Annotated in this window: 197 protein-coding genes, 2 tRNA genes, 1 pseudogene and 1 riboswitch (1 of these 201 cut by a window edge); of the genes and pseudogenes, 77 read left to right on the top strand and 123 right to left on the bottom strand. The window is 71.2% G+C overall.

Annotated elements, in window-relative coordinates; genetic code table 11:
* Positions 1-91: 91 nt before the first annotated feature.
* Positions 92-1,696: a Na+/H+ antiporter gene (locus ACZ53K_RS00005; protein ID WP_468829983.1), complete on the bottom strand. Its 1,605-nt coding sequence runs from the start codon at positions 1,694-1,696 to the stop codon at positions 92-94.
* Positions 1,697-1,801: 105 nt separating this feature from the next.
* Here ACZ53K_RS00005 and ACZ53K_RS00010 point away from each other — a divergent pair, with 105 nt between their 5' ends.
* The 4 genes from ACZ53K_RS00010 to ACZ53K_RS00025 all read left to right on the top strand — a co-directional run bounded on the left by ACZ53K_RS00010 (position 1,802) and on the right by ACZ53K_RS00025 (position 4,328).
* Positions 1,802-2,062: a UBP-type zinc finger domain-containing protein gene (locus tag ACZ53K_RS00010; RefSeq protein ID WP_468829985.1), complete on the top strand. Its 261-nt coding sequence runs from the start codon at positions 1,802-1,804 to the stop codon at positions 2,060-2,062.
* A gap of 116 nt (positions 2,063-2,178) precedes the next feature.
* Positions 2,179-2,667 (top strand): GNAT family N-acetyltransferase, encoded by a 489-nt coding sequence (locus tag ACZ53K_RS00015; protein ID WP_468829986.1) that lies wholly within the window; start codon positions 2,179-2,181, stop codon positions 2,665-2,667.
* A 271-nt stretch (positions 2,668-2,938) separates the two neighbouring features.
* On the top strand, positions 2,939-3,352 hold the full coding sequence (locus ACZ53K_RS00020; protein WP_003985353.1) for an ATP-binding protein: 414 nt from the start codon (positions 2,939-2,941) through the stop codon (positions 3,350-3,352).
* A gap of 43 nt (positions 3,353-3,395) precedes the next feature.
* A complete protein-coding gene (locus tag ACZ53K_RS00025) occupies positions 3,396-4,328 on the top strand; it encodes an RNA polymerase sigma factor SigF (protein ID WP_468830738.1) in 933 nt (310 codons plus the stop codon).
* Between the two features lie 109 nt (positions 4,329-4,437).
* Here the strand turns inward: ACZ53K_RS00025 and ACZ53K_RS00030 are convergent.
* Positions 4,438-4,857: pseudogene (locus ACZ53K_RS00030) on the bottom strand (hypothetical protein); the annotation flags it as partial.
* Positions 4,858-5,206: 349 nt separating this feature from the next.
* Here ACZ53K_RS00030 and ACZ53K_RS00035 point away from each other — a divergent pair.
* Entirely contained in the window at positions 5,207-6,175 is a 969-nt protein-coding gene (locus ACZ53K_RS00035) for a diacylglycerol/lipid kinase family protein (protein WP_468829988.1), read from the top strand.
* Positions 6,176-6,496: 321 nt separating this feature from the next.
* Complete coding sequence (locus ACZ53K_RS00040) at positions 6,497-6,754, top strand: WhiB family transcriptional regulator (RefSeq protein WP_003983230.1); 258 nt, start codon at positions 6,497-6,499, stop codon at positions 6,752-6,754.
* A 514-nt stretch (positions 6,755-7,268) separates the two neighbouring features.
* Here the strand turns inward: ACZ53K_RS00040 and ACZ53K_RS00045 are convergent.
* Positions 7,269-8,738 (bottom strand): sensor histidine kinase, encoded by a 1,470-nt coding sequence (locus ACZ53K_RS00045; RefSeq protein ID WP_030017264.1) that lies wholly within the window; start codon positions 8,736-8,738, stop codon positions 7,269-7,271.
* Positions 8,739-9,120: 382 nt separating this feature from the next.
* Entirely contained in the window at positions 9,121-9,774 is a 654-nt protein-coding gene (locus ACZ53K_RS00050) for a TetR/AcrR family transcriptional regulator (RefSeq protein ID WP_468829990.1), read from the bottom strand.
* A gap of 83 nt (positions 9,775-9,857) precedes the next feature.
* Here ACZ53K_RS00050 and ACZ53K_RS00055 point away from each other — a divergent pair, with 83 nt between their 5' ends.
* Positions 9,858-10,613, top strand: coding sequence for a glucose 1-dehydrogenase (locus ACZ53K_RS00055; RefSeq protein WP_468829992.1), 756 nt, complete (start codon positions 9,858-9,860; stop codon positions 10,611-10,613).
* 145 nt (positions 10,614-10,758) lie between these two features.
* Here ACZ53K_RS00055 and ACZ53K_RS00060 read toward each other — a convergent pair whose 3' ends face one another.
* Positions 10,759-11,436, bottom strand: a complete 678-nt coding sequence (locus ACZ53K_RS00060) for a hypothetical protein (RefSeq protein ID WP_468829994.1) — start codon at positions 11,434-11,436, stop codon at positions 10,759-10,761.
* A 436-nt stretch (positions 11,437-11,872) separates the two neighbouring features.
* Complete coding sequence (locus tag ACZ53K_RS00065; protein ID WP_468829996.1) at positions 11,873-12,982, bottom strand: SIS domain-containing protein; 1,110 nt, start codon at positions 12,980-12,982, stop codon at positions 11,873-11,875.
* A gap of 456 nt (positions 12,983-13,438) precedes the next feature.
* Between ACZ53K_RS00065 and nagB the strand changes: the two genes are divergently transcribed.
* A complete protein-coding gene (nagB, locus tag ACZ53K_RS00070; RefSeq protein ID WP_468829998.1) occupies positions 13,439-14,221 on the top strand; it encodes a glucosamine-6-phosphate deaminase in 783 nt (260 codons plus the stop codon).
* Positions 14,222-14,401: 180 nt separating this feature from the next.
* On the opposite strand, the gene ACZ53K_RS00075 is transcribed toward nagB, so the two are convergent.
* The 4 genes from ACZ53K_RS00075 to ACZ53K_RS00090 all read right to left on the bottom strand — a co-directional run bounded on the left by ACZ53K_RS00075 (position 14,402) and on the right by ACZ53K_RS00090 (position 19,219).
* Positions 14,402-15,940 (bottom strand): glycoside hydrolase family 3 protein, encoded by a 1,539-nt coding sequence (locus ACZ53K_RS00075; protein WP_468830000.1) that lies wholly within the window; start codon positions 15,938-15,940, stop codon positions 14,402-14,404.
* Positions 15,941-15,948: 8 nt separating this feature from the next.
* Positions 15,949-16,779, bottom strand: a complete 831-nt coding sequence (locus ACZ53K_RS00080) for a carbohydrate ABC transporter permease (RefSeq protein WP_468830002.1) — start codon at positions 16,777-16,779, stop codon at positions 15,949-15,951.
* Positions 16,776-17,759 carry a carbohydrate ABC transporter permease gene (locus ACZ53K_RS00085; protein WP_468830004.1) on the bottom strand — a complete coding sequence of 328 codons (984 nt, stop codon included), beginning with the start codon at positions 17,757-17,759 and terminating at the stop codon, positions 16,776-16,778. Before ACZ53K_RS00085 ends, ACZ53K_RS00080 begins: the two co-directional genes overlap by 4 nt.
* Before the next feature lie 188 nt (positions 17,760-17,947).
* On the bottom strand, positions 17,948-19,219 hold the full coding sequence (locus ACZ53K_RS00090; RefSeq protein ID WP_468830006.1) for an extracellular solute-binding protein: 1,272 nt from the start codon (positions 19,217-19,219) through the stop codon (positions 17,948-17,950).
* Positions 19,220-19,525: 306 nt separating this feature from the next.
* Between ACZ53K_RS00090 and ACZ53K_RS00095 the strand changes: the two genes are divergently transcribed.
* The 6 genes from ACZ53K_RS00095 to ACZ53K_RS00120 all read left to right on the top strand — a co-directional run bounded on the left by ACZ53K_RS00095 (position 19,526) and on the right by ACZ53K_RS00120 (position 25,369).
* The gene (locus ACZ53K_RS00095) at positions 19,526-20,284 is read left to right on the top strand and encodes a GntR family transcriptional regulator (RefSeq protein ID WP_468830743.1); all 759 of its coding nucleotides are present in this window, start codon (positions 19,526-19,528) and stop codon (positions 20,282-20,284) included.
* A 142-nt stretch (positions 20,285-20,426) separates the two neighbouring features.
* A complete protein-coding gene (locus ACZ53K_RS00100; protein ID WP_468830008.1) occupies positions 20,427-22,583 on the top strand; it encodes a carbon starvation CstA family protein in 2,157 nt (718 codons plus the stop codon).
* Complete coding sequence (locus ACZ53K_RS00105; RefSeq protein ID WP_468830010.1) at positions 22,580-22,777, top strand: CstA-like transporter-associated (seleno)protein; 198 nt, start codon at positions 22,580-22,582, stop codon at positions 22,775-22,777. The genes ACZ53K_RS00100 and ACZ53K_RS00105 overlap by 4 nt, the downstream gene beginning before the upstream one ends.
* 125 nt (positions 22,778-22,902) lie before the next feature.
* Complete coding sequence (locus ACZ53K_RS00110; protein WP_468830012.1) at positions 22,903-23,178, top strand: DUF3311 domain-containing protein; 276 nt, start codon at positions 22,903-22,905, stop codon at positions 23,176-23,178.
* Positions 23,175-24,809: a monocarboxylate uptake permease MctP gene (gene mctP, locus ACZ53K_RS00115; RefSeq protein WP_468830014.1), complete on the top strand. Its 1,635-nt coding sequence runs from the start codon at positions 23,175-23,177 to the stop codon at positions 24,807-24,809. Before ACZ53K_RS00110 ends, mctP begins: the two co-directional genes overlap by 4 nt.
* A 56-nt stretch (positions 24,810-24,865) precedes the next feature.
* Positions 24,866-25,369, top strand: a complete 504-nt coding sequence (locus ACZ53K_RS00120; RefSeq protein ID WP_468830016.1) for a GNAT family N-acetyltransferase — start codon at positions 24,866-24,868, stop codon at positions 25,367-25,369.
* Positions 25,370-25,636: 267 nt separating this feature from the next.
* Here the strand turns inward: ACZ53K_RS00120 and ACZ53K_RS00125 are convergent, their stop codons facing one another.
* Both ACZ53K_RS00125 and ACZ53K_RS00130 read right to left on the bottom strand, forming a co-directional pair.
* On the bottom strand, positions 25,637-26,998 hold the full coding sequence (locus ACZ53K_RS00125; protein ID WP_468830018.1) for a TolB family protein: 1,362 nt from the start codon (positions 26,996-26,998) through the stop codon (positions 25,637-25,639).
* A gap of 49 nt (positions 26,999-27,047) precedes the next feature.
* Positions 27,048-28,190 (bottom strand): TolB family protein, encoded by a 1,143-nt coding sequence (locus ACZ53K_RS00130; RefSeq protein WP_468830020.1) that lies wholly within the window; start codon positions 28,188-28,190, stop codon positions 27,048-27,050.
* Positions 28,191-28,693: 503 nt separating this feature from the next.
* Positions 28,694-28,858, top strand: a riboswitch (cobalamin riboswitch).
* Positions 28,859-29,016: 158 nt separating this feature from the next.
* On the opposite strand from ACZ53K_RS00130, the gene ACZ53K_RS00135 reads away from it, so the two are divergent.
* The 3 genes from ACZ53K_RS00135 (at position 29,017) to ACZ53K_RS00145 (ending at position 34,583) form a co-directional block, all read left to right on the top strand.
* On the top strand, positions 29,017-31,452 hold the full coding sequence (locus ACZ53K_RS00135) for a ribonucleoside-diphosphate reductase subunit alpha (protein WP_468830022.1): 2,436 nt from the start codon (positions 29,017-29,019) through the stop codon (positions 31,450-31,452).
* A 2-nt stretch (positions 31,453-31,454) separates the two neighbouring features.
* Positions 31,455-32,525 (top strand): ribonucleotide-diphosphate reductase subunit beta, encoded by a 1,071-nt coding sequence (locus tag ACZ53K_RS00140; protein ID WP_468830024.1) that lies wholly within the window; start codon positions 31,455-31,457, stop codon positions 32,523-32,525.
* A 168-nt stretch (positions 32,526-32,693) separates the two neighbouring features.
* On the top strand, positions 32,694-34,583 hold the full coding sequence (locus ACZ53K_RS00145; protein ID WP_468830026.1) for a transglycosylase domain-containing protein: 1,890 nt from the start codon (positions 32,694-32,696) through the stop codon (positions 34,581-34,583).
* A 101-nt stretch (positions 34,584-34,684) separates the two neighbouring features.
* Here the strand turns inward: ACZ53K_RS00145 and def are convergent, their stop codons facing one another.
* From def to ACZ53K_RS00165, 4 genes are all read right to left on the bottom strand, one after another.
* Positions 34,685-35,326 carry a peptide deformylase gene (def, locus tag ACZ53K_RS00150; RefSeq protein WP_468830028.1) on the bottom strand — a complete coding sequence of 214 codons (642 nt, stop codon included), beginning with the start codon at positions 35,324-35,326 and terminating at the stop codon, positions 34,685-34,687.
* 247 nt (positions 35,327-35,573) lie between these two features.
* Entirely contained in the window at positions 35,574-36,560 is a 987-nt protein-coding gene (locus ACZ53K_RS00155; protein ID WP_385226382.1) for a tetratricopeptide repeat protein, read from the bottom strand.
* Positions 36,561-37,177: 617 nt separating this feature from the next.
* Positions 37,178-37,585, bottom strand: coding sequence for a mycothiol system anti-sigma-R factor (gene rsrA / locus ACZ53K_RS00160; protein ID WP_468830030.1), 408 nt, complete (start codon positions 37,583-37,585; stop codon positions 37,178-37,180).
* On the bottom strand, positions 37,582-38,280 hold the full coding sequence (locus tag ACZ53K_RS00165) for a sigma-70 family RNA polymerase sigma factor (RefSeq protein ID WP_398479988.1): 699 nt from the start codon (positions 38,278-38,280) through the stop codon (positions 37,582-37,584). The genes rsrA and ACZ53K_RS00165 overlap by 4 nt, the downstream gene beginning before the upstream one ends.
* Positions 38,281-38,625: 345 nt before the next feature.
* Here ACZ53K_RS00165 and ACZ53K_RS00170 point away from each other — a divergent pair, with 345 nt between their 5' ends.
* Complete coding sequence (locus ACZ53K_RS00170) at positions 38,626-39,219, top strand: helix-turn-helix domain-containing protein (RefSeq protein ID WP_468830032.1); 594 nt, start codon at positions 38,626-38,628, stop codon at positions 39,217-39,219.
* A 57-nt stretch (positions 39,220-39,276) separates the two neighbouring features.
* Here ACZ53K_RS00170 and ACZ53K_RS00175 read toward each other — a convergent pair whose 3' ends face one another.
* The 9 genes from ACZ53K_RS00175 to ACZ53K_RS00215 form a co-directional block, all read right to left on the bottom strand.
* Positions 39,277-39,903 carry an alpha/beta hydrolase family protein gene (locus ACZ53K_RS00175; RefSeq protein ID WP_468830034.1) on the bottom strand — a complete coding sequence of 209 codons (627 nt, stop codon included), beginning with the start codon at positions 39,901-39,903 and terminating at the stop codon, positions 39,277-39,279.
* Positions 39,904-40,003: 100 nt separating this feature from the next.
* Positions 40,004-40,822: an SOS response-associated peptidase gene (locus ACZ53K_RS00180; protein ID WP_468830036.1), complete on the bottom strand. Its 819-nt coding sequence runs from the start codon at positions 40,820-40,822 to the stop codon at positions 40,004-40,006.
* 35 nt (positions 40,823-40,857) lie between these two features.
* On the bottom strand, positions 40,858-41,313 hold the full coding sequence (locus tag ACZ53K_RS00185) for a tyrosine-type recombinase/integrase (RefSeq protein ID WP_468830038.1): 456 nt from the start codon (positions 41,311-41,313) through the stop codon (positions 40,858-40,860).
* Positions 41,314-41,495: 182 nt separating this feature from the next.
* Entirely contained in the window at positions 41,496-41,981 is a 486-nt protein-coding gene (locus ACZ53K_RS00190; RefSeq protein ID WP_468830040.1) for a hypothetical protein, read from the bottom strand.
* An 80-nt stretch (positions 41,982-42,061) separates the two neighbouring features.
* Complete coding sequence (locus ACZ53K_RS00195) at positions 42,062-42,292, bottom strand: DUF397 domain-containing protein (protein ID WP_468830042.1); 231 nt, start codon at positions 42,290-42,292, stop codon at positions 42,062-42,064.
* Positions 42,293-42,328: 36 nt separating this feature from the next.
* The gene (locus tag ACZ53K_RS00200) at positions 42,329-42,505 is read right to left on the bottom strand and encodes a hypothetical protein (RefSeq protein ID WP_468830044.1); all 177 of its coding nucleotides are present in this window, start codon (positions 42,503-42,505) and stop codon (positions 42,329-42,331) included.
* 170 nt (positions 42,506-42,675) lie between these two features.
* Entirely contained in the window at positions 42,676-43,506 is an 831-nt protein-coding gene (locus ACZ53K_RS00205; protein ID WP_468830046.1) for a helix-turn-helix domain-containing protein, read from the bottom strand.
* On the bottom strand, positions 43,503-44,021 hold the full coding sequence (locus ACZ53K_RS00210; RefSeq protein WP_468830048.1) for a DUF6879 family protein: 519 nt from the start codon (positions 44,019-44,021) through the stop codon (positions 43,503-43,505). The genes ACZ53K_RS00205 and ACZ53K_RS00210 overlap by 4 nt, the downstream gene beginning before the upstream one ends.
* A complete protein-coding gene (locus ACZ53K_RS00215; RefSeq protein ID WP_468830050.1) occupies positions 44,002-44,208 on the bottom strand; it encodes a hypothetical protein in 207 nt (68 codons plus the stop codon). Before ACZ53K_RS00215 ends, ACZ53K_RS00210 begins: the two co-directional genes overlap by 20 nt.
* Before the next feature lie 330 nt (positions 44,209-44,538).
* Between ACZ53K_RS00215 and ACZ53K_RS00220 the strand changes: the two genes are divergently transcribed.
* The 4 genes from ACZ53K_RS00220 to ACZ53K_RS00235 all read left to right on the top strand — a co-directional run bounded on the left by ACZ53K_RS00220 (position 44,539) and on the right by ACZ53K_RS00235 (position 48,223).
* Positions 44,539-45,252, top strand: coding sequence for a M50 family metallopeptidase (locus ACZ53K_RS00220; RefSeq protein ID WP_468830052.1), 714 nt, complete (start codon positions 44,539-44,541; stop codon positions 45,250-45,252).
* Positions 45,253-45,421: 169 nt separating this feature from the next.
* Entirely contained in the window at positions 45,422-46,789 is a 1,368-nt protein-coding gene (gene aroA / locus ACZ53K_RS00225) for a 3-phosphoshikimate 1-carboxyvinyltransferase (protein ID WP_468830054.1), read from the top strand.
* A 13-nt stretch (positions 46,790-46,802) separates the two neighbouring features.
* On the top strand, positions 46,803-47,810 hold the full coding sequence (gene rsgA, locus ACZ53K_RS00230; RefSeq protein WP_468830056.1) for a ribosome small subunit-dependent GTPase A: 1,008 nt from the start codon (positions 46,803-46,805) through the stop codon (positions 47,808-47,810).
* 89 nt (positions 47,811-47,899) lie between these two features.
* A complete protein-coding gene (locus ACZ53K_RS00235; RefSeq protein WP_030022114.1) occupies positions 47,900-48,223 on the top strand; it encodes a DMT family transporter in 324 nt (107 codons plus the stop codon).
* A gap of 16 nt (positions 48,224-48,239) precedes the next feature.
* Here the strand turns inward: ACZ53K_RS00235 and ACZ53K_RS00240 are convergent, their stop codons facing one another.
* Complete coding sequence (locus ACZ53K_RS00240) at positions 48,240-48,902, bottom strand: TetR/AcrR family transcriptional regulator (RefSeq protein ID WP_468830058.1); 663 nt, start codon at positions 48,900-48,902, stop codon at positions 48,240-48,242.
* Positions 48,903-49,043: 141 nt separating this feature from the next.
* On the opposite strand from ACZ53K_RS00240, the gene hisN reads away from it, so the two are divergent.
* Positions 49,044-49,847 (top strand): histidinol-phosphatase, encoded by an 804-nt coding sequence (gene hisN, locus ACZ53K_RS00245; protein ID WP_468830060.1) that lies wholly within the window; start codon positions 49,044-49,046, stop codon positions 49,845-49,847.
* Between the two features lie 198 nt (positions 49,848-50,045).
* Positions 50,046-50,459 (top strand): CBS domain-containing protein, encoded by a 414-nt coding sequence (locus ACZ53K_RS00250; RefSeq protein WP_468830746.1) that lies wholly within the window; start codon positions 50,046-50,048, stop codon positions 50,457-50,459.
* A 102-nt stretch (positions 50,460-50,561) separates the two neighbouring features.
* Here ACZ53K_RS00250 and ACZ53K_RS00255 read toward each other — a convergent pair whose 3' ends face one another.
* Positions 50,562-52,043, bottom strand: a complete 1,482-nt coding sequence (locus ACZ53K_RS00255) for a catalase (RefSeq protein ID WP_468830062.1) — start codon at positions 52,041-52,043, stop codon at positions 50,562-50,564.
* Positions 52,044-52,181: 138 nt separating this feature from the next.
* Between ACZ53K_RS00255 and ACZ53K_RS00260 the strand changes: the two genes are divergently transcribed.
* Positions 52,182-52,601: a Fur family transcriptional regulator gene (locus ACZ53K_RS00260; protein WP_468830064.1), complete on the top strand. Its 420-nt coding sequence runs from the start codon at positions 52,182-52,184 to the stop codon at positions 52,599-52,601.
* A gap of 221 nt (positions 52,602-52,822) precedes the next feature.
* On the opposite strand, the gene ACZ53K_RS00265 is transcribed toward ACZ53K_RS00260, so the two are convergent.
* The 4 genes from ACZ53K_RS00265 to ACZ53K_RS00280 all read right to left on the bottom strand — a co-directional run bounded on the left by ACZ53K_RS00265 (position 52,823) and on the right by ACZ53K_RS00280 (position 58,203).
* A tRNA-Met gene (locus ACZ53K_RS00265) sits at positions 52,823-52,896 on the bottom strand.
* Positions 52,897-53,055: 159 nt separating this feature from the next.
* Positions 53,056-54,918: a tetratricopeptide repeat protein gene (locus tag ACZ53K_RS00270; RefSeq protein WP_468830066.1), complete on the bottom strand. Its 1,863-nt coding sequence runs from the start codon at positions 54,916-54,918 to the stop codon at positions 53,056-53,058.
* Positions 54,919-55,126: 208 nt separating this feature from the next.
* Positions 55,127-55,200, bottom strand: a tRNA-Met gene (locus tag ACZ53K_RS00275).
* A 78-nt stretch (positions 55,201-55,278) separates the two neighbouring features.
* Entirely contained in the window at positions 55,279-58,203 is a 2,925-nt protein-coding gene (locus tag ACZ53K_RS00280; protein ID WP_468830749.1) for a UPF0182 family membrane protein, read from the bottom strand.
* A gap of 136 nt (positions 58,204-58,339) precedes the next feature.
* Here ACZ53K_RS00280 and ACZ53K_RS00285 point away from each other — a divergent pair, with 136 nt between their 5' ends.
* Positions 58,340-58,894: a PPA1309 family protein gene (locus tag ACZ53K_RS00285; RefSeq protein ID WP_468830068.1), complete on the top strand. Its 555-nt coding sequence runs from the start codon at positions 58,340-58,342 to the stop codon at positions 58,892-58,894.
* A 200-nt stretch (positions 58,895-59,094) separates the two neighbouring features.
* Here the strand turns inward: ACZ53K_RS00285 and ACZ53K_RS00290 are convergent, their stop codons facing one another.
* From ACZ53K_RS00290 to ACZ53K_RS00305, 4 genes are all read right to left on the bottom strand, one after another.
* A complete protein-coding gene (locus tag ACZ53K_RS00290; protein ID WP_468830070.1) occupies positions 59,095-60,186 on the bottom strand; it encodes a YlbL family protein in 1,092 nt (363 codons plus the stop codon).
* Between the two features lie 164 nt (positions 60,187-60,350).
* Positions 60,351-60,530, bottom strand: a complete 180-nt coding sequence (locus tag ACZ53K_RS00295) for a hypothetical protein (protein ID WP_030662384.1) — start codon at positions 60,528-60,530, stop codon at positions 60,351-60,353.
* 161 nt (positions 60,531-60,691) lie between these two features.
* Entirely contained in the window at positions 60,692-61,153 is a 462-nt protein-coding gene (locus ACZ53K_RS00300) for a molybdenum cofactor biosynthesis protein MoaE (RefSeq protein ID WP_468830072.1), read from the bottom strand.
* 233 nt (positions 61,154-61,386) lie between these two features.
* Positions 61,387-62,538, bottom strand: a complete 1,152-nt coding sequence (locus ACZ53K_RS00305) for an SDR family oxidoreductase (protein WP_468830074.1) — start codon at positions 62,536-62,538, stop codon at positions 61,387-61,389.
* 193 nt (positions 62,539-62,731) lie between these two features.
* Between ACZ53K_RS00305 and ACZ53K_RS00310 the strand changes: the two genes are divergently transcribed.
* Positions 62,732-64,219 (top strand): zinc-dependent metalloprotease, encoded by a 1,488-nt coding sequence (locus ACZ53K_RS00310; protein WP_468830076.1) that lies wholly within the window; start codon positions 62,732-62,734, stop codon positions 64,217-64,219.
* Positions 64,216-64,743 (top strand): NUDIX hydrolase, encoded by a 528-nt coding sequence (locus ACZ53K_RS00315; protein ID WP_468830078.1) that lies wholly within the window; start codon positions 64,216-64,218, stop codon positions 64,741-64,743. The genes ACZ53K_RS00310 and ACZ53K_RS00315 overlap by 4 nt, the downstream gene beginning before the upstream one ends.
* Before the next feature lie 101 nt (positions 64,744-64,844).
* On the opposite strand, the gene ACZ53K_RS00320 is transcribed toward ACZ53K_RS00315, so the two are convergent.
* The 4 genes from ACZ53K_RS00320 to ACZ53K_RS00335 form a co-directional block, all read right to left on the bottom strand.
* Positions 64,845-65,603: an AIM24 family protein gene (locus tag ACZ53K_RS00320; protein WP_468830080.1), complete on the bottom strand. Its 759-nt coding sequence runs from the start codon at positions 65,601-65,603 to the stop codon at positions 64,845-64,847.
* Positions 65,604-65,624: 21 nt separating this feature from the next.
* Positions 65,625-66,308, bottom strand: a complete 684-nt coding sequence (locus tag ACZ53K_RS00325; protein WP_468830081.1) for an AIM24 family protein — start codon at positions 66,306-66,308, stop codon at positions 65,625-65,627.
* Between the two features lie 11 nt (positions 66,309-66,319).
* Positions 66,320-68,074: a TerD family protein gene (locus tag ACZ53K_RS00330; RefSeq protein ID WP_468830083.1), complete on the bottom strand. Its 1,755-nt coding sequence runs from the start codon at positions 68,072-68,074 to the stop codon at positions 66,320-66,322.
* A 116-nt stretch (positions 68,075-68,190) separates the two neighbouring features.
* Positions 68,191-68,790: a M48 metallopeptidase family protein gene (locus ACZ53K_RS00335; RefSeq protein ID WP_468830085.1), complete on the bottom strand. Its 600-nt coding sequence runs from the start codon at positions 68,788-68,790 to the stop codon at positions 68,191-68,193.
* A 199-nt stretch (positions 68,791-68,989) separates the two neighbouring features.
* On the opposite strand from ACZ53K_RS00335, the gene ACZ53K_RS00340 reads away from it, so the two are divergent.
* Positions 68,990-70,126: a TOMM precursor leader peptide-binding protein gene (locus tag ACZ53K_RS00340; RefSeq protein WP_468830752.1), complete on the top strand. Its 1,137-nt coding sequence runs from the start codon at positions 68,990-68,992 to the stop codon at positions 70,124-70,126.
* Between the two features lie 34 nt (positions 70,127-70,160).
* A complete protein-coding gene (locus ACZ53K_RS00345; protein ID WP_468830087.1) occupies positions 70,161-71,561 on the top strand; it encodes an ABC1 kinase family protein in 1,401 nt (466 codons plus the stop codon).
* Between the two features lie 86 nt (positions 71,562-71,647).
* On the opposite strand, the gene ACZ53K_RS00350 is transcribed toward ACZ53K_RS00345, so the two are convergent.
* From ACZ53K_RS00350 to ACZ53K_RS00370, 5 genes are all read right to left on the bottom strand, one after another.
* Complete coding sequence (locus ACZ53K_RS00350) at positions 71,648-71,848, bottom strand: hypothetical protein (protein ID WP_468830089.1); 201 nt, start codon at positions 71,846-71,848, stop codon at positions 71,648-71,650.
* 217 nt (positions 71,849-72,065) lie between these two features.
* Positions 72,066-72,398, bottom strand: coding sequence for an eS6 family ribosomal protein (locus tag ACZ53K_RS00355; RefSeq protein WP_468830091.1), 333 nt, complete (start codon positions 72,396-72,398; stop codon positions 72,066-72,068).
* Positions 72,395-72,748, bottom strand: coding sequence for a WhiB family transcriptional regulator (locus tag ACZ53K_RS00360; protein ID WP_003984433.1), 354 nt, complete (start codon positions 72,746-72,748; stop codon positions 72,395-72,397). Before ACZ53K_RS00360 ends, ACZ53K_RS00355 begins: the two co-directional genes overlap by 4 nt.
* A gap of 120 nt (positions 72,749-72,868) precedes the next feature.
* Positions 72,869-73,189 carry a hypothetical protein gene (locus tag ACZ53K_RS00365; protein WP_468830093.1) on the bottom strand — a complete coding sequence of 107 codons (321 nt, stop codon included), beginning with the start codon at positions 73,187-73,189 and terminating at the stop codon, positions 72,869-72,871.
* 142 nt (positions 73,190-73,331) lie between these two features.
* On the bottom strand, positions 73,332-75,608 hold the full coding sequence (locus ACZ53K_RS00370) for an ATP-dependent DNA helicase UvrD2 (RefSeq protein WP_468830095.1): 2,277 nt from the start codon (positions 75,606-75,608) through the stop codon (positions 73,332-73,334).
* Positions 75,609-75,806: 198 nt separating this feature from the next.
* Between ACZ53K_RS00370 and ACZ53K_RS00375 the strand changes: the two genes are divergently transcribed.
* Entirely contained in the window at positions 75,807-76,061 is a 255-nt protein-coding gene (locus ACZ53K_RS00375) for a mycoredoxin (protein WP_073758409.1), read from the top strand.
* A gap of 103 nt (positions 76,062-76,164) precedes the next feature.
* Here the strand turns inward: ACZ53K_RS00375 and ACZ53K_RS00380 are convergent, their stop codons facing one another.
* The 6 genes from ACZ53K_RS00380 to ACZ53K_RS00405 form a co-directional block, all read right to left on the bottom strand.
* Positions 76,165-77,268 (bottom strand): helix-turn-helix domain-containing protein, encoded by a 1,104-nt coding sequence (locus tag ACZ53K_RS00380; protein ID WP_468830097.1) that lies wholly within the window; start codon positions 77,266-77,268, stop codon positions 76,165-76,167.
* Between the two features lie 423 nt (positions 77,269-77,691).
* On the bottom strand, positions 77,692-78,627 hold the full coding sequence (nudC, locus tag ACZ53K_RS00385) for an NAD(+) diphosphatase (protein ID WP_468830099.1): 936 nt from the start codon (positions 78,625-78,627) through the stop codon (positions 77,692-77,694).
* A gap of 358 nt (positions 78,628-78,985) precedes the next feature.
* Complete coding sequence (locus ACZ53K_RS00390; protein WP_468830101.1) at positions 78,986-80,386, bottom strand: dipeptidase; 1,401 nt, start codon at positions 80,384-80,386, stop codon at positions 78,986-78,988.
* Between the two features lie 221 nt (positions 80,387-80,607).
* A complete protein-coding gene (locus ACZ53K_RS00395) occupies positions 80,608-84,465 on the bottom strand; it encodes a UvrD-helicase domain-containing protein (RefSeq protein ID WP_468830103.1) in 3,858 nt (1,285 codons plus the stop codon).
* A gap of 74 nt (positions 84,466-84,539) precedes the next feature.
* Positions 84,540-87,998, bottom strand: a complete 3,459-nt coding sequence (locus tag ACZ53K_RS00400; RefSeq protein WP_468830755.1) for an ATP-dependent helicase — start codon at positions 87,996-87,998, stop codon at positions 84,540-84,542.
* A gap of 405 nt (positions 87,999-88,403) precedes the next feature.
* Positions 88,404-88,895, bottom strand: a complete 492-nt coding sequence (locus ACZ53K_RS00405) for an MGMT family protein (protein ID WP_468830105.1) — start codon at positions 88,893-88,895, stop codon at positions 88,404-88,406.
* 746 nt (positions 88,896-89,641) lie between these two features.
* Here ACZ53K_RS00405 and ACZ53K_RS00410 point away from each other — a divergent pair.
* The gene (locus ACZ53K_RS00410) at positions 89,642-92,176 is read left to right on the top strand and encodes a lysylphosphatidylglycerol synthase transmembrane domain-containing protein (protein WP_468830758.1); all 2,535 of its coding nucleotides are present in this window, start codon (positions 89,642-89,644) and stop codon (positions 92,174-92,176) included.
* Between the two features lie 81 nt (positions 92,177-92,257).
* On the opposite strand, the gene moeZ is transcribed toward ACZ53K_RS00410, so the two are convergent.
* From moeZ to ACZ53K_RS00470, 12 genes are all read right to left on the bottom strand, one after another.
* Positions 92,258-93,436 carry an adenylyltransferase/sulfurtransferase MoeZ gene (moeZ, locus tag ACZ53K_RS00415; protein ID WP_468830106.1) on the bottom strand — a complete coding sequence of 393 codons (1,179 nt, stop codon included), beginning with the start codon at positions 93,434-93,436 and terminating at the stop codon, positions 92,258-92,260.
* A gap of 99 nt (positions 93,437-93,535) precedes the next feature.
* Positions 93,536-94,354 carry a spherulation-specific family 4 protein gene (locus tag ACZ53K_RS00420; RefSeq protein ID WP_468830108.1) on the bottom strand — a complete coding sequence of 273 codons (819 nt, stop codon included), beginning with the start codon at positions 94,352-94,354 and terminating at the stop codon, positions 93,536-93,538.
* On the bottom strand, positions 94,342-95,319 hold the full coding sequence (locus tag ACZ53K_RS00425) for an NAD-dependent epimerase/dehydratase family protein (protein WP_468830110.1): 978 nt from the start codon (positions 95,317-95,319) through the stop codon (positions 94,342-94,344). Before ACZ53K_RS00425 ends, ACZ53K_RS00420 begins: the two co-directional genes overlap by 13 nt.
* Positions 95,320-95,646: 327 nt before the next feature.
* Complete coding sequence (locus tag ACZ53K_RS00430; protein ID WP_468830112.1) at positions 95,647-96,786, bottom strand: hypothetical protein; 1,140 nt, start codon at positions 96,784-96,786, stop codon at positions 95,647-95,649.
* Positions 96,787-97,016: 230 nt separating this feature from the next.
* The gene (locus ACZ53K_RS00435; RefSeq protein WP_468830114.1) at positions 97,017-99,113 is read right to left on the bottom strand and encodes a glycosyltransferase; all 2,097 of its coding nucleotides are present in this window, start codon (positions 99,111-99,113) and stop codon (positions 97,017-97,019) included.
* 190 nt (positions 99,114-99,303) lie between these two features.
* Positions 99,304-101,001: a dipeptide ABC transporter ATP-binding protein gene (locus ACZ53K_RS00440; protein WP_468830116.1), complete on the bottom strand. Its 1,698-nt coding sequence runs from the start codon at positions 100,999-101,001 to the stop codon at positions 99,304-99,306.
* Complete coding sequence (locus ACZ53K_RS00445; protein ID WP_468830118.1) at positions 100,998-101,987, bottom strand: ABC transporter permease; 990 nt, start codon at positions 101,985-101,987, stop codon at positions 100,998-101,000. The genes ACZ53K_RS00440 and ACZ53K_RS00445 overlap by 4 nt, the downstream gene beginning before the upstream one ends.
* Positions 101,984-102,988 carry an ABC transporter permease gene (locus ACZ53K_RS00450; protein WP_468830761.1) on the bottom strand — a complete coding sequence of 335 codons (1,005 nt, stop codon included), beginning with the start codon at positions 102,986-102,988 and terminating at the stop codon, positions 101,984-101,986. The genes ACZ53K_RS00445 and ACZ53K_RS00450 overlap by 4 nt, the downstream gene beginning before the upstream one ends.
* 2 nt (positions 102,989-102,990) lie before the next feature.
* Positions 102,991-104,730 (bottom strand): ABC transporter substrate-binding protein, encoded by a 1,740-nt coding sequence (locus tag ACZ53K_RS00455; protein ID WP_468830120.1) that lies wholly within the window; start codon positions 104,728-104,730, stop codon positions 102,991-102,993.
* A 206-nt stretch (positions 104,731-104,936) separates the two neighbouring features.
* On the bottom strand, positions 104,937-105,032 hold the full coding sequence (locus ACZ53K_RS00460) for an Ms4533A family Cys-rich leader peptide (protein ID WP_468830121.1): 96 nt from the start codon (positions 105,030-105,032) through the stop codon (positions 104,937-104,939).
* 139 nt (positions 105,033-105,171) lie between these two features.
* Positions 105,172-106,758 carry a DUF3152 domain-containing protein gene (locus ACZ53K_RS00465; RefSeq protein ID WP_468830123.1) on the bottom strand — a complete coding sequence of 529 codons (1,587 nt, stop codon included), beginning with the start codon at positions 106,756-106,758 and terminating at the stop codon, positions 105,172-105,174.
* Between the two features lie 212 nt (positions 106,759-106,970).
* On the bottom strand, positions 106,971-108,020 hold the full coding sequence (locus tag ACZ53K_RS00470) for an alpha/beta fold hydrolase (protein ID WP_468830125.1): 1,050 nt from the start codon (positions 108,018-108,020) through the stop codon (positions 106,971-106,973).
* A gap of 174 nt (positions 108,021-108,194) precedes the next feature.
* On the opposite strand from ACZ53K_RS00470, the gene ACZ53K_RS00475 reads away from it, so the two are divergent.
* The 4 genes from ACZ53K_RS00475 (at position 108,195) to ACZ53K_RS00490 (ending at position 110,129) form a co-directional block, all read left to right on the top strand.
* Positions 108,195-108,413, top strand: a complete 219-nt coding sequence (locus tag ACZ53K_RS00475) for a hypothetical protein (RefSeq protein WP_468830126.1) — start codon at positions 108,195-108,197, stop codon at positions 108,411-108,413.
* Positions 108,414-108,561: 148 nt separating this feature from the next.
* The gene (locus tag ACZ53K_RS00480; protein ID WP_468830128.1) at positions 108,562-109,203 is read left to right on the top strand and encodes a TetR/AcrR family transcriptional regulator; all 642 of its coding nucleotides are present in this window, start codon (positions 108,562-108,564) and stop codon (positions 109,201-109,203) included.
* A gap of 222 nt (positions 109,204-109,425) precedes the next feature.
* Positions 109,426-109,653: a DUF3107 domain-containing protein gene (locus tag ACZ53K_RS00485; RefSeq protein WP_468830130.1), complete on the top strand. Its 228-nt coding sequence runs from the start codon at positions 109,426-109,428 to the stop codon at positions 109,651-109,653.
* A 203-nt stretch (positions 109,654-109,856) separates the two neighbouring features.
* Positions 109,857-110,129, top strand: a complete 273-nt coding sequence (locus tag ACZ53K_RS00490) for a hypothetical protein (protein WP_468830132.1) — start codon at positions 109,857-109,859, stop codon at positions 110,127-110,129.
* A gap of 166 nt (positions 110,130-110,295) precedes the next feature.
* Here ACZ53K_RS00490 and ACZ53K_RS00495 read toward each other — a convergent pair whose 3' ends face one another.
* A complete protein-coding gene (locus ACZ53K_RS00495) occupies positions 110,296-111,051 on the bottom strand; it encodes a ferritin-like fold-containing protein (protein WP_468830764.1) in 756 nt (251 codons plus the stop codon).
* A 463-nt stretch (positions 111,052-111,514) separates the two neighbouring features.
* Between ACZ53K_RS00495 and ACZ53K_RS00500 the strand changes: the two genes are divergently transcribed.
* Positions 111,515-113,989: a DEAD/DEAH box helicase gene (locus tag ACZ53K_RS00500; protein ID WP_468830134.1), complete on the top strand. Its 2,475-nt coding sequence runs from the start codon at positions 111,515-111,517 to the stop codon at positions 113,987-113,989.
* Between the two features lie 102 nt (positions 113,990-114,091).
* Positions 114,092-114,949: an alpha/beta fold hydrolase gene (locus ACZ53K_RS00505; RefSeq protein ID WP_468830136.1), complete on the top strand. Its 858-nt coding sequence runs from the start codon at positions 114,092-114,094 to the stop codon at positions 114,947-114,949.
* Positions 114,950-115,112: 163 nt separating this feature from the next.
* Here ACZ53K_RS00505 and ACZ53K_RS00510 read toward each other — a convergent pair whose 3' ends face one another.
* A complete protein-coding gene (locus ACZ53K_RS00510) occupies positions 115,113-116,060 on the bottom strand; it encodes an NYN domain-containing protein (RefSeq protein ID WP_468830138.1) in 948 nt (315 codons plus the stop codon).
* 212 nt (positions 116,061-116,272) lie between these two features.
* Between ACZ53K_RS00510 and ACZ53K_RS00515 the strand changes: the two genes are divergently transcribed.
* Positions 116,273-116,425: a hypothetical protein gene (locus ACZ53K_RS00515; RefSeq protein WP_003985759.1), complete on the top strand. Its 153-nt coding sequence runs from the start codon at positions 116,273-116,275 to the stop codon at positions 116,423-116,425.
* Between the two features lie 116 nt (positions 116,426-116,541).
* Here ACZ53K_RS00515 and ACZ53K_RS00520 read toward each other — a convergent pair whose 3' ends face one another.
* From ACZ53K_RS00520 to ACZ53K_RS00530, 3 genes are all read right to left on the bottom strand, one after another.
* Positions 116,542-117,147, bottom strand: coding sequence for a MarC family protein (locus ACZ53K_RS00520; protein WP_468830140.1), 606 nt, complete (start codon positions 117,145-117,147; stop codon positions 116,542-116,544).
* A 242-nt stretch (positions 117,148-117,389) separates the two neighbouring features.
* Complete coding sequence (locus ACZ53K_RS00525; protein ID WP_468830767.1) at positions 117,390-118,244, bottom strand: PHP domain-containing protein; 855 nt, start codon at positions 118,242-118,244, stop codon at positions 117,390-117,392.
* A gap of 187 nt (positions 118,245-118,431) precedes the next feature.
* Entirely contained in the window at positions 118,432-119,070 is a 639-nt protein-coding gene (locus ACZ53K_RS00530; protein WP_468830142.1) for a DUF6758 family protein, read from the bottom strand.
* Positions 119,071-119,252: 182 nt separating this feature from the next.
* On the opposite strand from ACZ53K_RS00530, the gene ACZ53K_RS00535 reads away from it, so the two are divergent.
* Complete coding sequence (locus tag ACZ53K_RS00535; protein ID WP_468830144.1) at positions 119,253-120,518, top strand: MFS transporter; 1,266 nt, start codon at positions 119,253-119,255, stop codon at positions 120,516-120,518.
* A gap of 31 nt (positions 120,519-120,549) precedes the next feature.
* Here ACZ53K_RS00535 and ACZ53K_RS00540 read toward each other — a convergent pair whose 3' ends face one another.
* On the bottom strand, positions 120,550-121,146 hold the full coding sequence (locus ACZ53K_RS00540) for a suppressor of fused domain protein (RefSeq protein ID WP_468830146.1): 597 nt from the start codon (positions 121,144-121,146) through the stop codon (positions 120,550-120,552).
* 509 nt (positions 121,147-121,655) lie between these two features.
* On the opposite strand from ACZ53K_RS00540, the gene ACZ53K_RS00545 reads away from it, so the two are divergent.
* Positions 121,656-122,804: a magnesium and cobalt transport protein CorA gene (locus ACZ53K_RS00545; RefSeq protein WP_468830148.1), complete on the top strand. Its 1,149-nt coding sequence runs from the start codon at positions 121,656-121,658 to the stop codon at positions 122,802-122,804.
* Between the two features lie 47 nt (positions 122,805-122,851).
* Positions 122,852-123,418 (top strand): hypothetical protein, encoded by a 567-nt coding sequence (locus tag ACZ53K_RS00550; RefSeq protein ID WP_468830150.1) that lies wholly within the window; start codon positions 122,852-122,854, stop codon positions 123,416-123,418.
* A 64-nt stretch (positions 123,419-123,482) separates the two neighbouring features.
* On the opposite strand, the gene ACZ53K_RS00555 is transcribed toward ACZ53K_RS00550, so the two are convergent.
* Entirely contained in the window at positions 123,483-124,277 is a 795-nt protein-coding gene (locus ACZ53K_RS00555; RefSeq protein WP_468830152.1) for a hypothetical protein, read from the bottom strand.
* A 269-nt stretch (positions 124,278-124,546) separates the two neighbouring features.
* On the opposite strand from ACZ53K_RS00555, the gene ACZ53K_RS00560 reads away from it, so the two are divergent.
* The 3 genes from ACZ53K_RS00560 (at position 124,547) to ACZ53K_RS00570 (ending at position 127,683) form a co-directional block, all read left to right on the top strand.
* Entirely contained in the window at positions 124,547-125,845 is a 1,299-nt protein-coding gene (locus ACZ53K_RS00560; protein WP_468830154.1) for a magnesium transporter MgtE N-terminal domain-containing protein, read from the top strand.
* Positions 125,835-126,425, top strand: a complete 591-nt coding sequence (locus ACZ53K_RS00565) for a DUF1003 domain-containing protein (RefSeq protein ID WP_468830156.1) — start codon at positions 125,835-125,837, stop codon at positions 126,423-126,425. Before ACZ53K_RS00560 ends, ACZ53K_RS00565 begins: the two co-directional genes overlap by 11 nt.
* Positions 126,426-126,522: 97 nt before the next feature.
* Positions 126,523-127,683 (top strand): Mrp/NBP35 family ATP-binding protein, encoded by a 1,161-nt coding sequence (locus ACZ53K_RS00570; RefSeq protein ID WP_468830158.1) that lies wholly within the window; start codon positions 126,523-126,525, stop codon positions 127,681-127,683.
* Between the two features lie 147 nt (positions 127,684-127,830).
* Here the strand turns inward: ACZ53K_RS00570 and ACZ53K_RS00575 are convergent, their stop codons facing one another.
* From ACZ53K_RS00575 to sigE, 5 genes are all read right to left on the bottom strand, one after another.
* Positions 127,831-128,541: a hypothetical protein gene (locus tag ACZ53K_RS00575; protein WP_468830160.1), complete on the bottom strand. Its 711-nt coding sequence runs from the start codon at positions 128,539-128,541 to the stop codon at positions 127,831-127,833.
* Positions 128,542-128,668: 127 nt separating this feature from the next.
* A complete protein-coding gene (locus tag ACZ53K_RS00580) occupies positions 128,669-129,163 on the bottom strand; it encodes a sec-independent translocase (RefSeq protein WP_468830162.1) in 495 nt (164 codons plus the stop codon).
* Positions 129,164-129,308: 145 nt separating this feature from the next.
* Positions 129,309-131,426 carry a S1C family serine protease gene (locus tag ACZ53K_RS00585; RefSeq protein ID WP_468830164.1) on the bottom strand — a complete coding sequence of 706 codons (2,118 nt, stop codon included), beginning with the start codon at positions 131,424-131,426 and terminating at the stop codon, positions 129,309-129,311.
* A 134-nt stretch (positions 131,427-131,560) separates the two neighbouring features.
* Entirely contained in the window at positions 131,561-132,574 is a 1,014-nt protein-coding gene (locus ACZ53K_RS00590; protein ID WP_468830166.1) for an anti-sigma factor family protein, read from the bottom strand.
* Entirely contained in the window at positions 132,571-133,260 is a 690-nt protein-coding gene (gene sigE / locus ACZ53K_RS00595; protein WP_468830168.1) for an RNA polymerase sigma factor SigE, read from the bottom strand. The genes ACZ53K_RS00590 and sigE overlap by 4 nt, the downstream gene beginning before the upstream one ends.
* A 276-nt stretch (positions 133,261-133,536) precedes the next feature.
* On the opposite strand from sigE, the gene ACZ53K_RS00600 reads away from it, so the two are divergent.
* The gene (locus tag ACZ53K_RS00600) at positions 133,537-134,220 is read left to right on the top strand and encodes an O-methyltransferase (protein WP_468830170.1); all 684 of its coding nucleotides are present in this window, start codon (positions 133,537-133,539) and stop codon (positions 134,218-134,220) included.
* A gap of 217 nt (positions 134,221-134,437) precedes the next feature.
* On the opposite strand, the gene ACZ53K_RS00605 is transcribed toward ACZ53K_RS00600, so the two are convergent.
* Positions 134,438-134,605, bottom strand: a complete 168-nt coding sequence (locus ACZ53K_RS00605; RefSeq protein ID WP_003985072.1) for a DUF3117 domain-containing protein — start codon at positions 134,603-134,605, stop codon at positions 134,438-134,440.
* A gap of 316 nt (positions 134,606-134,921) precedes the next feature.
* Here ACZ53K_RS00605 and chcB point away from each other — a divergent pair, with 316 nt between their 5' ends.
* Positions 134,922-135,722: a 2-cyclohexenylcarbonyl CoA isomerase gene (gene chcB, locus ACZ53K_RS00610; RefSeq protein ID WP_468830172.1), complete on the top strand. Its 801-nt coding sequence runs from the start codon at positions 134,922-134,924 to the stop codon at positions 135,720-135,722.
* Positions 135,723-135,821: 99 nt separating this feature from the next.
* Here the strand turns inward: chcB and ACZ53K_RS00615 are convergent, their stop codons facing one another.
* Both ACZ53K_RS00615 and ACZ53K_RS00620 read right to left on the bottom strand, forming a co-directional pair.
* Positions 135,822-136,430 carry a DNA-3-methyladenine glycosylase I gene (locus ACZ53K_RS00615; RefSeq protein ID WP_468830174.1) on the bottom strand — a complete coding sequence of 203 codons (609 nt, stop codon included), beginning with the start codon at positions 136,428-136,430 and terminating at the stop codon, positions 135,822-135,824.
* On the bottom strand, positions 136,427-136,876 hold the full coding sequence (locus tag ACZ53K_RS00620; protein WP_468830176.1) for a DivIVA domain-containing protein: 450 nt from the start codon (positions 136,874-136,876) through the stop codon (positions 136,427-136,429). Before ACZ53K_RS00620 ends, ACZ53K_RS00615 begins: the two co-directional genes overlap by 4 nt.
* A 90-nt stretch (positions 136,877-136,966) precedes the next feature.
* On the opposite strand from ACZ53K_RS00620, the gene folP reads away from it, so the two are divergent.
* The gene (gene folP, locus ACZ53K_RS00625) at positions 136,967-137,827 is read left to right on the top strand and encodes a dihydropteroate synthase (protein WP_468830178.1); all 861 of its coding nucleotides are present in this window, start codon (positions 136,967-136,969) and stop codon (positions 137,825-137,827) included.
* Positions 137,828-137,834: 7 nt separating this feature from the next.
* On the opposite strand, the gene ACZ53K_RS00630 is transcribed toward folP, so the two are convergent.
* The gene (locus ACZ53K_RS00630; protein ID WP_468830180.1) at positions 137,835-138,587 is read right to left on the bottom strand and encodes an LOG family protein; all 753 of its coding nucleotides are present in this window, start codon (positions 138,585-138,587) and stop codon (positions 137,835-137,837) included.
* 111 nt (positions 138,588-138,698) lie between these two features.
* Entirely contained in the window at positions 138,699-139,790 is a 1,092-nt protein-coding gene (gene dapE / locus ACZ53K_RS00635; protein WP_468830182.1) for a succinyl-diaminopimelate desuccinylase, read from the bottom strand.
* A gap of 41 nt (positions 139,791-139,831) precedes the next feature.
* On the opposite strand from dapE, the gene ACZ53K_RS00640 reads away from it, so the two are divergent.
* Positions 139,832-140,854, top strand: a complete 1,023-nt coding sequence (locus tag ACZ53K_RS00640; RefSeq protein WP_468830184.1) for a VldE C-terminal domain-containing protein — start codon at positions 139,832-139,834, stop codon at positions 140,852-140,854.
* Positions 140,855-141,279: 425 nt separating this feature from the next.
* Positions 141,280-141,849: an ATP-binding protein gene (locus tag ACZ53K_RS00645; RefSeq protein WP_468830186.1), complete on the top strand. Its 570-nt coding sequence runs from the start codon at positions 141,280-141,282 to the stop codon at positions 141,847-141,849.
* A gap of 75 nt (positions 141,850-141,924) precedes the next feature.
* Here the strand turns inward: ACZ53K_RS00645 and dapC are convergent, their stop codons facing one another.
* A complete protein-coding gene (gene dapC, locus ACZ53K_RS00650; RefSeq protein WP_468830188.1) occupies positions 141,925-143,037 on the bottom strand; it encodes a succinyldiaminopimelate transaminase in 1,113 nt (370 codons plus the stop codon).
* 132 nt (positions 143,038-143,169) lie between these two features.
* Positions 143,170-143,490 (bottom strand): ferredoxin, encoded by a 321-nt coding sequence (fdxA, locus tag ACZ53K_RS00655; protein ID WP_018089397.1) that lies wholly within the window; start codon positions 143,488-143,490, stop codon positions 143,170-143,172.
* A 139-nt stretch (positions 143,491-143,629) separates the two neighbouring features.
* On the opposite strand from fdxA, the gene ACZ53K_RS00660 reads away from it, so the two are divergent.
* Positions 143,630-144,640: a GNAT family N-acetyltransferase gene (locus ACZ53K_RS00660; protein WP_468830190.1), complete on the top strand. Its 1,011-nt coding sequence runs from the start codon at positions 143,630-143,632 to the stop codon at positions 144,638-144,640.
* Between the two features lie 17 nt (positions 144,641-144,657).
* Positions 144,658-145,518 carry a transglutaminase family protein gene (locus tag ACZ53K_RS00665; RefSeq protein ID WP_468830192.1) on the top strand — a complete coding sequence of 287 codons (861 nt, stop codon included), beginning with the start codon at positions 144,658-144,660 and terminating at the stop codon, positions 145,516-145,518.
* Here the strand turns inward: ACZ53K_RS00665 and ACZ53K_RS00670 are convergent.
* The 7 genes from ACZ53K_RS00670 to ACZ53K_RS00700 form a co-directional block, all read right to left on the bottom strand.
* Entirely contained in the window at positions 145,485-146,648 is a 1,164-nt protein-coding gene (locus tag ACZ53K_RS00670) for a PP2C family protein-serine/threonine phosphatase (protein WP_468830194.1), read from the bottom strand. The genes ACZ53K_RS00665 and ACZ53K_RS00670 overlap by 34 nt on opposite strands.
* A 109-nt stretch (positions 146,649-146,757) precedes the next feature.
* Entirely contained in the window at positions 146,758-147,396 is a 639-nt protein-coding gene (locus tag ACZ53K_RS00675; RefSeq protein WP_468830196.1) for a response regulator, read from the bottom strand.
* Between the two features lie 61 nt (positions 147,397-147,457).
* Positions 147,458-147,649: a hypothetical protein gene (locus ACZ53K_RS00680; protein ID WP_468830198.1), complete on the bottom strand. Its 192-nt coding sequence runs from the start codon at positions 147,647-147,649 to the stop codon at positions 147,458-147,460.
* Positions 147,650-147,787: 138 nt separating this feature from the next.
* Entirely contained in the window at positions 147,788-149,026 is a 1,239-nt protein-coding gene (locus ACZ53K_RS00685; protein WP_468830200.1) for a sensor histidine kinase, read from the bottom strand.
* On the bottom strand, positions 149,023-149,760 hold the full coding sequence (locus ACZ53K_RS00690; protein ID WP_468830202.1) for an ABC transporter permease: 738 nt from the start codon (positions 149,758-149,760) through the stop codon (positions 149,023-149,025). The genes ACZ53K_RS00685 and ACZ53K_RS00690 overlap by 4 nt, the downstream gene beginning before the upstream one ends.
* Entirely contained in the window at positions 149,757-150,716 is a 960-nt protein-coding gene (locus ACZ53K_RS00695) for an ABC transporter ATP-binding protein (RefSeq protein WP_468830204.1), read from the bottom strand. Before ACZ53K_RS00695 ends, ACZ53K_RS00690 begins: the two co-directional genes overlap by 4 nt.
* 129 nt (positions 150,717-150,845) lie before the next feature.
* Positions 150,846-151,697 (bottom strand): helix-turn-helix transcriptional regulator, encoded by an 852-nt coding sequence (locus ACZ53K_RS00700; RefSeq protein WP_468830206.1) that lies wholly within the window; start codon positions 151,695-151,697, stop codon positions 150,846-150,848.
* A gap of 87 nt (positions 151,698-151,784) precedes the next feature.
* Here ACZ53K_RS00700 and ACZ53K_RS00705 point away from each other — a divergent pair, with 87 nt between their 5' ends.
* On the top strand, positions 151,785-152,606 hold the full coding sequence (locus ACZ53K_RS00705; RefSeq protein ID WP_468830208.1) for an SDR family NAD(P)-dependent oxidoreductase: 822 nt from the start codon (positions 151,785-151,787) through the stop codon (positions 152,604-152,606).
* 186 nt (positions 152,607-152,792) lie between these two features.
* On the opposite strand, the gene ACZ53K_RS00710 is transcribed toward ACZ53K_RS00705, so the two are convergent.
* The 5 genes from ACZ53K_RS00710 to ACZ53K_RS00730 form a co-directional block, all read right to left on the bottom strand.
* Complete coding sequence (locus tag ACZ53K_RS00710) at positions 152,793-154,109, bottom strand: serine hydrolase domain-containing protein (RefSeq protein ID WP_468830210.1); 1,317 nt, start codon at positions 154,107-154,109, stop codon at positions 152,793-152,795.
* A gap of 437 nt (positions 154,110-154,546) precedes the next feature.
* Positions 154,547-156,691, bottom strand: a complete 2,145-nt coding sequence (locus tag ACZ53K_RS00715) for a hypothetical protein (RefSeq protein ID WP_468830212.1) — start codon at positions 156,689-156,691, stop codon at positions 154,547-154,549.
* 164 nt (positions 156,692-156,855) lie between these two features.
* On the bottom strand, positions 156,856-157,443 hold the full coding sequence (locus tag ACZ53K_RS00720) for a DUF6113 family protein (protein ID WP_468830214.1): 588 nt from the start codon (positions 157,441-157,443) through the stop codon (positions 156,856-156,858).
* Complete coding sequence (mshB, locus tag ACZ53K_RS00725; RefSeq protein WP_468830216.1) at positions 157,440-158,378, bottom strand: N-acetyl-1-D-myo-inositol-2-amino-2-deoxy-alpha-D-glucopyranoside deacetylase; 939 nt, start codon at positions 158,376-158,378, stop codon at positions 157,440-157,442. The genes ACZ53K_RS00720 and mshB overlap by 4 nt, the downstream gene beginning before the upstream one ends.
* Positions 158,379-158,544: 166 nt before the next feature.
* Complete coding sequence (locus tag ACZ53K_RS00730) at positions 158,545-158,739, bottom strand: hypothetical protein (RefSeq protein ID WP_030020272.1); 195 nt, start codon at positions 158,737-158,739, stop codon at positions 158,545-158,547.
* 232 nt (positions 158,740-158,971) lie between these two features.
* Here ACZ53K_RS00730 and ACZ53K_RS00735 point away from each other — a divergent pair, with 232 nt between their 5' ends.
* The 7 genes from ACZ53K_RS00735 to ACZ53K_RS00765 all read left to right on the top strand — a co-directional run bounded on the left by ACZ53K_RS00735 (position 158,972) and on the right by ACZ53K_RS00765 (position 169,043).
* The gene (locus ACZ53K_RS00735) at positions 158,972-161,140 is read left to right on the top strand and encodes a prolyl oligopeptidase family serine peptidase (protein ID WP_468830218.1); all 2,169 of its coding nucleotides are present in this window, start codon (positions 158,972-158,974) and stop codon (positions 161,138-161,140) included.
* 425 nt (positions 161,141-161,565) lie between these two features.
* Positions 161,566-162,597, top strand: a complete 1,032-nt coding sequence (locus ACZ53K_RS00740) for an ABC transporter permease (protein ID WP_468830220.1) — start codon at positions 161,566-161,568, stop codon at positions 162,595-162,597.
* Between the two features lie 89 nt (positions 162,598-162,686).
* Positions 162,687-164,489: an ABC transporter substrate-binding protein gene (locus ACZ53K_RS00745; RefSeq protein ID WP_468830222.1), complete on the top strand. Its 1,803-nt coding sequence runs from the start codon at positions 162,687-162,689 to the stop codon at positions 164,487-164,489.
* Positions 164,490-164,618: 129 nt separating this feature from the next.
* Positions 164,619-165,596 (top strand): ABC transporter permease, encoded by a 978-nt coding sequence (locus ACZ53K_RS00750; RefSeq protein WP_468830224.1) that lies wholly within the window; start codon positions 164,619-164,621, stop codon positions 165,594-165,596.
* A gap of 8 nt (positions 165,597-165,604) precedes the next feature.
* Positions 165,605-166,666: an ABC transporter ATP-binding protein gene (locus ACZ53K_RS00755; RefSeq protein WP_468830226.1), complete on the top strand. Its 1,062-nt coding sequence runs from the start codon at positions 165,605-165,607 to the stop codon at positions 166,664-166,666.
* 17 nt (positions 166,667-166,683) lie between these two features.
* A complete protein-coding gene (locus ACZ53K_RS00760) occupies positions 166,684-167,838 on the top strand; it encodes an ABC transporter ATP-binding protein (RefSeq protein WP_468830228.1) in 1,155 nt (384 codons plus the stop codon).
* A gap of 215 nt (positions 167,839-168,053) precedes the next feature.
* On the top strand, positions 168,054-169,043 hold the full coding sequence (locus ACZ53K_RS00765) for a PI-PLC domain-containing protein (protein ID WP_468830230.1): 990 nt from the start codon (positions 168,054-168,056) through the stop codon (positions 169,041-169,043).
* Between the two features lie 58 nt (positions 169,044-169,101).
* Here the strand turns inward: ACZ53K_RS00765 and ACZ53K_RS00770 are convergent, their stop codons facing one another.
* The 8 genes from ACZ53K_RS00770 to ACZ53K_RS00805 form a co-directional block, all read right to left on the bottom strand.
* Positions 169,102-170,154, bottom strand: a complete 1,053-nt coding sequence (locus ACZ53K_RS00770; protein ID WP_468830232.1) for an ABC transporter ATP-binding protein — start codon at positions 170,152-170,154, stop codon at positions 169,102-169,104.
* Positions 170,151-171,185, bottom strand: a complete 1,035-nt coding sequence (locus ACZ53K_RS00775; RefSeq protein ID WP_468830234.1) for an ABC transporter ATP-binding protein — start codon at positions 171,183-171,185, stop codon at positions 170,151-170,153. The genes ACZ53K_RS00770 and ACZ53K_RS00775 overlap by 4 nt, the downstream gene beginning before the upstream one ends.
* An 11-nt stretch (positions 171,186-171,196) precedes the next feature.
* Entirely contained in the window at positions 171,197-172,207 is a 1,011-nt protein-coding gene (locus tag ACZ53K_RS00780) for an ABC transporter permease (protein ID WP_468830236.1), read from the bottom strand.
* Complete coding sequence (locus tag ACZ53K_RS00785) at positions 172,200-173,123, bottom strand: ABC transporter permease (RefSeq protein WP_468830238.1); 924 nt, start codon at positions 173,121-173,123, stop codon at positions 172,200-172,202. Before ACZ53K_RS00785 ends, ACZ53K_RS00780 begins: the two co-directional genes overlap by 8 nt.
* Before the next feature lie 17 nt (positions 173,124-173,140).
* The gene (locus tag ACZ53K_RS00790) at positions 173,141-174,763 is read right to left on the bottom strand and encodes a peptide ABC transporter substrate-binding protein (RefSeq protein ID WP_468830240.1); all 1,623 of its coding nucleotides are present in this window, start codon (positions 174,761-174,763) and stop codon (positions 173,141-173,143) included.
* A 137-nt stretch (positions 174,764-174,900) separates the two neighbouring features.
* Positions 174,901-175,569, bottom strand: coding sequence for a nuclear transport factor 2-like protein (locus tag ACZ53K_RS00795; RefSeq protein ID WP_468830242.1), 669 nt, complete (start codon positions 175,567-175,569; stop codon positions 174,901-174,903).
* A gap of 72 nt (positions 175,570-175,641) precedes the next feature.
* Positions 175,642-175,842: a DUF397 domain-containing protein gene (locus tag ACZ53K_RS00800; RefSeq protein WP_468830244.1), complete on the bottom strand. Its 201-nt coding sequence runs from the start codon at positions 175,840-175,842 to the stop codon at positions 175,642-175,644.
* Between the two features lie 10 nt (positions 175,843-175,852).
* Positions 175,853-176,716, bottom strand: a complete 864-nt coding sequence (locus ACZ53K_RS00805; protein WP_468830246.1) for a helix-turn-helix domain-containing protein — start codon at positions 176,714-176,716, stop codon at positions 175,853-175,855.
* Between the two features lie 134 nt (positions 176,717-176,850).
* On the opposite strand from ACZ53K_RS00805, the gene ACZ53K_RS00810 reads away from it, so the two are divergent.
* Entirely contained in the window at positions 176,851-177,246 is a 396-nt protein-coding gene (locus ACZ53K_RS00810) for an ATP-binding protein (RefSeq protein ID WP_468830248.1), read from the top strand.
* A gap of 72 nt (positions 177,247-177,318) precedes the next feature.
* On the opposite strand, the gene ACZ53K_RS00815 is transcribed toward ACZ53K_RS00810, so the two are convergent.
* From ACZ53K_RS00815 to ACZ53K_RS00835, 5 genes are all read right to left on the bottom strand, one after another.
* Positions 177,319-178,371: an ABC transporter ATP-binding protein gene (locus ACZ53K_RS00815; RefSeq protein WP_468830250.1), complete on the bottom strand. Its 1,053-nt coding sequence runs from the start codon at positions 178,369-178,371 to the stop codon at positions 177,319-177,321.
* Positions 178,364-179,401, bottom strand: coding sequence for an ABC transporter ATP-binding protein (locus ACZ53K_RS00820; RefSeq protein ID WP_468830252.1), 1,038 nt, complete (start codon positions 179,399-179,401; stop codon positions 178,364-178,366). Before ACZ53K_RS00820 ends, ACZ53K_RS00815 begins: the two co-directional genes overlap by 8 nt.
* Positions 179,402-179,412: 11 nt before the next feature.
* Complete coding sequence (locus ACZ53K_RS00825; RefSeq protein WP_468830254.1) at positions 179,413-180,411, bottom strand: ABC transporter permease; 999 nt, start codon at positions 180,409-180,411, stop codon at positions 179,413-179,415.
* Positions 180,404-181,330, bottom strand: coding sequence for an ABC transporter permease (locus ACZ53K_RS00830; RefSeq protein WP_468830256.1), 927 nt, complete (start codon positions 181,328-181,330; stop codon positions 180,404-180,406). The genes ACZ53K_RS00825 and ACZ53K_RS00830 overlap by 8 nt, the downstream gene beginning before the upstream one ends.
* 95 nt (positions 181,331-181,425) lie before the next feature.
* A complete protein-coding gene (locus tag ACZ53K_RS00835; RefSeq protein ID WP_468830258.1) occupies positions 181,426-183,051 on the bottom strand; it encodes a peptide ABC transporter substrate-binding protein in 1,626 nt (541 codons plus the stop codon).
* Between the two features lie 815 nt (positions 183,052-183,866).
* Between ACZ53K_RS00835 and panD the strand changes: the two genes are divergently transcribed.
* From panD to ACZ53K_RS00865, 6 genes are read left to right on the top strand one after another with little or no spacing between them, the layout of a single operon-like run.
* The gene (gene panD / locus ACZ53K_RS00840) at positions 183,867-184,280 is read left to right on the top strand and encodes an aspartate 1-decarboxylase (RefSeq protein WP_468830770.1); all 414 of its coding nucleotides are present in this window, start codon (positions 183,867-183,869) and stop codon (positions 184,278-184,280) included.
* A gap of 44 nt (positions 184,281-184,324) precedes the next feature.
* A complete protein-coding gene (locus ACZ53K_RS00845; protein ID WP_468830260.1) occupies positions 184,325-185,707 on the top strand; it encodes a DUF6002 family protein in 1,383 nt (460 codons plus the stop codon).
* Complete coding sequence (locus tag ACZ53K_RS00850) at positions 185,707-187,011, top strand: MFS transporter (RefSeq protein WP_468830262.1); 1,305 nt, start codon at positions 185,707-185,709, stop codon at positions 187,009-187,011. Before ACZ53K_RS00845 ends, ACZ53K_RS00850 begins: the two co-directional genes overlap by 1 nt.
* A gap of 12 nt (positions 187,012-187,023) precedes the next feature.
* Positions 187,024-188,289: a GNAT family protein gene (locus ACZ53K_RS00855; protein ID WP_468830264.1), complete on the top strand. Its 1,266-nt coding sequence runs from the start codon at positions 187,024-187,026 to the stop codon at positions 188,287-188,289.
* Positions 188,286-189,659 carry a hypothetical protein gene (locus tag ACZ53K_RS00860; protein WP_468830266.1) on the top strand — a complete coding sequence of 458 codons (1,374 nt, stop codon included), beginning with the start codon at positions 188,286-188,288 and terminating at the stop codon, positions 189,657-189,659. Before ACZ53K_RS00855 ends, ACZ53K_RS00860 begins: the two co-directional genes overlap by 4 nt.
* 32 nt (positions 189,660-189,691) lie before the next feature.
* Positions 189,692-190,561: an LLM class flavin-dependent oxidoreductase gene (locus ACZ53K_RS00865; RefSeq protein ID WP_468830773.1), complete on the top strand. Its 870-nt coding sequence runs from the start codon at positions 189,692-189,694 to the stop codon at positions 190,559-190,561.
* Between the two features lie 70 nt (positions 190,562-190,631).
* On the opposite strand, the gene typA is transcribed toward ACZ53K_RS00865, so the two are convergent.
* Complete coding sequence (gene typA, locus ACZ53K_RS00870) at positions 190,632-192,536, bottom strand: translational GTPase TypA (protein WP_468830268.1); 1,905 nt, start codon at positions 192,534-192,536, stop codon at positions 190,632-190,634.
* 288 nt (positions 192,537-192,824) lie between these two features.
* The gene (locus ACZ53K_RS00875; RefSeq protein ID WP_468830270.1) at positions 192,825-195,230 is read right to left on the bottom strand and encodes an ABC transporter family substrate-binding protein; all 2,406 of its coding nucleotides are present in this window, start codon (positions 195,228-195,230) and stop codon (positions 192,825-192,827) included.
* A gap of 761 nt (positions 195,231-195,991) precedes the next feature.
* On the opposite strand from ACZ53K_RS00875, the gene ACZ53K_RS00880 reads away from it, so the two are divergent.
* The 5 genes from ACZ53K_RS00880 (at position 195,992) to ACZ53K_RS00900 (ending at position 200,813) form a co-directional block, all read left to right on the top strand.
* Entirely contained in the window at positions 195,992-196,324 is a 333-nt protein-coding gene (locus ACZ53K_RS00880) for a hypothetical protein (protein WP_468830272.1), read from the top strand.
* Between the two features lie 69 nt (positions 196,325-196,393).
* Positions 196,394-197,254 carry a hypothetical protein gene (locus ACZ53K_RS00885; protein ID WP_468830274.1) on the top strand — a complete coding sequence of 287 codons (861 nt, stop codon included), beginning with the start codon at positions 196,394-196,396 and terminating at the stop codon, positions 197,252-197,254.
* Between the two features lie 15 nt (positions 197,255-197,269).
* Entirely contained in the window at positions 197,270-199,264 is a 1,995-nt protein-coding gene (locus ACZ53K_RS00890) for a fumarate reductase/succinate dehydrogenase flavoprotein subunit (RefSeq protein WP_468830276.1), read from the top strand.
* Positions 199,261-200,043: a succinate dehydrogenase/fumarate reductase iron-sulfur subunit gene (locus tag ACZ53K_RS00895; RefSeq protein WP_468830278.1), complete on the top strand. Its 783-nt coding sequence runs from the start codon at positions 199,261-199,263 to the stop codon at positions 200,041-200,043. Before ACZ53K_RS00890 ends, ACZ53K_RS00895 begins: the two co-directional genes overlap by 4 nt.
* A gap of 224 nt (positions 200,044-200,267) precedes the next feature.
* Positions 200,268-200,813, top strand: a complete 546-nt coding sequence (locus tag ACZ53K_RS00900) for an excalibur calcium-binding domain-containing protein (protein WP_468830280.1) — start codon at positions 200,268-200,270, stop codon at positions 200,811-200,813.
* 28 nt (positions 200,814-200,841) lie between these two features.
* Here the strand turns inward: ACZ53K_RS00900 and ACZ53K_RS00905 are convergent, their stop codons facing one another.
* From ACZ53K_RS00905 to ACZ53K_RS00930, 6 genes are all read right to left on the bottom strand, one after another.
* On the bottom strand, positions 200,842-203,820 hold the full coding sequence (locus tag ACZ53K_RS00905) for a SpoIIE family protein phosphatase (protein WP_468830282.1): 2,979 nt from the start codon (positions 203,818-203,820) through the stop codon (positions 200,842-200,844).
* 71 nt (positions 203,821-203,891) lie between these two features.
* A complete protein-coding gene (locus ACZ53K_RS00910; RefSeq protein ID WP_468830776.1) occupies positions 203,892-204,281 on the bottom strand; it encodes an ATP-binding protein in 390 nt (129 codons plus the stop codon).
* Between the two features lie 453 nt (positions 204,282-204,734).
* Positions 204,735-205,148, bottom strand: a complete 414-nt coding sequence (locus ACZ53K_RS00915) for a (deoxy)nucleoside triphosphate pyrophosphohydrolase (protein ID WP_468830284.1) — start codon at positions 205,146-205,148, stop codon at positions 204,735-204,737.
* A gap of 38 nt (positions 205,149-205,186) precedes the next feature.
* Positions 205,187-205,366 (bottom strand): SPOR domain-containing protein, encoded by a 180-nt coding sequence (locus ACZ53K_RS00920; RefSeq protein WP_398350561.1) that lies wholly within the window; start codon positions 205,364-205,366, stop codon positions 205,187-205,189.
* Between the two features lie 267 nt (positions 205,367-205,633).
* Positions 205,634-207,331, bottom strand: a complete 1,698-nt coding sequence (locus tag ACZ53K_RS00925; protein WP_468830287.1) for an APC family permease — start codon at positions 207,329-207,331, stop codon at positions 205,634-205,636.
* A 354-nt stretch (positions 207,332-207,685) separates the two neighbouring features.
* Entirely contained in the window at positions 207,686-208,438 is a 753-nt protein-coding gene (locus tag ACZ53K_RS00930; RefSeq protein WP_468830289.1) for a GntR family transcriptional regulator, read from the bottom strand.
* 296 nt (positions 208,439-208,734) lie between these two features.
* On the opposite strand from ACZ53K_RS00930, the gene ACZ53K_RS00935 reads away from it, so the two are divergent.
* Together ACZ53K_RS00935 and ACZ53K_RS00940 are read left to right on the top strand one after the other, a co-directional pair.
* A complete protein-coding gene (locus ACZ53K_RS00935; RefSeq protein ID WP_468830779.1) occupies positions 208,735-209,457 on the top strand; it encodes a PIG-L deacetylase family protein in 723 nt (240 codons plus the stop codon).
* 413 nt (positions 209,458-209,870) lie between these two features.
* Complete coding sequence (locus ACZ53K_RS00940; protein WP_468830291.1) at positions 209,871-210,425, top strand: hypothetical protein; 555 nt, start codon at positions 209,871-209,873, stop codon at positions 210,423-210,425.
* A 246-nt stretch (positions 210,426-210,671) separates the two neighbouring features.
* On the opposite strand, the gene ACZ53K_RS00945 is transcribed toward ACZ53K_RS00940, so the two are convergent.
* The 7 genes from ACZ53K_RS00945 to ACZ53K_RS00975 form a co-directional block, all read right to left on the bottom strand.
* Positions 210,672-211,115 carry a hypothetical protein gene (locus ACZ53K_RS00945; RefSeq protein WP_468830293.1) on the bottom strand — a complete coding sequence of 148 codons (444 nt, stop codon included), beginning with the start codon at positions 211,113-211,115 and terminating at the stop codon, positions 210,672-210,674.
* 219 nt (positions 211,116-211,334) lie between these two features.
* Positions 211,335-212,066 (bottom strand): hypothetical protein, encoded by a 732-nt coding sequence (locus ACZ53K_RS00950; RefSeq protein WP_468830295.1) that lies wholly within the window; start codon positions 212,064-212,066, stop codon positions 211,335-211,337.
* 643 nt (positions 212,067-212,709) lie between these two features.
* Positions 212,710-214,329, bottom strand: coding sequence for a type I restriction-modification system subunit M (locus tag ACZ53K_RS00955; protein WP_468830297.1), 1,620 nt, complete (start codon positions 214,327-214,329; stop codon positions 212,710-212,712).
* Positions 214,326-215,846, bottom strand: a complete 1,521-nt coding sequence (locus ACZ53K_RS00960; protein ID WP_468830299.1) for a restriction endonuclease subunit S — start codon at positions 215,844-215,846, stop codon at positions 214,326-214,328. The genes ACZ53K_RS00955 and ACZ53K_RS00960 overlap by 4 nt, the downstream gene beginning before the upstream one ends.
* Complete coding sequence (locus ACZ53K_RS00965; RefSeq protein WP_468830301.1) at positions 215,843-219,445, bottom strand: type I restriction endonuclease subunit R; 3,603 nt, start codon at positions 219,443-219,445, stop codon at positions 215,843-215,845. The genes ACZ53K_RS00960 and ACZ53K_RS00965 overlap by 4 nt, the downstream gene beginning before the upstream one ends.
* A 450-nt stretch (positions 219,446-219,895) precedes the next feature.
* Entirely contained in the window at positions 219,896-222,964 is a 3,069-nt protein-coding gene (locus ACZ53K_RS00970) for an AAA domain-containing protein (protein ID WP_468830303.1), read from the bottom strand.
* Between the two features lie 363 nt (positions 222,965-223,327).
* A complete protein-coding gene (locus ACZ53K_RS00975) occupies positions 223,328-224,065 on the bottom strand; it encodes a tyrosine-type recombinase/integrase (RefSeq protein WP_468830834.1) in 738 nt (245 codons plus the stop codon).
* On the opposite strand from ACZ53K_RS00975, the gene ACZ53K_RS00980 reads away from it, so the two are divergent.
* Both ACZ53K_RS00980 and ACZ53K_RS00985 read left to right on the top strand, forming a co-directional pair.
* Entirely contained in the window at positions 224,006-224,257 is a 252-nt protein-coding gene (locus ACZ53K_RS00980) for a type II toxin-antitoxin system Phd/YefM family antitoxin (RefSeq protein ID WP_468830782.1), read from the top strand. The genes ACZ53K_RS00975 and ACZ53K_RS00980 overlap by 60 nt on opposite strands.
* Positions 224,250-224,513, top strand: a complete 264-nt coding sequence (locus ACZ53K_RS00985) for a type II toxin-antitoxin system RelE family toxin (RefSeq protein WP_468830305.1) — start codon at positions 224,250-224,252, stop codon at positions 224,511-224,513. Before ACZ53K_RS00980 ends, ACZ53K_RS00985 begins: the two co-directional genes overlap by 8 nt.
* Positions 224,514-224,637: 124 nt before the next feature.
* Here the strand turns inward: ACZ53K_RS00985 and ychF are convergent, their stop codons facing one another.
* Positions 224,638-225,726, bottom strand: a complete 1,089-nt coding sequence (ychF, locus tag ACZ53K_RS00990) for a redox-regulated ATPase YchF (protein ID WP_468830308.1) — start codon at positions 225,724-225,726, stop codon at positions 224,638-224,640.
* A 417-nt stretch (positions 225,727-226,143) separates the two neighbouring features.
* Here ychF and ACZ53K_RS00995 point away from each other — a divergent pair, with 417 nt between their 5' ends.
* Complete coding sequence (locus ACZ53K_RS00995; protein ID WP_468830309.1) at positions 226,144-226,995, top strand: DUF6542 domain-containing protein; 852 nt, start codon at positions 226,144-226,146, stop codon at positions 226,993-226,995.
* Here the strand turns inward: ACZ53K_RS00995 and ppgK are convergent.
* Positions 226,961-227,587, bottom strand: partial view of a polyphosphate--glucose phosphotransferase gene (gene ppgK / locus ACZ53K_RS01000; protein ID WP_468830311.1) — the 3' portion only. It continues 240 nt past the right edge of the window; 627 of the gene's 867 nt are visible here — the last part of the coding sequence; the start codon falls outside the window, past its right edge — the gene reads right to left on this strand; it ends in the stop codon at positions 226,961-226,963. The genes ACZ53K_RS00995 and ppgK overlap by 35 nt on opposite strands.

Here is a 227,587-nt window from a genome sequence, read left to right on the forward strand (position 1 = left end):
CGCACTCCCCCTAGCTCTTCGAGCAGGGGGGACCCCCAAGCGCACGCACCGAACGCCGCTCCGTCCCCCACGGAGATCCATCAGAAACGCCCTAGTCGGCCCCCTCCCTGTACGCCGCGGCCTCCTCCAGGTCCAGCCGCTTCAAGAGCACCCGCATCATCTCGTCGTCGATCCGCCGCTCGTCCCGCAGCCGTACGAACACCTTGCGCTCCGCGTCGATCATTTCCCGCGCCAGCCGCCGGTACGTGTCGTCCGCCGACTCCCCCGTCACCTCGTCGACCGTGCCCAGCCGCTCCCACACCGCGTTGCGCCGCCGCTCCATGACCGTACGCAGCCGGTCGGCCAGCGGCCCGGGGAGCGCGTTGCGCCCGTCCTCCAGCAGCTCGGTCAGCCGCTGCTCAGCGGCCCGCGACGCCTCGTTCTGCGCCTGCGCCTCGGCGAGCGTCTCGCCCCGTACGTCCCGCGCCGGCAGCCGCAGCGCGCGGATCAGGGGCGGCAGCGTCAGGCCCTGTACGGCGAGCGTGCCGATGACGGTCGTGAAGGTCAGGAAGAGCACCAGGTTGCGCGCGGGGAACCCGTCGCCGGAGTCCTGGACGGTCACCGGGATCGAGAAGGCGATGGCCAGCGACACCACACCGCGCATCCCGGCCCACCCGACGAGCACGGGCGCCTTCCAGTCCGTACCGGGCTCGCGTGCGCGGATACGTTCCGACAGCACCCGCGGCAGGAACGTCGCGGGGAAGACCCACACGAAGCGCGCGAGCACCACCACCAGGAAGACCACGACCGCGTACCAGGCGGCCTGCGCGCCGCTGAACTCCCCGAGCCCGCGCAGGACGACCGGCAGCTGGAGACCGATCAGCGCGAACACCGTCGACTCCAGTACGAAGGAGACCATCTTCCACACCGCCTCCTCCTGGAGCCGCGTCTCGAAGTCGACCTGCCAGGAGCGGTGCCCGAGGTAGAGCGCGACCACGACGACCGCCAGCACACCGGACGCCCCGAACTCCTCGGCGACCTGGTAGGCCACGAACGGGATGAGCAGCGACAGGGTGTTCTCCAGCAGCGGCGCGTCCCGCAGCCGGCAGCGCAGCCAGTGCAGCGGGATCATCAGCACCACCCCGACGCCGATGCCGCCGAGCGCCGCGACCGCGAACTCGCGGAGGCCGTCGGTCCAGGTCGCGCCCACCCCCGCGGCGGCGGCCACCGCCACCTTGTACGCGGTGATCGCGGTGGCGTCGTTGACCAGCGACTCGCCCTGGAGGATCGTCGTGATCCGGTTCGGCAGGCGCAGCCGGCGGGCGATGGCGGTGGCGGCCACGGCGTCCGGCGGCGCGACCACCGCGCCGAGGACGAGCGCCGCCGCCAGCGGCAGGTCCGGGATGACCAGGTACGCCACGTATCCGACGGCGACCGTCGCGAAGAGCACGTAGCCGACCGACAGCAGCGCCACCGGCCGCAGGTTGGCCCGCAGGTCGAGGTAGGAGCTCTCCAGTGCCGCGGTGTGCAGCAGCGGGGGCAGCAGCAGCGGCAGCACGATGTGCGGATCGAGCGTGTAGTCCGGTACGCCCGGGATGTACGCCGCCACCAGGCCGGTGGCGACGAGCAGCAGCGGCCCCGGTACGGGCGTGCGCCGGGCGGCCCCGGCGACCGCCGCGCTACCCGCGACCAGCAGCAGTAGTGGCATCACGTCCATCGGCCTCGCCCGTCCTGTCCCGTTCCACCGTGGCCGGCCCGTGCCGCCCCGGTCACCGCGCGGCCGCCCGTGCCACGCCCGCTCCTGCGATCTAACCTGGCAATCATGAGCGAGTGCCCGCATGTGCCTGAACTGCCGCGCCCCGAACCCGCCGCGCTGACCGCCACCTGCCCCGAGTGCGAGGCGGTCGGCAGCCACCCCGTACAGCTGCGGCTGTGCCTGGTGTGCGGACACGTCGGCTGCTGCGACTCCTCCCCGTACCGGCACGCGACGGGCCACTTCGCAGCGACCGGCCACGCGGTCATGCGCTCGTACGAACAGGGTGAGAGCTGGCGGTGGTGCTTCGTCGACGAGACCATCGTCTGAGCGGTCGGCGCGCGGGCGGGCGGATTCCCTGTCCCACGGCCGGGTCCCCCCACCCCCTGAGCCGGGTATTCCGGACCCCTGGACCGAATGTCAGTGCCGCCCGCTAGCCTTCAGGCATGATCCGCACCGCGACGGTCGACGACGTACCCGTCATCCACACGATGATCCGCGAGCTGGCCGCGTACGAGCGTGCCCCGGAATCCGCGAGGGCCACCGAGACACAGCTGCGCGAGGCCCTCTTCGGTGAGCATCCGGCGGCGTTCGCGCTCATAGCCGAGGACGCGGAGGGTCCCGTCGGGTTCGCCCTGTGGTTCCGCAACTTCTCGACGTGGACGGGCACGCACGGTGTCTATCTGGAGGATCTCTACGTCCGCCCCGAGGCCCGCGGCGGCGGCCACGGCAAGGCGCTCCTCGCGGCCCTCGCGGAGATCTGCCTGGAGCGCGGTTACGAGCGTTTCGAGTGGTCAGTTCTGGATTGGAACGAACCGTCCATCGGTTTTTACCGGTCGATCGGCGCCGAACCCATGGACGGATGGACCGTCTTCCGGCTCACTGGAGATGCGCTGCACAATCTCGCGGGCGTCTCGAACGTCAACGCAGCGTAACTAGTTCCGATTTGGCAGTGCAGACCCCTAGCCACTGTCCGTACCCGTAGGCTTACAATGAGTGACAGTCGTAGGGCTGCGGGGCACTGCGAGACCAACCGCCATGCCGGAAGCCGGCGCTGCCTCTTCCGGGCGACATCGCCCCGCAGATCGCGATAGCGTCGCAGGCGAACCATGTGCCGCGCCGGATCGTTGTCCTCTTGTACACGAGAGGGGGCCGCGACCGGCGCGAATATCAGCTCAACCAGCTTGTGTCACCTTGGAGGTGAGGGTGTCCCAGATCGCAGGCGAGCCCGGGACCCAGGACTTCGTGGAAGTCCGGCTGCCCGCTGCGGGTGCCTACCTGTCGGTGCTGCGTACGGCCACGGCCGGACTCGCAGCCCGCTTGGACTTCACCCTCGACGAGATCGAGGATCTGCGTATCGCCGTGGACGAGGCGTGCGCGATTCTTCTGCAACAGGCCGTGCCCGGCTCCGTACTGAGCTGCGTCTTCCGCCTGATCGACGACGCGCTGCAGGTGACCGTCTCGGCCCCGACAACCGACGGCCGCGCCCCCGAGCGCGACACCTTCGCCTGGACGGTGCTCTCCGCGCTGGCCGGCAAGGTCGACTCCACCGTCGCGGAGGACCGTACGGTCACCATCAGCCTGTACAAGGAGCGCGGCGCCGGTCCCGGACCGTCATGACCGAACAGGGGGCCCCGTGAAGGATCTTGAAAGCGGCACGCGGATGGCGCCTGGTGTGGCCATCCCCGAGCAGCATCATGCCCGGCCGCAACCGGTGGGCGCGGATGACCACGGCGGCCGTTTGGACGCGGCGGAGCAGGCAGAGCGGGCGGACCACATGGACCAGAGCGAGAACAAGCGGAACGAACGCGATCCGCACACCCCGCACCACCCTCACGACCCCCATGACCGCAGCGGCGCGCGGGCGATGTTCTACGAGCTCCGCAAGCTGCCCGACGGATCGGCGGAGCGAGCCGAGCTGCGCAACACGCTCGTACGGATGCACCTGCCGCTCGTCGAGCACCTGGCCCGGCGCTTCCGCAACCGCGGCGAGCCGCTGGACGACCTGACCCAGGTCGCCACCATCGGTCTGATCAAATCCGTTGACCGCTTCGACCCGGACCGTGGGGTGGAATTCTCCACGTACGCCACGCCCACGGTCGTCGGCGAGATCAAGCGGCACTTCCGCGACAAGGGCTGGGCGGTCCGGGTGCCCCGCCGCCTCCAGGAGCTGCGGCTGTCGCTGACCACCGCGACCGCCGAGCTGTCGCAACGGCACGGCCGCTCCCCCACGGTCCACGAGCTGGCCGAGCACCTCGCGATCTCCGAGGAGGAGGTCCTGGAGGGTCTGGAGTCGGCGAACGCGTACAGCACGCTGTCCCTGGACGTCCCGGACACCGACGACGAGTCACCGGCCGTCGCCGACACCCTGGGCGCCGAGGACGAGGCGCTGGAGGGCGTCGAGTACCGCGAGTCCCTCAAGCCGCTGCTGGAGGATCTGCCGCCGCGGGAGAAGAAGATCCTGCTGCTGCGCTTCTTCGGCAACATGACCCAGTCGCAGATCGCCCAGGAGGTCGGCATCTCCCAGATGCACGTCTCCCGCCTGCTGGCCCGCACCCTGGCCCAGCTCCGCGACAAGCTCCTGGTGGAGGAGTAGCCCGGAGGCCTCCGCCCGCACACGCCACCGCCCCGGCCTCGGTGTCCGAGCCCGGGGCACCTGCGTACGCGCCGCCGGCTGTGCCTGTCACCGGCGCACACAGCGCGCCTCAGTCCCGGGGTGCGATCCCCAGCGCCTCGGTGGCCGTCGGATTGACCAGCAGCCCGAGGACCGCGATCGCGACCACCGCCAGGCCGATACCGGCCGCGATCAGCGCGCCGCCGCCGTTGATCAGCGTCCAGGCGACCGGGAACGCCACGATCTGGGTGATCAGTGCGGGCCCTCGGCTCCAGCGGCGCCGCAGCCACAGCCCGCGCGCCGCGACCAGCGGCAGCACCGCCAGCGCAAGCACGGTCAGGCCGCCCGTCTCCGCCTGGCGGGCGCTGTCGGGCGAGCCGGTCAGCCCGTCGACGAGCATGTAGACACCGAGGGCGGCCAGCGCCACACCTTCGACGGCGGTGAGCACCGCGGCGACGCTGAGCCGGGCCGGCCGCGGACCGCTCGGCTCGGGAGCCGCGGAACCACCCGCCTTGCCGCTCTTGCCCGCCTTGCCGCCGCTGCCCGCCGGAGTCCTTCTGGCGGACGAGGAGCCCTTGCCGGACTCACCCCGCGAACCGGCCTCTCCGGCGTCTCCGGCCTTTGCGGACTTCCCGGACTTCGCGGGCTTTCCGCCCGAACCGGCCCTCGCGCCTCCGGCCCGTACGTTCTCCCCGTCCGGCTTGCCGCCCTGCGTCGCCTCGGCCGGCCGGGAGGGCTTGGCCGCCTCGGCCGCGGGCCGCTTCTGCTTACTGCTCACCCCAGCAGGGTAGCCCCGGACCCTCCTCCGCACGGCGGGCAGGGAGTGGGTCGAGTACCGGCAGGTAGGTACCCTGCTCCACATGCGCGCACTTCTCGTGGTCAATCCCGCAGCTACCACCACCAGTGCGCGTACGCGTGAAGTGCTCACCCACGCGCTGGCCAGCGATCTGAAGCTGGAGGTCGCCGAAACCCGCTACCGGGGCCACGCCCGCGACCTGGCCCGGCAGGCGGCCGAGGGCGGCCAGATCGAGCTGGTCGTCGCTCTCGGTGGTGACGGCACGGTGAACGAGGTCGTCAACGGTCTGCTGACGCACGGTCCCGCCCCCGACTCCCTCCCACGCCTGGCCGTCGTCCCCGGCGGCTCCACCAACGTCTTCGCCCGTGCCCTCGGCCTGCCCAACGACGTGGTCGAGGCGACCGGCGCCCTTCTGGACGCGCTGCGTGACGGCAGCGAACGCACGGTCGGCCTGGGCCTGGCCGCCGGCACGCCGGGTACGGAGGACGAGGGGGTGCCGGCCCGCTGGTTCACGTTCTGCGCGGGCTTCGGCTTCGACGCCGGTGTGGTCGGCCGGGTCGAACAGCAGCGGGAGCGCGGCAAGCGTTCGACGCATTCGCTCTACATGCGGCAGGTGCTGCGCCAGTACGTCGGCGAGTCGAACCGCCGGCACGGCACGATCACGCTGGAGCGACCGGGCGAGGACCCGGTGGAGCAGCTGGTCATGTCGATAATCTGCAACACCGCTCCCTGGACCTACCTGGGCAATCGCCCGGTCTACCCGGCTCCGGCGGCGTCCTTCGACACGGCGCTGGACGTGTTCGCCCTGTCCAAACTGTCCGCATCCGCGGTGACCCGCTACGCGACCCAGCTCCTGGCGTCAACACCGGAGCGAGGCCCCCGGGGCAAGCATGTGGTCTCGCTCCATGACTTGACGGACTTCACCTTGCATTCGCAGGCGCCACTGCCCTTCCAGATGGACGGTGACCACCTGGGACTCCGTACGAGCGTGACGTTCACAGGCGTTCGCCGTGCACTGCGTGTGATTGTGTGAGCAGTAGGGCCTAAAGTCCTTTCAGTCGAACGTTTAGGCTGACTTCCACCCCCTAGAAGTACGGCTGTGACCTAGGCGACACCAAGGAATCAAAAAAAAGTTTCCGGAAGGGGTTGTATCCGCCGCCGAGGTTTGCGAGTCTCTTCATGGCGATCGGGACGGCCGTTTCTACCGGCCCCCTTGAGAGCCCGAATCCTCCTCCTCATTCTTCAGGACCGCACCAGTTCTCAACTGGGGTTCGGCCCTTCCCTTGTGGAGGGATTCGTGAAAGCGTTCACATTCACAAGCAACGATCCCGTCATACGAGGAGATGGAGCAGCCATGGACTGGCGTCACCGCGCCGTTTGCCGCGAGGAAGACCCCGAGCTCTTCTTCCCCATCGGCAACACCGGTCCTGCGCTGCTGCAGATCGAGGAAGCCAAGGCCGTCTGCCGCCGCTGCCCCGTCATGGAGCAGTGCCTGCAGTGGGCGCTTGAGTCCGGCCAGGACTCCGGCGTCTGGGGTGGTCTCAGCGAAGACGAGCGCCGCGCCATGAAGCGCCGTGCAGCTCGCAACCGGGCGCGCAACGCCAGCGCCTGACCGCCAGACGCCCCCGTGGCCCCCGAGCCGCAGCGCGCAGTACCCCCGATGCTCCCCCAGCGCCCCCGGCGCCTGGGAGCTCCCCACGCAATGTGAGCTTTGAGCCCCGGACCAGATGGGTCCGGGGCTTACTGCTGCCCAGAACCCGTTCCTCCCGAAGCCCGCCACCTGCGGCACCTCGGGGACCGCGCCACCGCCCCACCCGGCACCTCCCCGAAGGACGCCCGCCACCCCGGAGCCCGTCCACCCCGGAGGGGGCACCCACCCTCCCGAGGGGCGCACACCTTCCCAGGGGACGCACACCTTCCGGCGAAAAGGTCCGGACCTTCATCTCCCGGGCGACCCCAGTGACTTACCCCGTCCCACCGTCGTCCATTCGCCGCCCGCGCCGTCACTCTTCCGTTACGTCGATCTGCTGTACGGCCATTCGGCGGGCCGGGATCGCCACACGGACTTTTCCCGGGATTTCCCGAATTCCGCGCAGCGGCCGCTCACTTGATGAGCGACTTCCTCATCAGTGCTTCTCCGCCCGTACGGGAATGTCGAGAATCACCTGAGTGCCGCGCTCGGCGCCGGGCACCATGTCGAACTTTCCGCCCAACTCACCCTCCACGAGTGTGCGTACGATCTGCAGCCCGAGATTCCCGGCCCGGTGCGGATCGAACCCGTCCGGCAGGCCACGACCGTTGTCCTGGACCGTGACCAGCAGGCGGGGCTCCGTACGGCTGCCGCCGCGTACCGCGCCCACCTCGACGGACCCCTGATCACCCGGCACGAAGGCGTGTTCGAGGGCATTCTGCAGGACCTCCGTGAGGACCATGGACAGCGGGGTGGCGACCTCGGCGTCGAGTATGCCGAAGCGGCCCGTACGGCGGGTGGTCACGGCACCCGGCGCGATCTCGGCGACCATCGCCAGCACCCGGTCGGCGATCTCGTCGAACTCGACGCGCTCGTCGAGGTTCTGGGACAGCGTCTCGTGCACGATCGCGATCGAACCGACCCTGCGTACGGCCTCGTTGAGCGCCTCGCGCCCCTGCTCGGAGTCCATCCGGCGGGACTGGAGGCGCAGCAGGGCGGCCACGGTCTGCAGGTTGTTCTTCACCCGGTGGTGGATCTCCCGGATGGTGGCGTCCTTGGTGATCAGCTCCCGTTCGCGGCGCCGGAGTTCGGTGACGTCGCGCAGCAGGACCAGGGAACCGATGTGCGTGCCCTTGGGCTTGAGCGGGATGGCGCGCAGCTGGATCACCCCGTCCTCGCCCTCCACCTCGAACTCCCGGGGCGCCCAGCCGCTGGCCAGCTTGACCAGGGCCTCGTCGACGGGGCCGCGGGCGGGCGCCAGTTCGGCGGTGGCCTGGCCGAGGTGGTGTCCCACGAGGTCGGCGGCGAGGCCGAGGCGGTGATAGGCCGACAGTGCGTTCGGGCTGGCGTACTGGACGACGCCGTCCGCGTCGAGCCGGATCAGCCCGTCGCCGGCCCGCGGCGAGGCGTCCATGTCGACCTGCTGACCGGGGAAGGGAAAAGATCCTGCGGCGATCATCTGGGCGAGGTCCGAGGCGCTCTGGAGGTAAGTGAGCTCCAGCCGGCTCGGCGTCCGCACCGTCAGCAGGTTGGTGTTACGGGCGATCACGCCCAGCACCCGGCCCTCGCGGCGCACCGGGATCGACTCGACCCGGACCGGCACTTCCTCGCGCCACTCGGGGTCGCCCTCACGTACGATCCGTCCCTCGTCCAGGGCGGAGTCGAGCATCGGACGGCGGCCCCGCGGAACGAGGTGGCCGACCATGTCGTCCTGGTAGGAGGTCGGTCCCGTGTTGGGCCGCATCTGGGCAACGGACACGTACCGTGTGCCGTCGAGGGTGGGGACCCACAGCACCAGGTCGGCGAAGGACAGGTCGGAGAGCAACTGCCACTCCGACACCAGCAGGTGCAGCCACTCCAGGTCGGAGTCACTGAGGGCGGTGTGCTGGCGTACGAGATCGTTCATGGAGGGCACGCCTTGGAGCCTACCGGCGTACGGTGTAGGTGTTGCCCTCGCAAGGGCATGGACAGATCTGAATGGTCTAGTCCACAATAAGCTGGTACCGCACCCCCATGCGGGGCGGCCCCCGGGCCCCGCGGTACGGGCACCAAGACTCCGAGAACTTCTCGAAAGAACCTCCGCTCTCCCCGCACAGGAGAGTGGATTAGAGGCCCGAACGCTCTCTGCCCTGACTGCGTGACGGCCTCCGGTCGACCGGCCTCTGGGCGGGCGCGCGTCCCTACCGCACGTGGGGCCCCTCCCGCCGCCGGGCCGGCCGATGAAGCTCCGGGCTGCGGTGCCGGACAGGTTGAGGGTCCTGTCCCGGCGCCGCGGCCCGCGGGTGTTTTCAGGCGGGCGCGGACGACGATCCCCCGCTCGCCCTCTCGCTTCGCCCGGAGGGCCAGGCGGCCATCGCCAGGTCGGCGACCCGCTCCAGGGTCGTACGGTCCGCGCCGTCCCTCGCCTGCTGCGACATGCCCTGGAGCACGGTCGTGCCGTAGGCCGCCAGCGCGTGGGCGTCGGTGCCGGCGGGCAGCTCACCGCTCTCGATGTCGCTCCGGATCCGCTCCTTGAGCAGCTCCACGGTCTGGGCGCGGCGCTCCTGGAGGCTCTGTACGACGTCTTCGGACTGCACCGTGCAGTTGGTGGCGGCCGTGATGATCATGCAGCCGCGGGGGTAGCCCGGCAGGGTGTGGAAGGCCGCCGCCTCGTGCAGCATCCGCGCCACGGCCCGGCGCGCGGTCGGCTCCTCGGTGAGGGCGCGGCCGGAGAAGGCGCCGAAATCCCGGACGTACGCCTCGACCGTCTCCTCGAAGAGCGTCCGCTTGTCCCCGAACGCCGCGTACAGGCTCGGCGCCTTGATGCCCATGGCCTGGGTGAGGTCGGCGATGGAGACCGCTTCGTAGCCGTGCTCCCAGAAGGCCCGCATCGCCTGTTCCAGGGCCGTCTCGCGGTCGAAGGACCGGGGCCGCCCGCGCTGTGCGCGCTGTTTCGTCGCCATGCCCCCAATTCTATAGCGCTCGCTACGGAAACCCTGCTACCGTTCTTTCTATAGCAACCGATACAGAAAGGGGGGGCGCGGTCATGGGCGTGCTCACGGGCAGGACGGCGCTCGTCACGGGCGGCAGCAGGGGCATCGGCCGGGCGATCGCCGAGCGGCTGGGACGGGACGGCGCACTGGTCGCCGTGCATTACGGACGCGACGAGGCCGCCGCGAAGGAGACGGTGACGGCGATCGAGGAGGCGGGCGGCCGGGCCTTCACCCTCCAGGCGGAGCTGGGCGTGCCAGGCGACGCGGCGGCACTGTGGTCCGCGTTCGACGCCCGGGCCGACGGCCTGGACATCCTGGTCAACAACGCCGGCATCACCGGTCGCCGCGACTCCCTGTCAGACGTGACCGAGGAAGATTTCGACCGCGTCTTCGCGGTCAACACGAAGGCCCCGTTCTTCGTCACCCAACAGGGTCTGCCGCGCCTGCGCGACGGCGGCCGCATCATCAACATCTCGACGGCCCTCACCCACGGCGCCGCCTCTCCCGAGCTGATCGCCTACGCGATGACCAAGGGCGCGATCGACGTCTTCACCTCCACACTCGCCAAGGACCTGGGCCCCCGCGGCATCACGGTCAACGCGGTCGCCCCCGGCGTGGTCGACACCGACATGAACGCGGGCTGGCTGCGCGACGATCCCGAAGCGTGGCGGGCGTCCGAGGGGATATCCCCGCTGGGCCGGGTCGGCGAGCCCCACGACATCGGCGACATCGTCGCCTTCCTCGCCTCGGACGACAGCCGCTGGGTCACAGGACAGTGGATCGACGCGGCGGGGGGTGCGCTGCTCTGACGAGGGGGGGAGTGACTGGGGTCGGTACCGGGGCCGGGGATTCGGAGCAGGGAGGCGGACCAGGAGCAGGGGCCCGGGCCGGGTGCAGGGGGCCAGGCCGCGGGTACAGGGAGGCGACAACGGTCAGCCGGGCGTTGTTCATCTTTCACCGCTCCCCCTCTCCCTCCTCCCTCTCCTCTCCCTCCTCTCTCAGCCGCGCCCAGGTGTGCGTGTCCAGGCTGTCCTGGGGGCCGAGGCGGGAGAGTTCCGCGCCGCCGCGCCCGAGAGCCACGATGAGAGGGCGCGTTCCCCATCCGGAGCGGGAGGCCGTCCAGGCGACGACGAGTCTGCGCTGGTCGGGTGCGTCGATCCGGCGGTCGCCGACGAGAAGGTGGCTGACCTCCCGCCCTATGTGGATCTCGGCGCAGCTGATCCACGGAGCTGTGGCCGTGGAGTGCAACGAGTCACGGGGGCAGGCGAGGCTGAGCGCACCCCCGCCGGCTCTGACGTCGAGCACGTCGACGTCGACAGGCTCATCCGCCGAGCCATACCCGCCACTCAGGTACCTCCACTGCCCTTCATGCCACTCAAGGAGCACAGTGTGCTCCCGCGCCCCTGCGGACTTCGGGCGCCACTCGATCCAGACCGCACCGACACCGTCCGTGGTGTCGACATCGACCGACACCACCACCAGCAACCGCCGCGGCACCCATCGCGGCTGCGGCTCCGCCCCCGCCAGGACGCGCCGCACAACGCCAGGGAGGAGTGCTTCCACCCATCGCTCCACCCACAGGTCAAGGCTCCGCGTCCACATACGCCTGCCATACCCGATGAGGGAGGTCAAGACAAGAGCCCACCCGCTTTCGCACTGCCGACGCGGACCGGCAGGCCAGCAGGTCGGCAAGCCGGTAGGGCGGGGGCGGGGGCGGGGGCGGGGGCGGGGCGATCCGAACCCGGTAGGTGCGGGGGGCTGCGGGCGGGCAACAATATGGCCGCCCCGAGACCGGCGGGAGGACGGCCGACGGCCGGGCAGGCCAATCGGTGGGCCGTTGGTGACCAGCCGACGGCCAGGCAGCCAGCCGGCGATCCGCCGGTGGCCAGCCGACGGCCGTGCAGCCCACCAGCGGGCCGTGGTGGCGGACAGTCGTCGGCCAGGCAAGCCGACCGCCTTCCTGACGGCAACGCGTCGGTGGGCCTGTCAAAGCCGGGAGTCACCGGCTGCCGGAGCCGGGAGCCACCAGGCGCCAGGGCCGGGAACCACCGAGCGCCGGAGCCGGGAGTCAGTGGGTCTCCGTGACCTTGGCGAGGGAGCGGGGGGCGTCGGGGTCCTGGCCTCGGGCGAGGGTCACCTCGTAGGCGAGCATCTGGAGGGGGAGGATTTCCAGGATCGGCTGGAGTTCCTCGGCCACGCCGTCGGTCGGCAGCGCGAAGCCGGCCGCGGCCCGGGCGACCTCGGCGTGGCTGCCGATGACGACCAGGTCGGCGCCCCGGTCGCGCAGCCGCTCCAGTACGGGCCGCAGCGCCTCGCCGCCCCTGCCGTCGGTGACGATCGCGATCACCGGGGAGATGTTGTCGACCATGGCGAGCGGGCCGTGCAGGAGGTCCGCGCCGGAGTAGGAGAGAGCCGGGATGTAGCTGGTCTCCATGAGCTTCAGGGCCGCTTCCTTGGCGGTCGGATAGCCGTAACCACGTGAGGTGAGCACCATGCGTTCCGCGAAGCGGTAGCGGGCGGCGAGGGCCTTGACCTCGTCGTGGCGGTCGAGGACGGACTCGGCGAGGTCCGGCAGCGCCTTCGCGGCCAGGTCGCCCGCGGCTCGCGGGCCGGGATGGCCCCAGCTGTCGCGCAGGCCGTCGACGAAGAGGTAGAGGGCGAGGAGTTCGGCGGTGTACGTCTTCGTGGCGGGCAGGGCGCGTTCCGGGCCGGCCAGTACGTCGATGTGGAACTCGCTGACGCCGGCCAGCGCCGATCCGGCGTTGTTGGTCACCGCGAGGGTGATCGCACCGGCCTCGCGGGCGGCCCTGGTGGAGGCGACGAGGTCCGGTGACCCGCCGGACTGGCTGACCGTGACGACCAGGCAGTCCCTGAGATCGGGCCGTGCACCGTAGGCGGTGGTCGTGGACATGGAGGTGAGGCCGCAGGGTTTGCCCAGTTGCACTTCGAACAGGTACTTGGCGTACAGCGCCGCGTTGTCCGACGTACCGCGCGCGGTGAACAGGACGAACCGCGGCTGACGGGCGGCGACCTGCTCGGCGACCGTACGGATGCGCGTCGCGCCCTCGGCGAGGATGCGACGCAGGACGTCGGGCTGTTCCGCCATCTCGGCGGCCATGTGGCGGCCGGGCCGTTCGTCGGACGTGTCGTGCCGTGTGGGGTTCACCGTGCCGGACATGCTGACCGCCTCCCGAGGACCGACCGTGCCCGCGTACCGCTCACCGTTCTCGCGGCGCCCGGCCGGAGCGCCTGTGCGCGTCCGCCGCGCACCCGTCACGTCGTCACCTGAAGTGGCCGTCGTACGGCGGAACGCCCCGCGCCCCCGCGCCCCGGGGTCTCCCGCCGGTCCGCCCGGCCGCACCCAGTCGACCACGCCCGCCCCCACCCTCGCCACCACGCACGCCCAGCCTCCGGGCCCCGCCCGACGACCGGCCCCGCCCCGACACCGGCCCCGTACCCCGACGACCCGGCACATCCCAACGCCCGCCCCGGCCGCCAGGCGCCCCGTCCCGCCGGTCCCCGCTTCGCCGTCCGTTCAGCAGGCGGTCGCCTGATGTCTCCGGGGCCGGCGGGGCGGGCTCTGGTAGATTGGTCTATACCACATGAGTCCATTCTCCAGATCGGCAGGCACAGCGTGGAAGTTGTCATCGTCCCGGACGCCAAGGCAGGCGGCGAGCTGATCGCGGAGGCCATCGCCGCCCTGGTGCGCCGTAAGCCCGAGGCGCTGTTGGGTGTGGCCACTGGATCGACTCCGCTGCCCGTCTACGAAGCGCTGGCGGCCACGGTCCGCGACGGTGGCGTGGATGTCTCGCGTGCCCGTGTCTGCCAGCTCGACGAGTACGTCGGGCTGCCGGCCGGGCACCCCGAGTCGTACCGTTCCGTGGTGCTGCGCGAGGTCGTCGAGCCGCTGGGGCTCGGCGAGGACGCGTTCATGGGGCCCGACGGCACCGCCGAGGACGTGCAGGCGGCCTGTGCGGCGTACGACCGTGCGCTGGGCGAGGCCGGCGGCGTGGACCTCCAGCTGCTGGGCATCGGCACCGACGGGCACATCGGCTTCAACGAGCCGTGCTCCTCGCTCGCGTCCCGTACCCGTATCAAGACGCTGACGCAGCAGACCCGGGAGGACAACGCCCGGTTCTTCGACAGCCTGGAGGAGGTGCCGCACCACGTCATCACCCAGGGCATCGGCACCATCCTGGAGGCCCGTCACCTGGTGCTGCTGGCCACCGGCGAGGGCAAGGCGGACGCCGTCGCGCAGTCCGTCGAGGGACCGGTCTCGGCGCTGGTGCCGGCCTCCGCGCTCCAGCTGCACCCGCACGCGACGGTCGTGGTCGACGAGGCCGCCGCGTCCAAGCTCAAGCTGGCCGATTATTTCCGCGCCACGTACGCCGCCAAGCCGGAGTGGCAGGGGCTGTAGGCGGACGGAACGCGGCCAGAGCGGACCGCCGCCGCACCGCAGCACACGAACCGCCACCGCACACGAACCACCGCCGCACGCGACTCGGCCGGGGCACCCGCATGGGCGCCCCGGCCGAGTCGCGTCGTACGCCGGTCATCCCGCCGGACCGCGGCTCCCCTTCCGCGGCCCGGCGGGGGTTCAGTCGCCCGCGATGACCTCCGCGGCGGCGAGGCCGCAGACGCGGGCCGCGCCGTGGGTGGCGATGTGCAGGGCTCCGCGCGGGGCTGCCTGCGGGAGGCCCATTTCGACGACCACCGTGTCCGGGCGGGCGTCGAGCAGGGCGTCGAGGGCGTCGGTCATCCAGGTGTGCCGGTGTGCGTCGCGTACGACGGCGACGATCCGCCGCTCCCCCGCCGCCCGCAGCACCTCCGCGATCTGGGCGGGCGGCCCGGCAGCGCCGCTGTTCCCGTACGTCCCCGTCTCCGTCCCGGGCACCAGCCGGGCCAGTTCGGCGGCGACGCCCCAGGGGGTCTCGTCGCCGACGGCGATGTTGGCGACGGGGGTGAAGGCGGCGACGTAGGCGGGCGCGGTGAGCGGTTCGTACGGGCCGTTGCGGGTGATGCGCAGGGCGCGGCGGGCCGCGACGAGGCCGGCCTCGGGTGCGGGCGCGGCCCCTCGCTCCCCGGGGAGGGCCCCCTGTGTCGCGCCCGCACTCCGGGTCCACCGCGCCAGGGCGCGGACCCGTGCCGCGGCGTCGGCGAGCCGCTTCTCCGACAGCTCGCCGTCGCGTACCGCCCGTACCAGGGCGTCGCGCAGCCGCAGCACGGTGGCTTCGTCGGCCAGTCCGCCGCCGACGCAGATGGCGTCCGCGCCGGCGGCGATGGCCAGGACGCTGCCCCGTTCGATGCCGTACGTCGCGGAGATGGCCTGCATCTCCATGCCGTCGGTGACGATCAGGCCGTCGAAGCCGAGGCCGCCTTCGGAGGCGGGGGCGCGCAGCAGACCGGTGAGCACGTTGCGGCTCAGGGTGGCGGGCAGCGTGCCGTCCAGGGCGGGGAGCAGGATGTGCGCGCTCATGACGGCTTTGGTGCCGGCGGCGATGGCGGCCCGGAAGGGGACCAGTTCGCGTTCCTGGAGGGTGCGCAGTTCGGCGGCGATGTGCGGTACGTCGTGGTGGGAGTCGACGGCGGTGTCGCCGTGGCCGGGGAAGTGCTTGGCGCAGGCGGCGACGCCGGCGGACTGGAGTCCTTCGACGTACGCGGCGGTGTGCCGGGCGACCAGGAGGGGGTCGGCGCCGAAGGAGCGTACGCCGATGACCGGGTTGGACGGGTTGGAGTTGACGTCGGCGGACGGCGCCCAGTTGAGGTTGACGCCGCACTCGGCGAGGCGGCGGCCGAGTTCGCGGGCCACGTCGTGGGTGAGCCGGGTGTCGTCGACGGCGCCCAGGGCGAGGTTGCCGGGGAAGGAGGAGCCGCCGCGTACTTCGAGGCGGGTGACGTCGCCGCCCTCCTCGTCGATGGCGACGAGGAGGTCCTCGCGTTCGGCGCGCAGCTGGGCGGTAAGCGCGGCGAGCTGGTCGGGTGAGGCGACGTTGCGTCCGAACAGGCCCACCGAGGCGAGGCCCTCGCCGAGGCGGCGCAGCAGCCAGTCGGGGGCGGAGGTGCCGGTGAAGCCGGGCTGGAGGACGGTGAGCGCGTCGCGGGTGAGGGTATCGGCCGGGTGCAGGAGTGTCGTCATGGCGCGCGTCATCCCTTCACTGCGCCGGCGGTCAGTCCGCCGACCGCCTTGCGTTGCAGGAACAGGAACAGGACCAGGATCGGTACGGCGAAGATGGAGGCGGCGGCCATGGTGGCGCCCCAGTCGTCGCCGAACTGGCTCTGGAACTGGGAGAGCCACAGCGGCAGGGTGCCCTTGTCCGGCTCCTTGTTGAGAACCAGCACCAGCGGGAATTCGTTCCAGGCGGTGATGAAGCCGAACAGTGAGGTGGCCATCAGGCCGGGGGCCAGCAGCGGGAAGATGACCTTCACGAAGGCCTGCCGGCGGGTGCAGCCGTCGACCATCGCGGACTCCTCCAGCTCCTTGGGTACGGCGGCGACGTAGCCGCGCAGTGTCAGGAGGGTGAAGGGGAGCACCATGAGCATGTAGAAGAAGGTCAGCGGCACCAGGCTGTTCAGCATGTCGGCGTCGCGCACGATCATGTAGACCGAGATGACCAGGACCTCCCAGGGCGCCATCTGGGCGACCATGAAGGTCAGGATGATGCTTTTGCGGCCCTTGAAGCGCATCCGGGCGATGGCGAAGGCTCCGCACAGGGCGATCAGCAGGGAGATTCCGACCGCCAGCACGGTGACGGTGACGGAGTTGCCCACCAGGGTCCAGAAGTTCGGGGCGTTCACGGCGGTCGAGAAGTGTTCGAAGGTGCCGTGCAGCGGGAACCACACCGGGTCCTCGGTGATGATGTCGCTGTTCGGCTTGAAGGCCGTGGTGAACATCCAGTACACGGGGAAGACGAATCCGAGGGCGAGCACGATCGCCGTCGCGTTGGGCCAGATGCGGCCGAGCAGTGAGCGGTTCACAGCTCGTCCTCCTCTTGCTTCAGGGTCAGTCGCAGGTAGTACGCGGTCATGGCGAGCAGCACGATGATGGTCAGCAGCGAGATGGCCGCGCCCATGCCGAAGTGGAGGTTGCCGACGCCTTCGGTGAAGGCGTAGATCGGCAGCGTCTCGGTGAGCCGGTCGGGGCCGCCTTCGTTGATCGCGAAGATCTGCGGGAACGCCTTGAAGACCCAGATGACCTCCAGGAACGTCGTCGCGAGGAAGAACGGCTTGAGGAAGGGGAAGGTGACGCTGGTGAAGACCTTCCAGGTGCCGGCGCCGTCCATCCGGGCCGCTTCGTACAGTTCCTTGGGGATGGTCGTGGTCGCGGCGTAGAGGTTCAGGGCGACGAACGGCAGCGACTGCCAGACGATCAGTACGGTGATGACGAAGAAGGTGGACAGCTGGCTGCCGACCCAGTCGTAGCGCGCCATGGAGTGCCAGCCCAGTGCGTCCAGTACCCAGTTGACGATGCCGTAGCGGGCGTCGAACAGCCACTGGAAGACGGTGGTGGTGGCGATGGCGGGCATCGCCCAGGTCAGGACGAGTGCGACGGAGAGCGTCAGGCGCATCTTCTTGCCGAGCCTGGCCAGCAGGAGGCCGATGAGCACGCCCAGCACCATGATCAGGGTGACGTTGACGGCGGTGAAGACGATGGTGCGGAGGGTGACCCGCCAGAACTGTTCGCCGCCGAGGATCTCGGCGTAGTTGCCGAATCCGCGCCACTCGGTGAGGTGCTGGATCAGCTGCTTCATGTTCAGGTTCTGGAACGAGAGGATCAGGTTCCGCACCATGGGCCAGCCCAGGAAGACCGCGGTGGCGGCCAGGGCCGGGATCAGCAGCAGGTAGGGGGCCTTTCCGGCGGTCCGGCCGGTCTTGCGGCCGCGCCGGGGCGGCGGGGCGCCGCCTTTGCCGATCCGCGGCGCGGGGTCTCGCACCGCGTCCTCGATCTGCACTGACATGTCCCGCTCCCCATCACCTGGTCGTGCTCATGCTGGTCGGTTCCGTACGGGGGCCGGGACGGCCGGCTCCCGTACGGAACCCGTACGGTGCGGCCCCCGCGGCTGGCGCCGCCGCGGGGACCGCGGTCACTGGTGCCGAGGCGTGCCGTGCGGAGCCGGCCGGGCCGGTCCGCCGGGCGCGCCCGCGGTCACTGCTTCTGCGAGAGCCGCTTGTTGATTTCGCTCTCGACGTCCTTGGCGGCGTCCGCGGGGGCCTTGCCGTTGAGCACCGCGGTCATGTAGCTCTTGATCGGGTTCGGGGTGTTCTCGACCTGGGCCCATTCGGGGATCAGCGGGGTGGTGCCGCTGGACTTGGCGGCGCCGGGCGCGGCGGCCTCGGCGGCCGGGTTGCCCTTGGCGGCGTCCGCGAGGTCGGGGGACTTCGGGCTCCAGCCGACCTCCTTGACCATCTGTCCGTCGTTCTTCTTGGACAGGGCGACCTTCAGGAACTCCTTGGCCAGTTCCTGGTTCTGGCCGCCGCCGGCGACGGCGAAGTTGGAGCCGCCGAGGAAGACGCCTTCGGGCTTGTCGGCGGTCTCGCCCGGGATGGGGAAGAAGCCGATGTCGTCCTTGATGGCCGGGTTGGCCTTGACGGCGGTGGGGGCTTCGTAGCCCATGGCGATGATGGCGCCGGTCTTGCCCTTGGAGAAGATCTCCGCCTGCTGCGGGGTGGCTTCGTCCTTGTTCTTCGGGGCGGTGCTGAACGCCTGGTACTGCTTGTAGATGTCCATGGCCTTGGAGACCTTGGGGTCACCGAGGTTGGAGACCCACTTGCCGCCGTCCTTCTTGACGAGGTCGGCGCCGGTCCCGATGGTCAGGCCGTCGAAGAAGTACCAGTTCTGGCCGGGGAGGTAGAGCGGCTCGGCGTCGGTCTTCTGCTTGATGGTGTCGAACGCCTTGAAGAGTTCGGTGCGGGTCTTGGGCAGTTCCTTGATGCCGGCCGCGGCCCAGATCTTCTTGTTGTACATCACCACGCGGTTGCCCGCGTACCAGGGGAGGGCGTACTGCTTGCCGTCGGCCATGGCCGCCTTGTTGAAGGAGTCGTTCCAGTCGGCGCCGATCTCCTTCTTCAGGTCGCCCAGTTCCGCGAGTGCGCCGGCCTTGGCGTACGCGGCGGTCTGGGTGTTGCCGATCTCGACGACGTCGGGCGGGCTGTCCTCGGAGAGGGCGGTGGTCAGCTTCTGCTGGATGCCGTTCCACTGCTGGACGCGGAATTCGACCGTGGCGCCGGTCTTCTTCTTGAAGTCCTCGGAGACCTGTTTGGTCCACTGGGCCGGGTTGGAGCCGTCCATGACCCAGACGATGAGCTTCTTGCCCTTGAAGTCCGAGGCTCCCGCCGTCTTGCCGTCGCCGGACCCACAGGCAGCGACACTGACCAACATTCCCGCGACTGCCGTCGCCGCTATGAGTCCACGCTTCATTGCGCTCTCCCCTAAAGGCCGTGAGTGGTCTTTAATGGTTTAGACCAGTGCCCGCAGCTTGGCCTAGACCTTTTGGGGTGTCAAGGGTGTATAAGAGTCGCTGTCAGGTCCGTTACCGGACCGACATCTGGGGCCTGTCGCCGCTGCGGCGGCGTCCGTCCGCAGGGCAGACGCTACGTTGGCGTCAGGCCCAGCGAGCGGGCACGGACCAGCAAGGGAGCATCGGGACCCCACCCGTGCCACGATGAGCCGCTACGTACGGAGGAGCCGGTGACGGCAGCGCGACAGGAGTCGGAGAGGCGGGTCATGGAGACCGACGGGGGCAGTGCGGACAACGGCGGCGGCGCACGCACCGCCCGTGTGCCCAAGTACTACCGCCTCAAGCGCCACTTGCTGGAGATCACCGAGACGCTGCCCCCGGGCACGCCGGTACCGCCGGAGCGGACCCTCGCGGCGGAGTTCGACACATCCCGTACGACAGTACGCCAGGCCCTCCAGGAACTGGTCGTCGAAGGCCGGCTGGAACGCATCCAGGGCAAGGGCACGTTCGTCGCCAAGCCCAAGGTCTCGCAGGCCCTGCAACTGACCTCCTACACCGAGGACATGCGGGCCCAGGGCCTGGAGCCGGCCTCGCAGCTGCTGGACATCGGCTATGTCACCGCCGACGACCGGCTGGCCGGGCTGCTGGACATAGCGGCCGGCGGCCGGGTGCTGCGCATCGAGCGGCTGCGGCTGGCCAGCGGCGAGCCGATGGCCATCGAGACCACCCATCTGTCCGCGAAGCGCTTCCCCGCGCTGCGCCGCAATCTCGTCAAGTACACCTCGCTCTACACGGCGCTGTCCGAGGTCTACGACGTCCGGCCCGCCGAGGCCGAGGAGACCATCGAGACATCGCTGGCCACACCGCGCGAGGCCGGGCTGCTCGGCACGGACGTGGGCCTGCCCATGCTGATGCTCTCCCGGCACTCCCTCGACGCCCAGGGCGCGCCGGTGGAGTGGGTGCGCTCGGTCTACCGCGGCGACCGCTACAAGTTCGTGGCCCGGCTGCGGCGCCCGGCCGACTGACGGGAGCCGGGCCCGCGGCCGTACGGTGCGGAACCCGCGGCCGTACGCCCCGGGCCCGACGCACCGCCTCCCGGGGTATGGCGCGAGCCGCCCTCCTGCCTCTACGGTCCTTCCGTCGTCGCGTCGACGGGAGGACGTACACGTGCGCCCAGCAGGCCGGCCGCGCAGCGCCGCCAACCCCCGGAAGATCGCCTTGTGGACGGCCGTGGCGCTGGTCGGCGCCGCCGGCTGGACACTGCTCGCGCTGTCCCGCGGCGAGCAGGTCTCGGCCGCCTGGATGGTGGCCGCCGCCCTCGGTTCGTACGCCATCGGTTACCGCTTCTACGCGCGCTTCATCGCCACCCGCGTACTGAAGTTCGACCGGACCCGCGCCACGCCCGCCGAGCGGCTGAACGACGGCGTCGACTTCCACCCCACCGACCGGCGAGTGCTGCTCGGGCACCACTTCGCGGCGATCGCGGGCGCCGGGCCGCTGGTCGGGCCGGTGCTCGCCGCCCAGATGGGCTATCTTCCCGGCACCATCTGGATCATCGTCGGCGTGGTCTTCGCGGGCGCGGTCCAGGACATGGTGGTGCTGTTCTTCTCCACCCGGCGCGACGGCCGGTCGCTGGGACAGCTGGCGCGCGAGGAGATCGGCGTGGTCGGCGGGGCCGCCGCACTGCTGGCCGCCTTCGCCATCATGATCATCCTGCTGGGCGTACTGGCACTGATCATCGTCAACGCGCTGGCGCAGTCCCCCTGGGGCACCTTCTCCATCGGCATGACGATCCCGATCGCCCTGCTGATGGGCTTCTACCTGCGGGTACTGCGCCCCGGCCGGGTCACCGAGGTCTCCCTGATCGGGGTGGCACTGCTGGTGCTCGCGCTGGTCGCGGGCCGCTGGGTGGCCGACTCGTCCTGGGCCGGCACCTTCACGCTGGAGCCGAAGACGCTGGTGATCTGGCTGGTGGCGTACGGGTTCATCGCGTCCGTACTGCCGGTGTGGACGCTGCTGGCGCCCCGCGACTACCTCTCCACCTTCATGAAGATCGGCACGATCGGGCTGCTGGCGGTCGGCGTGCTGGTCACGCTGCCCACCCTGCAGATGGACGCGGTCACCCACTTCGCCGGGCGCGGCGACGGACCGGTCTTCGCCGGCTCGCTCTTCCCGTTCGTCTTCATCACCATCGCCTGCGGCGCGCTCTCCGGCTTCCACGCCCTGATCTCCTCCGGCACCACACCGAAAATGGTGCAGAAGGAAACCCAGATCCGCATGATCGGCTACGGGTCGATGCTCATGGAGTCGTTCGTCGCGGTGATGGCGCTGGTGGCGGCGTCGATCATCGACCCGGGGCTGTACTTCGCGATGAACGCGCCGGCCGGCGTCATCGGCGACACCGTCCAGTCGGCCTCCCAGGCCGTCGCGCACTTCGGATACAGCATCTCCCCCGACCAGTTGGCGGCCGCGGCCAAGGCCGTGGAGGAGCACACCCTGCTGTCCCGTACGGGCGGCGCGCCCACCCTCGCCGTGGGGGTCGCGGACATCTTCTCGCAGGTCTTCGGCGGTGCCGGAATGAAGGCGTTCTGGTACCACTTCGCCATCATGTTCGAGGCGCTGTTCATCCTCACGGCGCTGGACGCGGGTACCCGGGTCGGCCGTTTCATGCTCCAGGACATGCTGGGCAACGTCTACAAGCCGTTCCGCAGGGTGAGTTGGAAACCGGGTCTGGTGCTGTGCAGCGCGGCCGTGGTGGCGTTGTGGGGCTACTTCCTGTGGGTCGGCGTGCACGAGCCGCTCGGCGGCATCAACCAGCTCTTCCCGGTCTTCGGCATCGCCAACCAGCTCCTGGCGGCGGTCGCGCTGACCGTCTGCACGACGCTGCTGATCAAGTCCGGCCGCCTGAAGTGGGCGTGGATCACCGGCGTCCCGCTCGTCTGGGACGCCACCGTGACCCTCACCGCGAGCTGGCAGAAGGTCTTCTCCGGGGACCCCAAGGTCGGCTTCTTCACTCAGCGTGCGGTCTACCAGGACGCCATCGACGCCGGGAAGGTGCTGCCGCCCGCCAAGAACATGAGCGACATGCACACGGTGGTCACCAACTCGACGGTGGACGGCGTGCTGTCGGCGGTGCTCGCCCTGCTGATCGTGGTGGTGATCGCGGACGCGGCCCGGGTGTGCGTGCGCCATCTGCGCGACCCGGCCGCCACCCGGCTGAGCGAGGCGCCGTACGTGAAGTCGGCGATCGTCGCGCCCGCCGGGCTGGTGGCCTCCAAGGAGGAGAAGGCGGAGCTGGCGGCCGCGGAGCGGAGCGGGCCGTGAGCGGGGTACGGCGCGCCCTGCGCTGGATCCGTTGGTACGTACGGGAAATGACCGGTGAGAGCGCGTACGAGCACTACGTCACGCATATCCGGCGGGAGGCGCCGGACGCGCCGATTCCCAGTCGCCGGGAATTCGAGCGGCGGCGCGCCGCGGCACGCGAGGACGACCCCCGTTCCGGTTTCCGCTGCTGCTGAGGTCGCCGGTTCGTTGCCGTACCGATATGCGGACAGGTAGTGACGCGTACAACTTCCCTGGCTTAGATTTCCTGCCCATTACCCCCGTGATCGCCAAGGGACCGCCAGGGAACGGAGCCACGGCCATGCCAGAGCCGTCCGAATCAGCCGGAACACCAGCGGGCAGAGCCGCCCCGGTCGTCACGCCCACGCGCGTGATCGCCGGGCTGTGCCTGGTCGCGCCCTTCGTGGCGATGCTGTGGGTGAGCTCGTACGCCAAGGTGGAGCCGACCCTCATCGGCATCCCGTTCTTCTACTGGTACCAGATGCTGTGGGTGCTGATCTCGACCGCGCTCACGATGATTGCCTACAAGCTGGTCCAGCGTGAGAAGCGGCTGCTCAAGGGGGGTGCGTCCCGGTGAAGGACGGCGTGAACGGCGTCGCGCTCGCCGTCTTCATCTTCTTCTTCGTGGCCGTGACGGTCATGGGCTTCCTGGCGGCGCGCTGGCGCAAGGCCGCGCAGTCCGACAATCTCGACGAATGGGGCCTGGGCGGCCGCAGCTTCGGCACCTGGGTGACCTGGTTCCTGCTGGGCGGCGACCTCTACACCGCGTACACCTTCGTCGCGGTGCCCGCGGCGATCTACGCGGCGGGCGCCGCCGGGTTCTTCGCGGTCCCGTACACGATCCTCGTCTACCCGCTGATCTTCACCTTCCTGCCCCGCCTGTGGTCGGTCTCGCACAAGCACGGCTACGTCACCACCTCCGACTTCGTACGCGGCCGGTTCGGTTCCAAGGGCCTGTCGCTGGCCGTGGCGCTCACCGGCATCCTCGCCACGATGCCGTACATCGCGCTGCAACTCGTCGGCATCCAGGCCGTACTGGACGTGATGGGCGTCGGCGGTGGCGAGAACACCCACTGGTTCATCAAGGATTTGCCGCTGCTGATCGCCTTCGGCGTGCTGGCCGCGTACACCTACTCGTCCGGACTGCGGGCGCCCGCGCTGATCGCGTTCGTCAAGGACGGCCTGATCTACCTGGTCATCGTCGTCGCGATCATCTACATCCCGATCAAGCTGGGCGGCTTCGACCACATCTTCGCGGTGGCCGAGGACACCTTCGCGCAGAAGAATCCGGCGACCGGCAAACCGCGCGGCGAACTGGCCAGCGGGCCGAACGCGCAATGGGCGTACGCGACGCTGGCCCTCGGCTCGGCACTCGCACTGTTCATGTACCCGCACTCGATCACCGCGACGCTGTCCTCCCGCAGCCGTAACGTGATCCGCCGCAACACCACCATCCTGCCGCTGTACTCCCTGATGCTGGGACTGCTCGCGCTGCTCGGCTTCATGGCGGTGGCAGCCGGGATCAAGGTGCAGAACGGGCAGCTGGCCATCCCGCAGCTGTTCGAGGACATGTTCCCCGACTGGTTCACGGGCGTGGCCTTCGCCGCGATCGGCATCGGCGCCCTCGTCCCCGCCGCGATCATGTCCATCGCCGCGGCGAACCTGTTCACCCGCAACATCTACAAGGACTTCCTCAAGCCCGGCGCCACCCCCGCGCAGGAGCACAAGGTCGCCAAGCTGGTGTCACTGCTGGTGAAGGTCGGTGCGCTGGTCTTCGTCCTGACGATGGACAAGACCGTCGCGATCAACTTCCAGCTGCTGGGCGGCATCTGGATCCTGCAGACGATGCCGGCCCTGGTCGGCGGCCTGTTCACCCGCTGGTTCCACCGGTGGGCGCTGCTGGCCGGCTGGGCGGTCGGCATGGTCTACGGCACAGTCGCGGCGTACGGGGTGGCCAGCCCCACGCAGAAGCACTTCGGCGGCTCCAGTGCGGAGATCCCCGGCATCGGCGAGATCGGCTACATCGGTCTGACCGCGTTCGTCCTCAATGTCCTTGTGACGGTCGTGCTGACCGTCGTCCTGCGCGCCACGAAGGCCCCGGACGGCGTCGACGAGACGTCCCCGGAGGACTACAAGGCGGACGCGGGCGACAAGGGCGTCCAGGTCGAGCTGCCGCCGGCCACGGCGGGGGCGCCGGCGGGGCACTGAGGGGCCGGCTGCGGCGCCGGGGGCCTGTTGTCAGACCCCCGGTGCACACTTGCCTCATGGACATCACGATCAGGGCCGCGCGGCCGCAGGAGTTCGAAGCGATCGGAGAACTCCTCGTGGCGGCCTACGCGGCGGACGGGCTGCTGGCGTTCGGGGCCGACGACCCGTACACGGACAAGCTGCGCGACGTCGCGCACCGGGCCGGACACGCCGAGGTGCTGACGGCGGCCGGCGCCGACGGCGCGCTGCTGGGGGTGGTGACCTTCGCCGCTCCCGGCAGCCCGTACGCCGAGATAGCCGGTCCCGACGAGGGCGAGTTCCGAATGCTGGCCGTCGCCCCCGACGGCCGCGGGCGCGGCATCGGCGAAGCGCTGGTGCGCGCCTGCATGGACCGCGCCCGCTCCCTCGGCCTGTCCCGCATGGTGCTCTCGGTGATGCCGCACGTCGAGAAGGCCCACCGTGTGTACGAGCGCACCGGGTTCACGCGCATACCCGAGCGGGACTGGGAGCCGGTGCCGGGCGTCCGGCTGTGGGCGTTCCGGGCCGACCTCGCGGGATGAGGCGGGACCGCAGCGGCGCGCCCCCGGATCAGCTCCAAGCCCCGGCCCTCACCTCCTGATCGCTCAGGTCGGGAAGTGCCCCTTCAGCCAGTTCGTCGAGGTGCCGTAGCTGCTCGGCGCGGCGCTGAAGTGCGGCGTCTGCCGATTCGGTCCGTGGTGTGGGCTCGTCCATCCCCGGTGACCTTCCTGCTGCGGTTCGTCCGCCTGCCCGCGCTCCGAGGAGCTTGTCCGGCAACGCCTTCGGCGACCGGTGCGGCGCCCGCTCCCCTACGGCCCCACCCGCCGTACGAACACGTCCGTGACCCCGTTCGTGTCGCCCGGGACCAGGTCGGCCGCGTTGGAGTCGAAGGCGACGAGGCGGCCGGTGGCGTCGGTGGAGGCGCTGGAGGAATAGCCCTGGGCCTGGGTGCCGTCGGTGGCGACGCTGACCCGCTCGATGGCGCCGGTCCGCAGGTCGCGGACGAAGACGTCCTGGGCGCCGTTGGTGTCACCCGGCACCAGGTCGGGGGTCGAGGACTGGAAGTACAGACGGCGGTTGTCGGCGGACAGCACGCCCATGCCGGAGGACCCGGTCAGCGGCTGTTTGCCGTCGTGGGTGAGGCTCATCTGCTCCGTGGTGCCCTTGACGAGGTCGCGGACGAACAGGTCCGGGCGGCCTGTCGGATGGCCGGGTACCACCTCGCCGTACTGGCTGGAGAAGACCGCGTAGCGGCCGTCGGGGCTGAGCGAGGCGTTCCAGGCGCCGACCGTCTCACCGGCCGAGCTGAGGCTCGCCACGCTCGTGCGGCCGGTGTCCAGGTCGTGCAGGAAGAACGGGTAGCTGTGCGGCCTGCGCTGGCCGGCCTCCTGGCGGGCGGCCCGGGCCGGCTTCGGGGGCATGTTGGACGCCTTGGAGATGAAGCCGACCTTGCGGCCGTCATAGCTGATCACCGGGCTGGCGGAGGGGCCGGCGGCCTGCTCGCCGCCGGTGACGGAGACGCTCACCCGCGTCACGGTGCCGGTCTTCCGGTCGCGTACGAAGATGTCCTGGGCGCCGTTGGTGTCGCCGGGCACCAGGTCTTCGCGGCTGGAGGCGAACGTCACGTACCGGCCGTTGGCGCTGATCATCGGCATCTGGGCGCCCTGCCTGCCCTGCGGGGGCCGCCCGTCGAGGGTGACGCTCTCGGTCCGTCCGGTCCGGCGGTCGTGGACGAATATGTCGGTGTCGGCGTTGGTGTCGCCCGGCACGAGATTGGCCGCGTCGGACGCGAAGGCGACATACCGGCCGTCGGCGCTGATGGAGGGGGTGTACGAAGAGGAGTTGGCCTGGGTGCCGTCGCTCGCCACGTTGACGCGCTGGACGGCGCCCGTCCGCAGGTCCTTCACGAAGACGTCCGACCTCCCGTTGGTGTCGCCGGGCACCAGGTCGCTCGCGCTGGAGTCGAAGGCGACGTACCGGCCGTCGGCGCTGACCGCCGGGCCGTTCGAGCCGTCGTTGGCCTGCGCCCCCTCGGCGGTGACGCTGACCCGCTCGGTGCCGGACGGCGGCGCGGTCCGGGCGCCGGCCGTCGTCGCGGGCAGCAGCGCGGCGAGCGCGCACACGCCCGTCACGGTGACGATTCTTCGGGCGGTGGTACGGGTGGTCCTCATGGTGGGTTCCCCTCCTCGTGGGTACGCCGCTGCGTCAGCGCGCGGTACGTCAGTGCTCCAGCCGCCGGACGAACACGTCGCCCGTCCCGTTCGTGTCGCCGGGCACCAGCCCGTCGTCGCGCGAGTCGAAGGCCGCCAGCCGTCCGGTGGCGTCGGGCGCGGCGATGTTCGTCCAGGACGCCGACTGGGTGCCGTCCACGCCGACGTTGATCCGTTCGACCCGTCCGCTCCGCAGGTCGCGGACGAAGCCGTCCACCTGGCCGTTGGTGTCGCCGGGCACCAGGTTGGCGGCCGCGGAGGTGAAGAAGAGCCGCCGGTTGTCGGCGCTGAGCCGCCCGTCGGAGGACCAGCCGTTGCCCTGGGCACCGTCGTGGGCGCGGGACAGCAGCCGGGTGGTGCCCTGTTCCAGGTCGCGGGCGAAGAGGTCGTACGTGCCGTTGGTGTCGTCCGGCACCACGTCGTCGGCCACGGCGGAGAAGACCGCGTACCGGCCGTCGGGGCTGAGCCGGGGGAACGGTGACACGCCGACCACGGCATCCGTGGTGCTCAGGCTCGCCGCCCTGGTCCGCCCGGTGGCCAGGTCGTGGACGTACAGGGGGTCCTGCGGCGGCGGGCGGCGGAAGCCGGGCCCGGCGGGGGTGAGATTCGTCGCCTTCGAGGTGAACGCCACCCGGCGGCCGTCGGCGCTGATCGACGGGAAGGCGGACGGGGCGTTCGCCTGGGTGCCGTCGCTCGCCACACTCACCCGTTTCACCGTTCCCGCCTGCACATCGTGGACGAAGATGTCCAGGCGTTCGTTGGTGTCGCCGGGCACCAGGTCCGGGCGGTGGGAGCCGAAAGCGAGGCGGTGGCCGTCGCCGCTGAGGGCGAAGTTCTGGACCCCGTATCCGTACGGGGACTTCCCGGCGCCCGCGGTGGGGCTCACGGTGCGCCCGGTGCGGCGGTCGTGGACGAAGACGTCGCCCTCGCCGTTGGTGTCGCCGGGGACCAGGTTCGTCGCGCTGGAGTAGAAGGCCACATACCGCCCGTCGGCGCTGATCTCGGGCGAGCCGGAGAGGGCGTCGCCGCGGGTGCCGTCACTGGCGACGCTGACCAGGTCGACCTTTCCCGTCCGTAAATCCTTGACGTAGACGTCCTGTTCGCCGTTGGCGTCCGCGGGTCCCAGGTTGGTGGCTTCCGAGGTGAATGCCACGAACCGCCCGTTCGCACTGAGTCGTGGATCTCCTGAAAAACCGTTTCCCTGCGTCCCGTCCGCGGCGACGCTGACCCGCTCGGTGGCCGGAGCCGCCCGCCCCGCGGCGGCCGCCGACGACACCGGCAGCACCCCCGCCACCACGCACGCTCCCGCCATCAGCCCCACGACTCGCCCGGCGCCACACGCCGTACCGCTTCTTCGCATGCTTCCCCCCTCGCACAAGGCCCCCACCCGCCCCGCCGGCCGACGGAGCAAACAAGGAGCCAATACGTTTCAGGAGCCCCGGTCAACGCATCAGGGACATTCCGCGCCACCAATACGCCCCCTGCATCAACCCCCGTCCACGCCGCCCCGAACGGCCCGGGAACGGCCCCGGAACACCCCGGAAACGGCTCCACGGCGGCCTCGTGTCACCCTCCCGTAGGCCCCCGAACACCCCTGGGAACGCGCCCGGATCAGCCGCCGAATACCACGGCTCCGGACAACCCCGCGCCAACGCGACACAAGATATGGGGGTGGGTGCACGAGGCGGCACAAGATGTATGCTCGTGCTCGCTGTCGTCGCAGGGGAATCCGGTGCGAATCCGGAACTGTCCCGCAACGGTGTACGAAGTGCGCAAACCGCACTCGTGAGTCCGAAGACCTGCCCACAGTACGCCCGCGCCAGGACCGGCGCGGTCGTCGATACGTCCGGGTCTCGCGGGTTGGACCGGTGGACGCTGCGCGGTGTGCCCGCGCGCCCCTTGCCGTGCCGGGGGTGCCGCACGCCCGCACGCGCCCTCCTGCCCTCCCCAGGCCCCCGCCGAGTGAGGGAGAGCAGCACGTGACCATCGCGCCAACGGAGCCAGCAGCCGAGCAGGTCGTGCAGCCCGCGAAGGGCACGCGGCCCCAGCAGGGCACCGGCGGCCAGGCCACGGACGGCCCCGGCACCGCCCTGCTGCGCACGCTGACCGACCTCACCGCCGACCTGCCCGCCACCGACCCGGGCAAGATCGCCGCCGCCGCGCTGCGCGGCCGCCACCCCGGCTCCGACGAGGCCGAACTGCGCTCGCTGGCCATGGAGGCCGCGGCCGGCCTGATCGGCGACGAGCCGCAGTACTCCAAGCTGGCCGCCCGCCTGCTGACCCGCGCCATCGCGGAGGAGGCGGCCGCGGAGGGGGCGGTCGCCTTCTCCGCCTCCGTCGCCACCGGCCACCGCGAGGGCCTGATCGCCGACGGCACGGCGGAGTTCGTACGCACCCACGCGGTCCGCCTGGACGCGCTGGTCGAAAACTCCCTGGCGGACGGCGCGGACGACCGCTTCGGCTACTTCGGCCTGCGCACCCTGCACTCCCGCTACCTGCTGCGCCACCCGATCACCCGCCAGGTCATCGAGACCCCGCAGCACTTCCTGCTGCGCGTGGCCTGCGGCCTGGCCGAGGACCACAGCGAGCGGGCCGTGGCCGACGTCGCCGAGCTGTACCGCCTGACCAGCACCCTGTCGTACCTGCCGTCCTCGCCGACGCTGTTCAACTCCGGCACCCGGCACCCGCAGATGTCCTCCTGCTACCTGCTGGACTCCCCGCTGGACGAGCTGGACTCGATCTACGACCGCTACCACCAGGTGGCGCGCCTGTCGAAACACGCGGGCGGCATCGGCCTGTCGTACTCCCGGATCCGGGCCCGCGGCTCGCTGATCCGCGGCACCAACGGCCACTCCAACGGCATCGTGCCGTTCCTGCGCACCCTGGACGCCTCGGTCGCGGCCGTGAACCAGGGCGGCCGGCGCAAGGGCGCCGCCTGCGTCTACCTGGAGACCTGGCACGCGGACCTGGAGGAGTTCCTGGAGCTGCGCGACAACACTGGCGAGGAGGCCCGGCGCACCCACAACCTGAACATCGCGCACTGGATCCCCGACGAGTTCATGCGCCGCGTCGAGGCCGACGCCGACTGGTCGCTGTTCTCCCCCAGCGACGCGCCCGAGCTGGTGGACCTGTACGGCGACGAGTTCGACGCCGCGTACCGCACGGCGGAGGCCGAGGGCCGCTACGTCAAGCAGGTCCCGGCCCGCGTCCTGTACTCGCGGATGATGCGCACCCTCGCGCAGACCGGCAACGGCTGGATGACCTTCAAGGACGCCGCCAACCGCACCGCCAACCAGACCGCCGAGCCCGGCAAGGTCGTGCACTCCTCCAACCTGTGCACCGAGATCCTGGAGGTCACGGACGACGGCGAGACCGCCGTCTGCAACCTCGGCTCGGTCAACCTCGCCGCCCACCTCGGCGACAACGGTGAGATGGACTGGGAGCGACTGGACGCCACGGTCCGTACCGCGGTGACCTTCCTCGACCGCGTGGTGGACATCAACTTCTACCCGACCGAGCAGGCCGGCACCTCCAACTCCCGCTGGCGCCCGGTGGGCCTGGGCCTGATGGGCCTCCAGGACGTCTTCTTCCGGCTGCGGCTGGGCTTCGACTCGCCCGAGGCGCGGGAGCTGTCCACCCGCATCTCCGAGCGGATCATGCTCGCGGCGTACGAGGCGTCCGCCGACCTCGCCGAGCGGCACGGCCCGCACCCGGCCTGGTCCGCGACCCGTACGGCCCGCGGCGTGCTGCACCCGGACCACTACCCGAACGCCGAGCCGCGCTGGGCCGACCGGTGGACGGCGCTGCGCGCCCGTATCGCGGCGACCGGCATGCGCAACTCGCTGCTGCTGGCCATCGCGCCGACCGCCACCATCGCGTCCATCGCGGGCGTGTACGAGTGCATCGAGCCGCAGGTCTCGAACCTGTTCAAGCGCGAGACGCTGTCGGGCGAGTTCCTGCAGGTCAACGCGTACCTGATCGAGGAGCTGAAGGCGCTGGGCCTGTGGGACGCGCGCACCCGTGACGCGCTGCGCGAGGCCAACGGCTCAGTGCAGGAGCTGGACTGGATTCCCGCCGAGACCCGCGAGCTATACCGCACGGCCTGGGAGATCCCGCAGCGCGCGCTGATCGACATGGCGGCGGACCGTACGCCCTACCTCGACCAGAGCCAGTCGCTGAACCTGTTCATGGCGTCCCCGACCATCGGCAAGCTCAGCTCGATGTACGCGTACGCCTGGAAGCGCGGCATCAAGACCACGTACTACCTCCGCTCGCGGCCGGCGACCCGTATCGCCCAGTCCGCGCGCGGCACGGGCGGGGGCGCGCAGACCGCTCCCGTCCCCGCTCAGGCGGCCGATCCCGAGGCCGTCGCCTGCTCCCTGGAAAACCCCGAGTCCTGCGAGGCATGCCAGTAATCATGACTACCGCACCCGAGAAGAACACGCCCGAAACGTCCGCCGCCGCCTCGCACACCGCCACCACCGGCAGCAAGAACCTCCTCGACCCGGGCTTCGAGCTGACCCTGCGCCCGATGCGCTACCCGGACTTCTACGACCGCTACCGGGACGCGATCAAGAACACCTGGACGGTGGAGGAGGTCGACCTCCACTCCGACGTGGCCGACCTCGCCAAGCTGTCGCCCGGTGAGCAGCACATGATCGGCCGGCTCGTCGCGTTCTTCGCGACCGGCGACTCGATCGTGGCGAACAACCTCGTCCTGACGCTCTACAAGCACATCAACTCCCCCGAGGCGCGGCTGTACCTGAGCCGACAGCTGTTCGAGGAGGCCGTGCACGTCCAGTTCTATCTGACGCTGCTGGACACCTACCTGCCCGACCCGGAGGACCGCGCCGCCGCGTTCGCCGCGGTGGAGAACATCCCCTCCATCCGTGAGAAGGCCGAGTTCTGCTTCAAGTGGATGGACTCGGTCGAGTCCATCGACCGCCTGGAGTCGAAGGCGGACCGCCGCCGCTTCCTGCTGAACCTGATCTGCTTCGCGGCCTGCATCGAGGGCCTGTTCTTCTACGGTGCCTTCGCGTACGTGTACTGGTTCCGCTCGCGCGGCCTGCTGCACGGCCTGGCGACCGGCACCAACTGGGTCTTCCGCGACGAGACCATGCACATGGAATTCGCGTTCTCGGTCGTGGACACGGTGCGCGCGGAGGAGCCGGAGCTCTTCGACGATGAGCTGGAGGGCCAGGTCACCGACATGCTGAAGGAGGCCGTCGAGGCGGAGCTCCAGTTCGGCCGTGACCTGTGCGGCGACGGCCTGCCGGGCATGAACACCGAGTCGATGCGCGAGTACCTCCAGTGCGTCGCCGACCAGCGTCTGCAGCGCCTGGGCTTCGCTCCGGTGTACGGCTCGGAGAACCCGTTCTCCTTCATGGAGCTGCAGAACGTCCAGGAGCTGACGAACTTCTTCGAGCGGCGCGCCTCGGCCTACCAGGTCGCCGTCGAGGGCTCGGTCTCCTTCGACGACGAGTTCTGATCCGGCGCGTTCCGCGCAGTCGGACGGTGCCGGCCCGCGTTCGCGGACCGGCACCGTCCGCTTCTTTATGTCCGCCGGATGTCCGACGAATCCGGACCGGATTTGATGAGTCGATGACAACGTGCGGGCGACGGCAACCCTGCCCGTACTCGCCTGCTCTCCCCTTGCATGAAGGGCAGCGAGCAGCCGAAGAAACGGTTCATCGACTATCCCCGCAGGGGCCGCGGCGGCTGGCGCCGCTGGCTGCCGTCCTGGAGACAGCAGCTCGGCGCCGCCGCCGTCGGCACGGCCGGGCTCGCCGGGCTCTTCGTCTTCGTGTACGCACAGGTCGACATCCCGGACGAGAACGCCGCCTCGCGCCAGGAAGCCACCGTCTACTACTGGGCGGACGGCAGCCAGATGGTGAGCGAAGGCGCCGTCAACCGGCAGAACGTCACCCTCGCCCAGGTGCCCGACTCCGTCGAACACGCCGTCATCGCCGCCGAGAACGCGAGTTTCTACTCCGATTCCGGCGTCTCGCTCTCCGGCATCGCCCGCGCCGCGGTGAACATGGCCGGCGGCCAGGAAGCCCAGGGCGGTTCCACCATCACCCAGCAGTTCGTGAAGAACACGTACCTCTCGCAGGACCAGACCCTCAAGCGCAAGGTGAAGGAATTCTTCATCGCGCTGAAGCTGGACAACCGCAAGTCGAAGTCGGAGATCCTGCAGGGATACCTCAACACCAGTTACTTCGGGCGCCATTCGTTCGGCATCCAGGCCGCCGCGAACGCTTACTACGGCATCCCCGCCAAGAGCCTGGACCCCAGCCAGGGAGCGGCGCTGGCCGCCCTGCTCAAGGGCGCCGAGCAGTACGATCCGGCGCTCGGCGAGGCCAACCACAAGCGCGCCGTGGAGCGTTGGAAGTGGATTCTGGACCGCGAGGTGGAAACCGGAGTGATGAGCCGGGAGGAGCGCGCCCGCTACACGCGGTTCCCCGAGCCGAAGAAACCGGTCACCCCGACCAGCCAGAAAGGCCAGACCGGCTATCTCATCGACGCCGCGAAGAAATACCTCCGCAGCCGTACGGACCTGACCGACCGCGATCTGGCCCGCGGCGGATACCGCGTCCACACCACCTTCGAGAAGGACAAGGTGGCACGGCTGGCGAAAGCGGTGGAGGACGAGCGGCGCCGCAGCCTCGACCCGAAGAAGCGCCCCGACGACGCGTACGCCGCATTCGGTGCCGCGTCGGTACGGCCCCGGGACGGCGCGCTCGTCGCGCTCTACGGCGGCCCGGACGCGACGCGGCATTTCGTGAACAACGCCGACACCGCGGGCGTACCGGCCGGCTCGGCCTTCAAGCCGTTCGTGCTGGCCGCCGCCCTGCACGAGGGCCGCGCGGCGGCTGTGGAGGCGGCTCCCGACTCCGGCGGCCCGTCGTCGGCCGCCCCGCTGCCGCCCGCCCTGTACGAAGGCCTGGTGACCTCCGCCCATCCGCCGTTCGTCAGCGCGGGCAAGCGCGTCGGCCTGGAGAAGATCCGGGACCTGGCCATCGAGGCAGGCCTGCGCAAGGAGAGCCTGGCCCGCCTGGAGCCCACGTTCCCGCTCGGGACCTCCACACCCAGCGCGATCCGGCTGGCCGGCGCGTACTCGCTGTTCGGCAACGAGGGCAAGCGCACCGAGCCGTACTCGGTGACCAAGGTCGTACACGAAGGCAAGCCGCTGCCCGGTCTGGAACCGCCGGCACCGCGCCGCGTGCTGGCCCCGGAGGCAGCGCGCAGCGTCAACTTCGCGCTGCGGGCCTTCGCCTGGAAGTCGCTGCCCCAGGAGGCCGCCGAGAAGCTGCCGAACGGCATCACGGCGGGCGGCACCGGCCCGGAGGACCGCATGAGGTCGGCGTGGTTCATCGGCAACGACGGCGCGCCCGGCGGCGGGCTGACCACCGCCGTCACCGTCTTCCGCAGCAAGCCGGGCGCGCCGCGGCTGCTGCCCATGGAGGGCGTGGGCGGCGACGCCCGGTTCGGCAACGGCATACCGCCCCGGATCTGGGGCGCGTACGCCACGGGGACGGCGAAGTGAGCCCGGACCGGACCGGGCCGTGACTCAGTCGGCGGCGGGCCCGGCCGACGGCAGGCTCAGCCGGCGGGCCCGATCGGCGGCGGGTCCGGTCGTCCGCGGACTCAGTCGTTGGCGACGACGGGGTAGCGCGGCTCGCGCTCGGCCATCTGCTTCAGCGCGTCCTTGCGGTCCCGCTTGGAGAGCCGGTCGATGTACAGGTAGCCGTACAGGTGGTCGGTCTCGTGCTGGAGGCAGCGCGCGAAGTAGCCGGTGCCCTCGACCACGATCGGGTTGCCCTCGGCGTCCTGGCCGCGGACGACCGCGTAGTCCGGGCGGGCCAGCTCGGCGTAGGCACCGGGGACCGACAGGCAGCCCTCGTTGGAGTCGTCCAGCACCCGCCGTTCGAGCGGCAGCTCGTCCAGGACCGGGTTGCAGACCGCGCCGACGTGCCGTACGCCCGCGTCGTCCATGCAGTCGTAGACGAAGACCTTCAGGTCCACGCCGATCTGGTTGGCGGCCAGGCCCACGCCCTCGGCCGTGCGCTGGCTGGCGAACATGTCGTCGATGAGCTGGGCGAGCTCGCCGTCGAACTCGGTGACGTCCTTGCACTCCTTGTGCAGCACCGGGTTGCCGACGACGGTGATCGGGCGGGACGTGCCGCGCTCGCGGTGTGCCTCCTCCCGCTCCGCCGCGCCGGTGACGTCGTCGACGAAGCCCTCCGCCGCCCGCTCCTCGTTGTGATCAAAAACAGGCTGTTGCGCCATGTCCGCCGTACGCCTTCCTGGAAACCCGAATTATTCGCCCTCCAGCCTACGCGGGGCGGCCTGCGGGCTCTCGGGGACCGCGTCCGGTTCCGGCCGGACACCGGGAGCGCGGCGGGAGCACGCCGGGCGCCGGGAGCACGTGGGGAGCGTGCCGGGCGCCGTGCGCCGGTGCGGGCGCCGGTCCGTCCGGTCTCCGCGCGCCGGTCCGCCCGGCAGTCGCACGCGCCGGTCCGTCCGGCGCCGGCCGTCAGCAGACCTCTTCGAGGTCCCGCCACTCGCGAGTGTCCGGGCTGTCCGCGACCCAGCCGTCCAGCAGGCCGCGCACCAGCCCGGCGGGGGCCGCGATGCCGCACTCGCGCTCCGGCACCCACAGCGAGCCGGAGCCCGCCGTACGGTGGCCCAGCGGCCCCGGGTGGCCCGGTTCGCTGTGGTCGTGCGGGTCCAGGTGCTCGCCCTCGCCCTCGTCGCTGGGCATCCGGCTCTCCGAGCACGTACGGCACAGCAGGCGTACGGACGACGACCAGTCCTCGGCGGCGAAGCCCGCGTCGGCGGCCAGCCGCTCCAGGGCGTCCCGGTCGGCCTCCGTGGCGGCCTCCAGGAGCACGACCCAGGTCGGCACCGGGGAGGGCGCCCACAGCTCGATCTCGTCGAACACCGGGAAGGACGGGCCGGCGGCGGTCGTGCGCTCGCCGTTCGGCACGCCGTCGTGCAGCACCACCTCGCCCCAGCGCCGCCCGGAGGACGGCAGCGGGATGGAGAGCACCTCGATACGGGCCGGGTCCAGGCGGCGGCCCCAGACCACCTCCGCCTCGCCCTCGGGCGAGAGGCGTACGGCGGCGCTGCCCAGCTCCATGCCGACCGGTTCGGCGGACGGTGAGCCCTCGCCGGGGACCTTCAGGCCGTACGCCTGCCAGGCCCGCCGGGCCAGCGGCCAGTCCTGGAGGGCGGTGGCCGCGATGCCCACGTTCCACCAGTCGGGGGCCCCGGACTCGCGGTCCAGCAGGGCGACCGCGCGCAGTCCGGCGGCGCGCGCCTGCTCCCAGTCGTGCCGGAACTTGTGCAGCAGCGCGAGGTTGAACCAGGACTCCGACAGCCACGGCTCCATGTCGGCCGCCCGCGTCAGCAGTGCGCCCGCGTCCTCGTAACGGCCGTCACCGATCAGCGTGAAAGCGCGGTCGGTCGCCTGCCGCCACGAGGCGGAGGGCCGGTGCCGTACCTTGCCGAAGATCTTCACGATTCCCGCCTGCCGGTTGCTTCCTGGATGCCGCCCCGGACGGAGGCCGGGGGTCGTTCGAGGGCCTACTCGACAACCTGCCACAGATTGCCGCCGGGCTCAGCCCGGTTGCCGCGCCGCCCGCGGCCCGCCACCGACCCCCTCACCGGCTCCTTGCCTTTCGCCGACCCCCTGAATCCCCGTTCGTGGGGGTTCCTTCGCATCCAACCATGCCCATCTCCGGGGCCGCTCATTACCCATCGGTTCCGTGACCTTGCGCGGGCCTTTGTGCGGATCTGGGCGGGGGTGCCGGCGGCGGGCGGGCGGCTCTTCCCGGGGGCCGTCGGCGCGTCAACGTACCGACGGCGAACAGTGGTTGACGGCAGCGGGTACCGGAGCAGGTCGCCGGGAGGCGGCGTACGGAACGGGGCCGCCATCGTCAACGCGGCCGGGCCACAGGCCGGATGCGCCCTCGGAAACCGGGGCAGCGGTCCGCGCCGGGCGGGAAGCGGGGCGTACGGGAACGGTGGCCCGAGGAGCGGGATGCGAGCCCCCGCGGGCGAACGCCGGGAGGGCGGATCGGTGGACCGGGCGGGACGAACCGTCCCGCCCCTCACCCCTTGGGGTGATACGTCGCGCTATTCGGCCCGCGCGGTCTCACCACGCGCGTCGAGCGTGCTGTCCGGGCCGGGCCCGGACGCCTGCTCAGGGGCCTTGGCGGCCGCGGCGGCACGGGCCGCGGCCTGCTCCTGCTTGGCCTGTTCCAGCACGCTCTGCTCGGGCACCGCCTCGCCCGCGCGGATCAGGTCGATCCGGCCCATGACCTTCGACCGGAGGTCGACGGGCACGTCGTCATGGCCGCAGCAGCGCTTGACCAGCTTCTTGACGGCCTGCTCCAGGCCGTACTTCTCCAGGCACGGCGAGCATTCGTCGAAGTGCTCCTGGAACTTCTCGCACTCACCGGCCGGCATCTCGCGGTCGAGGTACTCGTACAGGTGGTCGAGGACCTCGGAGCAGTCCGTCTCGTGCGGGTCTCCGCAGCTCATGATCCCGAGCCTTTCCGATCGTGCGGCTGCGACGACTGCGCCGTCGCGGCCCCTGCCCCGGCGGGGACCAGCCCACGCTCGCGGGCGTAATCCTCCAGCATGCCGCGCAGTTGGCGCCGGCCGCGGTGCAGACGGGACATCACCGTGCCGATGGGTGTACCCATGATGTCGGCGATCTCCTTGTAGGCAAAGCCCTCGACGTCCGCGAGATAGACCGCGATGCGGAATTCCTCCGGGATGGCCTGGAGGGCCGCCTTCACGTCGGAGTCGGGCAGGTGGTCCAGCGCCTGGGACTCGGCGGACCGCAGACCCGTGGACATGTGCGACTCGGCGCGCGCGAGCTGCCAGTCCTCGATCTCCTCGGCGGCACTGCGCTGGGGTTCGCGCTGCTTCTTGCGGTAGGAGTTGATGAAGGTGTTCGTGAGGATCCGGTACAGCCACGCCTTGAGGTTCGTTCCCTCGCGGAACTGGTGGAAGGACGCGTACGCCTTCGCGTACGTCTCCTGAACCAGGTCCTCCGCATCGGCCGGATTGCGCGTCATGCGCAGCGCGGCCGAATACATCTGGTCGAGGAAAGTGAGCGCGTCCCGCTCGAAGCGCGCGTTGCGCTCGGCGTCCGTCTCCCGCTTCCCGTTGCCAGCGTGTTCCTCTGCCGTGCCGTCGGTCCCTGCGTCGGTACCGGTGACCGGACCCACCTCCTCCAACACCGTGACGGATCCGGACGCGGACCCGCTCGATTCGGAGAATAGACGACGATCCGGTGCCGCCGCCGCTCCAGCCATGGCGGCCTGGGCGCCCCTCAGCTGTGACCACTGCAGGTCAGCGGCCTGCGGGCGGGCTGGGCAAGCGATTCCCATGCGGCGGACTCCACTTCTTCGAAGATTCCCTCAGCGTTCCTACAACCGGCACAACAGCCGCACCCCGCACGTCATTCCCGCCCTGCGGACCCGGCCCGTGAGCATGGTCACGCCACCCCGCGGACCGGGCGGAAGGGCGGCGCAGCTCTTGACAAACGCGCTTGCCGCTTCAGCAATGAAGACATGGACGACAAGGCGTACGAACGGGTGCTGACGAACGTGGGACCGCGGCTGCGGCGGCTGCGGCAGGACAGAGGAGTGACGCTCACCGCCCTCTCGGAGACGACGGGCATCTCGGTGAGCACCCTCTCCCGCCTCGAATCGGGCGGCCGCAGGGCCACGCTCGAACTGCTGCTGCCGCTCGCCCAGGCCCATCAGGTACCGCTGGACGAGCTGGTCGGCGCGCCCGAGGTGGGCGATCCGCGGGTGCGCGCGGTGCCGCAGCGCCGGGCGCACATGACCTTCGTGCCGCTGACCCGGCAGCCCGGCGGGCTCCAGGCGTACAAGATGGTCATCGATCCGGTGGCGGGCCCGCCCGAGCCGCGCACCCACGAAGGGTACGAATGGCTGTACGTGCTCTCCGGACGGCTGCGCCTGCTCCTCGCGGACCGGGACGTGGTGCTGCGGTCCGGCGAGGCCGCGGAGTTCGACACCCGGCTGCCGCACTGGTTCGGCCCGGCGGGCGACGAACCGGTGGAGGTGCTCAGCCTCTTCGGGCGGCAGGGCGAACGGATGCACGTACGCGCCCGGCCGCGCGGCAGGAAGGATGAAGACTGAGGGGCGTATGGGGGCGGACGGGCCAGGGGCGGACGGGCCGGGGACCGGGGGCGGCGGTCAGCCGAAGAGGCCGTCCAGCCACTCCCCCGCCGCGTCCGTGAGCACGGCCATCGCCGCCGGCTCGTCGAAGTCCGCCTTCTTCGGTACGGCGAATCCGTGATCCCCGTACGGCACCTCGACGACGCGGGTGCCCTCCGGGAACTCCGACGGCCGCCCGAACGGGTCCCGGCCGCCCTGCACCACCAGCGTCGGCAGTCCGGCCCCGGTCAGCTCGTCCGCGCGGGATTTCTCCGGCTTGCCCGGCGGGTGCAGCGGAAAGCTCAACGCCAGTACGCCGTGCGCGCCCAGGCCGCGCGCCGTGCGGCAGGCCACGCGCGCCCCCGCGCTGCGTCCGCCCGCGACGACCGGCAGGCCCGGCTTCTCCAGGGCCGGCCACAGCGCGGTCCAGGCGGTGTCGAGCGTCTTGGGGGCCGGTGCCAGCTTCTTGCCGGCCACCCGCCACGGCTGCTCGACCAGCGCCACCGTGTAGCCGCGCGCGGGCAGCTCCGCCGCCAGCGCGCGCAGGTCGCGCGCTTCGATGCCGCCGCCGGCGCCGTGGCTGACGGCGAGCACGGCCCGCGCGTCCTCCGCCGGATGCCAGGTGATGCGTGCCTCACCCACAGGGGTCTCAACTGTTTCGCTCACGCCCTCATCCTGCCGTCCCGCCCACCCGTGGCGGCGCCGGGGCGCGCGGCGGACCGGCAGGCGCGCGACGTCATGACGCGCGCCGGTCCGGCGGCAGACCTCAGAACAGCGTGCCCGCCTCCGGCGCCGCCAGCTCCTTGACCAGCTCCGGGCCGTTGTTGCGGACGTTGCTCACCTCGGACGGGACCGGGTACGCGCGCATCAGCCCGGCGGGCGGCGGCGCGAGCAGCGGCAGCAGGTCGGCCACGTCCGTACGGGCCGGGTCGAGCCAGGCGTCCCACTTGTCGGGCGTCATGACCAGCGGCATCCGGGGGTGGATGTCGGCGAGCGCCTGCGGGCCCTCGCCGCCGTCCGCGTTCGCCAGCGGGGTGGTCTCGGCCTCGGTGGTGACGACCGTGCAGGTCACCCACCAGGCCTGCGGGTGGTCGTCGGGCAGCGTACGGTCCCGCCAGAACTCGTACAGCCCGGCCAGCGCCATCACCTGGCCGTCCGCCGGGGTGACGAAGTACGGCTGCTTGCGGGGGCGCTTCTTCTTGCCCTGCTCCTCCAGCCGGCGTTCGGCCGCGGCCGTGACCCACTCGTAGTAACCGTCGCCGGGCAGCAGGCAGCGGCGGGCCGCGAACGGGCGCCGGAACGAGGGCTTCTCGTGCACCGTCTCCGCCCGTGCGTTGATCATCTTCACCCCGACATCGGGTGATTTCGCCCAGGACGGGACCAATCCCCAGGTCAGTCTGCGCAGCTGGCGAACCGGACGGCGGTCTTCCGCGTCTTTAAGGGGACGTTCGAGCACCGCGTGGACGTCCTTCGTCGGGGCGATGTTCCAGTCGGGCGCCAGGGTCTCCTCCGGCTCCCACTTCTCGACCTCGAAGAGCCCCACCAGGTCCTCGGGGCCGCGACTCGCTGCATACCGTCCGCACATCTTCAACCACCCCTCTGACCTGCGGATTCCCCGAGTCAGGCCGCCATAGTCAGCACCACGTCAGCACGGTGCTGGGTAATCGCCACATCCATGACCGTGATGGCTCGTCCGGTCGAGTCCGGCGTGAGGTGGCCGTACGTGTCGGCCGTCTCGTTGATGGACTTGTGTCCGAGCCACCTGGACACGTCCAACAATGGCAGACCGCTGCTGAGCGCCGTCGAGGCGAACCAGTGCCGGAGATCGTGAGGCGACCAGTCGAACCCGAGAGTCTTGATGACCTTCCGGAACGCCGTCGAGTAGTCCGTGGTGGCCACCAGCGTCCCCGTGAGCGTCTGGAACAGCTCTCCGTTCGGCCCGGTGCCGTAAGCGGCGACGTGAGCCGCTACAGCCTCCCGCAGGTGGGTCGGCAGGGGAATGTCTCGCCAATCACCTACCTGCCGGTGCTTGAGAGGGCCGATAAACGGGCCCTGCCCCTTCTTGCCCCGGGCCACCTGCCTGCGGACACGTACGCGGTCGTCCAGGAAGTCGCTTCCCAGAGCGCAGGCATTTCGCCGGTACGCAGACCGAGAGCAGCCATGATCCAGCAGTACCTCGGCATGACGACGGACGAGTACCTGGCACACGTCAGCACACGGAGCGCCACGCCGACCAGCACGGAGGGTGACTGAGGGGCCTACCGCAGCGGGCAGTCCCGGTCCGGCATGGCGCGGTTCGGGGAGCAGCACACCAGGGCCAGGGACAGGAACGAGGGGCGTTCGAGATAGAAGCCGTGCGACACGTCGCCGCCCCATGCCAGCCGTTCGGCGGCGGAGCTGACGAGTATGGCCAGCCGGGTCGTGTCGCGGTCCTCTTCGGAATCGAACCGGGGCGCGTACGCGGCGAGCTGTTCCCCGAGCCCCTGCGCGGCCTCCTTCGGCTCATCCCAGGTGCCCCGTACCAACGTGCCGGGCTTGGTGAGCCAGCGCGCCGTTTCCAGCGGGGGCAGGTCGCTGACGGGGAACTCCGCCCGCACTACCCGATAGCGTTCGACGAGCCGCTTTCCTTCGGTGTCGTCGTCACCGGCCGGGGCCGGGGGCGGATCGGGGTGGGGAGGCCGCCGCAATGCCTCCTCGTCGAACCGCTTCTTCGAGCCCGTCCACAGGTAGCCGTGGTAGTGCAACTGGTGATCCTTGTCAGAGCAGTTGAAGGCGGCCCCCGCACTCCCCAGAGAACGGAGGCCGCCGGTCAGGGAGCGGCCGTTCAGGCCGAGAGGCCGAAGCGGGCCGGGTCGATACCGGCCGCGTTCAGTTCGGCGGTGGTGAACCTCAGCGGCTCCGCACCGGGCCGCTTGCTGTCACCCAGGGCCCACGCATCGGGGCCGATCTTCGCCAGCGTGGCGCAGGATTCGCCGTCCGGGTGCGTGTTGCCCCCGCACGCCGTGAGGAACTTGGCGCCGTCGATGGGCAGGCTGTACAGGTCGGTTCGGGGCATGGCTGTGCCTTCCTGATAGATCAGTGAAGGGCAGGCTCAGAACGGGTACTGCTCCGGCTTCTGCACGTACACGACACCGGGTGCAAGAGCCGTCGCGGACTCCCGAAAGAGTTCGTCCAGCATCGACCTGGGGCCGTCCCGCATGGCATTGGCCAGGCTTTCGGCCAGTAGAGCGACCTCGGACGGAAGCAGGACCATTTCTGTGTCTGCCATGTGCCGACCGTTCTTCGTCAACCACATCGGGACACGAATGTTCCCATCATCATCCCGGTAAGCCCGGCGGCTCGGGATCGGGTCCATCCGCCAACCCTGCGGAACGCTCTGCCTGTGGTTCTTCGGTTCGGACGGCATGGATACATCCTCGGGCCGCCGTGGCGAATCCTCTAGTCCGTTTCCTGTTGCCTCAAGAAGTCGTCCCGAATGCCTGACACGAGGTCCCGCATGTCGTCGCCGGTAACGGCCACTCGCTCGAACTTCCGGAACTTGTCCAGGTAGAGGTCGATGTCGGGAATCTCAGTAGTGGTGATCTCGGCGTGCGGGACTTCGATTGTGGCTAGCCGGGTATCAAAGAGGACGAATGCCGATGTGGGCAGTCCTGGCTTGGCTCCCCGCTGCGGGATAACGCCGATCGTGATGTTAGGGAATCTCGACATGCTGATGATCTTGTCCAACTGCATTGCCATCGGCCGAACCCCAATTATCTCCCAGCGGAGCACTGATTCTGTGATCAGAAAATGGAAGCTTCGCCCCTCATGGTGCAGCACATCATGGCGCTTGAGTCGAGCACCGACCATCTTCTCTAGTGCGTCTTCGGTAAGATTCCAGCCTTCCAGGATTCCCCTCACATATTCGGGGGTCTGGAGTAGTCCGGGGATGCAGGACGGCTGAAACAGCCTGAGTAGCGTGGTACTGGCCTCAATGGCCCTAATCTCTTCCTGATGCTTGTGGAGTCCCGAGCGTCGGTAGATGCGCCATGCGGTGGCCTCCGTGGCTACCTGCCGGGCAATCTCCATTAGCCGGGTCTTGGCCTCCCCGGAGACTTCCAACGCCGCCAAGATGCGTTCTGCGTCGATGACGCTAGGCGCAAGTACCCCATTCTCAATCTTGCTGAGCTTGCTTGGCGACATGGCAGCGCCACGGGCCACGACTTTGGCCTGCTTCCCGCTGGCCTCTCGCAGTTTCCGCAGTGCCTGCCCGATGTCGATATTGTTCACTCGCCGTACTGTGCCCACCAGTCGGAGAACGGCACGGAATTCCGCATTGCGACATTCCGAATTTCGAGCCATTGGGATGCGTCGGTCTGTAGTTCAGCTCCGAGGAACTTCCCGTTCTCGCCATAGTTCATCGAGGCGATCTGAGATTCGTCAAACATCCAGAAATCCGGCACGCCGGAAACCGGATTATCCCGGTCGGTAGTGTCAAGGATGAAGAACTCTTCGCCTGCCGTCTGGTTCTTGACGTAGCCCCATCCGAGTTCGAATCGGAGGTAATCCGTAAGCGGTCGCGAGACCACGTGGACGCGATACATGCGCTTACCCGCTTCGGTGTTTGCGCGTACGTCGTCAACCCACTGCTGGTTGTACTCGGCAGGCTGGGGCTCCCCGGCCAGAAAAGCGCGGATCATTCCCGGGTTGGATGAGCCGCTGTAATCGTCCAGCGCTTCCAGCCGGAACGCTTCCCGCTCGAACGTGGTGAAGAGTTTCCCGAACTCATCCGTTGAGATATTCACGGGCGTACCTCTCGATGATGTAGGCGGGGATGCGGACTACGGACTCCCCCGCCGGAACGTCGATTCCGGCCGTCTCCGCCTCGCTGGTGTTGTACCCCTGGACGAGTAAGTCACCGGTGCCGTCAACGGCGTACAGGGTGGCGCAAGTGCCGCCCTCGCATTCGCCGACGAGTCGCCTAGCGGGCATGTCTTCCCCCTGGTGTGAGGTTGTGTGTCCGATGCTCCCGAGCGCGTGACAGCGGGTCAAGGTGTGCCAGTTGAGAGAACAGGAAACCGCCCTCCCCCGTCAGAGCGTCTTGGTCAGCACGACACCATCGCAGTGCCCCCAACCACTCCGAAACGGGCTCCACCAAACCCAGCACGGAGTCAGCACGGGTACGCAAAGAGCCCCGGAGTGAACCGGGGCTCTAAGCCTATGACCTGCGGGTTTGGTAACGCAGGGGAGTCGTGTTACCTGAACGGCTTCCATACCGTCCGCACATGTATGCCACAGTGCCACGCCACACCAAGGGGAGAGATGGACACCGGTCATATCACCGACGTATGGGACAGGGTTTTCGGCATCCAGCCCGACCCGCCGCCCTGGCTCGTCATCGTCACCGCGGTGCTCGCCCTCGGCGCCATCGCCCCGTACCGCGCCTGGCGGCTGTCCCGTAACGCCATCACCATCGCCCACGAGGGCGGGCACGGGCTGGTCGCCCTGCTCAGCGGCCGCCGGCTGTCCGGCATCCGGCTGCACTCGGACACCTCGGGGCTGACGGTCTCGCGCGGCAGGCCGACCGGTCTCGGCATGATCCTCACCGCGGCCGCCGGGTACATCACGCCGTCCCTGCTGGGGCTGCTGGGCGCCTGGCTGCTGGCCTCCGGGCACATCACGGCGCTGCTGTGGGGCGCCACCGCACTGCTCGCCGCGATGCTGATGATGATCCGTAACGCGTACGGCGTGCTGACCGTCGTGCTCTCCGGGGCCGCCTTCTTCCTCGTCTCCTGGCTGACCGCCCCCGACGTGCAGGCGGCGTTCGCGTACGCGGTGGTGTGGTTCCTGCTGCTCGGCGGCGTACGGCCGCCCTTCGAGCTGCAGGGCAAGCGGCGCCGCGGCCGGGCCGGGGACTCCGACCCCGACCAGCTGGCCCGGCTCACCCGCGTACCGGCGGCCGTCTGGCTGGGCCTCTTCCACCTGGTGACGCTGTGCTCGCTGGCCGGTGGCGGGCGCTGGCTGCTGGACCTGTGAGCCGGTACGGACGGTGCGCCCGCGCCCGCAGGTACGCACCCCGGAGCGCGGCAGCGGGAGCATGGCGCCGGACAGTGACCCGGCCTGCACTATCAGTGCCGTGTTTCCTGCAGGTTGCGCCACTTTTGATCAAGATCTGCACCCCCGCCCAGCCATTAAAGTGAGGGACATGACCGAGAGCCCCGCGCATCCCGCCCTCTGGCCCGCCCCCGTCGCTGCCGGAGCGGTCGACGCCACCGTCACCGTGCCCGGCTCCAAATCGGTCACCAACCGTGGCCTCGTCCTCGCCGCCCTGTCCTCCGAACCCGGCTGGCTGCGCCGTCCGCTGCGCTCCCGGGACACCCTGCTGATGGCCGAGGCACTGCGCACGATGGGCGTCGGCATCGAGGAGACCGCCCCCTCCAGCGCCGCCGCGACGGCCGGCGCGGACGGTGGCGGCGGCGAGTCGTGGCGGGTGATCCCGGCCGGTCTGCACGGCCCGGCCACTGTCGACGTCGGCAACGCCGGTACGGTCATGCGCTTCCTGCCCCCGGTCGCGGCCCTCGCCGACGGCCCGATCCGCTTCGACGGCGACCCCCGCTCCTACGAGCGCCCGCTGGACGGCGTGATCAACGCGCTGCGCTCGCTCGGCGCCCGTATCGACGACGACGGCCGCGGCGCGCTGCCCATGACGGTCTTCGGCGGCGGGGCCCTGGACGGCGGTGCCGTGGAGATCGACGCCTCCTCCTCGTCCCAGTTCGTCAGCGCCCTGCTGCTGTCCGCGCCGCGCTTCAACCAGGGCGTCGAGGTACGGCACGTCGGGTCGGCGCTGCCCTCGATGCCGCACATCCGGATGACCGTCGACATGCTGCGCAGCGTCGGCGCGCAGGTGGACACCCCCGAGTCCGGCGGCGAGCCGAACGTCTGGCGGGTCACCCCCGGCGCCCTGCTGGGCCGCGACCTGATCGTCGAGCCGGACCTGTCCAACGCCCAGCCGTTCCTGGCGGCGGCGCTGGTCACCGGCGGCCGGGTCACCATCCCCGACTGGCCCGAGCGCACCACCCAGCCCGGCGACGCGCTGCGCGAGATCTTCACCGACATGGGCGGTTCCTGCGAGCTGACCGAGCGCGGCCTGACCTTCACCGGCACCGGCCGCGTCCACGGCATCGACGTCGACCTGAGCGAGGTCGGCGAGCTGACCCCGGGCATCGCCGCGGTGGCCGCCCTCGCCGACTCCCCCTCCACTCTGCGCGGCGTCGCCCATCTGCGCCTCCACGAGACCGACCGGCTGGCGGCGCTCACCAAGGAGATCAACGAGCTGGGCGGCGACGTCACGGAGACCGAGGACGGCCTGCACATCCGGCCGCGCCCGCTGCACGGCGGCATCTTCCACACATACGAGGACCACCGGCTGGCCACCGCCGCCGCGATCATCGGCCTGGCCGTACCGGGCGTACAGGTCGAGAACGTGGCGACGACCGCCAAGACGCTGCCCGACTTCCCCGCCCTGTGGACCGGAATGCTCGGCGAGGCCACGGCCCCCGCGCGGAGAGGCTGAGGCTCCTTCGACCATGCGGCGCTACGGCAAGAACCCCGACGAGGACGACATCCGCGTCCGTCCCAACCGCAAGGGCAACCGCCCTCGTACGAACATCCGGCCCAAGCACGAGGACGCCAGCGAGGGCCTGGTCCTGACCGTCGACCGGGGCCGGACCACCTGCCTCATCGAGGACCGCAAGGTCATCGCGATGAAGGCCCGCGAACTGGGCCGCAAGTCCGTCGTCGTCGGTGACCGGGTCGCGGTCGTCGGCGACCTGTCCGGCGCGAAGGACACCCTCGCGCGGATCGTCCGGGTCGAGCCGCGCAGCTCCACCCTGCGGCGTACGGCGGACGACGACGACCCGTTCGAGCGGGTGGTCGTCGCCAACGCCGACCAGCTCGCGATCGTCACCGCGCTCGCCGACCCGGAGCCGCGGCCGCGGCTGATCGACCGCTGCCTGGTCGCCGCGTTCGACGCGGGACTGGACCCGCTGCTGGTCCTGACCAAGTCCGACCTGGCCTCCCCCGACTCCCTCCTGGAGTCGTACGGCACGATCGGCGTCCCGTACGTCGTCACCAACCGCGACGAACTCACCGACGGCACCGCCGCCGAGCGGGTGCGCGAGCGGCTGCACGGCCACATGACCGCTTTCGTCGGGCACTCCGGCGTCGGCAAGACCACGCTCGTCAACGCGCTGGTGCCGGACCGCGCACGGGCCACCGGCCACGTCAACGCGGTGACCGGACGCGGCCGGCACACCACGACCTCCGCGCTCGCGCTCCCGCTGCCGGGCGACACGGGCTGGGTCATCGACACCCCCGGCATCCGCTCCTTCGGCCTGCACCACGTGGACCCGGCCCGGGTCATCCTCGCCTTCCCCGACCTGGTCCCCGGCACCGCCGACTGCCCGCGCGCGTGCAGCCACGACGAGCCGGACTGCGCCCTGGACCAGTGGGTGGCCGACGGCCACGCGGACCCGGCCCGGCTGTACTCACTACGCCGTCTGCTGGCCACCCGGGAGCGACGCGAAGGGGACTGATCGCTCAAGTTTGCTGCCCCGCCGCCGCGGTGAATGCATAATCACACCAAGGCTGGCGAAGCGGTCACAGACCGTACGGAGGCATGGACATGGCGTGGCTGCTCGTCGTGGTGGCGGGGCTCCTGGAGACCGGTTTCGCGGTCTGCCTCAAGCTCTCCCACGGCTTCACCCGGCTCTGGCCCACCATCGCCTTCGCCTGCTTCGCCCTCGGCAGCTTCGGCCTGCTCACCCTCTCGCTGAAGAAGCTGGACGTGGGCCCGGCGTACGCGGTGTGGACCGGCATCGGCGCCGCCGGCACCGCCATCTACGGCATGGTCTTCCTCGGCGACCTCGTCTCCACCCTGAAGCTCGTCTCGATCGCCTTCGTCATCGTCGGCGTCATCGGCCTCCAGTTGTCGGGCTCGGCTCACTAGCTCGGTGCGGTGGCGGTCAGGTGCGGTGGGCGGCGTGGGCGAAGGCCCGGTGGAGCTGGCGGGTGAGGTCTTCCGGTTCGGCGGGGGCCACCACGTACGAGAGGGTGAGGCGGGCCGCCGTGGCACAGGCGGTGCCCAGCGCGGGAAGGTCCTCCTTGGGCCAGTCGGCCTCCAGCGCGGCCATCGCGCAGTCGCAGAACCGGCCCACCAGATCGGTCGGACCCGGCGGGGTTCCTTCGGCGCGCGCCCCCGGGTGCGTACTCGCGCCCCCGGAGTACGTCCCGCGCTGGCCCGGCACTCCACCCGCCGGCGCCGGCAGGCGCTCACTCCAGCAGCCCGTCAGCGCCGCGCGCACCAGCGGATTGGTCCGCGCGGCGCGTACGGTCCACGCGGCGGCGGCCACGACCCGGGCCTCCACGTCGTCGCCCGCCGCTCCGGGGCCCGCGTCCGGGCCCGGTCCCGGTTCCGCGAGGGCCCGGGCCACCCCGGCCATATAGCCCTCGGTCTCCCGCCGTACCAGGGCCCGGGCCAGGCCCTCCTTGCTGCCGAACTCGTTGTAGAGGGTCTGCCGGGACACCCCGGCCTCGGCCGCCACATCGACCATCCGGACGCCCGCCCACGGCCTGGCCGCGAGCGCCGCGTAGGCGGCGTCCAGCAGGGATTCTCGCGCTGTAGGCATGGTCGCCTCCCAGGCCGCCGGCCCAGATGGCCGGTGTGCCGCACAGAATTGACTCGCCGCCAGGGGCTGTCAAGGGTCCGTACGCGCCGGGCAACCGTGGTCATGTGGCTCGTGCCGGAGACCAGTCGATACTGTTCGCACATGCCCGACTATCACGATGACCTCCGCCTCGGCCACGTCCTGGCGGACGCCGCCGACGCCGCGACCATGGAGCGGTTCAAGGCACTCGACCTCAAGGTCGAGACCAAACCGGACATGACTCCGGTGAGCGAGGCCGACAAGGCGGCCGAGGAACTGATCCGTGGTCATCTGCAGCGCGCCCGCCCGCGCGACGCCGTCCTGGGCGAGGAGTTCGGCAGCGAGGGCTCGGGCCCGCGCCGCTGGATCATCGACCCCATCGACGGCACGAAGAACTATGTGCGCGGGGTGCCGGTCTGGGCCACGCTGATCGCCCTGATGGAGCGCGGCGAGGGCGGCGACCGCCCGGTGGTCGGCGTCGTCTCCGCGCCCGCGCTCAACCGGCGCTGGTGGGCGGCCGAGGGGCTCGGCGCGTACACAGGCCGCAGCCTGACCTCCGCCAGCCGGCTCCAGGCCTCGCAGGTGAGCCGTATCCAGGACGCGTCGTTCGCGTACTCCTCGCTCACCGGCTGGGAGGAGCAGGGCCGGCTGCCCGGCTTCCTCGAACTGTCCCGGGATTGCTGGCGCACCCGCGGCTACGGCGACTTCTGGCCGTACATGATGGTCGCCGAGGGCTCGGTGGACATCTGCGCCGAGCCGGAGCTGTCGCTGTGGGACATGGCGGCCTGCGCCGTCGTCGTACAGGAGTCGGGCGGCCGGTTCACCGGTCTGGACGGCGTGCCGGGCCCGAACAGCGGGAATGCCGCGGCCTCCAACGGGCTGCTGCACGAGGAGTTGCTCAACTACATCGGTGACGGGCGCCGCTGAGACTCCATCCGGCTCGAACTCGCATACGAGCGGACACCCGGGGGCGCGAAATGGCAACCGCCCGTTCCGCGCCCCTTGTTGCACCCCCGGACGCATGTGAACATGAGAGCACCGAAGCTTGTGAACTTGTGAATCGATTCGCAAGGTGCACGCACGGTGCACCCGCAAGCGACAAGGAGGTGGCTCCATTCCATGCCCATGTACGTGCGCAACGCCATGAGCACGGTGGTCCTCACCATCGGGCCCGCCCACACGCTGCGCCAGGCAGCCCATCTGATGGCCGCGCGGCGCGTCGGCGCGGCCGTCGTCCTGGACACCGACACCAGCGGGCTCGGCATCCTCACCGAGCGCGACATTCTCAACTCCCTGGGCGCGGGAGAGGACCCGGACCGGGAGACCGCGCAGGCCCATACGACCTCGGACGTGGTCTTCGCCGCTCCCGGCTGGACGCTCGACGAGGCCGCCGACGCCATGGTGCACGGCGGCTTCCGGCATCTCATCGTGCTCGACGACCGGGAACCGGTGGGGATCGTGTCGGTCCGCGACATCATCCGGTGCCGGGCCTCCGCCGCGGCACGGCGGGAGGAGCGGGTCGACGCCGTACCGGCATGACCGCGCGCGTGCGGGAGTGAATCCCCGCGACCGCCGACGCGTACGCGAAGAGGCCGGAGCCCACTGGCGTCCGGCCTCTTCGGTGTTACGGCAAGGGAAGGGTCAGCCGCGCAGGGCCTGGACCGCGGCCTCCAGCCGCTTGCCGTAGTCCGGGTCCGCCTTGCGGAAGTTCTCGATCGCGCGCTGGGCTATGTCATCGCGCGAGACCTTGGAGATGAAGCCGGCCAGGTTGCCGACCAGACGCTCCTTCTCCTCTTCCGTCATCAGGCGGTACAGGTTGCCGGCCTGCACGAAGTCGTTGTCCTCGGCGTGCGAGGGCGCCTCCGACTCGCCGGTCGTGCCGCTCACCGCGATCGGCTGCCACATCGGACGGCCGGTCTCCACCGGGCCGCCGAAGCTGTTCGGCTCGTAGTTCTTCGCGCCGCCGTGCCGGCCGTCGTAGAGCGCGCCGTCGCGGCCGTGCGAGCGGGCCTCGGTGGCGTGCGGGCGGTTGACCGGCAGGTGGTCGGCGTTGATGCCGACGCGGTAGCGGTGGGCGTCGCCGTAGGCGAACAGCCGGCCCTGGAGCATCTTGTCGGGCGAGGGGCCGATGCCCGGCACGAAGTGGTGCGGGGAGAAGATCGACTGCTCGACCTCGGCGAAGACGTTCTCCGGGTTGCGGTTGAGCTCCAGCTTGCCGATCTCGATCGGCGGGTAGTCCGCGTGCGGCCAGACCTTGGTCAGGTCGAACGGGTTGAAGCGGTACGTCGCCGCGTCGGCGGCCGGCATGATCTGCACCTGGACGGTCCAGCTCGGGAACTCGCCGCGCTCGATGGACTCGCGCAGGTCGCGCTGGTGGCTGTCCGGGTCCTCACCGGCGAGCTTGTCGGCCTCGGGCTGGGTCAGGGACTTGATGCCCTGGTCGGTCTTGAAGTGGTACTTGACCCAGAAGACCTCGCCGGCCTCGTTGTTCCACTGGTAGGTGTGCGAGCCGAAACCGTCCATGTGGCGGTAGGACGCCGGGATGCCGCGGTCACCGAACAGCCAGGTCACCTGGTGGGTGGACTCGGGCGACAGACCCCAGAAGTCCCAGACGTTGTCCGCCTCCTGCGAGCCCGTGTACGGGTCGCGCTTCTGGGTGTGGATGAAGTCGGGGAACTTGATGGCGTCCTTGATGAAGAACACCGGGGTGTTGTTGCCGACGAGGTCGTAGTTGCCGTCTTCGGTGTAGAACTTCAGCGCGAAGCCGCGCGGGTCGCGCACCGCGTCGGCGGAGCCGAGGTTGCCGGCGACGGTGGAGAACCGCAGGAAGGTCTCGGTCTGCTTGCCGGCCTCGGAGAGGAACCTGGCGCGGGTGTAGCGCGACATGTCGGCGGTGGCCGTGAAGGTGCCGTAGGCGCCGGCGCCGCGGGCGTGCACCACGCGCTCCGGGATGCGCTCGCGGTTGAAGTGCGCGAGCTTCTCCATCAGGAGCTGGTCCTGGATGAGTCCGGGACCGCCGATGCCGGCCGTCTCGCTGTTCTGGTTGTCCGCGACCGGAGCCCCGGCCTCCGTGGTCAGCGGTCCGGTGCTGCTCTGTACCGACACGTGCGCCTCCTGAGTCATGAACCTGCCCTTGGCTTGCGCCGCATCCGATCCTACATTGGACAATGTCTAAGTCAAGAAGAACCCGAAACTCGTACCGAATCCGGTGATGGACGAGCCACTGCTACCCTGGCCTTATCTGACTGATAGGTGATTGGCATGAGTGACCTGCTGGAACGACTCCGGGGACGCGGCTGGCGGCTGACCGCGCAGCGACGCGTCGTCGCCGAGGTCCTCGACGGGGACCACGTCCACTACACCGCTGACGAAGTGCACGCGCGGGCGACCGAGCGCCTGCCGGAGATCTCGCGCGCGACCGTGTACAACACGCTGGGCGAGCTGGTCTCGCTCGGCGAGGTGCTGGAGGTCAGCACGGACGGCCGCGCCAAGCGGTACGACCCCAACGCCCACCACGACCACCAGCACCTGGTGTGTTCGCGGTGCGGGACGATAAAGGACGTCCACCTGGACAGCGACCCGCTCGCCGCGCTGCCGGTGCCGGAACGGTTCGGCTTCCAGGTCTCCGAGGTGTCGGTGACGTACCGGGGCATCTGCCCGAACTGCCACTCCCACAGCTGAGCCCGGGCGGCGGCCGCATCACCGCCGACCGCACCAGCCATCCGAAGAGCCCGAGCCCGCTCCGACCGGCGCGGGCTCTTCGTCGTGCCCGCCCCTCCCACAACACCTCCGGTACGCCCCGGGGCCCGAAGGGCGAACGCACCGGCGGCTGACGCACCGGAGTCCCGTGCGCCCATATGGCGAAGGCCCGGATTCCTGAGAATCCGGGCCTTCGTCTTCAGTAGCGGGGACAGGATTTGAACCTGCGACCTCTGGGTTATGAGCCCAGCGAGCTACCGAGCTGCTCCACCCCGCGCCGTTGTGTGTCTACTGTAACCTCACCGCGACGACCAGCGCAAATCACGTTCCGTTGCCCTGGGGCCAGCGGCATCCGTACGGCCGGACGGCCCATGGCCGCGCCGTACGGGGCAGCCGACGCCACCCCGTACGGCATGTCTCGCACCGGGCGGGCGGCCTACGCGCTCAGCTCCTCCTGAAGCGCCTCGCGCAGCCGCGCCGCGCGCTCCGCGACCTCCGGCGGTCCCAGCTCCACGGCCCGTCGGCACCACTGGTGGCCCTCGGCGAGCGCTCCGCGCCGGGCGGCGAGCAGGGCCAGCCGCAGGGCGGCGCGTCCGTGCCCGTCCTCGGCCGCGCGAGTCCACCACAGGGCAGCCTCGGGCAGGCTGCCCTCGCGGGCCAGCAGCAGGCCGAGGTTGAAGGCGCCGTTGCGGCTGCCCGCCTCGGCCGCGGCGCGGTACCAGCGCGCGGCCTCCACCACATCGCCCCGCGCCGCCGCGAACATGCCAACCCGGACCTGCGCGCGTCGGTGCCCCTGCTGGGCGGCGTGCTCGTACCACCGGGTGCACTCGTCGTCCTGCCGCCGCTCGACCGCACCACCGTCACGGCGGTCCAGCAGATCGGCGAGTCGGAACGCCGCCTCGGCGCTGCCGCCCTCCGCCGCGCAGCGCAGATTCCGCTCGGCGGCGTCCGTGTCACCGTCGCGCAGTTGGACGATGGCGACCTGGAGGGCTGCCTCGGTGTGGCCGGCCGCCGCGGCACGCTCGTACCACTCGTGAGCCATCCGCTCCGCGCCGCGCTCGGCGTACAGGATGCCGAGGTTGAAGGCGGCGTCCACGCTGCCCGCCTCGGCGGCCTTGGAGAACCACGGCTCGGCGCCGGCCGAGTCGCCGCGCTGGAGCAGCATGATGGCGAGCGCGTTGGCGGCCTCGCGGTGCCCCGCGTAGGCGGCGCGGCGGTACCACTGCTCGCCGCGGCCTTCCCGGCCCTGCTCGGCGCAGAGCAGGCCGATGTTGTACGCGCCGTTCACATCGCCGGCGTCCAGTGCGGCGCGGTACCAGCGCTCGGCGGTCTGCGTCTCGCCGCGGTCGGCGTGCAGCGCGCCCAGCGCGTTGGCGGCGTTGCCGTCGCCGTCCTGGGCGGCGCGGCGCCACCACTCGGCGGCGCTCTCCTCGTCGCCCGCGTCGCGCAGCAGGAAGCCGAGGGCGCAGGCGGCCCGTGCCTCGCCGCCCTTGGCGGCGGTCAGGTACCAGCGACCGGCCTCCTGGGTGTCGCCGCGCTCCTCCAGGAGCGTGCCCAGGTGCAGGGCGGCACGGCGGTGCCCGCGCGCGGCGGCCTGGCGGTACCACTGCTCGGCCTCGGCGTCCGGAGTGCCTTCGCCGCCCACGGTGTTGGCGCGGTCGTCCAGCAGGCGGGCGAGGCGGTACGCGGCTTCGCGGTGCCCGCGCTCGGCGGCGGCGCGGAACCAGCGTTCGGCGCCCACGTCGCCGCGGTGCTCCAGCAGGTCGGCGAGGGCGTACGCGCCGAGGCAGTGGCCCGACTCGGCGGACTGGCGCAGCCAGTACTCGGCGGCGGGCTCGTCGCCGCGCTCACGGTAGAAGCGGCCCAGCGCGTGGGCGGCCGCGGCGGATCCGGCGACGGCGGCGACCCGCCACCAGCCCGCCGCCTCGTCCGCGTACCCGCGCTGGTGCAGGAGGACGCCCAGGTTGTTGGCCGCCGCGCGGTCGCCCGCGGCGGTGGCGGAGCGCAGGTACGGTTCGGCGCCGTCCAGGTCGCCGCGGCGCAGCAGCGTCGCGCCCAGCACGCTCATGGCTGCGGTGTCGCCGGCCTCGGCGGCGCGGCGGTGGTGGGCTTCGGTCACGGCTTCGGACGCCTCGGCGGCGGCGTCGGCCTCGATCACGTCCAGCGGCATGTCGGCGTCACGCTGGTCCGGAAGCACGGCGTCCCGTCCGTCCGGCGTCCTGGATTCGCGCCCGTCGTCGGGCGCGTGCACAAACCGGCCTGTCTCCAACAACCTTGCCTTGTCCCCCATGAGGGCCATCGTCGCACCACCCGCAACCCGCGTACACCTGGTATACCGCAGCCAGTGAGGTCACTACAGCGTTTTGTCGACTTCCCGATACAGAGACATGCCAAACTCCGTTCTCCTCCACTTCCGTTCACATCTGGAAAAGGCGCGCCCGTCCGGGCGTGTCGCGCCACACATGACGAAGGCCCGGATCCCAAGGATCCGGGCCTTCGTTCTTCAGTAGCGGGGACAGGATTTGAACCTGCGACCTCTGGGTTATGAGCCCAGCGAGCTACCGAGCTGCTCCACCCCGCGCCGTTGTGTATCCAAGGTACCACGGCGCGGAGGTGGTGCCCGACCCGCCGGTCAGCGCCCGGGGGCCGGGCCGCGGAATCAGCCTCCGCCGGTACCGCCGTTCTTGCCGGCGTCACCCTTCTGTGCGGACTTCTTCTCCGCCTCGGCCGCCCGGTCCAGCGCCGCCTTCAGCTTCTTCTGCGCCTCGCCGTAGCCGGCCCAGTCGCCTTCCTTGCGGGCCTTCTCACCCTCGTCGTACGCCTTCACCGCGTCGTCGAGGGCCTGTTGGACCGTCTGGTCGGCCGGCGGCTGCTTGCCCGTGTCACCGCCGTCGGACGGCGGCTGCTGCGTGCCGGAGCCCGGTGGCTTCTTGCCGAAGACGACGTCGAGCGCCTCGGCCAGGTTGTTGCCCAGGACGGGGTCGTTCTCGCCGTAACTGACCAGCACCTTCTTCAGCAGCGGGTAGTTGGTGCCCGCGCCGCGCAGGTAGACCGGCTCCACGTACAGCAGGCCGCCGTTCATCGGAACCGTCAGCAGGTTGCCGTACTCGATCTCGGAGTCACCGAGTTTCTTCAGGATGTTCAGCTCATTGGCGATTTTTGGATCGGAGTTGAACTTCGACTGCACCTGCTGGGGGCCCGGCACCGGTGTCTGGGACGGCAGTTTGAGCACTCTGATCTTGCCGTAGTCACCGCTGTTGGCGTTGGCGTCGACCGCCATGAACGCACCCAGGTTGTCGCGCTTGTTGGGTGTGAATGTCGTGGTGAGCGCGAAGGTCTGGGCCTTCTGGTCCGGCATCTTCAGGCTCTGGTAGTACGGCGGCACCGAGTTGCCCGACTTGTTCGTCGGGTCGTTCGGGACCTGCCAGCGCTCGCTGCCCGTGTAGAAGGTGTTCGGGTCGGTGACGTGGTACGTCGTCAGCAGCTGGCGCTGCACCTTGAAGAGGTCCTGCGGGTAGCGCATGTGCTCCATCAGGGACTTGCCGATGGAACTCTTCTTCTCGACCGTCCCGGGGAAGGACTTCATCCAGGTCTTCAGGACCGGGTCCTTGGTGTCCCACTCGTAGAGCTTGACCGAGCCGTCGTAGGCATCGACCGTGGCCTTGACCGAGTTGCGGATGTAATTGACCTGGTTCTGCTGGGCGACGACCGCCCGCTGACCGTCGGTGAGCGAGTCGGCGGTGGTGTCGCCGAGCGTGGTGCGCGAGGCGTACGGATAGCCGTTGCTCGTGGTGTAGGCGTCGACGATCCACTTGATCCGGCCGTCGATGACCGCCGGATAGGCGTCCCCGTCGATGGTCAGCCAGGGGGCGACCGCCTCCACGCGCTCCTTGGGGGTGCGGTTGTACAGAATCCGCGAACCCTCGCCGATGGCGCCCGAGTAGAGGATCTGCGGCTCACCGAACGCGACCGCGTAGGCGGCGCGGTTGATCGGGTTGGCGAGATTGACCCCGCTCTTGCCCGTGTAGCTGTAACTCTTCTCGCCGCTCTTGTCGGAGGAGTAGTCCAGCTCCTTCTGCGGCCCGCCCACGATCGAGTACTGGGTGGTCTTCTCGCCGTAGTACACCCGCTGCTGGTACGGACCGAACTGGCCCTTCGAGGGCAGCTCGCTCTCGGTGTAGGCGGGCTCGCCGCCCTCGGCGAACGTGGTGCCCTTGGCCGCCACCGCGCCGAACCCGTGGGTGTACTTGAAGTGGTCGTTGATCCAGTTCCGCTCGGAGACGCCGTTGAGGTTCAGCTCACGCAGACCGATGACGGTGTCCTGGTCCTTGCCGTCCTTGTCCTTGTACCGGTCGACGTCGAGCGTGGACGGGAACTGGTAGTAGCTGCGGACCTGCTGGCGCTGCTGGAAGGACGGGGAGACCACGTTCGGGTCGAGCAGCCGCACGCTCGCCGTGGTGTCGGCGGCGTCCCGCAGCTTCTGCCGCTCCGTGTCGTCCTTCGGCTTGTAGTTGCCGTCGTAGCTCTGCACGTCGACACCGTTGATGTCATACGCGTCGCGGGTCGCCTTGATGTTCTGCTTGATGTACGGCGCTTCCTTGGCCTGCTCGTTCGGCTGGACCTGGAATTTCTGCACGATGGCCGGATACAGGCCGCCGATCAGGACGGCGGAGAGCACCATCAGGCCGAAGCCGATGACCGGCAGCTGCCAGGTGCGGCGCCACAGCGTCGCGAAGAAGAGCACCGCGCAGATCGCCGCGATGAAGAACAGGATCGTCTTGGCCGGCAGATAGGCGTTGGCGTCCACATAGCGCAGCCCGGTCCAGCCGTCGGCGGACTTCAGCCCGCTGGACTTCACCGCCAGGCCGTACCGGTCGAGCCAGTACGCGATGGCCTTGAGCGACACGAAGATGCCCAGCACCACGGAGAGGTGGCCGGTGGCGGCGGCCGTCGCGCGCGAGCCGGGGCTCGTGACGCGCAGCCCGCCGTACAGGTAGTGCGTGAGCGCCGCGGCGATCAGGCACAGCACCGCGCACGCGAAGCCGAAGCTGAGCAGGAAGCGGTACCAGGGCAGGTCGAAGGCGTAGAACGAAACGTCCTTGCCGAACTGCGGGTCCTTCTGGTGGAACGGCACCCCGTTGACCCACTGGAGCCACGTACGCCACTGGCCGGAGGCGGAGGCGCCGGCGATCAGGCCCACCACCGCGGTGACCGCGATCAGCGCCCACTTCTTGTACGGCGCGATGCCCATCCGGTAGCGGTCCAGGCTCTGCTGCTCCATGGACATCGCGCTCAGCGGCGGCCGCAGGCGGTGCGCCAGCCAGATGTTGACGCCGACCGCGGCGGCCATCAGGGCGCCGAAGGCGAGAAACAGTCCGATCTTGGTCCACAACGTGGTGGTGAAGACCGAGGAGAACTTGACCGACCGGTACCAGAGCCAGTCGGTCCAGAACCCGGAGAACATGACGAAGAGCATGGCCAGCACGGCCAGCACGCCCAGTGTCATGAGCAGGGTCCGGACCCGCCGGGACGGTCGGCCGACTCTGATCCGTGGCCCTGTCGGGCCTCCGCCGCGGTCCGGCATCTGGAAAGCCAAGGTGCGCACCTCGAAGTTCGCTGTCGTGTTGAGCAGGCCCGGCGATAGTAGGACCCACTGTTGCAACTTACTAAGGCTTTACTCGGTTCCCGTTTTCCGGGGTCGGCAGGGCACGATATTGAGCATGAACAACCTTCCCGTCGACGGCACCCCCCTTGCCGCCAGCCCGCTGACCCGTGCCGTGCTCGAAATCGACGAGTACGCCGCCGGGCTCGGCTGGGACCAGCCCGCCCGCCTCTTCGCCCTCGTGGACACCGCCCGGCTCCGCGAGCAGGAACCTTCGCTCGCCGAACAGCTCGGCATCGACGACTCCACCACCGCCTCGCTGACCCCGGTCGAGCAGGACGAGATCCCCGCCGGCGCCCCGCTGGACGAATTCCTGGCCACCATCGGCTGGCCGGACGCGGTGGCCGGCTGCGCGATGACCGTCGAGCGGCTGATGCTGCCGCCGTCCGCCGAGGACTCCGTACCGGAGGGCATGGACGACGCGCAGCTCGCGAAGTGGGTCGCCGGCCATCCGGACCGCCAGGAGGTGCGGATGACGGTGGCGGTGCTGCGGGACGGGGCGCGCGAGTCGGCGCTGCGGCTGCGGGAGAAGGACGCCACGTCCGAGGTGCTGACCGGCGCGGAGCTGGTGCCGGGGCTGGCGGACGCGCTGGCCGCCACCTTCGAGAGCTGACGAGAGCCCTCGGAAACTGACGGAGCGGCCTGTCCGGGGCCGGGGCGGCTGTCCCGGCCCGGGCCGCCGTGGCACGGGGCGGAGGGCTCCTGCGGACCGCGTACGGGTCCTCTTGAGGTCTTCTGCCAGGCCCGCTTACGGGCCGCGTACGGGACCCCGGGGCGGCCGCGGCTGCCGGGCCGGGCCCGGGTGCGGACCGCCTACTTGTTCGCGGGGCAGCTCGGCAGGCCGGCCGTGTCCCCCTTGCGGATCTTCTCCAGCGACGTCAGCGCGTCCTTGATGGTGTCCACCTTGACCAGGCGCAGGCCCTCCGGGTGGTCGTCGACGACGGTCGCGCAGTTGTCCTTGGGCGTGAGGAAGTACTCCGCTCCCTTGTTGCGCGCGCCGACGACCTTCATCGCGATGCCGCCGATCGGGCCGACCTTGCCGTCGGCGTCGATCGTGCCCGTACCGGCCACGAACTTCCCGCCGGTCAGGTCCTCGGGCGTGAGCTTGTCGATGATCCCGAGGGCGAACATCAGCCCGGCGCTGGGGCCGCTGACGTCGGCCAGCTTGATGTCGACGTTGAACGGGAAGGTGTAGTCGATGCCGGCCTGGATGCCGACGACGGCCCGGCCGCCCTTCGCCTTCGCGGTCGTGACGGCGACGTCCTTGGTGGGGCCTTCGGGCCGCTTGCCCTTCTTCTGGGCCGCGGCCGCCTCCTTGGCCGGGATGACCGTGAAGACGGCCTGCTCCCCGGGCTTGTGCTTGGTGACCAGCTCGGCGACGTCCGCGTTGGCCTTGATCTCCGTACCGTCCACGGCCTTGATCACGTCACCGGCGTGCAGCTTGCCGTCCGCGGGGGCGTCCTTGACGACGGATGCCACGACCGTCTGGGAGCCGACCGGGATGTCCAGCTGCTTGAACGCGGCGACCTTGGCGCTCTCCAGGGACTGGCTGAACTCCTCGGCGTTCTGCTGGTCGGACTGCTCCGCCGTCTGGCCCTCCGGATAGAGCGTCTTGTGGGGCACCACGAGGCTGTCGTGCTTCAGCCAGCCGACGACCGCCTCGAAGAGGTTCATCCGGTATTCGGCGCCGGTGACCCGGACCGTGACCATGTTCAGGTTGCCGGAGGTCGGATACGTCTTGTGGCCGGATATCTGCAGCACCGGCTCGCCCTTGTGCTCGCCCAGGGTGTTGGTCGTGGGCCCCGGATACATCTCCGAATACGGAACGGGGATCACCATCCCGGCGCAGATCAGCGCAATCAGCGTCACGAGAGAGGCGAGCAGCGTCGCGGTGCGGCGTGGCATGGAACGACAGTACGGGACGCCTCCGACACCCGGTTCCCGGGGCCGTCCGTCCGGGGGCGGGCGGAGCCGGGCGAGGGCACCGGGCAAGGCGTCGGGCAACCGGGGCCACGGCGGCCGCTTGCGTCCGCGTACGCCCGCCACGGCCCCGGCTCAGTCCGTCATGCTCATGCCGCGTCAGAACCGGAATGCGCCTTCTCGGGCTTCTCCATCGCCTCCCGGAAACGCGCGTAACCCGCCAGCTCCGCGACATCCCCGGTCCTGCGGTTGCGTGATGCCCAACTGCTCCACACGACGGCGGCGATGGCGGCGAGAACCGGAATCAGCAACCAGAGGAGCGCACCCATAGCGGCCTCCCGACCCCTTGTAACAACCGCAACGACGAATAAGCAGATTAACCATCTGCCAGGTCAACGCTTACGCCAGGGGCCGGGTTACGCAACTGGAGCGCGCGTAAAGGCTTTGCCGAATACCGACCGGAACGGACACCACCGCCCGGAACCGGCCGTCAGCAGGCGCCGACCCACTCCTCCGTACCGTCCGAAAAACGCTGGTGCTTCCAGATCGGCACCTCGTGCTTGAGGTCGTCGATCAGCCTTCGACAGGCCGCGAACGCCTCCGCCCGGTGCGGGCAGGAGACCGCCACGACGACGGCCAGGTCACCGATGGTCAGCTCCCCCACGCGGTGCACCGCGGCCAGCGCGCGCACCGGGAAGTCGGCGGCCACCTTCTCGGCGACGCGGCGCAGTTCGGCCGCGGCGCTCGGGTGCGCCGAGTAGCCCAGGGCATCGACGTCGGCGCCGCCGTCGTGGGAGCGGACCGTACCGACGAACAGGGCCGTGCCACCGGCGGCAGGGTCGCCGACGGCCGCGAAGACCTCGTCCAAGGACAGCGGGGTGTCACGGACCGCGAGGAGGCGGATCGCGTCCGCCGCACCCTGCTCGCCCGGGTGGTCATACGTGCCTGGCATGGCTCCATCGTGCCGTACCGCGGGGCGGCGCGGGGCATGGCCTTTCCACCGGTCCTGCGGGAGGCCGGGTTGGAGACTCCTACAGGCGCCGACGGTACGAGCCTCCCCTGCGGCCGCACGGGGCCTTCTGTCCGTCGCGGGGAGGCTGCCCCCGCAGCCATACAGGGCGCCTCCCCCGGCCGTGCAGACACTCGCCCTCCATGGGGCCCCGTAGACGCCCGCCCCCCGGGCTCTCAGATGCGGCGGCGTGCCTTGCGGGCGCGGCGGACCAGGGCGGCGGTGCCCAGGAGGGCGACCGTCGCGCCGGCCGCTCCGGCCGCGGTGGCGTCCTTGCGGCCCAGCCGGCGGCCGGCGACCGTGTGCCGGCCCGCGACCTCCTCCAGCAGCTCGGCCAGCACCTCCTCGTTCGTCCACCGGGGGCGCCAGCCCGCCTCGTGCAGCCGGCTGCCGCTGACCACCCACGGGTGCATCGTGTACGCGAGGTCCCCGGCGGGCGACGGCGTGAGGCCGATGCGGTGCAGCCGGGCGGCGGCGCCGAGCGCCACCGAGGACGGCAGCTCCATGCGCCGGATCCCGGACAGCTCCTCGACCTCCTCCTGCTCCAGCCACCCGTCGCAGCCCACCGCGAGCTCGCCCTCGACCTTCTCCAGCGCGGCGTACTGCAGCGCGCTGACCAGGTCCTCCACGTGGCAGAACTGCCAGGCGGGGCGGGAACCGGCGACGACCAGCAGCCGCGGCGACTCGAAGTAGCGGGTCAGCGCGGTGTCCGTACCGCCCACCAGGACGGTGGGGCGCAGGACGGTGACGTTCAGGCCGGGGTGCGCGCGGGGCGCGCGGTGTGCCAGGCGCTCGATCTCCAGGAGGTCGCCGACCCCGGTGGCGTCGGCGGTGGCCCGCAGCTCGGCGTCCTCGGCCAGCGGCACGTCGTTGTCCGGGAGCGCACCGTAGACCATGGCGGAGGTGCAGAGCACGACCCGGTGCACGCCGGCGGCCGCGGCGGCCGTGAGGACCGTCTGCGTACCGCGCACGTTGTACGCCGTACGGGCCGCCGCGTCGGTCTCCAGGTCGAGGTCGACGGCGAGGTGCACGACGACGTCGGCACCGCGCAGCTTCTCGGCGATGGCCGGGTCCCGGACGTCCAGGACGTGCCAGTGCGCCTCGGTGGTCTCGCCGCGCCGCTCGTCGATGGCCACCACGCGCTTGACCTCGTCGGACTCGGCCAGGGCCTGGGTCAGCAGGGCGCCCACGCCGGAGGCGGCGCCGGTGACCGCGATGACGGGGCGGCGCAGTGGCCGGGCGGGCGCGGCGTCCGCCTGTTTTCCTGCGTTCTCGGTGTCGGTCGCAGCGTTTCGCGCTGCGCGAACGGTCGGATCTGGGGAACTCACCGGGCGTCTCCAGCGGTTGTCTTCAGTGCGTAGGCGTGCTGACGCGTACGTACCAGGTGGCGTCCATCCTGCCGCAGGCGCCGGGACGGCGAAGCACCGAGCCCCGGAGCGGGGCGGGTGTCTAGGCTGGAAGAGAATGTCGGGCAGCCGCCGCCGGCCCCCTGGCCGGCGGCCCTACGAGCCGAGGAAACCCGTGAGTGACACCCCATTTGGATTCGGCCTTCCGCCGGAGGAGCCGGAGGACGGCGACAACGGCAAGAAGAAGGGCGGCCAGGGAGGTAGCCAGGGCCCCGCGAACCCGTTCGGATTCGGCGGCGGGAGCGGCGGCGCGGACAACCCGTTCGCCGCGCTCTTCGGCGGCATGGGCGGCCCTGGTGGCGAGATGAACCCTGGCGATCTTGGCGCCGCCTTCCAGAAGCTGGGCCAGATGCTCTCGTACGAGGGCGGCCCGGTGAACTGGGACATGGCCAAGGACATCGCGCGGCAGACCGTCGCGCAGGGTGCCGAGGACGGCACCAAGGACGCGAGCGTCTCCCCCGGTGAGCGGGCGGCCCTCGAAGAGGCGGTGCGCCTCGCCGACCTGTGGCTGGACGGTGTGACGTCGCTGCCGTCGGGCGCGAGCACGGTGCTGTCGTGGAGCCGCGCCGAGTGGGTCGAGGAGACCCTGCCGGTGTGGAAGGACCTGGTGGACCCGGTCGCGGAGCGCGTCGGCGCGGCCATGGGCGACGTCCTGCCCGAGGAGATGCAGGCCATGGCGGGCCCGCTGCTCGGCATGATGCGCTCCATGGGCGGCGCCATGTTCGGCACCCAGATCGGGCAGGCGCTGGGCGTCCTGGCCGGCGAGGTCGTCGGCTCCACGGACGTCGGGCTGCCCCTGGGCCCGGCCGGGAAGGCCGCGCTGCTGCCGGGCAACATCGCAGGCTTCGGCTCCGGCCTCGGCGTGCCCGAGGAGGAGGTGCGGCTCTACCTGGCCCTGCGCGAGGCCGCCCACCAGCGGCTCTTCGCCCACGTACCGTGGCTGCGCTCGCATCTGTTCGGCGCGGTCGAGGGCTACGCCCGCGGCATCAAGGTCGACACGACCAAGCTGGAGGACGTGGTCGGCCAGCTCGACCCGCAGCACCCCGAGGAGCTGCAGAACGCCCTTCAGCAGGGCATGTTCCAGCCCGAGGACACCCCGGAGCAGAAGGCGGCGCTGGCCCGGCTGGAGACGGCGCTGGCCCTCGTCGAGGGCTGGGTGGACGCGGTGGTGCACGCCGCCGCCTCCCCGCACCTGCCGTCGGCCGACGCGCTGCGCGAGACGCTGCGGCGGCGCCGGGCGACCGGCGGCCCGGCCGAGCAGACCTTCGCCACCCTCATCGGCCTGGAGCTGCGTCCGCGGCGCCTGCGGGATGCCTCGCGGCTGTGGGCCCTGCTGACGGACGCGCGGGGCCTGGACGGCCGCGACGCGCTGTGGGAGCACCCGGACATGCTGCCGACGGCTGCCGACCTGGACGACCCGGACGGGTTTGTCCACCACGAGCAGCTGGACTTCTCCGAGCTGGACAAGATGCTCGGCGAGGCGGCGGGCGGCGCCGGGAAGCCGGACCTCACCAAGGAGACCGGCGAGGGCCGTGCCCAGGGCGGCTCCGAGGAGGGCGGCAAGCCCGGGGACGACGGCGACAAGGGCGACGGCGAGAAGTGAGCCTTCACGACGACGCGGCGCGGGTCCTCAAGGAGTGGCCCGCGCCGTCCCCCGAGCAGGACCGGCTGCGGCTCTCCTACCTGGACCACCTGGCGGCCCACCCCGACGGCATGGGCAAACCCTGCAAGGACGGGCACATCACGGCCAGCGCGCTGGTCATCGACCCGCCGCGCGGCCGGGTCCTGCTGACGCTGCACCGCAAGCTCAAGATGTGGCTCCAGATGGGCGGGCACTGCGAGCCGGAGGACGCCACGCTCGCGGACGCGGCCCTGCGCGAGGCGCGCGAGGAGTCCGGGATCGCGTCCGGGCTGACGCTGCTGGGCGGTCCGGTGCGCCTGGACCGGCATCTGACGCCCTGCGCGTGGCACCTGGACGTGCAGTACGCGGCGCTGGCCCCGGAGGGCGCCGAGGCGGTGATCAGCGACGAGTCGCTGGATCTTCGCTGGTTCGCGTACGACGAGGTGGCGGCGGTGGCGGACGACTCGGTCGTACGGCTCGTGGAGCACACCCGCGCGCTCCTGTAGAACACGTTGCGCCGCCCGCGCGCTCTCGTACGGAGAGGTCGCGGGCGGCCTGTGTGTGAGGTGGTGGCCGGCCCGCCTGTGCGCGCTACGGCCGGCGCGCCTCAGTTGGTGAAGATGTTGCCCTGGTTCTGGCCGTGGGCACCCTGCTGGCCCATGCCGAACTGGGCGGCCAGACCGGACCCGATATGGGCGTTCTGCGGCGGCAGCAGCTCGCTGGGCTGGACGAGCGCGTAGCCCTGTCCCAGGAAGCTCAGCTCCCAGCCCTCGCCCGTGCTGCCGCGGCGCCGCCATACGCCCGAGGAGTGCGTCTGCGCCTGCATCTGCACCCGGAGCGAGGCGGACCAGGCGACCACCGCGTCCGCGTCAGCGTTGACGTACTTGTCCGGGGTGACCTGCATCATCAGCGGCTGGCCCGAGGTCATCAGCACGACCTTGCCCCGGCCGGAGATGTTGAGCTGGTACTTGCCGGTGCCGGAGATCCCGTACTGGCTGTCCACCGAGATCACCTCCCAGTGGAGGCCGGAGTCCAGCGCCAGCACATAGCTGCTGTCCACGGTCAGGCCGTCGTGATCGACGTCCATGACGTGCACATACTGCGCGAGGTTGGCCAGGTAGACGGTGCCCTGCCCGGAGACGCGCATCAGGTCCAGGCCCTCACCGGAGGCGGCGCGGGCGTGCTGCTGGCCGGGCGTCTGATAATTCCCGTCGAACTCCAGCAGCCCCTGGTAGGCGACCATGCTGCCCTTACGGGCGAGCAGGTCCTCGTGGCCCTGCAGGGCGACCCGCAGCAGCTGCGGGTTCTGCAGCACGTACCGGTCCTGGGTCTGCGCCTCGGTATAGGCGAAAAGCGGACTCTGCATGATGGCTTGACGTCCTCCCCCTCAGCCCCGGGCCCGGAGCCGGTCGGTGCTGTCCTCACTGGGCTGTACGACGACGAAGCCCTGCCCGGAGAAGCCGAGCTGGTACGCCTCGCCGCTGCCGCGCCCGATCATCGAGGACGCCTTGAAGCTGCGCTTGCCCTTCATCTTCAGATTCGTCGACCAGGCGACGAGCGCGTCCGGATCGACGTACGTCTCGTCCTCGCCGCGGCCGCAGTCCACCACGATCGGGGTGCCGCGGGAGGTCAGCGCGACCCAGCCGGTGCCCGATATGCCGACGTTGAAGAGGCCCTGGCCGGCGAACTTCGCCATGCCCTTGACGCGCTGCACACCCCACTGGAGGTGGGCGTCGAAGGCCAGGAGATTGGTGCCGTTGACGGAGAGCGACTCGCCGTTGAGGTTGACGCAGACGACGTCCGCGCCGTAATCGGCGAGGTAGAGCAGACCGTCGCCGGTGCACTTCATCAGGGGCGCGCCCTCGCCGGTCAGCCACTGGGAGGCCATCTGGCGGACCGCGGGCGGGTTGGGTTCGTACTGGACGAAGCCCTCGTAGGCGACCATCGAGCCGGTGCGGGCGAAGACGTCCTGGCCGCTCTGCATGGCGATCTTCACCATCGCACTGCCGTGGTTCTCCATGCGGGCGGCAGGTGCGGTCGGGGCGTGGCCCGGGACTTGCTGTTCGTACATGGCGGGCTCCCTCAGACCTCGTAGGGCTGGACGACGATGAAGTTGCCGGGCGCGCCGCGGAACTGGAGGTTCACGGTCTCGCCGGAGTGTCCGGGATAGGCGCTGCGGCGCAGGCTCACCTGGCTGGAGATGATCACCTGCGAGGCGGCCGACCAGGCGACGATGGCGTTGGCGTCCGCAAACGTCGTCGGGGTGACCGGGAGGACGACCGGGGTGCCCTGGGTCTTGACGACGACCGTGCCGGTGCCCTGGAACTGCATGGTGAACAGCGCGCCGCCCGGGATGCCGTGCCCTTCGATGCGCCGGATCTCGTGCTGGAGCGACTCGTCGAAGGCCAGCACGCTCTCGGCGGACACGCAGATCGCGTCGCCCTGGAGCTCGATGGGGTGCACATGGGCACTGTTGTCCGCGAAGAACACCTGGCCCTGGCCCGTGCAGCGCATCAGCTGCATCTCCTGGCCGGTGGCGTTGCCCACGATGCGGCCCCGGAGGCCGGCGCCCTTGTAGCTGAAGTCGACCTTGCCCTGGTAGAGGACCATGCTGCCCTGACGGGCGAGCACCGGCTGGCCGTCGACGCCGAGGTCGGCCCGGATCAGCTTCTCGTTCTGCGGGGTCCACCGCCGGCCCGTGGGGGCTTCGCGGTACTTCTCCAGGACGACACCGAGGCCGGGGCCCGCACTCTGGGCCTGCGGCTGGCCGTACGGGGTGGGCTGGCCCTGGGGCGCGCCGTACGGGGCCGGGGGCTGCTGGCCGGGGAACTGGCCGTACGGCGCCTGGGGCGGGGCTTGCGGCGGGGCTTGGGGGGCCGCCTGGGGTGGCTGGCCGGGCTGGCCGTACGGCGGCGGCGCCTGCTGGTGCGGGTCCTGGCCGTACGGCGGCTGCTGGCCGGGGACCTGGCCGGGCGGCGCTCCAGGGGGCGCCATCGGAGCCGCGATGGTCGGGGCGGAGTGCACCTGCGGTGCCGGCTGCTGGGGCGGCTGGGCCTGAGGCGGCTGGGCCTGGGCCGGGACCTGTGGCTGGGGCGGGGCCGGCGGCTGCTGGCCCTGGGGGGCGCCTTGGGGCGCGCTCGGGGGCGCGCCGAAGGCCGGGGCGGGCTGCTGCGGTGCGGCGGGCGCCGGAGCGGGCTGCCCCTGCGCCGCCGGGGCGGCGAAGCCCGGTGCCGGCTCGGCGGCGGCGGGCGGCGCGAAGCCCGGGACACCGCCCTGCGGCGTCGGATCGGGCTCGGGCGCGGGCTCCTCCTCGGCGACCTCACCGCCGAAGTTCTTCAGCAGCGCCTCCAGACCGCCGTCGAAACCCTGCCCGACCGCCGCGAACCGCCACACGTCCTTCAGGTAGAAGTCGCCGAGCATCACGGCGCGCTCGGTGCTGAACTCGGCACCGTTGAACGCGTAACGCGCGACCTCCTCGCCACCAGCGACGATGCGCAGATAGCCGGGGCCCATCTGGGACATCTGGCCGGCGCCGTCGAGCGTGGCGGTGAAGGAGAGCTTCTGGATGTGCTGCGGGATCCGGTCGAGCGTGACCCGGAAGGACTCGGTGTCGCCCGCCTGGGCGCCCAGCAGCTGGATCGACCCCTCGGGCGAGGCGGGCTGGTTGAAGAAGACGAAGTACCGGTCGTCGGAGAGCCGCTCGGCCGCGTCGAGACCGAAGCAGCTGATGTCGAAGGACAGCCCGGAACCCGCGATCTGCACACCCACGTACAGATCCGTCCCGGCCGTCAGATCACTGATCCTGGCCTTGTGGCCCCGTTGGAATTCCCTGGCCATACGTAACGACCGTCCCCCGCTCCCGGCTTCGCGCTCTGATGACGTCGCGCCAGGCTAACCGCTGCCACCGACAGCGGGCGATGTCGGGGCGCCGCGCGAACCGGGCGGAATCAGCCCTATTCCGTACGGGCCGCGGGCAGATGCGGCAGCCGTTCCGCCGCGACCACTCCTTCGAGATAGCCGCGCGCACGCTCCGTACGTGGGTATGACTCCAGGAGCTGCCAGAACCGCTGCCCGTGGCCGGGGACGAGAAGATGCGCCAGTTCGTGCAGGAGCACGTAGTCGATGACGTACTCCGGCATTCCCTGGAGCCGGTGCGAGAGGCGGATGCTGCCCTCGGCGGGCGTGCAGGAGCCCCAGCGGGTGTTCTGGTTGGTCACCCAGCGCACCGTGGAGGGCCGGGCGCGGCCGCCCAGGTACTGCTCCGACAGGCGCTCCGCGCGCTCGGCCAGCTCACTGTCGCCGAGCACCTTCCTGCTCTCCTGCGCGGCGAGCTTGTCCAGCATCACCGTCACCCAGCGCCGTTCCTCCGCCTCGGACATCCGGGCCGGGATCAGGACGATGGTGCGGCCGCCCTCGCGATAGGCGGAGACCGTACGGCGCCGCCGCGAGCTTCTGCGCACCTCGACCTCGCTCGTCGCGGAGGCCCCGGTCGCGGGGCGAGCTGTGGTCCTGCGCGGGGGATCTGCGGCTCGGCGCAAAGGGTCGGCGGGCACGCCCCGACGTTACCCGCTGCCCGTACGCGAAGTCCCGCCCCCGGGGTCTGCCGGGGGTCCGAAACCCCCAGAGACAGGTACGGCTTGTATGACTATTGCCTGCCGGCTGTGGACAACTTCCGACGGCCGCGCGGCGGGCGGGGGATGCTGAAGACCGCTGGAGGAGATCCGATCGACGGGGGACGGATTCATGTATCCGATGCTCAAGCCCGCGCTGCGGCGCGGATGGCGGGACCGGGAGACGGTGCGGTTCGGGGTGGCCCCGGCGCATGCGGTGGAGCTGGGCCCGGTGGACACGGCCACCGGGAGCTTTCTGGCCTTGATCGACGGCACGCGGAGCCTGGAGCAGCTGGCGGACGCCGCCGAGTCGCTGGGCCTGCCGGGCGGACACGCGCGGCGGGTGGTGGACCGGCTGGAGCGGGCCGGCCTGCTGGACATCCCGTCGGCGGGCGGACCGGCGGCCGGAACGGTGCGCGCGGACGCCGCGGCCTTCGGTCGGCTCCGGGCGGATCTCGCGTCGCTGTCCGTGCGGCATCCCGAGGCCGCGGGCGGACTGGAGCGGATGGGGGAGCGCCATGCCATACGGGCGCGGGTGCGGGGCGTGGGCCGGGTGGGCGCTTCGGTCGCGGCCCTGCTCTCGGCGGCGGGGATCGGGCGGGTGGAGGTGCAGGACGGCGGGAAGGTCGAGCCCTGGGACGTGGTGCCGGGCGGGGTGCGGGCGGAGCAGATCGGTGCGCGCCGCGACAGCGCCGCCCGCAGCCTGGTGCACCGCGCCTCGCCCTGGTCCCGCGGGTCCCGGCCCGGGAACGGGCCGCCGGAGACAGGCGAGCCGGGCCTCGGGCTCATCGTGATCACTCCGCGGGACGGCCTCGCCGCCTACGCACCCGACCCGGTCCTGTACGAGCCCTTCGTGACCGCGGGAATCCCGCATCTGTTCGCCGGGGTGATCGAGGGGACCGGGGTGGTCGGGCCGCTGGTCCTGCCGGGCGGTTCCTCCTGCGCGGGCTGCCTGCAGCTGCGGCGTACGGACGCGGAGCCGGCCTGGCCGCGGCTGCTGGCCCAGTGGCGTTCGGGTCGCGGCGCACCGGCCGTCCCGGCGTGCGACGCGGCCCTGGCGACGACGGTGGCGGGGCTGGCCGCCGTGCAGGCGCTGGCGTTCCTGGACGGTCAGTTGCCACCCTGCACAGGAGCCCGGATGGAGGTCGCGCTGCCCTGTGCGGACTGGCGGACGACACGGATCGCGCCGCATCCGGAGTGCGGCTGCGGCGCGGCGGAGCCGACCGGCGCCACGGGTGCCTCGGATCCGCTTCGGCAACACGTAACAATGGCGGAGTAACCCCGGTTGGGGACAGTGTGAGTTGGAGGGGCGAATGTCAGATCTTCCCCGCAAGGCGGTCACCCGTACCGCCAAGCTGGCCGCGCTGCCACTGGGATTCGCCGGCCGCGCCACCTGGGGGCTGGGCAAGCGGATCGGCGGCAGGTCGGCGGACCTCGTCGGCCGCGAGCTCCAGCAGCGGACCGCCGAGCAGCTCTTCCGGGTGCTCGGCGAGCTGAAGGGCGGTGCCATGAAGTTCGGGCAGGCGCTGTCCGTCTTCGAGTCGGCGCTGCCGGAGGAGATCGCCGGTCCGTACCGCGCGGCGCTCACCAAACTTCAGGAAGCCGCACCGCCGATGCCGACCGATTCGGTGCACGCGGTGCTGGCGGAGCGGCTGGGCGAGGACTGGCGCGAGCTGTTCACGGAGTTCGACGACAAGCCGTCGGCCGCCGCGTCGATCGGGCAGGTGCACCGCGCGGTCTGGCACGACGGCCGCAAGGTGGCCGTGAAGGTGCAGTACCCGGGCGCGGGCGCGGCCCTGCTGTCCGACCTATCGCAATTGGGCCGGTTCGCCCGGCTGCTCGGGCCACTGATCCCCGGCATGGACATCAAGCCGCTGATCTCCGAGCTGCGCGACCGGGTCTCCGAGGAGCTGGACTACGCCCTGGAGGCGGAGGCCCAGCAGGCCCATGCCGAGGAGTTCGCCGACGATCCCGACGTACTGGTGCCCGCGGTGGTCCACCAGGGCGACCAGGTGCTGGTGACCGAGTGGATGGACGGCGTCCCCCTCTCGGAAGTCATCGCGAACGGCTCCCAGGAGGAGCGCGACCGGGCCGGGCAGCTCCTCGCCCGTTTCCTCTTCTCCGGCACCGCCCGCACGGGCCTGCTGCACGCGGACCCCCACCCGGGGAACTTCCGGCTGCTGACCGGCGACGCCCCCGACGGCCCGGCGGAGAAGTGGCGGCTGGGCGTCCTGGACTTCGGCACGGTCGACCGGCTGCCGGACGGCCTGCCGTCCACGATCGGCGCCTCACTGCGGATGACGCTCGACGGCGAGGCCGAGGCGGTCTACGAGCTGCTGTGCGAGGAGGGCTTCGTGAAGGAGTCCATCGAGCTGGACCCCGACGCGGTGCTGGACTACCTGCTTCCGATCATCGAACCGGCCCAGGTGGACGACTTCACCTTCACCCGCTCCTGGATGCGCGCCCAGGCGGCGCGCGTCGCCGACCTCCGCTCCCCCGCCCACCAGCTGGGCCGCCGGCTCAACCTGCCCCCCTCCTACCTGCTCATACATCGGGTCACGCTGAGCACCATCGGCGTCCTGTGCCAGCTGGGAGCCACCGTCCGGCTGCGCGACGAGCTGGAGTCCTGGCTCCCGGGCTTCACCCCCGCCGAGACCGCCGATCCGTCCGTACCCGAACAGAACCACCCCGCGGCGGAGGAAACACCGGCCTGACGCGTACGGCGGGCCGGCTCTCCCGGGGGGCCGGCCCGCCTCGGGCGCGCCGAGGGACGCACCGCGAGAGACACCGCGCCCCGCCTTCACCGCGTCGGCACCGGGTCCAGGTGGGACTCGATGACGCGGAGGTTGGCGCGGGTGCAGGTGTCGCAGAGGTGCTGGCGGGTGCCGTTGGCGATGGTGCAGGTCCAGGTGGTCGGGGTGCCCTCGGCCGTGGCGCCGCACTGGGCGCACTCCGCGTCGCCGGTGGTCAACTCCGCCTGTTCATACGTCTTCTGGTTCATCAGCCGACAATATCCCCGCCACCGCCGGTAAAGGGGGCACAACGCCCCAGGGGCCGCCCAGTTGGACAGCCCCTGAGGTGTGTGGTGTTGCGGTGGCCGCGTGCTGCGGTGGTGACACCGCCCAGGTGTATCGATCACCGGCGTCCTCAACGGCCCGCTCGGTCAGGTCACTACACCTTGCGGCCCGGCACCGTACGGATGCCGGGCTGCCGGTGGGTCACTGCATGACGGCCATGGCCAGAGCGCGCCGGGCGCGCAGCGACGCCCGCTCGGCGCGGCGCTGCATACGCCGGGCCGTGGCGAGGCGCTGAGCCCTGCGTTCGGACTCGGCCTCCCGCAGGCGCTCTTGCATATGTGCGCGAGCCAGGGCTTCTGGGATGAGTTGCATCTCTCGGGTCCTGTTCTGGCGCGACTCGATCACGCCGGAGTTCGTGGGTGCGGTGCTGTCGGTGAGGGTGGGGTTGTTCATCGGGTCCTGCTTCTGGGGGTCCCGCCGGGCGGGACGGTCGATCGTTCCTGTGCCGCTGAGGTAGGTGCCGCCGAGGTTCATGCCGCGACCGGGTTCTTGCGCGGACGGCCACGCGGGCGCTTGCGGGGCACCACGACGCCCTGGACGAACAGCTCGCCGCCCCAGACGCCCCAGGGCTCACGACGGTCCTTGGCGCCGGCGAGACACGCCTCGCGCACCGGACAGGTCTGGCACAGGGACTTGGCGTACTCCACGTCGGCCGGGGTCTCGGCGAAGAAGACCTCCGGGTCGTAGGTACGGCACGGCACGGCGGCGCCGAGTCGGTCGATCTCGTCGTCGAGTTCGGTGAGGGGCAGCAAGGGGGTCTCCTGGGAGTCGGGCGGAGGGATCAGGTCGGTGGCGACGGACGGGGTGTGCGTCTGGAGTTGCACGGTGGTGTGTTCCTCGTCTGTTCGGCCCGGCTGGTGGCTGGGCTCATGGGCAAAGCAAAAGGGCCGCGGATCCCGGTGTGGGTTCCGCGGCCCTGGAAGGTGCCGACCTGATCATGCGAATCAGGCTGGATCTCTCCAGGGTTCGTGCCCGCGGTGGGCCCACGTGTCCTGCTGCGTCTCGTACTGCTTCCGGGATTCGGCACCGTTGGCCGCCGCGCCGGCAAAGGCATGCGCATTCGCTGCCGCTGCTGCGGGTGCCTGGGTCGGTCGCTCGTCGCACTTGCCCTTGGGCAGGAACACCAGGGAAGCGGCACGGGAGACCTCAAGACCGGACAGTCGGCCGGAGCCGGACAGACCGGTGCCCGGGAGCGAGGCGCCGAGCATGCAGGTGGCGACGACCGAACGATCGGTCATTTTCTGGGTCTCGATGAAGCTGATCACTGGTCTCGCCTCCTCTCGGCGTCTCGGCGGACCGGAAAATCCGGTCCGGGCTTGTTCAGTACAACACGAATCCAGCGGATCCCGGAAGGCCCGTTGTCTTCGTGCCTGTGAAGGCTATGGGGATGCGCTCCGCGCGCGCAAACTATTTTTCTGACGACTTTCCGGAGGTTCTTGCACCACCCTCCGGGAGATCGTCCGGCGACGGCCCGTCCGCTGCCGGAACGAGCTCCTCACCTGCGCAGAGCGCGAGGACGTCGGCCCCGAACCTGCCGAGCTTGCGTCCCCCCACACCAGGGATGCCCGCCAGCTCCCCTTCGGTTCCCGGAACGGCCTCGGCAATCGCCATCAGGGTCTTGTCCGTGAAGACGCAGTACGCCGGCTGGCCCAGCTGCCGTGCCTGCTCGGCCCGCCAGTCGCGCAGCCGCTCGTACAGCGCCTCGTCGAGCTCACAGGGGCAGTCGTCGCAGCGCATGAGCTTCATTTCACCCGCATCGGTGAGCGTCTTGCCGCAGACCCGGCAGCGGGCGGGCGACCGGCTCCGGCGCTTGCTCGCGCCCTTGGCGGCGCTCCCGCCGCGTTCGATACCGCCCGCTGCGGCAGTCGCCGCACGGCGCCCCGCGCCCCCCGAACCGGGCCGCAGACCGTCCAGGAAGCGGCTGGGGCGCCGGACCGCACGCCCGCCCGGAGCGCGCGACAGGGACCACGAGAGGCCCAGGTGCAGGCGGGCCCGGGTCACGCCGACGTACAGCAGCCGGCGCTCCTCCTCGACCTGCTCGTCCGTCTTGGCGTAGGTGATCGGCATCATGCCCTCGGTGAGGCCGACCAGGAAGACCGCATCCCATTCCAGGCCCTTGGCCGCGTGGAATGAGGCGAGAGTCACACCTTCGACGGTCGGCGCGTGCTGGGCGTTGGCCCGCTCGTCCAGTTCGGCGACGAGATCGGCGAGGGTGGCTTCCGGCCGGGCCTTGGCGAAGTCCTCGGCGAGGCGGACCAGCGCGGCCAGCGACTCCCAGCGGTCCCGCACGGCGCCCGACCCGGCCGGGGGCACGCTCGTCCAGCCCATGTCGCTCAGGACGGCCCGCACCTCGGACGGGAGGTCCACGGCGTCGTCCAGGAGGGCGTCGTTGGCGCCGAAGCGGGCGGCGCCACGCAGCTTGACGCCGGCCTCCCGCACCTCGGGCCGCTCGAAGAACCGCTCGGCCCCCCGGAGCTGGTAGGGCACGCCGAGGTCGGCCAGGGCCTGCTCGTAGACCTCGGACTGGGCGTTGATCCGGAAGAGGACCGCTATCGCACTCGCCGGCACGCCGGACGCGATCAGGTCGCGGATACGGCGGGCCGTGCCCTCCGCCTCCGCGGGCTCGTCGCCGTACTCCACATACGCCGGCTCGGGACCCGCGTCCCGCTGCGAGATCAGCTCCAGGCGGTGCTCGGCGGCACGGCCGCGGGCCTGGGAGAGCAGCCCGTTGGCGAGGTGCACGACCTGGGGGGTGGAACGGTAGTCACGGACCAGCTTCACGACCGTGGCGTTCGGATGGCGGGTGCGGAAGTTCAGCAGGTGCTCGGGGGTGGCGCCGGTGAAGCTGTAGATCGTCTGGCTGGCGTCGCCGACGACGCACAGGCTGTCCCGGTCGCCGAGCCACAGGTCGAGCAGGCGCTGCTGGAGCGGGCTGACGTCCTGGTACTCGTCCACGACGAAGTGCTGGTACTGGGCGCGGACCTGCTCGGCGATGTCGTGCCGGTCCTGGAGGACGCCGACGGTCAGCAGCAGCACGTCCTCGAAGTCGATGGTCCCGCGATCCCGCTTGAGCTGCTCGTAAGTGCCGTAGATCTGCCCGATCTCGGCCGGGTCGCGGGGGGCCTCGCGTCCGGCCTTGTGGAGGGCGGCCGGATAGTCGGCGGGCACGGTCTGGGTGACCTTGGACCACTCGATCTCGCCGGTGACGTCGCGCAGCTCGTTCCTGTCCAGGCGGATACGGCAGCGAGCGGCGGCCTCCGCGACCAGCTGCACCTTGCGTTCCAGCAGCCGCGGCACCTCGCCGCCGACCGCCTTGGGCCAGAAATACTGGAGCTGGCGCAGGGCGGCGGAGTGGAACGTCCGGGCCTGTACCCCCGCCGCACCGAGCTGCCGCAGCCGCCCGCGCATCTCCCCCGCCGCGCGGGCGGTGAAGGTGACGGCGAGCACGGTGGAGGGCTGCAGGATGCCCGCACGCACGCCGTACGCGATGCGGTGGGTGATCGCCCGCGTCTTGCCCGTCCCGGCCCCCGCCAGGACGCACACGGGCCCGTGCAGGGCCGTGGCGACCTCGCGCTGCTCGGGGTCGAGGCCGTCGAGCACCGCGTCGGCTCCCTCGGGCGTGGCCGGGAACTGGGTCGCGGCCGCAACCTGCGGGAAGAGAGTGGAGTCCGATGCTGCTGTCACCCGACCATGCTGCCAGGTCGACCGGGGCGGCCGGGAAAGTTGTCCACAGCCGCCACACTCCGGTCATACGGATACGCGACCCTACGGAAGCGCTCCCGTCACGCGTACGGGAGCGGTCCGGCACGGGCGGGAATGGTCCGGGCCGGGTAGACGTTCTCCGATCGCAAACACTCTGAGCTTGAAGGAGCGCGAGGACCCATGGCGGGCACTGTGACGATGTACAGCACCACGTGGTGCGGCTACTGCCGTCGGCTGAAGGGCCAGATGGACCGCGAGGGAATCGCGTACACCGAGATCAACATCGAGCACGACCCCGAGTCCGCGGCCTTCGTCGAAAAGGCCAACGGCGGCAACCAGACCGTCCCCACCGTCCTCGTCGTCCCCGCCTCGGGCGAGGAGTCGGTCATGACGAACCCGTCCCTGGCCCAGGTCAAGCAGGCTCTCGGCGTCTGAGCAGCAGGCTTCCGCGATCTTCGCGGAAGCCACGAGGACGCACGCGGGCGAACCCCCGGCCGTGACGGCCGGGGGTTCCGTCATGCCACGGCTGAGGGGCCCGTCATGCTCTGACCTCGTCCATGAGCATCCGCAGCGTGAGCGAATGCTTCTCGGGTGGCAGCCGGTTCAGAGCCGCCTTGGCGTAGGCCGTCCCTCCGGCGCGGTCGCCGGATCGGGCCAGCATTAGTCCCCGGTGCATCTCCAGATGCGTCGCGAACCTCGGCAGGCTCGCCGGGAGCTCACGGCGCGCCTGCTCCTGGGCCTCGACCGCTTCCTTCTCGTCCCCCACCCGGGCGAGCAGCAGGGACAGGAACACGTTCATACGCCACCAGGGGACCGCATAGTCGGACGTCTGCTCGTGGCTGCCAACACGGTCGAAAATGCGACGGCCGTGGTCGGCAAGGCGTACAGCCGTCGCTCGGTCTCCCCGGACGGCTGCCGCGTGGGCTTTGCCCATCACGGCGTTCACGAGCCCGAGAGACGGCTTGTCGGAGATCGCCATGGCCTGGTCCGCCAGTGTGTCGGCGACGCCCAGGGAGGCGCCCTCGTAACCGAGGGCGATCGCGGCCCGGCCGCGCACCCATACGCGGGCCCGTTCGTCCTCCGACCGGTCGGCAGCCTGGGCGGCAGTGCGGTACCAGGAGACGGCTTTGGAGCCGTCCGAGCCGGGGAACGTCTTGGCGTACAAGGTCATGAGCCGCGCGGCCACCGACCACAGACGAGGGTTGTCGAGCTGCTGCTGCACGGTGACCAGTTCGCCGACCACGCGGCGCTGGATGTCCGCGGCCCCCATCGACATGTAGTCGGTGCCGTAGGTGGCCAGCGTGGCTTCCCAGCGTTCCACCGAAGGGCCGCCGCGCAGGCGTGCGGCGAACCCCACGCTGAGCAGATCCGAAGCCACCACAGGAGCTATCGCGGTGGCGGCTACGTCGCTGATGAAGGTACGTCGGTCCACTTCACCTTCAAGGATGGCCAGAGGAACGTCCAGGACAGCCGACAGGTGCCGGAGGTGGTAGGCCCCCGGCGTGACTTTGGAACACTCCCAACGGCTCACGTACTCCCTGGTCAGCCCCGTACCGAACGTCTTGTTGAGCTCCGACACCAAACGTCCCTGGCTCCAGCCGCGGGCCGTGCGCAAGTTCCTGATCAGATCCCCGATGGGCATGGAGCCATGATGCTCCTCCGCACACCGTCCCGGAGCACAACAAACGGCATCACACCGGGACTTGCCCCTACGGATGCCACTGTGCGAGAGCCCCGTACGGGTCGATCGTGTCGGCATGACAGAAATTCCGACGGACAGGTGCGAGGCATGCGAAGTGTGCGAGCTGTTGAAGGCGCGCGAAGCCGAGGGGCGGGAGAGTCGGGACCAGTCGAGGGAGGTGGACGCCCGGGTGCGGTATCGGCGGCATATGAGGGAGGCGCACCGGCGGGAGGTTCCACTGCCTCTGTGAGCGCCGGGGACGCGGTTCCGGCGTGTCCCTTTCCGTGCGGCCTCTGTGCGGCCAAGGGCAGGCAGTAGGGAGTCACCCGCCCGGCAGGGAGCGCGGCCGGGGCCCGGTGGGCCCCGGCCGGAGAGTGGACATCGCTACGGCTTCGGCAGGGGCTTGCCGTACCAGAGTTCGATGAGGCGGGCGGCGATGGAGATGCCGTACGGGGGGAGGACCTCGCCGGATTCGAAGGCGGCCTTCAGGTCCTCGCGGGAGAACCAGCGGGCCTCCTCGATCTCCTCGCCGTCGACCTGGATCTCGGAGGACGTGGCGCGGGCCATGAAGCCGAGCATCAGGCTGGAGGGGAAGGGCCACGGCTGGCTGGCGACGTACTCGACGTCGCCGACGACCACGCCCGCCTCCTCGAAGACCTCGCGGGCCACCGACTGCTCGATGGACTCGCCGGGCTCCACGAAGCCGGCCAGGGTGGAGAAACGACCCTCCGGCCAGTGCACCTGGCGGCCGAGCAGCGCGCGGTCCTCCTCGTCCGTGACGAGCATGATCACGGCCGGGTCGGTGCGCGGGTAGTGCTCGGCGCCGCAGGCGGGGCAGCGGCGGATGTGGCCCGCCGCCGCGATGACGGTGCGTTCGCCGCAGCGGGAGCAGAAGCGGTGCAGGCGCTGCCAGTTCTCCAGGGCGACGGCGTGCACGAGCAGCCCGGCGTCCCGCGGGGACAGGAGCAGGCCCGCCTCGCGCAGGCCGGCGGGGCGCGCGGACTGGTCCATGCGCCCCGGCAGCGAGTCCTTCTGGAGCGCGAAGTAGCGCACGCCGTCCTCGTCGGTACCGAGGAAGTAGCGGTGCGTCTCGGTCAGCGGCGCCTCGAAGGACGGCGTCATGACCAGTTCGGTACGGCCGTCGGGGGTGTCGTCGACCAGTGCCTGGCCTCCGGAGACCACGAAGACGCGCGTCGTCGGGTGGCTCCAGGCCGCCGCGAGCCATGCCTCGTCGAGGCGGTGGTGGGCGGCTCTGTCGATGCCGCTCGGCGCGCTGAACGTGAGCGGCCGGTCGGCGCTGTGGTCGGTCCAGGTGGTCACTGCGGTTTCCAACTCCCCCTATGGCGTGGGTGACTGCCGCCCGTGGGCGCGGCCGCCGGGCGGGCGGCGGGCCGGGCGGCGAGGGTGGTACGGGTGGCGGTGGCACGAGTCGCACGGGTGGCTGGAACAGCACAGGTGGCACGGCTCGCGCGCGGGCCGGACGGTGACGTGCGGGCACCCGCCGTCCAGGGCCGAGCCCACGCCCCGGCCGCTGGGCGGGGCGTGGGCCGCGGCATGGGCGCGAAGCGCGTCGCCGGCCGGGTCACGGGCGCGGCACGGTTCGCCGGCCAGGGCACCTGCGCGGCGCGGATCGTCGGCCCGGTCGCGTGCGGGGGCGCCGGTAGGGCGTGGTCACCGGTCAAGCGACGCGCCAGTTCTCCGCCAGGTCGCCCCACAGGTGCGCGGCGGTTTCGACGCCCTTCATCAGCAGGTCCAGCTCGACCTTCTCGTTCGGGGCGTGCCAGCCGTCCGAGGGGACGGATATGCCGAGGAAGAGGACCGGGACGCCGAGGACGTCCTGGAGGTCGGCGGCCGGGCCCGAGCCGCCCTCGCGGGTGAAGCGGATCTTCTGGCCGAAGGCGCGGCCCATGGCCCGTACGACGGACTGCAGGGCGGGGTGGTCGAGCGGGGTCAGACAGGGACGGGTGGCGCCCCAGAAGGTGATGTCGTGGCGGATGCCGTCGGGCAGGCGGGCGGCGACCCAGTCCCGTACGGACTGCTGGACCGCGGCCGCGTCCTGGCCCGCCACCAGGCGGAACGAGAGCTTCAGCTGTGCGGCGGACGGCACGATCGTCTTGCCGCCGGGGCCCTGGTAGCCGCCGCTGATGCCGTTGACCTCGGCGGTGGGGCGGGCCCAGATGCGTTCCAGGGTGCTGTGGCCGGTCTCGCCGAGCGCGGCGTGCGAATGGGCCGTACGCAGCCACTCGGACTCGTCGAAGGGCAGCTCGGCGAAGAGCCAGCGCTCGCGGTCGGTCAGCTCGACGACGCCGTCGTAGAAGCCGGGGACCGAGACGCGGCGATCCTCGTCGTGCAGCGCGGCGGCCAGGCGGGCGGCCTCGGTGGCCGGGTTGGGCACCGCGCCGCCGAAGGAACCGGAGTGGATGTCCTGGTCGGGGCCGTACAGGTCGATCTGGCAGTCGGTGAGGCCGCGCATGCCCGTGCAGACGGTCGGGGTGTCCTTGGACCACATGCCCGTGTCGGAGACGATGACCGTGTCGCAGGCGAGGCGGTCCGCGTGCCGGGTGATAAGCGCCGGGAAGTTCGGGGAGCCGGACTCCTCCTCGCCCTCAATGAGGAGCTTGAGGTTGACGGCCGGGGCGGTACGGCCGGTCGCGGCGAGGTGCGCGCGCACGCCGAGGGTGTGGAAGAACACCTGACCCTTGTCGTCGGCGGCGCCGCGTGCGTACAGCTTGCCGTCGACGGTCTGCGGCTCGAAGGGGTCCGTGTGCCAGCCGTCCTCGCGGGCGGCGGGCTGCACGTCGTGGTGGCCGTAGACGAGGACGGTGGGGGCCGACGGGTCCCCGGCGGGCCACTCGGCGAAGACCGCGGGAGCACCGTCCGTCTCCCAGATCTCGACGGTGGGGAAGCCGGTCGCGGTGAGCCTCCCGGCCAGCCATTCGGCGCTGCGGCGCACGTCGCCGGCGCGCTCCGGGTCCGCGGACACCGAGGGGATGCGCAGCCAGGCGGCCAGGTCGTCGAGGAACTCTTCGCGGTGGACGTTGATGTACGCGCGGACGGCGCTGTCCGAGGTGGTGCTCATACGTCCGAGCCTATCCGGCTCGTGGGGACGGTCCGCCGCCGGTCTCGGTGATCTTGTCACCTCTGTCGTCGTGGCTGTCGTCGTGCCGGCGGGCGTCTCTGTCGTTGCGCCTGTCGTCACATCGGCGGTCGTGTCCGATGTCACGTCGGCGGTCGTGTCCGGCGTTGTTGCTGTTGGGGTCTGTGTTGTCGGGGGCGGCGTCGCGTCCGCGATCGGGGCTGTCATCGTCCGCCGTCGCCTCCCCCGTCGCTTCCCGCGTCGGCGGCCCGTTCCTGTTCGCCGAGCAGGATGCGCTCCAGTCCGGCCCGGTCGGGCAACCGCTGCGGCCGGACCGTCTCACCGCTGCGTACGTAGAGGAAGGCGGCGTCGACCGCGGACAGGGGCAGGCCGTGCTGCTCGGCCCAGGCCACTCGGTAGAGAGCCAGCTGCAGCGGGTCAGCAGTCTGCGCGTGGTGGGTCTTCCAGTCGATGATCTCGTACGTGTCCCCCTGCGGCCCGCGGTTGCGGTAGACCGCGTCGATACGGCCGCGGATCACCCGGCCCGCGAGGGTGAGCTGCACCGGGACCTCGATGCGGTACGGGGTGCGCCGGGCGTACGGGGTGCGGGCGAAGGCCTCCTTGAGGGCCTCCAGATCGTCCTCGTCCGTGATCGTTGCCGCTTCGCCGGCGGCTTCCTGGGCGCGCGCTTCGTGGCCGTACGCGCCGCCCGGCAGTTCGTCGGGGCCGAGCAGGGGCAGCGTCAGCTCCTCGAAGCGCGACTCCACCCAGGCGTGGAAGCGCGTGCCGCGGCGGGCGGCGGGCCGGGGCGGGTGCGGCATGGGGCGCGCCAGCTCCCGGGTGAAACCGTCCGGGTCGGAGGCCAGCCACAGCAGCTGCGAGGCGCTGAGCGAGGACGGCAGGGGGACGTCGTGCACGGTGGCGCGGGCGCGCCGCAGCTCGTCGGCGAGCGCGTCGAGGTCGCGGTCCCAGGAGGCGACGGTCCGGCGCTCCTCGGGGAGCAGGGGTGTGTCCCCCTTCGGCAGCCGGGGGGCAGGGCCGTGCCCGGGAGCCGGACCGTGGTCCGGGGCGGCTTCGGGGGCGGGAGCCTGGGCCGGTACGTGGGCGAGCCCGTCACCGGCTCGTACGGCATCGCCCGCGGCGCCGCCCGGCCGGTCTTCGCCCTCCGGGTGCGCGGGCCGCTGGGCGCTCCAGGCGTCCCAGTCGGCGAGGTCGGGGGCGTGGGCGGGGTCGGGCCCCTGAGCGTCGGCGGCGGTGTATCCGTAACCGTCCACGTCCTCGAACAGGTCGTCGTACCCGTCCCCGTACGGATCATCGTCGGGCGGCGGTGGCCATTCCGGGTCGTGGACCGGCACGGCCTGCCCCGGTACCGAGATGGCGTTCCCCGCTGCGGGGTGGGGGGCGTCGTGGGCGACCGCGGCCTCGGCGCCGTCGGCGGCGATGGCGTGCGGCGGTGCGCCGCCGTCCGGGGCGTGCGCCAGGAGGCCGTCCAGGTACGCCCGGACCGTGGCCGCCGCCGCCCGCCGGCGTTCCTTCGCCGCCGCGTCCAGGGGCAGCGGCCACTCCAGCTCGGCCTCCGCCTCCTTCAGTGACGGGTTCTCCGCGCCCTCCTCGGGGGCCTCGGCCCACTCCTCGATCTCGCCGTGGCCCGCCTCGCAGTGCGCGCGCAGCGCCTCCAGGAAGGCGGAGGGGCCGCGGGGCCGCTTCTGGTCGGGGCCCCACCAGTGGCCGGAGCCGAGCAGCAGGGAACGCGGGCGGGTGAAGGTCACGTAACCGAGGCGCAGCTCCTCGACGGACTGATGGTCCTTCATCGCCTCCTTGAAGGACTTCAGGCCGCGGCTGTCCCAGTCGGCCACGTCCGGCAGCGTCGTGGCGTCGCCGCGCAGGGCGTGCGGCAGCACCTTGGCCTGGGTGAGCCAGGAGTCGCGGGACTGCTCGCTGGGGAACTGCTTGCCGACCAGGCCGGGGACGGCGACCACGTCCCACTCCAGGCCCTTGGACTTGTGGGCGGTGAGCACCTTGACGGTGTTCTCGCCGCCCGGCAGGGAGCTGTCCAGGCCCTTCTCGTGCTGGACGGCCGTGCGCAGGAAGCCCAGGAAGGCGAGGAGCGTCGCGTCGCCGTCCAGGGCCGCGCCGCCCTGCTTGGCGGCGAAGCCGGCGGCGATGTCCAGGAAGGTGCTCAGGGTTTCCCTGCGGCGGGCCGCCAGCGCGCGCGGGGACGCGGACAGTTCGACCTCCAGGCCGGTGACGGTCAGCACCCGGTGCAGTACGTCCATCAGGGGGTCGCCCAGTGAGCGCCGCAGATCGCGCAGTTCGCGGGCCACGTAAGCGAAGCGGACGCGCGCCTCCGGGGAGAACGGCAGGCCGTCGTCGGGGCGGCCGTCCGCCTCCAGGAACGTGTCGAGCGCGTCGGCGAGCGAGATCGTCTCGGCCGGGTCGACGCCCTCCACGGCCTCGGCCAGCCGCCGTTCGGGGTCCTCAGACTGGCCGTCGCGGTGGACCAGGAGTCGCGCCCGGCGGCCCAGGAGGGCCAGGTCGCGGGGGCCGATCCGCCAGCGCGGGCCGATCAGCAGCCGAACCAGGGCGGCGTTGGCCGTGGGGTCCTGGAGGACCTCGCACACCGCCACCAGGTCGGCGATCTCCGGCAGGTGCAGCAGTCCGGACAGGCCGACGACCTCCACCGGGATCTCCCGCGCGACCAGCTCGCCCTGGATGCGGGCGAAGTCGCCGGCCGTCCGGCAGAGCACCGCGATCTCGCCGGGCGGGGTGCCCGTACGCACCAGGTGGGCGATGTTCCCGGCGAGCCAGGACATCTCCTCGGCGTGGGTGGGCAGCAGCGCGCAGCGCACCGTGCCGTCGCGCTCCGCGCCCGGGGCCGGGCGCAGTGCCTCGACGCCGGCGTGCATGGCGCGGAGCGGCGCAGCGAGCCCGTTGGCCAGGTCGAGCAGCCGGCCGCCGCTGCGGCGGTTCTGGCTGAGGGCGGAGCGCGTGGCCGGGCTGCCGTCCTCGAAGGGGAAGTGGTCGGGGAAGTCGTCCAGGTTGGCGACGGAGGCGCCGCGCCATCCGTAGATGGCCTGGCAGGGGTCGCCGACGGCGGTCACCGCATGGCCCGTACCACCGCCGAACAGGCCGGACAGCATGATCCGCTGGGCCACGGAGGTGTCCTGGTACTCGTCCAGGAGGACGACCTTGAACTCGTCGCGCAGCAGCGTGCCCACCTCGGGGCGGGTGGTCGCGAGGGTCGCCGACAGGGCGATCTGGTCGCCGAAGTCCAGCAGCTCGCGGCGCCGTTTCTCGCCGCGGTACGCCTTGACCAGTTCCAGCAGCTCCAGGCGGCCGCGGGCCGTCTCGGGGACCTTGCGCAGGTCGGCGTTGGAGAGCTTCACCCGGTCGAGGGCGGCGAGCAGCTCGGTGTCGTACGCCCGCAGCCGGTCCGGCTCCACCAGATGCTCGGCCAGCTCGCCGTCGAGCGCGAGCAGGTCCTCCACGAGGGCGGGCAGCGACTTCGTCAGCGCGGGATACGGGCCGGGGGCGGTGCGCAGCACCCGGGCGGCGAGCTGGAAGCGGGTGGCGTCGGCGAGCAGGCGGGCGCTGGGTTCCAGGCCGATGCGCAGGCCGTGGTCCTTGAGGAGCTGGCCGGCGAAGGAGTGGTACGTCGAGATCCGGGGCTCGCCGGGGACGCCGTCCGAGGCGGCCGGAGTGCCGGCCGCCGGAGCACCGGGCCCCGGGGCGTCGGCCCCCGGCCCCCCGGCCCCCGGCCCCCCGGTTCCCGGAAGACCCGCGCCGAACGGATCGGCCGGCTCCGTCACCCCGGCCGCCGCCAGGGCCTTGCGGACGCGCTCGGCCAGCTCGCCCGCCGCCTTGTTCGTGAACGTCAGCCCGAGCACCTGCTCCGGGGCCACCTGGCCCGTGCCGACCAGCCACACCACGCGCGCGGCCATGACCGTGGTCTTGCCGGAACCGGCACCGGCCACGACGACCTGCGGGGCGGGCGGTGCGGTGATGCAGGCCGTCTGCTCCGGGGTGAACGGGATGCCGAGGAGCTCCTTGAGCTGCTCGGGGTCGGTGATGCGAGCTGACACATCCGAGACCGTATCGGGCCCCACTGACAATCGCGGCAAACGCCTGCTGAGCGGCCCGGACCGGGAATCCGGTGTCACTCCACCACGTGCTGCCCCTCGGGCAGCGCCGAGCACGCGCTGCGGAACGTGCAGTGGGTGCAGTGCTGCCCCGTGGAAGGCGTGAAGCGCTCCTCCAGGACGCGGCCGGCGGCGGTGGCGAGCAGTTCGCCCACCCAGTCCCCGTCCAACGGCCCCTGCGCCTGGACGGCGGGCAGCACGTCCCCGCCCTCTTTCTGGGGCGCGCCCAGCCGCAGGTGGACGAGTTCCGCGCCGCCCGGCTCGGGCCTCTCCCCCGCGAAGGCGTCGTCCACCGCGCCGGCGCGCACCGCCAGCTGGTACACGGCGAGCTGCGGGTGGCGGGCGACCTCCGGCCCGGTCGGCTTCTGCTTGCCGGTCTTGAAGTCGACGACGTACACCCGGTCCTCCGCGTCCCGCTCGACGCGGTCCATGCTCCCCCGGATGCGGACGGCGTACTCGCCCGCTTCGAGGGTGACGTCGAAGCCGTGCTCGGTCGCGACGGTCTCGCGCCCCAGGGTGGCGCGCTCCATCACGTGCCAGCGCAGGAACCGCTCCAGCGCGGCGCGCGCGTTGTCCTTCTCCTGCCGCGACTTCCAGGGCGCGTCGAACGCGAGCGCGTCCCACACCGAGTCCAGGCGCTCCATCAGCACGGACAGGTCGGCAGGCGTACGGCCCGAGGCGACCTCGTCGGCGAGTACGTGGACGACGTTGCCGAAGCCCTGGGCGGCGGTCGCGGGCGTGTCCGCCTTCACCTCGCGCCCCAGGAACCACTGGAGCGCACAGGTGTTGGCGAGCTGGTCCAGCGCACTGCCGGACAGCGCCACGGGACGGTCGCGGTCGCGCAGCGGCACGGTGCTGTGCGTCGGCTCGTACAGGCCCCACCACTGGTCGGGGTGGGCGGCGGGCACGAGCGGCTGGCCGTCGTCGTCGCGCAGCGCCGCCAGCTTCGCCAGCCGCTGCGCAGCGGCCTCGCGCAGCGCCGGGGTGGCGTCCGGGTCGACGGTCGTGGCCCGCAGCTCCGCGACCAGCGCGGCGACCGACAGCGGGCGGCGGGGGCGCCCGGTGACATCCTGCGGCTCCACGCCCAGCTCGGTCAGGAACCGGGACGGCTGGTCACCGTCGTCGGACGCGGCCTTGACCGCGGTGACCACCAGACGCTCACGGGCCCGGGTGGCCGCCACGTAGAACAGCCGGCGCTCCTCGGTGAGCAGCGCGCCCGGGGGCAGCGGTTCGGCCAGCCCGTCGCGGCCGATCCGGTCCGCCTCCAGGAGCGAGCCGCGCCGGCGCAGGTCGGGCCAGAGCCCTTCCTGTACGCCGGCCACGACGACGAGCCGCCACTCCAGGCCCTTGGAACGGTGCGCGGTCATCAGGCGCACCGCGTCGGGGCGCACGGTCCGGCGGGTCAGGGTGTCGGCAGCGATGTCCTGGGCGTCCAGTTCCTCCAGGAAGTTCAGGGCGCCCCGGCCGCCGGTACGGGCCTCCGCGCGGGCGGCGGTCTCGAACAGCGCCACCACGGCGTCCAGGTCGCGGTCGGCGTTACGGGCGGCCGCGCCGCCGCGCCGGGCGGTCCGCTCCAGCCGCTGCGACCAGGTCGGCGTACCGTCCCACAGCGTCCACAGGGCCTCTTCGGCGGTGCCGCCGCGGGCCAGCAGGTCGCGGGTGGTGCGCAGCAGCTCGCCGAGCTGCCGTGCGCCCCGCGCGTACGCCGGGTCGTGCGCGACCAGGCGCTCCGGTTCGGCGAGCGCCCGCGCGATCAGCTCGTCGGAGGGTCGGGGCACGTCGTGTCCGGCAGTCCGCTCCTCTTCCCGCAGCGCCCGCCCGAGCCGGCGCAGGTCGGCGGCGTCCATGCCGCCGAGGGGGGAGGTCAGCAGGTCTATGGCGGTCTCGGGGGAGAGGCCGTGCGCCGCTTCGGGGGGCTCTTCGGACGGTACGGGCTCGTCGGACGGTACGAGGGTGTCATCGGCAGGGATGTCCACGGCGGGCGCGTCGCCGGCCGGCACCTCATCGACAGACCCGTCATCGGCAGGCGCCTCATCAGCGGAGGCCTCAGCAACGGAGGCCCCCGCAGCAGGCGCGGCCACCGCCGAATCCGTCATCACCGCCGAAGCCGCCACCCGCAGTGCCGTCAGCAGCGGCGCCACCGCCGGTTCCTGCCGCAGCGGCAGCTCGTCGCCGTCGATCTCCAGGGGCACGCCGGCCGAGGACAGGGCCCGGCGCACGCCGGGGATGGAGCGGCCGCCGGCGCGTACGAGGACCGCCATGTCGCGCCACGGCACGCCGTCCTCCAGGTGCGCGCGCCGCAGGATGTCCGCGACGTTGTCCAGCTCGGCGCCCGGCGTCGGGTACGTGTAGACCTCGACGCGGCCGCCGTCCCGTACCGCCGCGAGGTCGCGGTGCGCCCGTACCGCCCGGGCGGGCAGGCGGGTCAGCGGCATACGGGCGGTGAGCCGCCTGGTGGCCGCCAGGAGGGCCGCGCCCGAGCGGCGGGACGTGCCGAGCACCTCGACCGGGGCCGGGGCGCCGCCGGTACGCGGGAACATTGCCGGGAAGTCGAGGATGCCGTTGATGTCGGCGCCGCGGAAGGCGTAGATCGACTGGTCCGGGTCACCGAAGGCGACGAGCGTACGGCCGCTCCCGGCCAGCGCGCGCAGCAGCCGTACCTGTGAGGCGTCCGTGTCCTGGTACTCGTCGACGAACACCGCGTCGTAGCTCGCCGCCAGCTCCGCCGCGACCTCGTCGCGCTCCGCGAGCAGCACCGCCCGGTGCACCAGTTCGGCGTAGTCCAGGACGCCCTGGGCGTCCAGCACGTCCAGGTACTCGGCCAGGAACCCGGCCGCCGCCCCCCAGTCGGGCCGCCCCGTACGCCGCGCGAAGTCGGCGAGCGCGTCCGGGCCCAGCCCCAGCTCACGGCTGCGGGCGAGCACCGCGCGGACCTCGTCGGCGAAGCCGCGCGTCGTCAGGCAGGCGCGCAGCTCGTCCGGCCAGCGCACCCGGGCCCGCCCGGCGGCCGCCAGCCCGGCCTGGCCTTCGAGCAGCTCGCGCACGACGAGGTCCTGCTCGGGGCCGGACAGCAGTCGCAGCGGGTCGGCGAACAGATCGGCGTCCTGGTGGGCCCGTACGAGCGCGTAACAGTACGAGTGGAAGGTGGTGGCCTGCGGGGCGGCGGCGCTGCCCAGGCGCCCGGCGATCCGGTCCCGCAGTTCGACGGCGGCCTTGCGGCTGAAGGTCAGCACGAGCAGCCGCTCGGGGTCGGCGCCTTCCCGCACCCGCCGGGCGACCGCCTCCACGAGCGTCGTGGTCTTGCCCGTACCGGGACCGGCGAGGACCAGCAGCGGCCCGGCGGCATGGTCAACCACAGCGCGCTGGCGTGCGTCCAAAGCAGGAGGGTCCGCCGGTCCCGGCCGGGTACGCACCAGTCGGTACGCACCGGCGGCAGCCTGCCGCGCCGGCCGCCGGCGCGGCTGCGCGGACGGCATGGCCGAGGCCGAGAAGGAGGAACTCACGTGGATCGCCGGTCCTGGGAGGAGGAGCTGGTCGTGGTGCGCACTGCGGTGCGGGGTGGGCCGGTGCGGCCACCGCGCCGGACGCCGGGCGGCGGGGCGGTGGTGCGGGCCGTGCCCGACGCTACGCCAGGTGGCGCACGAGCCGCAGTCCGTCCCACGACCGTACGACGGATGCGTACGTCCGTGTCGGATGCGCCGAACGGGGCAGTGGCAGCGCGCCCGGCCGGCACGACGGGATCAGCACGCGCCGGCCCTGCGGGGACCGGGCCCCCCTCCCGGTCCGGTCCGCTCTCCCCCGAACGGACGTATTACAGCCGCACCCGCTCCGGCCCTGCCACTCACACGGCCCGTTCCGCCCTCACCGATCCCGCCGCCGCCTCAGCCCCCCACTCCCGAATCACGCCCGTCCCACCGAGCCCGTCGCATGTCGAGGCGCGGGACGTGGCCCTCGGCGGACCGGGGCGCCTCGCGGAGCGGTGTGCCTTCCTCGCGGTAGTGGGCCATCGCGCGCAGCTCACTGCCCGGCAGCAGCCGGCCGTCCGCGCGCACGACGCGCCACCACGGCACGGCGCCGCCGTACAGGGCCATCACGCGCCCCACCTGACGCGGCCCGCCCACGCGCCGCCCGCCGCCGGCGTCCGAAGCCCCCTCGGCGGAGGGCGCCCCCGCCCCCGGTGCCCCCGCCCCCGGTGGCTCCTGACCCGATGGCCCCTCCCCCGGCGGCTCCTCCCCCGCGAGCCACTCGGCGACGTCGCCGTACGTCATCACCCGCCCGGGCGGAATCAGCTCGGCGACCCCGAGGACCCGTTCCGCGTACTCGGGGATCCCCTCGTCGCCGTACTCGGTGAAGTTGCCCGCTGTCCCACTCATTCGGCCCATCCTGCCCCACACCACCGACAGTCCCGCCCCGTCCGCGCGGCGGCCCGCCGACGGCGTGCGCGGGCGGGCGCGGCGGCGTATGTTCCGTTTCCCGGCCCTTCGAAATGCACCCTGATGCCCCCCACCTCCTCGCGGCCATGCCACCATCTTCCGGGCGGTGACTGGTGATACGAGATCAAAAAGAGACGGCCGAACAGCAGGGTGCGGTGCCTCCACGGGAGGCCGGCACCCCTGAGGCGCTGTCCTCCGCCATCCCCGCCCGGGGGGACGGGAAACCACGGGGGAAGCCGTCACAGGCTTCCGAGACCGAAAAGGCGAGCACGATCGAGAAGGCCGGAAGAGCCGACGAGTCCGCGAGTCCGGAGGGGCCGGACCAGCCCCGCCGGGCCGACACGGCGACCGCTTCCACCGGAGCGGAGGGCGCGGCAGAAGAGGAACGCACCACCGACGGGGTGGCCGGGCCGGGCGGGACCGCCCGTACGGGTGCACATCCCGCAGCCGACCAGGCCGATGAGCACGACGCGTACGCCGAGCGTGACGAACGCGACGAGTACGACAAACTTGGCAAAGTCGACAGAGCCGACAAGGCGGCCGCCAGAGGCGGCAAGGCTAGCAAAACCGACAAGCCGGAACGTCTCGCTCCGACCCACGACCACGTAGGCAGCGAGTTCCACGTCGACCAGGTCTCCGGTGACGAGCCGCTGCTGCCGGCCCGTGTGCACCGCCCGTCCGACCTGATGCGCCTGCTGCTCGGCATCGTCGGCATCGCGCTGGTGCTGCTGCTGGCGACGTTCGCGCACGGCACGACCCAGGGTCTGCAGCGGGACATCGGCGAGGGTGCCGGGCTGGCGCCGCGGCTGCTGATCAACTTCGCCGGGCTGGCGTCGAGTGTGGCCGTACTGATCGTGCCGGTGGCCTTCGCCGTCGAGCGGCTGATCAAACGGGACGGGCTGCGGATCGCGGACGGTGTGCTGGCCGCGGTCCTCGCGCACGGCGTCTCGCTCGCCACCGACCTGTGGGTCGCCGAGGCCGCCCCGGAGTCCATCCAGGTGGCGCTGACGCAGCCGCTGGCCAACGGCGGGCTGACCGCTCCGGTGCACAGCTATCTCGCGCCGGTCATCGCGTACATGACCGCGGTGGGGATGTCGCGGCGCCCGCGCTGGCGGGTGGCGATGTGGTGCGTGCTGCTGCTCGACGCGTTCGCCGTGCTGGTGGGCCGCTACACGACGCCGTTCGCGATCGTCACCACCATCCTCATCGGCTGGACGGTGGCCTTCGGGACGCTGTACGCGGTCGGCTCGCCCAATGTGCGCCCGACCGGCCAGAACCTCCTCGCCGGACTGCGCCGGGTCGGGTTCCGCCCGGTCAGCGCGGTGCGCGCCGAGGACGCCGGCAACCCCGAGCACCCGGAGCACGCCGACCGCGGCCGCCGCTACATCGTCACCCTGGAGGACGGCCCGCCCATCGACGTGACCGTCGTGGACCGCGAGCGGCAGGCCCAGGGCTTCTTCTACCGCGTCTGGCGGCGTCTGTCGCTGCGCGGCATCAACCAGCGCCGCAGCCTGCAGTCGCTGCGGCAGGCGCTGGAGCAGGAGGCGCTGCTGGCGTACGCGGCCATCGCGGCCGGCGCCAACGCGCCGAAGCTGATCGCCACCTCCGAGCTGGGCCCGGACGCGGTGATGCTCGTGTACGAGCACATCGACGGCCGGCCGCTGGACTCGCTGCCGGACGAGGAGATCACCGGCGAGCTGATGCGCAACGCCTGGCGGCAGGTGGCGGCGCTCCAGTCGCGGCGCATCGCGCACCGGCGCCTGGTGGGTGACGCCCTCCTGGTGGATCGTTCCGGCAGGATTTTCCTGACCGAACTGCGCGGCGGCGAGATCGCGGCGGGCGACCTGGTGCTGCGGATGGACATCGCGCAGATGCTGACCACGCTCGCACTGCGGGTCGGCGCCGAACGGGCGGTGGCCGCGGCCCTCGACGTGCTCGGGCCGGACGCGGTCGCCGACAGCCTGCCGCTGCTCCAGCCGATCGCGCTCAGCCGCACGACCCGGGCCACGCTGCGCCAGCTGGCCCGCGAGCGCTCCGCGCGGGAGCGCGAGGCGGTCCTGGAGGCGTCCCGCGCCGCCAAGGAACGCAAGGCCGCCGAAGCGGCCCGGCGGGAGGGCGCGCCCGCCAAGGCGGTGCCGAGCAACCGCAAGGAGCTGCGGGCCGAGAAGAACGCCGAGAAGCGGGCGGTCGACGAGGCGCTGGAGGAGGCCCGCGAGGAGGACCTCCTCTCGCAGATCCGCCAGCAGGTGCTGCTGATCCGGCCGACGGCACCGGTCGAACCGGCCCGTCTGGAACGGGTCCGGCCGCGCACCCTCGTCACCTGGATCGCCGGTGTCTTCGCCGCGTACTTCCTGCTCTCGCAGATCACCCACGCCAACTTCGGCCAGGTGGCCGGCCAGGCCCAGTGGCTGTGGGTGGTGGCGGCGATGGCCTTCTCCGCGCTGACCTACCCGGCGGCGGCGATGAGCCTGCTCGGCTTCGTACCGGAGAAGGTGTCCTTCCTGCGGACGGTGATCGCGCAGGTGGCGGGCAACTTCGTCAAGCTCGTCGCGCCGGCCGCGGTGGGCGGCGTGGCGCTCAACACCCGCTTCCTGCAGCGCTCGGGCATCCGCCCCGGGCTGGCGGTGGCGAGCGTCGGCGCGTCCCAGCTGTTCGGGCTGGGCTGCCACATCGTGCTGCTGCTGACCTTCGGCTATCTGACCGGCACCGAGCGCACGCCGTCGCTCTCGCCGTCCCGCGCGGTCATCGCGGGCCTGCTGACGGCGGCCGTGCTGGTGCTGGTGGTGACCGCCGTGCCGGTGCTGCGCAAGTTCATCGCCACGCGCGTACGGTCACTGTTCGCGGGCGTGGTGCCGCGCATGCTCGACGTCCTCCAGCGCCCGAAGAAGCTGGCCGTCGGCATCAGCGGCACGCTGCTGCTCACGGCGGCGAACGTGATGTGCCTGGACGCCTCGATCCGCGCGTTCGGCGGTGGCGGGCAGCTGAGTTACGCAGCCATCGCGGTGGTGTTCCTCGCGGGCAACGCGGTGGGCTCCGCGGCGCCCACCCCCGGCGGCGTGGCGGCCATCGAGGCCGCGCTGACCACCACCCTGTCGCTGGCCGGGCTGACGGCGGACATCGCGTTCCCCGCGGTGCTGCTCTTCCGGCTGATGACGTTCTGGCTGCCGGTGCTGCCGGGCTGGATCTCCTTCACGCAGCTGACCCGCAAGCGCCAGATCTGAGCGTCCGGTACGGCGAAGGGCCCGCACACCCCGGTCATCTCGGTGTGCGGGCCCTCGTACGGTGCCGTGTCCGGCGGCCGGTCAGTAGACCGGCTTCTCCGGCTCGACCGTGTTGACCCAGCCGATGACGCCGCCGCCGACGTGCACCGCGTCCGCGAAGCCCGCGGACTTCAGGACGGCGAGCACCTCGGCGGAGCGGACGCCCGTCTTGCAGTGCAGGACGATCTTCTTGTCCTGCGGGAGGTCCTGGAGGGCGCTGCCCATCAGGAACTCGTTCTTCGGGATCAGCTTGGCGCCGGGGATCGAGACGATCTCGTACTCGTTGGGCTCCCGGACGTCGATGATCTCGATCTTCTCGTCGGTGTCGATCCACTCCTTGAGCTGGCGCGGAGTGATCGTGGAACCGGCCGCCGCCTCCTGGGCCTCCTCCGACACGACGCCGCAGAACGCCTCGTAGTCGATGAGTTCGGTGACGGTCGGGTTCTCGCCGCAGATCGCGCAGTCGGGGTCCTTGCGGACCTTGACCTGGCGGTACGTCATCTCCAGCGCGTCGTAGATCATCAGGCGGCCGACCAGCGGGTCACCGATGCCGGCCAGCAGCTTGATGGCCTCGTTGACCTGGATGGAGCCGATGGACGCGCACAGCACGCCCAGTACGCCGCCCTCGGCGCAGGAGGGGACCATGCCGGGCGGCGGGGGCTCCGGGTACAGGCAGCGGTAGCAGGGGCCGTGCTCGCTCCAGAAGACCGACGCCTGGCCGTCGAAGCGGTAGATCGAGCCCCAGACGTACGGCTTGTTCAGCAGCACGCAGGCGTCGTTGACCAGGTAGCGGGTGGCGAAGTTGTCCGTGCCGTCGACGATCAGGTCGTACTGGGCGAAGAGGTCCATGACGTTGGTGGAGTCGAGGCGCTCTTCGTGCAGGTTGACCGTGACGTACGGGTTGATGCCCAGCACCGTGTCCTTGGCGGACGCGGCCTTGGAGCGGCCGATGTCCGCCTGGCTGTGGATGATCTGGCGCTGGAGGTTGGACTCGTCGACCTCGTCGAACTCCACGATGCCGAGGGTGCCGACGCCAGCCGCGGCCAGGTACATCAGCGCGGGCGAACCCAGTCCGCCGGCGCCGACGGCCAGCACCTTGGCGTTCTTCAGCCGCTTCTGCCCGTCCATCCCGACATCCGGGATGATCAGGTGGCGGGAGTACCTGCGGACCTCGTCGACGGTGAGCTCCGATGCGGGCTCGACCAGGGGTGGCAGCGACACGGGGACTCCGTTTGTCGGTATCTCGATGGGCGGCCCCCCGCCCCGGGAGAGCCCGGAGCAAGGGACGGTGGTCTTCCCGTAACACTGCCACGCCCTTCTTCATTCCGAGACACCAGGTCCGATACGCGAGACGAAGGTGTCCCAGTAGCCGGGCAGCGACTCCCAGGCACTCCCTGCGTCGTCCCCGCCGCCGTCGGCGCGGTCGGTGAAATAGACGGTTCCGGCACCCTGCCAGCGGGCGATGCGCAGGGCTTCTTCCAGGTGGGTGCGGGGGACGCCGTGCACCAGGTGGCAGAAGCGCCGCGCCGGGTAATCGGCGGTCCACTCCGCCACTTGAGACCAGCGGTAGTCGGACCAGCGCCCGGCGAAGGTGACGAGCTGGTCGGCGACCTCCGCGTAGCCGGGGTACGGGTGGCGGCCGTGCCCGGTGACGAGGTGCGCGCCGTCGTGCAGGGCGCGCAGGGTGGTGGTCAGCCGCCGGGTCTCGGGCAGCAGTGTCCGATCCGTGGGACAGCGGTCCAGATAGAAGCCGTCCACCTTGTACCAGTCCAGGAAGCGGTGCGCGTCGGAGACCAGCTCACCGAACGGACGGGCGCCGTGCCCCAGGTCGAGGTGGCCCAGCAGCCGGGCACCCGCGTCCCGCAACTGGGCGGCGGCCGGCAGGCAGTACGGATCGGGGCGGACCCCCGGCCCCCGCGCGACGTTGAGCACCACCCAGTGCAGCGCCGCCGCGCCGCCGCGTGGCCCCGGGGCCCGGCGCGCGGCTCCGGTGCAGGCCGGCCCCCGGGACAGGCGCAGCAGCTCGGCCCACTCGGCGGGCGCCATCAGCGGGTGGGCGAAGCCCGGAACACCGACGCCGAGCGGCGCGGCCCCGGTCACGGCGGCCCCGGTGTCCATGGGCGTCGTCAGATACGACATGCGGCCTCCATCCAGATGTCGGCGAGGGATTCCTCCAGCCCGATCCGCGGCCGCCATCCCAGGCGGTCGCGGGCGGTGCGCACGTCCGCCTGCTGCCAGCTCCCGCACCCGTCCGGATAGGGGTACGCAGGGGGGACCGCCCCGTGTTCAGAGGCGGGCCCCGGAATGGCGAGCCGGGCGGCGGCGGGGCCGCCGGGGGCGTAGCCGGGCGGGGTGTCCAGTTCGTGGAGCGAGCCGCCGAACCCGGCGACCCGGGCGAGCAGCGCGGCGGCCTCGCGCAGCCGTACGGCGTGCCCCGTACCGATGTTGACCACGCCCTGGGCGGCGGAGAGCGACGCGGCGTGCACGGCCCGCGCCACGTCCCGTACGTCCACGAAGTCGCGCTGCACGCCCAGGCCGCCCAGCTTCAGCTCGGTGTCGCCGGACTGCATCGCGCGCCGCATCGCCTCCGCGAGGCGGCCGAGCGGCGAGCCGGCCGGGGTGCCCGGGCCGACCGGGGAGAAGACCCGCAGCACGACGGCGTCCAGGCCGGATCCGAGGACCAGTTCGGTGGCGGCCAGCTTGCTGACGCCGTACGGGCCGCCGGGCCGCGGCACGGCGTCCTCGGCGGTCGAGGAACCGGGCTGCGACGGCCCGTACTCTGACGCGCAGCCCAGGTGCACGAGCCGGGCGCCGCAGCTACTGCGCCGCAGTGACTCGCAGACGGTGGCGACCGCGACGGTGTTGTGCCGGGTCAGGTCCCGGGCACCGCCGCGGGTGGTGCCCGCGCAGTTGACCACGACACCGGGGTGGACGGCGTCCAGGAAGCGGGTCAGGGCACCCGGGCTGCCGGAGGCCAGGTCGAAGCGGACGTCCGCGTCGTCGCCGCGCCCGAGGGCGGTCAGCTGGACGGCGGGGTCGGCGAGCAGCCGGTCGGCGACATAGCGGCCGAGGTACCCGTTGGCGCCGATGAGCAGCACCCTCATCGCGCGACCCCCCGGTCCCGGTGTGCTTCGGTGGGGTGGACGTTCATGATGTCGTTCTCCTCTTGCGGTGGGTTGCGGACGCGGTTCGGCACCGGCAGCGGTGACCGCCGGCGCGGGGGCCGGGCGATGGCGGTGTACGCCGCGTGAGTGGTGGCGGACGTCCGTAAGGGGACGGCCGGCGCCAGGGGAGCGCCGGCACTGTGGAGGCCCGCGCGTACGCCGGGGGTGATGGTGTGCGCGCAGGCGGTGGTGGCACGCGCGCCGGGGATGGTGGCGTGCGTGCCGGAAGAAGCGGCGCGCGTATCGCGGGTGGCGAGGTGGTCGGGGTCACGGCCGGTCCGCCTCGGTCGGTACGGCGGCGGGGGCCGCGGCGGGAACCGGTGCGTGCGCCGAGGCGCCGGTCAGGGCGCGCAGTGCGTACAGCAGCAGGCCGAGGGCGGGCAGCGCGCAGGCCACGGCCGGTACGGCGGACGGGCCGAGGTGGGCGACGGCCGCCTCGACCGGCCGGCCCAGCGGCGCCAGGCCCGGCAGCCGGGCGGCCAGTACGCAGCCCAGAGCGGCGGCTTCCAGGGCGACGGCAGCGGCCTGGCCCGCCGCGGCAGCGGCCGGGAAGCCGTGCCGGGTGAGCAGCCGCGCCAGGAAGAGCAGGGCACCGAGGGCCGCAGCGGCGGCCAGCGGACCTGCACCTTCGCCACCACCACCACCGCCGACCGTGTCCGCAGCGGCCGACAGGGCGAGCAGCGCCGCGAGCTGCATGGCGACTGCGGTCAGGAGCAACGGCCGCACCCGGGCGGTGAATTCGGACAGGCACCGGCTGCCCGCCAGGCCACGGCGCGCGCGGGCCGCGAACCAGTGCGCGCACCAGGCGGCGGGCACGACGGCACACGTCAGCGCCAGGGCGGTAGTGGAGGCGAACTGAGGCCGTACGCAGGTAAAGTCGGGGCCGCCGGCCAGGACCTGACCCAGCAGCCAGTCACCGCACAGCGCGTACCCGGCCAGCCAGCACGTCCACAGCCCGGCGACGCGGGCGGCGGCCGGATACCGAGCGCGCAGCGGGCCGTGGCGGACACACAGACGCAAGGCGAGAGCCACCAGGCCCGCTCCGGCCACCGCGATCACTGTGCGGGTCAGCGCAGGTGATGGGGCGTCAAGGAGCGTATGAGGTACGGGCGTGGGCACACCCCCGGCGGCGGCGAGGGCGGCAAGGGTCGCGGCACACACCGCGCCGGGCAGCAGATGCAGCACCGCGCGGACGCCCCTCCCCCGCCGTACGGGTACGGACGCGCGCTCGGCGGGCGGCGGCGCCTCGGCACGCGGGACCCGGGCGTACAACTCCTCGGCCAGCGAGAAGACATCACGGTGTCGGAAGCGGGCGGCCGTACGGTCGGTGACGCCGTGTGCCTCCAGCCCGGCGGCGATCTCCAACGGGTCGACGGCCCGTTCGCAGAGCGCCCGATGCTGGTGCATCAGCGCTTTGACGGGGTCGGCGGGGCCGCGCCGGGGGGGAGGGTTTTGCGGGGGGTGGGTGGGGTGGGGGGTTGGGGCGGCTTGAGGGGGGGTGGTGGGGTGGGGGGCGCGGACCGCTTCCGGAGCCACGGCGGGCCGCCGGGCCGCTCCCGCTTCCGGGACGGCGGCCTGCCATGGCCCCGGCCCCGTCCCCCCTTCCGGCGCCGCGTCGGTGCCGGTTTCGGCTGTCGTCACGGTCGCGTTCCTCTCTGGCGGTCGGCACCGGTTCCCGCCCCGGAGGTGGCGGGTTCGGCGGTCGGGGTCGCACGCCGCGCGCCGTTCCCGTCCTCGCCCCCGTTCCCGCTCCCGTCCGGGTCCGGTTCCGCCCAGCTCGGTGTGCGGCCGGTCGGCGGGGCGGCCTGTGCGGTGCCGCCCACCACGGCCCAGCGGCCCGGTACGTGGGACTCGGCGGGGCGGGTGAAGAGGCGGGGCATGCCGTCGTGGCCCGGCCCGGTGCCGGCGGCCGGGCGGCACGGCGTGTGGGACATCAGCTCCAGGTAGATGCCACGAAATGCCGCGATGTTCTGCTCCACGGTGAACAGTTCGAGTGCGCGGGCGCGCGCGGCGGCGCCCAGCCGGGCGCGCCTGCCGGGGTCTCGGAGCAGCGCCAGGCACGCGTCGGCCAGCGCGCGCGGGTTGCGCGGCGGTACGACCAGGCCCGTACCGCCGATGACCTCGCAGACCGCACCGGCGTCGGTGGAGACCGTGGCGCGGCCGCTGAGCATCGCCTCCACCAGGGTGCGCGGGAAACCCTCCGAGACGCTGGAGAGGACCAGCACCGAACCGGCCGCGTAGGCATCCTGCGGGCGCGGCGCGTCCGGGCCGCCGATCTGCTCGAAGGAGACCGGGTTGTCACCGGCACTCTGCGCGTCGGCGGCCTCGTCAGGAAAGAGCTGGGCGGCCAGCGCCCGGCACTGCGCCAGGTAGGCGGCGTCCTCCGGGCCGGGCCCGGCGGCGCCGACGATGCGGAGGGTGGCCGCGGGCTCGGCCCGGTGCACGCGGGCGAAGGCGTGCAGCAGCGAGACGAGGTCCTTGGCGGGTTCGACGGTGCCGGTCCACACCAGCGTCGCCGAGCGGTCGGCCACGGCGTCCGGGACGGCGGCGAAGCCGGTCGCGTCCATGCCCGGGTACACCGTGCGCAGCCGCTCGCGGTCCGCGCCGCAGCGCTCCTGCCAACGCCGGGTGTGACTGTTGCCGGGGACGACGAGCGCGGCACGGGCGTACGTCTCGGCGGCCAGGGCGGTCTCGAAGCCGCCCAGCAGGGCGCGTACGGCGGCGCTCGACTCCGCTCCGGAGCGCGCGAGGTAGTGCTCGCGCAGACGCACGCCGTACTCGGTGAGCAGGAGCGGCGTACCGAAGAAGCGTTTGGCCAGCAGGCCGGGGAGGGCGACGGTGCCGCCGGCCGTGGCATGGCAGAGGTCGACCGCGGCGAGCCCGTCGCCGTCGCGCCCGGAGGGAGATCCGGCGTCGCCGTACCAGTCCAGGGAGAGGGGGCGCAGGGCGCGCTCCAGCTCTCCGGTCACGGCCAGCAGATCGCCCACGCGGGCGCCGTGGGCGGCACGCAGTGCGCCGGGCGCGTGGCAGGCGCTCTCCAGGATGCGTACGGCCTGTTCGGAGCGGAGGAGTTCGGGCAGGCCGCCGTGGTCTCGGGCGAGCAGCGCGAGCCCGTAGAGACCGGCGGCGAAACGGTCCGCCAGACCGTCGCGGCCCCCGTTCCCGTCCGCTGCCGGGGCATGGGGAAGGGCCCCGTCGCCGGGCTTCTCCGCCGCGGTGGAGCCCGCCACCGCGGCGGGCCCCGCTACAGCGGTGAATCCAGCGGCGAGTTCGCCGAAGCAGTCCGCGAACCGGCGCTTCGCATGCCGCCCGCGCGCCCCTGTGCGCCGTCCCTCGGGCCACCATCGCAGCGCACCGGGGAAGTCCCCGTACAACGGCGCGGTCCGCACCACCCGGGCCCGCCCCGGCACGCCTTCGCGGCCGCCCGCCCCACACGCCCCCGCAGCGGCGCCCGACCTCTCCACGCCACCCCGAATACCGTCCGGGAAGCCGTCCTGAAAGCCGTCCTGGAAGCCGGCCTGATCGCCGGATCGACCGCCGAACCCACCGCCGTCCCGCGCACCCTCCCGCGCCCCCTCCGGCATTCCTTCCGGCGCGCCGCCCCCAGGACCGCGATCGAGGCCGTACACCTCGAACTCGTGGCCGGGGAGCCCGCGCACGAGCCGGTCGCGCCACGCACGCGTCTCACCGGACGCGTCCGTGTCACCACCCTCGGTGAGCAGACCAATGCGCACGAGCGCACCCCCGTTCTTCCTGATCGGCGTCCAACGACGGCGGCCGCCCCGGGAGGCCCGCCGCTACCTGCAGGAAGAAGCTACGCAGAGAATCCGGTGACACGACGGACGGTTGTCCGTCGCACCACCGGAAGGGGTGAAGAGGCGTAACTTTCCGCCCCGGTGGGCGTTCTGGCGCGCTATGTGACCGTCATGCCGCAGTACGCAGGGCCCGCCGCCCGGCCGACGCCTCCGGGTCGAGTACGGGCACGGCCGCCAGCAGGCCCTGGGTGTACGGATGCCGGGGACGCTCGTAGACCTCGTCGGTGGCGCCCTCCTCCACGATCCGCCCGCCGTGCAGCACCGCGACCCGGTCGCTGACCGCCCGTACCACCGCCAGGTCGTGCGCGATGAAGACCAGTGCGAGGCCCAGGTCCCGCCGCAGCTCGCCGAGGAGTTCGATGACCTGCGCCTGGGTGGTGACGTCCAGCGCCGAGACCGGTTCGTCGCAGACCAGCAGCCGGGGGCCGGGGGCGAGCGCCCGCGCGATGCCGACGCGCTGCCGCTGTCCGCCGCTGAACTCGTGCGGATAGCGGTGGTACCACGCCGGGTCGAGGCCGACCCGCTCCAGCAGCTCGCACGCCCGGCGCACCACGCGCGCGTCGTCCCGGTCGCCCGCCGCGCGCAGCGGGTCGGCGACCGATTCGCCGATGCTGCGCCGCGGGTTGAGCGAGGAGACCGGGTCCTGGAAGACCATCTGCAGTTCGCTGCGGATCGGACGGAGCTGCCGGTCGCCGAGGGTGCCGATGTCGCGGCCCCGATAGCGCAGTGTTCCGGCGGTCGGGCCCAGGAGCCGTACGAGCATCCGGCCGAGTGTCGTCTTGCCGCTGCCCGACTCCCCCACGAGGCCGACGGTCTCGCCCTCCCGTACGGTCAGCGAGACCTCGTCGACCGCGGTCGTACGGTTCCGCCGGCCACCGAACTCCCGCCGCAGGCCCACGGCTTCGAGCAGCACACCGGTGTCGCCGCCCGTGGCACGCGGGTGCCGCCGGGCAACCCGCCCGCCCGGCTCCGCGTCCACCCGTAGCACCGCCGCCAGCAGTTCCTTGGTGTACGGCTCGCGCGGCGCGAGCAGCACCTCGCCGACCGTGCCGTGCTCCACCGCCCGGCCTCCGTGCATCACGAGCACCTCGTCCACGCTGCCCGCGACCACCCCCAGGTCGTGGGTGACCAGGAGCAGTCCCATGCCGGTTTCCGCGCGCAGTTCGTGCAGCAGGTCGAGGATCTGCGCCTGGACCGTGACGTCCAGCGCGGTGGTGGGCTCGTCGGCGATCAGCAGGCGCGGTTCGCAGGCGAGCGCCATCGCGAGCAACGCGCGCTGGCGCATGCCCCCGCTGAACTCGTGGGGCCGCGAGCGGGCGCGCCGGGGGGCGTCCGCGATGCCCACGCGCTCCAGCACCTCGACGGCGCGGGCGCGTGCCGCGCGCCGGGAGGCGTCCGGCCGGTGCACCCGGTACACCTCGGCGATCTGGTCGCCGATCGCGTAGTACGGGTCGAGCGAGGACAGCGGGTCCTGGAACACCATGGCGGCCAGGCCGCCGCGCAGGCGCCGCAGTTCGCGCTCGTCCGCCGCCCGTACGTCCGTACCGGCGACCCGGACCGTGCCGCGGGCCTGCGCTCCGGTCCCCCGGTGCAGGTCCAGCAGGGCCGCGGCGACGGTGGACTTGCCGGCTCCGGACTCGCCGACGATGCCCAGGGCGCGGCCCGGGGCCAGCGAGAAGGAGAGGCCGTCCACGGCCGGTACGGCCGATTCGCCGTCACCATCGGCGGGGAAAGTGACCGACAGGTCCCGGACCTCCACCAGAAGGCCCGTCGCCGCCGCGGAAGCGTTTCCGGAATCGGAGGTCATGTCAGGGCCACCCTTCGGTCGGCGAGTGCGTAGAGGATGTCCGCCACGACGTTGGCGAGGATGACGGCCGCACCGGTGCCCAGCACGACGCCGACGACCACGGGCAGGTCGACGACGCGCACCGAGTGGACCAGGAGCTGTCCGATGCCGGGCAGCCCGAAGAGTTCCTCGGTGAGCATCGCGCCGCCGAACATGGTGCCCAGGTCGAGGGCGGTGAGCGCGATGACGGGCGGCAACGCGCCGCGCAGCGCGTGCCGCGTCACGACGGAACGTTCCCGCACGCCGTACGCGCGGAAGGTGCGGATGTGGTCCTCGGCCAGCGTCTCCAGCGTCGAGGAGCGGGTCAGCCGCGCGTACTTGGCGGACTCCAGCAGCGCCAGCGCGGTCCAGGGCAGCAGCAGGTTCCAGGCCCACTGCTCCGGGGCCTCGGACAGCGGTACGTAGGAGGGGAACGGCAGCCACCGCAGGAACGCGCAGAAGATCATCAACAGCAGGAGCCCGGTGATGAAGACCGGGGTGGCCGTGCCGGCGAGGGTCAGACCGGTCAGGACGCGTTCCGTCGTGCCGCCGCGGCGCAGCGCGGACAGCAGACCGGTGCCGACGCCGAGCAGCAGCCACAGCACCATCGAGCCGAGGGCGAGGGAGGCGGTGACCGGCAGCCGGTCGCCGAGCAGTTCGGTGACGGGGGTGCTGTTCTGGTACGAGAGGCCGAGGCAGGGCGCGTCGCAGTGCAGTACGGCGGTGCCGGACGAGAAGTCGCGGCCGGCCACCAGCCCCTGGAGAAAGTGCAGGTACTGCGTCAGGACGGGCGCGTCCAGCTCCAGCCGTTCGCGTACCTGCTGGATCTGGGCGGGGTTGCAGCGCGGCCCGCAGGCCAGTTTCGCGGGGTCGCCGGGTGCGACGTAGAAGAGCGCGTAGACGGCGACGGTCAGCAGGAAGAGGACGAGGAGCGCGCCGCCGAGGCGGCGCAGTGCGTAGCCGGTCATGCGACCGCCTCCTTCTCGGGCTTGTCCAGGGAGGCGTTCAGGGAAGCGTCCGCGGAGCGGCCCGTACGGCCCGCCCGGGTGCCGACCCGCAGCCGGGACCGCTCGCGCGGGTCCAGCGCCGTACGGATCGCGTCGCCCAGCACCGTGAACGCGAGCACGGTCACCAGCAGGAAGCCCGCCGGGAGCAGGACGTACACCGGGTCGGCCCGGAACCAGGTCGTCGCGGTCGACAGCATCTGGCCCCAGGACGCGGTCGGCGGCCGGACGCCGATGCCGAGGAAGGACAGTGACGCCTCGGCGACGATGTTGCCGGGCACCAGGACCGCCGCGTATGTGATCACCGGCGCGGCGAGCGACGGGAGCAACTCGCGCCGCGCCACCCGCAGCGGCCCCGAGCCGCCGAGTCGGGCCGCCGCCACGTGGTCCAGCTTCTTCAGGGCCAGCGTGCGGGCGCGCACGATCCGGGACATGCCGAACCAGCCCAGCAGCCCGAGGACCAGTACCAGCAGCAGCGGGCGCGGGAAGCCGGCGGGCACGATCGCGGTCAGCGAGATCGCTATGACGAGCATGGGCAGTGCGGTCAGCACCTCGGTGAACCGGGAGAGCACCTGGTCCAGGAGCCGGTTGCCCAGCCCGGCCGCCAGGCCGATCACCAGCCCGATCAGGACCTGTACGGCCGTGGCGCCGAGCGCGATGAGCAGGGAGACCCGGGCGCCGTACAGCAGCCGGGCGAACATGTCCCGGCCGGTGCCGGGCTCGACGCCCAGCCAGTGGTCGCCGCTGATCCCGCCGTACGACCCGAGCGGTACGCCGCCGCGCGCCGAGTCGATCAGGCCGTCGTGGTACGTGGTGGGGTCCTGGCCCTCCAGCGCCGCCAGCAGCGGGGCTCCGAGGACGAGCAGGACGAACAGGAGCAGTACGGCGGCGGAGGCCACGGCCGCGGGGCGCCGCCGCAGCCTCCGCCACAGGGTGCCCTGCTGAGGGGGTGTCACGTCGGTCATCGTCACTTGACCGCAACCTGGGAAATGTCGAGCACGCCGTCCCAGTCACTGATGACGATGTTCTTGACGTCCTTGCCGTACAGGTACTTGAAGACGGGGTGGAACAGCGGCACGGTCAGGGCCCGCGTGCCGATCTTCTTGTCCAGCGCGCCCCACCGGCGCGCCGCCTCCTTCAGGTCGGTCAGCTTGTTGATCTCGTCGATCTCGTGGTTGACCGCCGGGTCGTCGAGCTGCGCGTGGTTGAAGTTGGCGGCGTCCCGGACGATCTGCCGGCCGTCGAAGACGGGCGCGAGGAAGGGGCCACCGGACGGCCAGTCCGCTCCCCAGCCGCTGATGAACAGGCCCGGCGCGTCGTCGACGCTGTGCACCTTCTCCTTGTAGTCATTGTCTTCCAGACCCTGGAGCCGGACGGTTATCCCGGCCTTCTTCAGGCCCTCCTGGACGGCGGTGGCGATATCCGGGCCGGTCTCGAAGTTCTTGGCGGTGGAGTGGGTGAGGGTGATGCTCAGACCGTTCTCGTGACCGGCTTCCTTGAGCAGTTCCCTCGCCCTGTCCGGATTTCCGGTGCGGCCCGCCGGGAAATGGTCGTACGGCGTGTGGCCGAAGGATTCGCCCTTCGGCAGGAACGTGGTGGCGGGTTCGGCGAGGGCGGAGCCGCCCGCGGCGTTCACGACGCTCTGCCGGTTGACGGCGTAGGCGACAGCCTGGCGCACCTTCGGGTCGTCGAAGGGCTTCACCTTCGGGTTGAAGGCGAGGTAGTTGGTGTAACCGAAGTGGCCGGTGCCGACCCGCTTGCCGAGTTCCTTGTCGCCGCTGATCCGCGCGAGTTCGGCTGGGCCGAGGTTGGTGTCGGTGGTCACCGCGGCGGCGTCCGGGCCGGCGCCGGTGGCCAGCCGCTGATTGATGACCGCGGAATCCAGGCCGGATTTCACCTCGATGGTGTCGGGATAGGCGTGCCGTTCGGAGTCGGTCTTCTCGGACCAGTGCGGATTGCGCGCCAGTACGAGGTGTTCGCCGTCCCCGGTGTTCTTGACGACCTTGTACGGGCCCGAGGAGACCGGGTGTTCCTCGTACTTCGTGCCGGTGTCCTTGGCCTTGGGCACGGGCGCGAACTGGGTCTGTGTGGCGAGCAGCGGGAATTCGCCCTCGGGCTTCTTCAGATGGAAGACGAGGGTCCTCGCGTCCGGCGTCTCGATGGACTTGAGCCCGCCCTCGCTCTTGTCCTTGTACGGCCCCTGGTAGCTTTCGCCGCCCACCAGCCAGTCCCGCAAATACGGCGCGCCGCCGGAGAGTTCGGCCGCGAAGGAACGCTCGATGCCGTACTTCACGTCGGCGCTGGTGATCGGGGAGCCGTCCTCGAACTTCAGCCCGTCCTTGAGCGTGTACGTCCACACCGTGGCGTTCTCGCTGGGCCGTCCGGTGTCGGTGGCGAGGTCGGGTACGGCCTTGGTGCCGGCCGCACCGTTTTCGCGGTTGCGGGTCGTCAGCGTACGGAAGACGAGGGTCGGTACCTTGCCGCCGCCGGAGGTGTAGAGGCGCGCCGGGTCGAAGTTGGTCTGCGGCTTGGAGTTCAGGACGGTGAGTGTGCCGCCCTTGGCGGGCGCGGCGCCCGCGCTGCCACCCGCCGCGGTGTCCTTGGGGCCGCAGGCGGTGGCACCGGCGGCCAGGGCGACGGCCACCGCGACGGCGGCCACACGTCTGGCGGTGGCGGGGAGATTACGGTCGGGGGTTGGCTCGGCCATGGTGGTGCCTTTCGCGGCAGGTCGTACCCGCGAAAGGCGGCGGCAGGAGCGCGGTGAGGCGCGGGACCGCCCCTGCGGACACGTTCAGGTGAGATACGTGGATACGCGGGGGACGCCCCGGCCCGGGGGTCGCATCTCGCCGCTTGGATACGGGCCCGCGGTACGCGAGCCGTCGCGGCGCGCTTCCGCGCGGCCGGGGACGGGCCTCAGCGACAGTGGATGTCGGCCACGGACTGCGCGGACACACCGATCAGCGCCAGCTCGAAAGCGGCGTGTCCGAAGGTGTGGGCAGGGCGTGGCATGGGCCAAAGACTGTACGAATGTGCGTCCGCTGGCAAAAACGTCCCGGAATGAGAGACGATATGTCCCATATCCTGGTTCGACGGGCCCGACGGCCACCGCGGTACGGGGCCCCGGCGCGGCCCCTGGGCGCCGCCCGGCTCAGTGCCCGTCGGGGAACGGCCAGGCGTTGGGCCGGCAGGTCGCGCCGTCCGTCGTCAGGAACTTGGTCTGCTGCATCATCACCGGCGCCAGGGCGCCCTGCCGCCGGCAGCTCTCGTGGTTGCGCCCGAGCCGGTGGCCCACCTCGTGGTTGATCAGCATCTGCCGGTACGCGTGCATCTGGTCCGGCCCGTAGGTCTCGGCGCCCTGCGCCCACCGGTACGCGTTGATCATGACGCGTTCGGTCGCCGCCGAGTCGCACGACACGTTGTCCTCGGTCGTGTCCAGCCCGGACTTGGCGCACCACTTGCCGGTGGTCCCGGGGCTCGCCAGCGTGATGACGAAGTCGGCGTCACCGGAGCCCACCCGCTCGAAGGCGTGGCGGCCGCCGTGCGCCCAGCTCCGCTCGTCGTTGAGGGTCTTGTGCACCGCGTCGGCGAACAGCTCGCCGTCGAGGCCCAGGCCCTCCTCGACATCGACCCGGTAGCGCCGTACCTCGCCGCGGCCGGGCGCCTTGGCGTCCCCGCCGGCCGGCTTGAACCGCCCCGAGGCCGCCAGCTTCGCGTCCAGCGGGTAGACCTTCGCCATCTTCTCGTCGTACGTGACGGGAGCCGCCTGCTGCGTCGGGCGGGCGTTCGAGCGTGAGGCGGCGTCGGGGCCGGACGCCCGGTCCTTCTCGCCCAGCGCCTGCGCCTTGCCGTCGTCCTGCTGCTGTTCGGCGACCTGTCCGGCCACCACGACCGCGAGCACGGTCGTCACGGCCGCCGCGGCCACGCCGGTGAGGGTACGGCCCTTGGCGGTCTTCTTGCGGGAGCCGAACTGGGGCCCCTGAGCGCCGAGTTCACCGGATGCCCGGTCGTCTTCGCCGGCCGGCTCACCGGCCGGGGCGTCGCCCTCCCTCGGGAAGACCACGGACCGGCCGGTGTTGCGCCCCGGCCCGTACTGCCCGGCGCGTTCGCCCTGCCCGTACTGACCGTGCTGCCCTTGCTGACCGCCTTGCCCGTGCTCCGGCGCTCCGGCGGCGAACACGTCGTCGTCCGAGTCCTCGGGGCCGCGGGGGCGGTTCCCTCCGGATGGCACCCCGAAGGCGTCGATGTACTCCTGGCGCGGCGCCGCCTCCCGGCCCTGCGGGACGAAGGGCGGTCCGGCCGATCCCGTACCCGTGGAGGTGGGGCCCAGTACCGGACCGCCGGCCCCGGGGGCGGGAGCAGGGGCGGCAGCGGGCCTGGCCGCGCCCTCGCTGCCGTCTCCGAACGGCGTGAAACCGTGCGCCGGGGTGGACGGCGCCGCCTGCGGGCGGCCGTCGGGATGCCCGGGACGCCGGTCGGCCGGCTGTCCGTCGCGCGGGCGCGGTACGCGGGGCGTGCCCTGCGCGGGCGTGCCGTGGGATGCGTCGTGCGCGGGCGCGTGCTGCGACGCGGGCCACCCGGGCGCGTTCTGCGGCGCGCGTTGTGCGGGTGCCTGCCACGGTGCGCCCTGCGCCGGTCCGTGCTCGGGCGTACGGCACCCGGCTCCGTACCGAAGCGCGCTCTGCGCGGGCTCGTACCCGGGCGTGCGCTGCTGTTCGTGCGCCGAAGACTCGTGCACCGAAGACTCGCGCCCCGACTGCTCGCGGCCGGCCGGATCACCCTCCGCACCAGGCTCGGCACGGCGCCGTCTGCGGCCCGTACCCGGCACGGGAGCGGATCCGGCGCCACCTGCCGCGCCGGGCCTGCCCGCCTCGCCCCCCTCGCCTATTCCGGAGGTGTCACCGGCGGTTGCGGCCGGGCTCCGGCGGCTGTGACGTCCCACTCGGCCTGTCAGCTCCTACCCAGTCCAGGACGCGTCGCCGGCCACGCGTGTCCCGCGCCGGCGCTCCCGCCCGCCCCGGCCGCGTCCCGCGCGGCCGACTCGTCGTCCAACAGCTCGCGGAAGGCCCGCGCCACCGTTTCCGGGCACTCCATCATCGCCACGTGCCCCGCCTCCGGCAGCGTCAGCAGCCGGGAGCCGCGGAAAGCGGCGGCCGCCCGGCGTGCCATCCGGAAGGAGACCAGGCGATCGCGCCCACCGTAGACGAGAAGCGTGGGTGCCAGCACCCGCTGCGCCTGACGCCACAGATTGTGCTGCCCGCCGAGCGTGTACGCGTTGACGATGCCACGGGCGGAGCGGGTCATGACCTCCCAGAAGTACGGGAGTTCGAGGCGTCGCGCGTACTCCTCCGCGGCGGCGGTGAAGCCGTCCGGGGTGACCAGGGCGGGGTCGCCGTAGCAGAGGGCCAGCACCTCGCGGGTGCGCCGCTCCGGCGTCCAGTCCCGCGTCAGCCGGCTGAACAGCCGGGTCACGCCCGGCACCGCGAGCAGCCCGGTCGGCACCGCGGACAGCTGCGGCCGCAGCTCGGGCAAGGCCGGCGAGATCAGTGTCAGGGTCCGCACCAGGTCGGGGCGGACCGCCGCGACCCGGGTCACCGCCGCGCCGCCCATGGAGTTCCCGAACAGGTGCACCGGGCCGCGGCCGCTCGCGTCCAGATGGCGGATGACCGCCCGCGCCTGCGCGGAGACCGAGTAGTCACCGTCGTCCGGCGGCGGGGAATCACCGAATCCGGGGAGGTCCAGCGCCTCGCCCTGCACCCGGTCGGCGAGCATCGGCATCAGCGCGGACCAGTTCTGGGAGGAGCCGCCGAGGCCGTGGACGTACAGCGCGGGCGGCAGCCCGGCCCGCTTGCCCGGCACCCCCCGCACGCTCATCGTCAGCCCCGGCAGGCTCACGGAGCGCACCGTCTCCCCGGCACCGACGCGCGAGGGGCGGCCCGCCGGGGGCACCGGGAGGACGGCGCGGGTGTCCGGCGATCCGGTCGACTCCGTCGAAGACATGCCGTCGATGTTACGAGACGATCACGCCGCCGATCGTGTGTTCGCGCTCACACACCACATCGCCATTCGGAACCCGCTCTCTTAGGCTCGGGCAGGAAGGGCACCCGAGTGACGAGCGCTCGCGTGCGGACGCTCGCCCCGGCCTCCGAAGTACGTGAGAGAGAGGGAGCCACCATGCCCGTCGACCCGACCGACCCGGACACCTTCGAGGACGAGACGGCCACCACGGAAATCGACGTCGAAGCGCCCGAGGCCGATGCTGCCGAGCAGCACACGGACCTTTCGCCGCACCGCGACGAGCCCCTGACCGGCGCCGATCCGGACTCCGCCGACGAGGCGGACCGCGCCGAGCAGGCCCGCGTCGTGGATCTCGACGAAGACGATTACCGATGACCTGGGGTCATATGTCGGCTTCCCACAGCGTTCGGCGGCAGATTTTCTCGCCCGTGACCACGCACGACCGGGTTACCCAAAAGTACGATGGCGGGCGCGGCGCACGGCTGTGCGTACGCCGCGTACGGAACGACACCTGGGAGGCAGCGTGAGCGCCATCGAGCAGACCGAGGCGGCACGCCCGCGGGGCACGCGCCTGCCACGCCGAGCACGGCGCAACCAGCTCCTGGGCGCGGCCCAGGAGGTCTTCGTGGCGCAGGGTTACCACGCGGCCGCGATGGACGACATCGCCGAGCGCGCCGGCGTCAGCAAGCCCGTGCTGTACCAGCACTTCCCGGGCAAGCTCGACCTCTACCTGGCCCTGCTGGACCAGCACTGCGAGGCGCTGCTGCAGTCGGTGCGCACCGCGCTCGCCTCGACGAACGACAACAAGCAGCGCGTCGCCGCGACGATGGACGCCTATTTCGCGTACGTCGAGGACCCGGGCGGCGCCTTCCGGCTGGTCTTCGAGTCCGACCTGACCAACGAGCCCGCCGTGCGCGAGCGGGTGGACAAGGTCTCCCTGGAGTGCGCCGAGGCGATCAGTGAGGTCATCGCCGAGGACACCGGCCTGTCCAAGGACGAGTCGATGCTGCTGGCCGTCGGGCTGGGCGGGGTCTCGCAGGTCGTGGCCCGCTACTGGCTCTCCTCGGAGAGCACGGTGCCGCGCGAGACGGCCGTACAGCTGCTGACCTCGCTGGCCTGGAAGGGCATCGCGGGCTTCCCGCTGCACGGCGCCGAGGGGCAGTGACCCGCACCGCCGGGCGGTGAGCCGGGGCGCGGGGCGGCACGGCGGGGCGGCCCGCCGGGCCACGCCCTGCGCTCGTGTCCCTCCGCTGTTCGCTGCGGGCGTGCTCCGCGGCGTCCTGTCCGTCCGCACACCGGGCTAATGTGTGCTGCGTACGGCGCGGATTCCGCGCACCTGCCCCGTGGCCAGGCCAGGGGGCACCGAGACCGTCGGAGGGACAAAGCCGTGGAGGTCAAGATCGGCGTGCAGCACGCGCCCCGCGAGATCGTTCTGGAGAGCGGTCAGACCGCCGAGGACGTCGAGCGAGCGGTGGCGGACGCACTGGGCGGCAAGTCGCAGCTGCTGAGCCTCGTGGACGATCACGGCCGCAAGGTCCTGGTCCCGGCGGACCGGCTGGCCTATGTGGAGATCGGCGAGCAGGCCGCCCGCAAGGTCGGCTTCGGCACGCTGTAGCCGGCCGCGGGCCCTTGGACGGGCCCGTGCGCACCTGTCACGTGGCGGCGGCCCGGGGAGATCGTCCCCGGGCCGCCGCTTCGTGTTCCACCGCCCCGCCGACTCCGTGCGCCGACGAGGGTTGCCGCGCATTCCCCCTGGGTACGACCGCCTACGACCGATTTGTGTCGTCCAACCGGTCGTTACCGCGGGAGGGATAAACCATGGTCTGGGAAGCTCTCGGCTCCGTGCTCGTCGGACTCGCCATCACGCTGGCCGCCACCCACCGGCTGCCGGGCCGGTTCCCGGCACGCTCCCTGACCCTGGCGACGGGCCCCGCGGGGGCCCTGCTCGGCGCCTTCCTGGCCCACTCCATCCTGGGCCCCGACCACTTCGTCCAGACGCTGCTGGCCGCCGCCGGCCTGAGTGCGGCGATGCTCTCGCTGCTGGTCCGGCCGCGACGCGGGCTGGTACCGCTCCAAGAGATGGCGCGGTAGGGGCGGGCCGGGCCTCCCCGGCCACCGCCGATACGTACGCCGGAGGGGCTGGACCAGGTCGGGTCCAGCCCCTCCGGCGTATGTGGTCGTCGGGCGAGCGGCCCGGAGCCGCCCCGTCCGTCCGCCCGTCGACCGGTCAACACGAGAGCCCCGGGCTCACCCGTCGCTACGCGGCCAGGCCCAGCGCGGCCATCCGCTTCGTGTGCGCCTCGGTGATCCGCGAGAACATCCGGCCGACCTCCGCGAGGTCGAACCCGTCGGCCACGCCGCCCACCAGCATCGTCGACAGCGAGTCCCGGTCGGCCACCACCCGCTGCGCCTGGGACAGCGCCTCGCCCATCAGCCGCCGTGCCCACAGCGCGAGCCGCCCGCCGACCCGGGGGTCGGCCTCGATCGCGGCCCGGACCTTCTCGACGGCGAACGTCGCGTGCCCGGTGTCGTCCAGGACGCCGAGGACCAGGCCCCGGGTGTCGGAGTCGAGCCGGGCCGCCACCTCCCGGTAGAAGTCACTGGCGATGGAGTCACCGACGTACGCCTTGACCAGGCCCTCCAGCCAGTCCGACGGCGCGGTCTGCCGGTGGAACTCGTCCAGCGCCGCCGCGAACGGCTCCATGGCCTCGTTGGGCTCCGCCTCGATCTGCGCGAGCCGGTCCCGCAGCCGCTCGAAGTGATGGAATTCGGCCGACGCCATCTTGGCCAGCTCCGCCTTGTCGTCCATCGTCGGCGCCAGTTTCGCGTCCTCCGCGAGGCGCTCGAAGGCGGACAGCTCGCCGTAGGCGAGGGCACCCAGCAGGTCGATCACCGCGGCCCGGTACTGCGGTTCCGCGGAGGCCGCGGCCCAGTCCTGGGCGGCGATCCCGGTGTGTTCTCGGTCATCTTCGGCGGTCTGCGCTGCGTTGTCAGGCGTCTCCATGAAGCGCACAATAGCCCGCCCCGCAACCGGGGGAAGTGGCTGGTCAGCCACTCCCGTCCCACCCGACCGAACGATTGCCCGGACACACGTGTGGCTATCCGGGGTATGGTGGTAATGCGCCCGCCGAGTATCGGTGGGTTGTTCCACGCATGCGGATGCCCGGTCGGTGGCCCGATCGGCTCCAACCCGACCGCCCTCTTTCGCGGCGCGTACGAGACGTACGCACAGCGGGAGGGACACCGCTCGCGGTTCGAGTGCTTGAGCGAAGGCAGTGGTCCCGCGCCCGTCCGGCCGATCGAGGCCGGCCCGTACGAAACCGTACGAGGGCGCGGTACGACCCCCTTGGCCGCCTCGTACCGCGTCTCACAGAAGAGGCAAGATTCTGTCTACGTTCCGAGACCTCGGGATCCTCCCCGAGACCGCCGAAGCCCTTGAGGCCGTCGGCATCACGTCCCCCTTCCCCATCCAGGAAATGACGCTCCCGGTGGCCCTGGCGGGCTCCGACGTCATCGGCCAGGCCAAGACCGGCACCGGCAAGACCCTGGGATTCGGCCTCCCCCTGCTGGAGCGCGTCACCGTCCCCGCGGACGTCGAGGCGGGCCGGGCCAAGCCCGAGCAGCTGACGGAGGCCCCGCAGGCCCTCGTGGTGGTTCCCACCCGCGAGCTGTGCCAGCAGGTCACCAACGACCTCCTGACCGCCGGCAAGGTCCGCAACGTGCGGGTGCTGTCGATCTACGGCGGCCGTGCCTACGAGCCGCAGGTCGAGGCCCTCAAGAAGGGCGTCGACGTGGTCGTCGGCACCCCGGGCCGGCTGCTGGACCTGGCGGGCCAGAAGAAGCTGAACCTCTCGCACGTCAAGGCGCTCGTCCTGGACGAGGCCGACGAGATGCTGGACCTCGGCTTCCTGCCCGACGTCGAGCGCATCATCAACATGCTGCCGGCCCGCCGCCAGACCATGCTGTTCTCCGCGACCATGCCGGGCGCGGTCATCGGCCTGGCCCGCCGCTACATGTCGCAGCCCACGCACATCCGCGCCGCCGCGCCGGACGACGAGGGCCAGACCGTCGCCAACACCACGCAGCACGTCTTCCGCGCCCACTCGATGGACAAGCCGGAGATGGTCGCCCGCATCCTCCAGGCGAACGGCCGCGGCCTCGCGATGGTCTTCTGCCGTACGAAGCGGACCGCGGCCGACATCGCCGATCAGCTCGCGCGCCGCGGCTTCGCCTCCGGCGCGGTCCACGGCGACCTGGGCCAGGGCGCCCGCGAGCAGGCGCTGCGCGCGTTCCGCAACGGCAAGGTCGACGTGCTGGTCTGCACCGACGTCGCCGCCCGCGGCATCGACGTCGGGGGTGTGACACACGTCATCAACTACCAGTCCCCCGAGGACGAGAAGACCTACCTGCACCGGATCGGCCGGACCGGCCGCGCGGGCGCCAAGGGCATCGCGATCACGCTGGTCGACTGGGACGACATCCCGCGCTGGAAGCTGATCAACAAGGCGCTGGACCTGCCGTTCGACGAGCCGGAGGAGACGTACTCCACCTCCGCGCACCTCTACGAGCTGCTGGAGATCCCCCAGGGCACGACCGGTGTCCTGCCGCGTACGGCACGTACGCGGGCCGGGCTGGCGGCGGAGGACGTCGAGGACCTGGGCGAGACGGGCGGCCGCGGCCGTGGTCCGCGCCGGGGCGCGCCCGCCGTCGAGGAGGAGCGCCCGAGCCGCAGCCGTACGCCGCGTCAGCGCCGGCGCACGCGGGGCGGCACGCCGCTGGACGCTTCGGGCGCCCCCGAGGCATCCGGCACGTCCGGTGCGTCCGAGGGCGGCAGCGCCGCCACGGACGGGCCGCGCCAGCCGCGCCGCCGTCGCCGTACGCGCGGCAACTCCGGCAACGCGTCCGCCGCCGTGACGCCGGCCCGCGACGGGTCCCGCGCCGAGGCGGCCCCGGCCGCCGAGAACATCGCGTCCGAGGCCGTGCAGGCCGCCGACGCCACCGCGGCGCCGGCCAAGTCGCGCCGTCGCCGTACGCGGGGTGGCGCGAACGGCGCCGCCAAGGCGGAGACGGCGGCAGCCACCGCCGTGGACACGGCCGAGGGCCCCACCGAGACCGTCAAGGTCCCGGCGCAGGCCACCGGCGAGGCACCGGTCGCGGAAGCGCCGGCCGCCGTCGAGGCTCCCGAGGCCGAGGCGCCCGCGAAGCCGCGCCGCCGTACGCGCAGCGCCAAGCCCGCGGCGGAGGCCGTCGTGGAGACGGTGGAGAGCACGGAGCCGGTCGCCGAGCCGGTCGCGGACGAGGCGCCTGCCAAGCCGCGCCGTACGCGCAAGACCGCTGCCGCCAAGAAGGCCGAAGCCGCCGTCGACACCGCGGAAGGCACCGAGGCCGTCGCCGAGGAGGCGCCCGCCAAGCCGCGCCGTACGCGCAAGACCGCTGCCGCCAAGAAGGCCGAGGCCGCGGTCGAGACGGTCGAGGCCGTGGAGACGGTCGCGGACGAGGCGCCTGCCAAGCCGCGCCGTACGCGCAAGACCGCCGCTTCAAAGAAGGCCGAGGCCGCCGTTGAGACGGCCGAGGTCGCTGAGCCGGTCGCGGACGAGGCACCTGCCAAGCCCCGCCGCACCCGCAAGACCGCTGCCGCCAAGAAGGCCGAAGCCGCCGTCGACACCGCGGAAGGCACCGAGGCCGTCGCCGATGAGGCGCCCGCCAAGCCGCGCCGCACCCGCAAGACCGCCGCCACCAAGAAGGCCGAGGCCGCGGTCGAGACCGCCGAGCCGGTCGCGGACGAGGCACCTGCCAAACCGCGCCGTACGCGCAAGACCGCCGCCGCCAAGAAGGCCGAGGCCGCCCCGGCGGCCGACGCCGGTGCCGGCGCGGACGAGGCTGCTCCTGCCAAGCCCCGCCGCACCCGCAAGACGGCCGCCAAGAAGGTCACGGCGGAAGCCGAGGGCTGATCCCACCACACCGACGGCCCGGCTCCCGCACTCGCGGGGCCGGGCCGTCGGCGTGTGCGCCCGCGTGTGCCGGTGGCTCGCGCCCCCGGATAGCCTCGTCCCATGAGCAGGCCGCCCACCCTCACCTTGCCCGCGTGCGCCCGCGCACGCCGACTCGTCACCGACCGCGGCGAGTTCGCCGTCCACGACGCCCACCCGGACGGCACACCGGCCGGCACCGCGTTGCTCGTACCGGGGTTCACCGGCAGCAAGGAGGACTTCATCGGCCTCCTGGAACCACTGGCCGCCGCGGGCTTCCGAGTGGTGGCCGTGGACGGCCGGGGCCAGCACGAGACACCCGGCCCGGACGATGAATCCGCCTACGCCCAGGACGAGTTGGCGCAGGACGTACTGGCCCAGGCGCGCGCCCTGGACGCCGGCCCGGTGCACCTTCTGGGGCACTCCCTCGGCGGTCTCCTCACCCGCGCCGCCGTCGTGCGCGACCCCGCCCCCTTCCGGTCCCTGACCGTCATGAGTTCGGGCCCGGCCGCCATCTGCGCGGCCCAGCAGACCCGCGTACGGATGCTCGTCGACGCCCTCGGGACACTGGACATGCAGGCGGTGTGGCTGGCCATGCGCGAGCTGGACCCGCCGGAGGCGGAGGACGCGGCCACCCCGCCGGAGATCGGCGCGTTCCTGCACCAGCGCTGGATGAACACCGTTCCGCAGCAGCTGGCCGCCACCGGGCGGCAGATGCTGGCCGAACCGGACCGGGTGGCGGAGCTGGCCGCCGTACCGCTGCCCAAGCACGTCGTGTCGGGCGTCGTGGACTACGCCTGGCCGGTCCCGGAGATGGACGCGATGGCCAACCGGCTGAGGGCCCGGCGTACGGTCGTCGACGGTACGGAACACTCCCCCAACGCCGAACGGCCGGCCGAGACGGCGGCGGCACTCGCGGACTTCTGGCACAGCACCCACTGAGCGGGGCACGCACTCCGGCGCACACCGTCCCCGTACGCCCGGAAAGCCACCGACGCGCCCGTACCGGCCTCCACGCACCTGCCCACGAGCACTGCGCCGGTACGGGCCTCCGAGCGCCGGCATGCCAACACCGCACCGCTACGCGCTTTCGCACGCCCGCCCGCTAACACTGCGCCCGTACATGCTCCCAAAAGCCGTCCCGCAGCGCCCGCCGCAGGTCCGCGTGGCCGCGCAGTGAGTGGTGGAGCAGCGCCTCGGCGGCCGTCAGCAGTTCCTGGTCGACGGTGCCGGGCAGGTACGGGTGGCCGGGCAGCAGCTCGGTGACCCAGGCGATGCCGCGTTCGGCCAGCCATTGCGCGGCGACCCGCGCGCCGACGAAGCGCACCTCGTCGCGGGTGGGCGGTGAGCCGCCGTTGCCGCCGCCGTCGGCCGCCGTCTCCCCGTGGTCCGGGACGACGGCCCGCCGGGTCACGTACGGCTTGCAGAACTCCAGGTCGAAGGTGCGCTGACTGTCGACCTCCCAGAGCAGCGGTTCGGCCTGGTTGCGCCCGCCGACCGCCTCGATTCCCCACAGGTGGACCCGGGCGCCGTAGCCCTGCGCGGCCTCGACCGCCGAGACCAGGTCCTCGTCGCCGCCGATGAGGACCGCGTCGCTGATCGCGCGGTGCCGGGCCAGCGATTCCAGGTCGGAGCGGATCAGCGAGTCGACGCCCTTCTGCTGGTTGTTGGCGTTCAGATTGCCGAGCCTGACCTTGACGTCGGGCAGTTCGGCGACGCGCTGCTGTTCCGTGGTGTGGATGCGGCGCCGGGCACCGTCGTACCAGTACACGCGCAGCAGCCGGCTGTCCGGAAAGATCGTGCGGGCCTTGTCGATGAACGCCTCGATGAGGCCTTCGGCGTCCAGCTCGAAGGCCCTGCGGTCCTCGGTCCCGGCGACCAGCCGCCCGGCGGCGGCGTACACATACCCGGCGTCGACGAACGCGGCGTGGGTGGACGGGGTGGTGGCGACCTCGGCGAGCACCCGGGTGAGCAGGTCGTTGGTGCGCTCGATGCCCGCGAGTACCGCGGTGAGGTCGGGTGGGGGGCCGGTGGGCCGGGCGTCGTCGTTCATACAGGCCCATTGTCCGGCCGGTCACTCAGCGCGCACAACCGCTCTCACTACCCGCCAGTATTTAGACGGCCGAAAATTTTCTTTAGCGTAGGGAATGATTGCAGGGAGCATGTCGTTGTACCCACTGGGAACGCAGGGCACCGACGCCCCGCGAGCACCCCGTACAACAACAAAGTTCTCCGCAGGAGGATCAGACGAAGGGAGAAGCCGTTATGCGCTTCGAGATCATGCGCCTGGACGATGTCGACGGCACCGCCGTGGACAGCACCGTCGTGGACGCCGCCTCCGTCAACCGGATCGTGCAGCAGGCCGCCGCAGTCGGCCAGCGCATCTACATCCGCCCAGCCGATACCGCCGCCCGATGACGACTCACCCGCGTCACTCATGAGCGCGTGACGCGCCATGTCCGGCGCACGGAGCGCCCCGCACGAAACCTTTCGCGCGGGGCGCTTCGCGCGTCCGGGCCCGGCCGGCGGCCGGGTCAGACGCCGCGCACCACCTGGGTGACGCCGTTGATGATCTGCTGCACCGCGAGCGCGGAGAGCATCATTCCGGCCAGCCGGGTCACCAGCACCACCCCGCCGTCCTTGATCACCCGGATGATGACCAGCGAGAAGCGCATCACGATGTAGAGCACCACGTGGATGGCGGCGATCGCCGCCCACACCGACAGCTCACCGCTGATCCCGTCCGCGTGCTGCACCGCGAGAATCACCGAGACGATCGCGCCCGGGCCCGCCAGCAGCGGCATCCCGAGCGGCACCAGCGCCACGTTGACGTCCTTGGTCTGCGTCGGCTGCTCCGACTTGCCGGTCAGCAGGCTGAGCGCGACGAGCAGGAGCAGCAGCCCGCCCGCGATCATCAGCGCGGGCGGTGTGATGTGCAGCCGGCCGAGGATCTGCTCGCCGAAGAGCCCGAAGACGGCGATGACGCAGAACGCGACGGTGGCCGCCTGCCAGGCCATCCTGCGCTGCACCTTGGCGGGGCGGCCGGAGCTGAGGGCGAGGAAGATCGGGATGACCCCGGGCGGATCCATGATCACGAACAGGGTGACGAAGAGCGTACTGAAGACAGCGAAGTCGAACACAGTGATGGCCTTGCGCGAGGTGGTACGGGAGAGCGGTGAGGCGTACGGAGGGGAAGAAGGCGGGAGGGGGTGCGAGGGAGAGCCCGCGGATGTACGCGCGCGGGCGCATGAGCGGGCGTGAGCGGTCCGGGCAGCCCGGGCAGTCCGGGCAGAGCGCGGCGGGACGAAAGCCCGTCGGCCGGAGTCACGGCCGGGCCGGCCGGACGGACGAATTCAGTCCGCCGGCCGGAGCGCGGTACGGGTCAGCCGCCCGCGCCGGGGACGGGGAAGGCGCCGAACGCACGGCGCACGATCTCGCCGTATATCTCGGGGTCGGTGGTGTACTCGCCGAGCGCGACGGTCTTGCGGCTGCCGTGGTAGTCGCTGGAGCCGGTGGTCAGCAGGCCGAGGTCGGCGGCGAGACCGCGCAGCCGGGCCCGCGCCGGGGCGTCGTGGTCCATGTGGTCCACCTCGACGCCGTCCAGCCCGGCCGCCGCCAGGTCGGCGATGACGCTCTCGGGGACGGTCCGCCCCCGCTTGACCGCCAGCGGGTGCGCGAAGACGGTCACCCCGCCCGCGGCCTTGACCAGCCGGATCGCCTCGAACGGGTCCAGCTCGTGCTTGTCGACGTGGGCCCGGCCGTCGTTGGCGAGCCACTGCGCCGTGAAGGCGTCGGAGACGGTCTCGACGACGCCCAGTTCCACCATCGCGGCGGCGACGTGCGGCCGCCCCACGGCGCCGTCCCCGGCGATCCGCGCCACCTGCTCCCAGGTCACCGGAACACCCAGCTCCTGGAGCTTGGCCACCATGCCCCGGGCACGCGGCACCCGGTCGTCGCGGACCAGTTCCCGCTCGCGGGCCAGCTCGGGCTCATCGGGGTCGAAGAGGTACGCCAGCATGTGCATGCTCACGCCACCGACCCGGCAGGACAGCTCGGCGCCGGTGACCAGCGTGAGTCCCTCGGGCAGCGCGGCCCTGGCCTCGGCGTGGCCGCCGACGGAGTCGTGGTCGGTCAGCGCGACGACGTCCAGCCCGGCGGCCGCGGCGTTGCGCACCAGATCGGCGGGGGTGTCCGTACCGTCGGAAGCAGTGGAGTGGGTGTGCAGATCGATGCGCACGACGCTGAACTCCAGACTGCTGCGGGGCCGGCCAGGGGACATCAGAAGGATACCGGCCGCCCACCGGCCCCTCGAACACGCGCCCGCGCGGGCCCGGTCACACAGCCGGAAGCGCAATCGGCGGCCCACCGGCACCCCACCGGCCCCCACCGATCCCCGCACACCCGGCCTGCTCCCGCCCACCCGCCTACGTGAGCAGCCGCGGCGACAGCGCCCCGCACGGCAGCAGATCGACCTCGGCGCCCGCGTCCCGCAGATCGGTCAGCACCAGTTCGTCGTAGAGCAGCAGTCCCGACTCGGCGGGCCAGACCACCGCCCACAGCCACAGCCCGCGCGCCTCCCCGGCGAAGACGGCGCGGTCCTCGGGCGCTCCCTCGACGTGCCACAGCGGGGTCGGGCGCCCGGCCGCCAGCACTTTGACGTGCGGCGGTTTGTTCACGCACATGTGCGGGCCGGGGTCGGGGCCGCCGATGCCCGCGTACCGCGCGCCCAGGCCGACGCCCAGCTCTTCGGCGATCAGCAGCAGTTCACCGGGCCCGCCGAGCGGTCCGGGCCCCGAGCAGGCCACGGCGGTGGCGCGGCCGCCGCTGCGGTCGTCGCCCGCGCAGGCCACGCCCGTGAACAGCCAGCCGACGGGCAGCGGCCACGGCATCCATACCGGTACCTGGGCGCGGCGTACGACCACGGCCAGCGCTTCGACGCTGGGCGGAACGACCGGTTGCAGAGGATGCACGGTGCCGTGCACGCCACACTGCCAGGAGTCGGCAAAGAGACCGGGCGCCCGCACCCGGCCACCGCACTTCGGGCAACTGGGTTCGCCCCTCATAGACCTTTACGGTCCTCCCGGCCGGGCGCCGCGTCAAGGACGATCACCCATCCGGCGCCCCGGCCCGTGGTCCCGCCCGCTCCCCCGAGGATGTAGTTGCAGCTTGCACTCATTAGGGCCACTAACTTATTGTGTGTAGACAGCAACGTTTCGCGCGACCGGAGCAGGAAGGGGACGACGGCATGTCGGCACACGGCAAGAGCGGCCACGGCGGCGGCGCCGGAGACGATCCGTTCGACGAGGGCGGCACCAGCATCCTGCGCCAGCCGATGGCCGTATGGGCCACCGCGGGCGCCTCGGTCGTCGCCTTCATGGGCATCGGCCTCGTCGACCCGATCCTTCCCTCGATCGCCAAGGGCCTGCACGCCTCCAACAGCCAGGTCTCCCTGCTGTTCACCTCCTACTTCCTGATCACCGCGGTCGCGATGCTGGTCACCGGCTTCGTCTCCAGCCGGATCGGCGGCCGCAAGACGCTGCTCGCCGGGCTGGCGCTCGTGGTGGTCTTCGCCGCCCTGTCCGGCACGTCCTCCTCGGTGGGCGAACTGGTCGGCTTCCGGGCCGGCTGGGGGCTGGGCAACGCGCTGTTCGTCTCCACCTCGCTCGCTGTCATCGTTGGCGCCGCGGCCGGCGGCGCCGCCGCGGCGATCCTGCTGTACGAGTCGGCGCTCGGCCTCGGCATGGCCTGCGGGCCGCTGCTCGGCGCGGTCCTCGGCGACATGAAGTGGCGCTACCCCTTCTTCGGCACCGCCGTCCTGATGGCCGTCGGCTTCATCGCCATCACGGTGCTCCTCAAGGAGCAGCCCCGGCCGGCCCGCAAGACCTCCCTCCTCGACCCGATCAAGGCCCTCGGCCACGGCGGGCTGGCCTCCGCCGCCGTCTCCGCGTTCTTCTACAACTACGCGTTCTTCACGGTGCTGGCCTTCACGCCGTTCGTGCTGAACATGAGCCCGTACAAGTCCGGTGGCGTCTTCTTCGCCTGGGGCGTGCTGCTCGCCGTCTTCTCCGTGCTCGTGGCGCCGCGCCTCCAGGAGCGCTTCGGGTCGCTGAAGGTCCTGGGCGGCTCGCTGGTGCTGCTCGCCGTCGACCTCGTGGTCCTCGGGTACGGCAACCACCCCACGGCCGTCGTCTGCACGATCCTGTCCGGCGCCTTCATCGGCCTCAACAACACGGTCTTCACGGAGCTGGCGCTCGGCGTCTCGGACGCGCCGCGGCCGGTGGCGAGCGCGGGCTACAACTTCGTGCGCTGGTTCGCCGCCGCGGCCGCGCCGTTCCTGGCGCCGAAGATCGAGGAGTGGACCGACATCCACATCCCGTTCGTGGTCGCGGCCGTCGCGGCGCTCGTCGGCGCGGGCATCGTGGCCGTACGGCGCCGGGCGCTGACCGTACGGGCGCACGAGCTGGAGCCGCGGCACGCCACCGAGGACGGCGTGTCCGCCTTCGCCGGCTGAGGCAGCACCACGGCCGGGTACCGGCGCCGGGCTACGTCAGCGCCACTCCCATACGCAGCGGATCGCGCAGGTCCGTCCCGCCCTTGAGCCACCGCTCCTGGAGCGCCTCGGCGCCGTGCACCCGCTTCCAGGCGGCCTCGTTGGGCGTCATCGGCAGCAGCGGCAGGAAGCGGACCGGCTCCAGCGGCTCATCCAGCTGCAGGTCCTCGATCAGCCCGCCGGACTCCGCGACCAGCACGGACGTGAACGGCGCGCCCGGCCACAGCGGGTCCCCCACGTCCAGCGACGCCCCCGGCGCCACGACCACGCCCTCGACCTGCGGGGACGCGGCGAGGACGGCGAGCGGCCTGAGCGCCTTGTCGACGTCGGCGCGGCCCGCCTTCACCGACAGCACCAGTTCGGCGCGCGGCCCGCGCAGCGGATCGGCCAGCACCGCCGTGGGATCGGTCATCGGCCGGTCCGACATGCCGAGGGTGACGTAACGCACCAGGTCACCGTCCGGGCCGCCGCCCGTGAAGCGCAGGACCTCGATACGGTCGGTCCCGAGGAAGGTGACGGCGGCGCGCGCGTCCGGCTCGCCCAGGGTCGTACGCAGGCGGGCTTCGACCAGCTCAAGAACGTCAGACATGCGGCGAGCATAGGCCGGGGCCGGTGCCCGGCCGTCGCCGCCCGGCGGGCCGCGGCGCAGCGCGCGGCGGCCGATCGTATGGAACGGGCAAAGGCGCACCGGATCGGTTCTGACGGCTGATAGCCTTGCCGTCTGGTCAGGGAATGACGTTCGTCCCTCAGCGGGGACCGGCCGGAGGAGGTGGGGCTGCGGTGGATCCAAGTCGACCGTGCAGTACCGACAGTTCTCCTGTCATCCCCCAGCGCGCCCAGCGGCTTTCTTGATCCAGGGGCTTCCGTACCCCCGCCGCACGCGGTCAAACCCGTGAAGTGCCTTCGCGCCGGAAGTAGATGACGGAAGAGCGCCTTCGACTCTCGTTTCCGTGTTTTCTGCGAACTGCCGTCAGACCTGCGCACGGAGCGCCGCCCGCTTTGCGGACGTACGGCCAGTGCCGTTTCGTACGTCCTCGTTCCGGACAGCGTTACGCCGCGCGCCCGCGGCTGGCGGCCGGCCCGTGAAGGAGCCTGCCCATGTCGATGATCCGCGACCTGCGCGCCGCCGTCCGCCCCTCCCGCCGGCGCGAGGACTCCCCGTACAAGTACGAGACCGGCCCGCACCAGGCCGCGCACACCAACAGCGCCATCGTGGACTGCGGCGTCTACCGTGACGGCCGGCGCGTCAGCGACCACGTCACGCCGTCCCAGGCGATGGCGGGCGTACGCGGTGACGGGGGCTTCGCCTGGATCGGGCTGCACGAGCCCACCGAGGCGGAATTCGCCGAGATCGCGCGGGAGTTCGGGCTGCACCCGCTGGCCGTCGAGGACGCGGTCCACGCCCACCAGCGGCCCAAGCTGGAGCGTTACGACGACACCCTGTTCACCGTCTTCAAGACGGTCCACTACGTCGAGCACGCGGAGCTGACCGCCACCAGCGAGGTGGTGGAGACCGGCGAGGTGATGTGCTTCACCGGCCGGGACTTCATCGTGACCGTGCGGCACGGCGGCCAGGGCTCGCTGCGCGCCCTGCGCCACCGCCTCCAGGACGACCCCGAACTGCTCGGCAAGGGTCCGTCCGCGGTCCTGCACGCCATCGCCGACCAGGTCGTGGACGGCTACATCGCGGTGGCCGGCGCGATGCAGGACGACATCGACGAGGTGGAGATCGACGTCTTCAGCTCCGGCTCGGACGGCAAGCACACGGGCGCCGGCAGGGGCTCGGGGTCGGGCTCGGCGAAGGGCGGCGACGCCGGGAGGATCTACCAACTCAAGCGCGAGGTACTGGAGTTCAAGCGGGCCGTGTCGCCGCTGCTGCGGCCGATGCAGGTACTGAGCGAGCGGCCGATGCGACTGGTCGACTCCGACATCCAGAAGTACTTCCGGGATGTGGCCGACCACCTGGCCCGGGTCAACGAGCAGGTGCTCTCCTTCGACGACCTGCTCAACTCGATCCTCCAGGCCAACCTGGCGCAGGCGACGGTGGCCCAGAACGAGGACATGCGCAAGATCACCTCGTGGGCGGCGATCTTCGCCGTACCGACGATGATCGCCGGGATCTACGGCATGAACTTCGACTACATGCCCGAGCTGAAGTGGAAGTACGGCTACCCGCTCGTGCTGCTCGTCACGGTCGGCATCTGCTTCGGCATCCACCGCGGTTTCAAGCGCAACGGCTGGCTGTGACCACCGCGTCCCCCCGCCCCGGTGCCGCCGCCCATTAGGCTGCTCCCATGACGGAGACCGTGTCGCAGGCGCTGCTGGACCGCGCGCTCATCGAAGAGGCCACCAAGAAGTCCGGCCTCATCTGGGTACGGGGCACCACCGGCCCGGCGCGGGCCCTGTGGCACGTCTGGCACGACGGCGCCGCCTGCGTCGTCGGCGCGGGCCCCGGTGCCGCGGAACGCACCGCCGACCCCGCCTGCGAACAGCCGCTGCACGACCTCGGCCTGGTGGACGGCGGCACCGCGACCGTCACCCTGCGCAGCAAGGACAAGGGCGGCCGGCTGGTCGGCTGGCAGGCCCGGGTCACCGAGCTGACGCCGGACAGCGAGGCGTGGCAGGCCGCCGTGGAAGATCTCAAGGGCAAGCGGCTCAACGCACCGGACGCGGAGACGATGCCGCGCCGCTGGGCACGCGAATGCCGCGTCCTGCGCCTGGAACCGGTCACGGACGCGCCGGCCACCACGGACTTCGACGCCGACTCCCAGGCCGCCCGCCCGCTGCCCACCCCCGCCACCACGCGCGAGCCCATTCCGGCGGCCCTGCCCAAGCTGCTGCGGGGCAAGCGGAAGCGCTGAGGCGCGCGGAGGCGCTGAGGCGGGAAGGGCGCGCCTGGCGTACGGCGCGGAGCGGCGGCGAATCCTAGTCGCCGATCGTGATCTGCTTCCCGTAATCGATGACCTGGCTGTCCGCCGGTGCCTGGATTTCCACCGGCTTGCCCCAGTCGGTCAGCCGTACCTCGCCCGCGTCGCCCGCGCGGCGCAGCCGGAGCGGGTAGGGCTCGCCCACCAGGGAGACGTCGAGGGTGCCGCCCGCGCCCTGGCCGGCGGTGATGCGGATGGTGCGGGTGCCGTCAAGGGTGCCGCGGTCACCGGCGGCGAGTTTGCCGTGCAGGCCGAGGAGGCTGCCGAGCAGGACGTCCTTGTCCGTGAAGCCGCTGAAGCGCTTGTAGACGGGGTCCGAGGACGGCACCTTCACATACTTGCCGACGAGCTTGGAGGCGGACGTCTCGTCGTTCTTCGACGGGTTGGCGTTGTTCTCGCGTGCCCAGAACCCGGCGTCCGCCTTGAGGTAGAGGGCGTCGGCGACCCGCAGCAGCTGGAAAGTGGCCGCCTTGGTGGACAGCTCGCCCCGGGCACCTTGCGGGCCGAGGCGCATGTCCAGCTTGTAGGTGCGGCCCTGGCTGACGAGGTTGCCGGACAGCCGTACCGTTCCGGCGCCGCGGGCGGCTGTCTGCGCCTTGGCCTGGATCTTGTCGGCGGGCAGTTTGCCGACCCCGTTGGTCCCGGCGTCCGGGTCCTCCGCCGCGCATCCCGCCAGCGCCCCGGCGAGCACCGCGCACACCGCCGCCGTCAGCGCCGCCCCGCGCCTGCGGTGGGGTACGGCCGGGCGGCGGGAGCAGGCCCCGGCGGGGCCTGCCGAGGGGAAAGCGGTCACGACGGTTCTGCCTCCTGATGCGGATGACCTCGACGGCAGTACGGCAGCGTACCCGGGCCCGGGCACGCCGTACGGCGGAGTACGCGGTGGACACCGTACGGCCCTTCCCGCCCGGGCAGCACCGGGCGGTGCGCGTTAGCCTGATTTCGGATCAAGCCCGGGTAAGGGGCTTCACCTGCGCAGAAGCGGCAACACGTAACGCCAGGGAAAGAGCGCGGCCGCACGGCGGCCCGCCACGGCGCGGCGGAACGGAAGCGGAGGCACTCGGCATGGCGGTGGTCACCCCCCGGGTGTTCGTCTCCCACCTCGCGGGCATCGCCGTCTTCGACCCCAACGGCGACCAGGTCGGCCGGGTCCGCGACCTGGTCGCGATGTTGCGGGTGGGCGGCCGGCCGCCCCGGCTGCTGGGCCTGGTCGTCGAGGTGATCAGCCGGCGCCGGATCTTCCTGCCGATGACCCGGGTGACGGGCGTGGAGTCCGGCCAGGTCATCACCACCGGCGTGGTGAACATGCGGCGCTTCGAACAGCGCGCTTCGGAGACGCTGGTCCTCGGTGAGCTGCTGGACCGCCGGGTGAGCCTGGTCGAGTCGGGCGAGGAGGCCACCGTCCTGGACATCGGCATCCTCCAGCTGCCGGCCCGCCGTGACTGGGAGATCGACAAGGTCTTCGTACGGAAGGGGAAGGAGCGGGCGCTGCGCCGCAAGGGAGAGGTGCTGACGGTCGACTGGTCGGCGGTGACCGGGTTCTCCCTGGAGGAGCACGGACAGGGCGCCGAGAACCTGCTCGCCACCTTCGAGCAGCTGCGCCCGGCGGACCTGGCCAGCGCCCTGCACCACCTGACGCCGAAACGGCGCGGCGAGGTGGCCGCGGCGCTGGACGACGACCGGCTGGCGGACGTCCTGGAGGAGCTGCCGGAGGACGACCGGGTCGAGATCATGGGCAAGCTCGCGGAGGAGCGGGCCGCCGACGTCCTGGAGGCGATGGACCCGGACGACGCCGCCGACCTGCTCTCCGAGCTGCCGGAGGAGGAGAAGGAACGGCTGCTGGGCCTGATGCGGCCGGACGACGCGGCGGACGTACGGCGTCTGCTGGCGTACGAGGAGCGCACGGCGGGCGGTCTGATGACGACCGAGCCGATCGTGCTGCGGCCGGACGCGACGATCGCGGACGCGCTGGCGCGGGTGCGCGACCCGGACCTGTCGCCGTCGCTGGCGGCGCAGGTGTACGTGTGCCGGCCGCCGGACGAGACGCCGACCGGCAAGTACCTGGGCCTGGTGCACTTCCAGCGGCTGCTGCGCGACCCGCCGTTCACGCTCGTCAGCTCCGTCGCCGACACCGACCTGCCGCCGCTGCCGCCGGGTACCCCGCTGAACGAGGTCACCAGCTATCTGGCGACGTACAACATGGTGTCGGCGCCGGTCGTGGACGAGAGCGGCTCCCTGCTGGGCGCGGTGACCGTCGACGACGTACTGGACCACCTGCTGCCCGACGACTGGCGTGAGGCGGAGATGCACGGCCCGCCGGGCGCGGCGGCGGACCGGGAGGGAGAACCGGACGATGGGCGCTGAGGAACGGGACGGTGTCAAGGAGCGTGCGCGGGCGCTGAGCGCGGCGCCGGGGCCCGGGCCGGGCGGCGGGCGCCCCCGCGTGCGCCTGGACCAGCCGCGCGCGCGGCGCCGGAGCCTGCTGCCGGAGTACGACCCGGAGGCGTTCGGGCGGCTGTCCGAGAAGATCGCCCGCTTCCTGGGGACCGGCCGGTTCATCGTCTGGATGACGGTGATCATCGTGCTGTGGATCATCTGGAACGTCGCCGCGCCCGCCCATCTGCGCTTCGACAACTACCCGTTCATCTTCCTGACCCTGATGCTCTCGCTCCAGGCGTCCTACGCCGCGCCGCTGATCCTGCTGGCGCAGAACCGGCAGGACGACCGGGACCGGGTCACCCGCGAACAGGACCGCAAGCAGAACGAGCGCGCCATCGCCGACACCGAGTACCTGACCCGGGAGATCGCGGCGCTGCGGCTGGGCCTGGGCGAGGTGGCCACCCGCGACTGGATCCGCTCCGAACTCCAGGACATGATGAAGGAGCTGGAGCTGCGTCAGATGGTGGACGCGGAGAGCGAGCAGGAAGGCCGACGACGGGAGTAGCACGGGCGCCGGGGGCCGGGACGGGTGCCCGGAGTGACGAACACGACCGTCGCCAGGGCTTTCCGGAGGCCGCCACCGGCCCCGTAGTCTTGGGGGTATGGCTACCGACACGCCCCAAGGCGCAGCACCCGGCGAGGACGCGGTCCGCGCCGCGCTCGCCACGGTGAACGACCCCGAGATCCACCGCCCCATCACCGAACTGGGCATGGTCAAATCGGTGGAGATCGCGGCGGACGGCGCGGTGGCGGTGGCGGTCTACCTGACGGTCGCCGGCTGCCCGATGCGCGAGACGATCACCTCGAACGTGCGCGAGGCCGTGGGCCGCGTCGAAGGCGTCACCGGCGTCTCCGTCGAGCTGGACGTGATGAGCGACGAGCAGCGCAAGGAGCTGGCGTCCTCGCTGCGCGGCGGCACCGCCGAGCGCGAGGTGCCGTTCGCCAAGCCGGGCTCGCTGACCCGGGTGTACGCGGTCGCCTCCGGCAAGGGCGGCGTCGGCAAGTCCTCGGTGACGGTCAACGTGGCGGCCGCGATGGCGGCGGACGGCCTGAAGGTCGGCGTGGTGGACGCCGACATCTACGGCCACTCGGTGCCCCGGATGCTGGGCGCGGACGGCCGTCCCACCCAGGTCGAGAACATGATCATGCCGCCGTCGGCCAACGGCGTGAAGGTGATCTCCATCGGCATGTTCACCCCGGGCAACGCCCCGGTGGTCTGGCGCGGCCCGATGCTGCACCGCGCGCTCCAGCAGTTCCTGGCCGACGTGTACTGGGGCGACCTGGACGTCCTGCTGCTCGACCTGCCCCCGGGCACCGGCGACATCGCCATCTCGGTGGCGCAGCTCGTCCCGAACGCCGAGATCCTGGTCGTCACCACCCCGCAGCAGGCCGCCGCCGAGGTCGCCGAGCGGGCCGGCTCCATCGCCGTACAGACCCACCAGAAGATCGTCGGCGTGGTGGAGAACATGTCCGGGCTGCCCTGCCCGCACTGCGACGAGATGGTCGACGTGTTCGGCACCGGCGGCGGCGAGCGGGTCGCCGAGGGCCTGACGAAGACCACCGGCACCCAGGTGCCGGTGCTGGGCGCCATCCCGATCGACGTACGGCTGCGCGAGGGCGGCGACGAGGGCAAGCCGGTCGTGCTGACCGACCCGGAGTCCCCCGCCGGCGCGGCGATCCGCGCCATCGCGGGCAAGCTGGGCGGCCGCCAGCGCGGCCTGTCGGGCATGTCGCTGGGGATCACGCCGCGCAACAAGTTCTGAGGCGGCCCGGCGGCCGGAGACGGCAGCCGGGACATGCGGAGGGGCGGGGCCCGACGGGCCCCGCCCCTCCGTCGTCGTACGGGCCGGTGCTCATTGCCGTGCGACCCGTTCCTCGTCCTCGTACGGCCCGGCGCGTGGCCGCTCAGTTCACTCCGCCGCCACGCCCTCCGCGGGCACGTCACCGGCGTCCTCGGCCCCCGCGCCGCTGTCGCCGCTCTCGTACGCGGCGATGTCCTTGACCACCGCGAAGCCCAGCCCGTACGCGCTCATCCCGCGCCCGTACGCCCCGATGTGCACGCTCTCCGGGCCGTCGCCCGCCGAGCCGGCCAGCACCCAGCCGTACTCCGACTCCCGGTAGCGGAACGGCGTCGGTACGCCGTCCACCGGCAGCGTCAGCGCGCTCCAGCCCTCGCCGCCGAGGTCGTCCGCCAGCTCCCAGGCGAGCATCGTCTGCTGGTCGAGCCAGTCCTGGCGGAGCGTGCGGTCCATCTGCGTCGGCCAGGTACGCGACAGCAGGCCCGATCCGGCGAGCCAGGCCGCCGTGGAGGTGGACGTGGCGTCCAGGACCCCCGTGCCGTCGGCGCTGCGCCGGACGGGCCGGCTGGCGACGGTCACCACGACCGCGAAACGCTCCGAGTCCGGCCGGCTCTCCACCTTTATGGAGGGCTGCCGGCCGTGGCCGGTGGCGCCGTGCTCGACCGTGCCGTCCGCGGCCGCGCCGACCTGCAGCAGCCAGCGGGGACCGGTGAACGCGTCGTCGAGTCCGTACCACGGGAAAGCGGCCGACAGATACCCGTCGACCTTCCGTCCGGTGTCGGCGGTGACCGCCTGAACTCCTGCCCGACCCGTCGTCTCCATCTGCGCGGAGCCTCCTAGTTGCCCTGCGTCGTGGGCGGCCCGCCCCCCTCAGGCGACCTCACCCCGGACACGGGGAGCATAGTCAACCCGGTCGGCACCAGCGGGCATAAGGCTTGCATAAGACGAGTCAGGTGGCATCGGGATCGAACGGCGGGCGCTCGCCCGGCGCCGGCTTCGCGCCCTTCTTGAACATGTCCGGCGCGGCGGACCCGCCGCCGGAGCCCGTCGCGGCGTCCGGAGCGTCCTTGGTGAAGCTCACCCGGGGCGCGGACCCCCGGTCGGCGGAGGAGGCGCCGTCGGTGCCGTGCACGGCGTCCGTGACCTCGGCCATCTCCTGCTTCAGGTCGAAGCCGTTACGGATCTCCTGAAGGCCGTACTGGTCGTTCTCCAGCACGTGCTTGCGTACGAAGTTCTTCGGCTTGAGGTCCTCGAACTCGAAGTCCTTGAACTCCGGCCCCAGCTCGCTGCGGATGTCCTCCTTGGCGTTGTCCGAGAACGCCCGCACCTTGCGCACGAATCCCATGACATCGGAGATCACCTTGGGCAACTTGTCCGGCCCGAAGATCAGTACCGCAAGGATCACGAGCGCGACCAGCTCTAGGGGTCCTATGTCGAAGAACACCTTGCAGCTCCTTGGGTCATCCGTGGCCTGCCGGGTCCCAAAGGGACCTGGGGGGACGTGTCGGGCCTATGGGCCAGGCCGCCTATCACGGTACCTGGCCCACGGCATCCGGCGGGAGTCGCCCGTCCCAACACCGTGCAAACGGTCATTTCTCGCCGGTGGCGGCGCCGAGGACCAGCTGCGCGGTCTGCTCCTTGCCGTCCCGCCGCAGGGTCAGGCCGAGCCGGTCCCCCGGCCGGTGGCTGCGCACCTTGATGATCAGTTCCTCGCCGCTGTGCACGGGCTGCCCGTCCACCTTGGTGATCACGTCCCGCGGCTTGATGCCCGCCTTGGCCCCCGGACCGCCGGGCGTCACGGGGGCGCCGCCGTCCTTGCTCTTGGAGCTGACCCGCGCGCCGTCGCCCGCGTACTCCATCTCCAGCGTGACGCCGATCACCGGGTGCAGCACCCTGCCCTTGTTGATCAGCTGCTCGGCCACCCACTTGCCCTGGTTGATCGGTATGGCGAAGCCCAGGCCGATGCTGCCGCCCTGGCTGCCGCCCTCCAGGCCGCCGCCGGAGCTGTCGGCCGCGCGGATCGCGCTGTTGATGCCGATCACCCGCGCCCGGGAGTCGACGAGCGGGCCGCCGGAGTTGCCCGGGTTGATCGGGGCGTCGGTCTGCAGGGCGTCGACGTACGAGATGTCGCTGCCGTCGCCCTTCTTGCCGCCCGCCGTGATCGGCCGCTGCTTGGCGCTGATGATCCCGGCGGTGACGGTGTTGGCGAGGTCATACGGGGCGCCGATCGCCACGACCGGGTCGCCGACCCGTACCGAGTCGGAGTCGCCCAGCGCCAGCGGACGCAGCCCGGAGACACCCTGGACCTGGACGACGGCCAGGTCGTAGCCGCCGTCCCGGCCGATGACCTTGGCCTTGGCCGTCTGGCCGCCGCTGAACGAGACCGATATCTCGCCGCCGGTGCCGGCCGGCTCGACGACATGGTTGTTGGTGAGGATGTGGCCCTGCTTGTCGAGGACGAAGCCGGTGCCGGTGCCCTGCTCACTGTTGCCGCGGACGTGCAGGGTGACCACGCTGGGCAGGGCGGCCTGCGCGATACCGGCGACGCTCTCCGGCTTGCGGCCGCCCTTGTCGCCGGTGTCCTGCGGCAGCTCGATGGAGCCGAGGCCGCCGTTGCGCTCGATGTACGCGCCCACGCCGCCGCCGATACCGCCGGCCAGCAGCGCCAGGGCCACCGCTCCCGCGGCCAGCGCGCCGCGGCGGTTGCGGCGGGGAGCCGGGGGCGCGGGCGGCGGCGTGCCCAGGGGCATCGCCGCGCCGGGCTGGGGCGTGCTCCAGGGGTCGTATTGCTGCCAGTGGGGTTGATGGTGTGGCTGGTGCGATTGCTGGTGGGGGTGATCGTGGGCTGCGGCCGGCGGCTCGGGGGTGCCCGGGCCGGGCTGCGGCATGTGCCGGGACTGGGGGTGGTCCGGCTGCGGCTCGCCCTGCGCCTCGGGCGGGAGCGGGTCGCCGCCCGACGCGTCGTGCGCCACGGCGGGGAGCACAGTGGTGTCCGTGCCGGACGGCGGCGTGGCCGCGGCCGGGGCGAGCGGCGGCTGGGCGTGCGCGGACGGCGGCTCGGGCTGCGGCATCGGTGTACGGGCGGAGCCCTCGTACGGCTGCGGGCCCGCAGGGTGCTGCGGCGGGCCCGGGAACGGCTGCTGGGGCGGTGGTACGGGCGCGCCGGCGCCGTACGCGGGCGGCTGCGGGGTGGTGCCCTGCGGCGCCGCGCCCGTGCTCCGCAGCGGAAGTCCCGTGCCGTGGGGCGGGGTGGCCGTCGGGCGCTGCACCGGCGGCGCGGGGGCCCAGGGGCCCGGATCGCCGTACGGAGGTGTGCCGTACGGGTCCTGGGGATGCAGCGGCTGCCGCGGCGGGGCGGCCGGCGGCGCCGGGACCTGCGGCGCGGAGGCGTGCGGCCCGGAGGCGGAGGCATCCGGTGCGCCGGAGCCCGCGCCGGGCGCGGCCTCCGCGGGCGTGCTGCCGGAAGCCTCGGCCTGTCCCGTGGCATCCCCGGCCTGCGGACCGGCCGAAGCGGCCTCCTCAGATCCGGCGGGCGCGGCACCGGCCGCACCGGCGGCCGGAACCGTGAACTCCCGGGTCGCGGCGGTCTCTCCAGCCCCGGTACCGGCTCGGGGCGCGGTGGGCCCCTGCGCCGCCGGCTCGGCGGGCTGCTGCCCCGACCGGCTCCACCAGTTCCGCTTCGGCCCGGCGGCCGTCCCCTCGTCCATGCTCTCCGTGCTCCCCACCGATTCGCCCGCTGTGTCAGGCGGGCACCACCACCTCGCCGACGGCGCGCCCCGGCAGGGGGACGCCGCCCCATCAGCGATTCAACCAGGTTCGTACGGCCGCGCGCAGAGCCCGGTCAGCGTGGGACGGGGCGGTGGGCGGTCATCGACTCCCGGGAGGCGGGACCGGACGGCAGGGCGGTCCCGGCCAGGGGTTGGCCGACGTCCGCCGACGGCTGGTACGGGCCCACGGCGTGCGCGCCGGACTGCGGGGCCGGCGCGGTGCCCTGGGCGGGGTGGTGGGGCAGGAGCTGACCGGTCTGGAGCGAGAGCGCGGGCGGGACGGACCGGCCGTCGTACGGGAGCGCGCCCTGGGACCGGGGCAGGCCGGACGAGGGGCGCGCTGCCAGCGGCACCGACGGGCCGGTCAGGCCGAGGGAGCTGGGGGCGGGCTCCGGGGTCGCGCCCGCACCGGGGAGCGACCGCGCCCAGGGGTGGCCGGTGGCGAAGAGCAGGGCCTCGCCGCGGGTCAGACCCGGCGGGCCGACCGGGCCCGGGGTGGCGCTGAGCGGCGTCATCTGACTGCCCGTGCCGTCGGCGCGCCCGCTCGGGGTGTCGACCGCCGCCTCCAGGGGCAGCGCGCCGCCGAGCGCGAACGCCGCCAGGGAGACCGCGCCGGCCGCCGCGAAGGCGAACCGGCGGCGCTGCGGCGCGGGCCGGTCCGGCTCGTGGATACGGAAGCCGCGCGAGCGCGGCTGGCGGGGCACCGCGCCGACGGCATGGCTGCCGGACGGTGCATACCGGAACGAGCCGCCGCGCGCCTCGAACTCGCCGCGCTCGGTGAAATCACCACCGAACGCGCCGCCGCCGAAGCGCCCGGGGCCCAGCCGACTTCCGGAGCCGTCGGCATCACCTCCGGGCAGGCCCTGGAGGCGCGCCAGCAGCCCCTCGGAGGGGCCGGGGGGCGCCGTGGCCGCGAAGACGTTCTTCAGCTGCCGCTGGTCGTCGGCCTCCGCCTTGCACTTTCCACACGTAGCGAGATGCGCGAGCACCCGCTCGCGCGCGTCATGCCCCAACTCCCCGTCGACCAGAGCCGCGAGGCGGTCGCCGAGATGATGCTCGGCGGGGGACGGACCGCCTGTACCGCTCACGCGATTCCGACCTCCCCTGTGGTGACCGAGGTGAGCGGCCGCCGCTCGCGCTCGCGCTCCTCGGCACGCGCCGCCGGGGAGCGGTGCTTGAGCGCCTTGCGCAGGTGGGAGCGGCCGCGGTGAATGCGGCTGCGGACCGTGCCCAGCTTCACACCGAGGGTGGCGGCGATCTCTTCGTACGACAGGCCCTCGATGTCGCAGAGCACCACGGCGGCGCGGAACTCGGGCGCGAGGGTGTCCAGGGCCTGCTGGACGTCGGCGTCGAAGTGGGTGTCGTTGAAGTGCTGCTGCGGGGAGGGCTCGCGGCTGGGCAGCCGCTCGGCCGCGTCGTCGCCGAGCGCGTCGAAGCGGATGCGCTGGCGGCGGCGGACCATGTCCAGGAAGAGGTTGGTCGTGATGCGGTGCAGCCAGCCCTCGAAGGTGCCGGGGGTGTACGTCGACAGCGAGCGGAAGACGCGGACGAACACCTCCTGCGTCAGGTCCTCGGCGTCGTGCTGGTTGCCCGTGAGGCGGTAGGCGAGGCGGTAGACCCGCGCGCTGTGGGTGCTGACGATCTCCTCCCAGCTGGGCGGGGTCCAGGCCTGCGCATCCGCATCGGCGGCGAACGTCGCTGTCGTAGCGGTGTCAAAGGCCCCTCCCCTACCCTTGTGGCCGTGGGAGCGGGAACGGTCAGCAGTGTCTGTCACGGATTTCGGCTCGACGGCCGACCGCCTGAGGCGCCTGCGCGCCCATCGGTCACCCGCCGCAGCCGCACCTCCCCTGGTGGCTCTGGTGGTGTCCAGTAGAGCCCCTACCATATCCACCTCGCCCGTTAGCTCCGGATAAGCAGATTTGACCTGCTTTTGGTCTGGCTTCGCGTCATCCCGCACAACTCGCTGGGTCTTCACCGATGCATCCCCCCTGCAGTGCTTCAACGCCCGGTCCCATCTGCGGGTTCCCGCACGCAGCGGATACAGTCACGGTTGCGTCAACTACGGGGACAGGAGAGGGCCATTACCGGCAACCGGCAGACGAGCTTGGCATTCGCCGAGGCGTACGGCGCCGGGACCATCGACGACAAGGCCGACGCCGCCCTGCACTGGTCCCGCGACCGGGCACGGGAGGCGGGCATCCGCGCGGTGTCCACGGGCACCGGCACCGCGCTGCGGCTGCTCGCCGCGACGGCGGACGCCAAGGCGGTCGCCGAGATAGGCACCGGCACGGGAGTGTCGGGCATCTACCTCCTGCACGGCATGCGGCCGGACGGCGTCCTGACGACGGTCGACCTGGAACCGGAGCGGCAGCAGTTCGCGAAGCAGGCGTTCCGGGAGGCGGGCTTCGCCGGCAACCGCGCGCGCTTCATCCCCGGCCGCGCGCTGGACGTCCTGCCCCGGCTCGCCGACGGCGGCTACGACCTCGTCTTCTGCGACGGCGACCGCATGGAGTGCCTGGACTATCTCGCTGAATCGTTGCGGCTGCTGCGCCCCGGTGGCCTGGTCTGTTTCGAGGGCGCCTTCGCCGACGGCCGTACGGTCGACTCGGCGGCCCAGCCCGCGGAGGTGCTGCGCCTGCGGGAGCTGCTGCGCACCCTCCGCGAGACGGACGCGCTGATCTCGTCCCTCCTGCCGGTGGGCGACGGCCTGCTGTGCGCGGTCAAGCGCGGCTGAGCGGGGAACCGTGGCAGGTACGGGGGCGGCCGCCGGAGCGTACGGGGGGACCACTGTACGGACGGGAAGGCCACGGCGCGTACGGGCCGCACGCGCGGGAACGAATGCGGCCCCGGCGGGCACCACGCGCGAGCGCGGCACCCACCGGGGCCGGGGTATTCGGCTGGGGGTCCAGGGGTCAGCCCCGGGAAACCGCAGCATCAGGGCGGCTGCCCTGTCAGACGGTGACCTTCTCCAGGGCCTCGCCCAGGGCCTTGGCTTCGTCGGGAGTCAGCTCGACGACGAGTCGACCGCCGCCTTCGAGCGGAACGCGCATGACGATGCCCCGCCCCTCCTTGGTCACCTCGAGCGGGCCGTCGCCCGTTCGCGGCTTCATGGCCGCCATGCTCGTTCCCCTTCCTGAAACCAGCTCACGCAGCCGACAACCCAGGTGTCACCGGCATCGAACACATTGCTTCCAGGCCATTATCCCGCATCGCACGACCCGATGACCAACATCGGGGAGCATCCCTTCGGCAACGCGCTCTCGCAAAACCACCCAATTCGGGGAGTGGGCTGCGATACTTCGCCATCGTCCGGCGTCCGGTCCTCGCCGGTTGTTTGACGTACGTCACATGACGGGCGCCGATGATCTCCGGCATCCTGAGCGCTGGCCGCCACTGTCCGGCGGCCGACGAGCCGCGACGGAGGGACCCCTCACCATGGCCGACACCGTGCTCTACGACGTGACCGACGGCGTCGGGACGATCACGATCAACCGCCCCGACGCGATGAACGCGATGAACACGGAGGCCAAGGAGGCCCTGCGGGACGCCCTGCGCGAGGCCGCCGCCGACCCGGCCGTACGCGCGGTCCTGCTGACCGCCACCGGACGCGCCTTCTGCGTGGGGCAGGACCTCAAGGAGCACATCGGTCTGCTGGCCCAGGACCGCGAGACCGGCTCCGGGCAGACCATGAGCACGGTGCGCGAGCACTACAACCCCATCGTCACGGCGCTCGCCGGCATGGCCAAGCCGGTGGTGGCGGGGGTCAACGGCGTGGCCGCGGGCGCCGGCGCCGGTTTCGCGCTCGCCGCCGATTACCGGGTCGTCGCCGACACCGCCTCCTTCAACACCTCCTTCGCCGGCGTCGCGCTCACCGCCGACTCCGGCATCTCCTGGACGCTGCCCCGCCTGATCGGCCACGGCCGCGCCGCCGACCTGCTGCTCTTCCCGCGCAGCATCACCGCCCAGGAGGCGTTCGACCTGGGCATCGCCAACAAGGTCGTGCCGGCGGCGGAGCTGGCGGCCGAGGCGGCGGCGGTGGCGCGCGCGCTGGCCGAGGGCCCGACCGCCGCCTACGCCGCGATCAAGGAATCCCTTGCGTACGGGGCCGGGCACTCGCTCACCGAGACGCTGGCCAAGGAGGACGAGCTGCAGACGCGGGCGGGCGCCTCGGAGGACCACCACATCGCGGTCGAGGCGTTCGTGAAGAAGGAGAAGCCGAGGTTCCTGGGCCGCTAGGAGGCTCGGGCGGGCGCGGCGGGGCCCGCCTCGGGCGCGGGCGGCCGGGGCGCACCCCAGCGCACCTCCGGCGCGCGCCCCGGCGCGCCTCCCCCGCCCTCACGCCGCTGCCGCCGCCTCCACCGCGTCCCGCACGTGGCAGTCCGCCAGATGGTCGTTGACCAGGCCGCACGCCTGCATCGTCGCGTACGCGGTGGTGGGGCCGACGAAGCGGAAGCCGCGCTTCTTGAGGTCCTTGGCCAGCGCCGTGGACTCCGGGGTGACGGGCGCCACGTCGGACAGCGTGCGCGGGGCCCGCCGGGCGTCGCGCTCGGGCGCGTACGACCAGATCAGCCGGTCCAGCTCGCCGGGGGCCAGCTCGGCCGCGACCCGCGCGTTGTTGATCGCCGCGTTGATCTTCGCGCGGTTGCGGATGATGCGGGCGTCGGTGAGCAGCCGTTCGGCGTCCGCCTCGGTGAACCGGGCGACCGCCTCGATCCGGAAGTCGGCAAACGCGGCCCGGAAGCCCTCGCGGCGGCGCAGGATCGTGATCCAGGACAGCCCGGACTGGAACGCCTCCAGGCACATCCGCTCGAAGAGCGCGTCGTCGCCGTGGACCGGCAGGCCCCACTCGGTGTCGTGGTACGTGCGATAGTCGGCCATTTTCTCCGACTCCATGCCCCAGGGGCAGCGGGGCACCCCGTCCGGAGCCGTGCTGACGCCCGTCATGAGGCGGTCTTCCCCTCTTCCTCGCCCCCGGGGGCCGGGGGCTCCTCCCCGGCCGCACCGGCCGGGCGTTCGCCGGGCCGCTTCCCGGCCCGGCCCCCGGTGCCGTCCTCCGGGGCGTCCTTGATCAGGCCGGGCGGGCCCATCGCCGCGGCGTGCGCGCCGGCCAGGGCCGCCTCCAGTTCGGCGATCCGCGCGTCCCGTTCGGCCAGCTCGGCGCCGAGCCGGTCCAGGACGTCGTCGACGTCGTTCATGCGGTAGCCGCGCACGCTCACCGGCAGGCGTACCGCCTCCACGTCGGCGCGGGAGACGGGCCGGTCGGCGGGCAGCGGTTCGTACAGCCGGTCCGGCGCGGCCTCGCCGAGCCCGCCCTCGTCACCGCCGCCGACCACGGCGAGCGTGACCGCGGCGACCACCACGACCATCGCGATCAGCAAGAACCAGAACACGACCATCTCCCCGAGCTATGCGTTGGCACTGATCGTGCCATGCGGGTGTGACCGTTAGGGTCGCTGGCGGACCAGGAAGAGGGAGAAGCAATGCTGCGGCTGGGGAATCGAGAGTTCGCCGGGCACGAGCCGGTGATCATGGCCATCGTGAACAGGACCCCGGACTCCTTCTACGACCAAGGAGCCACCTTCACGGACGAGCCGGCGCTCGCCCGGGTGGAGCAGGCGGTGGCCGAGGGCGCCGCGATCATCGACATCGGCGGGGTCAAGGCGGGCCCCGGCGAGGAGGTCAGCGCCGCGGAGGAGGCCCGGCGCACGGTCGGCTTCGTGGCCGAGGTGCGCAAGCGGTACCCGGACGTGGTGATCAGCGTGGACACCTGGCGGCACGATGTCGGCGAGGCGGTCTGCGAGGCCGGCGCCGACCTGCTCAACGACGCGTGGGGCGGGGTGGACCCGAAGCTGGCCGAGGTCGCGGCCCGGCACGGCGTGGGCCTGGTCTGCACCCACGCGGGTGGCGTCGAGCCGCGTACCCGGCCGCACCGGGTGGCGTACGAGGACGTGATGGCGGACATCCTGCGGGTGACGCTGGGGCTGGCCGAGCGCGCGGTGGAGCTGGGCGTACGACGCGACGCAATCATGATCGACCCGGGCCATGACTTCGGCAAGAACACCCGGCACAGCCTGGAGGCGACCCGCCGGCTCGGCGAGATGGCCGACACGGGATGGCCGGTGCTGGTCTCGCTGTCCAACAAGGACTTCGTCGGCGAGACGCTGGACAAGCCGGTCAAGGAGCGGCTGCTCGGGACGCTGGCGACGACCGCGGTGTCGGCGTGGCTGGGCGCGCAGGTCTACCGCGTCCACGAGGTCGCCGAGACCCGGCAGATCCTGGACATGGTGGCCTCGATCGCGGGCCACCGGCCCCCGGCGGTCGCCCGCCGGGGGCTCGCCTGACCCCCGGCTACTTCCCGGTCTCCTTGGAGACCAGCGCGACCGCCTCGTCCACGTCGTCCGTGACGTGGAAGAGCAGCAGGTCGTGCTCGGACGCCTTGCCCTGCGCGACGACCGTGTCGCGCAGCCAGTCGACCAGGCCGCTCCAGTACTCCGTACCGAAGAGCACGATCGGGAAGCGGGTCACCTTCCGCGTCTGGACGAGGGTCAGCGCCTCGAACAGCTCGTCGAGGGTGCCCATGCCGCCGGGCAGTACGACGAAGCCCTGCGCGTACTTCACGAACATCGTCTTGCGGACGAAGAAGTAGCGGAAGTTGACGCCGATGTCGACGTGCGGGTTCATGCCCTGTTCGAAGGGCAGCTCGATGCCCAGGCCGACGGAGACGCCCTTGGCCTCCCTGGCGCCCCGGTTCGCGGCCTCCATCACGCCGGGCCCGCCGCCGGTGATCACCGCGAAGCCGGCCTCCACCAGGGCCTGGCCGAGCGCGACGCCGGTCTCGTACTCGGATGAGCCGACGGGGGTACGGGCCGAGCCGAAGACGCTGATGGCGCTCGGCAGTTCGGCCAGTGCGCCGAAGCCCTCCACGAACTCCGACTGGATGCGCATGACCCGCCAGGGGTCGGTGTGCACCCAGTCCGTGTCGCCCTCGGCGGTGTCCAGCAGCCGCTGGTCCGTGGTGCCCTTCTGCACCTGTTCGCGTCGGCGCACCACGGGTCCCAGGCGCTGTTCCTCCCACGCCCGCTCTTCCTCGGGGCTGGCCATATCGTGCTCCCTCCGCTGCCGGTCGGTGTCCGGCAAGGGTAGATCGGCCCAGGTGGCGGGCAGGGCGATTCCGGCTGCCGGAACACCTGCGGGGGACGTGGGCCGGGCGGGTCAGGCGGTGAGCCAGGCCCGCAGGCGCTCCTCGCAGTGCAGGATCCGCTCGACGGCGACCCGTTCGTCCTTCTTGTGCGCCAGTACGGGGTCGCCGGGGCCGTAGTTCACGGCGGGCACGCCCAGGGCGCTGAAGCGCGAGACGTCCGTCCAGCCGAACTTGGGCTTGGCGACGCCGCCGACCGCCTTCATGAAGGCGGCGGCCGCGGGGTGGGAGAGGCCCGGCAGCGCGCCCGGCGAGTGGTCGTCGACGGTCATTCCGGCGACGCCGCAGTCCGCGAAGACCTCGCGGACGTGGCCGAGCGCTTCCTGCTCGCTGCGGTCGGGCGCGTAGCGGAAGTTCACGGCGACGGTGCAGGCGTCGGGGATGACGTTGCCCGCCACGCCGCCCTCGATGCGCACGGCGTTCAGGCCCTCGCGGTATTCGAGACCGTCGATGACGGCCCGGCGCGGCTCGTAGGACGCCAGGCGCGCGAGGATCGGCGCCGCCGCGTGGATGGCGTTGCTGCCCATCCAGCTGCGTGCCGAGTGGGCCCGCTCGCCCTCGGTGTGCAGCAGCACTCGCAGGGTGCCCTGGCAGCCGCCCTCGACCTCGGTGTTCGAGGACTCCAGCAGCACGGCGAAGTCGCCCTCCAGCCAGTCCGGGTGCTCCTCGGCCAGCCGTCCGAGGCCGTTGAACTCGGCGGCGATCTCCTCCATGTCGTAGAAGAGGAAGGTCAGGTCGCGGTTGGGCGCGGGGACGGTGGCGGCGATGCGCAGCTGGACGGCGACGCCGGACTTCATGTCGGTGGTGCCGCAGCCCCACAGGACGCCGTCCTCGTCGAGCCGGGAGGGCACGTTGTCCGCGATGGGCACGGTGTCCAGGTGACCGGCCAGCACGACCCGCTCGGCATGGCCATGGAACGTGCGCGCGACGATGCAGTTGCCGTCCCGCTCCACCGTCAGGTGCGGGAGCGCGCGCAGCGCGTTCTCGACGGCGTCCGCGATGGCCTTCTCGTCCCGGCTGACGGACGGGATGTCGACGAGCTGAGCGGTCAGCTCGGCCGCGTCCAGGGAGAGGTCGAGTGCGGGGGTCTGCGTAGCGGTCTCCATGGAGCCGACCCTACCGGCGCCCCTCCAGTACCGTTGGCTGCGTGTCCCCCCAGCCCACCGCTCCCGCCCGCGGCACCCGTAGCAAGCGCCTCCTGCGTACCGGCGCGGCCTTCGCCGTGCTCGTCGGGCTGGCCGTCTACCTCGTCGTGCAGTACGTCACCGGCGGCCCGGGTGCCCCGCGCTGTGCGGTGCGGGCCTCGGACGGCGGCAAGCCGTACGAGATCTCGCCGGAGCAGGCCGCGAACGCCGCGACCATCTCGGCCGTCGGCTCCTCGCGCGGGCTGCCGGAGCGGGCCGTGACGATCGCGCTGGCGACCGCCATGCAGGAGTCCGGGCTGCGCAACATCGGCTTCGGGGACCGCGACTCGGTCGGCCTCTTCCAGCAGCGGCCGTCCCAGGACTGGGGCACGGTCGACCAGATCATGGACCCGGTCTATTCGGCCGGGGAGTTCTACACCCACCTGGTCAAGGTGCCGGGCTATTCGCGGCTGCCGCTGACGGTGGCCGCGCAGAAGGTGCAGCGCAGCGGTTTTCCGCAGGCGTACGCCAAGCACGAGCCGAACGCCGCGCTGCTGACCGGTGCCCTCACCGGGCGCGACGGGGCCGCGATGACGTGTTCGGTCAGCCGTCCGGCGGACCGGGAGCAGCCGGGCGGTCTGGACGGGGTGCGCAAGCAGCTGGTGCGCGAGTTCGGGCCCGACGTGCTGCCGCACGGGGGCGGGGCGGCTCCGGGCGGCAAGGGCGACGGCGAGGACGGCGGCCGGGTGCTGACGGTGCCCGCGCGGCCGGCGCCCACCGGTGACGGGGACGAGGCCCTGGCGGCGGGCCGGGGCACGGGACAGGCCGGCGGCACGTCCGCCGGCGGGGACGGCTCCGGGACGGAGCGGCGCGGCTGGGAGCTGGCCACGTGGGCGATGGCCCACTCCGGCGCATTGGGCATCGAGCAGATTTCCTACGCCGGGAAGATGTGGTCGGCGGCCGATTCCGGGAAGGGCTGGCAGAAGGCGACCGGTGCGGCCGCGCGGGCTGCCGCGTCGGACGTACGGATCGTCACCGCCAAGTGAGCCGCGCGGTGCCTTCCGGGGCGGGGTGTCCCGCCGGGCGGAGGGGCCGCGCCGTAACCCGGACGGCCGTCATGCCGTCAGCCTCGTGGTCACCGCGCAGCCGTCCGGCGGGTCCCTCGGGCGAGTTAACGTCGTCAACCCCGGGCAGCGGCGGCGGGTCACCGCCGGAGGGGTCATCCGAACGGCATGGAACCCGCGCCGACCTTGAGGTGTGACGTTTCAGCACCGTACTGCGCCCGGCGCACTTTGCCCGGTTTCCTCCGGAGCAGATTATGTGACCCCCCACTGATTCTTTACCAGCCGTGCCGCAACCTTCCCGGGCCTGGCGCGGTAGTCACGTCGTGCGCCCGGCAGCCTCCGCGCCCCGCCCGGCGGACACGGCACGTCTGTCAGAAGAACCAGTCCCTCTCCGTAAAAGGAGCACCATGTCCCTCCCCCTCTCGCGTCGGATCGCCCGAGCCGCGCTGCTGATCGCAGCAGGCGCAGCCCCCGTGGTCAGTGCGGCAGGCTCCGCGAGCGCCGTGGAACTGCCTCAGTCATCCGACCTGGGCGGACTGACCGCAGTGGACACCGCGAGCCTCGCCGACACCGCCGACGGCGCGGTTCAGGGTGCCGGCGACCTCGCCGGTGAGACCGGCGCGAACGCCGCCGAAGCCGGTGGCAAGGTTGTCCGCAAGGCCGTCCCGGCCCTGAGCAAGACCGCCGGCAAGACCGCGGGCAAGACGCTGGGGGAGACCGCTCCGGCCGCGAAGCAGGCCGCGGACAACGCCGCCAGCGACACCGCGGACAGTGCGGGGGACATCCTCACCGACACCCTGCACACCGCCACCGAGGACGGCCTGCCGACCGACGGCCTGACCGACTCGCTGCCGGGTGACGGGCTGTCCACCGACGGTCTGACCGACTCACTGTCCACCGACGGCCTGGCCCAGGCGGTCGGCGACAGCGGGCTGGCCTCGGACCTGCTGCCGACGAACGGCCTGCCGATCAGCTGACGCGGCGCCGCACGGCGAAGCCCGGAGAAGACGCCCTGCCTCAGGCGTCCGCTCCGGGCTCTTCGCGTGTGCGGGTCAGGACGCCGGCGCCAGCTCCGCCAGCCGGCGTACGGCCTCGTCCACCCGCTCGTCGGTGGCGGTGAAGGCGACCCGGACGAACCGCTCCCCCGCGCTCCCGTAGAAGTCGCCGGGCGCGACCAGGATGCCGCGCTTGGCGAGGTCGCCGACGGTGTCCCAGCACGACTCGTCCCGCGTCGCCCACAGGTAGAGCGACGCCTCGCTGTGCTCGACACGGAAACCGGCGGCCTCCAGGGCCTCGCGCAGCGCCGTACGGCGGCGGGCGTAGCGCTCGCGCTGCTCACCGACGTGCTCCGTGTCGCCGAGCGCGGCGACCGTCGCGGCCTGCACCGGCGCGGGGATCATCATGCCGCCGTGCTTGCGGATCTGGAGCAGCTCACCGAGGACGGCGGCGTCGCCGACCAGGAAGGCGGCTCGGTAGCCCGCCAGGTTGGAGCGCTTGGACAGCGAGTGGACGGCCACGATGCCGTCGTACGAGCCGCCGCACACGTCCGGGTGGAGGACGGAGACGGGGTCGGCCTCCCAGCCCAGTTCGATGTAGCACTCGTCGCTGAAGAGCAGGACGCCGTGCTCGCGCGCCCAGGCGACCGTACGGCGCAGCTCGTCGGCGCCGAGCACGCGGCCGGTCGGGTTGGACGGGGAGTTCAGCCAGAGCAGCTTGAGGCCGGCGGGGTCCAGCTCCAAGGGGGCGTCGTAGACGACCGGCTCGGCGCCCGCCAGGCGCGCGCCGACCTCGTAGGTGGGGTAGGCCAGACGCGGGTACGCGACACGGTCGCCGGCGCCCAGGCCGAGCTGGGTCGGCAGCCAGGCGACCAGTTCCTTGGAGCCGACGACCGGCAGCACGTTGGTGTGGGCCAGGCCGGTCGCGCCCAGGCGCTCGCCGGCCCAGCCGGTGATCGCGTCGCGCAGCGCGGCGGTGCCCCACACCGTCGGGTAGCCGGGGCTGTCGGCGGCGTCCGTGAGGGCTTTCCGCACGAGCGCGGGCACGGGGTCGACCGGGGTGCCGACGGACAGGTCCACGATGCCGTCGGCATACGCGGCCGCCGTGGACTTGTACGGCTCCAGCCGGTCCCAGGGGAAGACCGGAAGACGGGATGAGACGGTGCCCACGTTGCTCTCTTTCCTCACGTTCCTCTGGCCGCACAGGGCTGGAAACGCCTCGGCCCCGTGCGGCGTCGGCATCCCGGTCTCAGGTGACGGGGAGGCCGGCCGTACGGGACCGGGGCGGCGCCATGCGGCCGCTTACTGGTTCTGCGGCGGCAGCGCTGCGATGAAGGGGTGGTCACGCTCGATCAGGCCGAGCTTGCTGGCACCACCGGGCGAACCGAGCTCGTCGAAGAACTCGACATTCGCCTTGTAGTAGTCCTTCCACTCCTCCGGGGTGTCGTCCTCGTAGAAGATCGCCTCGACCGGGCAGACCGGCTCACAGGCGCCGCAGTCAACGCATTCGTCCGGGTGGATGTACAAGGACCGGGAGCCCTCGTAGATGCAGTCGACGGGGCACTCCTCGATGCATGCCTTGTCCTTGACGTCGACACAAGGCTGCGCGATGACGTAGGTCACGCTGTCGTTCCTCCTCGGTAGGGCTGGCGGACCGATTGGCAGTTCCGCCGCGGGGCGCGCGGGAGCGCGGCGTCGTCGATGCCCGCACCTAGTATCTCCGTTCCCGGGCACGAGACGAACAAGAGGGGCGGGTAGAGCCGTGGAATTCACTACCGGCGGACGGCTGGAGGTCCACATCACCCGTGCTGACGTGGGCAAAAGGGTATCTGTCCGGCGCTTGAGCGGCGCTGGGGAGGGGGCCGCGAAGTTCACCGACACGGTCGGTGTTCTCACATCGTGGGACGAGGGTGTGCTGAGCATCACACGCCGGAACGGAGAGACCGTCCGGTTCACCGAGGCCACTCTGGTCGCGGGAAAGACGGTGCCCCCGGCGCCCGCCCGCCGCCGCTCCCCCGCCACCAGCGCGCCGGAACTGGACCGGGTGGCCACCCGCGGCTGGCCGGCGGTGGAGAGCGCGTGGCTGGGCGAGTGGCAACTGCGGGCCAGCGGCGGATTCACCCGGCGGGCCAACTCGGTGGCGGCCCTGGGCGACCCGGGGCTGCCGCTGGACACCGCCCTGGAACGGGTCCGGGCCTGGTACGCGGAGCGCTCACTGCCCCCGTACATACAGGTCAGTACGGGCGCTCCGGGCACCCAGGAAGACCTGGCGGCCGAGCTGGACCGGCGCGGCTGGACGCGCGAGGTGACGGCGGAGCTGCGTACCGCCGCGCTGGCACCCGTCGGCGACCTGGACGCGGACGTGTCCCGGGTGGCGCTCACCCGGGAGACCGGCCCGGACTGGCTGCGCCGCTACCGGCGGTCCGCCGAGCCGGGGCCCGAGGTGCTCAAGGTGCTGCAGGGCGGCCCGTCCGTGTGGTTCGCCAGCGTGCCCGACGACGGAGGCAACGCGGCCGCGATCGGGCGGTGCGTGGTGGACGGGCGCTGGGCCGGCTTCGCTGCGGTCGAGGTCGGCGCGGAGCACCGGCGGCGGGGCCTGGCCTCGGCCGTGATGGCGGCGCTCGCCCGCAAGGCCCTGGACGAGGGTGCCTCGGCCGCGTATCTCCAGGTCGAGACGGACAACCACGACGCCCGCGCGCTGTACGACGGGCTGGGCTTCGTCACCCACCACCATTACCACCACTGGCGCGCCTCCCAGGGAGGCCCGAGCTGAACGGGTACGAACCTCGTATGCATCCGGACCCGGACCCGAACGGGGACGACACGTCCGCCGAGCGGCGCCGGAAGTTCGCCGAGGCGGCGCGCGACGAGCGGCCGGACCTCGCCCGGCTGTGCCTGCTGATCGCCGCGGAGGCCGACCCCGCGCTGGACGAGGCGGGCATGGACGCGGCGCAGATCGAACTGGACGCGTTGGCCGGGCGGCTGCCGTACGCGCCCGCCGGCGGGCCGCGCCCCTGGGCCCGCAACGTCGCCGAACTGCTCGGCGCACGCCTCGGCTTCCGCGGCACACCCGCCGAATACCGGCGGCTGGAGTCGTCGCTGCTGCACGAGGTGCTGCGGCGCCGGCGGGGCCTGCCGATCCTGTTGTCGGTGGTGTGGCTGGAGGTCGCGCGGCGGGCCGGCGCGCCGGTGTACGGCGTGGCGCTGCCGGGCCATTTCGTCGTCGGCTTCGGTGACCCGTACGGCTCGCACGTCCTCGCCGACCCCTTCGACGGCGGCCGGCTGCTGACCGACGAGGACGCCGGGGTGCTGGTCGCGGGCGCGACCGGGGCTCCGCTGACCGAGCAGATGCTGGCGCCGGCCGACCCGCTGGAGATCGTGCTGCGCATCCTGAACAACATCCGGGCGTGGGCCACCGCCCGGCCGGAGCGCAGCGATGTGCAGCTGTGGGCGGTCGAACTGTCCCTGCTGCTGCCCAGCCACCCGGCGCGGCTGCGCCACGACCACGCGCAACTTCTCGTGCAGCGCGGGGACTTCCTGGGCGGCGCGGCCGGGCTGGAGGAGTACGCGAAGGTGGTGGAGGGGGTCGATCCGGCCGCCGCCGCGGCGGTGCGGCGTCAGGCGGCGGCGGCCCGCGCCATGCTCAACTGATCCTCCGCGGCCTGCCCTGCCTGCTCGACGGCAGGCTGCTGCCCGGCGGTGTGCGGACTGCGGCGCACGATCAGTACGGTCGCGTCGTCCTTGAGGTCGCCGCCGGTGAACCGTTCCAGGTCGGCGCGGAGCGTGTGCGCCAGCTCGTCCGGCTCCAGGTGCGTCCAGCGGGCCAGCCGGTCGGCCAGCGGGTAGAACGAACCGTCCGCGCCCCGGGCCTCGGTCACGCCGTCGGTGCACAGCACGATCCAGTCGTCCGCCACCGGCTCGGCGGCCACGCTCTGCCGCGGCTCGCCGGTGAGCCATCCCAGGCCCAGCGGCAGGCCGCCTTCGCCGTCGTTGCGCTCGGTGACCCGGCCGTCCCGTACGAGGTAGTACGGGATGTGGCCGCAGGACAGCACCTTGGCACTGTCCTGCCCGCGCACCTCCAGCAGCAGCGCGGTGACGAACCGTTCCTCGCCGCCGCGCTCCGCGGAACGGACGTTGTAGCGGGCCAGTGCCTGCTCCATCCGTTCGGCGACGACTTCCAGACGGTCCGTGTAGTACGCCGCCTCCCGAAAGGAGGCCAGCACCTCGTGCCCGGCGCCGATCGCGGGCATCCCCTTGCCCTGGACGTCGCCGATCACCAGCCGCAGCCCGTGCGGCGTCTCCACGGCCTCGTAGATGTCCCCGCCGACCCGGGCCCCCTCCTGCGCGGAGACATAGAACCCGAACGCCTCCAGCGGCCCGGCGGTCAGCGGCAGCTCGCGCAGCATCTCCCGCTGTACGGCGTCGGCGACCATGCTCGTACGGGCATACAGCGCCTCGCGCTCCAGCCGCGTACGGCACAGCACCAGCGCGAACACGGCGACCAGCAGCGCCCCGAAGACCCCGACGACCTTGCTGGCCACGGACCAGTCCGGCACGAGCCGGATCTGGATGAACACCTGGCACAGCACGTACACGGCGGCCACCGCCGCGGTCCACCGGTAGGGGCAGCGCAGCGCGGCGATCAGCGGCGCGATGCCCATGAACAGGGCGAAGTGCAGCTGCGGGCCGGTCCCCGCGTCCGCCAGCGTGATGGCCAGGGTCACGACGACCAGCAGCACCGCCACCGCGCGGTCCCGCGCCGGGGTTCGCTGAAGAGTCATCACCCTTCCCAGCCTGCGCCCGCCGCCGTACCCCGCCCAGGGCCGAAAGTCCTGGTGAGGCCGTTGCGCGGGTGAGACTGCTTACAGCGCGGGCCCGCCGCCGTCCTGGTTACAGCCAGCCCTTGGCGGCTGCCGTACGGACGGCTTCGGCGCGGTTGCGGGCGCCCGTCTTCTGGATGGCGGTGGACAGGTAGTTGCGTACCGTGCCGTGCGAGAGGTGCAGGGCGGCGGCGACCTCCGCGTTGGTGGAGCCGTCCGCCGCGGCGCGCAGCACGTCGCACTCCCGGTCGGTGAGGGGGTTGGCCCCCTCGGACAGCGCGGCGGCGGCCAGCGCCGGGTCGATGACCCGCTCACCGCGGAGCACCCGCCGTACGGCGTCCGCGAGCTGTGCGGCCGGTGCGTCCTTGACCAGGAACGCGTCGGCGCCGGACTCCATGGCGCGGCGCAGGTAGCCGGGCCGCCCGAAGGTGGTGAGGATGACGACCTTCAGCGCCGGAAACTCCTCGCGCAGCAGCGCGGCGGCGTCCAGCCCGCTGATGCCGGGCATCTCGATGTCGAGCAGCGCCACGTCCACGGGCCGCTCCCGCACCGCGCCGACGACCTCGTCACCCCGCGCGGCCTGCGCCACGACCTCCATGTCGGGCTCCAGCCCCAGCAGCGCGGCCAGCGCTTCGCGGACCATGGACTGGTCCTCGGCGAGGAGGAGGCGCACTTTCTTCACGGGCTGCTCGCCGTGCGGGTCAGTCATGCGGACACCCTAGCCAGGCAAGGGAAAGCGCAGGTCAACGGGCGCCGGTGGGGACGACGGATCAGAGGTAGAAGCGCTTGTGCTGCTGCGTCGGTTCGAAGGTCTGGCGGCAGCCGGAACACCACCAGTGCCAGGTCTCCTGTCCCCGGCCCGAGTCGCTGGTGTCCTTCCACAGGCGGCGCCGGTCGCGGCAGGCCGGGCAGCCGGGCGGGGCGAGGGGACCGACGACGGCCCGCGGGTCGATGGGTGGCATGGCGCCAGCCTGCACCGCCCGGAGCGCCGGGGCGCCGGTTCTCGCGCCGGGCCACTCCATCGGGGGGAGCGGGAGCGGGCGCCCGCGCGCCGGAGCCACCGGAGCGCACGGCCGTACGCCTCACGCCCCCTTGGCGCCTCACGCCCCCGGGCTGTGCTCCGCGGGCCGGGCGCCGGTACCGGACACCGGCACGCTGCCGAGCGGGACGTACGCGCGCAGGGCGAAGCCGCGGCCGCGCGGCGCGGCGCCCGTCTCCAGGCGGCCGCCGGCCAGGTCCAGCCGCTCGCGCAGGCCGGCCAGGCCGTTCCCGTGGTGGTGGCTGCCGCCGCGCAGCGGCCCGGTGCCGTCGTCGACGACGGACAGGCACAGGAACCGCCGTTCGTCGGCCTCCCACTCCTCGGTGAGCAGTACCTCGCAGCGGCCGGCGCCACTGTGCCGTACGACGTTGGTGACGGCCTCCCGCAGCGCCCAGGCCAGCGCGCCCTCCCCGTCCTCCCCGAGGCCGCCGTGCTCCTTTTCCACGGCCGGGTCGATGTCCGCCATGATCGCCGCGGTGCGCAGCGCGGCGCGTGCCCCGGCCAGTTCGACGACCAGGCGGGGGCGCCGGTAACCGGTGACGGCCTCGCGGACGTCCACCAGCGCCTGGCGGCTGACCCGTTCGATGTCGGCGACCTGCTGGGCCGCGCGGTCCGGCTCGGCGGGCAGCATCCGCCCGGCCAGCTCGCTCTTGAGCGTGATCAGGGAGAGCGAGTGGCCGAGCAGGTCGTGCAGGTCGCGGGCGAGCCGCAGCCGCTCCTCGTTGGCGGCCAGCCGCGCGACCTCCACCCGCGCCTCGCGCAGCTCCTTCGTCGTACGGATCAGATACTGCACGCCGACCATCGCGAACCCGCTGAGCAGGCAGGGCAGGGCGTACGCGAAGAGGTAGGCGCGCACGTTCTCGTGACGCATCCCGATCAGCACGAGGACGGCGGTCAGTGCGGGGATCGCCCACCGCGAGGTGCTGAACGACTGGGTGACGGCCACCGAGACGCACACGAAGGTGAAGAGCACCAGCCAGTTCGGCCCGAGGACCGAGGCCAGCAGGACGGCGAGCGCCGCGATGAAGGCCACGGCCGCCCGGACCGCCCAGTCCTTGCAGGGCCGGTGGGTCATGTGCCGGAAGAGCACGACGAAGTAGACGGCGACGAACGTCAGGAGACCGGCGCAGCCCAGCAGCTCGTGCGCCGGGGACATCCCGCCGTCGAGCAGGTCCCCGATCGGCCCCGCCAGGTACAGGAACCAGATGACGACCCAGGCGCTCTTCACCAGCGCCTGCCGGCGGGTGCGGGGTGCCGATCCGATCATCACCGGGTTGGGCTCGGTCTCCGGGCACTTCATGCCGTACGCGTGTCCTTCCGGTAGAGCCAGCCCGCGCCGCCCGCGAAGACGAGCAGGTAGCCGGCGAGGATGGCCAGGTCCTTGGCGTCCGGTGCGTGGCCGGCCTCGATGGCCGTGCCGAGCGCGGCGTACGCGTGGGTGGGCAGCCACTCGGCGATGTTCTGCACCCACTGCGGCAGGATCGTCAGCGGCATCCACAGCCCGCCGAGGAACGCCAGCACGAAGTAGATCATCATGGCGATCGGGCGGACCGCGTCACCGCTGGCAAGGTAGCCGATGGCCACGCCGAGCGCGGCGAAGACGAAGCTGCCGAGCCAGGTCGCGACGAGGATGGCGATCCACTGCCAGGCCTCCAGCCGGACGCCCTTGACCGTCGCGGCGACCAGCATGACCAGCACGATCGACGGCAGGCTGACCGTCGCGGCGGAGCCCATCTTCGCGGCGACGTAGCCACGTCCGGGCAGCGCGGTCAGCCGCAGCTGCCGTACCCAGCCCTTCTCGCGCTCCTTGGCGATCGCCTCGCTGTTGCCGATCAGTACGGCGGTCATCGCGCCGAACGCCGCCATGGCGACCATGAAGTACAGGGGCATGTTCAGCTGCATGCCCGGTATCGGCTTGCTGCCGGCGCCGCCCGCGATGATCAGGTAGAGCACTGGCGGGTAGATCACCGAGAAGAACAGGAACTTCTTGTTCCGCAGGGCGCGGACGATCTCCAGCTTGATCAGGGTGGTCATCGTGCCGCCTCCTCGGCGGTCGCTGCGTCGGTGATGGCGATGAACGCCTGCTCCAGGCCGAGCCCGGCCACTTCCAGGTTGCGCGGGTACAGGCCGAGGCCGTACGCGGCGTGCATCGTCGCGTCGGCGTCCCCGGACTGGATGCGCACGGTGCGCCCGGAGACCTCCAGGGAGGTCAGGTGCGGCAGCCGGCGCAGTACCTCGTGGTCGACCGGCCCGTCCAGGTCGAAGACGATCCGGCGGGCACCGGCTCGCGCCTTGATCTCGGCGGCGGTGCCGTCGGCCAGCACCCGGCCGCGGTGCAGCACGATCACGCGGTCCGCGACCTCGTCCGCCTCTTCGAGGTAGTGGGTGGCGAACAGCACCGTACGGCCCTGCCGGGCCTGGGCCCGCATGGTGTCCCAGAACTTCTGCCGGGAGGTGACGTCCATGCCGGTGGTCGGCTCGTCCAGCACGATCAGTTCGTTGGCGCCGGCGGTGGCGAGCGCGAAGCGCACCCGCTGCTCCTGGCCGCCGGAGAGCTTGTCGACCATCCGGTCGGCGATCTCGGTGATCCCGGCGCTGTCCATGATCTGCTCGACCGGGTAGCCGCCCGGGTGCAGGTCGGCGGCGAGCTTGACCAGCTCACGGACCTTCACGCCGGTCATCAGGCCGCCGCTCTGCAGCATGGCGCCCACCTTGCCCTGCTCGATGGCGCGCTGCGGGCTCGTCCCGAAGAGCGACACGGACCCGGTGTCGGCGTTGCGCAGGCCCAGGAGCAGGTCGAGGGTGGAGGACTTGCCGGCGCCGTTGGGGCCGAGGAGGGCGACGGTCTCGCCCGGGTACAGTTCCAGGTCCAGGTCGGCCACCGCCCGTACGGCGCCGTAGTTCTTGCTGACTTTACGGAAGCTGACCACGGGCTCCGGACCCGCCCGGCGCCCCGCGGCCCGGTCTGTGGTGATGGCAGTGCTCGTCATGTGTCCCAGCTTCACAGCGGGGCGGTGACCTGCGGCAGTGTCGCCTGTCGCAAGTACGGGATGACAGATGTCATGGGTGGTGTCCCCTAGGGTGCGGCTCCGGCGGTCCCGGAAACGGCCGTGCCGGGGTCAGCCGGGTACGCCCATGCGCTGCGTGCCGACGACCGACAGCAGCCGCAGGGCCTCGGCCGACGGCGAGCCCGGAGCGGCGGTGTAGATGACGACCCGCTGGTCCCGGTCGGTGACATCCAGGACGTCACAGCTGACGCTGACGGGCCCGACGAGGGGGTGCTCGAAGGTCTTGCAGAGGGTGGGCCGGGCGGCCACCTCGTGGGCGGCCCAGAGCCGGGCGAACTCCTCGCTGCCCGCCAGCAGCTCCTCGACCAGGCCGGTCACCTCCGGGTCGGTGGAGTAACGGGCCGCCGCGGCACGCAGTTGCTGCGCGGCGGTCCGGGCGAACGCGTCCGCGTCCGAGACGCCGTACAGCCGCCTGCCGTGCGGGTGCGGGCCGAGGAAGGCGCGCCGGACGAGGTTGCGGTCCCGGCGCGGGAGCGCGGAGAAGTCCTCCATCAGGGCGGCGGCCAGCTCGTTCCAGGCGATGACCTCGTACGTCGCCGAGATGACGATCCCCGCCGCCTCGGGCAGCCGGTGCAGCAGGTCGACGAGGCTCTGCCGTACCTCCCGCGAAGGGCCCGGCGGGGGCCCGGGCGGGGCACCGGCGAGGTGGTGGAGGTGGTCGCGTTCGGCGTCCGACAGGCGCAGGGCGCGGGCGAGCTGGGCCAGCACCTCGCGGGAGGGGTGCGGGCCGCGCGCCTGCTCCAGCCGCGTGTAGTACTCGGCCGAGATGAACGCCAGCTGCGCCACCTCCTCGCGGCGCAGGCCCGGGGTGCGGCGGCGCGTCCCGGCGGGCAGCCCCACGTCGGCGGGGGTGATGCGTTCGCGTCTGCTGCGCAGGAAGTCGCCAAGTTCTCGTCGGTCCACCGCACCAGTGTGCGCGGGCACCGGGGCGCCCAGCCAGGTACTCCCGGGGCCTGGCTGAGCGGTGCGGCCGGGCACAGGCTCATCGGCATGAACCACACACCGACCACATCCACATCCACCTCGACCGCGACCACCACCACGGCCACGGCCTCGGGCCTGCTCACCGGCAAGGTCGCCTTCATCACCGGGGCCGGCCGCGGCATCGGCGCCGCGGCGGCACGGCTCTTCGCCCGGGAGGGCGCCCGTGTGCTCCTCGCGGCGCGCACGGAAGCCCAGCTCAAGGCGGTGACCGAGGACATCCGGGCGGCCGGCGGCACCGCGGACCACGTGCGGTGCGACCTGGCGGACGCGGCGAGCGTCCGGGCCGCCGTCGAACGGGCCGTGGAGCTGTACGGCCGGCTCGACGTGGCCTTCAACAACGGCGCGACGGGCCAGCCGCCCGGCCCGCTGGACCAACTGCCGGAAGCCGACTTCGACCTGGTCAGCGCCGTCGACTTCAAGGGCCCGTGGCTGGCCATGACCGCCGAGGTCGCCGCCATCCGGGCCACCGCGGGGCGCGGGGCCATCGTCAACACGTCCAGTGTCGGGAGCCTGATGGGCAATCCCGAACTGCCCGTGTACGGCGCGGCGAAGCGGGCGGTCAACAGCCTCACCGCGTCGGCGGCCGTCACGTACGGCCGGGAGGACATCCGCGTCAACGCCATCGCGCCCGGCACCACGCTGACCGAGATGCTCCGCGCGTGGGACGAGCAGTCCCCCGGCACCATCGAGCAGCTCAACGCCCGCACCCCGCTGGGCCGCGCCGCCGATCCGGAAGAGGTCGCCCAGGCCGCGGCCTGGCTGCTCAGCGACCGTGCCTCCTACGTCACCGGGACGGTCCTCCGGGTCGACGGCGGTATGTGCGCCTGAGAGCCTGCCTTTGAACCCCCGTCGTCCGCCCGAAGGGCGGGCGCAGCGGCGGTCGGTGCGTGCGATGGGGGTCCCCCTGCTCGAAGAGCTCGGGGGAGTGCGTGCCGGGCGTCGGGGCGCAGGCGGGGGTTCAAAGACAGGCTCTCAGCGGACACGGGCGTCGTCGCGGCGCGCCGAGGGCCTGCGTCAGCCCTTCCGGGTGCCGCAGAACTCGGCCTCGACCACACCCACGTACGAGGCGGCGTCGCCCAGCCAGTCGCCGTTGATGTTGAACGTCAGCTGGTGGCCGCCGTCCCGGGTGCCGACGACCCCGGAGACGGAGCCGTTGGCGCGGCCCGTCTTGCCCACCACGGTCACCCCGCAGGAGAGGGTGACGGACTCGATGCCGAGTCCGTAACGGTAGCCCGTGACGTCCGCGGGCACGGTGGTGAACATCTCGCGGGTCGCCGCCGGGCCGAGCAACCGCCCCCGGGTCAGGGCCCGGAAGAACGTGTTCAGGTCGCCGGTGGTGGAGATCATGTCGCCCGCCGCGCCGAGCCACGACATGTTCTGTTCGGTGGCGTCCACGACCGGCGCGTCGGGTTCCTTCTGCCGCAGCCGCGAGTAGGCGGTGGGGTGCGGCAGCGGCATCCGGGGGTCCAGCCCGGGGAATGAGGTCTCCCGCAGCTTCAGCGGGCCCAGGATGCGGCGCTGCGCCTCGTGGGCGTAGGAGTGGCCCGTCGCCTTCTCGATGACCATGCCGACGAGTATGTAGTTCGTGTTGCTGTACCGGGCCGCCTCGCCCGGGGCGTTGTGCGGGGGCTGCTGCGTCGCGAGGGCCACCAGATCGGCGGGGCGGTAGGTGTCGTAGCGGTGGCCGGGGAACCCGGGGCCGGAGGTGCGGTGGGAGAACCCGGGGTCGGCGGAGTAGTTGGCGAGGCCGCTGGTGTGATTCAGCAGGTGGCGCAGCCGGATGGCACGGCCGTCGTTGCCGTTGCCGCGTACGGCGCCGGGCAGCCACTTCTCGACCGTGTCGTCCAGGTCGAGCCTGCCCTCCTCCGCGAGCTGGAGGAGGACGGTGGCGAGAACGGTCTTGGTGATGCTGGCGGCGCGGAAGTGGCCGGCGCGGGTCCGTTCGCGGCCCGTGACCGTGTCCGCGTGACCGGCCGCGCCGAACCACCGGCCGCGCCCGTCCCTGGCCTCCGCGGCAACACCGGGAAGGCCGGCCTCGTCGACCACGGCCCGCAGCGCTTCCTGGGTCGCCCGGTGGCCGCCCGGATGCCGGTCGGGCGACGCGGCTCCGGCGGCCGGACCGGTGGCAAGGACGGCCGTGAGGGCCAGGGCGAGGGCCGTGGCGCGAGCGGTGGCCGGGCGGAGGGTGGTGACGCGGGTGGTGGCCGGGCGGCAGGCGGTGGTCTGGCGGAGGGGGGTGGTGCGGGTGGTGGCGGGCCCGGTGGTGGCGCTCGGGCGGTCGGTTGCGGAGCTGCGGTCGGTCACGGAGACGCGGTCGGTTACGGAGGTCATGACCGGGACGCTATGGCGCGCCGGGGGCCACCCGGTATCGACGAAAGTAAGGTCGGCGCCCTCACTTTGGGAGGGTGTCCGGCGGCCGGGGGGGCCGGGCCGGGAGCCCGCTCCGGGTGTCCGGCAACCGGGGAGCCAGCCCCGAAGCCCGGCCCGGGTGGCCGGCAGCCCGGAGCCGGGTCCCGGTCTCCGGCAGCCGGGGCCGAGGCCGGGCCAGGGCGTTTTTGACGGATCTCCGCGGGGGACGGAGCGGCGTTCGGTGCGTCCGCTTGGGGGCCCCTGCTCGAAGAGCCAGGGGGAGTGCCGGGCGTCGCGATGCCGCGGAGATCCGTCAGAAGCGCCCTGAGAGCCGGTTCCGGCGCCCGGAACGGCGTCGAGCCGGTCCCGTACGACGGTACGGGACCGGCTCGACGTGCCGGGTGCGGAGCGACGGACGGTCAGCCCGTGCCGGCGCCCTCGACCTTGGCGACACGCTTCTGCGGTGCGGGCGGCGCGGTCTTCTTGAGCGCCTGCGTCATCGCGGCGGCGGCGTGCTGCGGGGTCATCTTGACCTTGCCGGAGCCGCCGTCGATCGTCACGTTGTCGAAGGCGTGGCCGTACTTGTCCTCCAGCTTGGCCAGGTCTATGACCGGCTGGAGCGAGCCGTCGGAAGCGACGGCGAAGGACAGCAGCTCGCCGATGGAACGCTGGCTGAACGGCACCTCGACGCCGCCCGCCGACAGGTAGACCCATCCGGAGACGGCCGGCTCGGCCATGTCCTTCATGGCCCGGTCGACCGCCGCCTTGTCCGCCTTCGGCCGCTGCTCGACGGCGGCCAGTACCACCGGGGTGTTCTTGCCGCCGGCCGCCCGCTCCAGGTACGCCTTCTCGATCTTGCTCTTGGACGCCTTGACGTCGACCGCCTTGTAGGGCGTGCCGTAGTGCGGGACGGCCTTGCCGTTCTCGAAGGTGATGCCGCCGTCCTTGGCGGCACCCGCGGAGCCGGCCACCGCCCTGAGCGCGACGTCCAGCTTCTCGTCGTCGGTGATCATCGCCGGCTCGGCCGTCCGGGTGCCGCCGAACAGCGAGCTGATGACGGAGACCGGGTTGTAGTCCCGCCCGGAGGCGTCCCGGACCGTGGCCTGGGTGTCGATGTTCAGCCCGGCCTTGGCCGGCACGAGTGTCTGCTCCTTGCCGTCCACGGTCAGCTTCAGCGGCTCGTTACGGGTTTTGCCGACGGCCGCGTCGAGCTTCTTGACGGCCTCTTCCTTGGTGGTGCCGCCGATGTCCACGCCCAGCGCGGTGGTGCCGTTGGGCACGTCCGCGTGGTCGAGCAGCAGCCCCGCGCCGTACGCGACGCCCGCCAGCACGACGACCGCGACGCCCAGCAGAACGACCTTGTTGCGGCCCTTCTTCTTGGGGTTTATCGGCTCGGGGATCTTGGCGCGCGGCGGGGCCGGGGTGTCCTGGCCGCCGCCCGGTCCGGGCGGGAAGGACCCGCCGGGTGCCGGGGCGGCGTCGGCGGGGACCGTCGGAATGCCGCTGACCAGGGTGTCGCTGGAGAGCTGGTCGCCGCCGGTACGGCCGGGGCCGCTGGGCGCGCCGCCGGGGAACCCGCCGCCGCCCTGGCCGCCGTTCGGCACACCGCCCGTGATGCCCCCGGTGACGCCGATGCCGCTGCCGGGGCCGGCGGGCGGGGCGGGGGGCTGCGGGGTGAGTACCGCGGTGTCGTCGGTCATGCCGGGGCCGCCGTCCGCGCCCGGTGCGCCCGGGGTGTGGAAGCCGGCGGGCAGGTCGAAGGCCGAGTCGCCGGTGGCCGGACCGGTCGTCGGGCCACTCGGGCCACCGGGCGTGTCGAACGGGCTGCCGGTGCTGCCCTGCCCCGTAGGCGCGTCGAACGGGCTCGCGGGTGCGTCGAACGGGGACGGGGCCGCGTCGAACGGCGAGCCGCCGCCCTGCTGCGCGGGCGCGTCGGAGAAATACGGCAGGTCCGGGCGCGACGATCCGCCGTCGGCCGGGTTCTGCGGCGCGGCGGGAGCCGGGTCCGGCGAGGCCGGTGCACCGGCGGAGGCCGCCGTCGGCTTGCGGGGCGAGAACCAGTCACTGGTCTTCTCGGCCGGAGCGCCCTTGGCGCCTTCGGAGCCGGCCGCGTCGGGCTTGCGCGTACTGCCGGTGCGCTCAGACCCGGCAGACCCGGCAGACCCGGCAGATCCGGCGGACCCGGCAGACCCGGTGGTCCCGCCGGTTCCGGCACTCCCGGCAGCCCCGGCTGCCCCGGCGCTCCCGAAGTCGGACGCGGTCAGGCCGGACACACCGGATGTACCGGACGCACCGGCAGCCGCCGGTCCGCCCGCCCCGGACTCCTCGCCGACGGGCTTGCGCACGACGACCGGCGGGATGGGGCGGGACCCCGGAATGTTGATCTTGATCCGCGTGGTCAGCGTGGTCTCGGTCTTCGGCTCCTCCGGCTTCGCCGCGGCGTCGGCCGCCACTGCATCGTCCGCCTCGGTCCGAGGCGTTCCGTACGGCGGTGTCCCCGACGGGTACGCGGCACCGCCGCGCCCCTGGGCGCCGGAGGACGAACTGTCAGATTCACGACTCAAAGCAGGTTCTCCCGGTTGGCTCCGCCGCTCGTCAGTACGGTGCTTGGGCGGCTCGGCGGCGCGCACCACCATACTGGCCGCCATCGGCGGACACCCCGGGAGCAGGGCAACACCCCGCTCCCGGACCGCCGGGCGGTACCGAAAATGATCATTGGGGCCGGTGCTTACTTGCCAAGTCGGGCCGCTTGCGCACCGTTGGCCCGCATCTGCGAAGCGGTGGCACAGATCACAGCCAGCACGATGCCGCCGACGAGGAAGACATAGGTACCCAGGCCGGCGCCGAAGAGGAAGTCGCCCTCGGGGCGGGCGTCGCTGAGCAGGATCACGGTCACCAGCCAGCCCGCGCCCGGCGCCAGCACGCCACCCGTACGGCCGAGCGCCGCCCGGCCCCCGTAGAAGAGGCCACCGGCCGCCGCCAGTGCCAGCAGCAGTCCGCCGGGGAACCACGCGGCCTGGACGAGCCCGCCCGCGGTCGCCACCAGGGCGCCGAGGACGAACAGCAGGACGTACGCGGCCACCCGGCCGGGGCTCAGCGGCGCGGCGAGACCGGTGGCGGCCGCCGCGCCTCCCGCGCCCGCCTTCCCGGCACCGGCGCGGGCACCGCCACCGCCACTGGCGCGGGCACCGGCACCGGCCGAGGCCTTGGCCGCCGCGCCCTGACCACCCTGACCGCCCTTGGGAGCCGCCGACGCGCCCGTCTTCGGCCCCCTGCCGCCCGCCGTGGCCCTGGTCCGCTTCTTCGCGCCGCTCATACCGCCGTCTCCTTCTCGTCCTCGGTACGCTCCCTGTCCCCTTCGCCGTCCGTCACGCCCGCGAAGAGATCGTCCTCACGCTCTCCTTCCACGGCGCCGGACCTGCCCCGTACGAGCTGGTAGTACTCGGTCGCGAAGAGCGGCTGCCCCAGGCCGTTGGAGAGCGCGAAGAAGGGGCCCTCGACATCGATCTGGGTGGCGTGCGCCCGCATCGCCGCCGCCTTCGCGGCCGCGTACCGCTCGCCGCCCACGATCGCGGCGGTCACCACGGCGTCGTCCACGACCCCCGGCACGTCGTCCACCCCGCCGACGCCGGGGAAGGACAGGCCGGCGGCGCGCAGCCGCACGAAGCCCTCCTCGACGGCCGAGCGCGGAGTGCGGTTCCAGTAGATCTTCCCGATCCGGTGCGGCGCGCCCAGCTCGGGGCGGAAGTCCGGGTCGGCGGCGAGGTCCGCGGCGCGCATGGCGACGCGGTGCGCCTGGATGTGGTCGGGATGGCCGTATCCGCCGTTGTCGTCGTACGCGACCAGCACCTGCGGCCGGACCTCGCGGACCACGGCGACCAGATGTCCGGCGGCCTCGTCCGGGTCGGCCTGCCAGAAGGCGGCCGGCCGGTCGTTCTGCGGGGCGCCCATCATCCCGGAGTCGCGGTAGCGGCCCGCGCCGCCCAGGAAGCGGTGGTCGGTGACCCCGAGCGCCTCCATGGCCGCGGCCAGCTCGCCGACGCGGTACGGGCCCAGGGCGTCGTCCCGGTCCGGCGCCAGGTGGGCCAGGTCCGGCGGGATGACCTCGCCCTCTTCGCCGCGGGTGCAGGTCACGAGCGTGACCAGGGCCCCTTCGCTCGCGTACTTGGCCATCGTGGCGCCATTGTTGATGGACTCGTCGTCCGGGTGCGCGTGCACGAGCAGTATCCGGCGGGCGGGAAGGTCGGTCATGGAGACAGCGTACGAGCCGGGCGGCCGGGACCCTGCATCCCGATCCGGCCCGCCCGGCCCGTCCCCCGTTCAAGGGCCGGGCCCGCCGCTTTCCGCGCACGGACCTCGGCGGGCGCCCGGCGCCGCACGGCCCCAGGCAGGCGCCCGGCGCCGCGCGGGCACCCGGCTAGAACTTGATGCCCCCCAGCATTCCGGCGACGTTCGTCGTCAGCTGCTTGATGGTCGGGCCGATCGACGAACTGGCCAGATAGAAGCCGAGCAGCATGCACACCAGCGCATGTCCCGTCTTCAGCCCGGACTTCTTGACGAGCAGGAAGACGATGATCGCCAGCAGCACCACCGCCGAAATCGTCAGTGCCACGGCGGCTCACCTCCAAGTACGCACGGTCCGGACAGCGTTGGGACGACGCGGGGCCGACGGCTGACGGCCCCGCGGGCACGGGGAAGTCACGCTCCCCTCCCCTACCCACTCCGCGGTCTGGATCATAACTTTCCACGCTCGCGCATATGTCGGTGCACGGGAGCAGAACGGGGGCGCACGCGATCATCGAAGTACGGCCACGGCCGAGGCGCGGCCCCGTAGGCTCGTCCGCATGACCGGACAGCTCTCCTTCCCCCGGCAACACGCCCGTACCCAGCGCTTCTCCCTGGGCGCGCCGCGCGGCTTCGCGGTGGCGCCGGACGGTTCGCGTGTCGCCTTCCTCCGCTCCCGTACGGGCACCGATCGAGCGAATCTGCTGTGGGTACTGGACCTTGACGAGGGGCGGGAGTACGCCGCCGCCGACCCGGCGACGCTGCTCTCCGGCGCGGACGAGGAACTGTCCCCCGAGGAGCGGGCCCGCCGGGAACGTACGCGCGAAGGGTCGTCCGGTGTGGTGGGCTACGCCGTGGACGCCGCGGTGGAACTGGCCGCCTTCACCCTCTCGGGCCGCCTGTTCACCGCCGAGCTGCGCGCCGGCACGGCCCGCGAACTGCCCGTTCCGGGCCCGGTGGTGGACCCCCGCCCGTCGCCCGACGGTCGGCACATCGCGTACGTGTCCCGGGGCCGGCTGCGGGTCGTACCGGCCGACGCCGCACACGGGGACGACGGGGACGGCACGCCCGGCGACCGTTCCCTCGCCGAGCCGGACGGCCCGGACGTCACCTGGGGCCTCGCGGAGTTCATCGCCGCCGAGGAGATGGGCCGCCACCGCGGTTTCTGGTGGTCCCCGGACAGCGACCGCGTGCTGGCCGCGCGCGTCGACGACTCACCCGTACGGCGCTGGTGGATCGCCGACCCCGCGCGGCCGGGCCGCGAACCGGCGCGGGTCGCCTATCCGGCGGCCGGCACCCCCAACGCCTCCGTGGGCCTGGCCCTGCTCGGCCTGGACGGTTCGCACACGGACGTGACGTGGGACCACGAGCGCTATCCGTACCTGACGCGCGTGCACTGGTCGGCGGCGGGCCCGCCGCTCCTCCTCGTACAGAGCCGTGACCAGCGCGCCCAGCGCTACCTGACGGTCGACACGAAGACCGGCGCGACCAGCACCGTGCACGCCGACGAGGACCCGCGGTGGGTGGAACTGGCCACCGGATCGCCCGCCTGGACGCCGGACGGGCGTCTGGTGCGCGTCGCGGACGAGGGCGGGGCGCGCCGGCTCTTCGTCGGCGACCGGGCGCTGACGGCGGCGCCGCTGCACGTACGGGCCGTCCTGGACATCGGCGAGGACGACGTGCTGTTCACGGCGAGCGCCGAGGACCTGCACGACATCGGCGTCTACCGCGCCTGGTACCGGGGCAGCGGCGACCAGAGCGGCTGGGAGCGGATCGGGCGGCGCCCGTACCCCTCGGTGTCCTCCGCGGTGCGCGGCGGCGCCGTGACGGTGCTCTCGCACGCCTGTCTGGAGCGGCCGGGGGCGCAGACGGAGGTGGTGCGGCTGGAGGCGGACGGCGGTGAGACCTGGCTGGCCGCGGTCGGCTCGTACGCCGAGGTGCCGGTGCTCACCACCAGCCCGCGGCTCGCGCTGTCCGGTGAGCGGCGGATCCCGTGCGCGGTGCTGCTGCCGACCGGCTACCAGGAGGGCGACGGGCCGCTGCCGGTCCTGATGGACCCGTACGGCGGTCCGCACGGGCAGCGGGTGGTGGCCGCGCACAACGCCCACCTGACGGGCCAGTGGTTCGCCGACCAGGGCTTCGCGGTGATCACCGCCGACGGGCGGGGCACTCCGGGCCGCTCCCCCGACTGGGAGAAGGCGATCCACCACGATCTGGCGGCGGTGGTCCTCCAGGACCAGGTCGACGCGCTGCACGGGCTCGCCGGCCGCTTCCCGCTGGACCTGGGCCGGGTCGCGATCCGGGGCTGGTCCTTCGGCGGCTATCTGGCCGGACTGGCGGCGCTGCGCCGCCCCGACGTCTTCCACGCCGCCGTCGTGGGCGCCCCGGTAACCGACCAGCGGCTGTACGACACCCACTACACGGAACGGTATCTGGGGCATCCGGACGAGGACCCGGCCCGTTACACCGCCAACTCCCTGGTCGGCGACGACGGCCTGGTGGGTGCCGCGGAGCAGCACCGGCCGATGATGATCGTGCACGGTCTGGCGGACGACAACGTGGTGGTGGCGCACAGCCTGCGGCTCTCCTCCGCGCTGCTGGCGGACGGCCGGCCGCACGAGGTGCTGCCACTGTCGGGCGTCACGCACATGACGCCGCAGGAGCAGGTCGCCGAAAACCTCCTGCTGCTGCAGGTCGACTTCTTGAAGAGGTCGCTGGGAGTCAACTAGCCCAGCATGTGAGCGGGTTGGAGATCGCTGCACCCGGCCAATGCGGCGATCGCCGGAAGTACCCCCACACGAGGCGGCAACCGGCCGGGGCGATCGCAGGGCCACCCCGGCCGGTCCACGGCACCCGCACGGCCGTACGCTGTCGAGTATGGCGCGTCCGTATATCGGCGTGACGACAGTCAAGTTGCCTCGCTGTTACGGCCGTTGGGCATGATATGTCGCTCATGCCGTACGCCGCATACCGCTGTCAAGCACGCCGTGGCGTCAATCTGCGCAATCTTCGCTCAAGAAGCGGACACCGTGCGAGCGAGCGTTCGCCGTCCTCTTGACTGGGCTATAAATACCTTGCCAAAGTCCGCTCAACCAGCGGTGCGAATCAGCTCCGCTTCCAGTTGCAAGTGAACTCGGTGCGGGGGAACTTCGCGATGACCAGTCCGTCCCAGACCGCGGTAACGCAGACCGATCCCTCCGGACTCGGACCCGAGGGGCTGCGGAAAGTCAAGGACCGCAAGGGCGGGGAACTGGTCGGCCGTTCCCCCGGCCAATTGATGTGGATCAGGTTCAAGCGCGACCGGACCGGTGTGATCAGCGGATGCGTCGTTATCGCGTTCTTCTTGATCGGTCTGCTCGCCCCCGTGATCTCCAAGCTGTACGGCAAGGATCCGTACACCCGGTACGGCCAGATCACCCCGGGTCTGCTGGTGAACGGATATCCGGCGCAGCCCAACGGAGGGATCTCCTCGGAATTCTGGTTCGGCATCGAACCGACGCTCGGCCGTGACGTGTTCATGCAACTCGTATACGGAATCCGGACGACCCTTTACCTCTCGGTCGCCATCACTCTCGTATCGGTGCTCACGGCCATCGTCATGGGGGTGGCCGCCGGATACTTCGGCGGCCGGGTCGACTACTTCATCGGCCGGATCATCGACCTGCTGATGGCCTTTCCCAACCAGCTCTTCTTCGTCGCGTTCGTCCCCGTGGTCGGCGCCATCTTCGTGGCCCCCGAGGACGCCATGGCGACCTGGATGCGCTGCCTCATCCTGATCCTGGTGCTGTGGTTCCTGGGCTGGATGAGCCTGGCCCGGCTGCTGCGCGGCACCGTCCTGTCGCTCCGTGAACGTGAGTTCGTCGACGCCGCCAAGGTCAGCGGCGCCTCCCCGGCCCGCATCATCCGGCGTGAGCTGCTGCCGAACGTCATGACGCCGATCCTGGTGCAGACGACGTACATGCTGCCCAACTTCGTCACCTCGATCGCGGGCCTGTCCTTCCTCGGCGTCGGCCTGGTCGAACCCACCCCCGACTGGGGCCGGATGTTCGCCAACGCCGCCGAGTACTACCGCAACGACATCACGTACTTGTTCTTCCCCGGCATCGCGATGGTGCTCTTCATCGTCGCGTTCAACCTCCTCGGGGATTCCGTCCGGGACGCCTTCGACCCGAAACGCGCCCGGTGAACCGTGTTCCACGGGGGGTGCTGCCACCCCAGCACCGCACACGTCAGGCAGCGGCCACGGAACTAAGACAGGCAGGTGCATCCACCACTATGAAGACACTCCGTACGCACAGAACGCGCGCCACGGTCGTGGCGCTGTCCGCGGGGGCCCTGGTCCTGACCGCCTGCAGCAGCGGCGCCGGCCAGGGGGCGGAGGACGACAAGGGCCGCGAGAAGGCCGAGAGCCAGCGCGCCCAGATCGCCTTCGGTGACGCCAAGGCGTCCACCGGCCCGGCCGAGGCGGTGCCCGGCGCGACCCCCGGCGGCACCATCAAGGTCTACCAGCGCGACACCTACGACCACCTCGACCCGGCGCAGATCTACGTCAGCGACGAGGGCACCCTCTCCACGCTGATCTTCCGCCGCCTGACCTCGTACCACCTGGACAACAGCGGCAAGTACACGGTCGTCGGAGACCTGGCGACGGACAGCGGCAAGTCCACCGACGGCGGCCGCACCTGGACGTACACCCTGAAGAAGGGCGTGAAGTTCGAGAACGGCCAGCCGATCACGTCCAAGGACATCCGGCACACCTTCGAGCGAACCTTCGCGGACTTCATCTCCAACGGCCCGACGTATGTGCAGCGCTGGCTGGCCGACGCGGAGGGCAACGAGTACCGCAAGCTGCTGCCGGGCGGCCCGTACGGCGGCAAGCACCTGCCCGACAGCGTGCTGGAGACCCCGGACGAGAACACCATCCGCTTCCACTTCAAGAAGCCGGTCGGTGACCTCCCGTACGCGCTGGCCATGGCCGGGTACGGCGTCGTGCCGGAGAAGGGCGACACCAAGGAGCGGTACGACAAGAACCCGGTCTCCTCCGGGCCGTACAAGATCCAGGCGGGCTCGTTCAAGTCCGGCAAGGGCATGTCCCTGGTCAAGAACGCCAACTGGGACCCGAACACGGACATCACCCGGCACCAGTACGTCGACAAGTTCGACATCCAGTTCGGCGTCTCCTACCCGGACTCGACGCAGCGGCTGATGTCCGACAGCGCCGACAACCAGACGGCCGTCAGCTTCAACAACCAGGTCGACGCCGCCAGCCTCCAGCAGGTGGCCGGAGCCCCGGACATCAAGAAGCGCTCCACCTCCGGCTACCAGCCCTACGTCGGCGTCATGAACTTCAACATGAAGCGCCTGACGGACAAGAAGGTCCGCGAAGCCATCGCCTACGCGCTGCCCATCCAGGCCGTCCTGGACGCGTACGGCACACCGGGCGGCGGCGAACTGGCGGGCAGCTACATCAGCCCGACGCTCACCGGCCACAAGGACATCGACCCGTACGGCAAGCTCAAGAAGCCGATGGGGGACGTGGAGAAGGCCAAGCAGCTGCTCAAGGAGGCCGGCAAGGTCGGCATGAAGCTGACCTTCGCGTACACCAACGCGCCGGAGCCGCAGAAGTACTCGGTCGCGGTCGCCGACAACCTGCGCAAGGCCGGGTTCAACGTGCAGAACAAGGACCTGCCGTCGGACACGTACTACGACATCATCGGCAAGGTCAACAACCAGTTCGACATCTACCCCTCCGCATGGGGCGCCGACTGGCCCAGCGCGCTGACCGTGCTCCCGCCGGTCTACGACGGCCGGCAGATCCAGGACAACGCGCCGAACTACTCGCACTACAACAACCCCGCGGTCAACAAGGAGATCGACCGGATCTCCCAGCTGACCGACCAGAAGCAGGCCGCCCACGACTGGTTCGCGCTCGGCGAGAAGATCCTCAAGGAGGACCTGCCGCAGCTGCCGACCTTCTACTACAAGCAGGTGCAGCTGCACGGTTCCAAGGTCGGCGGGGTCGTCAACAACGACATCATCAGCTCCGTCGACCCGACCAAGATGTTCGTGAAGAAGTAGCACAGCCGGCGCCCCGGCGCCGACCGCGCGCCGTGCGCCGTCCGCGCCCGGTGTGCCCGCCGTCCCGGGCGGGCACACCGGCCCGGCGCACTCCCGATCCTCTGGCTGCCCAAGAGAGCTGCGACTGCCATGCTGCGTTTTCTCTTCCGCCGGTCCCTCGGCGCGATCGTGATCCTGCTGATCATCAGCGCGTTCACGTTCTTCCTCTTCTTCGCCGCCCCCCGGGATCCCGCGCTGCTGGCCTGCGGAAAGAACTGCACGCCCGACGCCATCGCAGTGATCCACAAGAATCTCGGGCTCGACAAGCCCGTACCGGTGCAGTACTGGGAATTCATGGCCGGCATCGTCACCGGCCGGGATTTCGCCGTGGGGCACTGTTCGGCCCCCTGCTTCGGCTATTCCTTCGCCAACGGTGATCCCGTCTGGGACACGATCGTGGACCGTTTCCCCACCACCATTTCGCTGACCATCGGCGCCGCCGCGGTGTTCCTGAGCGTGGGTGTCGGTACCGGAATGATCGCCGCCTGGAAGCAGGGCAAGCTCGTCGACAAGATCTTCAGCTCGTCCTCGCTGGTGCTTTCCTCGATGCAGATCTATTTCATCGGACCGATCGTGCTCGCGCTGCTGGTCTACAACCTCGGCTGGTTCGGCCAGCCGAAATACGTACCCCTGCTGGACGATCCGGTGGGCTGGTTCCTGGGACTCATCATTCCGTGGTGCGTACTGTCCGTCATCTTCACCGCGCAGTACACGCGCATGGCCCGCTCGTCGATGATCGAACAGCTTCAGGAGGATCACGTACGGACCGCGCGGGCCAAGGGAATGGCATCCCGGACGGTCTTCTTCCGTTACGCCTGGCGCGGCTCGCTCATTCCCATCGTCACCATTTTCGGCATCGACCTCGGGTCCCTCTTCGGCGGCGCAATGATCACCGAGTACACCTTCGCGCTGCCGGGCCTGGGCACCCTCGCCGTGAAGTCGGTGCAGAACACCGACCTGCCCATGACCATGGGCGTGATGCTGTTCGCCGCCACCTTCATCATCCTGTTCAACATCGTGGTGGACGCCTGCTACGCGTTCATCGACCCGCGTGTGCGGCTGTCCTAGGAGACCCCGTGTCCACACTCACCCAGCCCGCGGGCGCGCCGGTCCCGGCCACCTCAGGACCGTTCCTGTCGGTACGCGACCTGTACGTGCGGTTCGCCACCGAGGACGGCGTCGTCAAGGCGGTCGACGATCTCTCCTTCGACCTGGAGCGCGGCCGCACCCTCGGCATCGTCGGCGAGTCCGGCTCCGGCAAGTCGGTCACCAACCTCGCCATCCTGGGCCTGCACAGCCCCAACTACACGACGATCACCGGCGAGATCCTGCTGGACGGCGACGAGCTGACCGGCGCCCGGGAAAGGGACCTGGAGAAGCTGCGCGGCAGCAAGATGGCGATGATCTTCCAGGACCCGCTGACGGCGCTGTCGCCGTACTACACCGTGGGCCGCCAGATCGCCGAGCCGTTCGTCAAGCACACCGGCGCGAGCAAGCGCGAAGGGCGGCAGCGCGCCATCGAGATGCTGGAGAAGGTCGGCATCCCGCAGCCGACGCTGCGGGTGGACGATTATCCGCACCAGTTCTCCGGCGGGATGCGGCAGCGCGCCATGATCGCCATGGCGCTGGTGTGCAACCCGTCGCTGCTGATCGCCGACGAGCCGACCACCGCGCTGGACGTGACCGTACAGGCGCAGATCCTGGACCTGCTCAAGGACCTCCAGCAGGAGTTCGGCTCGGCGATCATCCTGATCACCCACGACCTGGGCGTGGTCGCCAACACCGCCGACGAACTGCTGGTGATGTACGCCGGACGGGCCGTCGAACGCGGCACCGTCAAGGAGATCCTCACCGCGCCGCAACACCCGTACACCTGGGGCCTGCTGGGCTCGATCCCGCGGTTGTCGGCGAGCGTCGAGGAGCCGCTGACGCCGATCCCGGGCACGCCCCCGAGCCTGCTCGCCCCGCCGTCGGGCTGCCCCTTCCACCCGCGCTGCGGCTTCGTCTCCGAGGTCGGCGGCACCCGCTGCCAGGACGAACGCCCACCGCTGGCCCCCGGGCGGGCCGCGGCCTGCCACCTGGACCCCGAGCAGAAACACACCCTGTTCACCGAGCAGATCAAGCCCCGGCTGGGCTAGGAAGCGAAGCGACGACCATGAGCGCACCCGAAGACGTCATCGTGCCCGCTCCCCGTCCGGCCGCCGCCGAGCCCGGCGAGGTGCTGCTGACCGCGAAGGGCCTGACCAAACACTTCCCGATCATGGCCGGGTTCCCGTTCAAACGCCGGGTCGGCGCGGTGCAGGCGGTCGACGGCATCGACCTGACCGTGCACAGCGGCGAGACGTTCGGCCTGGTCGGCGAGTCTGGCTGCGGCAAGTCCACCACCGGGCGGCTGCTGACCCGGCTGCTGGAGCCGACCGCCGGCTCGATCACGTACCGGGGCCGGGACATCACCCACGCCGGGCGCAGGGAGCTGGCGCCGGTCCGCTCCGAAATCCAGATGATCTTCCAGGACCCGTACTCGTCGCTGAACCCGCGGCAGACGGTCGGCACCATCATCGGCGGCCCGATGGAGATCAACGGCATCGCCCCGGAAGGCGGCCTGGAGCGGCGGGTACGCGAACTCCTGGAGACCGTCGGCCTCAACCCGGAGCACTACAACCGCTTCCCGCACGAGTTCTCCGGCGGCCAGCGCCAGCGCATCGGCGTCGCCCGCGCCCTCGCCCTGGAGCCGAAGCTGATCATCGCGGACGAGCCGGTCTCCGCGCTGGACGTCTCGATCCAGGCCCAGGTGGTCAACCTGCTCCAGGAGTTGCAGCGGGAACTGAACATCGCGTTTCTGTTCATCGCGCACGACCTGGCGATCGTCCGGCACTTCAGCCAGCGCGTCGCGGTGATGTACCTCGGCAAGATCGTCGAGGTCGGCGACCGGGACTCGATCTACCAGCGCCCTCGCCACCCGTACACCCACGCACTGCTCTCCGCCGTCCCGGAGGCCCGGCTGCTGGACGCGCAGGAGGAGACGGGCGGCCGCGAACGCATCCGGCTGGCCGGCGACGTCCCGTCACCGATCAACCCGCCGTCCGGCTGCCGCTTCCGTACCCGCTGCTGGAAGGCGCGCGACAAGTGCGCCGACGAGGAACCGCCGCTGGTGCAGATCGCCGGCAACGCGGGTGGGCACCTGACGGCCTGCCACTTCCCGGAGGAGCCCACGACGGCGGCGCGGGACGAGGACATCGTGCTGGACCCGGCGCTGGCGGCGATCGAGGACGCGGCACCCGGGCCGGAGGCGGCCGGCGGGACTGACTGACGGGCCGGCTCCCCGGCGTCCCCGCGCCCCCTGGTGTCGGATCAGCCATCCGGGGCAGGTGCCGAACCGGAGCAGGCGCACGGCCCACCAACCGGGCCGCTGCGCCCGCTTCCGGCTTTCCCGTACGCGGACACCGCGACGGCACACCCATGCCCCGTACCCCGGGCGGGCGAAGCCGAGGAGGCAATGGATCCACCAAAGGACAGACGACATATATGGCTCACCGCTCCCCGGCCCGGATACCCACCCGTGTCCCCCTCCTGGCCACCACCGGGGTCCTCGGACTCCTCTGCGCGAGCACCCCGGCCGCCGCAGCCACCACCGGTCCGCAGCAGGCCGCGCCGCGCCCCACCTACGCCATCGCCCACCGGGTACTGACCGCCGACGGCGTGGACACGGCACTGCGGCACGGCGCCAACGCCATCGAAATCGACGCCACCGCCTGGAAGAAGGGCTGGAGGGCGGATCACGACGGCACCCCCACCAGCGCCGGCGACACGATGGAAGCCATGCTGAAGCGCATCGCCCAGCGGCGCGGTGAAGGCAAGACCGTCAACTTCGTGTGGCTCGACATCAAGAACCCGGATTACTGCCGCAGCGATGACGCGAAGTGGCGGCACTGCTCGATCGCCGCGCTCCGCGACATGGCCCGCCGCACCGTCGAGAAGCAGGGCGTACGCGTGCTCTACGGGTTCTACGGCACCGAGGGAGGCACCGGCTGGAAGGACGTCACGTCCGGCCTGCGCCCGCTCGAAGGGGTCGGCATCAGCGGCGACGCCAAGTACGTGGCGAAGACCTTCGCGGCCCACGGCTCGCACATCCCCGGGCGGCAGCGCGTGATGGACAAGGGCCTCTTCAGCATGTCGCTCAACGCCCGCAAGATCGCCTCCGAACTCCGGGCCGGTGCGAAGGCCCGGGACGACAAGGAACTCGCCTCGACGGCCGGCTGGACGGTCGGCACGGGAGACGCGAAGAACGCTGCCCGGCTGCTGGCACCGTACGCGGCCGGCGGCGCCCACGCCGACGGCCTCATCTACGGGCTGCGGGCCGCCTGCTACCCGGACGGCACGTCCAAGTGGCGCGGCGGCTGCGGCACCGACGAGTCCGCCGTGAAGAAGGCGCTGTCCTCCGTCACCGGTTACGTCGCCGGGCACCCGGCCGAGCGGCGCATGGCCAGCAACAGCGACGTGCCGTTCGGCAGCTGAAGCCGGGCCTTTACCGGCCCGGCCCGTCACCCGCCCGGCCCGTCACCCGCCCGGCCCGTCACCCGCCCGGCACGACCTGCCGTTCCTCCGCGAAATGGCACGCCGAGGCGTGCCGGGCCGGGCCCGTCACCTCCTCGAACCCCTCCGGCACCGCCAGCGCCGGCACCTCCAGCGCGCAGCGCTCCCGCGCCTTCCAGCAGCGGGTGCGGAAGCGGCAGCCGGACGGCGGGTCGGCCGGTGAGGGGACGTCGCCGCTCAGCAGGATGCGGTCCCGCCGGCCGCGCGCCTCCGGGTCCGGTACGGGGACGGCAGAGAGCAGGGCCTGGGTGTACGGGTGGGTCGGGTGCCGGTAGATCTCCTCCTCCGTACCGGCTTCGACGAAGCGGCCGAGGTACATGACACCGACCCGGTCGGAGATGTGCCGGACCACCGACAGGTCGTGGGCGATGAAGACGTACGACAGGTCGAACTCGTCCTGGAGCCGTTCCAGCAGGTTGACGACCTGCGCCTGGACCGACACGTCCAGCGCCGACACCGGCTCGTCCGCCACGATCACCTCGGGGCGCAGCGCCAGCCCCCGCGCGATGCCGATGCGCTGACGCTGGCCGCCGGAGAACTGGTGCGGATAGCGGTTGATGTACTCGGGGTTGAGGCCGACGACGTCCAGCAGGTCCTGGACCTTCTTGCGCCGGTCGCCCTTCGGAGCCACCTCGGGATGGATCTCGTACGGCTCGCCGATGATGTCCCCGACCGTCATCCGCGGGTTCAGCGAGGTGTACGGGTCCTGGAACACCATCTGGATGTTGCGGCGCACCGCCTTCAGCGCACGCCCCGACAGCCGGGAGATGTCCTCACCCCGGTACAGGATGTGGCCGCCGGTCGGCTTCTCCAGCCCCACCAGCAGCTTGGCCACCGTCGACTTGCCGCAGCCGGACTCCCCCACGATCCCCAGCGTCTCGCCCTTGCGCAGCACGAACGAGACGGTGTCCACGGCCCTGACCGAGCCGACCTGCTTGCGCAGCACGACACCGCGCGTCAGCGGATAGTGCTTGGCCAGCTCCCGTACGTCCAGGACGGTCTCCCCGGCGCGGGTGTCCGCCTCAGCGCTCATGGGCGCTCTCCTTGCTCACTGACGGTCTCTTCCCAGAAGTGGCATGCGCTGGCCCGGCCCGGCGCCACGTCGAAGAGCGGCGGCCGGTCCGTACGGCAGAGGTCCCGCGCCTTGGGACAGCGGGGGTGGAAGGGGCAGCCCGGCGGGATCGCGGTCAGGCTGGGCGGCAGGCCCTTGATCGCGTACAGCTCCCGGCCCTTCTGGTCCAGGCGCGGGATGGAGTCGAGCAGGCCGCGGGTGTACGGGTGCGCGGGCGCCCGGTAGAGGTCGTGTACGGGGGCGGTCTCCACGATCCGGCCCGCGTACATCACCGCGATCCGGTCGGCCACGTCCGCGACCACGCCCAGATCGTGGGTGATCAGCACCAGCCCCATGGCGTACTCCCGCCGGAGCTCCGCCAGCAGGTCCATGACCTGCGCCTGCACCGTCACGTCGAGCGCCGTCGTCGGCTCGTCCGCGATGATCAGGTCGGGGCCGAGGGCCAGCGCCATCGCGATCATGATGCGCTGGCGCATCCCGCCGCTGAACTGGTGCGGGTAATCGCCCACCCGGCTCCTGGCGGCCGGAATACGCACCCGGTCCATCAGTTCGGCCGCGCAGCCACGCGCCTCCTTGCGGGACATGCCCCGGTGCACCTCGAACATCTCGCCGAGCTGCGTTCCCACGCTCAGTACGGGATTGAGCGCCGACAGGGCGTCCTGGAAGATCATCGCCAGCTTGGTGCCCCGGGTCTTGCGCCGCTCCTCGGCGCCCATCCGCAACAGGTCACGCCCGTGGAAGAGGATTTCGCCTCCCGTGATGTGCCCGGGCGGCGAGTCCAGGATGCCCAGGACGGCCTGCGCGGTCACCGACTTGCCCGAGCCCGACTCCCCCAGCACGGCCAGCGTCTCGCCCGCGGCCACCCGGTAGCTGACCCCGTTGACCGCGTGCGCCACGCCGTCCCGCGTACGGAACTCCACCTTCAGGTCCCGTACGTCCAGCAGCGTGCCGCCGCCGGAACCGGCCTCCTGCCGCGTCCCCTCAGCCGTCATCCACCGTCTCCTCAGCGCAACTTGGGGTCGAGGGCGTCGCGGACCGCGTCGCCGAGCATGATGAACGCCAGTACGGTCAGGCTGAGCGCGCCGGCGGGCCACAGCAGCATGTGCGGCGCGTTGCGGATCTGCTTGGACGCCTCGGAGATGTCGATGCCCCAGGAGACGGTCGGCGGCTTCAGGCCCACGCCCAGGTAGGACAGCGTCGCCTCCAGCGCGATGTACGTACCGAGGGCGATGGTCGCCACGACGATCACCGGCGCGACCGCGTTCGGCGCCAGGTGCCGCAGCAGCAGCCGGGTGTTCCCGGCCCCCAGGGCCCGCGCGGCCTGCACGAAGTCGGCCTGTTTGACGGTCAGCACGGAACCGCGGGCGATCCGCGCGAGCTGCGGCCAGCCCAGCAGCACGATGAACCCGACGACCGGCCATACGGAGCCGGACGGCACCACGGACAGGAACACCAGACCGCCGAGCAGCATCGGGATGGCGAAGAACATGTCCGCGATCCGCGAGAGCAGCGCGTCCCACCAGCCGCCGAAGAACCCGGCCAGACCGCCCAGCACACCGCCGAGGAGGGAGGCCCCGGCCGTCGCGCACACGCCGACCGTGACGGAGGCCCGGGCCCCGTACACCGTCCGCGCGAAGACGTCGCAGCCCTGGGTGTCGAAGCCGAACGGGTGGCCGCCACGCGCGCCCTCCTGCGACAGGGTGATGTCACAGTCCAGCGGGTCGGTATCGGTCAGCAGGGACGGCCAGACGGCGACCAGCAGGAAGAAGAGGATCAGCAGACCGGACACGATGAAGACGGGGTTGCGGCGCAGGTCGTGCCAGGCGTCCGACCACAGACTGCGGGCCCGGCCGCCGGCCGGCTGCACGCCCGCGCCCTGCGGCGCCCCCGGGGCCCCGGGCACCTCCGGTGTTCCGCCGAGCCCGCCCACGGTCTCCGCCTCCACGGCGGGCAGCGGCGTCCCGCCACCCGACGGCTGGAACGGCTCCGGGCGGTCGGGCGCGGACTCAGGCATAGCGGATCCTCGGGTCGAGCACGGCGTACAGGAGATCGACGATCAGGTTGGCCAGCAGGAAGACGATGACCAGGACGGTCACGAAGCCGACGACGGTCGGCGAGTTCTGGCGGACGATGCCCTGGTACAGCTCGTAGCCGACGCCGTGCACATTGAAGATCCGCTCGGTGACCACCGCCCCGCCCATCAGCGTGCCGATGTCCGCGCCGATGAAGGTGACCACCGGGATCAGCGAGTTGCGCAGCAGGTGCCGTACGACGATCCGGCGCCGGGGCAGCCCCTTGGCGACGGCCGTACGCACATAGTCCGCGCGGGCGTTCTCCGCGATCGACGTCCGGGTGAGCCGGGTGACGTACGCCAGCGACACCAGCGCCAGCACACAGCCCGGCAGGAGCAGTTCGTCCAGGGGCGCGCCCAGCGCGACGGCCGGGCTCACCCACGCCCACTTCACACCCAGCAGGTACTGGAGCACGTACCCGCTGACGAACGTCGGTACGGACACCACGATCAGCGTGAGCACCAGCACCCCGGAATCCAGCAGCCGCCCCCGCCGCAGCCCGCTGAGCACACCGAGCGTCACACCGACGGCGATCTCCGCGACGATGGCGACGGCGGTCAGCCGCAGGGTGACGGGAAAGGCGGTGCCCATCTTGTCCAGGACCTGCTGCCCGTCGAACGTGGTGCCGAAGTCACCGCTGAAGATCTGCCCCATGTAATGCAGATACTGCTGCCACAGCGGCTGGTCCAAATGCAGCTCGCGACGGATCTGCGCGGCCGTCGCGGGGTCGGGCGCCCGGTCCCCGGAAAGGGCGGCGACCGGGTCGCCGAGCGCGTACACCATCACGAAGATGAGAAACGTGGCACCGACGAAGACCGGCACCATCTGCAGCAGCCGCCGGATCACATAGCGCCCCATGGCCGTCCGCCCGCCCCTCAGTCCTTGATCGTGATCTGGCCGTACACCGGGACACTGAAGGGATTCAGGGCGACGTTCCCGACCCGGTCCGCATATCCGCCACTGCCGTTCTGATACCAGAGCGGAATCGCCGGCATCTCCCGGGCCAGAACCCGCTCGGCCTGGTGATACGTGTCATTCACCCGCCGCTGCTCGCTCTCCGCGTTGGCCCGGCTCACCAGCCGGTCGAACTCCTTGTTGCTCCAGCCCGAGTCGTTGGACGACGCACCGGTGAAGTACTGGCTCTGCAGGAACGTCTGGATCAGCGGATAGTCCATCTGCCAGCCGGCGCGGTAAGGGCCGCTCATCTTCTTCTGCGTGACCTTGGTGCGGTAATCGGCGAACGTCCCCATCGGCGCGCCGTCACACACGTGCCGGCCCAGCGCCTTGTTCACGCTGTTGCACAGAGCATCCACCCACAACTTATGGGACCCGGTGTCCGCGTTGTACGTCACCTTCATCGAGCCGCCGGGAATCCCGCCCCCCTCGGCCACCAGCTTCCGGGCCCCGGCGGGGTCGTACGTACACGCCGCGCCGCACAGCCCCGCCCGGTAGCCGCCGGGTTCCCCCAGCGCCATCGCGGACCAGTCGGTGGCGGGCGTCCGCGTCCCCCGGAAGATCTGCCGGGTGATCGCGGGCCGGTTGACGGCCATGGAAATCCCCCGCCGGACCTTCTCCACTCCCGCCTTCGCCCACTTCTCGTCATACATCGGGAACGACAGCGTCTGGATGATCCCGGCGGGCTGGTTGATGTAGCGCCCGCCCAGATCCTTCTGCACATGCTTCAGCTGCGGAGCCGGCACATCATCGACCAGATCCAGATTCCCCGCCATCAAGTCGGTATAGGCAGTGTCATTATCCGTGTAAACCTGAAGATCCACCCCGCCGTTCCGCGCCCGGTCCGGACCCGGATACTTCTCCCACCTCCGCAGCCGCATGATCCCGCCCTTGGCGTACGACTGCACGGCATACGGCCCGTTGCCGACCGGCTTCGCCAGCCACGCGTCATGATCCGTGAAGAACAGCCGGGGCAGCGGCAGAAAGGCGTTGTACCCGAGCATGTCCGGCCACAGTCCGAACTTCTGGTTCAGCCGCACGGTGAAGGTCAGCTCGTCCCGCACCCGCAGCCCCCGCATCGTCTTCGCCGTCGGCTTCTCCCCCGCCCCTTCGGGGTGCACCTCTTCATACCCCTCCACATAACTGAAGAACGGCGCCCCCTGCTGCCGGTTGGTGACCAGCGCCCCGAAATTCCAGGCATCCACGAAGGACCGCGCCGTCACCTTCTCCCCATTGCTGAACGTCCACCCCGGCTTGACCTTGACCGTGAAATTCCGCGCATCCGGCGACTCGACCGACTCCGCGACCATGTCCTCCGCGACAGCGGTCCGCGGGTTGTACCGCTTCAGCCCCCGGAAGGCGAGGTCGAGCACCTTGCCGCCCTGCACGTCGGTGGTGTTGGCCGGCTCCACCGGATTCTGCGGATCACCCCAGGACGCCCGTACGACCGTGGGGTCCTGCCCACCCCCACCACACCCGGCAGCCACCAGGACGACCACGGTGGCCGCGAAGAACGCCGACCCGACGCGCCAGGCACCCCGCAACGACCTGCCTCCTCAGAGCTGCGACCCCGGGCACCCCACCGTCCCGGCCTGTCGGCCCCAACCTGGCACCTCCCACCCGCCGCGCCCCGTCACCCGGGCGCAACACGGGCCAGAACCCCCCGTACGAGCGATCTTCGTCACTCCCCGTGGGGCTCGCACCCGACCCCGTCGCCGTCCCGGTCGAGATGATTCGGGTCGTCGGTCCCCACGACGGTGGGCCCGTCGAGGTCCGAGCAGTCGACGTCCGGCCCGCCGGTCGACGGCCCGGGGCGAGGAGATCCTCCGGTCCCGTCACTCGGCGTCGGCCCCGCCACCGCCCGGATGTCGGCGGCGACGACCGCCCCGTCCCGTACCGTGTACGTCCCGGCGAAGGACCGCACCGATCCGTCCCGCTGTTCGGCTTCGAGTGTCACCGTGACCACGTCGCCGCTCACCCCGACGACGTGCACGGTGTCGCGGGCGGTGTCGGCGAAGCCCGCCACGAAGGCGTCGTACGCGCCTCCGAGGTTCTTGCCGCCCAGGTCCCAGGCGTGGCGGAAGTCGTGGGCGTTGACGGCCGCGTAATAGTCCTGGACGACGGTGGCGGCGTCCCGTGCGGTGGTCGTGGGACCGGGCTTCGGTGCCGCGGGACTTCCGGCCGTGCCGCTGCCGGAGGGCGCAGGGGTGTCCTCGGTGACCGTTCGCGTGCTGGTGACCGTGGTCTCCGTACGGTCCGGCCGGTCCTCGCCGGAGGACCCGCAGCCCGCCAGTGCTGCCGCGGTCGCGGTCAGGACGGCGGCGGACGCCGTGATGCCAAGGCGGCGCATCGGCCTCACCCCACCCGGTGGTACGTGCCTACGCCTCCAGTCTGCGCCGCGGACCCGGGCTTCGCCCGTGGATCACCCGGACGCCGGGCCGAAGGCGCCGGCCTTCAGCGCACGCACCAACCCGGCGAGCGCGCCCACGGACACTCCCAGCACCGTCTCGGGCCCGGCGCTCTCCCGCATCCGCCGGTGTCCGTCGGTCCCCGCCGCCACCTCGACGCATGCCTCGGTGTGCCCTTCGCTGAAGCTGGACTTCTGCCACTCGGACCGGGACATGTACACCTTCCTAGAGCAGGGGGTACAGGAGTCGCTCGATGAGTTTGACCGAGTCCTTCGAACGCGGCGACTCGGGCGCGAGCGCGACCTCCGTCAGCCTATCGAACGTGTGCGCATACCGGTGGATGGCGTCAACTTCGCCCAGGTAGAGGGAGTTCTCGACATGGGGGACGACCACCGTGGACAGCTCACGGACGAATGGCGTCAGCATCGTGAAGGCCGTACCGAAGGCCACCGGCCCTTCGAACGGCAGTACCTGGAGCGTCACGTTGGGCAGGCGAGCCGCTTCGAGCAGGCGCAGCAACTGATCGCGCATGAGCGCCCGGCCGCCGAATGACGCCCGCAGCGCGGCCTCGTGGATGACGGCATGGACCCTGGGCGCCCGCTCCGCGGAGAGCACTCGCTGCCGCTCCAGCCGGAAGTCCACCGCGGACGCCTCCGCACTGCGGGGCACGTCCACGTACCCGCCGCGGTGGACGGCCGTGGCGTACGCCCTCGTCTGGAGCAGGCCGGGCACGAACATGGGCTCGTAGCAGGCGATGGACTCGGCTCCGGCCTCCAGTTCGGCGAAGTCGAGCAGCGGGGCCCGGACACTGTTGCGGTACAGGCTCCACCACCCTTTTCCGGACTGCTGTCCGAGGTCGATCAGCGCTTCGACGTACGCGGGATCGAGGTCCCCGGCCTCGTCGGCGAGTCTGCGCAGCCGTTCGGCGGACAGGCTCGTGCGTCCGCTCTCGACGTTGCTGATGTGCGATTGGTGCATCCCCATCACGGCAGCACCCTCACCCACCGACAGTTCCGCGCGCTCGCGCAGCTTCCGGACTTCCGCCCCGAAGCGTCGCTGGCGGTACGTGGGGTTGGCGCGCAGGCCCATCGGTGCCTCCCTCGATGCACGCGAGCAGTATTTCGCAACTCCGCATCGCAGCAATGAGGCTGTGAATAGGCAACCCCTATCGCTACCTTGAGTGTGGCACCAGTCACAGACTGTACTCACCTGGAGGCTGCCGTATGCGCACGCCCAGCGAGACCTGGTCCTACGGCTTGTTCATTCCGCATGATCCCCGGGCGGTCGGCGTCGTCAGAGCCGCGTTGCGGCACATCCTGGACGGGGCCGGGCTGACCTGTCTGACGGAGACGGCGGAGCTGATGGTGTCGGAGCTGATCACCAACTCGTACCAGTACGCGAAGACCGACGCGTACGTGAGCGTGGACCGCTCGCCGTTCGATCTGACGATCGCCGTGTGGGACACCGGGCCGGGCGTGCCGGAGCGGCAGCAGGCCGCGGTCGACGAGGAGTTCGGGCGCGGGCTCGGGATCGTGGAGGCGTGTGCGGACAGCTGGGGGGTGCGGGACTATCCGAACGGGAAGGCGGTGTGGTTCACCGTGGCGCCCAAGGGGGCGTAGGCCGGAGTACGCGTACGGGGGCGCACGGAGCCGAAGCTCCGGGCGCCCCCGCGTACGCGCGTACGGGCCGGCTCAGGCCGCGCCGACCACGTCCTTCTCCTCCGCGAAGTGGCACGCCGAGTCGTGTGCCGCCAGGCTGCCCGTGGCGGCGAAGCGCTCCGGGACGGCGAGCAGCGGCACCTCCTCGGCGCACTTGTCCTGGGCCTTCCAGCAGCGGGTGCGGAAGCGGCAGCCCGACGGCGGGTTGGCCGGGGACGGCACATCGCCGGAAAGGATGATCCGCTCACGGCCGGTGCGGGCCTCCGGGTCCGGTACGGGGACGGCGGAGAGCAGGGCCTGGGTGTACGGGTGTGTCGGGTGGTCGTAGATCTGCTCGTCGGAGCCGATCTCCGCCATCTTGCCGAGGTACATGACACCGACCCGGTCGGAGATGTGCCGGACGATGGACAGGTCGTGGGCGATGAAGAGGTAGGAGAGGTTGAACTCTTCCTGGAGCTTCTCCATCAGGTTGATGACCTGCGCCTGGACCGACACGTCCAGCGCCGAGACCGGCTCGTCGCAGATGATGATCTCGGGGTTGAGCGCGAGGCCGCGGGCGATGCCGATGCGCTGGCGCTGGCCGCCGGAGAACTGGTGCGGATAGCGGTTGATGTACTCGGGGTTGAGGCCGACGACGTCCAGCAGGTCCTGGACCTTCTTGCGCCGGTCGCCCTTCGGAGCCACCTCGGGATGGATCTCGTACGGCTCGCCGATGATGTCCCCGACCGTCATCCGCGGGTTCAGCGAGGTGTACGGATCCTGGAACACCATCTGGATGTTGCGGCGCACCGCCTTCAGCGCACGCCCCGACAGCCGGGAGATGTCCTCACCCTTGTAGAAGACCTCGCCGGACGTCGCCCGCTCCAGGTTCATCAGCAGCTTGGCGACCGTGGACTTGCCACAGCCGGACTCGCCGACGATGCCGAGGGTCTCGCCCTCGTACAGGGAGAAGGAGATGCCGTCGACGGCCTTGACCGCGCCGACCTGCTTCTTGAACAGGATGCCCTGGGTGAGCGGGAAGTGCTTGACCAGGTTGCGGACTTCGAGGATGGGCTCGCGCCGGGTGTCCTTCTTCGGCTCAGCCATTGATCGTCTCCTCCCAGAAGTGGCACGCGCTGCCGCGGCTGTCGCTGACGCTGTGCAGCGGCGGCACCTCGGTACGGCAGATGTCCTGCGCCTTGGGGCAGCGCGGGTTGAACGCGCAACCCGTGGGGATATTCAGCAGGTTGGGCGGCAGGCCCTTGATCGCGTACAGCTCCTGGCCCTTCTGGTCCAGGCGCGGGATGGAGTCGAGCAGGCCGCGCGTGTACGGGTGCGCGGGGTTCTTGTACAGCTCGTGCACGGGCGCGTGCTCGACGATCCGGCCCGCGTACATCACCGCGATCTTGTCGGCGACGTCGGCGACCACACCCAGGTCGTGGGTGATCAGGATCAGACCCATGTTGTACTCGCGCTGGAGGTCCGCGAGCAGGTCCATGACCTGCGCCTGAACGGTCACGTCGAGCGCCGTCGTGGGCTCGTCCGCGATGATCAGGTCGGGCTCCAGGGCCAGTGCCATGGCGATCATGATGCGCTGGCGCATACCGCCGGAGAACTGGTGCGGGTAGTCCGCGACCCGGGCCGCCGCGGCCGGGATCTTCACCCGGTCCATCAGCTCGATCGCCTTGGCCTTGGCGTCCTTCTTGGACATGCCCTGGTGGACCCGGAACATCTCGCCGAGCTGGTAGCCGACGGTGAGCACCGGGTTCAGCGACGACAGCGCGTCCTGGAAGATCATGGCGATCTTCGCGCCACGGGTCCGGCGGCGCTCCTCGGGGGTCATCTTCAGCATGTCCTGGCCGCGGAAGAGGATCTCGCCCTGCGGGATCCTCGCCGGCGGCATGTCCAGGATGCCCATCACGGCCTGCGCGGTGACGGACTTGCCGGAGCCGGACTCGCCGAGCACGGCGAGCGTCTCGCCGGCGCTGACGTTGTAGTTGACGCCGTTGACGGCCTTGACGACGCCGTCCCGGGTGTGGAATTCGACGTGCAGGTCACGGACGTCGAGCAGCGGACCGCTGTCTTTGGCGTCCGCTCCCCGCTGGGGCACGTCCGCGGTCTTGGAGATGGTGGTCACGTATGCCTCCCTCAGCGCAGCTTGGGGTCGAGGGCGTCGCGCACCGCGTCGCCGAGGAGGATGAACGCCAGCACCGTGATGCTCAGGAACGCCGACGGGATGAGCAGCACGTGCGGCGCGTCGCGCAGCACGTCCTTGGCCGCGGAGATGTCCACGCCCCAGGAGATGGCCGGCGGCGCGAGGCCGATGCCCAGGTAGGACAGCGTGGCCTCCGCGGAGATGTAGCCGGCCAGCGCGATGGTGGCCACGACGATGACCGGCCCGATGGCGTTCGGCAGGATGTGCTTGAACAGGATGCGGGCGTGGCCGGCGCCGAGCGCCTTGGCGGCTGTCACGAAGTCCGACTGCTTCTGTGTGATGACCGCTCCGCGCATGACGCGGGCGAGCTGCATCCAGCCGAAGACGGACAGGCCCAGGGTCACCGTCCACACGGTGCGGTTGGTGAACGCCTGGAGCAGCACGAGCGCGCCGAGCAGCAGCGGGATGCCGAAGAACACGTCGGTGATACGCGACAGGAGGGCATCGGCCCAGCCGCCGAAGTAACCGGCGAGCATGCCGAGCAGACCGCCGAAGACGGTGACCGCGAGAGTGACGCAGACGCCGACGATGATCGAGGCGCGGGCGCCGTAGACCGTACGGGCCCACACGCTCTGGCCCTGCTTGTTGTAGCCGAACCAGTCCACCTGGAACAGGTGCGACCACTGGGGCTCGCCGAGGTAGTGGTTGCGCAGGTCGGCGTGGTCCGGGTTGGCGCTCGTGAACAGCGAGGGCACGATGGCCATCACGATCAGCAGCAGGAGCAGCGCACCGGCGGTCCAGAACATCGGCCGGACGCGCAGTTCGCGCCAGGCGTCCTGGCCGAGGCTGCGGGGCTTGTTGGGACCGGAGCCCATGGAGGCGAGTTCGCTTGCGGCGACGACGCTGGCCGCGGACATGTCCACCGCGGTGCCGGCCGCGCCGGGGCCCGCACCCGCGACGCTGCTGGGGGTCACTGTTGTCTTCTCAGGCATAGCGGATCCTCGGGTCCAGAACGGCGTACAGCAGGTCCACGACCAGGCTGCTCACGAGGTAGATGAGGACGAGCACCGTGACGATGCCGACCACGGTGGGCCCTTCACTGGTCTGGATCGCCCGGTACAGCGTGTTGCCGACGCCCTGGACGTTGAAGATGCCCTCGGTGACGATGGCGCCGCCCATCAGCATGCCGAGGTCGGTGCCGAGGAAGGTGACCACGGGGATCAGGGAGTTGCGCATCAGGTGCACGCCCAGGCGCCGGCTCTTGGGCAGGCCCTTGGCGAGCGCGGTGCGCATGTAGTCGGCGCGCAGGTTCTCCGCGACGGTGGTTCGGGTGAGCCGGGTGACGTACGCAAGCGACAGGGCGCCGAGAACGATCGCCGGGACGGTCAGCTGCCCCAGGTTCATGGAGTCCTGGACCGTCGGTGTGATCAGCTGCCACTTCAGGCCCAGGAAGAACTGGGCGAGGAAGCCGAGCACGAACACCGGGACCGAGATCACGATCAGGGTGAGCACCAGGACCAGCTGGTCGACGAACTTGCCGCGCTTGAGGCCGGTGAGCATGCCGAGCGCGACACCGATGACCACCTCGATGGCGAAGGCGTAGAGCGCCAGCCGGATGGTGACCGGGAAGGCCTCGCTGATCAGGTCGGCGACCGGGCGGCCGGTGAAGCTCTGCCCGAAGTCGCCCTTGAACAGGCCGGTCAGGTAATTCCAGTACTGGGTCAGCAGGGACTGGTCCAGCCCGAACTGGTGCCGAAGTCTGGCGACGGTGGCCGGGTCGGCGGCCTTGTCACCGAAAAGCGCCTTGATGGGGTCGCCCGGCAGCGAATACACCATCAGGAAAATGAGCAGAGTGGTCCCGATGAACACCGGGATCATCTGGAGCAGTCGCCTCGCGACATAACGCCCCATGGTTCCTCCTGTCGCTGACGGGCCCAGTGGCCGCCGCGCCCCGGGGATGGGTGGGGCGGGCGGCTACTGGGCCTGCGTCACATGCAGCGTCCCGGTTACTTCTGCTTGACCTCGACGTCGGTCCAGATCGCCTGGCGGTAGGTGTCGAACTTCACGTTCTGCACGTTGTTCGAGTAACCGCCGAGGGTGTGGTCGAAGAACAGCGGGATGGAGGGCATCTTCTCCGTCAGCTTCTTCTCGGCCTGGACGTAGAGCTTGTTCGACTCCTCGATGGTCTTGGCACTGTTGGCCTGGTCCATCAGCTTGTCGAGCTCCGGGTCGGAGAAGCCCATGTCGTTCGCGCCGGCACCGGTGCGGTACTGCTCGGAGATGAAGTTGGAGATGTTCGGGAAGTCCTGGACCCACGCCATACGGAAGGCGCTGTCCAGCTTCTTGCCGGTGATCTCGTTACGGACCTGCTGGAAGGTCGGGCGCGGCGCGGCGGCGCAGTTCACACCGGTGTTCTGCTTGATGTCGTTGCAGACCGCCTCGGCCCAGTCCCGGTGGCCGCCGTCGTTGTTGAAGGTGATGGTCATCTTGTTGCCGGGGACGCCACCGCCTTCCTTGATCAGCTGCTTGGCCTTGGTCGGGTTGAACTTGCAGAACTCGCCGCAGACGTCCTTCTGGTAACCCTCGACGACCGTGGGAACCCAGCCGTCGGCCGCGTCGTAGGCGTCCTTGAGGACGGTCTTGACGATGGTGTCGCGGTCGATGGCCATGGACAGGCCCTGGCGGACCTTGGCCTTCTCCGGCTTCGCCCACTCCTTGTCGTACATGGGGAAGGCGATGGTGGTCTGGCCGCCGTACGGCTCGTTGACCGCGCGGTCGCCGAGGTCCGCCTTGAACTTGCTGGTCGCCGAGTTCGGGACCTTGTACATGATGTCGACCTTGTCGGAGACCAGGTCGTTGTAGGCGCTGTCGTCCGTGTTGTAGAACTTGAAGATCACGCCGCCGTTCTTGGGCTTGTCCACGCCCTGGTAACCGGCGAACTTCTTCGTCTTGAACTGGACCTTGTGCTCCCAGTTCCCGTCCTGCTGGTACGGACCGTTGCCGATGGGGTGCTCACCGAACGCCTTGGTGTCCTTGAAGAACGCCTTGGGCAGCGGGAAGAAGGCGTCGTAGAACAGCCGCTCCTTGAAAGTGGAGACCGGCTGCGACAGCTCGATGGTGAACTCGTTGTCGTTGACGACCTTCAGACCCGACATCTTGTCGGCCTTCGGGTCGCCCTCCTTCGGGTGGACGTCCTCGTAGCCCTTGATGAACTCGAACCAGGAGGCGTTCAGCTGGGCGTTCTTGGAGTTGGCGCCCCAGTTCCAGGCGTCCACGAAGGAGGAGGCCGTCACGGGCTCGCCGTTGTGGAACTTCCAGCCCTTCTTCAGCTTGACCGTGAAGTGCTGGTTGTCCGTGGACTCGACGCTCTCGGCGTTCTGGTAGCGCAGCTTGCCCTTGGCGTCGAAGTCGACCAGACCGCGGAAGAGGTTCTTGATGATGTAGCCGCCGCCGACCTCGTTGCTGTTGGTCGGGATCAGCTCGTGCTGCGGCTCGGTGTTGTAGTAGGTGTACGTGCCGTTGGGGTCAACGGCCGCTTTGTTGCCACTACCACTGCCGCCGCCGCACGCCGTGGCGGTCATCGCCACGACAATCGCACCTGCGACCCAGGTGGCGCTCTTGGCACCGCGCATGGGACTGCCTCCTCATGAGTCCATTCACTTCATGGAAAGGAGCTGCCCGCAGCTGACACCCCTGACAGCCAGCGACCAGCCCCTACTGCTCGTGAGTCGGCGCTCCCCACAGCGCGTGACCCATTGACCCGAGCTCAATGCCACCACTATTCGTCACGGCCATCACATAAACCACAGATTAAGTGTTTCGGTTTGGTCACATCCCCCCGCGCTCCTTTCCGGAATCCGGACAAAGCAATCCCAGCCAGACAGGAACGAAACGGGCGCTTCGCGCGCGTCGCGGCGCCCGGCGTCCGCTCTCCGGACGTCATCGGACAGAAGGAGCTTGCACCGACCCCGCCGGTCAGGGTATAGGGACGCGCCACGGGCCAGGCGCGGTCCGCCGTCGCCCGCCCCGGCGCCCAGCCCATACCGTCACTGTCCGTACATCCCGGCCGTCACTGTCCGCGCCTGCCCGCCACGGAGCCTCGCCGGCCCGCACACCGGTCACCGCTATGCGCATATTTCAAGGCCGACTTGGCGTTGTCGTGGTGATCAAATTTGCTTGACGCTCACCAAGGGGCCGTGCAGGATGTTCGTCGTCCGGTCACGCCGGTGCATACGGCGGGCAAAGGTCACCGGCTCACGGCATACGCCCTGATCGCCATCCCGCCGGTCAGCGATCCGGTTTCTTCCCGGTCGCCGGCCGATCGTCAACGCCGACCACTTATTTGAAGCATTCAGCACGTCGAAGTCCCTACGGCCGCACGTGAGCGCAACCCGCTCCGTCGGCCTTTTTTCGGGGCTTCACCAAGGGGGAATTTCCTGTGCGCACCATGCTCAAGTCCAAGATCCACCGTGCCACCGTGACCCAGGCGGACCTGCACTACGTGGGCTCTTTGACCATCAGTTCCGACCTCATGGCGGAGGCCGATCTCCTCCCCGGCGAGAAGGTCGACATCGTCGACGTGGACAACGGCGCACGGCTGAGCACGTACGTCATCGAAGGCCCGGCCGGCGAGGGCACGATCGGCATCAACGGGGCCGCCGCGCGGCTGATTCAGCCCGGTGACCTGGTCATCATCATCGCCTACACCACCGTCACCGACGACGAGGCGCGGACGCTCAAGCCCCGGGTCGTCTTCGTGGACGACAAGAACCGCGTCACGAACCTCGGCTCGGACCCGGCCGAGGCACCGGCCGGCTCCGGCCTGCTGCGCGGCGACCGGGTAACGGTTCCCACTGCCTGACCACTTCTGGACGCAATCCGTACAGCTGCCTTGAGGAGTCAGGTATGACCACGCAGTATGACCGTTCGCAGCCACTGGTGATCGACAACGCAGTGGACCGCTACAAGGCGGAAGTCGTCGCCGCTCTCACCGATTTCGGTGCGGCGGCCCCGGAGAGCGGTGAATTCAACCCGGGTTACGACCTCCCGCAGTCCGGTACCGAACTCACCACATTCCTCAGCGCATCCGGACTGGCCTTTTCGGAACTGGGTGAATACCGGGGAAAAACACTGCGCTTGATGGACCTCATGCGCAATCCGCGCACCGTCACCACCAAGACATTCGCCTCACTGGCCATCGTCGCCCGCGCGGTCGCCCACATCCGCCGCACCGGGGAACGGATCATGATCCTCTCCCCCTCGTCCGGCAACAAGGCCACCGCGCTGCGGGACGCCGTACTGCGGGCCTACGAATCCGGGCTGGCGACCCCGGAACAGCTCAACATCATGGTGATCGTGCCCGGTTCGTCCCGTGCCAAGCTGTGGTCCTCACCGCTGAGCGAGGACTCCTCCCTGCGCGCCCGCAACCCGGTGGTCACCTTCGACGGCGAGGAGCGCGCCGATGTGAAGCTGCTGGCCCGCGCTCTGGTGGACCAGTACGCCGAGGAGCTGCGCGAGCGCCACGACATCAACCTCTGGTACACGCTGGACATCAACAACTACAAGGCCGCCGACGTCGTACGGGCCTGTGCCGAACGGGAATTCCTGCCGCGTGTCCCCGGCCGGCTGCACGTCCACTCCGTTTCCAGCGCCTACGGCCTGCTGGGCCACCACCTCGGCGCCCAGCGGCTGGCAGCCGCCGACGGCGGCACCACCGACGCCCACTACTTCCTCGTCCAGCACCTGGACACCCCGGACATGGTGCTGAGCCTGTACTTCGGGTCTCCCTCCCGGGAGAACCTGCCCGAGTACCGCTTCAACGCTTCCACCGGCCTGTACGAGCAGGACAGCGACCCGCGATTCCCCGCCACCACCTACGACCCGGCGGAGAATCTCGACCCGACCTTCTACACCCGCCGCCCGGTCACCTCGGCCGAGATGGACCCGGTCATCAAGGCGCAGGGCGGCGGCGGCATCGTCGTCTCGCTGCACGAGTGCCTCTCGCGCTATCCGCAGCTGCGCACCCTCCTGAGGCCCTCCGGCATCCAGCTCCCGGCAGACCCCCGCGAGCTGCGTGAGTGGTCCCTGGTCATGGCGCTGACCGGCATTCTCAACGCCATCGACCGGGATCTGGTCCCCGAGGACGACATCCTCGTCCACGGCACCGGTGCCTATCAGGTGTCCGACTTCGAGCCGCTGCCCCGTCCGTATCTCGTGCCCGTCACGGATGTGGCCTCCCTGGCCGACGTGGCCTTCGCCGCTGCCAGCGGCAAGGACGACCGCGACTGATGCCGGCCCGGTCAGCAGCCCGGCCGCTGAGGAAGGCGCTCAGCCGGTCGCCGAGGGGGCCCGTCAAACGGGTCTACGCCGGGACCCTGGCGTCCAACATCGGCGGCGGAGCATGGTTCACCTGCTGGGCCATCTTCGTGACCCACTTCATCGGGCTGTCCTCGGCCCAGTTCGCCCTCGGCATCACCGTGGCCGGGCTGGTCGGGCTGCTCATCGGCAACCCTCTCGGCTACCTCGCGGACCGGGTCGGCGTCCGCGAGGTCCTGGTCTGGACCGTCCTGGTCCAGGGCCTGGCGACCCTCGGGTTCGCACTGGTCAGCGAGTTCTGGCTCTTCCTGCTGTTCACCACCGTCACCATGGCGGCCGAGCGGGTCGCGTCGGGCATCCGGGTCGCGCTGATCTCCGGGCTGCTCCCCGAGGACGAGCGGCTGGCCGGCATCTCGACCACCGTCGTGATGGCCCACGTCGGTTCCGCGGTCGGCGCCGTGCTCGGCGCGGGCGTCCTCTACCTGGACAGCCGCCCCGCGTACCTCGCGCTCGTCGTCCTCTACGGCCTGTCCAACATCGCGTTCTCCCTGATCGTGCGGGGTGTCCCGCGGGTCGCGTCGCTGACCGACCGCAAGGTCTCCCGGGGGATGCTGGCGCTGCGGGACCGGCCGTTCCTGGTGATCACCGTGCTCAGCGGGCTGCTCGCCCTCAACTGGGGCATGCTCGGCAGCGGACTGCCACTGTGGGTGACCGAGCACACCAGCGCCCCGGCGTGGACCGTGGGCGTGGTCACCACGATCAACGCGCTGGGCATCGTGGTCTTCCAGAACCGGGTCAGCCGGTACGGGCGCACGGTCCCCGGCGCGGCCCGCCTCGCCATCTGGTGCGGCGCCGCCCTCGCGGTCTCCTGTGTGCTGTTCGCCGCCACCTACCACCGCTCGGGCGCCCTTGCCGTGGCCCTGATGGTCGCCGCGGCGGTCGCCCACGTGGTGGGCGAAATGCTCTTCATCGCCAGCACCTGGGGGCTGTCGGTGGGCCTGGCCCCCGAAGACGCGCAGGGCGAATACCAGGGGACCTTCAGCGCCGGTCCCACCACCGCGGTCATGGTCGCACCGGCCCTGATGACGCTGCTGGTCGTCGGCTGGGGCGTGCTCGGCTGGTTCACGCTGGCCGCGCTGTTCCTGGTCAGCAGCGCGCCGGTGGTGCCGGTCAGCCGCTGGGCGCTGCGCAGCGGTCCGCGGCGCGCGGCGGCCGGGACCGACGCGCCCACGCCGTCGCCGTCGCCGTCGCCGTCGGACAGTTTGACGAAGGACTGAGACCTCATCGACATGGACACAGCCATCAGACCGCCCGCGGCGCCGGACACCGGCCGTCCGCTCGACGACCCCCGCCCGCCCGGCGCCGGCCAGCCGCTCGCCCCGCACCGACGCTTGCGCCTGCGCGCCGGGTTCGCGTGGGAGCAGAGCGGCGATCCGCGCATCATCAGGGCACGCAATGTCGTGGACAGCCGGCTGCGCGGGCCGGTCACCTCGCTCTCCACCGCCGGGCCCGGCTCGCCGAGCATCGCCTACGCGGGTCCCGCGCACGGCGTGGTGAAGATCCATCAGCTGCTGGAACGGCAGCGCGAGATACTCGGCTTCCCCACCCTGCACCGCCGCCAGGCACCCGCTCCACGGGCCGGACTGGCCTCCGGGCGTCTGCTGCCGGACGCGGACCTGGTCGCGGTGGGCGGTACACGCGCGCAGATCGCCCGGCTGCCGCAGCGTGCGTCCCTGGTCCTGCCCTACCGGATGCACATGGTGATCGACATGCCGGCGGACCCCGCGGAGTGGCAGCGGCAGATCTCGAAGCGCGAGCGCAAGTGGTTCGCCTCCCAGCGCGGGAACGCCGACTGGGAGCTGGAGATCGCCTCGGACGACGCGTCGTTCGATTACTTCTTCGACCGGATGTACGTACCCACCATGGACGTACGGCACGGCGAGCGCACCCGCGGCGAGACCAGGGACGCCGCGTACGAGTGCCTGTTCAAGGGCGGGGTGCTGGCCTTCGCCCGGCTCAACGGCGAGCGGGTCTCTGCCTCGCTGTGCCAGTGGCACGAGCCGAGCGGCACCCTCACCGTCCGGCTCGGCGGGGTCTTCGAGGGCGACGAGAAGCTCTTCGCGCTGGGCGCGCTGCGCGGCGGCGACCACCTGCTGCTGGAGTGGGCCCAGCGAACCGGCGTCCGGCATGTCGACTTCGGCGGCAACGAGGCGTGGCTGAGCAAGGGGATCTTCCAGTGGAAGCGCAAGTTCACCCCGCGCATGGCCGTCGCGCCCAACCACTTCGCCGACCTGCGTGTGTGGTGGCACGCCCGCCGGGACACCCCCGGGGTGCGCGACTTCCTCGTCGCCAACCCGGTACTGGAGTTCCACGGCGGCACGGCACTGCGGGCAGTCTATTTCCACGACGCCGACCGCCCGCCGCGCCTCGACCTGGCGTACCGCTGCGCCAATGTCACCGAGCACCGTCTGCTCCACCTGGACACCTTCCTGGCCAGGGCACACCGCGCCCCCTCGCCGGCCGTCCTTGCCCCGGAGAGGAGCCGAGCTCGATGAGCATGACGTCGGCGTCGGCGCCGGGGCCGGCCACCCCGTACCGGTCCTGGTTCGGTGACCGGCGCACCCCGCCGGACACCGGCCTGGACCCCGCCCGGCGGGCCGAGATCATCCGCGCGGAGCTGCACGGCCTGCCCTCGGGAGGCACCTCGACGGCCCTCCAGCCGGTCGTGGTGCCCCAGGAGCGGTACCGCGAGCTGATGGACGTCTCGGTCCGGCTGCTCGACCTGCTGCGCCGGACCGCGACCGGCGTCGCCCCGGACCGCGCGGGCCGGATGGCCGCGCTCGGCGTCCGCGCGGACGAGTGCCCGGCGTTCGTGGCGGACGAGGAGTTCGAGCTGCGGCACTGCGCCGACATGGCCCGCGCGGACGTGGTGATCGGCGCGGACGGCCCGCAGTTCATCGAGTTCAACGTCGGCGGCTCCTTCGGCGGGATGCCGCACTTCCAGCGCCTCCAGCGGGCGTGGCACCGCATACGGGAAGAGGCCGGGCGCCCCGCCTACGTGAGCGTGGACGCTTACAGCAGGCTGGCGCTGCTGGTGGAGAAGGTCGGTGCCGAGCTGGGCATCGCTCCCGGCGTCGCGCTCGTCGACCACCACGACCCGCACGGCCAGGAGGACACCCGCTACGTGGCCGGGATGCAGGCGGATCTGCTGCGCGCACACGGCGTTCCGGCCGTGTTCACGGAGCTGGAGGAGCTGCCGGACGCGGTCGGCATGCCGGGCCCGGCACCGCGCCACCGCCTGGGCATCCGCCAGTTCAACCATCTGGACATGCGTGCGGCCGGGGCCGACCTGCGGCCCGTACGAGCCGCGCTGGACGGGGGGTTCCTCATGATCCCCTCGCAGAGCGCCCTGCTGCTCGACAGCAAGGCGGCACTCGCGCTCCTCTCGGAGGGACAGCCCTGGATGTCGGAGGCGGAGCGGGAGCTGACCGGGCGTCACGTCCCGTGGAGCCGCGTGGTGGGAAACCGCAAGACCTGGTGGCGCGGCCAACGCCACGACCTGCCGCAGCTGCTCGCCGAGGAACAGGACCGCTACATCCTCAAGGGCACGACCGGCAACGCGGGGGACACGGTGACCTTCGGCATGCACACGGAGCCCGGGGACTGGCGGCAGCTGATCGACACGGCCGTGTCCACGGGAACGTATGTCGCCCAGGAGGTGGTCGAGACGGTTTCCTACCCGCTCGACATCGTCCACGACGCGAGCGGTGCGGTGACCCGGATCGACGCCGACGCGGTCATCAGCCCCTTCGTGCTCGGCGGCACCGGCGCGGGCTGCATCGTACGGTGCGTTCCGGCGCACGGCCCCGGCGTGATCACTTCGGGGCCGCGGACGGTACTGAACTGTCTGGTGGCGGAAGCGTGAACCGTAGCGCGGACAAGGAGAGGGTGAACGCCATGAAGGTGGGCGTCGTGGTACTGCCCGAGCACCCGGGGCCCGAGGGGGTCCGGGTCTGGCAGCGGTTGGAGGAGCTGGGCGTCCGGCACGCCTGGACCTTCGACCACCTCTCCTGGCGGTCGCTGCGCGACCGGCCGTGGTTCGACGCGCTGACCACACTGACCGCCGCCGCGGCCGTCACCGAGCGCCTCACCGTCGGCACCCTGGTCACCTCGCCCAACTTCCGGCACCCGGTCACCCTGGCCAAGCAGATCATGACGCTGGACCAGATCAGCGGCGGACGTTTCGTGCTCGGAGTGGGCGCCGGCGCGGCAGGCGCGGACAGTACGGCCCTGGGCGGCCCCGAACTCACCCCCGGCCGGCGGGCCGACCGCTTCGAGGAGTTCGTCAGCCTGACCGACCGGCTGCTGCGTGATCCGGTCACCTCGCACCACGGCGCGTATTTCGACGCGGTGGACGTCCGCAACATCCCGGGGTGCGTACAGCGTCCCCGCGTTCCCTTCGCCATCGCGGCGGCGGGACCGCGAGGCATGCGGCTGGCGGCGCGGTACGCCGACACCTGGGTCACGATCGGCGACACCGCACAGCCCGGCGAACAGAGCGAGGACGACGCCTTCGCCACGCTCGGCAAGCAGCTCGGCCGCCTCAAGGACGCCTGTGACGGCGTCGGCCGGGACTTCACCGGCCTGGGCAAGCTCGTCAACCTCAGCAGGATCGTCACCGATCCCTATGCCTCCCCGGCCCGCTTCGGCGAACTCCTCGGACGCTGCGCGGACCTCGGCTTCACGGAGATCACCGTCAACCACCCACGGCCCGAGGGGATCTTCGCGGGCAGCCGCGCCGCGTTCGAGCGCGCCCTCACGCGCTGACCGCGCGGCCGGACAGGACGGGCCAGGTTCTCCTCCGAGGAGAACCTGGCCCTACGTGGTGCGGCGGGTGTTACCGCTTCGCGCGCGAAGCGGTGCGGCCGCGCTCCTTCTGGTCCAGGACGACCTTGCGGATACGGACCGCCTCCGGGGTCACCTCGACGCACTCGTCGTCGCGGCAGAACTCCAGCGACTGCTCCAGGGAGAGCTTGCGCGGCGGCACGATCGCCTCGAAGGAGTCGGCGGAGGAGGAGCGCATGTTGGTGAGCTTCTTCTCCTTGGTGATGTTCACGTCCATGTCGTCGGAGCGCGAGTTCTCGCCGACGATCATGCCCTCGTACACCTCGGTGCCGGGGTCGGTGAAGAGCACGCCGCGCTCCTGGAGGTTGGTCATCGCGAAGGCGGTGACCGCGCCGGCCCGGTCGGCGACCAGCGAACCGTTGTTGCGGGTCGTCAGGGTGCCGAACCAGGGCTCGTGGCCCTCGTGGATGGAGTGCGCGATGCCGGTGCCGCGGGTGTTGGTCAGGAACTCCGTACGGAAGCCGATCAGGCCGCGGGACGGGACGACGAACTCCATGCGGACCCAGCCCGAGCCGTGGTTGGACATGTTGTCCATCCGGCCCTTGCGGACGCCCATGAGCTGCGTGACGGCGCCCATGTGCTCCTCGGGCACGTCGATGGTCATGCGCTCGACGGGCTCGTAGGTCTTGCCGTCGACCTCCTTGGTGACCACCTGCGGCTTGCCGATGGTCATCTCGAAGCCCTCGCGGCGCATCTGCTCGACCAGGATGGCCAGCGCCAGCTCACCGCGGCCCTGCACCTCCCAGGCGTCGGGACGCTCGGTGTCCAGCACGCGCAGCGAGACGTTACCGATCAGCTCGCGGTCCAGGCGGTCCTTGACCTGGCGGGCGGTGACCTTGCGGTCCTTGGTCGCGGCCTTGGCGTCCGCGCCCTTGCCGGTGCCGCCACGGCCGACCAGCGGCGAGGTGTTGGTGCCGATGGTCATCGAGATGGCGGGCTCGTCGACCGTGATCAGCGGCAGCGCGACCGGGTTCTCCGGGTCGGCCAGCGTCTCGCCGATCATGATGTCGGGGATACCGGCGACGGCGCAGATGTCACCGGGGCCCGCGACCTCGGCGGGCTTGCGGGTGAGCGCCTCGGTCATCATCAGCTCGGTGATGCGCACGCTCTGGACCGACCCGTCGCGCTTCATCCACGCGACGGTCTGGCCCTTTCGCAGCTCGCCCTGCTCCACGCGGAGCAGCGCGATACGGCCGAGGAAGTTGTCCGCGTCGAGGTTGGTGACGTGGGCCTGCAGCGGCGCCGACTCGTCGTACTCGGGGGCCGGGACGGCGTCCAGCAGGGTGCTGAAGAACGGCTCCAGGTTGGTGCTGTCCTGCGGGACCGTGCCGTCCTCCGGCTTGGTCAGCGAGGCGACGCCGTCTCGGGCGCAGGCGTAGACGATCGGGAACTCGATCTGGTCCTCGTCCGCGTCCAGGTCCAGGAACAGGTCGTAGGTCTCGTCGATGACCTCGGCGATCCGGGAGTCCGGACGGTCGGTCTTGTTGATGCACAGGATGACCGGCATCTTCGCGTCCAGCGCCTTGCGCAGCACGAAGCGGGTCTGCGGCAGCGGGCCCTCGGAGGCGTCCACCAGCAGCACCACCGCGTCCACCATCGACAGGCCGCGCTCGACCTCGCCACCGAAGTCGGCGTGGCCGGGGGTGTCGATGATGTTGATGGTGATGACGTCGCCGCCATCCTTGGGGTGGTATTTCACCGCCGTGTTCTTGGCCAGGATCGTGATGCCCTTCTCACGCTCCAGGTCGTTCGAGTCCATCATGCGGTCGTCGAGGGACTCGGCTGCGTGCGCGGCGAAGGAGCCGGCCTGCTTGAGCATGGCGTCGACGAGGGTCGTCTTGCCGTGGTCGACGTGGGCGACGATGGCGACGTTACGAATGTCGTGGCGCGTGGGCATACTGCGGCGCTTCTCCCGGATCGTGGTGGGCGGCACGTACGGTCCGGTACGTGTGCCTGCCGGGCATGAAGACGCCACGGCCTCACCCCATGGTACGGGGCGGGCGCGGTATCGGCCGCCCCCGGGCGCTCGAACCACCTCTGACCTGCGGTGATTGATGTTCGAATGGCCGCTGTACGCCCGGGGACCACGTCCGGCCCGCCTGCGGGACACCTGTACGTAACCGGGTGGACGGCCGGGTCGTACGCCGGGGGCGCAGGGCCCGGTCCGTCCGCTACATCCGGTCCATCACTTCTTGTAACCGATGTCCTGGAAGCGCGGGGTCGCGAAGCCGAAGGCGCCCGCGTTGACCACGTCCTCCTTCGCCGCGACGACCTCGGGCCGCTGGTAGAGCGGTACGGACCCGGCGGCCGCCCAGATCCGGGCGTCGGCGCGCTCCACCAGCTCACGGGAGGCGTCCTCGTCCAGCTCGGCGGCCGCCTGGTCGAAGAGCTGGTCGATGTGGTCGGTGCCGACCCGGGTGTAGTTCTGCTCGACGGTGAGACTGCCGTCGGCCGCGGGCTGCGGCTTGGCGTAGATGGGCCGGCCGTCGGTGGCCGGGTAGGCGGAGCCGGGCCAGGTGTAGAGCGCCAGGTCGAAGTCGCCGGCCGCGATGTGGTCCTCGAAATAGCTGGCGTCCGGCACCTTCTGTACGGCGGTCTGCACACCGATCCGGGCCAGCATCCCGGAGATCCGGTCGGCCACCGTACGCAGCCGCTCGGAGCCCGGACCGTCGGGGAGCACGAAGCGCAGCACGAGCGGCTTGCCGTCCTTCTTGAGGGCGGGGACCGGGCCGCGGGCCGCGGGGTCGGCGGCCGGGCGGGCGTCCAGCGGGGCGGCCAGGCCGCCCTCGACCGGCTTGCCGTCGGCCGTCCGTCCCCGGTCCGCCGGGCCCCGGCCCGCCTGCTCGGCGCCGGTGCCCCCGCCGCCGGGCGCCGGGGCCACCTCGATCATCTCGGCAGCGCTCAGCGCGCCGGCCGCCAGCATCTCGTAGCGCCGGTAGTCCGCGTACGCCGCGACGGTGGTGTCCCCCGCGGCCGCCCTGCGCCCGTTCGCGGCCGCGTCCTTGTAGAAGTCCGCGCTCTGCCGCAGCAGCGTGGCCCGTTCGAGGTCGGCGGACTGCACACCGGCCGAGGACAGCGGCGTCGCCGATACGGCGCCGGCGCGCTCCACGTCGCCCGCCTTGCCGTCGTCGGAGCCGCCCCGGCCGGCGTCCACCTTCTTCTCCGGCTGCTGCTCGGGCTTCTGCGGCTGCGCCGAGGAGCCGCCCGGCGCCCGCCAGCCCGCGTCGGCCAGCATCGACCGCGCGGCCGTGGTGTCCGGGCCGCCGAGGGCGCCGCTGTGGTCCGTGTACCCGGGCTGACCCGCCATCAGCAGATGGCTGCCGAGCGGCCGGTTCGGCAGGCCGAGCGGCTTGAGCACGGAGTCGGCCAGCTTCTGCCGGTCGATGGCGCGGGCCACCGCGCGGCGTACCCGGTCGTCGTTGAGCGGATTGGCGCTGCCGTTGAGGGCGAGCTGCGTGTAGGCGGGTTCCAGGGCCTTGCGGACGGTGTAGTGGCGCAGGGCGTCCCGTTCGGCGGCGGACACCTTGCGCGGCGGCGCGTCGTCGCCGCGCGGGGCCTGGGGGTGATCGGCGTCGTGCTCGGCGTCTTCGACGCGCCCGGCCGCCGACGCCCCGTCCGGCGCTCCGGCGCTCGGGGAACCGGCGCTCGGGGAGACCGCGCTCGGCGACCCGGCGCTCGCCGACCCCGACGCCGCGGGTCTGCGCGCCGCGGTGATCTTCCGGGCGTCGGCCGGGTCCACCTCGGCCAGGTCGATCTTCCCGGCGGCCAGCGCCGCGGTCCGCTTGTCGCGCGGCAGCGCCGTCAGCACCACCTTGTCCAGCTTGGCCGGCGCGCCCCACCACTTCGGGTTGCGTACGAGGGTGAGGGTGCCGGCCCCGGCGTCCCGCTCGTGGACCGTGAACGGCCCGGCCACCTCCTTGAGCCGTTCGCGGGCGCCGTCGTTGAAGGCGCGCGCGTCGCCCATCACGCTCTTCGGGTACAGCGGCGTGAAGAGTGACCTCCAGTCGGCGTACGGCTTGGCGAAGGTGACCTTGACCTCGCGCGCGTTGCCGCCCTGCTCGATCGTGTCGATCCGGTCGTATCCGGCGTTGCGGGCGCTCCAGTACGCGTTGTCCTTGCCGCTCAGCGCCTTCCACTGCGCGACGAAGTCCTCCGGTCCGATCGCTCGCCCGTCGCTCCACCACGCCTTCGGGTTGATCTTGTAGACGACGGTCTGACGGGGCTCGCGGTCGGTGACGTCGACGGCGTCCAGGTAGTCCGGGTTGCGCTGCGGCCGGCCGCGCTGGTCCAGGGTGAACAGCCGGGGCAGTACGGCGTCGGTGACGCGCCGCGTGGCCGCGTCCGCGCGCGCCTGGAAGGTGTTCAGCGTGCCGGGTACGGCGTCCACGGCCCAGCGCAGCGTGCCGCCCTGGCGTACCCGGTCGCGGGCGGTGACGGAGATGTCCTGGGCGCCGGGCGCGGCCTCGTCGGCATCGTCGCCCCCGCCGCAGCCGGTCAGGACCGGCAGCGGCAGCAGCACTCCGGCAGCGAGGAGCGCGGCACAGCGGCGCCTGCGGCAGACCGCGCCGCCTGAGCTGACGGGGTGGGTCATCACGGTTACCTCCGGGGCTCGCCCGCGCCGCGCCGCCGCGGCGGGCCGCGGGGCCACGGATCACGTTCGGCCGACTTTGCGGCTCATCACATCTATGGCTCCACCACTGAAGGGGACCGGCCGCCGCGGGGGCGGGCGACACGTCGGCCGCCCCCGCGAAGGCCACCCGCCCGGCCCAACCGTTTCCCCTTCCCGGCACGCGGCTGACCGTACGCCGGGCGGCGTGCAGGTGGTACGGCAGGCCGGCGCCGGGGCCCTCGGGACGGGAGGGCGGACGGACCCGGGAAGGCATGCCCGGACAGGAGGGCGTACGGGCCCGCGCCCGCGGGCGTACGCGCCGCCGTACAAAAGCACGCCCGCCGGCCCGGACCGACGGCGCACACCTGCCGAAACACGCCGGTCCGGTTCCGCAATCACGGCAGATCCCTTCCCAATCGCGACTGTGACGCGCGACACTCGCTGGCGCACGCCGCTGTGCCCGGACCGGGTCCGGGCCATGCGGCTAGGGCGTTTCTGATGGATCTCCGTGGAGAGAGGCGGCGTTCGGTGCGTGCGCTTGGGGGTCCCCCCTGCTCGAAGAGCTAGGGGGAGTGCGGTGTGAAGGGTCATGTGGCGGAGCCACCCGTCCCTTTGCGCCGTGCGGCGAGGGTGCGTGCCTGGGGGGCACCCCCCAGCGGTAGCTGGGGGAGTCGCGACGCCGCGGAGATCCGTCAGAAGCGCCCTAGGGCACGCCGACCACACCCGCGGAGGTGAGGCAAGTCATGTCCTTGCACGACGATCTGACGGCTGCTCAGCGCAGCCTGGACGACCTGGAACGGTCGGTCGGACGACTGGAGGCGCAGGTCGGCGACGGCCTGGACATCCGGCGCGTACGCAGCGACGCCGACCATTTGCGCGAAAGCCTGCAACTGCTGCGGGACAGCACCGCGGACGCGCCCGGCGGGCGGCCCGCGTACGGCGCGGGCGCGCGCTCCGCCCGCCTGCCGGTCCCCGCGCCCGAGATGGTGACCATCCCGGACGCGCCGTACGACACCGCCCTGTGGGCCGACGCGGAGGACGAGGGCCTCGGCGCGCGCGACCGCCGGGCGCCGTAGGCCGCACACCCGTACCGCCGCTGAGCGCCACCCGTCCCACCCTCAGACAGCCGTCCACGGAGACCGACGTTGGCCACTGGCACCGAACCCCAACCGCATACCGGCACAAGCGGCACGAAGGGCGCGGCAGGCCCGCCACGCACCGGCGTCCACGCCCCCTCGCGCGCCGCGATCCCCGCCCGCCACCTGCGCACCGACCGCTGGTGGCTGTACCCGGCCACGACCGCGGCGGGCCTGTTCGCCTTCGTCGTCTACTCGACCTGGCGGGCGTTCGCGAACGCGGACTACTACGCCGCGCCCTATGTCTCGCCGTTCTACTCACCGTGCCTGGCGGAGAACTGCCACCCCATGCGCGGCGGCCCGAACTGGGAGGTCGTCGGCGGCTGGTGGGGCCTGTCCCCCGCCCTGCTGATCCTGATCTTCCCGCTGGGCTTCCGGCTGACCTGCTACTACTACCGCAAGGCGTACTACCGCGGCTTCTGGGCCTCGCCCCCGGCCTGCGCGGTGGCCGAGCCGCACAAGAAGTACACCGGCGAGACCCGCTTCCCGCTGGTCCTGCAGAACATCCACCGCTACTTCTTCTACTTCGCGGTGGCCGTCGCGGGCATCCTCACCTACGACACCGTGCTCACCTTCCGGAACGCGGACTACGAGTGGGGCCACATGGGCCTCGGCACCCTCGTCTTCCTCGTCAACATCATCCTCATCTGGGCGTACACCCTCTCCTGCCACTCCTGCCGGCACATCATCGGCGGCCGGCTGCGGCACTTCTCCCGACACCCGGTGCGCTACCGCCTGTGGGGCTGGGTCGGCAAGCTCAACGCACGGCACGCGGCCCTCGCCTGGGCCTCGCTGATCAGCGTGGCCGCCGCCGACTTCTACGTCTTCCTGCTCGCCACCGGGGCCTTCGACGATCCGCGCTTCTTCTAGGAAGGGTGCCTTGTGATGACGCAGCTGGACCGGCAGGAATGGGACGTGGTCGTGGTGGGCGCGGGCGGCGCCGGGCTGCGCGCCGCCATCGAGGCCCGGGAACAGGGCATGCGGACCGCCGTGATCTGCAAGTCGCTGTTCGGCAAGGCCCACACGGTCATGGCCGAGGGCGGCATCGCGGCCAGCATGGGCAACGTCAACGAGGGCGACAACTGGCAGGTGCACTTCCGCGACACGATGCGCGGCGGCAAGTTCCTCAACCACTGGCGGATGGCCGAGCTGCACGCCCGCGAGGCGCCGCAGCGGGTCTGGGAGCTGGAGACCTGGGGCGCGCTCTTCGACCGCACCCCGGACGGCCGGATATCCCAGCGCAACTTCGGCGGCCACGAGTACCCGCGCCTCGCGCACGTCGGCGACCGTACGGGACTGGAACTGATCCGCACCCTCCAGCAGAAGATCGTCTCCCTCCAGCAGGAGGACGAGCGCGAGCACGGCGCGTACGACGCCCGCTTGAAGGTCTTCCAGGAGTGCACGGTCACCCGCGTCCTCAAGGACGAGGACCGGGTCGCCGGCGCGTTCTGCTACGAACGCGAATCCGGCCGCTTCTTCGTCCTCCAGGCCCCCTCGGTGGTCCTGGCCACCGGCGGCATCGGCAAGTCCTTCAAGGTGACGTCCAACTCCTGGGAGTACACCGGAGACGGGCACGCGCTCGCGCTGCTCGCCGGAGCTCCCCTGATCAACATGGAGTTCGTCCAGTTCCACCCGACGGGCATGGTCTGGCCGCCGTCGGTCAAGGGCATCCTCGTCACCGAGTCCGTCCGCGGGGACGGCGGGGTGCTGCGCAACAGCGACGGCAAACGCTTCATGTTCGACTACATCCCGGACGTCTTCAAGGAGAAGTACGCCCAGTCCGAGGCCGAGGGCGACCGCTGGTACGAGGACCCCGACCACAACCGCCGCCCGCCCGAGCTGCTCCCCCGCGACGAGGTCGCGCGGGCCATCAACGCCGAGGTCAAGGCCGGCCGCGGCTCCCCGCACGGCGGTGTCTTCCTCGACGTCTCCACCCGGATGCCCGCCGAGGTCATCCGGCGGCGGCTGCCCTCCATGCACCACCAGTTCAAGGAACTCGCGGACGTCGACATCACCGCCGAGGCGATGGAGGTCGGCCCGACCTGCCACTACGTGATGGGCGGCGTGGAGGTCGACCCGGACACCGCGGCGGCCGCCGGCGTCCCCGGCCTGTTCGCCGCCGGCGAGGTCGCGGGCGGTATGCACGGCTCCAACCGGCTCGGCGGCAACTCCCTGTCCGACCTGCTGGTCTTCGGCCGCCGAGCGGGCCTGTACGCCGCCGAGTACGCGCGCTCCCGCACCGTACGCCCCGCCGCCGACCCGCTCCAGCTCGACGCCGCCGAGGCCGAGGCGCTGCGCCCGTTCAGCGCCGAGGGACCCGACGCGCACCACGCGGGACGCCCCGCCGAGAACCCGTACACCCTCCACCAGGAGCTCCAGCAGGCGATGAACGACCTGGTCGGCATCATCCGCAAGCAGGCCGAGATGGAAGAGGCCCTGGAACGCCTCGCCGACCTGCGGGTACGGGCCCGCCGGGCCGGTGTCGAAGGCCACCGGCAGTACAACCCCGGCTGGCACCTGGCCATCGACCTTCGCAACATGCTGCTGGTCAGCGAGTGCGTGGCCCGCGCGGCGCTGGAACGCAAGGAGTCCCGCGGCGGGCACACCCGGGACGACCACCCGGAGATGGACCGGCGCTGGCGCCGGGTCAACCTGGTCTGCGAACTGGCCGAGGACGGCGCGGAACTCCCCCCGCGGGACCCGGCCGTCGGCCAGATCCGCCTGACCCGCCGCGAGACCCCGCCCATCCGGCCCGACCTCATGGCCCTCTTCGAGCGGGACGAACTGGCGAAATACCTGACGGACGCCGAACTGACGGCGGACACCGGCCCGGCGGCACCCACCACCGGAACAGCGGACGACGAGGGGGCGGGCCGGTGAGCGCGCAGACCGACGCCTACAAGGCGCACTTCAGGATCTGGCGGGGCGACGCGGACGGCGGCGGCCTGGAGGACTACCGCGTGGAGGTCAACGACGGCGAGGTGGTCCTCGACATCATCCACCGCCTCCAGGCCACCCAGGCCCCCGACCTCGCGGTCCGCTGGAACTGCAAGGCGGGCAAGTGCGGCTCGTGCAGCGCGGAGATCAACGGCCGGCCCCGGCTGATGTGCATGACCCGGATGTCGGTCTTCGAACGCGACGAGACGGTCACCGTCACCCCGATGCGGGCCTTCCCGGTCGTCCGCGACCTGGTCACGGACGTCTCCTTCAACTACACCAAGGCACGGGAGATCCCCAGCTTCGTACCGCCGCCGGGCCTGGGACCGGGCGAGTACCGGATGCGGCAGGAGGACGTCGGCCGCTCCCAGGAGTTCCGCAAGTGCATCGAGTGCTTCCTGTGCCAGGACACCTGCCACGTCGTCCGCGACCACGAGGAGAACAAGACCGCCTTCGCCGGCCCCCGCTTCCTCATGCGCGTCGCCGAACTCGACATGCACCCCCTGGACGCCGCCCCCGAAACCGGCCTCGACCGCAAACGCACCGCCCAGGAGAACCACGGCCTCGGCCACTGCAACATCACCAAATGCTGCACCGAGGTCTGCCCCGAACACATCCGCATCACGGACAACGCCCTGATCCCCCTGAAGGAACGCTCGGCCGACCGCAAATACGACCCACTGGTGTGGCTGGGGAACAAGATCCGCCGCCGGAAGGAATGAGAAGGAACGAGCTGAGGGCCGGTACGGGCGCGGCTACGGGGAGGAGCGAGGCGGGAGCCAACTCCCTTGTACACAAGGGGTGACGGGCCGCCTACCGGCCCGCTACCTTCGTCGTACCTGGTAACCGGTGCCCGCACCGACAACGGGCTCTTCCGGCCGCTCCGCCGCCTCCCCCCCACCGACTGGGCACCCCACCGGCTACCCGCGCACACGGGGGTACCGCCATGACCAATCCGTACGACCCTTCGCCCTCCTCGGCACCGTCCTCGCCCTCTTCGCCCTCCACCGCCGCCGCCCGGCCGCCGTGGTTCCGCCGCGGCCGGGTCTGGGGGCTGCTCGCCCTGGGCTTCCTGTTCGGCGGCTGCGCCGGGGCCCTCACGGTCGACGGAAAGGACGCCCCGGAGCGTACGTCCGTACAGGCCGCCGACCGGGCCGTACCGCGTGCGACCGTGACGGTCACCGCGCCGCCTCCCAAGGCCACGCCCGCACCCACCGTGACCGTGACGAAGACCGTGCGGGTGACGGTCACGGCCGCGGCGCCGCCGGCCGACGATGACGGGTCGGCGTCCGGGGGCGGGTCGGCGTCCGGGGGCTCGGCTTCCGGCGGTTCGGCCTCCGGTGGCGGTTCGTCCTCCGGCGGCTCGGCTGATGCCCAGTACGCCAACTGCGCGGCCGTACGGGCAGCGGGCGCCGCCCCCATCCGCGCCGGAGACCCCGGGTACGGCAGGCACCTGGACCGGGACGGTGACGGCGTCGGCTGCGAGAGCTGACCGGCGGGCGGGGCGGCCCCGCCCCGGGTCAGAACAGACTCAGCAACGCGTCCGCCGGATCGGGCAGGGCGGTTTCGCCGTCCGGGAGCGGCAGTTCGAACCAGACGGTTTTGCCGCGGGGGGTGCGGCGACTGCCCCAGCCGGCGCTGAGGAGTCCGACGAGCTGGAGGCCGCGGCCGCCCTCGTCGGTGTCCCGGGCCCTCCGGCGGCGGGGCTGCGCCAGATCCGCGTCCCAGACCTCGCACACCAGGGTGCGGTCCAGCAGCAGACGCAGCCGGATCTCGCCGTGGCCGTGCCGCAGCGCGTTGGTGACCAGTTCGCTGACGAGCAGTTCGGTGGTGTCGACCAGGGCCTCCAGATCCCAGTCCGTGAGCTGGTCGCGGGCCAGCTCACGGGCGCGGGACACCGAGCGGGCCTCGGGCGCCAGGTTCCAGTCGCCGACAGAGTCCTTCGGCAGACCGTGCACCCGGGCCATCAGGAGCGCGATGTCGTCCTCGCCGTGCCGGGTGTCCAGCGCGTTCAGTACGTGGTCGCAGACGTCCTCCAGGGGGCGCCCGGCCTCCGACAGGGCCGTCTGGAAGGCGCGCAGGCCCTCGTCCAGCGGGTGGTCGCGGGATTCGACCAGCCCATCCGTGTAGAGGGCGAGCAGGGCGCCGTCGGACAGTTCGACCTCGGTCTCCTCGAACGGCTCGCCGCCGACCCCCAGTGGCATGCCGGGCGGCACGTCCAGCAGCAGGGCCTCCTCGCCCTCCTCGACCAGGACGGGCGGCAGGTGCCCGGCGTTGGCGAAGGTGCAGCGCCGGGTGACCGGGTCGTACACGGCGTAGACGCAGGTGGCGAGGTAGACCTCGGAGAGGTCGGCGGTGCCGGAGCCGGAGCGCGACGCTCCCACCGTGGAGTCCCCCCGCGCCCCCGAGGGGGGCGCGGAACGGCTGCGCGGGGCGCGCGCCGTCGTACGGGCGCCGCCACCGGTCGCGCCGAGCCCGCGCGCGATCTCGTCGAGCGCGGAGAGCACCTCGGCCGGCTCCATGTCGAGCAGGGCCAGGGTCCGTACGGCCGTACGCAGCTCGCCCATCGCGACGGCGGCCCGCAGCCCGCGCCCCATCACGTCGCCGACGACGAGCGCGGTGCGGTGCCCGGGCAGCTCGATCACGTCGAACCAGTCACCGCCGACCTCGGTGGCGGTGGTGCCCGGCAGATAGCGGCACGCGATGTCCAGGCCGGCCGCCTCGGGATCGCCCGGGGGCAGCAGGCTGCGCTGCAGGATCAGGGCGCGTTCGTGCTCCCTGCGGTACAGCCGGGCGTTGTCGATACAGACCGCGGCGCGCGCGGCCAGGTCGACCGCGAGGGCGGTGTCCCGCTCGCCGAACGGCTCACTGCCCTTCGTACGGGAGAACTGCACCAGCCCGACCACCGTGTCACGGGCGACCATCGGCACGGCGAGCGTCGAATGCACCACGGCACCCAGCTCGGCCCGCTCCTCGCCCTCCCGGGCCGGGATGATCTGCGCCTGCGCCGTACGCAGCGCGCCCGCGCACGGGGAGTTGAACGGGTAGCGGTGGACGGCCCCGACCGCGACCGGACCGTCCTCGCCCTCGGGCGCGCCACAGGTCGAGGTGGCCAGCGGCGCGTCGGACACGGCGCTGGAGAAGGCAACCCGGCGCAGCTCGGCGCTGCCGTCGGCCATCCCCGGCGGAGCCTCGTCACCGGCCAGCAGGCCCTGGTAGAGGTCCACGGACGCCAGGTCGCAGAACTGCGGCACGGCCACGTCGAGCAGGGTGCGGGCGGTGGTCTCCAGGTCGAGGGAGTTGCCGATACGGGCCCCGGCCTCGTTGAGCAGCGCCAGGTTGCGGCGGGCGCTGGCGGCTTCCCGCTCGGCCCGGCGGCGGCCCGTCACGTCGGCGGCCAGCGCGGCGACCCCGATGGGACGGCCGCTGGCGCCGTGCAGGCGGTACAGGGACACCGACCAGCGGCGGCGGTCGGCCTCCCCGGCCGGCGCTGAGGGGAACGCGGCAGCTGTGCGGGGTGCCGTACCGGAAGGGGCGGCGGGCTCGGGCGCCGAGGGGGCGGGGATGGAGGAGGCTGGGGCGGTTGAGGGGGTGGTCGCGGAGTCCGGCGCCGTGGAGGGCGCGGGCAGCACGGGCGCGGGCGCCGGAACCGTACCGAGGAGCTGCATCTCTCCCACCGGCTCGCCCGTCTCCAGCACCCGCCGCAGCGCCGCCTGCAGCCGCTCGGCCTCGGAGCGCGGCAGGAAGTCGTGCGGGCCGCCGCCGCGGTACTTGGCCGCGGGCCCGCCGAAGACGGTGGCGAAGCGCTCGTTGACGCGCCGGATCCGCAGATCCGTGTCGAAGAGCAGGAAGCCCATGGGAGATTGGCCGAAAACGGCCTGAGAGGCGGCGAGGTCGGTCTCGATGCCGCGCAGCGCGCGGACATCGACGACGAGACAGACCGCGGCCCGCTCGCCCTCCGCCGTCTCGGACGGCATCACATAGATCTCCGCGAGCCTGCCGTCGCCGGTGTCCGCCCCGCCGTCCCCGTCCGCGCCCCGGGGGCGGTACGGGACCAGGCCGGTCCACTCCCGGCCGTCCAGGATCTGCGCGACCCTACGGTGGGCCTCTTCGCGCAGCTCAGGCGGCACGAAGGCGGTCACGGGGTCCTTGCCGACCGCGTCCGCGGCAGGGATGCCGAGCATCTCGGCGGCGCGCTCGCTCCACCGGTCGATGCGGCCGTCGGGACCGAGGGAGAACGACGCGACGCGGATGTAGTCGTAGATGGATCCGGGCGGGCTGCTCTGCCATATCGGCGGGCCTTCCGGGCCGTCCGGACCCGCGGCGCCCGACGGCCGCGCCGGGCCGTCCGTACCACCCGGCCCGGCCGGCTGCGCGGGTCCTGCCCCGCCAGATGACTTCTCGCTCACGAGCCCCGTCCCCTCCAGCTCATCGTGCCCGGACCGGACGAGCCGAGTATCCAGCACCGCGGCTATCCGGAACACGGTCTTCACGATCACAGCACAGTCTCGATCGCAGGCCGTCCACAGAATGTCAATGAAACGGCAACGATCAGGCCGCCACCAGACTCCTAACCCGCCACGGACAGCTCGAACCACACTGTTTTACCTGTCCTGCCGTGCCGGGTGCCCCAGCGCCGTGACGTGCACGCCACCAGTTGCAATCCCCGGCCGCCCTCGTCCTCGGGAGTCGCGGTGCGTTCCCGGGGCGGATCGGGCACCGGATCGGACACCTCGACGAGCAGATCGCCCCCGCTCTTGAGGACGATACGCAGGCCGATGGGCCCGCTGGCGTACCGAAGCGAGTTGGTCACCAGCTCGCTGACGAGCAGAACGGCCAGGTCGACGACGGTGTCCAGCCGCCAGTCCTGGAGTGTCTCGCGGACCGCGGCGCGGGCGGTACGGGCGGATCCGGGCTCGGCCGGGAAACTCCATTCGGCGAGCGGGGAGCCGGAGATCATGCCGCGTCGGGGCGCGTAGGGGGCGGAATCGGGGACCCCTGCCGCTGCACTGTCGCTCACGCCGATCACTTCCCAGCCCGATGCGAACACCCTCCGGATTGTCCGTGTTGAGGGGGTAAACAGCACATACCCGGTATCAGCGCATCAATATCGCCCTCAATGGCGCACTGTGGCACAAACGGCGTACCGAGGCAGGCGGGACCACAGCGCGTACGCCTCGTGCGCGGCGGGAGCCCTCGCGCGCGCCACCACCACGGAGGCAGCCCCGTACGAGGGACTCGCCCGATCCGATGATCGGCCCGTACGGGGGAGCGGTGAGGTGACAAGATGACCTGGCTGTTCGGGGTGCCGCCGGAGGGGCCGCTCAGGGCACGTCGGAAGGCCCGCTCGAAGCGCCCCCGGAGAGCCGCCCCTCCGTGACCTTCCGCCCGTGCCTCAGCGACCGCTCGCGCCTCAGCGACCGGCCGCGTACGAAGGCCCGAGGCGGCGCATCGCCTCGGCGACCGCCGGGCGGTCCTGGTCCAGCCAGTCGACCTCGCCCTCCTGGCCCGGCGCCAGCCAGCGCAACCTGTCATGGTCCTGAAGGGGCCGCGGTTCGCCGGACACCAGCCGGGCCGTCCACACATGGAGGACGAGTCCGGGGCGCAGCGGCCACTCCCCCGGAATCCGTTCCAGCGGCTCGGCCTCGATCCCCAGCTCCTCGCGCAGCTCGCGCGCCAGCGCCTCCTCGGGCGTCTCGCCGGGCTCGACCTTGCCGCCGGGCAGCTCCCAGCGGCCGGCCAGCGCGACCGGCGCACTGCGCCGCGCGGCCAGCAGTTTTCCCCCGTCGAGCACCGCTCCGCCCACCACCACGCGCACGTCCGTCATGCGCGGCAGCCTACGTCCCCCGCTGCCGCCCCTTCACTTCAGGTGGTGACGTGCCCGACGCGCTCCACGACGTAGAGCCGCCCGTTCCTGCGGGTGTCCAGCCGGTCGGCCACCTGCTCCGCTTCCGCGCGGGTGGCGTAGCGGCCGACGCGATAACGGTTGCCGCCCTCGTCCTGGCGAATGACGAGCCAGGGCAGCACCGCGCCACTGTCGGTCATTGCGCCCCTCCGTCTGCCGTCCAGCGCGCCGTCGCGCGCCCCTTCTGCACTGATGCCGAAACCGCATTCCGCATATGCCCGAGCCTACGCCCGACCTTTACGCACCGGATACGAATTTGCACAAAGAGATACCGAACCGGCCATCCGGCAGCCCGCGAAAGGCGCACGGACGCCCCTGCGAACGCCCCGGCAGCGGACGCGAAAGGGCGCCGCCGGCGGCTCCTGCCACCGACGGCGCCCGTCACTGTCCGTCTCAGCGAGGAAACGTTACGCCTTGCTCGCCCCGGCCTTGTCGCCGGACTTCCCGGCACCCCCGGCCTGCTCCGCGGCCCGCTCCTCGGCCTCCGCCTCCGCCAGCGACTCCGCCTCGGCCGCCACCAGCGTCGGGTTGCGCCAGGAGCTGCGGACGCCCCACCAGTAGAAGAACAGGCCGATCACCGCGACCACGGCGATGTCCCAGCCCGGCGCCAGGTAGCCCTTGCCGCCGAACTCCGTACCGCCCAGGTACGACACGCACGCCATGACCAGCAGGTACGCCACCATCCAGGCACCCGCCTTCAGGTGCGGCTTCAGCTCGGCCCACGGCTTGCGCAGCTCGTACCAGGCCCAGACCGGCAGCCCGACGGCCATGATCAGGATGACCTTGCCGGTGAGCGGCCAGCGGCCCCAGTACAGGACGAGCGAACCGAAGACCATCGCGACGGGCGCGATGTACGGCATCACCCGCAGCTTCACCGGCCGCTTCAGGTCGGGCGCGAGGCGGCGCAGCGACATCACCGCGACCGGCCCGGTGATGTACGAGATCACGGTCGCCACCGAGACGATCTCGGCCAGCGAGCCCCAGCCGCGGAAGACCGCGAGGAACAGGAAGGCGATGAAGAGGTTGAGGACCAGCGCCGGACGCGGCACACCGGTCTTCTTGTCCACCCGGCCGAAGATCTTGGGCAGGTGACCGTTCTCCTGCACGCCGTGGATCATGCGCGAGGTGGTGGCCGCGTAGATCATGCCCGTACCGGACGGGGAGACGAACGCGTCCGCGTACAGCAGCAGCGCCAGCCAGTTCAGGCCCCAGGCGATGGCGAGGTCGGCGAGCGGCGAGTTGTAACCGAGGTGGGCCCAGCCGCCGGCCGACTCCAGCTTGCCGCCGGGGACGGCCATCAGGAAGGCGACCTGGAGCGCGACGTAGATGACGAGCGCGATCACGATCGAGTAGATGACGGCCTTGGGCAGCGACTTGCCCGGGTTACGGGCCTCGCCGGCCATGTTCAGCGGCGACTGGAAGCCGTTGTAGGCCCAGACGATGCCGGAGAGGGCGACGGCGGAGAAGACCGCGCTCCACCCGTTGGGAGTGAAGCCGCCGTGGTCCTTGATGTTGCTCGTGTCGAAGTGCGCCATCATCAGCGCGCTCGCGGTCAGGATCGGTACGACGACCTTGAAGATCGTGATCGCGGTGTTGGTCTTCGCGAAGAGCGAGATCGCGAACCAGTTCAGGAAGAAGTAGAAGATCAGCAGGACGCTGGCGACCGCGACGCCGCTGCCGGTCAGCTCCTTGCCGTCGTAGAGGGCCTGCGCCCACCCGAAGTCCCAGGAACTCATGTACTGGACGGAGGCCGTGGCCTCCCCGGGTATGACGGAGACGATCGCGATCCAGTTCGCCCAGGCGGCGAGGTAGCCGGCGAGCGAGCCGTGCGAGTACTGGCCATAGCGGACCATGCCGCCCGCCTTGGGGAACATCGAGCCCAGCTCGGTGTACGTGAGGGCGATCGTGAGCGCGACGACCGCGCCGATGACCCAGGCGAGGATGGCGGCCGGACCGGCGATGGCGGCGGCCCGCTCGGCCCCGAAGAGCCAGCCGGAACCGATGATCGACCCAAGACCCGTGGCGGTCAGGGCAATGGTCCCGAGGGACCGTCGGTAATTCGAGTGGGAGCCCTGCTCCGCGCTCTGGGTCTGCGTCGTGCTCAACGTGCTTGGTCTCCTGATCTTCCCCCGTGCCGTGCACAAACTTCGCCATCGTAAGAGCGAATTGGAAGATCGGATTCCCAAGCGGGGTCAAAACTCGGGTCTGGCTGAAGGTGTGTGAGGTTTCCAACACACCTATTGGGCACCCAAATCCAGACATACGGGGAATTATGGGGTGGCTACTGGCGGGTTACGCGTCAGTACACAACGTGCGATCTTGACCGGAGCGGCCCGAAAATTGCTAGGTGGCAACGGGTTTCGGTCAATAGTGCATGGGGAAAGGGGGTGGCCCGAGCGGCAGCCCGCCACCCATACCCACCCGCCCCGGGGCGCGCTGCCCAGACGGGAGACGGGCCCCTAATGCACCGGCAAGTGATAAGCCACCCGATGCCGATCGGCGAGCGTCACAACATCGGCGGTCTCCACAGGGCGGCCACCCGCGAAATACGTCCGCGAGATGACCAGCACCGCATGGCCCGGCACCCCGCCCAGCGCCATCGCCTCCTCCGCCAGCCCGGGACGCGCGCCGACCTCCTCGACCACGTTGTCCACGATCACGTCGATGGCCGCCATCCGCTCGACCACCCCGCGCCCGGCCAGCGGCCCCTCCTCGGGCAGCATCACCGGCGTACGCCCCGTGATGTCGAGCGGCTCCCAGGACGTCGAGAGCATGGCCGGCTCACCCTCCGCCCGGAAGAGATAGCGCGTACGCATCACCCGGTCCCCCACCTGGATACGCAACCGGGACGCGACGCCCGCGCCGGCCTCCTCCCGCTCACTGCTGGACTCCCAGGTGCCCTTGACCCGCTCGTCGGCCTGCTCCTGCCGGAAGGGCGTGGCGCCGACCCCGGTGCGGTAGCCGGCGCGGGCGATACGGCGCGGCACGGGCTGCTCGCGCACATACGTCCCCGATCCGGAGCGCCCCTCGACCAGCCCCTCGGCCATCAGCACCTTGCGCGCCTCCAGGGCAACCGTGTCGGAGACGCCGTACTCCTCGCGGATGCGGGCCTGGGACGGGAGGCGGGTGTGCGGGGGCAGCACACCTTCGACGATCTTCTGGCGCAGGTCGCCGGCGACGCGGAGGTACGCGGGCTGCTCACCGAAAGGCACATGCCCCTCCCAACAGCTTGACAGTCAGCAACAGCGTGGCAACCGCGTGTTGTTGACCGCAAGCCTGGGCCAGTAATTCACTCGATGTGATGAAGCCCAGCTCAACCGGCGTGCCGATCATGGAAGTTACCCACCTCCGGACACCCGTTCCCGGCCGCCCGGCACGCCCGTACCATCCATGCCACAGTCGATACGACACGCCGCAGCGCGACCGGCGCCCAAAGCCGTACGGGAAGGCCCCAACCGTGCCCGAAACCACCACCCCCTCCCCCACTCCCCCCTCCTCCCTCTCCCCCATGCCGGAGGACTGGCAGCGCGCCCTGGCCGTCGTCGCCCACCCCGACGACCTCGAATACGGCGCGGCCGCCGCCATCGCTGAGTGGACCGACGCCGGACGCGAGGTCACCTACCTCCTCGTCACGCGCGGCGAAGCGGGCATCGACGGCCTCGGCCCCGAGGAGTGCGCATCGGTCCGCGAGGCGGAACAGCGCGCAAGCGCGGCCGCCGTCGGTGTCCGCACGGTGGAATTCCTGGACCACCACCGCGACGGCGTCATCGAGGCCGGCCTGCCCCTACGCCGCGACCTGTCAGCCGCCATCCGCCGGCACCGCCCGGAACTGCTGATCACCCTCAACCACCACGACACCTGGGGCGGCGTGTCCTGGAACACCCCGGACCACCGGGTCGTGGGCCGCGCCACCCTCGACGCGGCAGGCGACGCAGGCAACCGCTGGATCTTCCCCGACCTGACAACCGACCCAGGCCTGGAGCCCTGGAACGGCGTCCGCTGGGTAGCAGTGGCCGGCTCCCCATACCCCACCCACGCCAAGGAGGTCGGCCCCGGCATCGACCGAGCCGTCGCCTCCCTGGCCGAACACCACGCCTACATCACCGGCCTGGAGGGCGCGGGCCAGGACCCGGCCGCATACGCCCGCAACTTCCTGGAACCCATGCTCCACACAGCAGGCAACCAGTACCGCGGCACTCCCGCCACCCTCTTCCAGCTCTATCCGCGCTGACCGGCCCCCTCACATAGCCCGCGAACCCGGCCACAGGGCAGGGGACTCCACTGCAGAGGAAGGCGAGAAGTCCGCGTCTTCGGGTAGGCGGTGAAGGACGGTGGCACCGGACAACGCATCATCATTACAGGCACCTGATCATCACATAAATTCAAGTCAGGATTTTTTGTACCTATCCAGCGCCTAGACCGATCACTTCCGCCACCACTTCACATAGCACATTTGTCCGCTGCATCCCCGCCCGGAAGGACGAGCGGCGCCCTAAACTCCCATGCCCATGACAGCGGAGCCATGCCGCATGGACCCAAATCCTCCCATAGGCCATGGCGAATGCCGTTTACATCCTCTCCTCGGCTCGCACCTTCTTGCATAACTCCTTCGCAGACTCATCCACGCATGTATCTTCTTGCGGCATGAGTACGACGAGCTTCCGGGCGGACGGCCGCTCCCTGGTTGAGTTCTGGCACTGGGCTGGACGAACGGGGCGGATGAAACCCTCCACCGCCTCGGTCTACAAGACAGCCTGCAAGGCCGTCCTTTCATCGCTCGGTGTACGGTGGGAAAGCTACGACCTCACCAGTCTCGACATCGACGCCGTGATCCGTAACTTCCAGCGGGCGAACACACCCGGGTACGACACGGGGACGCTTGAGAAGTACGGCTCGAACTTCCGTAAAGCCATACCGTCCCTGATGAGCTTTCTGGACGATGCAGATAACTGGGAAGCGCCCGCACAGCCACGGCAACGTCTCACTTCAACGAAAGCCCCTCGCCTCGCATCAGCGCGTGATCCAGGAAGTGAACCCCAGAACGAAATAAATCCTGCACGGGAGGTACCGATTGACATCACCGTTTCCGCTGGCCGCACGGTTTCGATCACCGTCCCGGGCGGCCTGACTCCGAATGAAGCGGGAATTCTGGTCAAGGTGCTGCCTTTCTATCTGGAGCCCCACATAAAGATCGACTGAAACAGCGGCGCGACGCAATCCTCTCCGGAGAGAAGCGTGCACCGCGTGCGCTCCCCGGCCTTCACGCCAAAATCCTTGCACTCGACCAGCACAGCAACACAATGAGGGGCCAGGCTTCCCAGAGCCTGGCCCCTCATTGCATGCACGTTCACCGGACCAGTGCTGTGATCGGAAAGGTTTGCCAGGTTGCTCGTTGCGCCAATCGGATGCGAGAACGTCGACCGGTATGGGGAGGCGGGCATGGCTTCACCGGTCAGGAATCACGGGCTGAGCGAGGCGGAAAGGCAGAAGCTGCAGCAGGTCGTGCAGCAGGGCAGCGCGAATTCGGTGCGGTTTCGGCGGACGATGGTGCTGCGGGCCTCGGTCGGCGGCAGCACGGTCCCGTCCGTCGCCCGGCTGATCCACCACTTCAACGAGATCGTGCTCGCATGCCGCAATCATCAGTGGGCGGGAGGCTGCCCCCGCCTGCTCAACCGTGACCAGAAGGACCTTGTTGTCCGGATGGCCACCACCCACCTCCACCGCACTGACCCAGCCCTTCAGTCCGCAAACTCGCCAATCACTGCGACGCAACACCTCCCAGCCTCTCACCATCGGCCGGGAGGCCCTGCGCTGCCTGCTGGCTCGCCGCGGAATCTCCTTCCAGCACACCAAGACTTGGAAGGAGTCCCCGGACTCGGCCTTCGACACCAAGATCACCCGGGCCGAGTACGCACTCACCGAGCGTGCAGAGCGCACCCTTCGCCTTCGACGAGTTCCCGCTCGGCATCAGGCCGACCGCCGGCGTCTGCTGGGCCGAACGCGGCAGGCCGACCTACGGTCAATCCGCGCAGCCCACTCTGACGGCATCCCGGCCTACGTGGTCATCGACAACCTCTCCACCGACCTCAACTGGGGAATGACGGCCACTCAGTCGTTTTGCACCTGGTCTCCACCTGGTGCTTCCGAAGTCCTGTCCGAAGCCGGAAGCCCCGATGCCTTGGACGCATTCCCCTCCAGCGCATACGCGAGCGCGAGCGCAATCCGCTCGATCCAGTTGAGGGCGTCCGTGACATCAGCCTCGCCGATCTGGCGGCGCTGCTTGAGGTCGCCGTCGATCAGATCCGCGTCGTGTGCGATCTGGTTGCGGCGGCGGAGCAACAGGACGTACTGGCCGCGCAGCCGTTTCTCGTCGTATGACGTTCGGTACTGATTCCACCGGTTTACCCACTTTGCCGCCTCCCGCCACACCTTGACATCGGTGACGAGCGCCATCACCTTCGCGATGGCGTCCGGGTTCTGCAAGGTCTGGCGGGCGATGTCCTGGCGCACCCGCTCCGCGACCATCTCGGCCGTGGTCGTTTCACCCCGCTGCACCCTCTCCACGCAGTGGAGCGGCAACGGGTAGTCACGGAGCTTTCGCGGCATATCCGGGTCATCCTTGGCAGCTTCCTCAGCGACCCGCCGCAATACCTCCTCCTGCACCCAGTGTTCGAGGGCGGCGATGGACTGGACCCAGGCGGCCCGGTAGAAGTCGCCGGTGTCGATGCCCTTGGGGCTGAGTACCTCCAGTGCCTGCCCGGCTCGCACCATCTGGCGTGCGTACGACAGGTTCGTGACGAACGACTCGAACTGACGGGTCTGAGGGTGTGCGATGGCCATGCATACCTCTGTGCGGCGCGGGGGAGGACGGGGAGCTTCGGGGCGTGGGCCCCTGATGTCCCCTGTACCGTACAGAGGTCGATCGAGCGGCCTTTGCGGACCACGGCCGGTTGTGGCGCGAACGCATCGGTTCAGTTCGGTTCGGGATTCGGCCCTCTCACTCTCATACGGCAGGTTTTCTGAAGCCTTCCGCCATACGTACGGAGTCAGCCAGGCTCGCGGCTAGGCATCGGCCGAAGTAGCCGAGCTCGTCCGCTACCTGCCGTGTGGTCCGTGAGTACCGCATCAGGGCTCCACAACAGGCGGGCGAACGACCATGGCCGGTTGCAGGACCGCGTGCTGCCCGGTCAGTCGTGAAGCCAGTTCACTACAGGAGACGGAGATGACGTAGCAGAATTTCCGTTGTCGCTGTCCCAGGGAGGGAATGGCGGGGTTGACCGAGAGGGTGTCCGCCCGTTGGCGGCTGTCGCGGCTGCTCCATAACTGGCCCGATGCATCGTACAAACCGGTCCGGCGAAGGGAACCTTCGGCATCGCGCCCCGGAGGAATAGCCGAAAACGGCCGCACGGGAACGCCGGAGGGGCCAGAACGCACTTGGCATTGCGGCCCTCCGGCGCGGTGACGACGAACCTTTCGGCCGTCGTCACACCTCTTCCGACTCCGGTACGTCCACATCCGCACCCAGGGACTTCGCGATGGCCGTGAACTCAGCCAGGGCAGACTGGAGATCGCGCACGATCTCCTCGGCGATGACCTCCGGCTCCAGGTCGCTGTCCGCGTCCTCCAGGGCCGGGTCCTTCATCCACGTGATGTCGAGGTTGACCTTGTCGCGGCCGACCAACTCATCATAGGTGTACGCCTTCCAGCGGCCGTTGTCGTCCTCGTCGGCGACGCGGGCGGCCGGCTCCTCGCCCGCCTTGTACTTGGCGACGAAGTCGTCCAAGTGGGGGCGGGTCAGCGGGCGCTGCTTCATGGTGAAGTGCTGGCCGGTGCGGAAGTCGTAGACCCAGGTGACGGTGGTGTGCGGTTTGCCGTCGGCGCGCGGGGGCTTCTTGTCGAAGAAAAGGACGTTGGCCTTGACGCCGCCCGCATAGAAGATGCCGGTGGGCAGGCGCAGGATAGTGTGCAGGTCGAACTCGTCGAGCAGCTTGCGGCGGACCTTCTCGCCCGCGCCGCCCTCGAAGAGGACGTTGTCCGGGAGGACGACGGCCGCCCGGCCGTTCACAGCGGTCAGCGACATGATGTGCTGGAGGAAGTTGAGCTGCTTGTTGGTCGTGGTGGCGGTGAAGTCATCGCGGTCGTACTGGACGTCTTCCTTCTCCAGGTCGCCGTCCTGGCCGATCACCGTGATTGCGGACTTGCGCCCGAAGGGCGGATTGGCGAGGACGAGCGAGGCATGCCGGCCGCTCGGCTTCTCTGCAAGCGCGTCGCCGACATCGATCAGGCTCGGGCCGTCGCTCTTGCCGATGCCGTGCAGGAGCATGTTCATGGCGGCGAGGCGGGCGGTACCGGTGACCAGCTCGTTGCCCCAGATCTTGCGGCCGCTGTCGTACGCCTTGCGGGCCTCAAGGTCCATGTCCTTGATGTGGTGCCGGGTGATGTACGTGTGCGCGGCGATCAGGAACCCGCCGGTGCCGCAGGCGGGATCGGTGATGGTGTCGTCCGGACCGGGCCGGGTCACATCCACCATCGCGTCGATGAGCGCGCGCGGCGTGAAGTACTGACCGGCGCCGGTCTTGGTGTCGGACGCCCCCTTGGCGAGCAGCCCTTCGTAAGCGTCGCCCTTGAGGTCGGTGCCGGTGACCGTCCACTCCTCGCGGCCGATCAGCTCGACGACCAGCTTTTCGAGCAGTGCGGGCTTGGTGATCCGGTTCTGCGCGTCGGCGAAGATCGTACCGATGGTGGTGTGGGGCTTACGGCCCAAGTGCTCCAGGACAGCGCGGTAGTGGGCTTCAAGTTCCGCTCCGCGCTTGCTGACGAGGGACTTCCAGTTGTAGTCCTTCGGCACGATGCCGCTGAGGTCGCGGCCCTCCCACGGGTCGTTCTCAATCTCGTCGACCATTTTCAAGAAGAGCAGGTACGAGAGCTGCTCGACGTACTCGATGGTCGACATGCCGTTGTCGCGGAGAACGTTGCAGTAGTTCCAGAGCTTGGCAACCAGGGTGTTGGTCTGCGCGGCGGCCTTCTTGGATTTGGGCGTTTCGGTGAGGGAGACGCCCTCGGTGGAGGGGGTGGCTGCGTCGTCTGTAGCGGGGGCGGTCACTGGAAGAGCTCCTGCTGAACGGTACTTAGGGGGGCGGGGGTTGGGGCGGGGGCGGCCTCGGTCGCCTTGGCTGGGGCGGTCCCCTTGCGGGGGCGCGCGGCGCGCTTGGCCTTGCGGGCCGGCTTGGCAGAGTCGCGCTCGGCGGCGATGCGGGCGAGGAGGGTGGCGGCGGGTTCGTCGGCGGGGTTCTGGGGGACCAGGCCGCCAATGAATGCCTTACGGAGTAGGCCGTTGCGTAGCCCGGCCGCACGTAGCCGTACGATAGCGACAGCCTTTGCCATCCGGTCGATCTGCGCGAGGTCCTCCTTAATTCTTTGCAGAATCTCCTCCTGCTCGCCCCTCGGGGGCACCGGAACGGGAAGGCTCTTGATCTTCCTCAGACTGATTGAAGCAAGGTTCGTACTCTGCTTGCCATTCACCTCGAACCATCGCCCCATGCCGTTCGCGTAATGTGACAACAGCTCGGGCTTGATGAGGTCCCCTCGAATTCGGGCCCGGAAGACGTGATTCTGATGAATGGCGTTCTCTACCTGCCCCTCCCAGACCCAGCCGCGTCCGAGCTTGTCCCGATCCCCTCCCTCGTTCATGAGAACATCGCCGGATCTCAACCGCAGCTGATCCGCCTTAGCGGTGGGCACACGGATCTCGTGAACGCTGTCGAGCACCAGCCGCCCGCGCTGAACGTTCGCAACACGGAGGTAGGGAACCTCAGGCATATCCGGGTCAGACTGCTTCTTCTTGTCCTTGGTCACGCCCCCGACAACCTCAGCCAGCTCTTCCAGGCGCATCCAACTCCAATGTTCCGGAATTTTTGGCAAGTTGCCGTCGAGAGTCCCAGCAGCAGGCGGAAGCGAGGCTGTGGGAACGCCATCAGATACGGCGAAGGCTGTCACGAAGTCAGTGGCTCGAACCCGCAGGTGGTTGATCCTGCGGGTCGCTAGTTCCAAGGATGTACCGGCCGCATCCAGCCGGGAGAGCTGCTCTTCGAGGGCCTCGACGATGCGGTGCTGTTCGGCCAGCGGGGGCACCGGGACCCTGACGCGCTTAAGCGAAGCGCCTGAGATTCCCGCTTGCCCAGCGGACGTTTTTACCTCGCCTCGAACTTGTTCACGTACACGCGGTGAGGCCCACGCGTAGACCAGGAACTGGGAGTCCATAACTTGCCGTGAGACGCGAACTCGAATCAGCTTGTCTGGGTACGCAAGTTTAGGTGCACCGTCAGGAACCCTCGCCCCCACACCAACGTATTCGGGGTTTCCGTTGTACCGAGTGAACAGCAAGTCGCCGGGCAATACATCGCCCGCCTGGTCCTGCACTTCCTGCCAGTTCAGCCCTGTGTACCGCAAGTCGTCCAGGCTGAGCCGCATCGGCCGGACCGCGCCGATCCGAAGAATTGGCGTACCGTTCGGCTCCGTGCCAGGTCGCGATACGTACATCCCGTTCTTGACGGAAGAAGCGATCTCTCCGAGCTCCGCCCAAGCCCACCCTTCCGGCAACCCACCCGTATCCGTACTCAAGCCAGTTCCTGATTCAGCTCGTCCAGTAGTTCCAGCGCCCGGCCCTTATCACCAAAGGCGTTTGCGAAGCCGCGGCCGCCGCCCTTCGCCGAGAAGGGGAGGTGGCTGAAGTCCTCGCGCTCCATGCCCACGTCCACGGCAATCGCGTCCTTTATGCGGTGCAGCCACCACAACTGGTCCTCGGTGAATTCGACGCCCGCCTGGTCTTGCCGCAGCAGCCAGCCCTCGAAGCGCTCCTCGACCACCGTACGGTACGGGCGGAGTTCGTCGTCTGCACCGAGCGTGTAGCGGACGAGGTTCATGAGGTCGCCGAGGCCGGCCGATTTAGACAGGGATTCCGACGCCTTGCCGAGCAGGTCGTAGTGGTCCCATATGACCTTCGGGGTCCAGGTCCGGTTGGTGGCCTTGATGGTGGCGAGCAGCTCGCGGAGATGGGCCCGTGCCTCCTGCGGGCGGACCCGCGATCCGCTGCCGAGGATCACCTGGAGTGCGATCGCCTCCGCCGCCTGCTCATCGCGCCGGCGGCTGTCCAACAACTGGCGCCACTCGGCAAGTTCCTTCTCCGCGCGTTCTTCGCGCGGGATCTCCTTCAACCGTATCCCGACTTCGGTCGTCGCGTCGTACGTCAGGTCGTGCTGCTGCTTGATGCCGACGATCAGCTTGCGGAGCTCCGGGTGCGTGGTCAGGACCTCGACCGCGTCCTGGACGAGGCGTCGGGCCTGGTCCGCGCCGCCCTCCCGGTACGCCCGGTCCTGGGTGTCGACGTCCACCGCGTCCGAGATCCGGCGGACCAGCTCGCCGAGTGGGACGCCGCCCGATGCCTGCTTGATCTGCTCACCCTCCTCCTCGGTGAGCTTGCGGTCCAGGCGAGCCAGGCGACGGCCGAGCGTCTCGGCCTGTTCGGCGGTGAGGGAGCGGCTGCCCGCCTTGTCCATGAGCTTGTCCGTGCTGAGGGCACCGGTGTCCGGCGGCAGCATCGGCCGGGTGTCGACCAGCGGCGATGCTGTGACGCCCACCGCGTCGACCAGGACGAAACGGTCCTTGGCGAGGTCGTTCGCCGCCTCCGGCGTCACCGCCTTCAGCTCATCGGCGTCGATCGTGCGGGATCCGCGCCCCTTCATCTGTTCGAAAAGGACGGGGCTGCGTACGGCCCGCAGGAATATCACGCACTCCAGGGCGCGGACGTCCGTCCCCGTGGCGATCATGTCAACGGTGACGGCGACCCGGAGCAGCGGCGAGTTCCGCAGGTCGTTGACGAGCTGCTCGGGGTCGTCACCCTTGTCCCGGGACCGGTAGGTGATCTTCTTGGCGAAGGCGTCTCCGCGTCCGAAGACCTCCTTGACCTGCTTCAGGACCTCGTCGGCGTGGTCGTCGCTCGCTGCAAAGACAAGCGTCTTGGGCAGTTCGGCACGGCCCGGGAACCAGCGCTGCCAGTTGTTCTTGTAGGCGGTGAGGACGGCCCTGATCTCGTCCTCGGTGATCACTGTGCGACCGATCTGGCCGACCGTGTACGCGAAGTCCTCGTCCAATTCCTCGTACCGCTGGGTGCGGGTCTTGCGGTCGCGGATACGAACCGTGGTGCCCTTGTCGATCTTCGCGCCGCCCGCTTCCCGTACCGAGGTGTCCATGGTGACCACGTCGAAGTCGACGTTGACACCGTCGGCGACAGCCTGCTCGTAGGTGTACTCGGAAACCAGGTTGTTGTCGAAGAAGCCCTTGGTCTGGCGGGTGGGGGTGGCGGTGAGACCGACCAGGTGGGCGTCGAAGTAGTCGAGGACGCCGCGCCACAGGCCGTAGATGGAGCGGTGGCACTCGTCGATGACGATCACGTCGAAGGATTCGATGGGAACGTCCGCGTTGTACTCGACACTGACCGGGCGGTCGGTCATGTAGTTCTCGTCGAGGGTGGAGGCGTCCTCGCGGTCCTCGGCCTCGTTCGTGTCTTCCAGTGGCTCGCCCTTGAGGAGGGAGTACATGCGCTGGATGGTGGAGACGACGACGGCGGAGGTCTCCTGGAGTCCGGCCCGGCCGAGCGTGTCGACGTTGTAGAGGTCGGTGAACTTACGGTTCTCGTCCGGGGCTCGGTACTTGTCGAACTCGGCCTTGGCCTGGCGGCCGAGGTTGTTGCGGTCGACCAGGAAGAGGATGCGGCCCGCGCCCGCATGCTTGAGCAGCCGGTACGCCTCGGTGACGGCGGTGTAGGTCTTGCCCGCGCCGGTGGCCATCTGAATCAGAGCGCGCGGCTTGTCCTGGCCAAGGGACTGCTCAAGGCCGATGATCGCTTCCTCCTGCGCCGCGCGGAGGTCGTGGGTCTCCAGGACCGGGAGCCCGGTGCGCAGCGCGGCGCGGAAGGTCGGAGTGGCCGGGTGATCGGTGGCTCGCTTCATCCAGGCGGCGAAGGTTTCGGGCCGGTGGAAGGCGAAGACCTGGCGGGAACGGGCGTACGGGTCGAGGAGGTTGATGAAGTACGTCTCCGCGCCGGTGGTGGCGTAGCGGAAGGCGAACGGTTCCTGCTCGCACCAGACCGCCAGAGAGTGCTCCTTGAGGACACCGGCCGCGTACCGCTCGTTCTGGGCGAGGGCCCCGGCCAGGGCGGTGCCCTCACGCTTGGCCTCGATGACGCCGACGATCACGCCGTCGACGTAGAGGACGTAATCGGCGCGGCCGGTGGCCAGGGCGAACTCGCGGACCGCGACCCCCTGGGAGGCGAGCGGGTTGAGATCAGCCTTGTCCTGGACGGTCCAGCCGGCTGCGGCAAGCATTTCGTCGATACGGACGCGAGCCTGCACCTCGTTGAGCGGCTCGGGCCGCTGTGCGCGGGCGACGATCGCCTCGCGGGCGGCGGCGGCGACCGGGCGGGGCTTCAGCCGCTCCTGGTTGTAACGGCTCCGCTGCTCGCTCCTGAGCCACTCGATCTCCTCCCGATAGCTCGCGGCCAGTGCTTCCGACTCGGCGCGGGCCTGTTCGGCGGCCGCGGTCAGTTTCTCGGCCTCCTCCCGGCCGCGCTGCTCGGCCTCCAAGCGGTCCCCGACCTCGCCGAGGCGGGTGCGGGACTCGGCGAGGGTGCGCTGGTGGTGGCCGAGCGCCTCGCGGAGCTCCTCGAGCTCGGCGGGCCCGGCTGCCACGTCACTCGGCAGCCGCGGCGGTACGAACGCGGAGATTTCGCGGACGCCGTCGATCGCACGGGAGAAGAACTGCCCGAGCTGGAAGCAGAGTTCGACGGCTTTGAGGGCCTTGCTGGTGTCGAAGAGGTGATTGTGCGCGGCGTCGTTCCGCCCCCGGCGGAGGGTGTCGAAGGCGTCCCGGGTGCGGCCCGGCAGCAGACCAGCCCGCTGGAGTCCGGCGAGCCGATCGACCTGGCGGGCCCCTTCGACCCGCACCCCTGCCCGCTGGACCAGCTCCTCGGCGAGCACCTCCCCGAACTGGCCGGACGCCACATACGAGACGTTGGGGTTGGTGAAGACCGACTGTTCGGCCTGGGAACCGTAGATCGCGAGCAGGGGCTGCATCGCGTAGAGCCGCCCGAAGTTGGGAGACCTTCGGGCAGCTGCCTTCAGCTGCTCCGGAACTTGCTCACGACGCCCTGCCCGCCCGCTCATACGCTGCCGCTCCTCGACCGGACCATATTCGGCCCCTCACCTGTGACGATACCTCTCAGCCTACGTCTGACCGGGCACTCCTCCCTGGCAAATGAACCAATCACGTTGTCCAGCCTTCAATGGAGTCGCAAGAAGGGCTCGTCTTGCATTGACGGGCCCCTTTCGACCCACCTTTACAGGGGGCGGAACAGCTTCGTCGAATGATGAAGCGGAATCCGAAGTACAGAGCTCCCACCAGTGGAAACGTGGTTCTGAAGAAGGACAGCCCAACATGATCTCAGCACGGAAGCCTCGTGCAGACACCCGGCCACTGGCCCTGCGCGCCCGCGGAGCCGGTTCCAGCTTTCAACCGAAGGTGCCGGCTCCACCCACCGTGCCGAGACTCAGCGAGTTCATTCCTCGACCGGCAACTCAGGGAGCGGGCCGGTGCAGTACCGGCCCCACTGCCCGTCATGGCAACCAGCGCCGGGCCTGCTCCCGTGTGACCCGGCCTGCGTCGACCCACCAGAGACCATTGGGCTTGTCCCACCGAGCACCCAGCTGTCGCTTCGCCTCGTCCTTCTCCGAGAAGGACACCGCCAGGTAGAGACGCCCGTCGACGACATCGCCCGGCTTGATGCCGTCAGTCGCCCGCGCAGCTGCGTCCGCCGTCGTTCGCCGTGAAGCACCGACAGGTGCCGCATCAGCGTTGCGGCTCTCCGTCGCTGCTCGGGGGTTCCATGCCGCTCTGTCCTTGCGGGCACGCTCGACGACCCGGCTGACCCGTTCGCAGGAGGCGGGATCGGTGAACCGCATCATCAGATCGGTGGGGCCGGTGTTGGCGAGGAGATTGAGAGATCCGTGCCAAAGAACCACGCGGTCGAGGATGAGGACCTTTTCGTGCATGCGTTCCCGAAAGTCGACTTCGCACCCGGCACCACGGAGCTCGTCGATTCGCTGCTGATGGCGGTCGGCCGCAGCCGCGTCCCGTTGCTCCTCGGCGGCGCGCGTGTAGATCACCACCCGCACTCCCTCGCTGACGCGCTGCCCGAGCAGAGCCGACCACTTGCGAACCGGCCTCGGGTCGAGGAAAGGGCAATAGAGCTCAATGCTGCTCGCCGCGCGAGCGATGTCCCACTCCACCGCTTTGTACACCTCGTCCGCCGGGAAGAAGGCCGGCCGTTCCAGTTCCTCAACGCTGAGCGACGAGAGCTGGGCGGCATCACGGATGGGCACCAGCTGATCGGCCGACATCACCTGGGCATGATTCTCCAGGTGATCCAGCATGACGCGGGCTTCACTGTGGGGTGGCAGATGCTTCCGCAGGTGCTCAAGATCGGCGACGACGATCAGATGGTCCTGGGCCCGGCTGAGAGCGACGTTCAGCAGACGGCACGTGGAGGAGGAGAGTCCTGCACCCTGGTAGAAGAAACCGGGGTCCTTGCCCGCGCCGACAGCCGTGTCGAAGACGACGATCGGACGCTGGCTTCCCTGGAACCGGTGGATCGTATCGACCAGCCCCTCATACTCCTCGCCGAACCGGTACTTCAGGCTTCCCTTCAGCGCTTTGACCTGAGCCCGATAAGGCGCAATGACTGCGAGCCTGTCCGATGCACGCTCTTCCCGTGGAACCTCCGCGGCCGACCACTTGCGGCCCGGAAGGATCTGCTCGAACTGGAGGCCGCGGATAAGCTCATGAATCACAGCCTCGTTCACCGTGTTCGCCTTTTTGTCCGGGCCGACGATGCGCTGCTTTGAGGTGTCGATGAGCAGGACCGTGGCATCGACCAGAGGGTTGGCCGGAATGCGGCTCCGGTTGTCCCGGCCGGTGTGCAGCGGGGCGTCCGGGTAGGCGACAGCGTTCACCACCGCGCAGATCGACTCGCGCATACGGTACTGAGTGTCCAGGGAGACAAGCCGAGGATCCTGACGAACCGCGCCCGATGCGGTCACGAGACCCGCAGCGTGGAAGGCGTCTCTGGACGCCCAATGCCGGGAGTGGGCACGCTCCTCCTCGGTAGCCTTCCGGTCCCCCTCCCCCTTGGTCACAGCAGGAAGCTGCCGGAAGTCTCCAGCGACCACCACTCTCTTACCTGCCAGCCCTGCTGCCAGCCAGGCCGATGGCAGATCGACCATGCCCGCCTCATCGATCACCACTACGTCGACGCGGTCGAGCAGTTTCCGCGACTGTACGGCCTTGGCGACCGTGGCCCCCATGATCCGACACCTGCCTCGAACCGTGTCCTGGATCTTCCTGCGCTGCTGGTCGAGCTCTTCAAAGCGCTTCTGCTCGGCCGCTGTCTGTCGCGCGAGAATCGGCCGCGCAGGGACGCCGGCCAGCCTTTGCCTGGTGGCTGCCAGGCGGCCGCTGAGTTCATCGACCTCGTGAGCCGCCTGGCGCTCACTTCTCCTGGCGTCCGCGCTTTGCTGACGCGCAAGCTGCAGCGCCACGTCCGTCCCGTTCAGCTCTGCGTGTAGGACAGCCAACTGGCTCTCTTTACGCTTGGCGAAAAGGCCGATCGGGGAGCCCAGTTGACTGATCTTGAGACGCAACTCCGCAGCCTGCGCTTCAACGCGGAGGGTTTCCTGATCATGCGCCTCACCGCTCTGCTTGGCAGAGGTGCGGTTCCTGCGGGACGCCGCGAGCCGCTTCTCAAGAGAAGCCATGTCGTCGTGGAGGGCTATGAGGGCATGCATGTTCTTCAAGCTCTGACTCGTCTGGCTAAGAGCCTCATCCAGCTGGGCAGAGACGCGGGTCATGATCTGCGCCGTGTCGACGAAGGCTCCGTATCGCTCCCGCAGAGAGGCGACTTCAATGTCACCAGCGCGCTGGACCAGTCCATCGGCGAATCCGTCTTGTGCGGCCAAGAGGTCACAGATGCGCTCAAGGGCTTGGTCAACGGCCACCTTCGTCGGCGCGAGGAACAGAACGTTGAGCCCCTGACGGAAATTACCTTCGACAACATGCCCGACGACATCCGTCTTGCCCGTTCCCGGCGGTCCCCACAGGAAGAGAACCTGGCTCGCCAGGGCCTGTTCGATGGCCAGCCTTTGGCGTGAATTGAGCCTCAGCGACTTCCAGTTCGATATCCAGCGTCCGGGATTGGGGTCACGTGCAATCTGTGGAGTTCCCCGGCCAACGATCCAGTCGGCACTGTCCACACGGATGACACCACCGGTTTCACCAGCCGATTCGAGCCGCGCCGCGAGCGTGACGAGCCCCGCCGCATCATCTTTACGAACCTGGGCATTACGCACCGAAGGTCCGTAGTCCTCCGTCGTGACCAGGCGTACGGTCCCGTCCGGCATGCGCGATGCCTCCGCGGCCGCCCAAAGGCCGCGGGCCTGCGACTCCCTCATGAGCACGGGGACACCGTCCAGCGCCTCGTTCCACTTCTTACAGGTGAAGAGATACTCGAATCGTCCACCTGCGGAGGAGACGCGCCGCCCGCCGGAGAGCGGCACCTTGTGAGCATCGCCCCCGTCCCCGCGACGCTCCGCCAGAATCTCCGAGCGCACCGCGGTGAGCAGCTCGGCCACTGGGTAGGGCGCCCCGTTTTGTGCCATTTCGTTACTCCTCCCCCATCTTCCTCACACCGCCCCACGACCGGTGCCCGGAAGACTCTATGGGCGAACTTCCAGGAAGCGGGCCTCTTACGTCATCCTCATTGGCGGGATCCGGACCATTAACACTCCCGGCACACCGGTTGGTCCAGGGCTTCACACCCGGGGCAGCGTCGGCAACCCAGCGCGGGCACGCCGGAGGAGCCGAATCCACTAGGGAAACTTGCCCCGTGGTAGAGCAAGGATGAGCGGTGGGTACGTCAACGACGTCAGCTACCTCAGGACCAGCGTTCTCTCCCAGCACCGGCAGAGCAGGCACCTCTTGCACGCTTACACAGCTCAGCGCCGCAGGCCACGGGACGTGTACTTCGCTCCGCCCTCCAGATCGACCAGGCGGGCCGACACGCATGCCTTCCTGAACTGGTAGCCGTACGTGGCAATTGTCGGCATCATGCCTGCGCCGGGCTGACGCGGTGCGCAGAAGGCCTCAAGCCGAATCCGCTTACGCTTCTGCCCGGCGAAGGCCACGGGAACTGGTTTCAACTCGACCAGGCGAGCGTCGATCTCCTGCTCGACGAACAGATCGGTTGAGATGCCTCGGCAACCCTTCTCCAGCGGGTGCTTGAGCGGCACACAGGGGGCCTGGCAGGCCTCATGGTGGGACTTGGCGCTGACCTGCCATCGGATTCTGACGAAGCCAGACCGTCTGCGCGCGGCGGAGAAGGCCGGGGCTTCGCTGGGGCGCTGTCCTGTGCCGGACTGGAGGTAGACGGTGAGGCGTAACTGTGGCGCGATGTGCTGAGCGATCGGATCCACCTCGGCTGAATTCGGAACTGTGTCCTCGTTCACGGCCAGCGCATCCCGATGGGACAACCTGATCCGTGCAGGATTCTCCGGGATGCGCTTGTCGACAACAGCCGACTCCAGCGTGGCCGCCAGCGTCACCAAGCAGTCGTTGACCGTGGAAGCAGTCAGCCCCACGCCGCTTCCGTAGATGTCCTCGACGAACTTCTCACCATAGAGTCCATCCGCGATGTCCGGGCGCACCTGGCCGAGGTCGTGGAACGAGCCGGCCATGACGACGTACCCACGGTGATCACGCGCCGAGGCAAAGAGGTGGCTGCCGTGGTGTCCATCGACGTGCTCGCGAAATACCAGGAGTGGGAAGAGCGCGAGATCAACCGGATCGTCGACGAACGTATGGCCGGTTCGGCGCCCGACATCCCGATCGAGGACATCATGAGGGAGACGCTGGCGCGCAGTGAGTGAGTACCGCACCGTCTTCCGGCCCGAGCCTCAGACGGAGCTCTGCAAGGTCCCACGAGGCATGGCCCTCCGCATTCTGGCCATGTTGACCGAGCTGGAGAGTGACCCTCTGGGGTTCAACACCACCGCCCTCGTCTCCCAACCCGACCGCCGCCGCCTACGTGTGGGCGACTACCGCGTGATCTACACGATCGACAACGGCGAGCTGGTGGTGTGGGTCGTGCACGTCGGGCATCGCTCCACGGTGTACGACACCTGAGTACGCCTGACATCGGAGCAGGATATCCAGCACAGGATGGACGAAGGGGCTGGCCTCTCGCGAGTCCACCCCCTCCTGACCTGCATGTCTGCCACGTCGAGCAACGTGGTGTTATTTCATCCGCTCACACGTTGAAGCGGAACTCCACCACGTCCCCATCCTGCATGACGTAATCCTTCCCCTCCATGCGCGCCTTGCCGGCCGCCCGTGCCTCCGCAACCGACCCCGTCTCGACCAGGTCATCGAACGAAATGACCTCGGCCTTGATGAAGCCCTTCTGGAAGTCCGTGTGGATGACGCCGGCCGCTTCGGGGGCCGTGGCGCCCTTCTTGATGGTCCAGGCGCGGGTTTCCTTGGGGCCGGCGGTGAGGTAGGTCTGCAGGCCGAGGGTGTTGAAGCCGACGTGGGCGAGGGTGGCGAGGCCGGGTTCTTCCTGGCCTACGGACTGGAGGAGTTCGAGGGCCTCTTCCTCGTCCAGTTCGGCGAGGTCGGCTTCCAGCTTGGCGTTGAGGAAGATGGCCTCGGCGGGGGCGACCAGGGCGCGCTGCTGGGCCTTGAAGTCGTCGTCGGTCAGCTCGTCCTCGTCGACGTTGAAGACGTAGAGGAAGGGCTTGGTGGTGAGGAGGTGGAGGTCGTGCAGGAGTTCCTCGTTGCCGGAGCCCTGGACGATGCCCTGCGAGAAGAGGGTGTCGCCCTTCTCCAGGATCGCCTTGGCCTCCTCGACCGCCTTGACCTTCGGGGCGACGTCCTTCTTGATGCGCGACTCCTTCTGGAGGCGCGGCAGGACCTTCTCGATGGTCTGCAGGTCGGCGAGGATCAGCTCGGTGTTGATGGTCTCGATGTCGTCCTTGGGCGAGACCTTGCCGTCGACGTGGACGACGTTCTCGTCCTTGAAGGCGCGGATGACCTGGCAGATCGCGTCGGACTCGCGGATGTTCGCCAGGAACTTGTTGCCCAGGCCCTCGCCCTCGGAGGCGCCGCGGACGATGCCCGCGATGTCCACGAAGTCGACGGTGGCCGGGAGGATCTTCTGGGAGTCGAAGATCTCGGCCAGCTTGGCGAGGCGGGTGTCGGGGACACCGACGACGCCGACGTTGGGCTCGATGGTGGCGAACGGGTAGTTGGCCGCCAGCACGTCGTTCTTGGTCAGGGCGTTGAACATGGTCGACTTGCCGACATTCGGCAGACCGACGATTCCGATCGTGAGCGACACGGTGGCGACTTCCCGGAGAGGATGCGAGTGGACGGGGGCGACGGTGCGTACGGCCCCGCTGCGGGGCCGGGGCGGCCGTAGGCGCCGTGCGGTCCGTGAGGACCGGTCGTCCAGTCTACGGGGCGCGGGCATGGGCCGGGCGGGGGTGGGTATGCGTACGCTGCGTTACGGCCGTGGGGTGATTTGTACGCCGAATGGTCCGGTCAGGTCAGTCAAAACGCGTGTCCTGTAACCGATTAATCCCACTTAGCGGCCTACCGTTGCCGAGTGGAGCAACACAGAGCGCGCAGCCCCCAGCACAGTCCGCCCCGGACCGGCCGTCCGGCAGCGGGCCAGGACGCACGGCTCCCCCGCCCCGCGGAGGCCGTGCCGCCGAACGCTCCGGAAGGCCGAGGGTCCCGGGATGCCCGTAATGCCGTGAACGCGGCGGGTACTCCGGGAGCCCCGCGTGCCCCGGGCGCCCCAGGTGCCCCGCGCGGTCCGGGAGCGGGCGGGATCGGCGAGGAGAGTTCGACCGTCTACCGGGTCCGCGCGCGCCGGAGCGGACCGCTGGCTCCGCTGGCCGCGGCGGCCGCGCGGCTGCCCTCGCCCCGGCTCACCGGACTGGGCTGCGGACTGCTCGGCGCCCTCGCCCTCTTCGTCTTCGCCTTCTTCGACCGGCTGCTGTTCGACAGCGCGCCGACGGCCTACGGGGTCTTCTTCGTCCTGGTGAGCGTGTGCGCCGGGCTGTGGGTACGGCCGTACGACCTGATCACCGCCCCGATCGCGCTGCCCATCGCGTACACCCTGGGAACCCTGCCGATCAGCCACAACACGGGTGGCCTCGGCGGACTGCTGATGGGCGTCTTCACGGTGCTGGCAACGCAGGCGGGCTGGCTGTACGCGGGGACGCTGGCCTGCGCGCTGATCGTCCTCGTACGCAAGGCGGCGGCCCTTGCCCGGCGGCAGGCCGAGCGGCACGCGCGGAGACAGGCCGCGCGGCAGGCGACCGCGCAGGGTCAGGCCCAGGGGCAGGCGAACGACCGGGCGCCCGCCCGGGGGCAGGCCGCTGGGAAGATCGCGGGGAAGATCGCTGGTAAGGCATCGGCAGCGGGCGTCGTGCCGGCGTACGAGCAGCGCGGGCGCGGGCGGGCGGACCAAGGGCCGGGGCCGGGGCAGCGCCCGGGGCTGGCCCAGGGCGCGCGCCGTCCCGGCCGCACGCCCGGGCAGCCCGCCGGTCAGCGGGCGGGCCAGGTCAGGGATCGGCCGGCCAGCCGGCCTGCGACGTAGTGGCGTCGGCGGCTTCGGGCCCGGTGGCCACCGGGCCCGCCGACGCGCCCGCGCCGGCGGGGGCCGTCGCGCCGTCCCGGCACGCGGCCCGCGCGGCCATCGCGGCACCCACGATGCCCGCGTTGTTCTGCAACTGGGCGGGCACGATCTCCGCCCGGATGCCCTCGATCAGCGGCAGGAACTTCGCCGCCTTGCGGCTGACGCCGCCGCCGATCACGAACAGCCGGGGCGAGAAGAGCATCTCCACGTGGGCCAGGTACTTCTGTACCCGGTGCGCCCATTGCTCCCAGCTCAGCTCCTCGTCGTCCTTGACCTTGGTGGACGCCCGTTTCTCGGCGTCGTGACCGTGCAGCTCCAGGTGGCCCAGCTCGGTGTTGGGCACCAGTTTGCCGTCGGTGAAGACGGCGCTGCCGATGCCGGTGCCGAAGGTGAGCACGATGACCGTGCCCATACGGCCCTTGCCCGCGCCGAAGTGCATCTCGGCCAGCCCCGCCGCGTCCGCGTCATTGAGGACCGTGACCGGGCTGCCGCTGGTCCCGTCGCCGAGGCGGCCCGCCAGCAGTGCGGCCGCGTTACGGTCGATCCAGCCCTT

This window comes from Streptomyces sp. NPDC033221 (assembly GCF_055577005.1).

What these genes read in the sequence shown, in the direction of transcription:
- ACZ53K_RS00845 (WP_468830260.1), top strand. Translation starts at nt 184,325, where the DNA reads ATGACCACGCAGTATGACCGTTCGCAGCCACTGGTGATCGACAACGCA.
- ACZ53K_RS00720 (WP_468830214.1), bottom strand. Translation starts at nt 157,443, where the DNA reads ATGAGCGGCGCGAAGAAGCGGACCAGGGCCACGGCGGGCGGCAGGGGG.
- chcB (WP_468830172.1), top strand. Translation starts at nt 134,922, where the DNA reads ATGGCCGACACCGTGCTCTACGACGTGACCGACGGCGTCGGGACGATC.
- ACZ53K_RS00400 (WP_468830755.1), bottom strand. Translation starts at nt 87,998, where the DNA reads ATGCCGTCCGCGCAGCCGCGCCGGCGGCCGGCGCGGCAGGCTGCCGCC.
- ACZ53K_RS00410 (WP_468830758.1), top strand. Translation starts at nt 89,642, where the DNA reads ATGCGCCTGCTGCTCGGCATCGTCGGCATCGCGCTGGTGCTGCTGCTG.
- ACZ53K_RS00750 (WP_468830224.1), top strand. Translation starts at nt 164,619, where the DNA reads ATGCTGCGTTTTCTCTTCCGCCGGTCCCTCGGCGCGATCGTGATCCTG.
- ACZ53K_RS00035 (WP_468829988.1), top strand. Translation starts at nt 5,207, where the DNA reads ATGCGCGCACTTCTCGTGGTCAATCCCGCAGCTACCACCACCAGTGCG.
- ACZ53K_RS00775 (WP_468830234.1), bottom strand. Translation starts at nt 171,185, where the DNA reads ATGACGGCTGAGGGGACGCGGCAGGAGGCCGGTTCCGGCGGCGGCACG.
- ACZ53K_RS00835 (WP_468830258.1), bottom strand. Translation starts at nt 183,051, where the DNA reads ATGCGCGGTGCCAAGAGCGCCACCTGGGTCGCAGGTGCGATTGTCGTG.
- ACZ53K_RS00215 (WP_468830050.1), bottom strand. Translation starts at nt 44,208, where the DNA reads ATGCCCGCTAGGCGACTCGTCGGCGAATGCGAGGGCGGCACTTGCGCC.
- ACZ53K_RS00805 (WP_468830246.1), bottom strand. Translation starts at nt 176,716, where the DNA reads ATGGGCCTGCGCGCCAACCCCACGTACCGCCAGCGACGCTTCGGGGCG.
- ACZ53K_RS00445 (WP_468830118.1), bottom strand. Translation starts at nt 101,987, where the DNA reads ATGACCGGCTACGCACTGCGCCGCCTCGGCGGCGCGCTCCTCGTCCTC.
- ACZ53K_RS00560 (WP_468830154.1), top strand. Translation starts at nt 124,547, where the DNA reads ATGGCGGTGGTCACCCCCCGGGTGTTCGTCTCCCACCTCGCGGGCATC.
- ACZ53K_RS00540 (WP_468830146.1), bottom strand. Translation starts at nt 121,146, where the DNA reads ATGTCTGACGTTCTTGAGCTGGTCGAAGCCCGCCTGCGTACGACCCTG.
- ACZ53K_RS00295 (WP_030662384.1), bottom strand. Translation starts at nt 60,530, where the DNA reads ATGGGTGCGCTCCTCTGGTTGCTGATTCCGGTTCTCGCCGCCATCGCC.
- ACZ53K_RS00965 (WP_468830301.1), bottom strand. Translation starts at nt 219,445, where the DNA reads ATGAGCGGGCGGGCAGGGCGTCGTGAGCAAGTTCCGGAGCAGCTGAAG.
- ACZ53K_RS00500 (WP_468830134.1), top strand. Translation starts at nt 111,515, where the DNA reads ATGACGCTCCCGGTGGCCCTGGCGGGCTCCGACGTCATCGGCCAGGCC.
- ACZ53K_RS00505 (WP_468830136.1), top strand. Translation starts at nt 114,092, where the DNA reads ATGAGCAGGCCGCCCACCCTCACCTTGCCCGCGTGCGCCCGCGCACGC.
- ACZ53K_RS00475 (WP_468830126.1), top strand. Translation starts at nt 108,195, where the DNA reads ATGCCCGTCGACCCGACCGACCCGGACACCTTCGAGGACGAGACGGCC.
- ACZ53K_RS00270 (WP_468830066.1), bottom strand. Translation starts at nt 54,918, where the DNA reads ATGGCCCTCATGGGGGACAAGGCAAGGTTGTTGGAGACAGGCCGGTTT.
- ACZ53K_RS00470 (WP_468830125.1), bottom strand. Translation starts at nt 108,020, where the DNA reads ATGTCTTCGACGGAGTCGACCGGATCGCCGGACACCCGCGCCGTCCTC.
- dapE (WP_468830182.1), bottom strand. Translation starts at nt 139,790, where the DNA reads ATGGAGACCGCTACGCAGACCCCCGCACTCGACCTCTCCCTGGACGCG.
- ACZ53K_RS00695 (WP_468830204.1), bottom strand. Translation starts at nt 150,716, where the DNA reads ATGACGAGCACTGCCATCACCACAGACCGGGCCGCGGGGCGCCGGGCG.
- ACZ53K_RS00605 (WP_003985072.1), bottom strand. Translation starts at nt 134,605, where the DNA reads ATGGCGGCCATGAAGCCGCGAACGGGCGACGGCCCGCTCGAGGTGACC.
- ACZ53K_RS00200 (WP_468830044.1), bottom strand. Translation starts at nt 42,505, where the DNA reads ATGGCAGACACAGAAATGGTCCTGCTTCCGTCCGAGGTCGCTCTACTG.
- ACZ53K_RS00515 (WP_003985759.1), top strand. Translation starts at nt 116,273, where the DNA reads ATGCGCTTCGAGATCATGCGCCTGGACGATGTCGACGGCACCGCCGTG.
- hisN (WP_468830060.1), top strand. Translation starts at nt 49,044, where the DNA reads ATGCCCGACTATCACGATGACCTCCGCCTCGGCCACGTCCTGGCGGAC.
- ACZ53K_RS00325 (WP_468830081.1), bottom strand. Translation starts at nt 66,308, where the DNA reads ATGTACGAACAGCAAGTCCCGGGCCACGCCCCGACCGCACCTGCCGCC.
- ACZ53K_RS00510 (WP_468830138.1), bottom strand. Translation starts at nt 116,060, where the DNA reads ATGAACGACGACGCCCGGCCCACCGGCCCCCCACCCGACCTCACCGCG.
- ACZ53K_RS00110 (WP_468830012.1), top strand. Translation starts at nt 22,903, where the DNA reads ATGCCAGAGCCGTCCGAATCAGCCGGAACACCAGCGGGCAGAGCCGCC.
- ACZ53K_RS00280 (WP_468830749.1), bottom strand. Translation starts at nt 58,203, where the DNA reads ATGCCGGACCGCGGCGGAGGCCCGACAGGGCCACGGATCAGAGTCGGC.
- ACZ53K_RS00255 (WP_468830062.1), bottom strand. Translation starts at nt 52,043, where the DNA reads ATGACTCAGGAGGCGCACGTGTCGGTACAGAGCAGCACCGGACCGCTG.
- ACZ53K_RS00425 (WP_468830110.1), bottom strand. Translation starts at nt 95,319, where the DNA reads ATGAGGGTGCTGCTCATCGGCGCCAACGGGTACCTCGGCCGCTATGTC.
- ACZ53K_RS00890 (WP_468830276.1), top strand. Translation starts at nt 197,270, where the DNA reads ATGACGCAGCTGGACCGGCAGGAATGGGACGTGGTCGTGGTGGGCGCG.
- ACZ53K_RS00010 (WP_468829985.1), top strand. Translation starts at nt 1,802, where the DNA reads ATGAGCGAGTGCCCGCATGTGCCTGAACTGCCGCGCCCCGAACCCGCC.
- ACZ53K_RS00320 (WP_468830080.1), bottom strand. Translation starts at nt 65,603, where the DNA reads ATGCAGAGTCCGCTTTTCGCCTATACCGAGGCGCAGACCCAGGACCGG.
- ACZ53K_RS00440 (WP_468830116.1), bottom strand. Translation starts at nt 101,001, where the DNA reads ATGACCTCCGATTCCGGAAACGCTTCCGCGGCGGCGACGGGCCTTCTG.
- ACZ53K_RS00815 (WP_468830250.1), bottom strand. Translation starts at nt 178,371, where the DNA reads ATGGCTGAGCCGAAGAAGGACACCCGGCGCGAGCCCATCCTCGAAGTC.
- panD (WP_468830770.1), top strand. Translation starts at nt 183,867, where the DNA reads ATGCTCAAGTCCAAGATCCACCGTGCCACCGTGACCCAGGCGGACCTG.
- ACZ53K_RS00290 (WP_468830070.1), bottom strand. Translation starts at nt 60,186, where the DNA reads ATGCCACGCCGCACCGCGACGCTGCTCGCCTCTCTCGTGACGCTGATT.
- ACZ53K_RS00380 (WP_468830097.1), bottom strand. Translation starts at nt 77,268, where the DNA reads ATGCCCATCGGGGATCTGATCAGGAACTTGCGCACGGCCCGCGGCTGG.
- ACZ53K_RS00850 (WP_468830262.1), top strand. Translation starts at nt 185,707, where the DNA reads ATGCCGGCCCGGTCAGCAGCCCGGCCGCTGAGGAAGGCGCTCAGCCGG.
- ACZ53K_RS00705 (WP_468830208.1), top strand. Translation starts at nt 151,785, where the DNA reads ATGAACCACACACCGACCACATCCACATCCACCTCGACCGCGACCACC.
- ACZ53K_RS00875 (WP_468830270.1), bottom strand. Translation starts at nt 195,230, where the DNA reads ATGACCCACCCCGTCAGCTCAGGCGGCGCGGTCTGCCGCAGGCGCCGC.
- ACZ53K_RS00910 (WP_468830776.1), bottom strand. Translation starts at nt 204,281, where the DNA reads ATGATCTCCGGCTCCCCGCTCGCCGAATGGAGTTTCCCGGCCGAGCCC.
- ACZ53K_RS00535 (WP_468830144.1), top strand. Translation starts at nt 119,253, where the DNA reads ATGTCGGCACACGGCAAGAGCGGCCACGGCGGCGGCGCCGGAGACGAT.
- ACZ53K_RS00250 (WP_468830746.1), top strand. Translation starts at nt 50,046, where the DNA reads ATGTACGTGCGCAACGCCATGAGCACGGTGGTCCTCACCATCGGGCCC.
- ACZ53K_RS00665 (WP_468830192.1), top strand. Translation starts at nt 144,658, where the DNA reads ATGCATCCGGACCCGGACCCGAACGGGGACGACACGTCCGCCGAGCGG.
- ACZ53K_RS00800 (WP_468830244.1), bottom strand. Translation starts at nt 175,842, where the DNA reads ATGTCCCGGTCCGAGTGGCAGAAGTCCAGCTTCAGCGAAGGGCACACC.
- ACZ53K_RS00880 (WP_468830272.1), top strand. Translation starts at nt 195,992, where the DNA reads ATGTCCTTGCACGACGATCTGACGGCTGCTCAGCGCAGCCTGGACGAC.
- ACZ53K_RS00810 (WP_468830248.1), top strand. Translation starts at nt 176,851, where the DNA reads ATGCGCACGCCCAGCGAGACCTGGTCCTACGGCTTGTTCATTCCGCAT.
- ACZ53K_RS00260 (WP_468830064.1), top strand. Translation starts at nt 52,182, where the DNA reads ATGAGTGACCTGCTGGAACGACTCCGGGGACGCGGCTGGCGGCTGACC.
- ACZ53K_RS00490 (WP_468830132.1), top strand. Translation starts at nt 109,857, where the DNA reads ATGGTCTGGGAAGCTCTCGGCTCCGTGCTCGTCGGACTCGCCATCACG.
- ACZ53K_RS00125 (WP_468830018.1), bottom strand. Translation starts at nt 26,998, where the DNA reads ATGAGGACCACCCGTACCACCGCCCGAAGAATCGTCACCGTGACGGGC.
- ACZ53K_RS00235 (WP_030022114.1), top strand. Translation starts at nt 47,900, where the DNA reads ATGGCGTGGCTGCTCGTCGTGGTGGCGGGGCTCCTGGAGACCGGTTTC.
- ACZ53K_RS00055 (WP_468829992.1), top strand. Translation starts at nt 9,858, where the DNA reads ATGGGCGTGCTCACGGGCAGGACGGCGCTCGTCACGGGCGGCAGCAGG.
- aroA (WP_468830054.1), top strand. Translation starts at nt 45,422, where the DNA reads ATGACCGAGAGCCCCGCGCATCCCGCCCTCTGGCCCGCCCCCGTCGCT.
- ACZ53K_RS00350 (WP_468830089.1), bottom strand. Translation starts at nt 71,848, where the DNA reads ATGAACCAGAAGACGTATGAACAGGCGGAGTTGACCACCGGCGACGCG.
- ACZ53K_RS00740 (WP_468830220.1), top strand. Translation starts at nt 161,566, where the DNA reads ATGACCAGTCCGTCCCAGACCGCGGTAACGCAGACCGATCCCTCCGGA.
- ACZ53K_RS00900 (WP_468830280.1), top strand. Translation starts at nt 200,268, where the DNA reads ATGACCAATCCGTACGACCCTTCGCCCTCCTCGGCACCGTCCTCGCCC.
- ACZ53K_RS00760 (WP_468830228.1), top strand. Translation starts at nt 166,684, where the DNA reads ATGAGCGCACCCGAAGACGTCATCGTGCCCGCTCCCCGTCCGGCCGCC.
- ACZ53K_RS00645 (WP_468830186.1), top strand. Translation starts at nt 141,280, where the DNA reads ATGTCCCTCCCCCTCTCGCGTCGGATCGCCCGAGCCGCGCTGCTGATC.
- ACZ53K_RS00285 (WP_468830068.1), top strand. Translation starts at nt 58,340, where the DNA reads ATGAACAACCTTCCCGTCGACGGCACCCCCCTTGCCGCCAGCCCGCTG.
- ACZ53K_RS00565 (WP_468830156.1), top strand. Translation starts at nt 125,835, where the DNA reads ATGGGCGCTGAGGAACGGGACGGTGTCAAGGAGCGTGCGCGGGCGCTG.
- ACZ53K_RS00680 (WP_468830198.1), bottom strand. Translation starts at nt 147,649, where the DNA reads ATGCCACCCATCGACCCGCGGGCCGTCGTCGGTCCCCTCGCCCCGCCC.
- ACZ53K_RS00575 (WP_468830160.1), bottom strand. Translation starts at nt 128,541, where the DNA reads ATGGAGACGACGGGTCGGGCAGGAGTTCAGGCGGTCACCGCCGACACC.
- ACZ53K_RS00220 (WP_468830052.1), top strand. Translation starts at nt 44,539, where the DNA reads ATGGACACCGGTCATATCACCGACGTATGGGACAGGGTTTTCGGCATC.
- ACZ53K_RS00585 (WP_468830164.1), bottom strand. Translation starts at nt 131,426, where the DNA reads ATGGACGAGGGGACGGCCGCCGGGCCGAAGCGGAACTGGTGGAGCCGG.
- ACZ53K_RS00935 (WP_468830779.1), top strand. Translation starts at nt 208,735, where the DNA reads ATGCCGGAGGACTGGCAGCGCGCCCTGGCCGTCGTCGCCCACCCCGAC.
- ACZ53K_RS00050 (WP_468829990.1), bottom strand. Translation starts at nt 9,774, where the DNA reads ATGGCGACGAAACAGCGCGCACAGCGCGGGCGGCCCCGGTCCTTCGAC.
- ACZ53K_RS00420 (WP_468830108.1), bottom strand. Translation starts at nt 94,354, where the DNA reads ATGTCGTATCTGACGACGCCCATGGACACCGGGGCCGCCGTGACCGGG.
- rsrA (WP_468830030.1), bottom strand. Translation starts at nt 37,585, where the DNA reads ATGAGCTGCGGAGACCCGCACGAGACGGACTGCTCCGAGGTCCTCGAC.
- ACZ53K_RS00455 (WP_468830120.1), bottom strand. Translation starts at nt 104,730, where the DNA reads ATGGCCGAGCCAACCCCCGACCGTAATCTCCCCGCCACCGCCAGACGT.
- ACZ53K_RS00670 (WP_468830194.1), bottom strand. Translation starts at nt 146,648, where the DNA reads ATGACTCTTCAGCGAACCCCGGCGCGGGACCGCGCGGTGGCGGTGCTG.
- ACZ53K_RS00745 (WP_468830222.1), top strand. Translation starts at nt 162,687, where the DNA reads ATGAAGACACTCCGTACGCACAGAACGCGCGCCACGGTCGTGGCGCTG.
- ACZ53K_RS00145 (WP_468830026.1), top strand. Translation starts at nt 32,694, where the DNA reads ATGAAGGGCAGCGAGCAGCCGAAGAAACGGTTCATCGACTATCCCCGC.
- typA (WP_468830268.1), bottom strand. Translation starts at nt 192,536, where the DNA reads ATGCCCACGCGCCACGACATTCGTAACGTCGCCATCGTCGCCCACGTC.
- ACZ53K_RS00375 (WP_073758409.1), top strand. Translation starts at nt 75,807, where the DNA reads ATGGCGGGCACTGTGACGATGTACAGCACCACGTGGTGCGGCTACTGC.
- ACZ53K_RS00170 (WP_468830032.1), top strand. Translation starts at nt 38,626, where the DNA reads ATGGACGACAAGGCGTACGAACGGGTGCTGACGAACGTGGGACCGCGG.
- ACZ53K_RS00240 (WP_468830058.1), bottom strand. Translation starts at nt 48,902, where the DNA reads ATGCCTACAGCGCGAGAATCCCTGCTGGACGCCGCCTACGCGGCGCTC.
- ACZ53K_RS00345 (WP_468830087.1), top strand. Translation starts at nt 70,161, where the DNA reads ATGTCAGATCTTCCCCGCAAGGCGGTCACCCGTACCGCCAAGCTGGCC.
- ACZ53K_RS00460 (WP_468830121.1), bottom strand. Translation starts at nt 105,032, where the DNA reads ATGCCACGCCCTGCCCACACCTTCGGACACGCCGCTTTCGAGCTGGCG.
- ACZ53K_RS00300 (WP_468830072.1), bottom strand. Translation starts at nt 61,153, where the DNA reads ATGCCAGGCACGTATGACCACCCGGGCGAGCAGGGTGCGGCGGACGCG.
- ACZ53K_RS00630 (WP_468830180.1), bottom strand. Translation starts at nt 138,587, where the DNA reads ATGGCCAGCCCCGAGGAAGAGCGGGCGTGGGAGGAACAGCGCCTGGGA.
- ACZ53K_RS00975 (WP_468830834.1), bottom strand. Translation starts at nt 224,065, where the DNA reads ATGGCCGGCTCGTTCCACGACCTCGGCCAGGTGCGCCCGGACATCGCG.
- ACZ53K_RS00015 (WP_468829986.1), top strand. Translation starts at nt 2,179, where the DNA reads ATGATCCGCACCGCGACGGTCGACGACGTACCCGTCATCCACACGATG.
- ACZ53K_RS00085 (WP_468830004.1), bottom strand. Translation starts at nt 17,759, where the DNA reads ATGTCAGTGCAGATCGAGGACGCGGTGCGAGACCCCGCGCCGCGGATC.
- ACZ53K_RS00690 (WP_468830202.1), bottom strand. Translation starts at nt 149,760, where the DNA reads ATGACCACCCTGATCAAGCTGGAGATCGTCCGCGCCCTGCGGAACAAG.
- ACZ53K_RS00570 (WP_468830158.1), top strand. Translation starts at nt 126,523, where the DNA reads ATGGCTACCGACACGCCCCAAGGCGCAGCACCCGGCGAGGACGCGGTC.
- ACZ53K_RS00915 (WP_468830284.1), bottom strand. Translation starts at nt 205,148, where the DNA reads ATGACGGACGTGCGCGTGGTGGTGGGCGGAGCGGTGCTCGACGGGGGA.
- ACZ53K_RS00685 (WP_468830200.1), bottom strand. Translation starts at nt 149,026, where the DNA reads ATGAAGTGCCCGGAGACCGAGCCCAACCCGGTGATGATCGGATCGGCA.
- ACZ53K_RS00090 (WP_468830006.1), bottom strand. Translation starts at nt 19,219, where the DNA reads ATGAAGCGTGGACTCATAGCGGCGACGGCAGTCGCGGGAATGTTGGTC.
- ACZ53K_RS00140 (WP_468830024.1), top strand. Translation starts at nt 31,455, where the DNA reads ATGACTACCGCACCCGAGAAGAACACGCCCGAAACGTCCGCCGCCGCC.
- ACZ53K_RS00025 (WP_468830738.1), top strand. Translation starts at nt 3,396, where the DNA reads ATGGCGCCTGGTGTGGCCATCCCCGAGCAGCATCATGCCCGGCCGCAA.
- ACZ53K_RS00095 (WP_468830743.1), top strand. Translation starts at nt 19,526, where the DNA reads ATGGAGACCGACGGGGGCAGTGCGGACAACGGCGGCGGCGCACGCACC.
- ACZ53K_RS00450 (WP_468830761.1), bottom strand. Translation starts at nt 102,988, where the DNA reads ATGACCGACGTGACACCCCCTCAGCAGGGCACCCTGTGGCGGAGGCTG.
- ACZ53K_RS00120 (WP_468830016.1), top strand. Translation starts at nt 24,866, where the DNA reads ATGGACATCACGATCAGGGCCGCGCGGCCGCAGGAGTTCGAAGCGATC.
- ACZ53K_RS00330 (WP_468830083.1), bottom strand. Translation starts at nt 68,074, where the DNA reads ATGGCCAGGGAATTCCAACGGGGCCACAAGGCCAGGATCAGTGATCTG.
- ACZ53K_RS00940 (WP_468830291.1), top strand. Translation starts at nt 209,871, where the DNA reads ATGAGTACGACGAGCTTCCGGGCGGACGGCCGCTCCCTGGTTGAGTTC.
- ACZ53K_RS00795 (WP_468830242.1), bottom strand. Translation starts at nt 175,569, where the DNA reads ATGCGCCGCCTTGGCATCACGGCGTCCGCCGCCGTCCTGACCGCGACC.
- ACZ53K_RS00860 (WP_468830266.1), top strand. Translation starts at nt 188,286, where the DNA reads ATGAGCATGACGTCGGCGTCGGCGCCGGGGCCGGCCACCCCGTACCGG.
- ACZ53K_RS00675 (WP_468830196.1), bottom strand. Translation starts at nt 147,396, where the DNA reads ATGACTGACCCGCACGGCGAGCAGCCCGTGAAGAAAGTGCGCCTCCTC.
- def (WP_468830028.1), bottom strand. Translation starts at nt 35,326, where the DNA reads ATGGCGCAACAGCCTGTTTTTGATCACAACGAGGAGCGGGCGGCGGAG.
- ACZ53K_RS00920 (WP_398350561.1), bottom strand. Translation starts at nt 205,366, where the DNA reads ATGACCGACAGTGGCGCGGTGCTGCCCTGGCTCGTCATTCGCCAGGAC.
- ACZ53K_RS00825 (WP_468830254.1), bottom strand. Translation starts at nt 180,411, where the DNA reads ATGCCTGAGAAGACAACAGTGACCCCCAGCAGCGTCGCGGGTGCGGGC.
- ACZ53K_RS00530 (WP_468830142.1), bottom strand. Translation starts at nt 119,070, where the DNA reads ATGAGGGGCGAACCCAGTTGCCCGAAGTGCGGTGGCCGGGTGCGGGCG.
- ACZ53K_RS00045 (WP_030017264.1), bottom strand. Translation starts at nt 8,738, where the DNA reads ATGAACGATCTCGTACGCCAGCACACCGCCCTCAGTGACTCCGACCTG.
- ACZ53K_RS00405 (WP_468830105.1), bottom strand. Translation starts at nt 88,895, where the DNA reads ATGAGTGGGACAGCGGGCAACTTCACCGAGTACGGCGACGAGGGGATC.
- ACZ53K_RS00765 (WP_468830230.1), top strand. Translation starts at nt 168,054, where the DNA reads ATGGCTCACCGCTCCCCGGCCCGGATACCCACCCGTGTCCCCCTCCTG.
- ACZ53K_RS00180 (WP_468830036.1), bottom strand. Translation starts at nt 40,822, where the DNA reads ATGTGCGGACGGTATGCAGCGAGTCGCGGCCCCGAGGACCTGGTGGGG.
- ACZ53K_RS00735 (WP_468830218.1), top strand. Translation starts at nt 158,972, where the DNA reads ATGACCGGACAGCTCTCCTTCCCCCGGCAACACGCCCGTACCCAGCGC.
- ACZ53K_RS00075 (WP_468830000.1), bottom strand. Translation starts at nt 15,940, where the DNA reads ATGACGACACTCCTGCACCCGGCCGATACCCTCACCCGCGACGCGCTC.
- ACZ53K_RS00710 (WP_468830210.1), bottom strand. Translation starts at nt 154,109, where the DNA reads ATGACCTCCGTAACCGACCGCGTCTCCGTGACCGACCGCAGCTCCGCA.
- ACZ53K_RS00615 (WP_468830174.1), bottom strand. Translation starts at nt 136,430, where the DNA reads ATGACGGGCGTCAGCACGGCTCCGGACGGGGTGCCCCGCTGCCCCTGG.
- ACZ53K_RS00040 (WP_003983230.1), top strand. Translation starts at nt 6,497, where the DNA reads ATGGACTGGCGTCACCGCGCCGTTTGCCGCGAGGAAGACCCCGAGCTC.
- mshB (WP_468830216.1), bottom strand. Translation starts at nt 158,378, where the DNA reads ATGACCGACCTTCCCGCCCGCCGGATACTGCTCGTGCACGCGCACCCG.
- ACZ53K_RS00950 (WP_468830295.1), bottom strand. Translation starts at nt 212,066, where the DNA reads ATGGCCATCGCACACCCTCAGACCCGTCAGTTCGAGTCGTTCGTCACG.
- ACZ53K_RS00390 (WP_468830101.1), bottom strand. Translation starts at nt 80,386, where the DNA reads ATGAGCACCACCTCGGACAGCGCCGTCCGCGCGTACATCAACGTCCAC.
- ACZ53K_RS00865 (WP_468830773.1), top strand. Translation starts at nt 189,692, where the DNA reads ATGAAGGTGGGCGTCGTGGTACTGCCCGAGCACCCGGGGCCCGAGGGG.
- ACZ53K_RS00545 (WP_468830148.1), top strand. Translation starts at nt 121,656, where the DNA reads ATGTCGATGATCCGCGACCTGCGCGCCGCCGTCCGCCCCTCCCGCCGG.
- rsgA (WP_468830056.1), top strand. Translation starts at nt 46,803, where the DNA reads ATGCGGCGCTACGGCAAGAACCCCGACGAGGACGACATCCGCGTCCGT.
- ACZ53K_RS00005 (WP_468829983.1), bottom strand. Translation starts at nt 1,696, where the DNA reads ATGGACGTGATGCCACTACTGCTGCTGGTCGCGGGTAGCGCGGCGGTC.
- ACZ53K_RS00065 (WP_468829996.1), bottom strand. Translation starts at nt 12,982, where the DNA reads ATGTCCGGCACGGTGAACCCCACACGGCACGACACGTCCGACGAACGG.
- ACZ53K_RS00195 (WP_468830042.1), bottom strand. Translation starts at nt 42,292, where the DNA reads ATGCCCCGAACCGACCTGTACAGCCTGCCCATCGACGGCGCCAAGTTC.
- ACZ53K_RS00430 (WP_468830112.1), bottom strand. Translation starts at nt 96,786, where the DNA reads ATGCACCAGCATCGGGCGCTCTGCGAACGGGCCGTCGACCCGTTGGAG.
- ACZ53K_RS00785 (WP_468830238.1), bottom strand. Translation starts at nt 173,123, where the DNA reads ATGGGGCGCTATGTGATCCGGCGGCTGCTGCAGATGGTGCCGGTCTTC.
- ACZ53K_RS00780 (WP_468830236.1), bottom strand. Translation starts at nt 172,207, where the DNA reads ATGCCTGAGTCCGCGCCCGACCGCCCGGAGCCGTTCCAGCCGTCGGGT.
- ACZ53K_RS00355 (WP_468830091.1), bottom strand. Translation starts at nt 72,398, where the DNA reads ATGAACCTCGGCGGCACCTACCTCAGCGGCACAGGAACGATCGACCGT.
- ACZ53K_RS00340 (WP_468830752.1), top strand. Translation starts at nt 68,990, where the DNA reads ATGCTCAAGCCCGCGCTGCGGCGCGGATGGCGGGACCGGGAGACGGTG.
- folP (WP_468830178.1), top strand. Translation starts at nt 136,967, where the DNA reads ATGCTGCGGCTGGGGAATCGAGAGTTCGCCGGGCACGAGCCGGTGATC.
- ACZ53K_RS00855 (WP_468830264.1), top strand. Translation starts at nt 187,024, where the DNA reads ATGGACACAGCCATCAGACCGCCCGCGGCGCCGGACACCGGCCGTCCG.
- ACZ53K_RS00830 (WP_468830256.1), bottom strand. Translation starts at nt 181,330, where the DNA reads ATGGGGCGTTATGTCGCGAGGCGACTGCTCCAGATGATCCCGGTGTTC.
- ACZ53K_RS00550 (WP_468830150.1), top strand. Translation starts at nt 122,852, where the DNA reads ATGACGGAGACCGTGTCGCAGGCGCTGCTGGACCGCGCGCTCATCGAA.
- ACZ53K_RS00770 (WP_468830232.1), bottom strand. Translation starts at nt 170,154, where the DNA reads ATGAGCGCTGAGGCGGACACCCGCGCCGGGGAGACCGTCCTGGACGTA.